The following is a 230,686-nucleotide window of genomic DNA, read 5'->3' as shown; positions in this document are numbered from 1 at the left end:
TCGCGAGCGCATTACCGAACTGACCATCGATGAGCACCTGACCGCCGCCCGTACACGCCGGCCGGAATTTGTCTCACTGAGCTTCAATACCATTGCCGCGTTCAACGCCAACGGCGCGATGCCCCATTACCACGCCACGGAGCAAGCCCACGCGGTCATCGAGGGCGATGGCTTGCTGCTGATCGATTCTGGCGGCCAATACCTGGGTGGTACCACCGATATCACCCGTATGGTGCCAGTCGGAACGCCTACCGTGGAGCAGAAGCGGGATTGCACTCGCGTGCTCAAGGGCGTGATTGCCTTGTCTCGCGCCAAATTTCCACGGGGCATTCTGTCGCCCTTGCTGGACGCCATCGCTCGCGCGCCGATCTGGGCCGAGCAGGTGGACTACGGTCATGGCACTGGCCACGGCGTCGGTTACTTTCTCAACGTTCATGAAGGCCCGCAGGTGATTGCCTATCAGGCCGCCGCCGCGCCGCAAACAGCGATGCAGGCGGGCATGATCACCTCTATCGAACCGGGCACTTATCGTCCGGGCCGTTGGGGGGTACGCATCGAGAACCTGGTGTTGAATCGCGAGGCGGGGAGCAGCGAGTTCGGCGACTTCCTCGAGTTCGAAACCCTGACCCTGTGCCCGATCGACACGCGTTGCCTGGAGCCGTCCTTGCTGACCCAGGACGAAAAAGACTGGTTCAACGCCTACCATGCCGAGGTTCAGCGTCGATTGAGCCCGTTGCTGGAAGGCGACGCGCTGCAATGGCTGAACACGCGGACGCAGGCGATCTGACGTAAGGCATCAGCCCAGGGCTTCACGGACGAAGTCCAGCCGATCCTGGCCGAAGAACAGCTCGTCGCCGACGAACATGCTCGGGGCGCCGAACACGCCCCGTTTAATCGCTTCTTCGGTGGTGATCTTGAGTGCTTCCTTGACCTGCTCGTTGCTCGTCAGGGCCAGCACATGATCGGGATCAAAATGGCCCTGGTTCAACACCTCCGCGACTGTTGCCGAGTCGTTGAGATTGCGGCCGTCCACCCACAGGGCGCGAAACAGGCAATCGATGAAGGCCTCGAATCGTTCGGGATGGTGCAGTTGCATGCCGGTCACGGCGCGCATCAGTAACAGCGTATTGATCGGGAAGTGCGGATTGAGCTTGAAGTCAACGCCGTAGCGGTTGGCGAAGCGATTCAAATCCTTGAATAGATAAGGCCCCTTGGCCGGCACGGTAACCGGTGACGCATTGCCGGTCGCCTTGAAGACGCCGCCAAGCAGCATCGGACGGTAGATCAACTGACTGTTGGTTTGCGCGCACAGGGTCGGTAGTTGGGTATAGGCCAGGTAGGTGGTCGGGCTGCCGAGGTCGAAGAAAAACTCCACGGATTTGCTCATGGTATCTGCGCTCTTGTTATTGTGAGGGGGGCGGTTTACCAGCGTTCGCTCCAGGGCCGCAGGTCCAGCTCGAAGGTCCAGGCGTCGCGGGGTTGGGCGTGCAGATACCAATAGTTGTCGGCGATGTGTTCGGGATTGAGAATGCCGTCCGCATCCTTGGTTGCATATTTTTCCGGAAAGTTATCGCGAATGAAGTCGGTGTCGATGGCGCCGTCCACCACCACATGGGCCACATGAATATTCATCGGCCCCAGTTCACGGGCCATGCTTTGGGCCAATGCGCGAATGCCATGTTTGGCCCCTGCGAAGGCGGCGAACCCTGAAGCCCCGCGCAGTCCCGCCGTGGCCCCGGTGAACAGAATCGTTCCGCGCTGGCGCGAGGCCATGCGTTTGGCCACTTCCCGAGCATTGAGGAAACCGGAAAAACAGGCCATCTCCCAAATCTTGAAATATTTTCGCGCGGTCTCTTCAAGGATGCTGCAGGGCACGTTGGCGCCGATGTTGAATACAAAGGCTTCAATCGGACCGATCTGGCTTTCGATTTGCTCGATCAGCGCGATCACCTCGTCTTCCTTGCGCGCGTCACAGGCAAAACCATGAGCATCACCGCCCTGAGCCCGAATTGAATCGACCAATGGCGCGAGTTTGTCAGCGCTGCGGCGGGTAACACAGGCCACGAAACCTTCCTGCGCAAAACGTTTGGCTATTGCGCCTCCGGTGGCATCGCCTGCGCCAACAACCAGTACGACCTTCTTGTTATTCATGATTAGCCTCATTGGTAAACGATCGTTAGCTAAACGGACGTTATGCTAAGATCCGGCAAGCGTCAAGGTGGGCAATCAGAGGCCAGATATATGCGTTATTCAGCCAATCACAAATTGGAGACCCGAGAGAAACTGCTCGCCAGCAGTGCCATGTCCGCCAAGAAATCGGGGTTTTCCACTGTCGGTGTCGATGGCCTGATGAAGGCGATCGGCTTGAGCGGCGGGGCGTTCTACAGTCACTTCTCATCCAAGGATGAGCTTTTCAAGGCGATCGTCGAGCGAGAGTTGGCGCAAAGCCTGGAGCGCTTGAGCGGTGAGAAGGTTCTGGACTCACAAAAACTGGAGCGATGTCTCAAGCAGTACCTGAGCATGAGCCACGTCGAACAGCCGGAGGCGGGGTGTGCGCTGCCGGTGCTGGGCGCTGAGATCGCGCGGTCCGACGTGCAGGTGAGGGAGGCGGCGCAAACATGGATCTGTCGTTTGCATGGAAGCTGGGCGCGGATATTGGGAAGCGAAAGCCTGGCCTGGGCCATTCTGTCGCAATGCGTGGGCGCGTTGGTTGTCGCCCGCATGCTGGCCACGCCAGAGGTCCAGCGTGATGTCCTCAAGTCCAGTCATGATGAGATCAGTCGTCGAATAGCCCAGCAGCGGCCGGACTGACCCGCTGCCTATTTACAGATGACGATCATGCTGCGACTGGTATAGCCGGCGGGGTTGAGTCCGAAAGGATAATCCCCCGGCTCCTCGACAGCGTCGCCCGACTTTGCGATCACCCTGTAACCTTTGGGGGCGCATGAGTTGGCGGCGCTGGCGGCGCATTGTTCCCAGGACGAGGACAAGCCGGAGCAGTTGATGTGCAAACCCTTTTTACCGCGTTTGACTTCAGTCTTTGTTGTCGCTGCGCAGCCCGCAATTGCAAGCACAACGATCAATATCAAAATTCGTTTCATTCCCGTCCTTATCACCGCCGCGGATCTTATGTCTGCTTGCGATTGTGTTCGCTTTTGCTTTAAGCGTTCGTGACGTCCTGTATGAAAATTCCATGTCTGACATTAGGTTACGGGCTAAACATGGCCTAAATGTGCGGTAAATACCAGAGCTTCGTTAAATCCTGCCTCAATCAACCGCGATGGCGGGCTTCGCGGCGCTACCCATCGTCAGCGTTGCGCCGACTGACGCCAGGATGATGCAGCCAATGGCGGCCCATTGAGCCAGGGATAAGTATTCCTGAAGAAACACCAGTCCTGAGAGCGCACCGAAGGCGGGTTCTATGCTCATGAGTGTGCCGAAAGTACGGGCTGGCATCCGTGTGAGGGAGATCATCTCCAGCGTGTAGGGCAGGGCAGTGGACAGAATGGCGACGCCAATGGCGATCGGAATCAGGCTCGGCGTCAGTAATGCGGCCCCTGCGTGGACGATACCGATGGGCGCGACGAAGAGGGCCGCGATCATTACCCCCAGTGCGGCGGTTTGCACGCCGTTGTCCGCGCCAGCCTTCTGGCCAAACAGGATGTACAGTGCCCAGCAGAATCCCGCACCCAGGGCATAACCGGCGCCGACCAGGTCAATACCGCTGCTGGTGGCTCCAGTGGGTATCAATAGAAGCAGGCCGGTGATCGCCAGGGCAATCCAGAGAAAATCGATGGCTCGCCGCGAAGCGTAAATGGCAACCGCCAGAGGACCGGTAAATTCCAGTGCCACGGCAATTCCCAGCGGAACCGTTTGCAGCGACATATAGAAAAGAAAGTTCATGCCGCCCAACGCCATCCCGTAAACGATCACGGTGCGCAGGGATTGAGCTGAGAGTTTGGCGCGCCATGGTCGCAGCAACAACAGCATGATGAGGCTGGCAAAGATAAGCCGCAGCGTCGTGGTGCCCTGTGCGCCCACAACCGGGAACATGCTTTTGGCAAGTGAAGCTCCCGACTGGATGGATGCCATGGCAATCAATAGAAGGGCGACCGGGTAAAGAGTGGTTGCCAGGCTGCGATGTGGGAGAGTCATTGCTAAGCGTCGTCCAAGATAAAAGCGGGGGGGAAGGCTGGTTTGCGCAATATACTGCGCAATCGCAGCGATTCCGTCTATATATAAGGAGGATTTCAGCGAGGTGCTTCTGGCTGGATAGAAAAATCAAATTAAGGGAAATTCTGGAGGTCTATAATTCGCCCCACTTCCGGCGCAGTCGAAGCGGAAAACTCCTTGAGTTTCAATGAGTTAAACGATTTTAGGCGGCGCAGGGCTTCAGGTCATCGAAGCTTGGGAAGCAGTTGGTGGGGCGGTTTTCCTGGCTCCGTTAACGGTTCGATCTTCTCGATCGAAAGCGGTCAAAAAGAGGTGTTGACAGCAGCGAGTAACGCTGTAGAATTCGCCTCCCGCTAACGAGAGATCGGAAGCGCAAGTGGTTGAAGTTGCAGAGGAAACTTTGAAAACTTCTTAAAATAACCGCTTGACAGATACACGGGGCGCTGTAGAATGCGCGCCTCGGTTGAGACGAAAGGCTCAACCCACCGCTCTTTAACAACTGAATCAAGCAATTCGTGTGGGTGCTTGTGGAGTCAGACTGCTAGTCAACAGATTATCAGCATCACAAGTTACTCCGCGAGAAATCAAAGATGTAACCAACGATTGCTGAGCCAAGTTTAGGGTTTTCTCAAAACCCAAAGATGTTTGAACTGAAGAGTTTGATCATGGCTCAGATTGAACGCTGGCGGCAGGCCTAACACATGCAAGTCGAGCGGTAGAGAGGTGCTTGCACCTCTTGAGAGCGGCGGACGGGTGAGTAAAGCCTAGGAATCTGCCTGGTAGTGGGGGATAACGCTCGGAAACGGACGCTAATACCGCATACGTCCTACGGGAGAAAGCAGGGGACCTTCGGGCCTTGCGCTATCAGATGAGCCTAGGTCGGATTAGCTAGTTGGTGAGGTAATGGCTCACCAAGGCGACGATCCGTAACTGGTCTGAGAGGATGATCAGTCACACTGGAACTGAGACACGGTCCAGACTCCTACGGGAGGCAGCAGTGGGGAATATTGGACAATGGGCGAAAGCCTGATCCAGCCATGCCGCGTGTGTGAAGAAGGTCTTCGGATTGTAAAGCACTTTAAGTTGGGAGGAAGGGCATTAACCTAATACGTTAGTGTTTTGACGTTACCGACAGAATAAGCACCGGCTAACTCTGTGCCAGCAGCCGCGGTAATACAGAGGGTGCAAGCGTTAATCGGAATTACTGGGCGTAAAGCGCGCGTAGGTGGTTCGTTAAGTTGGATGTGAAATCCCCGGGCTCAACCTGGGAACTGCATTCAAAACTGTCGAGCTAGAGTATGGTAGAGGGTGGTGGAATTTCCTGTGTAGCGGTGAAATGCGTAGATATAGGAAGGAACACCAGTGGCGAAGGCGACCACCTGGACTGATACTGACACTGAGGTGCGAAAGCGTGGGGAGCAAACAGGATTAGATACCCTGGTAGTCCACGCCGTAAACGATGTCAACTAGCCGTTGGGAGCCTTGAGCTCTTAGTGGCGCAGCTAACGCATTAAGTTGACCGCCTGGGGAGTACGGCCGCAAGGTTAAAACTCAAATGAATTGACGGGGGCCCGCACAAGCGGTGGAGCATGTGGTTTAATTCGAAGCAACGCGAAGAACCTTACCAGGCCTTGACATCCAATGAACTTTCCAGAGATGGATTGGTGCCTTCGGGAACATTGAGACAGGTGCTGCATGGCTGTCGTCAGCTCGTGTCGTGAGATGTTGGGTTAAGTCCCGTAACGAGCGCAACCCTTGTCCTTAGTTACCAGCACGTAATGGTGGGCACTCTAAGGAGACTGCCGGTGACAAACCGGAGGAAGGTGGGGATGACGTCAAGTCATCATGGCCCTTACGGCCTGGGCTACACACGTGCTACAATGGTCGGTACAGAGGGTTGCCAAGCCGCGAGGTGGAGCTAATCCCACAAAACCGATCGTAGTCCGGATCGCAGTCTGCAACTCGACTGCGTGAAGTCGGAATCGCTAGTAATCGCGAATCAGAATGTCGCGGTGAATACGTTCCCGGGCCTTGTACACACCGCCCGTCACACCATGGGAGTGGGTTGCACCAGAAGTAGCTAGTCTAACCTTCGGGGGGACGGTTACCACGGTGTGATTCATGACTGGGGTGAAGTCGTAACAAGGTAGCCGTAGGGGAACCTGCGGCTGGATCACCTCCTTAATCGACGACCGCAGCTGCTTCATGAGCTCCCACACGAATTGCTTGATTCATTGAAGAAGACGATAGAAGCAGCTTTAAGCTCCAAGCTGATAGCTCAACGCTAACAGTTACGCGCTCGAAATTGGGTCTGTAGCTCAGTTGGTTAGAGCGCACCCCTGATAAGGGTGAGGTCGGCAGTTCGAATCTGCCCAGACCCACCAATTTTGTTATGGGGCCATAGCTCAGCTGGGAGAGCGCCTGCCTTGCACGCAGGAGGTCAGCGGTTCGATCCCGCTTGGCTCCACCATAAACTGCTTCTGAAAGCTTAGAAATGAGCATTCCATCGATGTGATGGTGAATGTTGATTTCTAGTCTTTTGATTAGATCGTTCTTTAAAAATTTGGGTATGTGATAGAAAGATAGACTGGACGTTACTTTCACTGGTAACGGATCAGGCTAAGGTAAAATTTGTGAGTGCTCTTTGAGCATGCGAATTTTCGGCGAATGTCGTCTTCACAGTATAACCAGATTGCTTGGGGTTATATGGTCAAGTGAAGAAGCGCATACGGTGGATGCCTTGGCAGTCAGAGGCGATGAAAGACGTGGTAGCCTGCGAAAAGCTTCGGGGAGTCGGCAAACAGACTTTGATCCGGAGATGTCTGAATGGGGGAACCCAGCCATCATAAGATGGTTATCTTGTACTGAATACATAGGTGCAAGAGGCGAACCAGGGGAACTGAAACATCTAAGTACCCTGAGGAAAAGAAATCAACCGAGATTCCCTTAGTAGTGGCGAGCGAACGGGGACTAGCCCTTAAGTGGCTTTGAGATTAGCGGAACGCTCTGGAAAGTGCGGCCATAGTGGGTGATAGCCCTGTACGCGAAAATCTCTTAGTCATGAAATCGAGTAGGACGGAGCACGAGAAACTTTGTCTGAATATGGGGGGACCATCCTCCAAGGCTAAATACTACTGACTGACCGATAGTGAACTAGTACCGTGAGGGAAAGGCGAAAAGAACCCCGGAGAGGGGAGTGAAATAGATCCTGAAACCGTATGCGTACAAGCAGTGGGAGCCCACTTTGTTGGGTGACTGCGTACCTTTTGTATAATGGGTCAGCGACTTATTTTCAGTGGCGAGCTTAACCGAATAGGGGAGGCGTAGCGAAAGCGAGTCTTAATAGGGCGTCTAGTCGCTGGGAATAGACCCGAAACCGGGCGATCTATCCATGGGCAGGTTGAAGGTTGGGTAACACTAACTGGAGGACCGAACCGACTACCGTTGAAAAGTTAGCGGATGACCTGTGGATCGGAGTGAAAGGCTAATCAAGCTCGGAGATAGCTGGTTCTCCTCGAAAGCTATTTAGGTAGCGCCTCATGTATCACTGTAGGGGGTAGAGCACTGTTTCGGCTAGGGGGTCATCCCGACTTACCAAACCGATGCAAACTCCGAATACCTACAAGTGCCGAGCATGGGAGACACACGGCGGGTGCTAACGTCCGTCGTGAAAAGGGAAACAACCCAGACCGTCAGCTAAGGTCCCAAAGTTATGGTTAAGTGGGAAACGATGTGGGAAGGCTTAGACAGCTAGGAGGTTGGCTTAGAAGCAGCCACCCTTTAAAGAAAGCGTAATAGCTCACTAGTCGAGTCGGCCTGCGCGGAAGATGTAACGGGGCTCAAACCATACACCGAAGCTACGGGTATCACTTAGGTGATGCGGTAGAGGAGCGTTCTGTAAGCCTGTGAAGGTGAGTTGAGAAGCTTGCTGGAGGTATCAGAAGTGCGAATGCTGACATGAGTAACGACAATGGGTGTGAAAAACACCCACGCCGAAAGACCAAGGTTTCCTGCGCAACGTTAATCGACGCAGGGTTAGTCGGTCCCTAAGGCGAGGCTGAAAAGCGTAGTCGATGGAAAACAGGTTAATATTCCTGTACTTCTGGTTATTGCGATGGAGGGACGGAGAAGGCTAGGCCAGCTTGGCGTTGGTTGTCCAAGTTTAAGGTGGTAGGCTGAGATCTTAGGTAAATCCGGGATCTTAAGGCCGAGAGCTGATGACGAGTTACCCTTTGGGTGACGAAGTGGTTGATGCCATGCTTCCAAGAAAAGCTTCTAAGCTTCAGGTAACCAGGAACCGTACCCCAAACCGACACAGGTGGTTGGGTAGAGAATACCAAGGCGCTTGAGAGAACTCGGGTGAAGGAACTAGGCAAAATGGCACCGTAACTTCGGGAGAAGGTGCGCCGGTGAGGGTGAAGCACTTGCTGCGTAAGCCCACGCCGGTCGAAGATACCAGGCCGCTGCGACTGTTTATTAAAAACACAGCACTCTGCAAACACGAAAGTGGACGTATAGGGTGTGACGCCTGCCCGGTGCCGGAAGGTTAATTGATGGGGTTAGCTAACGCGAAGCTCTTGATCGAAGCCCCGGTAAACGGCGGCCGTAACTATAACGGTCCTAAGGTAGCGAAATTCCTTGTCGGGTAAGTTCCGACCTGCACGAATGGCGTAACGATGGCGGCGCTGTCTCCACCCGAGACTCAGTGAAATTGAAATCGCTGTGAAGATGCAGTGTATCCGCGGCTAGACGGAAAGACCCCGTGAACCTTTACTATAGCTTTGCACTGGACTTTGAATTTGCTTGTGTAGGATAGGTGGGAGGCTTTGAAGCGTGGACGCCAGTTCGCGTGGAGCCATCCTTGAAATACCACCCTGGCAACTTTGAGGTTCTAACTCAGGTCCGTTATCCGGATCGAGGACAGTGTATGGTGGGTAGTTTGACTGGGGCGGTCTCCTCCTAAAGAGTAACGGAGGAGTACGAAGGTGCGCTCAGACCGGTCGGAAATCGGTCGTAGAGTATAAAGGCAAAAGCGCGCTTGACTGCGAGACAGACACGTCGAGCAGGTACGAAAGTAGGTCTTAGTGATCCGGTGGTTCTGTATGGAAGGGCCATCGCTCAACGGATAAAAGGTACTCCGGGGATAACAGGCTGATACCGCCCAAGAGTTCATATCGACGGCGGTGTTTGGCACCTCGATGTCGGCTCATCACATCCTGGGGCTGAAGCCGGTCCCAAGGGTATGGCTGTTCGCCATTTAAAGTGGTACGCGAGCTGGGTTTAGAACGTCGTGAGACAGTTCGGTCCCTATCTGCCGTGGACGTTTGAGATTTGAGAGGGGCTGCTCCTAGTACGAGAGGACCGGAGTGGACGAACCTCTGGTGTTCCGGTTGTCACGCCAGTGGCATTGCCGGGTAGCTATGTTCGGAAAAGATAACCGCTGAAAGCATCTAAGCGGGAAACTTGCCTCAAGATGAGATCTCACTGGGACCTTGAGTCCCCTGAAGGGCCGTCGAAGACTACGACGTTGATAGGTGGGGTGTGTAAGCGCTGTGAGGCGTTGAGCTAACCCATACTAATTGCCCGTGAGGCTTGACCATATAACACCCAAGCAATTTGCTGACCCGATACAGGGCACCAGATTGCGGTGTGTGAAGACGCTATGAACCGAAAGTTCGCACAACACACAAACCTATCGCATACCCATTTGCTGGAACGTGACCGCAAGGCACGCGCTGGCTACCGAATTTCTTGACGACCATAGAGCATTGGAACCACCTGATCCCATCCCGAACTCAGCAGTGAAACGATGCATCGCCGATGGTAGTGTGGGGTTTCCCCATGTGAGAGTAGGTCATCGTCAAGATTAAATTCCGAAACCCCTATCTGCTGATGCAGGTAGGGGTTTTGTTTTTGTGCCGAAAAAAAGGATGACTTGAAGAGGTCATCCTTTTTTTTGCATCAATGATTAAGCCCCTGGGACCGGGCAGCTCAGATCACCTTCTTCGCACTTGAGGTAGGTCTTGAACGTCTCGACCCGGGCCTTGGTTACGGCTGTGGTGCAATTGCTGTGGACCAGCGGATAGACGCTACCCCCTACGACTCCGGACGCAGAAAAATTGCATTCGGCGTCACGGAAGCTGATCCAGGCCCGCTGTGCCTTGACCAGTAGCTGCTTGGCCTGCGGGTCATCTTTAAGGCGTGCAGTGATCTGCTTGTACAGACTGTTCAGCTCGTCGTCAGCGGCTTTGTTCTCTTGGGCTGCGCACTGGTTCATTGCTCCCTGGGTGCTAGCATTGGCGCAGTCATCGGCTTGGACAATACTGATAAAAAGCAGCGGCGTCAGGCCCAGAAACAAGCGTGGGAACATGGTCGATCTCTCCTTGATGGGATTTCTAAATGCCGAAGGAGTGTACCCAAACGCTGGGTCGATACAACTTTCTGGTTGGCCTCGTGGTCTTACAGGCCTAGGGTTGAACACAGGAGGTGACTCATGCATTCATCTGATCGCATCGAAAGAAAAATTCTGCTCAAGGCGCCGCGCTCTCAGGTCTGGCGGGCCTTGGCCAATGCCGAAGCCTTCGGTCAATGGTTCGGCGTCGCGCTTGAAGGCAGACGATTTGTCGCGGGCGAGCGTACCCAGGGGCAGATCACCTATCCTGGTTATGAACACCTTATCTGGGACGTTGCGGTAGAGCGGGTCGAGCCGGAGCGGGTTTTTTCGTTTCGCTGGCATCCGTACGCCATTGAACCGCAGGTGGACTACTCTCAGGAACCCGAAACGAGGGTTCAGTTCGAACTTGAAGACATGGATGGCGGCACCTTGCTCAAAGTGGTGGAGTCGGGCTTTAACGGTATCCCGGAGGCGCGTCGGCTTAAGGCTTTTCGTATGGACAGCCGTGGTTGGGACGAGCAGATGGCGAATATCGAAGCATTCCTGGCCAAGGCCTGATCCTCAGTGCCCGTGCATCTAAGGGTTTACGGAAGGGCTGCTATAGCGAATGTCTTACACGCCATGGTTGCTATATCGTCTGTTGCGCTTTGGATCCGATGCGTAATCTGTACTCAACCACTGAAGCACAGGGAGTGCTTCAGGATCAGGGACGATCGACCTTGCAAGGATGGCTATCGACAGGGAGTCGTGATGGTCTTGGAAAAACCCGCCTCGGCGGGTTTTTTTTCGTCTGCAGAAAAGCCGACCTATCAAGCCAGGCGTCGCGCCATGGTGCGATCCGAACCGTCAGCGGCAAGTGCCTGCCCAGGTGTGCGGTCGGAACCATCAGCGGCAAGTGCCTGCCCAGGTGTGCGGTCGGAACCATCAGCGGCAAGTGCCTGCCCAGGTGTGCGGTCGGAACCATCAGCGGCAAGTGCCTGCCCAGGTGTGCGGTCGGAACCATCAGCGGCAAGTGCCTGCCCAGGTGTGCGGTCGGAACCATCAGCGGCAAGTGCCTGCCCAGGTGTGCGGTCGGAACCATCAGCGGCAAGTGCCTGCCCAGGTGTGCGGTCGGAACCATCAGCGGCAAGTGCCTGCCCAGGTGTGCGGTCGGAACCATCAGCGGCAAGTGCCTGCCCAGGTGTGCGGTCCGAACCATCAGCGGCAAGAGTCTGCCCAGGCGTGCGGTCCGAACCATCAGCGGCCACAGGCTGCTGATATCCGAGCGTTTGCGTAAAGAAACGGTCCTGCTGCTGGCTGGGCAGGGCAAAGGCACTGACGCTCAGGACGAAAGTGGTAACGGCGATCAAGGAACTGAAAGTTTTCATGGCGATGACTCCGGTCATATCAAAAGGGGTTGAGTGCCGGGTCGTTCAGATGTCGCGATCTGCTGAACCCGTTGCAGCCCGGACGGTAGTCTTGCTGCATGGGTTCAGAGTAGGGGCGAGGAGGGGGACGCCGTTAGACGGATACTGCCCTTGGTTTGCCTGATCCTGTTTGTGTGCAGGATCAGGCGCGACTCATCTGCAAGGCCTCGGCACGTAGCCGGGCGATGTCCTTGCTCGGCGAGGCCCCGAATAGACGGCTGTATTCGCGGCTGAACTGCGAGGGGCTTTCATAGCCCATTTTGTAGCCGATTGACGAAACGTCGCTGTTCTCCGCCAGCAGCAGCCGTCGGGCTTCCTGCAGGCGCAGCTGTTTCTGGTATTGCAGCGGGCTCATGGCGGTCACGGCTTTGAAGCGATGGTGCAGTGCCGAAGGGCTGAGATTGATCATTTGTGCCAGGCTATCGATGCTCAGCGGCTCGGCATAATGGGTGTTGAGCCACTCGATTGCGCGACTGATACGGTGGGTTTGCGTGTCGGGTATGGCAATTTCGTGCAAGCGCTGGCCCTGTGCACCCCGTAGCAGGCGGTAGAAAATTTCCTGTTGGGCCAAGGGCGCGAGCGTGGCGATATCGTCCGGACTCTCCAACAGCCGCAGCAAACGCAACACCGCATCGAGCAGCGGCGCGTCGATGCGGTCCAGGAATAGTCCTCGATCGGTCCGTTGGGCCGGTACCCCAATGGGGCTTGCGTCGGCGATCAGACGGCAGATCTGCGCCGGGTCGATATCCAGGCGAATGCACAGGTAGGGGCGCTCGGGGCTGGCTTCGATCACCTGACCCGCCAGCGGCAGGGTGACCGAGACCACCAGGTAGTTGAGCGAATCATAGACGTAGCATTCATCCGCCAGCCGAACCTCTTTGCGCCCCTGGACGATCACGCACAAACCGGGCTTGTGGATCGTGTGCAGGGCTTCGGTGGGCTGGTCGCTACGGATCAGGTGCAAGGTCTCGATGGCGGTGGGATGAACGCCGAATTCCGGGGCGAAGCGCTTCATCAGTTCCGCCAGTTCGGTGCGGCGCTGGTTGACGCCATCCTCAGGCGTTACGTGTATGGACGTGGATACCGACATGCCGATCTATCTCCCTGGCCAAATGGGTGGACCGCGCTAGTAAAGCCGATTGTGCGCCCGGCGACCAGAGGCGGTTTTATCGCTACAGGATCGTGCAAGGGCGCAGGAGGATCCGGCTAACCCAGACACGGATCTGCTCCCTAATCTGGACCTGTCAAAACGCTCCCATCGGGGGGCCATACATCCAGACGAGGAAACCATCATGTCCGCTATTCAAAACAAAGTTGTGGTGATCACCGGCGCCAGCAGCGGTATTGGCGAAGCCGCCGCACGGTTGCTGGCTGCCCGGGGCGCACGAGTGGTGCTGGGTGCGCGACGCGTCGATCGCTTGCAGGCGCTGGTGCAGGAACTTGAAGCCGACGGCCAGCAGGCTGCTTGCAAAGCCGTGGACGTGACGCGCCGTGATGATGTGCAGAGCCTGATCGACTTCGCTGTCGAGCGATTCGGCAAGGTCGATGTGATCGTCAACAACGCCGGGGTCATGCCGCTCTCCAAACTCGAGGCGCTGAAAGTTGACGAGTGGGATCGCATGATCGACGTCAACATTCGTGGCGTACTCCACGGCATCGCCGCCGGTTTGCCTTTGATGCAACGCCAGCGCAGTGGCCAGTTCATCAACATTGCTTCCATTGGTGCCTACACGGTCAGCCCGACGGCGGCGGTGTACTGCGCCACCAAGTTCGCCGTGCGAGCGATTTCCGAGGGTTTGCGTCAGGAGGTCGGTGGTGACGTACGGGTGACGGTGATTTCCCCTGGCGTAACCGAGTCGGAGTTGGCCGAAAGTATTTCCGATGAAGGTGGGCGCGCCGAGATGCGCGAGTTTCGCCGGATCGCCATTCCCGCCGAGGCGATTGCCCGGGCGATTGCCTACGCCATTGAACAGCCGGACGATGTGGACGTCAGCGAACTGGTGGTGCGCCCGACGGCCAGCCCGTTCTGAATTGAATCGACGCGGCGGGAGACTTTCCATGTCTTGTGTGGTGAGGGGATAAAACCCCTCACCACCTTTTTTTGGGGGGCCTGATTGGCGTTAATCGTTATTGCAGTGCCAATCGCGCCGCTGCCCGTTGAGTAATCTGCGAGCGCACTCGAAACGACTCTGCTGCACGTCGGTTGGCTTCTGCCAACACTTGGGACGGTGCAGTGTCCGGGCCGCCGGCGGTGAACGGCGGGGCCGGGGCGTATTCAAGCTGTAGCTGGACCAGCTCGGCGGTGTCCTGGTCGAACAGTTCGGCCGCCAGGGTCAAGGCAAAATCGATCCCGGCGGTGATGCCACCACCGGTGAACAGGTTGCCGTCGCGTACCACACGGTCCTTGACCGGTGTGGCGCCCAAGGTTTGCAGCAGACTGTGATAAGCCCAATGGGTGGTGGCCCGTTTACCCTGCAATAAACCCGCCGCGCCAAGCACCAGCGAACCGGTGCACACGGAGGTGATGTACTGCGCGTGGGCCGCCTGTTGCTTGATGAACGCCAAGGTCTGCTCATCTTCCATCAACGGTCCGACGCCGCTGCCGCCTGGGATGCAGATCACGTCGAGCTTGGGGCACTTCTCGAACGTGGTGGTCGGTAGGAGTACCAACCCGGTGCTGGCGGTGACTGGGGCCAGGTCTTTCCAGATCAGGTGCACCTTCACGTCTGGCAGCGAGGCGAGCACGTCATAAGGGCCGGTGAGGTCCAGTTGTTGAACCTGGGGGAATAACAGAAAACCGATCTGCAACGCCATGGCGCTTTCTCCTGAAGTGATGCCTGAGGGGGTGGACGGTTTAACTTTAGGCTCGTAGGCTCTGGCGTATACGCCAATAAGCCCACGAATTACGCCAATATGCCAAATCCACCGAAAACCGTTCATGTACTGGCTTTCGCCAACGTGCAGGTGCTGGATGTCACCGGGCCCTTGCAGGTTTTTGCTTCGGCCAACGACCTGGCACGCCAGCAAGGCTTGCCGTTGCCTTACGCACCCACCGTGATTGCTGCCGGTGGCGGGGCGGTGATGTCGTCGGCGGGGCTCGCGCTTATGGCCGAGCCGCTGCCGAGCGTGGGTAGCGACACATTGCTTATCGCCGGCGGTTGGGGGGTGTACGAGGCGGCGCAGGACGCGGCGCTGGTGGCCTGGGTCAGGGACCATGGTCTGCGCTCGCGGCGCGTGGCGTCGGTGTGCACCGGGGCGTTCCTGCTGGCCGCCAGCGGTTGGTTGGACGGACGTCGGGTGGTCACGCACTGGACCCGTTGCGAACAACTGGCCAGGCAGCACCCGCAACTGCGGGTCGAACCCAACCCGATTTTTATCAACGACGGCCCGGTCTGGACTTCGGCGGGCGTTACGGCCGGCATCGACTTGGCGTTGGCCCTGGTGGAGGACGATTTGGGTCGCGCCATCGCCCTGGAAGTCGCCCGGCAACTGGTGGTGTTCCTCAAGCGCCCGGGCGGTCAATCGCAGTTCAGCGTGACCTTGTCACTGCAGAATCAGGGCAGTCGTTTTGACGATCTGCACGCCTGGATCGCGGAAAACCTCACCCAGGACCTGGGCTTGCCGAGTCTGGCGGCAGAGGCGGGGATGAGCGAGCGCAGTTTCGTGCGTCACTACCGTGCCGACACCGGCCAGACGCCGGCGCGGGCGGTGGAGCTGATTCGTGTGGAGACCGCGCGCCGGCTGCTGGCCGACACAGCGCTGCCGATCAAGCGGGTCGCGGTGCAATGCGGCTTTGGCAGCGAAGAAACCCTGCGCCGCAGCTTCCTGCGGGCCATGGGTGTGACGCCCCAGGCGTATCGCGAGCGTTTCGCGGTCAGCCTTCAAGCAGATCCAGCAATGCCCTGAGCGTGGCCTGGGGGGCTTCCTGGGGAATGTTGTGGCCGACACCGGCGAGCACTCGACGCTCGTAGACACCGCTGAAATGTTCGGCGTCTTCGTCGAACTCAGGTGCAGGTCCAACGCCGTCGTCGGCACCGCACAGGGAGATGCTCGGCACGCTGATGGCCGGTTGCGCGGTCAGTCGTTCCTCCATCCACTCCAGCGTCGGGTCGCCCGGTGCGTACATGAAGCGATGACGGTAGGAATGAATCACCACCTCGACGAAATCCGGGTTGTCGAAGGACGGGGCACTGAGGGGGTACAGCGCTGTGCCGCGTGTCCAGGTCGGTGACCACAGGCGCCAGAGCAACTGGCACAGTTCGCGCCGGTTCTGCGTCAGGCCCTCGACGCCCCGGGCGCTGTGGAAGTAATACTGGTACCACAATCTGTGCTCGGTCTCAGGGTCCAGCGGCTGAGTCGATCGGGGAATGTCCTGCACGTTATAGCCATCGCCGGTCACCAGGCAGCGAACCCGTTCGGGCCATAGCGCCGCCACGATACACGCGGCCCGCCCGCCCCAGTCGTAGCCGCACAACGCGGCTTGGGGAATGGCGAGTGCCTGCATCAGGTCCAGCAGATCCTGGGCCAGCGCCGCTTGCTGGCCGGAACGCAGGATGCTCGGGTTATTGAACCGGGTCGGGCCGTAGCCGCGCAGGTACGGCACGATGACCCAATAGCCGCGCTGAGCCAGGGCCGGAGCGACTTCATCAAAGGCCCTGGGGTCGTAAGGGAAGCCGTGCAGCAGAATGACCGGGGCGCCGCTGGCGGGGCCGTGCTCTTCGTAGGCGATGCGCAGCAGAGGCGTCACCGCGAAGTTGATTCTGGGCGCCTGGTTCATGTCGGTCTCCTGCACGGCTCGGTTGCCGTTATGCGGGTTCCTGATTCACGTATTTGGCCCGATCCGGCGTGAAGGTCACGATCATGTTCGTGCTGGAGCAGGTCAGGGTGCGGTCCTGGGACAGGTCGATGTCCAGGTCTTCACCGCGCAGGCCCTGCCATTGGGCGAGGTACTTGAGGCAGCCGAACTTTTCGTTTTTCTTCAGGCTGCGACTGACACCGCCTTTCCAGCCGAGCACTGGCAATTCACCGGCCAGGCAACGCTGCGCCAGCTCGGGAAACTTCAGCGCCCGGTCGCGGCCGATTTCCCAGCACTTGATCAGGCCCTTGTCCTGGCCTTCCCAGAGGTCTTCCCGGGTCAGGCCTGTTCGGGGCGGGGTGGTGATAGAGCGTTTTACATGGGTCATGTCAGATCCTTGAATCGGGTTTTATCGGGCAGCTCCGCTGCACCCTTGAGTGCATCGATCTTAGGAGGGGTTTACAGGGCTGGCAACCTGAAACCGGCGGCAGCGATAGATGGAGAAATGTTGGTGCCCGCTTCTGTGGCGAGGGGATTTATCCCCGCTGGGCTGCGTAGCAGCCCCGAAAACGGTCAACTCGGTCTGTCTGGCAAAGTGGATTGGCCTATGGACGGGCTCTACGCAGCCCAGCGGGGATAAATCCCCTCGCCACAAGGGTGTGGAGTTCCTACAAAAAAATAGGTGAACCGGAATTTTCCGACGAGTCGTGGCGGTTGCCGGTTCGGAAACGGCGGGGCTAGGCTGTGCCGGTCGCTGCAAAATCAGCGATCGGGTTTGGTCACCCGTCCAATGTCAGGCGCACACGCGCCAACCTCAGCATGTCGGCGCTTTTTTGTGTGCTTGTCGGTATGCTTTGCGGTGGGCTGTGCGCGGGGCACTTTCGAGTGCGCCGGGTGCCTGACTTCCCGGTTGACCAACCTGCGTATAGCCCACCACCCCTCGTTTGGTCACGAGGTGAGTGGGCTCAATTTCAAGTCAGGAGCTTCACAAATGGTCAAGATCACCCCCAACCCTCCACGCGCCGAAAACCTGTCCGCCTACACCACCCTCGACACCAAAAAACTCCGCGAAGCCGCTGACCGCGCGCTGAATGTTCACTTGTCTCCCCCAGCCCCAGCCAAACCCGACACCCAGGACGGCCAGATATTTTCAGTGGTCCCCGGCCTCAACACCGAATCCGTGCTGACCAGCCTCAGCGAAACCCTGGCTTCGGCCAACGCCATGGTCAGTGACCTGGCATTCGAGCTGGAAGGTTCCCGGCGGCATGTTGCGCTGGGGATTCAGCAGTTGATTGAGCTGGGTACGTTGCTGGCCAATCGAGCGTTGGATGATCTCGAACTGGCTGAGTCGGCGCGGTAGCAGATACACCACTTGTTGTACTGAGCTTTGGTGGTGCAGGGTGGGAGCAAGGCTTGCCCGCGATGAGGGCGACTCGATTTCACGACCGCGTCGCCTTCATCGCGGGCAAGCCTTGCTCCCACAAAAGCCCGTGCACAGCGGGGAATACGTTCACTCGCCAGCCCGGCTCACGGCTGCCAATGCGTTTTGTCCCCACTCAATTTGCGGTCCAGGAAGCTGGCGGCGCTGATCAGCGCCAGGTGGGTCAAAGCCTGGGGGGTGTTGCCCAGGTGGTAGCCGTGGCTGTCGAACTCCTCGGCGTACAAGCCCAGCGGGTTGGCGTAGCGCAGCAGTTGTTCGAACTCCAGCTGGGCTTTTTCCACACGGCCGGCGCGGGCCAGGCATTCGACGTACCAGAACGAACACGCGGCGAACGAGCCTTCAATGCCACTGAGGCCGTCGACGGGGCTTTCGTCGTTGCGGTAGCGGTAGACCATGCCATCGCGCACCAGGTCTTTTTCAATGGCATCGAGGGTCGAGAGCCAGCGCGGGTCGCGGGCGCTGACGAAGCGCACAAGCGGCATCAACAACATCGAACCGTCGAGGGCGGTGCTGCCCAGACGCTGGATGAAATGCTGCCGTTCCTCGTTCCAGAAATTTGTCCAGATGTCTTCATAGATGGCCTGGCGAGTCTGGTCCCAGCGGGCGAAAGGCGCGGGCAAGGAGCGTTTGACCGCGAGGCGGATGGCGCGATCGACGGCGACCCAGCACATCAGCCGCGAATGCAGGAAGTGGTGCTTCTCCCCGCGCATTTCCCAAATACCCACGTCTTTGTCCTGCCAGATATCACAGACCTGATCGACCACATTGACGACGTGTTTCCAGCCCTGATGGGAAATGGCTTCGCCGTATTTATTGACCAGGTACACCGCGTCCATCAATTCGCCGAAGATATCCAGTTGCACTTGTTTGTAGGCCAGGTTGCCGATGCGCACCGGCTTGGCATGACCAAAGCCGTTGAGGTGTGGCAGTTCGACTTCAGGTAGCTCCAGCCTGCCGTCCAGGCCGTACAGGATGTTGAGTTTGATCGGCTGATCGCAGCAGTCGCTGACCCGGCTCCGCAGAAAACGCATGTAGGCGTTGGCTTCTTCAACGAAGCCCAGGCGCATGAACGCGTAAACGGTGAAGGACGCGTCGCGGATCCAGGTGTAGCGATAGTCCCAGTTGCGCTCGCCGCCACGGGTTTCCGGCAGGCCGAAGGTCGCGGCGGCGAGGATGGCGCCGTGTTTGCGTGAGGTCAGCAGTTTCAGCGCCAAGGCCGAGCGGTTGACCATTTCCCGCCAGCGCCCGCGATAGGTGGATTGGCCAATCCAGCCGCGCCAGAACGCCAGGGTTCGCTCCAGGCATATTGCGCTGATGTCATCCTGAAGCCGCGGGTCGTCAATCCCGCCCAGCAGGAACTCGGCGCTCTGGCCTTGTTCCAGCGTGAACTCGGCCACCGCCGCCCGGTCGTCCAGGGTCATGGCCTGATCGGAACACAAACGCAAGCCAGGTTGCCCCGGGGCTTCGAAGCAGATGTGATCGCCGTCACGGTGTGCGCTGGTGAGGCTGCGGGCGTAGTCGTGGCGGACCGCGCAGCGCATGCGAAACGTCGCACTGCCGAGGGTCATGCTCACCTTGCGGATCAATACCGGCAGGTCATCCTCGCTGTCGCCGATGGGCAGCAGGTCGGTGATTTCCACCACGGCGTCATCACTCAGCCAGCGGGTTTGCAGTACGTTGGTGTCAGGCAGGTAGATCTGCTGGCGACGGGCGTGGGGCAGGTCCGGCGCCAGTTGAAAGATGCCCGCGTCCGGCGTGTCCAGCAGCGAGCAGAAAATTGATGGGCTGTCGAATTCCGGCCAGCAGAAAAAGTCGACACTGCCTCGGTCATTCACCAGCGCAGCACTGCGCATGTCGCCGATGATGCCGTGGTTCTCGATAGGGCTTTGGGTTTCGTGATAGTCAGCCATTGCCGTGGAACCCCGGATAAAGGCTCATCCCGCCATCGATGAACAACGTGGTGCCTACCACGTAATCGGACAAGTCCGACGCCAGCCAGACCACCGCGTTGGCGACATCTTCCACATCGCCGATACGCCCGTAAGGAATCAGCTCCAGCAATTTCTGCTCCTGTTCGCCTTCAGTGACCTCGCGGTTGATGGCCGTGCGGATCGCGCCGGGCGCGATGCTGTTGATGCGGATGCGCTGGTGGCTGATTTCCTGGGCCAGACTCTGCATCAGCAGATGGACGCCGCCCTTGGAGGCAGCGTAGTTGATGTGACCGGCCCAGGGGATGCGCTGGTGCACTGAGCTCATGTGGATGATTTTGCCGGCGGCCCGGGACACGCCCTGGCGAATGCCCTGCTGATTGAAAATCCGCAGGGCGGCACGGGCGCAGAGGAACTGGCCGGTCAGGTTGGTGCCGATCACGGTGTTCCAGTCCTCCAGGCTCATGTCGACGGCGGCGGCGTCTTTTTGCAGGCCGGAGTTGGCGACCAGGATGTCCAGCGTGCCAAAGGCTTCGATAGTCTGGGCGAACAGTCGCTCGACATCCGGCTCCTTCGACACATCGGCACCGACGGCGATGGCGCGTCCACCGTTGGCGTTGATTTCACGGGCCAGGTCTTGCGCCGGGCCGGCGCTGGAGTGGTAGTTGAGCACCACCGCGGCACCGGCGTCTGCCAATGCCCTGGCCGCGCCTGCACCAATGCCGGAACTGGCGCCGGTGACCAGGGCAACCTGTCGGGCGAGGGATATCTGCATGGTCTAGCACCTTGAGTTGAGGGCTTTACCTGCTGACTGGTATGAGGTGCGTGGAGTTCATTTGGGTGAAGCAGTCTTCACGATGGAATGAACGCGCCACCCATGGCGAACACAAAACCTGTGGCGAGGGGATTTATCCCCGCTGGGCTGCACAGCAGCCCCAGAACCTGGCAACGGTGATGTGGCAGACAGTTTGAATGGGGCCGCTTCGCGCCCCAGCGGGGATAAATCCCCTCGCCACAAAGGCCGCTCGCCTCAAGTCAGCGCTCACCAACCCCGCCCCGAATTCACCCAGAAGTTCACTGACAACGAAGTGGACACCGACTCCACCTGATGGAACCAGCCTTCAGGCAGGAACAGCAGATCCCCGGCCTCCAGCGTCACCCGCAGGAAGGTCACGTCACGGGCGCGGGGGAAGCGCTGGTAGTCCGGCGCGTCCGGGTTGAAATCGCAACCGTCCAGGCCGCCTTGGGGCGCCGTGGACCAGGTGCCGAGGGCTTCGCGGTGATGGGGGGCGGCGAGGGTGAAGATTTTCTGGCCCCAGACCTGGGCGAACAGGTTGTCGGTGTCGTCGCGGTGCAGCGGGGTGAGGGTGCCCTTTGGGCCGATCCAGATGCGTGGCGGGATGAACAGCGACGGGTCGAAATAGGGCGGGTAGTTGATTTGCTCCATCAATTGCGCCGGCAGGATGTTGTTGCCCATGTAGGCCGGCGGTTCACCATCGGCGCCCTTGACCGCCGGGCTGTCCAGAGAAGCAATGAAATCGGCCATGGACGTGGAGCGGAAGTCCCGCTCGGTGGAGAAGGTTTTTTTCACGTAGTCGCCGTGGCGGGTGATGCCTTGCAGCTCGGCAAAATGCACCAGGGATTCTTCGCGACTGAGCTTGAACAACGGCCAGTCCTGCAAGGCATTGCTGATGACCACCGGTATGCCATGGGGCAGGTAGCGCGCTTGAAACGCTTGCACTGACAGCTCGCTGCGCGGCCGACGCTCCACGCTGCGTTGGATCGGCAGGCTGGCGGTGAGCTTTTCGCTGAAGCGCGGCGGGGTGGGGTAGCGCTTGTTCATGTCGACCTTTTCCACCGCGCCACTGCCGTGGCGGGCATGCTCGATGATCTGCGGCAACAACGTCGCCAGGCCCATGTTGCCGCCGATCTTCAGGCGTCCGCTGGCAAACAGCTCCTCGACATTGGCCAGGCCGGCCATGATCCCGAGAAAGTCCTTTTCCGCCACTTCAATGGTCACGTCGGGGCTGCTGTGGCGACCGGCCTGGGTGCGGCTGCTGGTTCTGACCTCGGACCAGTACGCCTGCTGGGGGCCGAACACGAATTGGAAAACACCTTCGATACCAACGGCGCCCGCGTTGGCGAACAGTTTGCCCAGAATGGTTTGCAGGTCCACGGCGGTCACTCTTGTGGGTTTTGGTCTGAGCAGGTAACGAGGGCCGGGACCGGAAATTTAACCCGCGCTGCTTCGTTTAGCGGGTCGCGACCATGAACACACGGGGGAAGGGCAGCAGTACCGTTCCATCGTCCATGGCCGGATAAGCCTGTTCAACGGCGTTGAGATACTGTTGCAGGTATTGCCCGCGTTGCACCTCATCCAGCGGGTCGAGAAACGGCCGCAAGCCGCTGCCCTTGAACCACTCCACCACGCCGGCGGCGCCCCCGGCCAGCGGGTGATGGTAGGTGGTGCGCCACACGTCGACACGGGTGCAATGGGGCTTGAGGATCGAGTAGTACAGGCTGGCATCGGCCACTTCCGTGCGCGTATCGGCGGCTCCGGCCAGTTGGCTGGCCCAAGGCCCATTGGCGGCGATTTCCCGCATCAAGCGGTGGGACGGCTGGTGCAGGGTGTCGGGCATCTGGATCGCCAGGTTGCCACCCTCGGCCAGTTTGCTGACCAGTGACGGCAGCAGGGTTGCGTGGTCGGGCAGCCATTGCAGCACCGCGTTGGCGAAGATCACATCGAAGGGACCGGGTTCGTCCCATTGGCCGATGTCTGCGGTGTCGAAGGCCACTTCGGGCAAGCGCTGACGGGCGGCCTGTATCATGTCGCTGGAACTGTCCAGGCCACGCACCGTTGCCCCGGGAAAGTGCTCCACCAATAATTCTGTGGAATTGCCGGGGCCGCACCCCAGGTCGATCACCGAGCGCGCTTGCCCCGGCGGGATGGCCGCCAGCAGGTCCCGGGCCGGACGGGTGCGTTCCTGTTCAAACGTGACGTATTGCTTGGCAGACCAGGTCATGGCGTTCTCCTTTGCGATGGGCGAGCCGAGATGCCGCCAGTATAGGGGGCGTGTGAGGCCATGGGGCAGATACGGCGACACTGACTAATTCAGACTGTCGCCAGTTCGTTATCTTCCATACACAACTGATCGGAGAAAACCGCAGTGACCCAACTGACCTTGCTATGCCTGCCGTATTCCGGCGCCAGCGCCATGGTTTACAGCCGCTGGCGGCGCAAGGTGCCGCAATGGCTGCAGGTGCAGCCGGTTGAGCTGCCGGGGCGCGGGGCGCGTTTCGGCGAGCCGCTGCACACCGACATGGGCCCGCTGGCGATGCAACTGGCCCGGGAACTGCGCCCCACGCTCCAGGCCCCTTATGCGCTGTTCGGCCACAGCCTGGGCGCATTGCTGGCCTGCGAAATCGCCCATGCCTTGCGCGAGCTGGGTTGCCCGGAACCGGTAGCGCTGTTCGCCTCGGGCACCGCAGCGCCGACGATGCGCGCCGATTACGACCGCGGTTTTGCCACACCGAAAACCGATACTGAATTGATCGAACAACTGCGCACCCTCAATGGCACCAGCGAAGAAGTCCTGGCCAATGAAGAATTGATGGCCCTGACCTTGCCTGTGCTGCGGGCGGATTTTCTGCTGTGCGGGCGCTTCCAGCCGCGAACCCGAGCACCGCTCAAATGCCCGGTGCACGTGCTCGGCGGCACCACCGACAAGGCCAGCTCCGAGCAACTGATCGGCTGGAGCCGGGAAACCTCCGGCAGCTTTTCGGTGGACATGCTGGCGGGTGGGCACTTTTTTATCCATGAGCACGAGGCCAGGGTGCTGCGCCTGATCAAGGATCAGTTGAGCGTGCATCATCGACGGCATGGGTTGGCAATCAGCGCCTGATGCACTGATTCACAAACAATCTGCTTTTGTGGCGAGGGAGCTTGCTCCCGCTGGGTTGCGAAGCGACCCCTACTAGGCGTCGGTTCTTTTGCGGCCGGGAGCTTCTGCGACTGCTGCGCAGTCGAGCGGGAGCAAGCTCCCTCGCCACGGATTTCCCTCTTTCCTGACCTCTATTCTCAAGCGCTAATTTTTCCGGTCTGCATTCGTTTTATAGGGACGACATGCCTTTGTGCCTTGTGCCCACTGATTCCGGATACCCAGAAATGAATGCTGAAGACGCCTTGAAACTTGCTCGCCGGTTTATCGGGTTGCCCCTGGACAAGCGCCGGATGTTCCTGGCGGCGCTGGACAAGGAGGGCGTCGAGTTCAGCGGTTTCCCCATCCCCCAGGGCGTTGAAGCCGAAGATCGCCAAGCCTTGTCCTACGCCCAGCAGCGCATGTGGTTCCTCTGGCAGCTGGAGCCCGGCAGCGCGGCCTACAACCTGCCGGGGGCGGTGCGGCTCAAGGGCGCGTTGAGCCTGACGGCGCTGGAGCAGGCCTTCGCCAGCCTCGTCGCGCGTCACGAAACCCTGCGTACGGTGTTCCAGCGTCAGGCGGACGATAGCCTGTTGCAAGTGCCGACCTGCGCGCCGCTGCTGATCGAGCAACAGGATTTCAGTGCCTTGCCGGCCGCCGAGCGCGAACAGGCGGTGGCCGAGGCGGCGCAGCAACAGTCACTGCTGCCGTTCGATCTGGCGGTCGGGCCGCTGCTGCGGGTCAAGCTGCTCAAGCTCGACGAGCAGGAACACGTGCTGTTGCTGACCTTGCACCACATCGTTTCCGACGGCTGGTCGATGAACGTGCTGATCGACGAATTCATCCGCTGCTATGACGCCCATGAGGCGGGGCAGTCGCCGCAACTCGCGCCGCTGCCGATCCAGTACAGCGATTACGCCCTGTGGCAGCGCCGCTGGCTCGAAGCGGGCGAGCAGGCGCGGCAACTCGAGTATTGGCAGGCGCAACTGGGCAGCGAGCATCCGGTGCTCGAACTGCCGACCGATCACTCGCGCCCGGCCATGCCGAGCTATCGCGGCAGCCGTCATGAGTTTGCCATCGATGCCGCTTTGGCGGAGCAACTGCGCAGCACCGCCCAGCAGCATGGCATCACGCTGTTCATGCTGTTGCTCGGCGCGTTCAACGTGCTGTTGCATCGCTACAGCGGCCAGTCCGATATCCGCGTCGGTGTGCCGATCGCCAACCGCAATCGCGATGAAATCGAAGGCCTGATCGGCTTCTTCGTCAACACCCAGGTGCTGCGCACCGAACTGGACGGGCAGACGCGGGTTGCCGATTTGCTGCGCGCAGTCAAAGAGACCGCGCTCGGTGCCCAGGCCCATCAGGACCTGCCATTCGAGCGTCTGGTCGAAGCCCTGAAGCTGGAACGCAGTCTCAGCCATACGCCGCTGTTCCAGGTGATGTACAACCATCAGCCGCACGTAGCCGACCTCACCACGGTCAGCACCGCGTCCGGGCTGGAACTCGGCATGCTCGACTGGCAGGGTCGCACCACCCAGTTCGACCTGACCCTGGACACCTACGAAAAGGCCGGCAAGCTGCACGCCGCGCTGACGTACGCCAACGACCTGTTCGAAACGCCAACCATCGCGCGCATGGCCCGGCATTGGTTGCGTTTGCTGGCGGCGATGGTCGCCGATCCGTCGCAACGCATCGGCGAATTGCCGCTGCTCGACGCCGACGAGCACAACACCTTGGTGCACGGTGGCAATGCCACGGCCCAACGCTATCCGACCGATCGCTGCATGCATCAACTGATTGAAGCCCAAGTGGCGCGCACCCCGGATGCTCCGGCGTTGTTGTTTGGCGAACAAAGCCTGAGCTACGCGCAACTGGATGCCCGCGCCAACCGCCTGGCCCATCTGCTGCGTGAGCGCGGTGTGCGGCCGGACACGCTGGTGGGGATCTGCGTCGAGCGTTCGGTGGAAATGGTGGTCGGTCTGCTGGCGATCCATAAAGCCGGCGGCGCCTATGTGCCGCTGGACCCGGAGTACCCGCAGGATCGCCTGGCCTACATGATCGAAGACAGCGGCATCGCCTTGCTGCTGACCCAGCGCTCGCTGGCGGCGGAGCTGCCAACTGATGGCGTCAGCGTGATTCTGCTCGATCAGCCGAGTGGCTGGCTCGACGGTTACAGCGAGCGTCGCCCCGAGGTGACGGTTGATCCGTTGAGTCTGGCCTATGTGATCTACACCTCCGGTTCCACTGGCAGACCCAAGGGCGCGGGCAACAGTCACGCGGCCCTGGTCAACCGTGTGTGCTGGATGCAGCAGGCTTACGGCCTGGATGACAGCGATGCGGTGTTGCAAAAAACGCCGTTCAGCTTCGACGTGTCGGTGTGGGAATTCTTCTGGCCGCTGATGGCTGGTGCGTGTCTGGTGGTGGCCGCGCCGGGTGCGCACCGCGACCCGCTGCAATTGATCGATATCATCAACCGTTACCGCATCAGCACGCTGCACTTCGTGCCGTCGATGCTGCAGGCGTTTATCCATGAGCCGGGCGTGCAAACCTGTGAAGGGCTAAGGCGCATCGTCTGCAGCGGCGAAGTCTTGCCGCTGGATGCGCAGAAACAAGTCTTCGCCAAACTGCCGAACGCCAGCCTCTACAACCTGTACGGGCCGACCGAAGCGGCCATCGACGTGACCCACTGGACATGCGTCGACGAAGGTGCCGATTGCGTGCCGATCGGTCGGCCGATCGCCAACCTGCGCACTCACGTGCTCGACGCGCAATTGGCGCCGGTGCCGTACGGCGTGCCTGGCGAGTTGTACCTGGGCGGGGCGGGGCTGGCGCGCAGTTATCACCAGCGCCCGGCGCTGACCGCCGAGCGTTTTGTACCGTGCCCCTTCCATGACGGCGCGCGCCTGTACCGCACCGGCGACCGGGTGCGCCAGCGTGCCGACGGGGTGATCGAATACCTTGGCCGCCTCGACCATCAGGTCAAGCTGCGTGGCCTGCGCATTGAGCTGGGCGAAATCGAAACCCGCCTGATGCAGCACCCGCTGGTGCGCGAGGCGGTGGTGTTGGTGCAGGACGGCAAGCATCTGGTGGGTTATCTGGTGCTGGAAAATACCCACCCGCACGAGCAATGGCAGCAGGACCTCAAAGCGTGGCTGCTGGGCAGTCTGCCGGAATACATGGTGCCGACCTACCTGATGCCGTTGGCCAGATTACCGGTCACCGCCAACGGCAAACTGGACCGCAAGGCCCTGCCGCAACCGGACGCGGCGCCGCAGCAGGCGTTCGTCGCGCCGCAGGATGCGCTGCAGATCGCGCTGGCTGAAATATGGCAGGACGTACTCGGGTTGGAGCGGGTCGGCCTCGAAGACAATTTCTTCGAGCTGGGCGGTGATTCGATCATCTCCATTCAAGTGGTGAGCCGTGCGCGGCAGCTCGGTATCGGCATCAATCCGCGTGATCTGTTCCAGTACCAGACCGTGCGCAGCCTGGCCCTGGTTGCCAGCCTCGACCATCACAGTGCGGTGGACCAGGGGCCTATCACCGGCGAGGCTCTCCTCGGGCCGATCCAGCAGCAGTTTTTCTCGCGGCCGATGAACGCCCGTGAGCACTGGAACCAGTCGCTGCTGCTGACCGCTCGCGAGCCCTTGAATGGGCAATGGCTCGACGCGGCGCTGACGTGCGTGATCAATCATCACGATGCCCTGCGCCTGCGCTTTGTGCCGGGCGCGGACGGCTGGCAGCAGAGCCACGGACCGCTGCTGCAAAGCGCTGATCTGTGGTTGCGCGATGCCCAATCCGCCGAGCAACTGAATACGCTGTGCGACGAGGCGCAGCGCAGCCTCTCCCTGCAAGAAGGGCCGCTGTTGCGCGCCATGTTGGTGAATCTGGCCGACGGCAGTCAGCGGCTGGCGCTGGTCATCCATCACCTGGTGGTAGACGGTGTGTCGTGGCGGGTGTTGCTGGAAGATTTGCAGCAGGCTTACGAACAACTGGCGGCGGGTGGCGGCGTGACCTTGCCGGCCAAGACCAGCGCATTCCAGAGTTGGACCGCGCGTCTGAACGCCGAAGCGCCGCGCTTCGACGATCAGTTGGCCTACTGGAAAGCCCAGCACCAAGGCGCGCTGGACCTGCCGTGTGATCGGCCCCAAGGCAGCCTGGAAAATGCCCACGGCGCGAAGATCGAATGGCGTCTGGATGCCGAACTGACCCGACAATTGCTGCAACGCGCACCTGCTGCGTATCGCACCCAGGTCAACGATCTGCTGCTGACCGCGCTGGCCCGCACCATCACTCGCTGGAGCGGGCAGCCGGACACGCTGATCGAACTGGAAGGTCATGGCCGTGAAGCGCTGTTCGATGACATCGACCTGACCCGGACGGTGGGTTGGTTCACCAGCCTGTTCGCGGTGAAACTGACGGCCAGCGACGATCTCGGTGGGTCGATCAAGGCGATCAAGGAACACCTGCGCGGCGTCCCGGACAAAGGCCTGGGTTATGGCGTGCTGCGTCATTTGGCAGCACCTTCGGTGCGCGCCGAACTGGCGGATCTGGCGCCACCGCGCATTACGTTCAACTATCTCGGCCAGTTCGACCGGCAGTTCGATGAGGCGGCGTTGTTCGTGCCCTCCAGCGAAGGCAGTGGCGTCGCCCAGGACCCGACGGCACCCCTGGCCAACTGGCTGACCGTGGAAGGTCAGGTCTATGGCGGCGAACTGGCGATGAGCTGGGGTTTCAGCCGTGAGATGTTCGACCGCGCGACCGTGCAGCAACTGGTCGATCGATACGCCATTGAGCTCAAGGCGCTGATCGAACATTGCGCTAACCTGGTCACTCCGCAAGCCACACCGTCGGATTTCCCGATGGCGTCTGTCACTCAGGCGCAACTCGACGGGCTGCCGGTGCCGGCCGGCCAGCTCGACGATCTCTATCCACTGTCGCCGATGCAACAGGGACTGTTGTTCCACACCCTCTACGAGCAGGCCGCCGGCGAGTACGTCAACCAGTTGCGGGTGGACGTGCAAGGCCTGGACACCGAACGTTTCCGCGCCGCTTGGCAAGCCACCGTCGATGCGCAGGACATCTTGCGCAGCGGCTTCGTCTGGCAGGGGCAATTGCAGCAGCCGCTGCAGATCGTCCACAAAAAGGGGCAATTGCCGTTCACGGTGCTGGACTGGCGCGAGCATCGCGATCCGTCGCAGGCCCTTGCCGCGCTGGCCGATAGCGAGCGCGCGCAAGGTTTCGATCTGAGCCAGGCGCCGCTGTTGCGCCTGGTGCTGGTGCAGACCGGCGCCGGGCAATGGCATTTGATCTACACCTATCACCACATCTTGATGGACGGCTGGAGCAATTCGCAGCTGCTCGGTGAGGTGATGCAACGCTACAGCGGTCGCACGTCGGCCAGCGCCGTCGGGCGCTATCGCGATTACATCGCCTGGCTGCAACGTCAGGACGGGCAATTGAGCGAGGCGTTCTGGAGCGCTCAACTGGCGACTTTGCAGGAGCCGACCCGCTTGGCGCGAGTGATGTCCGCCAGTGAAATCCACAGCGGTCATGGCGATCACTTCCAGACCCTGGACGTCCCGCGCACCCAGGCCCTGGAACAGTTTGCCCGCCAGCAGAAAGTCACCCTCAATACCCTGGTGCAAGCGGCGTGGCTGTTGTTGCTGCAACGCTATACCGGTCACGACTGCGTGGCCTTTGGTGCCACTGTGGCCGGGCGTCCGGCGGACTTGCCGGGCATCGAGCAACAGGTCGGCCTGTTCATCAACACGTTGCCGGTGATCGCCGCGCCGCGCCCGGATCAGTCGGTCGGCGCCTGGCTGCAAGCGGTGCAGGCGCAGAACCTGAGCCTGCGCGATTTCGAGCACACGCCGTTGGCCGACATCCAGCGCTGGGCCGGGCAGGGCGGCGAAGCGCTGTTCGACAACATCCTGGTGTTCGAAAACTACCCCATCGCTCAGGCCCTGCAAGAAGGCGCCGGGCAGGGCGTGGTGTTCGGTGAGGTCACGCACCAGGAGCAAACCCATTACCCGTTGAGTGTTGCGGTGACCATTGGCCAGAGCCTGGCGCTGCACTACAGCTTCGACCGGGCGCATTTCAGCCCGGCGGCCATCGCCGGCATCAGCGAGCACCTGTTGCAACTGCTGGAACGCTTCGCCGAATCGGCGCTGCGCAACCTGGGGGAAATCGCCTTGGCCGGCGCCGAGGAGCAGGCTCGGCAACAGGCGGCCAACCATCCGCAGCCATACCCGACCGACATTGCCGTACACCAGCGCATCGCCCATCTGGCAGCGCTAAACCCACACAGCACGGCGGTGATCTTTGACGGTCAGCGTTTCAGTTATGGCGACATCGAGCGGCGGGCGAACCAATTGGCCCACGCACTGATGGCCCATGGTGTGGGCCCGGAAACCCGGGTCGGCGTGGCCTTGCCGCGCAGCGAAGGGGTGATTGTCGCGCTGCTGGCGGTGCTCAAGGCGGGCGGTGCTTATGTGCCGCTGGACACCGGCTATCCCCGTGAACGCCTGGCGTACCTGATCGAGGATTCAGGGCTGGCGTTGTTGCTCACCGACTCCCGGGTGTCGGCGCAGTTGCCGTTGGAAGGCGCCGCCCAGGTGCTGGAACTCGATCGCCTGGACCTGAGCCTGCAACCGCTGAGCGCACCGTCCGTCCAGATCGACCCGCAGAACCTCGCCTACGTGATCTACACCTCCGGTTCCACCGGAAATCCCAAGGGTGTGAGTGTGGCCCATGGTCCGCTGGCGATGCACTGCCAGGCCATCGGCGAGCGCTATGAAATGCACAGCAGCGATTGCGAATTCCATTTCATGTCCTTCGCTTTCGACGGTGCCCATGAGCGTTGGCTCACCAGCCTGACCCACGGTGCCTCCTTGCTGATTCGCGATGACAGCCTGTGGACCCCGGAACAAACCTACAACGCCCTGCGCGAGCACGCTGTGACGGTGGTGGCGTTCCCGCCGGTGTACCTGCAACAACTGGCCGAACACGCCGAGCGCGAAGGCAACCCGCCGAAGGTGCGGATCTATTGCTTTGGTGGCGATGCGGTGGCCAACGCCAGTTTCGAACGGGTCAAGCGCGCCCTGAATCCAGATTTCATCATCAACGGCTACGGCCCGACCGAAACCGTGGTCACGCCGCTGATCTGGAAAGCGGGTCGTGATGAGGTGTGCGGCGCCGCGTATGCGCCCATCGGCAGCCGCATCGGCGACCGCAGCGCCTACGTGCTGGACGTCGACCTGAACCTGCTGCCCCAAGGCATGGCGGGTGAGCTGTACCTGGGCGGCAGCGGTCTGGCTCGTGGTTACCTCAACCGTCCAGGCTTGACGGCCGAGCGGTTTATCGCCGACCCGTTCAGTGCTGGTGGTGGCTTGCTGTACCGCACCGGCGACCTGGTGCGCCAGCGCGCCGACGGCACGTTCGATTACCTGGACCGCATCGACAACCAGGTGAAGATTCGTGGTTTCCGTATCGAACTGGGAGAAGTCGAAGCCAGCCTGCAAGCCCTCGAGGGCGTGCGTGAAGCGGTGGTGGTCGCCCAGGAAGGCAGCGCCGGCAGCGGCAAGCGTCTGGTGGCCTATGTGGTGGCCGATGAATCAATGGCGCCGCGTGCCGATTTCACCGAGCACCTGCGCGATCAACTCAAGGCTACCCTGCCGGCGCACATGGTCCCGGCCTATCTGCTGCTGCTCGAACGCCTGCCACTGACCCCCAACGGCAAGCTCGACCGCAAGAACCTGCCCAAGCCTGACGTCAGTCAATTGCAGCAACGCTACGTGGCACCGCGCAGCACCCTGGAGCAGCAACTGGCGTCCATCTGGCAGGACGTGCTCAAGCTCGGCCAAGTCGGCCTGCGGGATAACTTCTTCGAACTGGGGGGCGATTCCATCGTCTCGATCCAGGTGGTCAGCCGCGCCCGTCAGACCGGTATTCACTTCACCCCCAAAGACTTGTTCCAGCACCAGACCATCGAAGCGTTGGCGGTGGTGGCGCGTTCGGGTGAAACCACGCAGGTCATCGATCAAGGGCCGGTGAGCGGTACGCTGACCCTGTTGCCGGTGCAACGGCTGTTCTTCGGGCAGGCGATCCCTGAGCGTCAGCACTGGAACCAGGCGGTGATGCTCAAACCCACGCATGCTCTGGATGCCCGCGTGCTGGCGCAAGCCTTGAGCGCGCTGGTGGTGCACCACGATGGCCTGCGCTTGAGCTTCAGCGAACGCAGCGAGGGCTGGCAGGCCAGTTACCGGTCCCCGGCCAGCCACTGCGCAGAGCTGCTTTGGGCGGTGGACGTGCCTGACGCCCAGGCGCTGGAAAACATTGCCAACCGCGCGCAACGCAGCCTGGACCTGCAAGACGGGCCGCTGCTGCGGGCGGTGCTGGCGACGTTGGCCGATGGCAGTCAGCGGCTGTTGCTGGTGATCCATCACCTGGTGGTGGATGGCGTGTCGTGGCGGATTCTGTTCGACGATCTGCAAAGCGCCTACCGGCAACTGGCCGACGGCGGGATGCTGCAGTTGCCGGCGAAAACCACCTCGGCACAGGTCTGGGCCGAACGTTTGCAAGGTTATGCCCGCAGCGCGTCGTTGCAGGAAGAACTGGCCTACTGGCAGACCCGGCTGGAGGGTGTCGATGGGCGGTTGCCGATGGACAATCCCCAGGGCGGCCAGCACAACCACCGCGCGCTGACGGTACGCACCCGGCTCGATGCTTCATTGACTCGCCAATTGCTGCAAGACGCGCCCAAGGCCTATCGCACCCAGGTCAATGATCTGCTGCTCACCGCTTTGGCCCGGGTCATGGTGCGCTGGACCGGCACCGACAGCGCGTTGATCCAGCTCGAAGGCCATGGCCGCGAAGCGTTGTTCGATGACGTGGACCTTACCCGCACCGTCGGTTGGTTCACCAGCCTGTACCCGGCCAGACTGACGCCGTCGATGGACCTGGGGACCTCTCTCAAGCAGATCAAGGAGCAGTTGCGCTCGATCCCCAACAAAGGCCTGGGTTTCGGTGCCTTGGCTCATCTGGCGGATAACCCGACGCAGGCGATCCTTGCCCGGCTGCCGGTACCGCAGCTGACCTTCAATTACCTGGGGCAGTTCGATGCCAGCTTCAGCGAAGCGCAAGGTGCCTTGTTCTTGCCGGCCAGCGAAGGCGCCGGCGATGAATTGAACGCCCAGGCTCCGCTGTCCAACGTCCTGGCGCTGAACGGCCAAGTGTTTGGCGGCGAACTGAACCTGGGCTGGACCTTCAGCCGCGAGCAGTTCAACGAAGCCACCGTTCAGGCCCTGGCCGACGATTACGCCCGCGAGCTGCAAGGCTTGATCGAACATTGCTGCCACGCCGAACATGGCGGCGTGACGCCGTCGGACTTCCCCCTGGCCCGCCTGAACCAGCAGCAACTCGATGGATTGCCGGTGGCGACGGCGCAGATCGCCGACCTGTATCCACTGTCGCCGATGCAACAAGGGATGCTGTTCCATAGCGTCTACGGCGACGCCACGGGCGACTACATCAACCAATTGCGCCTGGACGTTGAAGGCCTGGAGCCGCAACGTTTCCGTCAAGCCTGGCAGGCGGCGGTGGACGCCCATGACATCTTGCGCACACGGTTTGTCTGGCAGGGTGACCTGCCAGATCCGGTGCAGATCGTCAGCAAGCAATTGGACTTGCCTTACCGCTTACATGATTTGCGGGACGATGCGCAGCGCGATGAAACCTTGCAGGCCCTGGCCGAAGCCGAGCGTCGGCAGCTGGACCTGAGCGCGCCGGCCCTGTTGCGACTGCTGATCGTGCGGCTCGATGAGCAGCGCTATCAGTTGATCTACACCCATCATCACATCCTGATGGACGGCTGGAGCAATTCCCAGTTGCTCGGGGAAGTGTTGCAGCGCTACAGCGGCCAGAGCGTCTCGGTTCACGGCAGTCGTTACCGCGACTACATCGCCTGGCTGCAACGCCAGGATGGTGCCGCCAGCGAAGCGTTCTGGAGACCTGCGCTGCAACGTTTGGAGGCCCCGACGCGGCTGGCCGACGCCGTTGCATCACCGACCCAGACCGGCGCCGGTTATGGCGATCATGTGCAGGTGCTGGACGAGACGCTGACCCGCCGTCTGGAAGCTTTCGCCCGTGCCTCGAAAGTCACCGTCAACACGCTGGTGCAGGCCGCGTGGCTGCTGCTGTTGCAGCGTTACACCGGCAAAGACACCGTGGCCTTCGGCGCGACGGTGGCCGGTCGTCCGGCGGACTTGCCCGGCATCGAGCAGCAGATCGGCCTGTTCATCAACACCCTGCCGGTGATCGCCAGCCCTCGGGCCGAGCAGTCCCTGGACAGTTGGCTGCAAGCGCTACAAGCACAGAACCTGGCGCTGCGCGAGTTTGAGCACACCGCGTTGCTGGACATCCAGCGCTGGGCCGGGCAGGGCGGTGAAGCGCTGTTCGACAGTTTGCTGGTGTTCGAAAACTATCCGATTGCCCAAGCCTTGGAACAGGGCGCACCGGACGGTTTGCGCTTTGGCCCGGCGCTCACCCAGGAACAAACCAGCTACCCATTGACGCTGTTGGTGGGGTTGGATCGGCAACTGTCGGTGCACATGAGCTACCAGCAGGCGAGCTTCTCGGCGGCCACGGTAGAACGGCTGGCGACCCATCTGGTTCAGTTGCTGGGCCAGATGACCGATAGCGGCGAGCGTTGCTTGGGTGAACTGTCGATGCTGGAGTTCGATGAGCATCAGCGCCTGACCCACGACTGGAATCCGGTTGATGCGCCCTTTGAACAAGCGCTGTGCATTCACCAGATGATTGCTCGCCAGGCCGAGGCCACACCGGATGCCCTGGCGGTGACCTTCGCCAATACCCGATTGAGCTACAGCGAAGTCGATGGCCGTGCCAATCGCCTGGCTCACAAACTCATCGAAATGGGCGTGGGCCCGGAAGTGCGCGTGGGCGTGGCGATGCCGCGCTCCGAGCACCTGCTGATCGCCTTGCTGGCGGTGCTCAAGGCCGGTGGCGCCTACGTGCCGCTGGACCCGGATTACCCGGCCGAGCGCGTGGCCTACATGCTCGACGACAGCCGCGCGCGGGTGTTGCTGACTGAACAATCGGTGGCGGCGACGCTGAGCGTGCCGGCCGAAACCGCTGTGCTCATGCTGGATCAGCTCGACCTGGCGCACTACCCATTGAGCGCACCGCGCACAACCGTGACGCCCGACAACCTCGCCTACGTGATCTACACCTCCGGCTCCACCGGCCAACCCAAGGGCGTAGCGATTGCCCATCGCAACGTGCTGGCGCTGATCGACTGGTCCAGATCGGTCTACAGCCGCGATGACATCCAGGGCGTGCTCGCGTCGACCTCGGTGTGCTTCGACTTGTCGGTGTGGGAGCTGTTCGTGACCCTGGCCAACGGCGGTTCGCTGATCATCGCTCGCAACGCCCTGGAGCTGCCGCAACTCCCGGCCCGCGATCAAGTACGGCTGATCAACAGCGTGCCCTCGGCCATCGCCGCGTTGCAGCGCAGCGGCGAGATTCCAGCCAGTGTGCGCATCATCAACCTGGCCGGGGAACCGCTGAAGCAAAGCCTGGTGGATGCGCTGTATCAGCACCCCATCGGTGGGAGCGAGCCAGTGGAAGCAAAACCAGTAGGAACAGAGCCTGTGGGAGCAAAGCTTGCTCGCGATAGCATCCTATCGGCTGGCCCATGTGTAACTGACCCACCGCCATCGCGAGCAAGCTTTGCTCCCACAGACTGTGCTTCCACAGGAGTGCTCCCACAAGGGATTGAGCACGTCTACGACCTTTACGGCCCCTCGGAAGACACCACCTATTCCACCTGGACCCGCCGCACTGCCGGCGGCACGGCGAACATCGGCCGGCCCGTCAAGCACACCGCCAGCTACCTGCTCGACGCCGACCTGCAAGCGGTGCCCCAGGGCGTTTCAGCCGAGCTGTACCTGAGCGGCGCGGGTATCACCCGTGGCTACCTCGGCCGCGCCGCGATGACCGCCGAGAAGTACGTACCCAACCCGTTTTCCACAACCGGCGAACGGCTGTACCGCACGGGTGACTTGAGCCGTTATCGCGCCGATGGCGTGCTCGAGTATCAGGGCCGCATCGACCATCAGGTGAAGATCCGCGGCTTCCGCATCGAGTTGGGAGAAATCGAAGCACGGCTGCTGCAACAGCCCCAGGTGCGTGAGGTGGCGGTGCTGGCCCAGGACGTGTCGGGCGGCCAGCAACTGGTGGCCTACGTGGTCGCTCCGTCCCTGAATCTGGATGACACCGAGGAGCAACGCGCACTGCGCGATGAACTCAAGGCCAGGCTCAAGGACTACCTGCCCGACTACATGATCCCGACCCATCTGCTGTTCCTCGAGCAATTGCCGCTGACCCCCAACGGCAAGCTCGACCGCAAGGCCCTGCCGGCTGTGGACACTGGCTGGTTGCAGGCCGGTTATGTCGCTCCGGTCACTGAGCTTGAGCAGCAGGTCGCGGCGATCTGGGCACAGGTGCTCACGGTGCAGCGCGTGGGCCTGAACGATCACTTTTTCGAGCTGGGCGGCCATTCGCTGCTGGCGGTCAATGTCGTCTCGCGCATGGCGCTCGAACTGGGGTTGACCCTGACCCCGCAACTGATTTTCCAGCACCCCGTCCTGAGGGATTTTGTCGCGCAACTGGACACCGGGGACGCGCCAATCAATGAACAGAAACTCAGCAAGCTGCAAGCCCTGCTTGATGAAATGGAGGAAGTCTGATGGACAAGAGTGTTGCTTTGACGATTGCCAAGCGCTTTATCACTCTGCCGCTGGACAAACGTAAGCTGTACCTGGAGAAAATGCTCGAAGAGGGCGTCTCGCCGGCCAATCTGCCGATTCCCCAGGTCCGTCTCGGGCTCGAACACATCCCGCTCTCCTACGCCCAGGAACGTCAATGGTTCCTCTGGCAAATGGATCCCCACAGCTCGGCTTACCACATCCCCAGTGCCCTGCGCCTCAAAGGGCAGTTGGACGTGCCGGCCCTGGAGCGCAGTTTCAACGCACTGCTCGAGCGCCACGAAAGCTTGCGCACCACCTTCGGCGAGAACGGCGAGCAAACCGTGCAGGTCATCCACCGGCACATGCCCCTGGGCATCGCCGTGCAGGCCTTGACCGCCGCTCCGTCGGCCAGCGAGGACGACGCCATCAAGGCGTTCGTCGAGGCTGAAACCGCACGCCCGTTCGATTTGCGCCAGGGGCCGTTGCTGCGGGTTTCGCTGTTGAAAATCGCCGAGGACGACCACGTGCTGGCGCTGATCCAGCACCACATCATTGCCGATGGCTGGTCGATGCAGGTGCTGGTGGATGAGTTGGTGCGTCACTACGCGGCCGACACCGCCGGCCAGCCGTTGGCGTTGCCAGCGCTGAGCGTGCAATACGCCGACTATGCGATCTGGCAGCGTCACTGGCTCGAGGCCGGTGAGCGTGAGCGGCAGTTGGCCTATTGGGTGCAGACCCTGGGCGACGAACAACCGGTATTGGAGTTGCCCCTCGATCATCCGCGCCCGCCCGTGCAGAGTTTTCGCGGTGCGCGCCTGGACCTGAACCTGCCGCCGGAACTGGGCGCGGCGCTCAAACAGTTGGCCCAGCGCGAAGGCGCCAGTCTGTTCATGGTCTTGCTGGCCTCGTTCCAGGCCTTGCTGCATCGCTACAGCGGCCAGCCGCAGATCCGCGTCGGCGTGCCGGTGGCTAACCGCAATCGGGTCGAGACCGAGGGCCTGATCGGCTTTTTCGTCAACACTCAGGTGCTCAACGCCCATGTAGATGGACAACTGCCGTTCGACCGCTTGCTCGCGCAGGTCAAGCAGTCGGCCATGGCGGCCCAGGCTCATCAGGACTTGCCGTTCGAGCAGTTGATCGAGGCCCTGCAACCTGAACGCAGCCTCAGCCACAGTCCGATCTTCCAGGTCATGTTCAACCACCAGACCGCCAGCGACACCCAGGATCGGCAACTGCAACTGCCGCACTTGAGCGTCGAAGACCTGGTGTGGGAAGGGCGCACCGCCCAGTTCGATCTGACCCTGGGCACTTATGAAACCGGGCAGGGTGTCGCGGCGGAGCTGACTTATGCCACCGACCTGTTCGAACCCCACACCATCGAACGCCTGGCCCGCCACTGGCAGAACCTGTTGCAGGGCATCGTCGATGCGCCGCAGCAGCGCATCGGTGAGTTGCCGCTGCTCGACACCGCCCAGCAGCGCCGCACACAGCAAGACTGGCACCGCGTGGTCGACCATGGCAGCGACGCCCTGTGCGTGCACCAGCGCATCGCCGAACAGGCGCGAATAACGCCTGATGCACTGGCGCTGAGCATTGATGGACAGACCTTGAGCTACGGGCAACTGGAGGCCCGCGCCAACCAACTCGCCCAGCGCTTGATCGGCCTGGGCGTGACGCCGGACCAGCCGGTGGGCATCGCGGTGCAGCGCAGCGCCGAGATGCTTGTCGGCCTGCTGGCGATTCTCAAGGCCGGCGGCGCTTATGTGCCGCTGGACCCAGCGTACCCCGAGGATCGCCTGGCCTACATGATCCAGGACAGCGGCATCGAGTTGCTGCTGACCCAGGCCCGCTTGCAGGCTCAACTGCCGATCCCGGCGACCCTGCGCACCCTGTTGCTGGACCAGCCGGACGCCGCGTGGCAGGCCGCACCGTCCACATGCCCGGCGGTGCCATTGACCACCGAGCACCTGGCCTACGTCATCTACACCTCCGGGTCCACCGGTAAACCCAAGGGCGTCATGGTCCGCCATGGCGCGCTGAGCAACTTCGTCACCAGCATGATCGCCCGGCCAGGCATCACGGCCAGCGATCGCATGCTGTCGCTGACGACGTTTTCTTTCGACATTTTTGGCCTGGAAATCTACGGGCCGTTGTCGGCCGGGGCCAGCGTGGTGCTGACCGGCCAGGACGTGCATCAGGATCCGCAAGCGGTGCTGGCGCTGATCGAGCGTCACGATGTGAGCGTGCTGCAAGCCACACCTTCGAGCTGGCGCATGTTGCTGGATCATGAACACTCGGCGGTGCTGGCCGGTCGCACGTTCCTCTGCGGCGGCGAGGCATTGCCCCTGGAGTTGGCGCAACGACTGCTGGCACTTTCGCCGAAGGTCTGGAATCTCTATGGCCCGACCGAGACCACGATCTGGTCGGCGGTGCATCCGCTGAGTCTGGAAAACAGCCGTCCGTTCCTGGGCAAGCCGCTGGACAACACCGCCCTGTACATCGTAGGCAGTGACCTGACGCTCAACCCTCCGGGCGCGCCGGGTGAGTTGCTGATCGGCGGCGACGGGCTGGCCCGCGGCTACTTTCAACGTCCGGCGTTGACCGCCGAACGTTTTGTGCCTGACCCGTTCTCCACCTGTGGCGAGCGGCTGTACCGCACCGGCGACCTGACCCGTTATCGGGCCGAAGGCGTGGTCGAGTACATCGGACGCATCGACCATCAGGTCAAGATTCGCGGCTTGCGTATCGAGCTGGGTGAAATCGAAGCCGCATTGCTGGCCCAGGACACTGTGCGGGAAACCGTGGTGGTGGCCCATGAGGCCCCGACCGGTGCGCAACTGGTGGGTTACGTGGTGCTCGCGATCGGTGAAGCAGCGGACGAGGCTTCGTTACGCGCTTCGCTCAAGGCCGCGCTCAAGGCGCAATTGCCCGAGTACATGGTTCCGGCGCACTTGGTGTTCCTGGCACAACTGCCGCTGACGCCCAATGGCAAGGTCGATCGCAAGGCGTTGCCGGCGCCCGATGTGGGCGAAGTGCAGCGGCTTTACGTGGCGCCCCGCAGTCAGCGTGAGCAACAGGTGGCGGCGATCTGGCAGGAGGTGCTCAAGCTTGAGCGGGTAGGGCTGGAGGACAACTTCTTCGAATTGGGCGGGCACTCGCTGCTGGTCACCCAGGTGGTGTCTCGGGTCCGTCGAGCGTTGGCTATCGAGGTGCCGCTGCGCAGCCTGTTCGAACACAGCACGTTGCAGGACTTCGTCAATGCCCTCGACGCCGGCCAAGGCGAACTGGCGCCTGCGATGGTGCCGGTGTCGCGTGACGCACCGCTGCCGCTGTCGTTTGCCCAGGAACGCCAGTGGTTCCTGTGGAAAATGGACCCCGACAGCGCCGCCTACAATATTCCGACCGCGCTGCGGATGCGCGGTGCGCTGGACAAAATCGCCTTGCGCCAGAGTTTTGAAGCGCTGCTGCAACGTCACGAAAGCCTGCGCACAGCGTTCGTGGAGGACGATGGCCGCACCTGCCAGGTGATTCGCCCGCAAGGGCAGGTCCACTTCGTCGAGCAACGCCTGGCAGTGGCTGACGAGGCCAGTATTCAGGCGTTCCTCGAGCAGCAGACGCAACGCCCGTTCGATCTGCTGAGCGAGGCGCTGTTGCGCGTGGCGCTGCTGGAGTTGAGCGAGCAGGAGCACATTCTGGTCCTGACCGTGCATCACATCGTTGCCGACGCCTGGTCGTTGCAGGTGATGGTCGACGACCTGATGAGTCTGTATTCGGCGTTCATTCAGGAACAGCCTGCGCAGTTGCCGCCTCTGGCGGTGCAATACGCCGACTATGCCGTCTGGCAGCGACAATGGATGGCCGCCGGCGAACGGGAGCGACAACTGGCCTACTGGACCGGGCAACTGGGCAGCGAGCAACCGCTGTTGGAGCTGCCCACGGACCATCCGCGCCCGGCGCAGCAAAGCCTGCGCGGCGCGCGTTTGCCGATTGTGCTGGATCGCTCGCTGAGCGACGCCCTCAAGGCCCTGGCCCGACGGGAAAACGTCACGCTGTTCGTGCTGTTGCTCGGTTCTTTCCAGGCGCTGCTACATCGCTACAGCGGTCAGGCCGACATCCGCGTCGGGGTGCCGATTGCCAACCGTCATCGCCTGGAAACCGAGCGGTTGATCGGCTTCTTCGTCAATACCCAGGTGCTGCGGGCCGAATTCCACCGTGAGCTGACCGGTGCGGATTTGCTGCAACAACTCAAGCAGACAGCCATGGCGGCGCAGATGCATCAGGACCTGCCGTTCGAGCAATTGGTCGATGCCTTGCAACCGCAGCGCAACCTGAGCCACAGCCCGTTGTTCCAGGCCATGTTCAACCACCGCAACGAAACCGGTGCGGCACTGGCCAATGCCTTGCCAGGCCTGGCGGTCGAACCGCTTGGCTGGGAACAGCGCACCGCACAATTCGACCTGAGCCTGGATACCAGCGATAGCCCGCAAGGCCTGCACGCCGCCCTGACCTACGCCACGGATCTGTTCGAGCCGGCCACCATCGAGCGCATGGGCCGGCACTGGCTCAACCTGTTGCAAGGCCTGGTGCAGGACCTGCATCGGCCCGTTGCGCAGTGGGCGCTACTGGACGCTGACGAACGGCGGCGGATGCTGCTCGACTGGAACGCGACGACGGCGCAATACCCCCTCGATCGCAGTGTGCATGGGTTGATCGAAGAGCAGGTGCGGCGAACCCCGGACGCCCCGGCGCTGGTTTTCGGCGAGCAACGCCTGACGTATGCCCAGCTCAACGCCCGGGCCAATCGCCTGGCTCACCGGCTGATCGAGCAGGGTGTCGGTCCGGATGTGCTGGTGGGCATTGCCGTGGAACGTTCCGTGGAAATGGTGCTGGGGCTGTTGGCGATTCTCAAGGCCGGCGGTGCCTACGTGCCGCTGGACCCGGAATATCCGCAGGAGCGCCTGGCCTATATGTTCGAAGACAGCGGTATCGGTTTGCTGCTGACCCAAAGCCACTTGCTCGAACAATTGCCGATCCCGCCGGGGCTGCGCAGCCTGGTGCTGGATCTGCCCGATGACGGGCTGCAAGCAGGCCGCGACGCCAATCCGCACGTCAGACTCGACGGCGAAAACCTGGCGTATGTGATCTACACCTCGGGTTCCACCGGCAAGCCCAAGGGCGCGGGTAACCGTCATTCGGCGTTGGTCAACCGGCTGTGCTGGATGCAGGACGCGTATCGGCTGGACGCGGACGACAGCGTGCTGCAAAAAACGCCGTTCAGTTTCGACGTGTCGGTCTGGGAGTTTTTCTGGCCGCTGCTGACCGGCTCGACGCTGGTGGTGGCCGCGCCGGGCGCTCATCGCGACCCGACGCAACTGATCGAACTGATCACCGCGCAGCGCATCACCACGCTGCACTTCGTGCCGTCGATGTTGCAGGCTTTCCTGCAAGACCCACACGTGGCCGAATGCACCAGCCTGAAACGCATCGTGTGCAGCGGCGAAGCCTTGCCGGTGGATGCGCAGCAGCAGGTGTTCGCCAAACTGCCGAACGCCGGCCTGTACAATCTCTACGGTCCGACCGAGGCGGCCATCGACGTGACCCATTGGACCTGTGTCGAGGAGGGGCGCGACAGCGTGCCGATCGGTCAACCGATTGCCAACCTCGGCACCTGCATCCTCGATGATGAATTGTCACCGGTGCCAGTAGGGGTGATCGGCGAGCTGTACCTGGCGGGCGAGGGCCTGGCCCGTGGTTACCATCGACGTCCGGCGCTGACGGCCGAGCGGTTCGTGACCGGCCCCTTCGGCAATGGTCAGCGCCTGTATCGCACCGGCGACCTGGCGCGCTACCGCGCCGATGGCGTGATCGAATACGCCGGGCGGATGGATCATCAGGTGAAGATCCGTGGCCTGCGCATCGAGTTGGGTGAAATTGAAGCGCGCCTGGCCGAGCACGACGACGTGCGCGAAGCCGTTGTCATCGCTCAGGACGGGAGCTTGCTGGTGGCCTACGTGGTGCCGGCGCGCGCCGAGTTGCTGGCCGCCGAAGACATCGTTCGCCAGACACTGCAAGGTAATCTCAAGGAGCATTTGAGCCAGGCCTTGCCCGACTACATGGTGCCGCAGCACTGGTTGTGGCTGGAAAAAATGCCCGTCAGCCCCAACGGCAAACTGGAGCGCAAGGCGCTGCCCAAGGCCGATATCACCGCCAACCCCAAGGCTTACATCGCACCGGTCACCGCCATCGAACAGGCGTTGGCCGGTATCTGGCAAAGCGTGCTCGGGCGCGGGCAAGTGGGGCTCAGCGACAACTTCTTCGAGCTGGGGGGCGATTCGATCGTCTCCATCCAGATGGTCAGCCGGGCCCGTCAGGCAGGCATCCATTTCAGCCCCAAGGATCTGTTCATACATCAGACCATCCAGGGTCTGGCCAGCGTGGCGACCCTGGGTGACAGCGGGCTGGCTATCGATCAGGGGCCGGTGACGGGAGAGACGCTGCTGCTGCCGTTCCAGCAATGGTTTTTCGACCAGCCCATGGCCGAGCTTCATCACTGGAACCAGTCGGTGCTGCTCAAGGGGTTGCGGCCTTTACACGCCGGGCATCTGGAGCAAGCGTTGCAGGCATTGGTTGCCCATCACGATGCCTTGCGCCTGGCCTTCAGGCGTGAGGACGACGCCTGGACCGCTCGCCATCAAACACTCGCTGAACAGCAGGCGATCTGGCGTCGCTCACCGCTGTTGTGGACGGCTGAGGTGGCAGATGCCCCGGCGCTGGAGCGCCTGGCCGAACAAGCCCAGCGCAGCCTGGACCTGGAAAGCGGCGCGTTGTTGCGCGGTGTCCTGGCGAACCTGGCCGATGGCAGCCAACGGCTGTTGCTGGTGATCCATCACCTGGTGGTGGACGGGGTGTCCTGGCGCATTCTGCTGGAAGACCTGCAACAGGCTTATGAACAATTGCAGGCCGGCCAGACCCCGAAACTGCCGGCCAAGACCAGCGCCACCCAGGCCTGGGCGCAACGCTTGAAAACCCATGCGGGCAGTGCAGCGTTCCAAACCCAGATGGCGTACTGGCAAGGGCAACTTGAGGGCGCTCGCGGCGATTTGCCCTGTGACCGGCCGCAGGGCGAACTGCGCAGGTGCCATGGGGCGCAGGTCCAGACGCGTCTGGATAAAAACCAGACCCGCCAGCTCTTGCAGCAAGCGCCAGCGGCCTATCGCACCCAGGTCAACGATCTGCTCCTGACGGCCCTGGCCCGGGTGATCGGTCGCTGGACCGGGGAGGCCTCGACCTTGATTCAGTTGGAGGGCCATGGCCGCGAGGCTCTGTTCGATGATCTGGATTTGAGCCGCAGCGTCGGCTGGTTCACCAGCCTGTTTCCGGTCCGGTTGACACCGGCCGTGACCACCGAGGATTCGATCAAGGCCATCAAGGAGCAATTGCGCGCGATACCCGACAAGGGCCTCGGATTCGCCGTGCTGCGCTACCTGGGTGATGAGCCGACGCGGCGTGCCCTGCAGGCGTTGCCGGTGCCACGCATCACCTTCAACTATCTGGGCCAGTTCGACAGCGGATTTGCTGATGACGCCGCTGGGCTGTTTGTTCCGGCCGGCGAATCGGCGGGCGCGCCACAGAGCCCGCTGGCGCCGCTGGACAATTGGCTGACGCTCAATGGCAGCGTCTACGCGGGTGAGTTGAGCATCGACTGGACATTCAGCACGCAGATGTTCGATGAGTCGACGATCCAGGCGCTGGCCCTGGATTACGCTCAGGAGCTGCAGGCGTTGATCGAGCACTGCTGCCAGACCCGGCATCAGGGCTTCACACCGTCGGACTTCCCGCTGGCCGGGTTGACTCAGGCCCAGCTGGACACGTTGCCGCTGGCTGCGCGGCAGATCGAAGACATCTATCCGTTGTCGCCCATGCAGCAAGGCATGCTGTTCCATACGCTGTATGAGCAGCAGGCCGGCAATTACATCAATCAACTGCGTGTTGATGTCGCAGGCTTGGACGTCGAGCGCTTCCGCCAGGCCTGGCAGGCCGCCATGGACGCCCATGAAGTGCTGCGCAGCAGTTTCGTCTGGGACGGTGATTTCAAGCGGGCGTTGCAGGTTGTACACAAGCAGATGGAGGTTGCATTCCTGTTCCGCGATGGAGGTGCCGCAGCGAATCCATCCCTGGACCTGAACGCCCTGGCGTTGGCGCAGCGCCAGCAGGGTTTCGAGCTGGATGCGGCGCCGCTGTTGCGCTTGCTGGTGGTGCGCGTGGCAGAGGACCGCTATCACCTGATCTACACCAGCCATCACATCCTGATGGACGGCTGGAGCAACTCGCAGTTGCTGGGGGAAGTGTTGCAACGCTACGGCAGCCAACCCGTCGTTGCATCTGGCAGCCGCTACCGGGACTACATCGCCTGGCTGCAACGCCAGGATGGCGCCGCCAGCGAAGCGTTCTGGAAGCCCGCGCTGCAACGTTTGGAGGCCCCGACGCGGCTGGCCGACGCCGTTGCATCACCGACCCAGACCGGCGCCGGTTATGGCGATCATGTGCAGGTGCTGGACGAGACGCTGACCCGCCGTCTGGAAGCTTTCGCCCGTGCCTCGAAAGTCACCGTCAACACGCTGGTGCAGGCCGCGTGGCTGCTGCTGTTGCAGCGTTACACCGGCAAAGACACCGTGGCCTTCGGCGCGACGGTGGCCGGTCGTCCGGCGGACTTGCCCGGCATCGAGCAGCAGATCGGCCTGTTCATCAACACCCTGCCGGTGATCGCCAGCCCTCGGGCCGAGCAGTCCCTGGACAGTTGGCTGCAAGCGCTACAAGCACAGAACCTGGCGCTGCGCGAGTTTGAGCACACCGCGTTGCTGGACATCCAGCGCTGGGCCGGGCAGGGCGGTGAAGCGCTGTTCGACAGTTTGCTGGTGTTCGAAAACTATCCGATTGCCCAAGCCTTGGAACAGGGCGCACCGGACGGTTTGCGCTTTGGCCCGGCGCTCACCCAGGAACAAACCAGCTACCCATTGACGCTGTTGGTGGGGTTGGATCGGCAACTGTCGGTGCACATGAGCTACCAGCAGGCGAGCTTCTCGGCGGCCACGGTAGAACGGCTGGCGACCCATCTGGTTCAGTTGCTGGGCCAGATGACCGATAGCGGCGAGCGTTGCTTGGGTGAACTGTCGATGCTGGAGTTCGATGAGCATCAGCGCCTGACCCACGACTGGAATCCGGTTGATGCGCCCTTTGAACAAGCGCTGTGCATTCACCAGATGATTGCTCGCCAGGCCGAGGCCACACCGGATGCCCTGGCGGTGACCTTCGCCAATACCCGATTGAGCTACAGCGAAGTCGATGGCCGTGCCAATCGCCTGGCTCACAAACTCATCGAAATGGGCGTGGGCCCGGAAGTGCGCGTGGGCGTGGCGATGCCGCGCTCCGAGCACCTGCTGATCGCCTTGCTGGCGGTGCTCAAGGCCGGCGGCGCCTACGTGCCGCTGGACCCGGATTACCCGGCCGAGCGCGTGGCCTACATGCTCGACGACAGCCGCGCCAAAGTGCTGCTGACCGAACAGGCGGTAGTGGCAACGCTGAGCGTGCCGGCCGAAACCGCTGTGCTCATGCTGGATCAGCTCGACCTGGCGCACTACCCATTGAGCGCACCGCGCACAACCGTGATGCCCGACAACCTCGCCTACGTGATCTACACCTCCGGCTCCACCGGCCAACCCAAGGGCGTAGCGATTGCCCATCGCAACGTGCTGGCGCTGATCGACTGGTCCAGATCGGTCTACAGCCGCGATGACATCCAGGGCGTGCTCGCGTCGACCTCGGTGTGCTTCGACTTGTCGGTGTGGGAGCTGTTCGTGACCCTGGCCAACGGCGGTTCGCTGATCATCGCTCGCAACGCCCTGGAGCTGCCGCAACTCCCGGCCCGCGATCAAGTACGGCTGATCAACAGCGTGCCCTCGGCCATCGCCGCGTTGCAGCGCAGCGGCGAGATTCCAGCCAGTGTGCGCATCATCAACCTGGCCGGGGAACCGCTGAAGCAAAGCCTGGTGGATGCGCTGTATCAGCACCCCATCGGTGGGAGCGAGCCAGTGGAAGCAAAACCAGTAGGAACAGAGCCTGTGGGAGCAAAGCTTGCTCGCGATAGCATCCTATCGGCTGGCCCATGTGTAACTGACCCACCGCCATCGCGAGCAAGCTTTGCTCCCACAGACTGTGCTTCCACAGGAGTGCTCCCACAAGGGATTGAGCACGTCTACGACCTTTACGGCCCCTCGGAAGACACCACCTATTCCACCTGGACCCGCCGCACTGCCGGCGGCACGGCGAACATCGGCCGGCCCGTCAAGCACACCGCCAGCTACCTGCTCGACGCCGACCTGCAAGCGGTGCCCCAGGGCGTTTCAGCCGAGCTGTACCTGAGCGGCGCGGGTATCACCCGTGGCTACCTCGGCCGCGCCGCGATGACCGCCGAGAAGTACGTACCCAACCCGTTTTCCACAACCGGCGAACGGCTGTACCGCACGGGTGACTTGAGCCGTTATCGCGCCGATGGCGTGCTCGAGTATCAGGGCCGCATCGACCATCAGGTGAAGATCCGCGGCTTCCGCATCGAGTTGGGAGAAATCGAAGCACGGCTGCTGCAGCAACCCCAGGTGCATGATGTAGCGGTGCTGGCCCAGGACGCTCCGGGCGGTCAGCAACTGGTGGCCTACGTGGTTGCTTCGGCGTTGCAAGCGGACGAAAGCAGTGCGCGCGCCCAGCTCAAGGCAGGCCTCAAGGAGCATCTGCCCGACTACATGATCCCGACGCACCTGTTGTTCCTCGAACACCTGCCCCTGACCCCCAACGGCAAACTCGACCGCAAGGCCCTGCCAGCCGTGGATACCGGGTTATCGCAAAGTGGTTACGAGGCACCCGAGGGTGAGCTGGAGCAACAGATTGCCGGTGTCTGGCAAGAGGTGCTGGAGCTGGAACAGGTCGGTCGCAACGACCACTTCTTCGAGCGCGGTGGTCACTCATTGCTGGCGACCCAGGCCGTTTCACGCTTGCGCAAGCTGACCGGCTATCCGCTGAGCCTGCGTGACCTGTTCGATCATCCGCAGCTCAAGGCGCTGGCGGCGCTGATGGCCGGCACCGTCGATGGACCGGTCCGGGCGGGCGATTCCCGTGGGGTGCGGCTCCAGGCCCATGGGCCACGCCGTTCCGCGCCGCTGTCGTTGGTGCAGCGACGTTTGTGGGTCGCCGAACAATTGTCCGGCGGCACTTCGGCGTATGGCATGCCCATGGCGCTGCGCCTGTGCGGCGAGTTGTCGGTGGAGCGTCTGATGAGCAGCTTTGCCGACGTGGTACGCCGTCATGACGTATTGCGCACTGCGTATCGCCAAAACGAAGAAGGGGATCCGGTGGCGCTGATTGCCGATGAGGTCCGACTGGACTTCCCGGTGATCGACCTGTCTGGTCTGTCGCCCAGTGCCCGGCAGGAACAGGTGGCCCAGGCGACGCTGGAAAATGCCCGCACCCCGATCGATCTGGAGCAGGCACCGCTGCTGCGCGGGCGGATCCTGCACCTGGGGCCGACCGAACATGTGTTGCTGTACGCCATGCATCACATCATCTCCGATGGCTGGTCGATGGGGCTGCTGATCAACGAACTGGTGCAGGTCTACGAGGCATCCCTCAAGGCTGAGGCGATGCCGCTGGCGCCCCTGGAGATTCAGTACCATGACTTCGCCTTGTGGCAGCAGGCGCTGGAAGAGCAGGGCGTACTGGCGCGTCAGGCTGACTACTGGAAACACCGGCTCAGTGGCTACGAGGGGCGCCTGAACCTGCCGCTGGCCCGCCCTCGGGGCCAGACCGCCTCCTATGACGGCGATGCGCTGCAGTTCCAGCTTCCCACCGGGCTGACCGGTGCCTTGCGCCGGTTGTCCAGCGAAGCCGGGGTCACGCTGTACAGCACGCTGCTGGCGTCCTTCCAGGTGTTATTGCATCGGCTCTGCGCTGCGCAAGATCTGGTGGTTGGCGCCGACGTGGCGGGTCGTGAACAGCCGGAGCTGGAGCGGCTGATCGGTTTCTTCGTCAACGTGCTGCCCCTGCGTTCGCGTCTGGACGCCGATGCCACGTTCGCAAGCTTTTTGGCGCAAACCCAGGACAACCTGCTTAGCGCCCTGGAGCATCAGGACTTGCCGTTCGACCAGATTGTCGAGGCCTCGGGCGTGCCACGACACAAGGGCATGAATCCCTTGCTCCAGGTGTTGTTCGTGATGAACAACGTGCCGGTGCGCACCCGCTCCATAAAGGGGTTGAGCGTGGAATTGCTGCCGGCGTTGGAGACCCATTCTAAATTCGACATGGCGTTGTTCGTTGACGAAGAAGAAGGGCAATTGCGCGGCACTTGGCAATTCGCCACAACCCTGTTCGGACATGAGCACATTCAGCACCTGATTCAGGCCTGGACCGCCCTGTTGGAACAGATCGTCGCTGATCAGGACATTCAATTGGGAGCTATCAGCATGCCAGTCGACAACTTGGCGGCCGCCGCCAAGCCTGCCACCGTCCCGGGGCCCAAGGCCGATAAGCTGGGCAAGTTTCTCAAACGCTCGGTGACACCGCTCGCCAAGCCTCGACCGGCGCGGGTGCGTGAATCACTGGTGGCAGCACCGCAGCGATTCCCGTTGATGCTGGAGCCGGGTGAACCCCAGCTGGATGTCATCGAGTGGATTCATCAGAACCGGCCGCTGATCGAGCAAAAGCTGGCCGAACATGCGGGCATTCTGTTCCGCGGTTTTGAACTGGATGGCATCCAGGGCTTTGAAGCGTTCGCCGAAGCGATCCAGCCCGGCCTTTATGGTCAGTACGGCGATTTGCCGAAGAAGGAAGGGGGCAAGAACACCTACCGTTCCACGCCGTACCCGGAGCGCAAGATGATTCTGTTCCACAACGAAAGCTCCCATCAGGACCGCTGGCCGCGCAAGCAGATGTTCTATTGCGAGCAAGCCGCGCCTGTGGGCGGTGCGACTCCCGTAGTGGATTGCCGGTTGATGTACGAAAAACTGCCGTCGGACCTTCGCGAGAAGTTCGAAGACAAAGGGCTGCTGTATGTGCGCACCTTCACCGACAAACTCGACGTGTCGTGGCAGCACTTTTTCAAGACCGAGGACCGCCGCGAAGTTGAGGCCCGGTGTCGGGCGGGCGGTATCCAGTGGCGCTGGCTCGACAACGACGAGTTGCAGACCCGCACACCGGGGCCGGCGATCATCACGCACCCGATCACCGGGGAGAAGTCGTTCTTCAATCAGGTGCAATTGCATCACATCTATTGGCTGGAGCCGGATGTGCGGGAGGACCTGCTGTCGATGTTCGGTCTGGAGCGCATGCCTCGGCATGTGTATTACGGCGATGGCACACCGATTGAGGATGAGGTGATGGCGCGCATCGGTGATTTGTATGAAGCCTGTGCGGTGCGTTTCGACTGGCGCAAGGGCGACGTGATCCTGCTGGACAACATGCTGGTGGCCCACGCCCGCGACCCGTTCGAGGGCCCCCGCAAGATCGTGGTTGCCATGGGCGATATGTATGAGCGCAGCGCGCTGGAGGGCCAGGTCGATGCCGGGGCCGCCATCCAGGGCATCCGCAACCTGGAGGAAACCGGAGCATGAACGAGGTATTGATGGACCAGCAGGACCCCGGCTTTGCCTTGACCCCCGAGCAACAAGCGATGCTCGAACAACTGTCGAGCACGGCGACCTGTGGCGAAGCATTGCGTTGGCTGAATGTGGTCATCGACGGCGATCTCGATCCGCAGCGATTGCAGATCGCGTTCAATACGCTCCTGGCACAGCAGCCAATGCTGCTGGCGCGGCTGGACAAAGTGGCCGGTTTCCACGGCTTGCGTCAGGTCGCCAGCGACGCCGCTCGTTTCCCGCTGACGATACAGGCAGGCGAGCAACGGACCGAGGATGTCCAGGCGCAGATCAAGGATTCTCTGGGCTGTGCTTTTGTGGTGGGCGAATCGCCAAACGTCCAGGCCGTGCTTTATCGTCTGGCGCCGCAGCAATGGCAACTGGTGCTGGGTATCGCTCGCTACAGTGCCGATGCGCAATCGCTGAATCTGCTGCTGGAGCAAGTCCAGCAAGCGTACGCCGCAGTTCAGGCGTCGGAAGACGAAGCACCGGGCGAGTTTGCCCAGTACCTGGAATGGCGCAGTGAGGTGGTGCTTGATGAAGATGCCGCCACCGGACGAACCTATTGGCAGCATTACCTGCAAGGCGTGCAGACGGACATCGCCACACCGTGGTTGGCTGCGCGCAGCGCCGGCAGTGAGACGGGGGCCGCTGATACCTGTGTGTCGCTGACCCTGGAGCCGGCCCAGCGCGATGGGTTGCAACGGTTGGCCGAGCAGCTCGATCAGCCGCTTGCCACGCTGCTGCAAGGCGCATGGTGGGTGTTGCTGGGACGTTTGAGCGGCCTTGAGCCGGCGCTGGTGGGCGTGCGTCATGACAGCCGTGGCGACTATGAATACTTCGCCAATGCTGTGGGCGTGTTCGAGAAAACCCTGCCGCTTAGCGTTTCATTGCCCGCGACGGTGTCGTTCAGCGAGTGGCTGGACGAGCTGGCGGCGCGCCTGGAAGCCCATCGCACCTGGCAGGAATACTGGGCGCCGGAACTGTCGCCTGAGGCGGCGCGCCCGGCCTACGGCTTTACGCTGGGGCAGGCTAACCGGGCCGGCAACAGTGGCGGCCTTAACTGGGCTGTTGCAGAGTCCGTGCGGGTGCCGGCAGATCCATTCGAGTTGCTGTTGCAGGTGCAATTGAACGCTGCCCAGCAGCTTGCCGCGGTCAATCTGCATTACGCCAGCTCGCGTTACTCGCCGGCCTCGGCCAGCGCCGTGTTGGAACAGTACGGCGTGCTGTTGGCGTCGATCCTTGCCGCTCCACACACCGCATTGGCGCGGCTCGATCTGTTGAGTCGCACCGCAGAGCAGCGCTTGCTGGCAATCAACCCCGCCATGCACGCGTTAGCTGATGGCCGTTATCTGCCGCAGCGCATCGCCGATCTGGCGTCGCATACACCGAACGCCATTGCCCTGACCGACGCCCGTCAGCAAATGAGCTACGGCCAGTTGCAAGCCCGGGTCGACAGCATGGCGCAGGGCCTCAAGCAGCAAGGCGTGGGCGCCGGTTCGATGGTCGCGCTGGCGTTGCCGCGCTCGGTGGATCTGGTGATTGCAATGCTGGCGAGCTGGCGCCTTGGTGCGGCGTATCTGCCCCTTGATGTGCAGTGGCCCCAGGCGCGTCAGGCGTTGATGCTGGAGCAGGCCGGCGCGGCGTTGTTGTTGACCGATGCGGCGCATCTGCCGGCCTGGCAGGACCAGCCGTATAAGGCGCTGACCGTGGCTGAGCTGAGCCATCCGGCTACGCCACTGCCGGCGCTCGCCACCCAGGGCAACGATATCGCCTATGTGTTGTTTACCTCCGGCTCCACCGGTGTGCCCAAAGGCGTGGTGATCGAGCATCGGCAACTGCTCAACTACACCGCCCAGGCCAGTCAGGCGCTGGGGCTTGCCCAGTGCAAGAACGTCGGTTTCAGTTCCAGCGTGGCGGCGGACCTGGGTAATACGGCGTTGTTTGGCGCGTTGTTCAACGGCGCGACCCTGCATGTGGCCAGCGATGAGCAGATGCAGGACGGCGTGTTGTTTGCCCAGTACCTGCAACAGCAGCAGATCGACTGCCTGAAAATCGTGCCCTCGCACCTCGCGGCGCTGCTCGACGGTGAACGGGCGCTGCTGCCGGGCACCCTGGTGCTTGGCGGTGAGCCGATTGCGCCGACCTTGGTCGAGCGCATCGCCCGGTTGCGCAGCGATTGCCGGGTGTTCAACCACTACGGGCCGACCGAAGCCACGGTGGGGGTGATGATTCATCCGCTGTCTCTGAACGGCGCGGCCGGCGACTGTTCGGCGCTGACCCAGGTGCTGGGCAACAACCAGGTTTACGTGCTGGACGCCGATCTGCGTCTGGCGCCGGTGGGCGTGCTGGGTGAGGTGTATCTGGGCGGAGCGCAGTTGTGCCGGGGCTATCTGAATGCCGAGGCCGATGCGCAGGCGTTCATCCAGAGTCCCTTTGATCCGGCGCAGCGGTTGTATCGCACCGGTGACCTGGCGCGTTATCGGCCGGACGGGGCGATCCAGCTATACGGACGGCGCGATCAGCAGGTCAAGGTGCGTGGGTTCCGTATTGAACTGGCGGAGATCGAGGCCGTGCTTGTGCGCATGCCACAGGTGGCCGAAGCATTGGTGTTGCCGGCAGCGTCGGCCGAGCAGGGGCTGTTGGCCTTTGTCGTGGCGCAGCAGGGACTGTCGACGGGCTTGCTCGACGCCGCGCGCGCTGAGCTGAGCGCCCGCTTGCCCAGCGTGATGGTGCCGCAGCACGTGCATCTGATCGAACGATTCCCGCGACTGGCCAACGGCAAGATCGATCGCCACGCACTGCAGCAGTTGGCGGTGGCTACAGCGGACGATGAAGACGCCGCGCCACGCGATGCGCTGGAGCAATTGCTCGCCGCGCGCATGGCGCAGTTGCTTGGGCTTGAGCGATTGGGCATCGATCGCGACTTCTTCGCCGCCGGAGGTCATTCGTTGCTGGTGATCAAACTGGTGGCCGGTATTCGCAAGTTGTTGCAGTGCGAAATTCATCCGGGACTGGTCTTCGATCATCCGACCGTGGCGTCGTTGGCCCTGGCCTTGCGGGCGCTGGAGAGCAGTCCGGGGCAATTGGAAAAAATGGCCCAGGTGCGCCTGCGCATGGAGGCGATGAGTCCCGAGGAAAAGGCCCTCCTGACCGAACAGGCTCGGCAGCTGCAAGCCGCCAAGGCGGCCCAAGGCAGCTGACATGGCATGAACAAAAAGGCCTTTTTTAAGTTCTTGTCTCGTCCTGAATAAGGTTTACACCTTCTGACCTATCCTCAGGAGGAACCAATGGATTCAGGAAGAAGGCGTAGTCAGCGTGATTACACGCTGGGCTTTAAATTGGCGGTTGTCGATCAGGTTGAAAAGGGCGAACTGAGTTATAAAGAGGCTCAACGGCGTTATGGGATTCAGGGCCGGTCGACTGTGTTGGTATGGTTACGCAAGCATGGGCGGCAGGACTGGAGCCAAGGCGCCTCCATTCGTGCCCAGAGGAACCGACCGATGGCCGAGCCAAATTTGCCGCTGACACCAGAGCAGCGAATCAAGGAGCTGGAAGAAAAGCTGGCCCTTGCCAACCAGAAAGCCCAATTTTTTGAAGCTGTCGTTGACGTGCTGAAAAACGATTACGGTGTTTCTGTCGTAAAAAAGCGATCCGGCAAGTCCTCAGCCAAGGGCAAATCGAAGGCCTGAGTGTCACCAGGGCTTGCCAGTTTCTGGGCATCTCACGGCAGGCGTATTACAAGCGCAATCGAGCTTACGACGCGCAAACTAGCCATGCGCAAAAGGTGCTGGGATTTGTGCTGGAGGCACGCCTTGAAATGCCTCGGTTGGGCACCCGTAAGCTGCATGGGCTAATGCAAGCCGAACCTGAACTAACGCAAACGGTAGGCCGAGATCGATTGTTCGATATTCTGCGAGACCATCGACAACTGGTCCCACGCAAACGCGCTTATCACAAGACTACCGACAGTCATCATCGCTTCCGTCGACATCCGAATCGGCTCAAGCCCGGCCCTGACCAAGTCACTGCCACCGGCCCGGAACAGGTGTGGGTGGCGGATATAACCTATTTACCGACCGAGCAAAGCGTCGCTTACGTAAGTCTGGTCACTGATGCGTTCTCGCGCAAAATAGTCGGCCATCATGTGCATGAAAGCCTGCATACCGAGTCAGTCATCCGGGCGATGACGAAAGCTCTTCGACACCGAAGAACCAATCAGCCACTGGTACATCACTCCGATCGGGGCTCGCAATACTGCTCTGATCTCTACCAAAAGCTGCACGCCAAGCATGGCGTCAGGTGTTCGATGACGGATGGCTACGACTGCTACCAGAATGCCCTAGCGGAACGAGTGAATGGGATTCTGAAAACAGAATTTCTTTTACACCGTCCCAAAGACCTCGCCCAAGCCAAGCGCATGGTTGAGGAATCGATAGAAATCTATAACCGTAAGCGACCTCATTTGGCCCTGAAATACAAAACGCCCGATGCGGTGCATCGGGCGTTTTGAGACTGAAACAGGTGTAAACCTATTTCAGGACTAGACATCTCGTTCCCCCGCTCTGCGTGGGAATGCATTCCGTGACGCTCTGCGTCACCTTCCAGGGGCGGAACGCGAAGCGTCCCTGGCGGCATTCCCACGCGGGAGCGTGGGAACGATCGAAAGGCAGCTGACACTCGCATGAAACAAAAGGCCGGCGCCCCTCTGCGCCGGCTTTTTTTTAACTTTTTTCGCGAATGATAAATAAACTCATTCCGGTTTTTGGCAGGTGCTGCGTCTTACTTAGGTATGTGGACAAATCGGGTCGGGCAGGACGCTCAGGCACCGGATGTGTTCAGCAAAAATTTCGCCGTCGCCCAGCCGGATGACCGTGCCCGGGGAGGGGCCGGTCGGCCCCGCACTGACACATTGCCCTTGGGGCAATCGACCGTGCGGGTTCTCTCGTGCTGGCGAGCGGCGGGCCCTTCGGCCCCATGGACTTTTACTTCTACCAATAATAGAGAGCACGATGTCATCCATTCATGAGTTGAAACCTCTGTTCAAGGCACTCGTCATGTCCCGCGGCCTGCGTTCGCGTCGGGTGTTGACCGGTCTGGGGCTGGTCTGCCTGCTGCCACTCAGCGCTCAGGTGATGGCTGAAGACGTCAGCATCGACATCCCTGCGCAATCGCTGCCCCAGGCACTGCAAGCGTTCGGTCAGCAGACCAACCAGCAAGTGATCTACAACGCCGGCGATATGGCCGGGCTGAAAAGCAACCGCGTCAGCGGCAAGATGAGCCCGCAGGCGGCCCTCACCGAATTGCTCAAGGGCACGGGGGTGCGGTACAGCGTTGAGGGCAATACCCTGATGCTGCTGCGCGGTTCTGCCACTGGGTCCCTTGAGCTGGGCGCGACCACCGTCAAGGCACAGGAGCTGGTTGCGACGACCGAAGGCAGCAAGTCATACACCAGTAACGCCGTGACCATCGGCAAGGGCACCCATACCCTCAAGGAAATTCCTCAGTCGATCACCGTGATGACGCGTAAGCAGATGGATGACCAGAACCTGGTCAACCTCAAGGACGCCGTCAACCAGACCACCGGCATCGTCGGCCTGCAGGGCGTTGGCCAAGGCATGATCCTGTCGTCACGCGGCTTCCAGATCGACGATTGGCAATACGATGGTGTGCCGATCCTGCGTAACAATTATTCGCTGGGCAACTGGGCGACCCAGGACCTGATCTTCTTCGACCGCCTGGAAATCATGCGCGGCGCCTCCGGCCTGCTGCAAGGCACCGGCAGCCCCGGTGGTGCCGTCAACCTGGTGCGCAAGCGTGGCCAGAACGCACCGACCGTGACCCTGACCGGCAAGGCCGGCTCCTGGGATCACTACGGTCTGCAACTGGACGCCGGCGGCCCGCTGAACCAGGCCGGCAACATCCGCGGTCGCATCGTCGTCGACGAAGACCAGAGCAATTCATTCGTCGACCATGCGTGGAGCAAGACCCATTCGCTATACGGCGCGCTGGACGTCGACCTGAGCGAAGACACCACCCTGGGTTTCGCGGTCAGCCAATCCAACGGCGAATCGCGGGGCAACATCCGCGGCCTGCCACGCTACGCCGATGGCAGGATGCCGGACGTGTCGCGCTCGACCTACACGGGGGCGCGCTGGAACCGCTCCGAAATCGACGTCACCACCCTCTACGCCGATCTGGAGCACCGCTTCAATGAGGATTGGGCGTTCAAGGTCGGCGCGGTGCACATGAGCGAAGACAACCAGGCGAAAAACCAGCGCGTCCAAAGGGGGGGTGGTCTCCTGCCTGATGGCAGCGGCGTGCAATATGCCGACTTCCTGACCGATTTCCAGTCCACGAAGGTCGGTCTCGACATGAACCTGACCGGCAAGTTCGAAGCCTTGTCGATGGAGCAGGAAGTCATGCTGGGCGGCAACTACTCCCAGCTGGAAACCGATGACCGCTACGCCCGTACATTCAACAACACCAGCGACTCCATCTTCGACATCGACAATGACCGTCCGGACATCAGCTACGACAGTTTGATCGCCGCGGGCGGCCAAGGCACCCTCAGCAAATACGATATCCGCCAGAAGGGCGTGTACGGTACCTGGCGCGTCAAGCCGGTGGACGATCTGACGCTGGTGCTGGGTTCCCGGGTCAGCTGGTATGACTACAGCTACAAGTCGAAGACCGAAAACTCAGCCGGTATCACAGGCAACGCGCCAAGCACCGGAACTGAAACCGGAGTGGTCACGCCCTACGCGGGCATCATCTATGACCTGAGCCGCGAATGGGCCGTGTATGCCAGTTATACCGACGTGTTCCAGCCGCAGACCAATCGCGATGCCAACGGTTCGGTGCTCAAGCCGATAGTCGGCACCAACTACGAAGTCGGCCTCAAGGGCGAGTTGATGGACGGTCGGGTCAATACCTCCCTGGCAATCTTCCGCTACGACCATGAGAACCGTGCCATCAACGACGGTGGTTCGGGGTGTGGCGGCTCGGGTTGCTCGGTAGCCTCGGGCAAAGTGCGCAGCCAGGGTATCGACGCCGAAATCAGTGGTGAAGTGATAGACAACCTGCAGCTGTTCGCGGGTTACACCTACAACACCACCAAGTACTTGGAGGACCCGGACAATGAAGGGAGTATTTTCAGCACCTGGACGCCGAAACACATGCTGCGCGTGTGGGGCAACTACCAGTTCACCGGCGACTGGAGCCGTGTCAGCACCGGCTTGGGCTTCACCACCCAGAGCCACACGATGGTTTACGACTACGATCGTGAAGTCCCGGGTTATACCGTATGGAACGCCCGCGTCGGCTACCAACTGACGCCGGAAATCGCCTTGGCGGTCAACGCCAACAACCTGTTCGACAAGACGTACATTACGTCCGCCTACAACCAGCTCAATGGCAACAACAACTTCGGTGATCCACGCAACCTGATGTTCAGCGTGACGTACAAACCGCAGTTCTGATCCTCGCGGGAATGAATAGACCTGCCTTGTGGGTGGTGCTGTTCACTTAAGGAAACGGCGCTTTTCGAGACGGGAAAGCGCCGTTTTCTTTGCCGAGGTGCCCACTGCGCAATGCCTGCGTTCGGCCAGCGTGGTTAACGGGGCGCCGAGATCAACGTCCGACGCGAGGCGGCTTGACAGCCGGCCTGTCTCTTTCGGGTGTACACCCATCCGACCTGTTTGAACAGTAGCTGTGGGAGCAAAGCTTGCTCGCGAGGCGGCCTTATAGCCGACCTGTTCCTGCGGGAGGACTCAATCCAATTGTGGGAGCGAGCTTGCTCGCGAAAGCGGCGGGTCAGTTTGCGTTGATGTTGGATGTGCCGACGTCATCGCGAGCAGGCTCGCTCCCACATGAGTTTGCTGGTGTCCTCAGCATCTGCAAACGACACAAAAACCTGTGGGAGCGAGCTTGCTCGCGAAAGCGGTGGTTCAGGCGCACCGAGCCTAAGTGAGGTGCCGAGTGGTCGGGCAGAAGCGCTTTGGCTACTTTCGCCTGGGCCGGCTTGCGGATTTTCGAAAGTGACCCGCCGTAACGGCGGAACCCTAAGTGGCGGTTACCGCAGCAACGGATATACACACCGACCCCAAGCGCTATTCCCCTTCTATCGTACTGGCCCAAAAAGCCTCGACCAACGAATCAAGCAACCCATCATCAAAAATCATACTGCGGTGACGCAACGGCGAATGCATCGAGCATTGCAGCTCCCCGGTCAGGCTGCAGCTCTTGATCAAGGCTTCGCAGAATGCCAATTCTTCCGGGGTTTTTTCTACCTGTGTCCACCAGCAGCTAGGCCGAACCCGTACCGGTTTGAAGGTGAACCCGTCGAAGGCTTCCAGCAAACGATCATGCACCGAGAACGCCTGGGCGTTCATGACTTCATCCTTGACGCTCTGCACGATCGCCAGCAAGTCGCCTCGTCCCGGCTCGATCTGGCTGGCGGCCCACTCATGGAAGGCCTTGACCGTGCTTTCGGGTTGCTCACGCCGATAAGTCGCCGTGCGTTCCGTGAGGGTCGGAAACAGCAGGTCGAAGTACTCGATGGCCTCCAGCAGATCCTGAGAGGCCGGGTCGGCTTGTTCACCGCCTGGTAAATGCCGATGACGCGACAACGTTGTCGGATATAGATGCTCCGGGATCGTGCTATCCACCAAACCGAGAAAACTCACGGTGTGGCCCAGGCTTTCCAGCGTCGCGGCGATGTCCAGCGCAATGGCGCCGCCCAACGACCAGCCCATCAGGTAATAGGGACCTTGCGGCTGGGCCTTGACGATTTCCTGGCTGTAATCGGCGACCATCTCGCGCCAGGCGTCAGGCCCGGCATGCGGTTCACTGAAGCCGCGATGCATGACGCCAAAGGTGCGCGCTCGCTGTTGGAGTTTGCGCGCCAGTGGCTGGTAACAGAACACGATGCCGCCGCTGGGGTGCAGGCAAAATAGCTGCGGTGCGCTGGCCGGTGCGTTGTTCAGTTCGACCAGGCATTGGGTCTGTTCCCGATGTTTTTGCGAGATGAACAAGGCCAGCTCGGCGACGCTCGGGTTGGCCAGCAACTCTTGCAGCCGCACGCTGATATTCAGGCGTGCCTTGAGGTTGGCAATCAGTTCGATCGCCAGGATCGAATGCCCGCCCAGTTCAAAGAAGCTGTCGTTGACACCGACGCGCGCAACCTTGAGGGACTGTTGCCAGAGCTGTGCCAGGGCTTCTTCCAACTGAGTGCGAGGCGCCAGGTAAAGGGAATGCCAAAGACCGGCGTCGGGTTCCGGCAAGGCCTTGCGGTCGAGCTTGCCATTGGCATTGAGCGGGAAATGATCGATGAACAGCAGGTGGCTGGGCACCATGTAGTCCGGCAACTGCGCTTTGAGTGCGCTCAACAAGCCTTCGCGTAACTCGGCCGTGGCCGGTTGTGCGGCAATCACGTAGGCGACCAGCTGCAGGCCGCCCGGGCCTTCATGGGTTAACACGACACCGTCTTGCACCGCCGGCAGCGTTTGCAGGCGCGCCTGGATTTCCCCCAGCTCGATGCGGAACCCGCGAATCTTGACCTGATGATCCAGGCGTCCGATGTACTCGATGCTGCCGTCGGTGCGGTAGCGGGCCAGATCCCCGGTGCGATAGAGGCGGCCACCCGGCAGCGGGTCGAACGGGTCGGGGATGAAGCGGGTAGCGGTCAGGTCGGCACGTCGGTGATAGCCGCGGGCCAGGCCGGCCCGGCCAACGTATAGCTCACCGATGCAACCCTTGGGCACCGGGTTCAGATGAGCGTCGAGCAGATACCAGGACAGGTCGACGATGGGTTCGCCGATGGGGCTAGCGGCCTCGCTGTGCAAGTCACTCATCGACAACGGCCGCCAGGTGACATGCACAGTCGTTTCCGTGATGCCATACATATTGATCAGTTGCGGCGTCTGGTCGCCGAAACGTTCGAACCAGGGGCGAAGACTCTGTACATCGATCGCTTCGCCGCCAAAAATCACCTGTCGCAACCGGTGGGCAAGAGGTTGCCCAGGTTCGCAGGCGACCTGCAGCAACGCCTTGAACGCCGAAGGCGTCTGGTTGAGCACCGTGACGTTTTCCTGGCAAAGCAGGGCATGGAAATCCTGCGGTGAACGGCTCACGGCGTGGGGCACGATGACCAATCGGCCGCCGTGCAGCAGGGCGCCGAAGATCTCCCACACGGAAAAGTCGAAGGCATAGGAATGGAACAGGCACCAGACATCCTGATGATCGAAGCTGAACCAGTGGTCCGTGGCCTGGAACAATCGGCTGACGTTGTGGTGCGCCAGCAGTGCGCCTTTGGGTTGGCCGGTCGAGCCTGAGGTGTAAATCACGTAGGCCAGGTTATCCGGGTCCATCGGCACATTCGGATTGTGCTCGGGATAGGGGCTATTGGCATCGACCGAATCCAGCAACAGACAGTTGATGTCAGCGGGCAGCGCCAGCGATTCCCGCAGATGAGCCTGGGTCAGGATCTGCGTAACGCCGCTGTCCGCGATCATGTAAGCCAGGCGGTCGGCCGGGTAGGCCGGGTCCAGCGGCACGTAGGCGCCACCGGCCTTGAGGATCGCCAGCAGGCCGATGATCATCTGTGGCGTACGCTCGACGGCGATGCCGACCAGCACATCGGGACCGACGCCTTGCTCGATCAGCCGATGGGCCAGTTGGTTGGCCTGTCGGTTGAGTTCGGCATAACTCATGTGCTGCCCTTCAAAGGTCAGGGCGATGGCGTCGCCTGTGCTGGCGGCGTGGGTTTCGATCAACCGGTGCAGACATTGTTCGCTGCGCAGTTGGGTCGGCTGACGGTTCCAGTCGCCCAGGGTTTTTCGGTGTTCATCGGCGCTCAACAGTTGCAGTTCGCCAAGCGCGCATCCAGTCGTCTCGACCAGGCCCCGCAGCAGGTTCTGCCAGTGGCCGGCCATGCGCTCGATGGTCTCTGCGCGGTACAGATCACGGCTGTATTCGAACGTTGCCAGCAGCTGTTGCTGGGAATAATCGACATCCAGCGACAGGTCGAACTTGGCCTGGTTGTCACCGGTACTGAGAAACTCCAGCGTCAGTTGACCCAGGTTTGGCGCCGACGGTGAATACGACCCGGTGCGCCAGTTGAACAAGACCTGGAACAGCGCACTGGCGCCCTGTGCGCCGGGACGTTGCAACTGATCCAGGATCAGTTCCAGCGGGTAGTCGGCATGTTCCAGCGCGGCGAGCGACTGCGCGCGCAGGTCCCGGAGGAAATCCAGCGCGCTGCGGGTCGAGTCGATCCGCGCCCGATACACCTGGCTGCTGACGAAAAATCCCACCAGCTCCTGGCTCTCGTGGCTGTTGCGGTTGGCGTTCGGGACGCCGACGGTGAAGTCGTTTTGGTTGCTGTACCGAGCCAATAACAATTGCCAGGCCGCCAGCGCCACGACAAAAGGCGTAAGCCCCTCCCGCTGACAGAACGTATCCAAGGCCTGGACCATTGCCGGGTCAAGTGACACCTGCACGCGTCCGGCCATGTGTTGCTGATTGGCGGTGCGCGCAAACTCCTGAGGCAGTTCCAGCGCCGGCAGCTCATGGCCCAGGTAGTCGCTCCAATAGGCGCCACTGCGGTGGCAGGCCGGGCTCTGCACATAGTCGCCGCGTTGCCAGCTCGCGTAGTCGGCGTATTGCAGGGGCAACGGCGGCAGCGTTGACGGATCGCCGAGCAAGGCTCGGGCATAGGCCATGGCCATGTCTTGCATGAGGATCGTGTTGGACCAGGCATCGGAAACGATGTGATGCATGTTGAGCAACAACACATGCTCGTCACTGCCCAGTCTGAGCAACGTTGCCCGCATCAGCGGCGCCTGGGTCAGATCGAACGGTTGTCGGGCGTGCTGTTCGATGCGCTGTGAAAGCGCCAGCTCCCGTGTTGGCTGATCGAGCGCGGCGAGGTTCTCCCGGTGCACGATCAGGCTGGCGTTACGCTCGATCACCTGGGTGGCGGCGCCGTCGATTTCAGTGAAGGCGGTGCGCAGGATGTCGTGTCGGTCGATGACGCGATTGAGTGCCTGTTCCAGGGCGTCGGCATTCAGTTCACCCGTCAGGCGCAGGGCGCGCGGCAGGTTGTAGGCCGAACGGTTCGGGTCGCGCTGTTGCTCCAGCCACAAGCGCTGCTGGGCGAAGGACAAGGGCGCGCGGTCCGGCCGGCTGCGGCTGGAGCGGGCTTGCACAGCGTCAGCGTCCTCCTCCAGCAGCAGGGTCAGCAGGTCATCATCTAGCAATGGGTTCATGGTGTTCTCGCGGTTCAGGCAAAGGCTGCGGGGGCTTTTTCACTGATGACCTGACCGGCCTGCATCCGGACCAGTTGATCGGCGATGTCGAAATAGCGGTCGTCGTGGGAAATGACGATGATGGTTTTGCCCAACGCCTTCAGCTCCGGCAGCAGTTCGGTATAGAAAACCCGTCGGAACACCGGGTCCTGGTCGGCGGCCCATTCGTCGAACACCAACACTGGGCGCTCCTCAAGCCAGGCGTTGAGCAACGCCAGGCGTTTGCGCTGGCCGGTGGAAAGATCGGTGGTGCTGAAGGCGCCGTCCTGAATGCGAACCTTATGAGCGATTTCCAGGCGCTCCAGGTAGCGATTGGCGTCGTCAGGTACCTGCTGGTCACCCTGAACCAGGTCATCGAACAGGTAATAGTCGGCAAAAATCGTGGTGAACAACTGGCGATAATCGTCCCGTTGCGCGGCCCCTACCGGCGCACCGTCGAGGAGGATTTCGCCGCCCTGGGGGAAATAGAGGCCCAGCAGCAATTTGATCAGTGTGGTCTTGCCGCCACCGTTTTCACCGACGATGAACACAATGTCGCCCTGGGCGATGGACAGGTTGACCGGTCCCAGGGCGAAGGGTTGGCTGCCTTCGACCGCCGGGAAGGCGTAGTGCACATCACGCAGTTCAAGCTGCTGGAGCGCTGGTCTGGAAACGCTCTTGTCGTCCAGCAGCAGGTGCGGCTCCGGTGAGGAAAACTGCTCGTCCAGCTCGGCGATGCGCTTGAAGGCAATGTTTGCCCGGCTGATGACCGGCAAGGTCATCACCAGGTATTCCAGCGGGCCCTTCATGTACAGCAGCACCAGCACGAAACCGCTAAGCACGGCCTTGTCGGTGCCCAGCCACAGCGATTGCAGGGCCAGCACCAGGCCAATGACCACAAAAAACAGCATCGAGCCGAAGGTCTTGGCCACCACGAAGGTGTTGACCGCGCGAATATTGGTGTCGCAAATATTATCGGCGGTGGCTTCGATGCGCTGGCTGAACATGCGCTGGCGGCGTGGGCGATGAATGCGCAGTTCCTTGGCGCCAGCGGCGATCGCGCTGTAGTGTTTTTGCAGCGCGTCTTCGGCCTCGCGGGCGGCTTCGAACCCCCTGATGCCACGAGCCCGGGCCAGGTATTGCACGACCGTGCCGATCACCAGCGCCACCAGCAGCAGCAAGAACATCGGCAGTGACAGGTAGGCCAGATAACCCAGGCAACCGAGGGTCACGGTGAAGGCGATGGCCAGTGGTGCGAACGAAAACGCGAAATTGCTGACGGTGTTGACGTCGTGGGTCAGTACCGGGATGAGCCGGTGGCTGCGATAACGTTCGATCTGTTCGATGGGCGCCAGCAGCACCTTCTTGCCCAGGGACTTACGCAACCCGGCGATGATGTTCTGACCGACGTGGTTGCTACCGATGTCCGAAAGAATCGAGGTCAGCAGCGCCACCGCGCAGAGCACCACGAACGTTACCAGCGTCTGGGCTGTGGGTTTGGCCGCGGCGTTCAGGGCGTCGTTGATGGTCGCCAGCAGGGCGGTGATGCTCAGGCCGCCAAGCATGCCCAAGAGGATGGAGCCTACGACAATCAGCCGGAAGGGTTTGAGCAGGATGAACAGTTCATTGATCACCCCGCGTGTTGGTTGGCTCATGGAGGTTTCCCTGCTTGATGAAAAGGGCGAAGGCCATCGCGGGTGGTCGCCGGGAGGGCTTTAGGGCGCAGGCACGCTGGATTGGGTTGTGCCCATCTTTAGAACGATTGGAGGGCAGGGGAATTTATCCTGTGGGAGCAAGGCTTGCCCGCGATGAAGGCGACGCGCTTTTCTGTGAAATCGAGGTGTCTGCATCGCGAGCAAGCTTTGCTCCCACAGGGGCCGAGCTGTGCTCGGCCTACATATCCCGCGCCACCCGAAAACCAATCCAGTCACCCCGATTGCCCGGCACCAGCGCGTTGCGGTTGCCGGAGCGGGAGAACACCGGTGCCTCGCCCCAATCGTTGCCGCGGATACGCTTGAACTCGCATTTGCCGGTCAACCAGGCGCTGCCATCGCTCGGGGCGCCGATGTAGTTTTCGTTATAGCAATCGGCCGTCCACTCGTAGACGTTGCCGTGCATGTCGTACACGCCGAAGGCGTTGGGCGCGAAGCTGCCGGCCGGGGCGGTGAAGTTGTAGCCGTCGGCCGCGCCATAGGTGTTGGCGTGTTGGGCGATGCTGTATTCCTTGCCCTCGTCGAAGGGGAAGGGGAACGGCCCGCTGGTGCCGCCGCGTGCGGCGTACTCGCGCAGGGACTCGCTGACCAGGCGGTATGGCTTGCCGGTTTTTTTCGACAACCAGGCCACGTAAGCGTTGGCCTCTTCGAAATTCATGCACACCGCCGGGTGCCGGTCGGTGTATTGCTTGCGCGGATCACTGCCCTGATAGTCCGGGATGCCGGCCTTGCACGCGCGGCCGGGACGTTTATCGCCGTCGGGCATCGAGTAGCCGGTGTCGCGCAGGTAGGCGAACCATTCGCCCTTCAAGACCTGGAAGCGGCTGATCGCCAGCGGTTTGGCGAAGGTCACCGGGTGCATCGGGCCTTCGTCGGGCTCGCGGCCCACTTCATCTTCCGGGGTGCCCATCTGAAAGGTGCCGGTGGGCAGCACGACCATTTCCGGGCAGTCCTTGCAGTCGCGAAAGACCTGGCCCGGTTGTGACGCCTGGGCGCCGGAGGGCAGCAGGGCGGCGAGGGCCAGTGCCGGGAATAGCTTCAACGAAAAACTGTTCATCCATCTCTCTCGATAAAGTCAGGTTCAGAGTGTCTTGCCCAGCAAGCCCATGAAGCGATCGATCTCGGCTTCGGTGTTGAGCAGGCCCGGCGCGGTTCGAATGACAGGCCCGGCGTCGCGATGCACGGCGTCGGCGATCACCCGGTTCTGCATCAGGTAGGCGGCGATCTCGTCGCTCTTGCGGCCCTTGACCCGGAAGAAGGTGAAACCGGCCGACACGTCCGGGCTTATGGGCGTGACCAGCTCGATTTGCGGCAACGCCAGCAGCTGTTTTTTCAAGTAGGTGTTGAGCGCGTGAATGCGCGCCTGCACGTCGGCCTTACCCAGTTGCAAGTGCAGCTTGAACGCCTCGTCCGCCGCCCAGCGATGCTCGAAGGCGTGGTAGCCGCCGGGCGTCATGGTGGTGGAAAACGCCGTGGCTTCGGAGAAGGTCGGGATGATCGGCGTGACGTACTTGAGCTCTTCGCTGCGGCTGCACACCAGACCGGTGCCGCGGGGGCCGAACATCCATTTGTGGGTGCCGGCGATGAAGAAGTCGCAATTCATCGCTGGGAAGCTCAGGTCTTCAACACCGAAGCCGTGCACGCCGTCCACCACGTAAATGATGCGTTGCGTATCGCTGCGGCCCTGGTTGTGCTTGTCCACCAGCGCGCCGATCTTGTCGATCGGCAGCTTCACGCCGCTGCCCGAATGCACCCAGGTCATGCCCAGTACGCGGGTTTCGGGACGGATGTTGCGGTCGATGGCGCTCAGGATGTCATCGTGGCTGGCGTTGTGGGCGTTCTCGAACAGTTTGATCTTGCGCACCCGGGTGCCGTCGCGTTGGTTGCGTAAATCAAGGATGGTATGGGTGGCGTAATGTTCGTGGGCGGTGCTGAGGATTTCCTGGTCGGCTGCCACATGGACGCCGCCGTAGATGATCGACAAACCTTCGGTGGTGCTGCCGGTGAGGGCGATCTGCTTCGGGGTCGCTTGCAGGTAGCGGCCGGCCCAGGTGCGGACGTTTTCCTCGCGCTCCTCGGTGACGCCCAGGTCCCAGTCCATCAACAGTCCCGGGTTTTTATCCAGCGCGGCGCGATGCCGGTCGATGGCCTCACGTACCGGGCGCGGGTGGGTGGTGACCAGGAAATTGGAGAAGTGCAGGTAGTCCGGGTCCTGGTTGAACAGCGAGCGCAACTGCGCCCATTTGTCCCGGGGCAATGGCGGCAGGGGATCGGCAATGGCCGGGGCGGGAAGACTGGCGGCCAGCGGCAGGCCGGCGGCCAGGATTCCGGCCTGCTTGAGGAAAGTCCGGCGCTCATTCATGGCTGGACCGCCTTCTGGGTCGAGGCCACGGCAGGCCGCGCGGCTTGCTGGACCTGATCCCAGACCCGCAGAAAGTTGCCGCCCCACAGTTTGGCGATGTCCGCTTCGGAGTAGCCGCGGGTCAGCAGTTCGGCGGTGACGTTGCGGATCTCGCCCACGTCTTCCCAGCCTTTGACTCCGCCGCCCTCGTTGAAGTCCGAACTGATGCCGACATGGTCGATACCGATCTTGCGTACGGTGTAATCGATGGCGTCGCCCAGGTCCTTGAGGCTGGCCTTGGGTTCCTCCTCCAGAATGCCATAGAGCTGGCCGGCGTATTCACCGAATTTCTGTTCCGGCCACGCGGCGATGATCGGATCGCCCGGCATCAGCGCCATGGCCAGGTTGGGCAGCGGTGGCAGGTCGAAACGCTTGCGCAGGTCGTTGAGTTTGTCCTGGGTTTTTTGCGTCAGCGGGCGCAGGTATTGGGAGAAACCGACGACCTGTACCACGCCGCCGCTGGCCTTGATCAGCTGCATTTCTTTGTCGCTGAGATTGCGCGGGATATCCACCATGGCCCGGGGTACGGAATGGGAGGCCACCAAGGGTGTGCGGCTCAGTTGCGCAACTTGCTCCAGGGCCTGGGTCGACATCTGCGAGACGTCGATGATCACGCCCAGGTCGTTCAGGCGCGTCACCGCTTGCTTGCCAATCTCCGACAGGCCGCCGAGGGCGTCAGGTGAGTCGTTGAAGAACGGCAGTGGGCGCGAGGAGTCGGCCCAGTCGTTGTTGCCGATGTAACTGAAGCCGAACATGCGCATGCCGCGTGCCGTCCACAGATCCAGCAGGCTCAGGTCATGGCCCAGGGGATAGGCGTTGAGCATGCTGATGAAAATCGCGAACTTGCCTTCGCCGTGCAGGCGCCGGAAGTCATCCGGGGTGTAGGCGATGGCGACCTGGTTGGGAAAGTCGCGGACCATGCCGGTGATGATCTTGAAGCGCACTTCCTGCTGATTGCGCGCTTCCTCGACGAAGCCGGCGGTGGGCTTGTGCGGCGCGTTGGGGCCGTTCCACAGCTCCGGCCAGCCGAAGATCGTCAGGGCCGCGCCGGACAGGTGCCCGCGGTTGGCTTTGACCAGATCGAACTGGCCTTTACCGTCTTTGTCCGCCTCGTGACCGGCGGTGCCGAAATTCAGTGGCACGGAGATGTGGCTGTCGAAGGACAGCAGGCGCTCGTGCAGTTCCCTGGCCTCTTTCATCACCTTGACCGGGTAGCCAGGGTTGTCCCGCCACCAGTGGTCCCAGGCCGCCAGGCCGCCACCGACCGCCAGTGCAAGGGCCAGGGGCACGCCGATGAAGAGAGCTTTTTTCGAACGTGGTGTTGTCATTGCCGATCTCAGTCAGGTTCGCTGCGGGGGGCTTTGCTATCTGGGGAGAACGAGTGATCGGCGGGGAAATTTAGGTGCGGCCAATGGCCCTATCGCGAGCAGGCTCGCTCCCACATTGGAACGCGCTCACCTGTGGGAGCGAGCCTGCTCGCGATAGCGGTCTGACGGTCGACCGATCTCTCGCGGATGTACCAGATCCATTGTGGGAGCGAGCCTGCTCGCGATGAGGCCCTCGCAGCCCCTATAAATTTGTCAGTCCCCCCATCGTTCTAGCTTGGATAAAGCCCGCTCCAGGGCCGAACACAGGTAAGGCAATGACGATTTCTCGACGATGGTTCATGGCGGGCCTGGCGCTGACCGGTGCCGCCGTGCCTGCGGTGTATTACGGGCATCGCGAACTGACCCGGCCGGACCCCACCATCACCCCCGGCGAGGCCTCATTCGATGTGGCGGACGTGGCGGGGCAGCGCCGGGCCGATACGCTGCGGGGTATCTGGACGATCCGTTTTTCAGGAAGCGACGCGGGCCTGGACGGTTTGCCCGGCGACGGTCTGCAAGTGTTCCTCGACATCGCCCACAAGGGCCGTGGGCTGGTGGGCTGTCTCGACACCGCCGAGCGGTTGCGCGCCGATGATGAGCCGCGTTATCGAGTGCTGGGCGACTTGGCGGGGGATGACAAGAAACAATTGAGCTGGCGCCTGATCGGGACCCGGCAGGACGCGCCGGTCTACGAATTCATCATGACCCTGGACGAAGTCTGGGCCGGCTTCGGCAATGCCGGCACTGCCACCCTAAGCGGTCGCGTGTTGCGCCTGGATCGCCCGCTGGCGCTGCCGGAACTCGACAATCAGTTCATCGCCCGCAAGCTGCCGTTCCCCGAAGCCCGGGAACGCACGCCGCTGAGCCCGCCATTGCTGGCCTGGCTGGTGTCGCCGGAGCATCGGTTGTTCCATCAGCTCTGGCACGCCTCGCGGGACAAATGGCACAGCCTGGACGAAGACAAGCGCAATGCCTTGCGAGGCATCGGCTGGCAGCCCGGCCCACGGGACCATGAACGTGACGCTCGTGGCAAGCGCAAGGATCGCAACGGCTCGGGCGTGGATTTCTTTTTCATGCACCGGCACATGCTCGGCACGGCCCGTTCGTTCCAGCCGCTGCCGTCGTGGCCGCGCTTCCCGTTGCCGCAACCGGAGCTGGAGCGTGATCGCCTGGGCTTTGCCCGGTATTTCGATAACCACGATGGCACAGCTTTGCCGCCCACCTGGCTGGCCAGCGGCGACGAGCAGTACGCCCAATGGGTGAGTGACATCAAGACTGCCGAGACCTATCACAGCAACTTCCAAGTCTGGGAATCGCGCTACCGCGACCCGCGCTACCTGTCGAAACTGACCCTTGGCCAGTTTGGCTCGGAAGTGGAACTGGGCCTGCATGACTGGCTGCACATGCGCTGGGCTTCGGTGCCCCGCGATCCTTCCAACGGCCACCCGGTGCCCTTCGCCCGCGACCCGGCGGACTTCGCCCAGCGCTGGTACGCCCCGGAAAACGACTTTCTTGGCGACCCGTTTTCCTCCCATGTGAACCCGGTGTTCTGGGCCTTCCACGGCTGGATCGACGACCGCCTCGAAGACTGGTTCCGCGCTCACGAACGTTTCCATCCGGGTGAAGTGAGCCGGCTGGAAGTCAACGGCGTGCCCTGGTTCGCCCCCGGCCGCTGGGTGGAAATCGCCGACCCCTGGCTGGGCCCGGTCACCCACGGCTGCAGCACCACGCCGGGTTTGCAGCCCGGACGTTCGGTGGAAATGGACCCGGAAACCATGAAACTGGCCCTGCGCATCACCTTCGGCAGCGACGACAAAAAACTCTCCGAACTGTTCCGCCGCGTGCCGCAGCGGCCGTGGTATGCGCGTAATCTCAAGAGTAAGCCGGTGTAGAGCTTCGCTTCCCAAAGAAAATCAAAGCGAACGCTGTTGTGGCGAGGGGATTTATCCCCGCTGGGGTGCGAAGCAGCCCCAAACCAGTGCACTCAAAACAACTGACTCACCGAGGTGCCGGCTAAAGGGGCTGCTGCGCAGCCCAGCGGGGATAAATCCCCTCGCCACAAATATCACTTGGCTTGAGAGGGCATGCGCCTTTAACGCGGCACTGCGATGTCCAGGGCGCGGTTCGCCAGCAGCTCACTCAGCTCGACCATCTGCTGGATCCCCAAGGCAAAACTCCGTCGCGCGCCGTCCAAATCAAACGCCAGGTCGCTGGCCATGACATTGACTGACGCAAGGGTTTCGCTGAGGTTGGCCAGCAGGCATTCCAGGTCCGCGCCTTCCGCAACGGTGAACAACTGGCCCGGCGGTGGAGTGGGGTTTTCAGGTTTGGGGTCGAGGTAGTAGGAGAGGGCGCGGTCGGCGGCTTCATCGTTCCTACGCTCTGCGTGGGAATGCAGCCAGGGACGCTCCGCGTCCCAAAGAGCAGAACGCAGAGCGTCAGTAGAGGCATTCCTTTGCTGCGCGTGGGAACGATAGAAACGTGTGTTCGACGCTCACATCACCCGCCAACCCCCACCCAGCGCCCTGTACAACGCCACGCTCGCCTGCACCCGCGCCAATCGCAATTGCACGTTCATGTCCTGGGCGGCGTACAGCGTGCGTTGGGTTTCCAGGACCGTGAGCAAATCTTCGGCGCCGGCCTGATAACGGCTCTGGGCGATGTCGAAGGCGCTCTGGGCCTGGTGCAGTTCTTCGCTTTGCCATTGTCGCTGCTGGTCGAGCCCGTGGATGCCGTTCAGGGCTTTTTCGACGTCGGCGAAGCCGTTGATGATGGCGGCGCGGTAGAGCTCCAGCAGTTCTTCCTGGCGCGCGGTGGCTCGGTCGCGTTCGGCCTTGAGGCGGCCGTTGTTGAAGATCGGCGCGGCCAAACCTGCGGTGAGGTTGTAGACGTTGTTGCGCAGCAACTGCTCGGCAATGTCGGCGCCGGTGGCGAGGCTCAGGCCCAGGGTCACGGACGGCAACATCGCCGCGCGGGCTACGCTGATGTCGGCCTGGGCGGCGGCGAGGCGGGCTTCGGCGGCGGCGATGTCGGGGCGGCGACTGAGCAGGTCGCTGGGCACCCCGGCGTCGATGGCGGGCCAGTGCAATCGGTCGAAATTTTCATCGTCGAGTGTGACCGACTGCACCGGTTGCCCCAGCAGCGCCGCCAGGCTGATCAAGGCTTCCCGGGCCTGCTGCTGCACTTGAGGCAACCTGCGCTGTTGCGCCGCCACCAGGCTTTTTTGCTGGGACAACTCCAGGGCCGTGGCACTGCCGGCGTCGTAGCGGGTCTGCACCAGATCGAGTACACGTTGGGCGTTGTCCAGGTTCTGTTCGGCGATGCGCTGTTGCTCGCGCAGGGACAACGCCTGGGTGTAGCTGTTGGCGACGCCGCTGAGCAGGGTCAATTCCACGGTCGCCCGATCGAACTGGCTGGCTGACAGACTGCTCAGCGCGCTGTTCCGGGCCGCCCGTTTGCCGCCCCAGAAGTCCAGCTCATAGCTGGCGCTGAGGTGGGCGTCGTAGTAGTCGATGGTGCGGTTGTCCCGATTGACGTCCAGTTGGCTGTAACCCTTGCCCCGCAACAACTCTTGACGAGTGCCGTTGAGTCCGGCCGTGACCGCCGGCAGCAACGGCGCGCCGGCGATCACTGCGCTGGCCTGGGCCTGGCGCACCCGGGCCATGGCGGCAGCGAGGTCGTAACTTTCCCGGCGTGCCTGCTCGATCAAACGGTTCAATTGCGGACTACCAAAGTGCGTCCACCATTGCTGGTTATCGGTTCGAGCGGTGGCGGTGTCGAAACTTTGCCAGGCCGGTGGCGGCTGGATGCCGCTGTCCGGCGTCGGCGCGGGGGTGCCGCAGGCCGCCAGTAACAGGCCTGCGGCCAGGAGGGTCAGGTGCGCTTTCATAAGGTGAGGTTCATTCACTGGTGAGGGCCGCGACCGGGTCGAGGCGAGCCGCCTTGCGGGCCGGCATGAAACCGAAGACAACGCCGGTGACCAGGGCGCAGCCGAAAGCGCCGAACACCGCCAGCCATTCGAAGGCCACGGCGATCTTGCCTAGCAGCAACGCACCGCCCACCAGCAAGGCCAGGCCGATCCCGGCCAGCCCACCGACCACCGAGAGCATCACTGCTTCGGTGAGGAACTGGCGCAGGATGTCCCGCTGGCGCGCGCCGGTGGCCATGCGAATGCCGATCTCGCGGGTTCGCTCGCGCACGGTCATGAGCATGATGTTCATCACGCCGATGCCACCCACTAGCAGCGAAATCGCGGCAATGGCCCCGAGCATCAGCGACAGTGTGCCCTGGGTGCGCGCCTCGGCCTGGATCATCGCGGCGTTGTTGGTCAGTTCGAAATCCTGCTTGCCGTCATGCAGGCGCAACAGGGCGCGGGAGATGGCCTGTTCGGCCTCCCTGACCTTGCCCGCGTCCCGGGCGGCGATCACCACGTACTCGGGATGCCGGCTGCCGAACAAACGCACGCTGGCGGCGGAGTAGGGCACGGCGATGCGGTTGTCGGCGTCCGAATCCCCGGAGCTGGCACCTTTTTCCGCCAGCACGCCGACCACCTGAAAGGGCACGTTCTCAATCAGGATGTAGCGGCCGATGGGGTCGTCGACCTCCTTGAGCAGCTTGTGCCGGACCTTGTGACCGATCACCGCCACTGCCGCCGCGCTGCGTTCATCGGCATCGGTGAAGTAGCTGCCCTGGGCCACCGGCCAATTGAAGATGGTCGGGAAGTTCGTATCGTTGCCGCCGACGTAGCTGGTGTGGTCGAGGTTGCCGAAACGCACGCTGGCGTCGGCGCCGTTGACCGGCATGATGCGCTGCACCTCGGGCAGGGCGGCGAGGGCCGCCAGGTCGTGTTCGCTGATGATGCCCTTGGCGGCGCGCGGGGTGGGCGCGGTGCCGTTGAGGTAGATGATGTTGGAGCCGAAGGCGCCCATCTGGGCCATGACCTGGCGTTTGCTGCCTTCGCCCACGGCCAGCATCACCACCACCGAGGCCACGCCGATGACAATGCCCAGCAGCGTCAGGGCGGTGCGGAAGCGGTTGATCCACATCACCCGCCACGCCGCTTGCACGGCGTCGAGCAGTTCGCCTTTCCAGGCACCGTTGTGTTCGCTGCCGGCGCTCAGGCGCTGGCGCAGGTCCACCGCTTGCAGTGCCTTCGGATTGGCTTGCACGTTGTGCGGCAAAGCGCCGGCGCTGTCGCTGATGATCAGCCCGTCGCGAATCTCAATGATGCGCTTGGCCCGCGCCGCCACCTCGCGGTCGTGGGTGATCAGGATCACCACATGACCCTGGCTCGCCAGTTCATCGAGCAACGCCATGACCTCGATGCCGCTCTGGCTGTCGAGGGCGCCGGTGGGTTCGTCGGCGAGGATGATGTGGCCGCCGTTCATCAATGCCCGGGCAATCGACACCCGTTGCTGCTGGCCGCCGGACAGTTGATGAGGGCGGTTGCCGGTGCGGCTGGCCAGGCCCAGGCGTTCGAGCAGGGCGCTGGCCCGGGCGTGGCGCTCGGCGGCCGAAGTGCCGGCGTAGATGGCCGGCATCTCGACGTTTTCCTGGGCAGTGCCGGACGGGATCAGGTGATAGCCCTGGAACACGAAGCCGAAGGCTTCGCGTCGCAGCCAGGCCAGTTCGTCACTGCCCAGGCCGGCGACGTCTTCGCCGGCAAACCGGTAATCGCCGCTGGTGGGGCGGTCGAGGCAGCCGAGGATGTTCATCAAGGTGGACTTGCCGGAGCCAGACGCTCCGACAATCGCCAGGAATTCCCCGGCGTGAATGGACAAGTCGATGCCGCGCAGTACCTCCACCCGAGGGCTGTCGCCACCGCCGTAAACCTTGCGAATGTCCCGCAGTTCGATCAGGGGCGTGTCCATTCAGCCTCCGCTGCCGACGGCCGGACCGATCAGCACCCGGTCGCCTTCACTCAGGCCGTCGAGAATTTCGGTACGCAGCCGATCGCTGACGCCGGTGCGAACAGTGCGCGGCTGGACATCGCCATTGTCGGCCACCACCTGCACTTGCCCGGCGTTGGCCTGCAACGCAGCGCTGGGCACGGTCAGGACATCGCGTGCCTGGGCGGCAACAAAAAACACCTGGGCGGTCATTTCCGTCATCAGGGCGCGGTCGGCGTTATCCACATCCAGCAACACGGTATAGAGCACCACCCGTTCGCTGCCACTGCGCCCGCCCGTGAGGCTGCCGCCCTGGCTCGCTTCCAGCGGGCGCGGCGGCACCGGCAGGATCTGGCGCACGGTGCTGCTCCAGCGGCGGGCGCCGCCGGCCAGGGTGGTGAAGTAGGCGGTCATGCCCGGTTTGACGTGGCCGATGTCCGCTTCCGAGACTTCGGCCCAGACCGTCATTGGCGACAGGCGTGCGATGCGCAGAATCAACGGGGTTTGCTGCTGGGCGTTAAGAGTCTGGCCTTCCCGGGCACCGACGGCGACCACGGTGCCGCTCATGGGCGCGAAAATGCGCGTGTAACCCAGCTCGGCCTCGTCACTGCGCAGGTTGGCCTGGGCCTGGCGGATCTGGGCCTGGAACATGTCGATGCGCGCCTGGGTCGCCCGCACTTCGGCCTGGGCGGTCTGCACGTCTTCCTCGCGGGTGGCGCCGCCGGCCTTGAGTTGCTGCTGGCGGCGGAATTTTTGCTGGGCCAGATCGTGCTGGGCTCGTTGTTCCTGGAGCTGGGCCTTGAGGTTTTCAATGGAGAAGCGTCCGGCGTCCAGCTTGGCCTTTTGTGTGGAGGGATCGATCTCAACCAGCAATTGGCCTTCGCGAACTTCGTCGCCGGCTTCTACATGAATCTTGCGGATCTGCCCGGACGCCTGGGCGCCGACGTCCACGTAACGCCGCGGTTGCAGGGTGCCCAGGGCGGTGACGCTGTTTTCGATATCGCCACGGGTGACGGGGGCGGTAATAAGCGATTCACGGCTCGGGGCCACCGCTTGCCAGGCGGCAAAGGCCACGGCTGGAAGCAGGGCGAAGGTTAAAAGCCAGGCGCGTCGGGTAGGGCGGGGACGTTTCATGCAGGGTTCCGGCCGGTGGTGTCGGGCCCGTTCCATGAGGGGCAGGGACGGGAGGCTGTCTTGGTAAACGAGCGCTTCTGACGGGAATTTACTGTGTGAAACACTTGGTAGCAGGATGGCGGATGGGCAACGCAACAACCAAGACAGGTGATGTTGTGGCGAGGGGATTTATCCCCGCTGGGCTGCACAGCAGCCCCTCATAGCCAACAACTCGGTGTGCCAGATGTTTTGAGTAGCAGGTTTTGGGGCTGCTGCGCAGCCCTGCGGGGATAAATCCCCTCGCCACAACATCAGTGTCGGTGCCAGTAGAAATGAACGAATCAGCCTTGATACAAACCAAAGCTTTAAATCTATATGAGAATTACTATAAATTACGCGATGAAATCTGCCACTATCGTGCCATTGCCGATTTCAGGCACGCCGATCTGGCACAGGGATAGCTGTCGCAGCCATTGCGCAGGGGAGTCATGTTGGAAAACTACTATCGCGAGCTGGTGTGTTTCCTGAACGCCAGGCTAGGCAACCGCCAGGCGGCCGAGGATGTGGTGCATGACGCCTATGTGCGGGTACTTGAGCGCGCCAGTGACACGCCCATCGAGCAGCCCCGGGCGTTCCTGTACCGCACCGCGTTGAACCTGGTGATCGACGGGCATCGGCGCAATACCCTGCGCCAGGTCGAATCCCTGGAGGTGCTGGACAGCGAAGAGCGTTTCTTCACGCCATCGCCCCATACCAGCCTTGACCACGGTCAGCGCCTGGACCTGCTCCAGCGCGCCCTGGCCGAATTGCCACCGCTGTGCCGCGAGAGTTTCCTGCTGCGCAAGCTCGAAGGCCTGTCCCACCCGCAAATCGCCGAACGCCTGGGCATTTCCCGGGCGCTGGTGGAAAAGCACATCGTCAACGCCATGAAGCATTGCCGCACTCGTATGCGGCAGTGGGACGCGCATTAATACGTCCACGCCGGTCGCATCGCGGTAAATTTTTTTTCACTGTCCTCGTTCCTCTCAACAGACGACTTGCCGGCTTGCCAAAGATCGGTCGGGTCACCCCAGGCTTTTCGCGCCCTGTTGAGGGGCCCTCCAGAGGACACTGGACATGACACAGGCAATTGCTTCGCCCAACGTTCACGACTTGATCGGTATCGGCTTCGGCCCCTCGAACCTGGCGCTGGCCATCGCGCTGCAGGAGCGGGGCCCGGTCCAGGGCGAACTGGATGTGCTGTTCCTCGACAAACAGGCCGACTACCGCTGGCATGGCAATACCCTGGTGACCCAGAGTGAGTTGCAGATTTCTTTCCTCAAGGACCTGGTGACCCTGCGCAACCCCACCAGCCCCTATTCGTTCGTCAATTACCTCAAGCATCACGGCCGCCTGGTGGACTTCATCAACCTTGGCACGTTCTACCCGTGCCGTATGGAGTACAACGACTACCTGCGCTGGGTGGCCGGGCAGTTCACCGGGCAGAGCCGCTACGGCGAAGAAGTGCTGCGCATCGAGCCGGTGTTGCACAACCAGCAGGTCGAAACCTTGCGGGTGATTTCCCGCGACAGCCAGGGCGAAGAGCTCGTGCGCAGCGCCCGCTCGGTGGTGGTCAGTGCTGGCGGTACGCCGCGTATCCCCGACGCGTTCACCGCCTTCAAGGAGGATGCTCGGGTGTTCCACCATTCCCAGTACCTGGAGCGCATGGCGACTCAGCCGTGCGTGAACGGCCAGCCCATGACCATCGCCATCATCGGCGGCGGGCAGAGCGCGGCGGAAGCCTTCATCGACCTCAATGACAGTTTTCCTTCGGTGCAGGTCGACATGATCCTGCGCGGTTCGGCCCTCAAGCCTGCCGATGACAGCCCGTTCGTCAACGAGGTGTTCTCCCCGGAATTCACCGATCTGGTGTTCCAGCAGCCCCACAGCGAACGCGAACGGCTGGTCAACGAGTACCACAACACCAACTATTCGGTGGTGGACATCGACCTGATCGAACGCATCTACGGGATTTTCTATCGCCAGAAAGTCTCGGGCGTCGCCCGTCATGCCTTCCGTACCCTCACCACGGTGGAGAAAGCCACGGCCACCGATGCCGGCGTGGAGCTGGCGGTGCGCAACAACGCCACCGGCGAGTTGAGCGTGCGCCGTTATGACGCGGTGGTGCTGGCCACCGGTTACGAACGGCAGATGCACCGCACATTGCTGGCGCCACTTGAGCAATACCTGGGGAATTTCGAGGTAGATCGCAACTACAAATTGATCACCGACGAGCGCTGCAAAGCGGCGATCTACATGCAGGGCTTCTGCCAGGCCAGCCACGGCCTGAGCGATACCTTGTTGTCGATCCTGCCGGTACGCGCCGATGAGATCGCTGGTTCGCTGTACGAGCACAGCAAACATCGCGGACAGAGCCGTTCGGTGCGCGACCTGAAGCTGGCCACGGCGTAAGCAATCGGCAGTCTCGCCAGGAAATTCTTCAGAAACTTCCTACACTCACCTCACGTGTCCTGTCTTTCAGGCAGGCGCGTTGACGGTTCGCTGTTCCCTCGCTTTGGCAGTCTGAACCCATCAGCCGGTCTCCCTGACATGACGTGAAGTCGGGGGTGTTCCGGGCCGACTACGCCAAACGAAACAACCTGAGCCAAATGACGCTGTTCTTACGCACAGGCCTGGTGGCGCTGTTGCTGGGCTTATCAAGTGTGACGCCGCAGGTTGGCGCGGCACCTGAGTCGCTGCAAGTGCTCGGGCGCTCCAGTGTGAGCGACTATTCGGTATCCCTGGGGGAGGCCGACTGGAACTGGCTACGCGGCAAGGGAACGTTGCTGTTGGGGGCCTCGGCGCCGGATTACGCACCGTTCGGTATCACCAGCAATGGCCGCGACTATGAAGGCCTCACTGCTGACTATGCCCAGTTGCTGGGGCAGATGTTGCACGTCGATGTGCGGGTGCAGCGTTACGCGTCACGGGAGGCATCGCTCCAGGCGCTGCGCAGCGGTGAGATCGACATGCTCGGCACGGCCAACGGCTTCGAAGCCAGCGACCCGGCGTTGGCGATGTCCCAGGCCTATGCCGATGACCTGCCCACCCTGGTGGCCCGCGTCGCGGATAGCCAGGACTTGCCCACGGACCTGGCGGGCATGCGCGTGGCGATGCTGTATCACTATTTGCCCACCGAGACAGTCAAGGCGTTTTATCCGGATGCGGCCTTGCAGTTATACCCCTCGACCTTGAGCGCTATCGGCGCTGTGGCGTTTGGGCAGGCCGACGTTTACCTGGGGGATTCGATCAGCTCCAATTACCTGATCAGCAAGAACTACCTGAACAACGTCCAACTGGCTGATTTCTCGCGCATGGAAGTACAGCCGTTCGCCTTTGCGGTCAGCCGCGAGAACACACGCCTGCTGCGCATTATCAACGCCGCGCTACAAGCCATCCCCGCCAGTGAACGCATGAGTATCTTGCGGCGCTGGAGCGCTGGCGGTGCGAGCATACCCGGTCAGCAACCCCTGCATTTCAGCGTCAAGGAACAGCGTTGGCTGAATGCACATCCGCGGATCACAGTGGCCGTCAACCAGAACTTCCCGCCACTCACGTTTATCGATGAACAAGGCCATTTGCGCGGTATCAGCGCCGATGTGCTGGCCCGGATCAGCCTGCGCACCGGCCTGAAGTTCGATATCCAGCGGGGTAACTCGCTTCATGATGTGATCGGGCGCGTCAGAAGCGGTCGGGCCGACGTACTGGCCGCCGCTCCACCGAGCACCGAACTTGAGGGGGCGTTGCGTTTTACCCGGCCCTACCTGAGCAATCCGTTCGTGTTGGTGGCGCCCTTGAGGAGCAAGGTCCCGTTGACGTTGGACCAGATGGAGGGCAAACGCCTGGCGCTGATCCGGGGCAATGTGCTGCGTGAGTATCTGCTGGAACAATTTCCCCGAGTGCACCTGGTGCCGGCTGAAAACGCGGCGGACGCGATGTCCATGGTCGCCGCCGGCACGGTGGACGGCGCAGTCAATTCGCTGATCAGTGCCCGCTATATGATTTCCCGCCAGTACCGCGGCAAACTGCAAATCACCAGCACCGTGGGAACGTTTCCGGAGAGCGTGGCCCTGGCGACTCATCGTGATGCGCCGGAGCTGCATTCGATCCTGGACAAGGCGCTGCTGAGCATTTCTCCCGAAGAAATGGACGAGCTGACCAATCGTTGGCGCAGTGAAGTGGTGATCGACGACAACTACTGGTTGCGCAACCGCACCACCATCGTCCAGGGGTTCGCCATCGCCGCGCTGCTGTTGCTGCTGGCATTGGGGTGGGTCGTTTACCTGCGGCGTCTGCTGGAACAACTGCGCGTGGCCAAGCAAAGCGCCGATGATGCCAACCGGGCCAAGACCACTTTCCTGGCGACCATGAGCCATGAAATCCGCACCCCCATGAACGCGGTGATCGGCATGCTGGAGCTGGCCCTGAAAAAAGCCGACCAGGGTGTCATGGACCGGTTCGCCATCGAAGTCGCGTCGGGCGCCGCTCGCGGCATGCTCGACTTGATCGGTGACATCCTCGACATCGCCCGCATCGAGTCCGGCAGGTTGTCGCTGACCCCGCAGCGGGCCAACCTGCGGGAACTGATCGAGTCGGTGGCACGGATCTTTGAAGGCCTGGCCTGGCAGAAACAACTGCACTTACAGCTTGAACTCGACGCCGCGATCAACCGCGACGTATTGGTTGATCCGTTGCGTTTCAAGCAGATCGTGTCGAACCTGCTGAGCAACGCCATCAAGTTCACCGACCAGGGGCAGGTGCGCTTGAGTGTGCGAGCCGCACCGAGCGATGACGCGCAGTGCCTGCCGATCCGCCTGCGCGTCGAAGACACCGGCTGTGGTATTTCGGCCGAGGATCAGCGCCGCTTGTTCAGCCCTTTTACCCAGGCCAGCAACAACACCCAGTCGGCCCGCAGCGGCTCCGGGTTGGGGCTGGTGATCAGCCGCACGCTCTGCGAAATGATGGGCGGCACTCTGACGTTGAGCAGCGTGCCGGGGGAGGGCACGCAGATTGAAGTTCTGCTGAGCTTGCCGGCGCTCGATGCCTTGGCTCAAGCGCCGTCGGCGCAAGTCGAGGCGCTGGCACCGGTGCGGGCGCTGAACATTCTGGTGGTGGACGACTACCCGGCCAACCGTTTGCTGCTGTCCCAGCAACTGAGCTATCTGGGCCATCGCGTCCGCGAAGCCGACGATGGTGTCCAGGGGTTGCGCGCCTGGCGTGCTGAACGGTTCGATGTCGTCATTACCGACTGCAACATGCCGTTGATGAGCGGCTACGAACTGGCCCGGGCCATTCGCGAGGCGGAGCGGGCCGAGGGTTTGTCGCCGGGGGTGATCCTGGGTTTCACGGCCAATGCCCAGCCCGAGGAAAAGGCCCGCTGTGTCGAGGCCGGCATGGACGATTGCCTGTTCAAACCCATCAGCCTCAAGGAACTGAACAGCTGCCTGGCTGCGGTCACGCAGGATTGCGCCGCAGTGCCCGATGAGCGGGTGCCTGCGCCGACCACCGGCGACATCGACTTGAGCAGCCTTGAACTATTGAGCGCAGGTGACACGGGCTCAATCAAAAAACTGCTAGGGGAAATGGTCAACAGCAATGCCGAAGACCTGGCGCAATTGATGCGTCTGCTCGCTCGACAAGACCTGCCAGGGCTGGCGGACCTGGCGCACCGGGTCAAGGGTGGCGCGCTGATGATCAGGGCCCAGCGCCTGATTGCCGCTTGCGAAGCCCTGGAAAGTGCCTGCCGTGGCGGCGACCGGCCGTTGCTCGCCGCTGCGGTGGATGACGTGCGCCAAGCCATGGAGCACCTGACTGAACGACTGGAGGCCTATGTGGCGGGGGAGCTTGCTCCCGCTGGGGCGCGAAGTGGTCCCCGCGGGTCTTCTCATGGATAAGCGAGCCGCGTAGTCATCCCGAAGCTACATGCGAAGTACCTTTTTCCTCCCTTTTTTGGGATTCGTCCTACAGCGCCTCTCAAAAGCTTCCTCTAGCCTGACGCCCCTTAACGATTGGGATGCCTGTCATGCCGAACAAAGCATTACGTATCATGATTGCCGACACGCAACATGCTCATCGAATGAGGCTTGAGCACCTGTTCAATCAACAGGGTTATTTTCGGATCGCCCCCGTGAGTGGCCTGCAGGAGCTGTTGACGCTGGTGGAATACGGCAGCGAGCCGTTCGACCTGGTCGTGGTCAATGCCGGCTTGGCCAACGGCGCGCTGAACCTGCACGATTTCATTCTCGATAACCCACAGCTTCGTCACGCGATGATTTACAACACACCACAGGTCGGCCTGTCCTCGGCGGCGGTCGCGCGGCGGCCGGGCATGCACTTGAGCCCGGCCCAGTTGCCTGACCTTGCGTCACTGGCAAGTCTGATGGAGCGGATTGATCCCCAGGCCAGCGAGTTGACGCGACCCTGGCTTCGCCCTCTCAGGCAAGGTCACGCAGGGTGAAGCTGCACCGTTGGTCGGCACTGTCAGACCTGACAGGTGGCATGGCCCGGCGCCTGTGCAACAGTCCGAAGCAGTCATGGCATCGGCGCCGTTTGCATTTACGTGGGGAGTTGCCTTGAAAGACGTATTGATCGTGGATGACCACCCTGTCATACGAGGGGCATTGCGGCTCATTTGCCAGAACGAGGGGTTTACCGGAGTCAGGGACGCGAGCGGTGTCGCCGACGCCAGGGCGTTGATCAAGGAAAAGGCCCCAGACCTGGTGATTCTGGATCTGGTGATGAACGGATTCGATGGCATGGATCTGTTGGTCTGGATCATGACCCAGTTCCCAGAGTGCGGGGTGCTGGTATTCACTTCCCAGGACGCGCAGCACTTCTGCAACCGCTGCATCTCGGCCGGAGCCAGGGGCTTTGTGACCAAGAAAAGCGACCTGAAAGAACTGATCAAGGCCATTCATGCGCTGAAATCCGGCTACTCCTATTTCCCTCAAATGCCAGTCAGGCTGGATTTTCAACAACGCACTGAACAGCAGACCCTGGAAAGTCTCTCGACCCGCGAGCTATCCATTCTGCGAATGCTGGCCATGGGAATGCGCGGCAAGGACATCGCCGAGGCCTTGTTCCTGAGTCCGAAAACCGTCAGCACCTACAAGACCCGTCTGCTGGAAAAACTCGGACTCAAGACGCTGGTGGGTCTGTCGGATTTCGCCAAGCGCAATCATTTGTGATCCCTGTGTGCGGGCTCATTGCAGCCCCGTGCGATGGCATATCAGTGAAGTTGGGGGGCGATCGTTCTCTCTATAGAACGCTAAGACTGATTTTTGCAGTCTAGTGCGGCTGCGTTCGTGGTTTTAATCTGTGTCCATCGAATCGCAACGTCTGATTCGCAACACGATTGGAGCCACCGCATGAAAAACATCATCGGCGTCTACACCAGCCCCCGAGCCCATTGGGTCGGTGACGGCTTCCCGGTTCGCACGCTGTTTTCCTACGACAACCTGGGCAAGCACATCAGCCCGTTCCTGCTGCTGGACCACGCCGCTCCCACGCAATTCGAACCCACCGCCGAGCGTCGCGGTGTTGGCCAGCACCCTCATCGCGGTTTCGAAACCGTGACCATCGTCTACCAGGGCGAACTGGAACACCGGGATTCCACTGGCAGCGGCGGCAAGATCGGCCCTGGCGACGTGCAATGGATGACGGCCGCTTCCGGGATCATTCATGAAGAGTTCCACTCCGAGGACTTCGCCCGGCAAGGCGGGTTCATGGAGATGGTCCAGCTGTGGGTCAACCTCCCCGCCAAGGACAAAATGGCCCCGGCCGGCTACCAGACGCTCCTCAAGGGCGACATTCCGAGCATCGACCTGAAGGACAACGCTGGCAGCCTGCGCCTGATTGCCGGCCGCTTCGAGGGGCATCAGGGCCCGGCGAAGACGTTTACGCCCATCAATGTCTGGGACATGCGCTTGAATGCCGGGAAAAACCTGACCCTCGACGTACACGACGGCCATAACACCGCACTGGTGGTGCTGCGTGGCACGGTTCAGGTCAACGGTCGCGAGCGGGTCGAAGCCGGGCAACTGGCGTTGTTCGACCGGGCCGGCGAGCAGTTGCACCTGCACGCCAATCACGACGCGGTGGTGTTGCTGCTCAGCGGCGAGCCCATCGACGAGCCCATCGTCGGTCATGGCCCATTCGTGATGAACAGCGAGCAGGAAATTCACCAGGCCTTCAACGATTTCCACTCCGGTCGTTTTGGCGCGATGGACGACTGACCAGAGACAAGTCCTGTGGGAGCGAGCCTGCTCGCGATAGCGGTCTGACAGTCGATGCATCATTGACGGATACGCCGCAATCGCGAGCAGGCTCGCTCCCACATGAGTTTCTGCGGTGCTCTCTACGCCGCGTTCAATTTGTGCCAATCTTCGCCCCATGACCTTCCTGGAGCTGTCGCGATGCTGTCTCTGATCTCCGATCACCCACTGCTGAGTGCCTTGGTGCTGTTGGTGCTCGACATTCTGCTGTGGCGGCTGGTCAGCGCTGATCGGACTTATTGGAAGATCGGCGGGCGGCTGCTGATTTTTTCGTTGTTCAGCGCGCTGCTGTTCAACGAAGGCCTCAACCCCCTGCAACCGGCGCAGTGGGTTGACGACGTGCCACGCCACTTGGCGGCCACCGGTTTGCAAATTGCCTGGTGGCTGTTCGCTGCGCGGACCCTGACGGTGATGATCGGCGCGGTGATGATGCAACGGGTGGGTCATACCGGGCGGCTCTTGCAGGATCTGATCGGCGCGGTGATCTTCCTGATCGCCGTCATCGCTGCCCTGGCGTATGTGCTGGACTTGCCGGTCAAGGGCGTCCTGGCAACCTCCGGGGCGATGGCGATCATCGTCGGCCTGGCCTTGCAGAGTACCCTCAGTGACGTGTTCTCCGGGATCGTGCTCAACACCACCAAGCCCTATCAAGTCGATGACTGGATTTCCATCGATGGCACCGAAGGCCGGGTCACCGACATCGACTGGCGCGCCACGCGGTTGCAGACCGCCCAGGGCAGCATGGCGGTGATTCCCAACTCCTTGGCGGCCAAGGCCAAGATCGTCAACTTCAGCCGGCCCAGCGATGTCCACGGGTTATCCATCAGCATCCCGGTCAGCCCGCATGCACGGCCACAAACCGTGATCGATGCGCTGGAGCGGGCGATGATTGGTTGTCGTTCCCTGCTTGCCAGCCCGGCTCCCTGCGTGACACTCAAGAGCACCGGCAGCACCGGGGCGGAATATGAAATCAGCGGGTTCGTCGCGTCCATGGGCCAGAAGCGCGAGGTGCGCAATCAGTTGTTCGACCTGGCTTTCCGGCATTTGCAGGCCTCGGGCGTAAGCCTGTTGTCCACCAGCGAAAGCGCGTCCACCAATGGCGTGTCGCGGCCCCGTGCGTTGCTGGAAAGCTCGAGCATTTTCTCCACCTTGCGCCAGGATGAGAAAGACACCTTCAGCCAGAACATGACCCTGCAGACCTTCCGCGCCGGCGACATGATCCTGCCGGCCGGGGAGGTCAGCGATCATTTGTTCATCATCGAGTCGGGGGTGGTCAGCGTGACCCTGTTTCGTAACGGCCAGCCGTTCGAGGCCGGACGCATGGGGCCGGGAGAGGTTATTGGCGAAGCCGGGATCGTTTCCGACCAGGCCGCGCTGGCGAACTTTTCCGCCAAGACCTTCTGCACCCTTTATCGCATCGAGAAGAGCTACCTCAAACCCTGCCTGGACGCTCGCCGCGACATCAACGACGCGATGAAAAACCTGCTGGACGTGCGCATGCACCTGGCCCAGAACCTGACCCGCGACGTCCCCAAACCGGTGGCCAAGAAGCGCTTCCTGCAATGGTTGCGTAGTCGGGCCTGAGCAAGTATCAAGGGCGTGCATTGGCCCCCCGAACTTCCCAATAATTGGCTATTTGTACCGCGCCACCGCGAGGCTAACGTAGCGCCACACCCAATTGTTCTGGAGTTCACCATGCAACCGCGTATCGATTTCTACACTGCCTCCCCTGAAGCTTTCAAAGCCATGCTGGCGTTCGAAACCGCTGTTTCGAAACTGGGCCTGGAAAAATCCCTGCTGGAACTGGTCAAGCTGCGTTCCTCGCAAATCAACGGTTGCGCCTTCTGCATCGACATGCACACCGCCGATGCCCGCAAGGACGGCGAGACGGAGCGTCGCCTGTATGCCGTGACCGCCTGGCGCGAAGCCCCGTTTTTCACGCCTCGCGAACGCGCCGCGCTGGCCTGGACCGAAGCGCTGACCCGCTTGAGCGACACCCATGCGCCAGACGCCGACTACGAACTGCTGAACCAGCATTTCACGCCCAAGGAAATGGTCGACCTGACCGTGGCAATCAACGCCATCAATGGCTGGAACCGCTTGGCGGTGGGCTTTCGCAAGATGCCTGAGGCGTGAGTCCACCGGCAATCAATCCAGATAGGTCCTCGGTGTACGACCGGTTATGTGCTTGAAAAAGGCGATGAAAGCGCTGTCACTGGCAAAGCCCAGTTCAAAGGCGCTGTAGCTCAGGCTGCGACCAGTGGCGAGCAGTTCAATGGCGCGCATCAGGCGCCATTGCTGGCGCCACTGTTGATAACCCATGCCGGTTTCCCGTTGAAAGATCCGTCCGATGGTTCGGCCGCTGGCACCGATCTTTTGCTCCAGCACCGCCAATGTTGGTGGCAGGTGGTCCAGGGTTGTGAGCAAAGGCGCGAGGCGTTTGTCCTGAGGCAGCGGTAGCAGCATCGGCTGTTCTGCCGCCTCACGGATTTCGTTCAGGCACAACCCCAGCAAGTGCAGGTTGCGACCTTGGGTCCAGTCGCTGTCGAACGCCGCGTCGGTGATCGGCTCGAGTACAGCGTGCAGCAGCGGCGAGACCTCAATGACGCAAACGCGTGAAGGCAGGTCCGCGCACAGCGTCGCCGTCAGGTAGATCGATCGGTAATCCACGCTCTGCTGCATCACCGCCCGATGGGGCGTCAGCGGTGGAATCCAGGCAGCTCGCGACGGGGGCAGCAGGCACAGCTGTTGCGCCAGTGTGATGCGCGCGCAGCCCTGTCGCGTAAATAGCAGTTGCCCGCGTTGATGCTGGTGCAGGCCAGAATCGTGGTGCCCCAGCGTCGCTGCAATGCCGATGACCGGCGCACTATGACAGTCGGGGTCGAACCGGGCGTGAGCGCCGAGCCAAGCCATAAGTTGTCCGATTTCAAGGATCAGTTGTCAGGCTTTGGATAATACGACAGTCCTGGCTTCGTAGACTGCTCGTCGTTTTTCTAACGAGCGTGCCCATGACTTCTCGTCCGTTCCTCGGCCTGGCGATTGCCTTGGTGATGTTTCCGCAAATTGCCCAGACCCTCTATAGCCCTGCATTGGCAGACATCAGCCTGACCTTTGCCGTCAGCGCCGAAATGGCGGCGCAGATGTTGTCCGTATTTTTCCTGGGATTCGCCTTGGGTGTGGTGGTGTGGGGGGGCGTCTGTGACCGCATCGGCCGAAGGCCCGCCATGCTGGGTGGGTTGGCGTTGTATGCGCTAGGGACGGTGCTGGGCCTGAACGTCGACACCTTCGACGCATTACTGGCCGTCCAGGCTCTGGCTGCGTTTGGTGCGGCGGTCGGTTCGGTGGTCACCCAGACGATTCTGCGTGATCGCTACCAGGGCGCGGAACTGGGCAAGGTTTTTTCGATGATTGGCATTCCCCTCGCGGCCAGCCCGGCGATCGGTTTGTTCAGCGGTGCCAGCCTGGTTCGCTTCTTTGGCTATCAAGGCACACTCGGTGGCCTGTTGATGCTGTCGCTGATTCTACTGTGGTGGAGCGCGCGATCCTTGCCCGAGACGCTTGAGGGCAGTGTCCCGCCGCAACCCTTGTTGACGACTCTGTGGCGCATGCTGAAGGACCCGGACATCTGGCGCTCGTCGTTTTTGGTGGCGGCATTCAACGTCGCCCTGTTCAGCTACTACAACCTCGCTCCGTTCCAGTTCGAACGGCTCGGGTTGAGCCCTGAGCTGTTCGGCTACAGCGGGGCGATTCTGGCGTTGGGTTCGGGTCTGGGGGCGTGGCTGAACAAGCGTCTGCTTGCACGGGGTTTCGACGGCTCTCAGTTATCGGCTGTTGCGGCGATCGTGCTGCTGATGGGGGGGATAAGCGTTCAGGGCCTGCTCGACAGCGCTGGTTTTGTTGTGGCGATGCTGTTGATTGTCCTGGCGTTTGGCATGGCGATACCCAACGTGCTCGGTGCGGCATTGGTACGCTACGGTGATTGCCTGGGCACCGCTGGCGCGCTGTTTGGCCTGTTCTATTACTTGCTGATAGGAGGCGCGTTGATGCTAGCAGCCTGGTTCCAGGCGCTGGGCTGGACCCTGATTCTGTGCGGCTCACTGGCGGTGTGCCTGACGGTTCACCTGATGTGGGAGCGAGCCTGCTCGCGATGACGGTGTATCAGTCAACATCAATGTTGAGGGTCAGTCCGCAATCGCGAGCAGGCTCGCTCCCACAGGATTGTCTTAAGTTTGAAAGCTTCGGACGACAGGCACTGCAATAGGTTTGCTTCGGCTTAATAGGAAGCATTACTATTCACGCCCCGTCCCTACAGCGCAGTGCGATGACCCCCAAGCCGCCCCGCAGACCTGGCTTTTTCGAGCATTACGAAGAGTTGATCGGCACCTGGACTCGTCGCCTGCGCAATCGCCAGCAGGCCGAGGACCTGGCTCACGATACTTTCGTGCGGGTGCTCGAGTCCGATTCGGCTGATGTCCAGCAGCCGCGGGCCTATTTGCACCAGACGGCGCGCAATATTGCGGTGGATGGCTATCGGCGCGAAGATCGGCGGGGCGCCATGGAGGAGGCGGCGCTCGATCACAGCCAGTCGCTTTCGGGCGACCCGGAGCACTACATGCACGCGATCCAGTTGGCAGACTCCATCGAAAGGGCACTGGCCGAGCTGCCGGCCAATTGCCGTACAGTGTTTGTCTGGCAGAAGATCGAAGGCTTGACCCAGGCGGAAATCGCCGAGCGCCTGGGCTTGTCAAAAAACATGGTGGAAAAGTATATGATCCGCACCCTGCGGCATCTGCGCGATCGTCTGGACGGGGCTGGCCAATGATCCGTCGTTATCTTCCACCTGAGCCACAGGACCTTCCATGATGGATAACCGTGAATGCCCGTGCGGGCAGAACCGGGTTCGCGACGAGGCGGCGCAATGGTTCGTACGCTTGCAAGCTCCCGTCATGGGTGTCGATGAGCGCCAGCGTTACGAGGCCTGGCTGGACGAGCATCCTAATCACCGCGACGAAATTCTACTTCTACAGGGGATCTGGAGCGCCACGGATCTGCTGCCCAAGGAACGTCTGCAAGCGTTGTGCGAACCACCCGCCAAACGTCCCCAGCGTCGACCGCTGCTGCGCTTCGCCGTGGCCGCCGGGCTGTTGGCGATGGCGGTCGGGCTGGGCTTGTTCAGCGGCTTGGGTGCTTCCAGCGATTACAGCGCTGAATTTGCCACGGCCCTGGGCGAGCGCCGGCACATCGCGCTGCCGGACGGTTCGGTGATCGACCTCAACAGCCGCAGCCGCGTGCGTGTTCAGTTCGTCCACCATCAACGGCGCGTGGAACTGGCCGAAGGCGAGGCGTTGTTTCGCGTCGAGCATGACGCTGGCCGGCCGTTTACGGTGGAGGCGGGCAACGGCCGGGTGACGGTGACCGGAACGCGCTTCGATGTGCGCCGCGATGCCGACTCAACCCGGGTGGCGGTGGAGCAGGGCAGTGTCAAGGTTCAGGGGCGCGACGCGGCGCAGGCCGAGTTCGTCAGCCTCACGGCCGGCCTTGGCACCCGTATCGATGCGCAGGGCAAGGTCGCCGCACCTTATGGCATCAACGCCGATGAACTCACCGCTTGGCGCCACGGCAAACTGGTGTTCAACAACGCTCCCTTGAGCGAAGTCGTCCAGGAGGTTTCCCGTTATCGCGCTAAACCCCTGCGCGTCGGCAGCGCGGCGGTGGGCAACTTGCGCCTGACCAGCGTGTTTCGTGCCGATAACCCCGAGGCGCTGCTCAAGGCTTTGCCCAACATCCTGCCGGTGGCCGTGCGCACCCTGGATGACGGCAGCCAGGAAATAATTGCGCGGTAAATTCAGGTTTTTTTCGAGTTCTTCGTCTTCTTGTCCAACTGCAACTGGTTTGCATTAACAGACGCGTATTCTTGCGATTCAACAGGACAAGGTTCGACGTGAAAACCACCTTCAAAAACAACAACCGCGCCCCCGCCCGCTGGCTGCCGCTGGCCCTGACCCTGGCCGTCAGTGCCGCATTGCCCCAGGCCTTCGCCGATCAGGCGGCCACGTCCATTCACATCCAGGCGCAGCCGCTGGGCCAGGCCTTGAGCCAGCTCGGCCAGCAGACTTCTTTGCAGGTGTTCTTCAGCCCGGAGCTGGTGGCCGGCAAGCAAGCCCCGGCGGTGGACGGCAACTTGTCCCCAGAAGCGGCCCTGGGCCAACTGCTGCAAGGCAGCGGCCTGCAATACCAGATCAATGAAGGTTCGGTGACCGTGCTGCCGGCGCCCTCGGCGTCCACTGGCGGCCCGCTGGAACTGGGGGCCACCGACATCCAGGTGGTCGGTGACTGGCTCGGCGATGCCAATGCCGAAGTGGTGCAGAACCATGCCGGCGCGCGCACGGTAATCCGCCGCGAAGCGATGGTGGAGCAGGGGGCCATGAACGTCGGCGATGTGCTGCGGCGCGTGCCGGGGGTGCAGGTGCAGGATGCCAATGGCACCGGCGGCAGCGACATCTCCCTGAACGTCGGCGTGCGCGGTCTCACTTCGCGCCTGTCGCCCCGTTCCACGGTGCTGATCGACGGCGTGCCGGCGGCGTTCGCGCCTTACGGTCAGCCGCAACTGTCCATGGCGCCGATTTCGGCGGGCAACCTGGACAGCATCGACGTGGTGCGCGGCGCCGGGTCCGTGCGTTACGGGCCGCAGAACGTCGGCGGCGTGATCAACTTCGTGACCCGCGCGATTCCGGAAAAAGCCACCGGTGAAATCGGCACCACCCTGGAAACCTCCCAGCGCGGCGGCTGGAAGCACATCGACAGCGCTTTTCTCGGCGGCACGGCCGATAACGGCATGGGCGTTGCGCTCCTGTATTCGGGGGTCAACGGTAATGGCTATCGCCGCAGCAACAACGACAATGACATCGACGACGTCATCCTCAAGACCCATTGGGCGCCCACCGAGGTGGATGATTTCTCGCTGAACTTCCATTACTACGACGCCAAGGCTGACATGCCCGGCGGCCTGACCCAGGCGCAATACGACGCGGACCCGTATCAGTCCGACCGTGACTGGGACAACTTTGCCGGCCGGCGCAAGGACGTGTCGTTCAAGTGGATCCGCGAGATCAGCGACCGCACCCAGGCCGAAGTGCTGACCTATTATTCCGACAGCTACCGTGGCAGCACCATCGCCTCCCGGGACCAGCGCAACCTGGCGTCCTACCCGCGTACTTACTACACCTTCGGCATCGAACCGCGGGTGTCCCATGTGTTTGACCTGGGCTCGACCACCCAGGAAGCCAGCGTCGGTTATCGCTACCTCAAGGAAGGCATGCACGAAGAGGCCAGTCGCCTGGCGCTGCGCGATAACCAGCCGGTGGTGCGGCCGGGGTCCGATGGTCACGTCTATCAGGACCGCACTGGTGGCACCGAAGCCCATGCGGTCTACATCGATGACAAGATTGATGTCGGCAAGTGGACCATCACCCCGGGCATCCGTTTCGAACGCATCAGCACCCAATGGCACGACCGCCCGGTGCTCGACACCGACGGCAGTCCGGTACAGGAAAAACGCCGCAGCATCGACAGCAACGAACCGCTGCCGGCCTTGAGCGTGATGTATCACCTGTCCGATGCCTGGAAGCTGTTCGCCAACTACGAGACGTCGTTCGGCAGCCTGCAATATTTCCAGCTCGGCCAGGGCGGCGACGGCAACAACACCGCCAACGGCCTGAACCCGGAAAAAGCCAAGACCTACGAGATCGGTACCCGCTACAACGATGACGTGTGGGGCGGGGAAGTGACGCTGTTCTACATCGACTTCGACGACGAGTTGCAGTACATCAGCAACGATGTGGGCTGGACCAACATGGGCGCCACCAAGCACCAGGGCCTGGAAGCCTCGGTGCGCTACGACATGGCCGCGCTGGACCCACGCCTGGAAGGCCTGAGCGCCAATGCCGGTTTCACCTACACCCGCGCAACTTATGAAGGTGATATTCCAAGCTTCAAGGGCCGTGACCTGCCGTTCTACTCGCGTCAGGTGGCGAACCTGGGGTTGCGTTATGAGATCAATCGCTGGACTTACAACCTCGATGCCTTTGCCCAGTCCAAGCAACGCTCACCCGGCAACAGCGTGAACCCCGACGGCAGCTTCAGCGACGATTACATCACCGACGGCAGCGCCGATGGACGCTACGGTGACATGCCGGGTTACGTGCTCTGGAACGTGCGCGCTGGCTACGACTTCGGATCGCAACTATCGAACCTGAAGGTCGGCGCCGGGGTGAAGAACCTGTTCGACCATCAGTACTACACCCGCTCCAGCGACAACAACTCGGGCATCTACGTCGGCGCACCGCGTACGTTTTTTGTGCAGGCGAGTGTAGGGTTCTGATGAAAAACCAGGATTGACGCGTACTCCTGTGGCGAGGGGGATAAATCCCCTCGCCACAGATAAATCTCCTTTCCACAGAGAGGGGTGTAACGCCTCAAACCTTCAACACTTTCCCACTGACCGCCACCGCCACCAACGACAGCGCGATCAACCCGAACGCAAAGCTCAGGCTGCTGCCATGGGCGACGAATCCGATCAGCGCCGGGCCTGCGAGGATGCCGGCGTAGCCGATGGTGGTGATGGCCGGTACGGCGATCGCTTCAGGCATCAGCGTCTGCTTGCCGACCGCGGTGTACAACACCGGCACGATGTTCGAACACCCGGCCCCGACCAACGCATACCCCAACAGCGCCGCCTGCCACATCGGCGCCAGGGTCGCCAGCAGGAACCCGGCCGCAGCGGTCGCGCCGCCGTAGATAATCACGCGTCTGGCGCCCAGGCGATGCACCACCGAATCCCCCGTCAAGCGGCCAACGGTCATGGTCAGCGCGAACGCGGCATAACCGAGCCCGGCATAGGCGGTTTCCACTCCACGCTCGGCCGTCAGAAATACCGCGCTCCAGTCCAGCACCGCGCCTTCGGCCAGGAATACGATGAAACACAAGATGCCGATAAACAGCACCACGCCGTGGGGAATGGCAAACGCCGGGCCCGAACTTTCACTGCCATAGGGCAGCAGATGCGGCGCCGCCTTGAACAGCGCCACCAGCAACAGTGCATTGACCACCAGCGTCGCCCCCAGGGGCGAAAGGCCGAGGCCGAGCAGCGCGCTCACACCGGCCGCGCCAATGATCCCGCCGAGGCTGAACATGCCGTGAAAACCCGACATCATGGTCTTGCCGCTGGCCCGCTCGACGATCACCGCCTGCAGGTTGACGGTCGAGTCCACGGTGCCGAGGCCGGCGCCAAACAAAAACAAGGCTGCCACCAGCCAGGGCAAAGACGTCATCGTTGCCAGCGCGGGCAAGGCCAGGCAGATCAGAATCGTGCCGCCACTGAGCACCCGCCGGCAGCCAAATCGCGCCGCCAGTGCGCCGGAAATCGGCATCGCCAGAATCGACCCCACCCCAAGGCACAACAGCAACAACCCGAGAGTGCCTTCGTCCAGGTTCGCCCGCACCTTGGCGTACGGCACCAGCGGCGCCCAGGCCGCGATCCCGACACCGGCGATGAGATAGGCAATGCGGGTGGACATCTGTTCCAGGCGTCCGGGGATGAAGGTTGGCGGTGGCGTAATGGCAGTCATGAAACGTCCTTGGTTTGGCGAGGCGATGGTGCGGGCGGGCCCTATGCTTGCACATCCACTGACCGCGCCGCGACCTCAAGGTGCCGAAGAGGTGCGTGGGTGGCAAGCACGCTTTGCCTGCACAGCCTTGGCCGGAATAAAGTACCGGCTTTCGCTGGCTGAATCCGGGTCTGGTCCATGACGCAGTTTTATGATGCACGGGGCAATATTTATGGCGTGGTCTCACCGCAGCAGGTCCGTGCCCAAGGCATTGACCTGCCGCCGACAGCCGCCCAGGCTGCCCATGCCCGCCAGGCCTGGACCCGCGCCGCAGTGCAGGCCTTCTGTAGTTGGGCGCCGCGTCAGGCGCCGCCGGATGCCAAGGCCCATTGCAGCGATGGTCTGCTGATCGGCCCGTTCCAGAATGAGCCACCTTTTGACCTGTTGATCGTCAACACCGATGGGACCCTGGCCGAGCGCAGCGGCAATGGCCTGACGATTTTCTCCCAGGCGCTCAAAGAGCAAGGCTTGATGCCGAGCGACGGCGAATGTGTTCTACAGGTTCATCACGACAAACGTGAAGGCGTGTCACCGCTGCAAACGGCGGTCCGCGCAGCTGAGTTCGAAGGTCTCTCGGGTTTCTGGCTGGACCTGGGAAAACCACTTTTCGGGCCCGGCGCTGTCGCGGCTCAAGGTGTGCAAAGCGTGATCGTCAACCAGCGCGAAGTCAGCCGCGTGGCTGCGCTTGAGGCTTTGAATCCGGCCTGGGGTGCCAGTCAGTTCGTGAACATTGGCAACCCGCACTGCGTGACCCTGGTGGACAGCGCCGAGACGTTGCCAAGTAACCCGCAGATGCGTGCCCCAGCGTTGGCCCAAAGCCTGACGCGCATTGCCTATGCGCCGCCCGGTGGGTCCGGGATTCCCTGCCCGGCGGGGGTGAATCTGCAGTGGGCCTGGCGCCAGGCCGAAGCAAGCATTGCCGCGCGGATTTTTGAACGAGGGGAAGGTCCCACCGCTTCTTCGGGCACCAGTGCCAGTGCGGTGGCGTGCGCCGCGTGGCGAGTGGGTTGGGTGAAGGCGGGGGCGGTGAGTGTGGTGATGCCGGGTGGCACTGCACCGATTCTGCTGGAAGAACAGGCGGGTGAGCTGCTGCGGGTCAGGTTGTTTGGTGTTGCGCGGTCTGTGTCATAGACGATCTGCGCCGCAGCCAATGACGCCATCGCGAGCAGGCTCGCTCCCACATTCGATCTTCAGCGGGCACAAAAATGCGCGTACGGCGCCGCTCCACTGTGGGAGCGAGCCTGCTCGCGATGACGCAGGCACATCCAGCATCAATGCAACTGAACCACCGCTATCGCGATGACCTCAGCCTGGCTGAACCGCAAACTCCACCATCGGCATCTGCCGCTTCATCAGCACTTCGCCATTGCGAATGGAGTAAAGCGGTAGGCCCTGGCTACGGATCACTTCGTAGTCACTGTCGGCCGAGAGGATCAGCAGATTCGCCGGGCGCCCGGCTTCCAGGCCGTAGCGCTCGCCCAGGGCCATGGCCTTGGCGCTGTTATCAGTGACCAGGTCCAGGGCGCTTTGCAGGTTGCGGTAACCCAGCATGTGGCAGATGTGCAGGCCAGCTTCCAGCACCCGCAGGATATTGCCGTTGCCCAGGGGATACCACGGGTCGACGATGGAGTCCTGGCCGAAGCACACGTTCATCCCCGCTTCGAGCAATTCGTTGACCCGGGTGACGCCGCGGCGTTTAGGGAAGTTATCGAAACGTCCTTGCAGGTGGATGCTTTCGGTGGGACAGGAAACGAAGCTGATGCCCGAGTGCCCGAGCAGGCGAAACAGCTTGGCGCAGTAGGCATTGTCATAGGAGCCCATGGCCGTGGTGTGGCTGGCGGTGACGCGGGCGCCCATGTCGCGGCTGCGGGCTTCTTCGGCCAGCACTTCGAGAAAGCGCGAGTGCGGGTCGTCGGTCTCGTCGCAATGCACGTCCACCAGGCAACCGGTGCGCTCGGCCAGGTCCATCAGGAATTTCACCGAGCTTACGCCTTGATCCCGGGTGTACTCGAAATGCGGAATGCCGCCCACCACGTCGGCACCCATTCGAATTGCTTCCTCCATCAGTTCGCGGCCGTTGCGGTAGGACTCGATGCCTTCCTGGGGAAACGCGACGATCTGCAGGTCGATCAGGTGACGACTTTCCTCACGCACTTCAAGCATGGCTTTGAGGGCGGTGAGGTCAGGATCGGTGACATCGACATGGGTGCGCACATGCTGGATGCCATGGGCGGCCAATGCCTGGATGGTTTTTTTGGCGCGGGTCTTGGTGTCTTCCTGGGTGATGGTGGCCTTGCGCTCGCCCCAGCACTCGATGCCCTCGAACAGCGTCCCGCTCATGTTCCAGCGGGGTTCGCCGGCGGTGAGGGTGGCATCCAGATGAATGTGCGGTTCGACGAACGGCGGCACCACCAGATTACCGCCGGCGTCGAGGTCTTGCGGGCCGAGGCTCGGGGCTTCGGTCTGGCGTGCAATGCTGGCGATCAGGCCGTTTTCCAGGTGCAGTTCATGCAAGCCTTCGCGGTTGCGCAGGCGGGCGTTGATGATGTGCATCAAGCGAGTCCTTCTCAAAGATCTTGGAGGGGGGTATCGGTGGCGCGAATTCCCAATAGGCCGATCAATATCACATACGTTAGCGCGCCGGTGGCGATTCCTACCAGTGGCGCAACCCAAGGCGAAGTGAACGCCGCGAGGGTGCCTGCGCCGTACGCAAACAGCCCCGGCCAGTTGAAGGCCGGCAGCTGCGCTTGGGCCAGACGCGGATAGCGGCCGCGCCAGCGGAAGAAGAAATCGGCCATGATCACTCCGCCAATCGGCGGGATCACCGTGCCCAGCAAAATCAGGTAAGGCACCAGCAGATCGTACATGCCCAGCAGGGCCAGCAGTGTGCCGATCGCCGCGCCGCCCAGGGTCACGGTTTTGCGCCGACGGGTGCGCAGCAGGTTGCAGCCGGCCACGGCAAAGTTATAGATGGTGTTGTCCTGGGTGCTCCAGATGTTGAGCAGCAGCATCGCCATCGCCGCCATGGCGAAGCCTTGCAACAGCAGAACTTCCACTACGTCCGGCTGCTGATAGACGATGGCTCCGTAGGCGCCGATCAATACCATCAGGCCGTTGCCGATGAAAAAGCCGATCAGGCTTGCCAGCACCGCGATCTTCGCCGAGCGGGAAAACCGCGTCCAGTTGGTCGCCTGGGTGGCACCGCTGACGAACGTGCCGAACACCAGCGTGATGGCGGTGGACCAATCGAGGCTGCCCGTCGGCACCACCGCCAGCAACCCATCCAGGCCTCCGACCTTTACCGTCGCGACCCACATCGACAACATCAGCAACAACATCATGGCCGGCACGGCGATGTACGACAGGATCTCCAGCCCGCGATAACCGATGTAGGCGGTGATGCAGAACCCCAGGCCGAACAGCACCATCAGCCCCAGCACGGTGCCTTCGTTCAAATGAAAATACTTGCCCAGTACCACCGCCGCCGTCGCCGTGCCCCAGGCGTACCAGCCGATCTGGGTGAAACCCAGGATCAAGTCGCTGAGCTTGCTGCCCACCTCACCGAAACAGAAGCGACCCATCAGCACCGAATTGAGCCCGCTCTTGAAGGCGATATAACCCAGGCCGGCGGCGTACAGGCCCAACAGCAGATTGCCGATCACGATGACCGTGAGCATTTCGGCAAAACCGAACGCTACCCCCAGCTTGCCACCGGCAAACATCGTGGCGGTGAAAAAGGTGAAGCCCAGCAGCACCATGGCCGTGGAGGCCAGGCCCTTGCGGGCATGCATCGGGACTTCGCTCAAGGGATAGTCGTTGCCCGGATCGTTTTGAGTCATGTGGAGGTCCTTGCGCAGGAGGAAGATGTCGCAAGCGTGCAGCGCCCGTGCCAAGCGAGTGATCGCGAGGTTATTTATAGCCAATCCGTGGTATTGGGTAAGTGAAGAGAACGAAAGCGGTGCGGCGGTGGTTCAAGTTGGAACACAGTTTCCACTGCCTATGCGGTTTCTTCAGGTGGGAGAGTGCAGCGCTAGAAACCGCAACACTGCCGCGACGATGGCCTCCGGCGCGTCTTCCTGGACCAAATGCCCGGCATTGGGAATGGGATGAAACTGTGCGCCCGGTATCATCCGTTGCAACGCACGACCGCGTTCGATGGGGATCCACTGGTCGTCTTCTCCCCAAAGGATCTGCGTCGGGCAACGCACGGTTGCATACAGCGGCTCGACCTCGCGGGTATAGCGTTCGTCCATCTGCGCGATCTGCCGATAGAGCGCGGCCTGGCCGGTTTCGCCAAGCCAGGGCTGCACGTACGGCGCCAGTTCTTCATCGGGGATCTGCCTGTTGATCGCACCCCGGATATAGGTCGGCACGATGGCTCGCTGAATGTAATCGGGCAGGCCACTGAACGCCGCTTCGTACTGGCGCACATGCTGGACAAAAGGTGAACCCCAGGGCGACAGCGCCACCGGATCGATCAGGGTCAGGCTGCGGTAGTGCTTGCCGTTGAGCAGGTGCGTGCGCAGGGCGGTTGCGCCACCAAAATCGTGGGCCACCACGTCCGGGCAATCCAGGCCCCAGTGGTCCAGCAACTGTGCGAGCAACTGGTTTTGCACACCGAGGGAAACGTCGGCGTCCGGTTGTGCGGATTGGCCGTAACCCAGCAGGTCAAAGTAATGCACCTTGCGAGTGGCAAAGAACAGCGGGGCGATTCGGTGCCACACGTAGGAAGAGAAGGGCGTGCCGTGGACAAACACCAGCGGCGGGCGGTCGCCGTGGACGGCGTAACGGATGCGGTGTCCGTTGAAGTCGTATTCGTGATCCAGGGGCCAGTGGCTCATGGTCGCGTCCTCTTGGCATGTTCGAGCCAAAAAGCATAGACACAAAAAAAGCCAATGCCACAGGTCCCTGTGGCCCGCTTACTCGCCGCGGTAGATGCAACCGCTGGTGCAGGTCTCATGGATGCGAATGGCACTGAGTTCCGGCAACAATGGCTTCAACTGTTCCCAGATCCACTTGGCCAGGACTTCGCTGGTGGGGTTTTCCAGGCCGGGGATGTCGTTGAGGTAGTTGTGGTCCAGGCGCTCGTAGAGCGGCTTGAAGATCGCCTTGATCTCCGAGAAGTCCCGAATCCAGCCGGTGTGCGGGTCGATGTCGCCGCTCAGGTGAATCGCCACTTTGAACGAGTGGCCGTGCAGGCGGCCGCACTTGTGACCGTCTGGCACGTGGGGCAGGCGGTGGGCGGATTCGAAGGTGAATTCTTTGAAAATTTCCACAGGTTCAGGCTCTTTAAGGTAGCGGTCGCGAGGCAGGCGGCGGAGTTTATCAGTTTGGTTCCGGCGTTGCGCGACCGTGCTGACTAAAGGGTCAGCAAACGCCCGCCCAGCCCACCGTTGGCCGCCAGTTCAAGGAACTCGTCACCGAGCCGGCGGCTTTCGTCCATCGCCGTGCGCCAGTATTTGCGGCGGCTGGTGTCATCGCCCATGAAACGCTTGAAGTCGTTACGGTCCGGCAGCTTGCCGAAGGGCAGGCGCGCCAGGTATTCACGGGACGGCGCCAGTAACAGCACGTCCTGCAGGCGCTCGACGTTCCCCCGGCGCCATGGCAGGCCCTTGTCGAACCAGCCGGGAATGACCCGGTCGGTGAAGTGCGGATACAGCACGATGTCTTCGCCGCTGTAGGGCAGGTCCAGGTGGTAGTCCAACAGGCCGCCGTCGCGGTAGGTGCCAACGCCGGCGCCGGGTAGGTCGCGCACGCCCTCCATCACCAACGGGATCGAGCCGGATGCCAGCAGCGCCTGGCGCAGATTACCGGCCTCCAGAGCGACGAAGCGTGACGGAAAGTCGTTCAACGGGTGCAACGGCGGCGCCCGGCGTGGGTCGTGGACGATCAGCCGTTCGAAATGCCGCGACAGGCGCGCTCGGCCCCGCAGGTTGTCGGCGATCACCGACGACAATCCCAGGCCGAGCCGCCCGCGATGATCCTGGGCCAGCAAACCGTGACTTTTGACCACCATGATATTGAGCCGGTAGTGCGGGTTTTCGAGGATCGACGTGTCGCGGCCCTGGAGCAGATCATCGAGCATGCGCTGCGAACTCTGGCTCACCCCGGCCATAGTCACGCCTTTGGCAAAGCTTTGCTCGTTGTACAAGGTGCCCAGGCGCCGGATCCCCTCGGCGGCATCCGGCAGGCAGGCGCTGGCGAAGCGCCAGGAGCCCACCGAAGCACCGATCAGCGAGCGCTCCCGGGGCGCGGCGGGCAGCCACTCGCCAAACAGCGCCAGGTCCAGCCCCTGAATGCCCAAGGCCTTGGGGCCACCGGCGGCGCCCGGCAGAATGCCGACATCGGCAGCGTTCAGGCCAGCCTGGCGAATGCGTGCCAGAGCACGAGGGCCGGCCTTGAGGGTCAGGGCAGGGAACTTGATGTGGATGGCGGTCATACCGGTCTCGAATGCTGCAACGGATAATTTAACGGCGTCAGCCCTGTGGCAGCGAGCAGGCTCGCTCCCACATTGATCTGTGTTCAATGATGGCAATTCAGTTTCAGTTAAGTTCGCCCCGATACAGTTCCCTGGTGAAGATTACAAAAAAAGGAGACAACCCATGAACCGCCTGACTGCCTTTTTCATCGTTACCCTGATGGCCATCAGTGGCCTGGCCAGCGCACGAGACCTCACGGCCGACGAAGCCCAAAAGCTGCAGGACGCTGGTACCATTCTGTCGGTTGAAAAACTCAACGCCACTGCCTTGTCCAAACACCCTGGCGCCACCTTGACCGATACCGAGCTGGAACAAGAATACGGCAAGTACATCTATCAGGTGGACTTGCGCGATGCCCAGGGTGTTGACTGGGAACTTGAATTGGACGCGGTTGACGGCAAGGTACTCAAGAATCATCAGGATCTGTAATGAAGCTTAATTTACGCCCCCGCAGCTGTTGGGGGCTGGCGCTGCTGGTGTTCTGTTCACTGGCCGTCGCCCGAGACCTGGACCAGGATGAGGCCCTGCAATTGCGGCAGCAGGGCGTGATCCTGCCCCTGGAACATTTGCTGCAACAGGCGCTGGATCGCCACCCCGGCGCCAAACTGCTGGAGGCCGAGCTGGAAGAAAAACACGGCGTCTATATTTACGAAGTCGAATTGCTGGCTACCGACGGCGTCGTGCGCGAACTGGATCTGGAGGCCGCGACCGGCCGTTTACTCAAAGATGAGGAAGACTGATGCGCCTGCTTTTGGTGGAAGATCATGTTCCCCTGGCCGACGAAGTGATGGCCGGGCTGACGCGGCAGGGTTATGCCGTCGACTGGCTCGCCGATGGTCGCGACGCGGTTTATCAGGGCAGCAGCGAGCCTTATGACCTGATCATCCTCGATCTCGGCTTGCCGGGTGTGCCGGGGCTTGAAGTGTTGGCCCAATGGCGCGCGGGCGGCCTGAGCACGCCTGTGCTGATCCTGACCGCCCGCGGTTCCTGGGCCGAACGCATCGAAGGCCTCAAGGCCGGGGCCGACGATTACCTGACCAAACCCTTTCATCCCGAAGAGCTGCACCTGCGGATCCAGGCGCTGCTGCGCCGCTCCCATGGCCAGGCCAACCAGCCGACCCTCCAGGCGGCCGGCCTGCATCTGGATGAAGGGCGCCAGTGTGTGAGCCGCGACGGCACCGAGATCCAACTGACCGCAGCCGAGTTTCGCCTGCTGCGCTACTTCATGCTTCATCCCGAGCAGATCCTTTCCAAGAGCCATCTCGCCGAACACCTGTATGACGGTGAAACCGAGCGCGATTCCAATGTGCTGGAAGTCCATGTCAATCACTTGCGGCGCAAGCTGGGCCGCAGCGTGATCGAAACCCGTCGCGGCCAGGGTTACCTGTTCGGCGGGCAGGCGCAGTGAGATCGATCCAGCGGCGTCTGAGCCTTGGCCTGATCGGTGTGATGGTGGTGGTCGGCCTGGTCTTGGCGCAGACCAGTCTGTGGTTATTCGAGCTGGGTCTGCAGCGGTATCTGGAGGCGGGGCTGCGCAACGACAGCGAGAACCTGCTGGTGGCCCTGGTGCGTGGTCCGCAAGGCCTGCAACTGGATGAGCGACGTTTGTCGCCGGCTTATCTGCGACCGTTTTCCGGGCATTATTTCCGCATCGATTTTGCCGATACGCATTGGCGCTCCCGCTCCCTGTGGGACCAGGAGTTGCCCCATCTCGACCATCCGGGGCTGCACAGCAACCTGCAATTGGGGCCTGAAGGTCAGAAGCTGCTGGTCCTGCGTACCGACTATCGGCGTCTGGGCCAGGCGATTTCCATCAGCGTGGCCCAGGACTACACGCCCGTGCGGGACACTTTCCTGCGCATGCAGCAGATTGGCCTCGGCCTTGGGTTGGCGGGGTTGCTGCTGATTCTGTTGTTGCAACGCATCACGGTGCACCGCGCCTTGCGCCCGCTGGACAAAGCCCGGGAGCAGATCGCCCAGTTGCAGCGCGGGCAGCGTTCGCAACTCGACGAACAGGTGCCCCGGGAACTGGAACCGCTGGTGGCGCAGATCAACCATCTGCTGGCCCACACCGAGGACAGCCTCAAACGTTCCCGCAACGCCCTGGGCAACCTGGGTCATGCCCTGAAAACCCCGCTGGCGGTGCTGCAAAGCCTGGCCTCGAATGAAAAACTCGACCCTTACCCCGAGCTGCGCAAGCTGTTGCTCGAACAACTGGAGCAGGTCCGTCAGCGCCTGAACCGCGAACTCAACCGCGCCCGACTGTCCGGCGATGCCTTGCCCGGTGCCCATCTTGACTGCGACGCGGAACTGCCGGCGTTGCTGGCCACGCTGAACATGATCCATGGTGAGCACTTGCACTTGGCTTACGTCGCGCCGCCCGGCCTGCACCTGCCCTGGGATCGTGAAGATCTGCTGGAACTGCTGGGCAACCTGCTGGACAACGCCTGCAAATGGGCCGACGCGCAAGTGCGCCTGACCGTGAGCGAGACAGCCGAGGGGTTCAGCCTGGCGGTGGAAGACGATGGGCCAGGCATTCCCGCAGACCGCCGCGATCAGGTCTTCAGCCGCGGCACGCGGCTCGATGAACAGACCGACGGCCACGGCCTGGGGCTGGGCATCGTGCGGGACATCGTCGACACCTGGGGCGGGACGCTGGCGCTGGGCGACAGCGAATGGGGCGGGCTGAAGGTCACGATCGGATTGCCCAAGCGCTGATCTCTGGTGGGAGCGAGCCTGCTCGCGATAGCGCCGGGTCAGCCACTTCAATATCAACTGACAGACCGCCATCGCGAGCAGGCTCGCTCCCACATTGTTTTGGGGCTGGACTCAAGATATCGGTGCGTTCCCGCTCTCATGCGGATATAAAACCCGCCGCATGACCCTTGCAGCTTCTCGCCGCTTCCTGCAAAGTCGCGACCTTTTTGTCCGGTGGCTCTCCATCGCTGTGCTTTGAGGTAATGATGATAAATGCAGTAATTGCCGCGGTTGGCGTGATGCTGGTGCTCAGTCTGTCCCGCGTGCATGTGGTGATCGCGCTGATTATCGGCGCTCTGGTGGGCGGCCTGACTGGCGGCCTGGGCATCGACGCCACGCTCAAGGCGTTCAATGCCGGCCTCGGGGGCGGGGCAACCGTGGCTTTGTCCTACGCTTTGCTGGGTGCTTTCGCCGTAGCGATTGCCAAATCCGGTATGGCTCACGCCCTGGCCGACAAAGCCCTGGCCATGGTGGATCGCCAGGACGTCGCCGGTGGCTCGGGGGTCAAGTGGGTTCTGATCGGTTTGCTGGGAACGGTAGCGGTTGCCTCCCAGAATATTCTGCCGATCCACATCGCCTTCATCCCGCTGTTGGTGCCGCCGCTTCTTTATGTACTGACCAAGCTGCAGCTGGACCGCCGGTTGATTGCCTGCGTCATGACTTTTGGCTTGATCACGCCCTACATGTTCCTGCCGGTGGGCTTTGGCAACATCTTCCTCAACGAGATCCTGCTGGCCAACGTCGCCCGCAGCGGCGTGGACGTCAGTGACATCAACATCACCCATGCCATGGGCATTCCGGCGCTGGGCATGGTGTTTGGTTTGGTCATGGCGTTTTTCACGTATCGCAAAAAACGCATCTACGACCTGAAAACAATCGCCAGGGCCGAACAGGTGACCGTGCGCTACAACCCGTTGAGCCTGTTGGTGGCGGGACTGGCGATCGCGGCGGCGTTTGCCATTCAGCTCCTGCTGGATTCGATGATCATCGGTGCCCTGGTCGGGTTCCTGATTTTCTCGGTATCGGGGGTGGTGCGCTGGCGTGAAACCGACGACCTGTTCACCGAAGGCATGAAGATGATGGCGATGATCGGTTTCATCATGATCGCCGCCTCAGGCTTTGCCGAAGTGATGAAGGCAACAGGTGAAGTCCAGAGCCTGGTGGAAACCTCGGCGGCCTGGATCGGCCACAACAAGGGCATCGGCGCCCTGTTGATGTTGCTGGTGGGCTTGCTGGTGACCATGGGCATCGGTTCATCGTTCTCCACGGTGCCGATCCTGGCGACGATCTTCGTGCCGCTGTGCCTGCAATTGGGTTTCAGCCCGCTGGCGATCGTTTGCATCGTCGGCACCGCCGGAGCCCTGGGCGATGCCGGCTCGCCCGCTTCGGACTCGACCCTGGGCCCGACCTCCGGGCTGAACATCGATGGCCAGCACCACCACATCTGGGACACCGTGGTCCCGACCTTCATCCATTACAACTTGCCGCTGCTGGTGTTTGGCTGGGTGGCGGCGATGGTGTTGTAATTCGGGACCCAGTCGCCTTCATCGCGAGCAGGCTCGCTCCCACAGGGGTGTTCACAGAATATCCAATGTGAGAGCGAGCCTGCTCGCGATAAGGCCCCAAAATCCAGCACCTCTTTAGCTGACCACTCGGCGCAAGCCCTTCACCTTGTCCTACAGTTTTCCCGCGCCGTGCCGTTAACACAGTTAACCACGCCATAAAACCGATAAGAGTGAACAGTATGCGCCTGAGCCTGAAGGCTAAAGTTCTGTCCTTGGCAATACTGCCTGTATTGCTATCCGCCGCTATTATCAGCCTGACCACGGCCTTCATTCTGAAGGAGCAGGCCGGCAAAGAGGTTCAGCAAACCCGCGAGCGCTTGCTCAGCGACGCTAAGGCCACCCTGCAGAATTACGTCGCGGTGGGGCTTACTGCCATCAAGCCGTTGTACGACGCGTCGGCGCCGGGGGATAACGCCGCGCGGGCCGAGGCTATCAAGCTGCTGTCGAACGTCACCTACGGCAAGGACGGCTATTTCTTCGGTTACGACTCCGAAACTGTTCGTCTCTTCAAGGCCAACAGCCCCGACGGTGTGGGCAAAACCTTCAAGGACAACCGCGATCCCAACGGTGTCTATGTCAACCGTGACCTGGTGAAAGTCGCCAAGGACGGGACACACTATCTGGAATACAGCTCGCCACTGCCAAACAGCAAAGAACTGGTGCCAAAGCTCGGCTACACCGACTACTTGCCCAAGTGGGACATGGCGGTCGGCAGCTCGGTCAACCTGGACGGCATTGAAGCTCAGGTAGCACTGGTTGAGGCCAAGGTTCAAGAACGTCTGCAAGGCGTTCTGCTGAGCATCGTGGGTATTGCTGTCGTGGTATTGCTGGTGATTGCGGTGGTGGGCATGTTGCTGGCCAATGCCATCCTGCGGCCGCTGCACCTGATGAAAGACAACCTCGATGACATCGCGGCGGGCGAGGGCGACCTGACTCGCCGCCTGGCGATCACCAGCCAGGACGAACTCGGCCAACTGGCCGGCTCGTTCAACCGTTTTGTCGACAAGATCCACGGACTGGTACGGCAGATCACCGAAATGACCTCGCAGCTGACTGGGCTGGTGGCGCAGGTTTCCGAGCAGGCACAGCGCTCCGAGCAGGCCATGGAGCGTCAGCGTCACGAAACCGACCAAGTCGCAACGGCGATCAACGAGATGTCTTCGGCCGCCCAGGAAGTGGCTCGCAGTGCCCAGGGTGCAGCCGTCGCGGCCCAGCAGACCGACGAAGAAGGCCAGTCCGCCAAGCGTGTGGTGGCCGGCAGCATCCAGCAGATTCATGCACTGGTGAACGATATTCGCAGCAGCGGCTTGTCCCTGGACAGTTTGCAACAGGACGTGGCTTCGATTGTCAGCGTGTTGGGGGTGATTCGCTCGATCGCCGAGCAGACCAACCTGTTGGCGCTGAACGCCGCCATTGAGGCCGCTCGCGCCGGGGAAGCGGGCCGCGGTTTTGCCGTGGTGGCTGATGAAGTACGGGCCCTGGCCAGTCGGACCCAGCAAAGTACCCAGGAAATCCAGGGCATGATTGATCGTCTGCAGTCGGGCACCCACGCGGCGGTAGAAGCGATGCGCCGCTCCAGCGAAGCGGGCGATGGCACGTCGGTGCAGGCCAACGAGGCCGGGGCGTCCCTGGACACCATGGCGCAGTTGATCGGCACCATCAATTCGATGAACGCTCAGATCGCCAGCGCTGCTGAAGAACAGACCGCCGTGGCCGAGGAAATCAACCGCAGCGTGCACCAGATCGCCGTGGCGGTGGACAGCGTCGCCGACGAAACTCAACTCGGTGCCCAGACCTCCCGCAGCTTGGCCGATCTGGGCCAACGCCTGGGCAAACTGGTGGGGCAGTTCCGCATCTGAGTCGTGCAGCAGGAGCTGCCGAAGGCTGCGATCTTTCGTGCTCGATCCGGATGTTTCGCCTGGGCAACCGGGCCCTATCGGGAAAGGAGGATCGCAGCCTTCGGCAGTTCTTGCCGGACGCAGGCAAACACGACCTTGTGGGAGCGAGCCTGCTCGCGATGGCGGTAGATCAGTCAATAACGATGTTGACTGTGAAGGCGCTATCGCGAGCAGGCTCGCTCCCACAATTGTTTGGCGGTGTCTGCATGATTGGGGAGGCCGTGCAGGCGCTACGCTTCTCGCACATCGCGCATCAACAACCCAAACCGCAAATCCACCGCATCCGGAATCGGCACGTACACCACATGCCCGTCTCCCGGAGCCACGTCGATGCCCTGGCCGTTGACGTTCTGCAGTTGATGCAGGTCGAAGTGAAAGTTGCCCTTGGGGGTCATCAATTCCATGTGATCGCCCAGGCCAAAGCGGTTCTTGACCCGGACTTCGGCCAGACGCTCGCGCCGCTGGCCGGTCAATTCACCGACGAACTGCTGGCGCTCCGACACTGAGCTGCCGTTCTGATAGTTCTGGTACTCATCATGAACATGCCGGCGTAGAAAACCCTCGGTGTAGCCGCGCTGGGCCAGGGATTCGAGATCGGTCATCAGGCTGCGGTCAAACTCCCGGCCGGCCACGGCGTCGTCGATCGCCCGGCGATAGACCTGGGTGGTGCGTGCGCAATAAAAGTGCGACTTGGTCCGGCCTTCGATCTTCAAGGAATGCACGCCCATGCGGGCAAGCCGCTCCACGTGTTGCACGGCCCGCAGATCCTTGGCGTTCATGATGTAGGTGCCGTGCTCATCCTCGAAGGCCGGCATCGATTCCTCCGGGCGGTTCGCTTCCTGAAGCAGGAACACCTGGTCGGTGGGCGCGCCGAGGCCCAGGGTCGGTTCGGCTGGCCAGGTCTGCACGATATCGCCCACCGCGTTTTCCTGCGCCGGTTGCGCCGAATATTTCCAGCGACAGGCGTTGGTGCAACTGCCCTGGTTGGCGTCGCGCCGGTTCAGGTAGCCCGACAGCAGGCAACGTCCGGAATAGGCCATGCACAGCGCCCCGTGAACGAACACTTCCAGTTCCATGGCCGGCACCTGCTCACGGATTTCGGCGATCTCCTCCAAGGACAGCTCCCGGGACAGGATGATGCGGCTCAAGCCCTGCTGTTGCCAGAACTCGACGCTGGCCCAGTTCACGGTGTTGGCCTGCACCGACAGATGAATCGGCATCTGCGGGAAATGCCGGCGCACCAGCATGATCAAGCCGGGGTCGGACATGATCAGCGCGTCCGGTGCCATGGCAATCACAGGCTCCAGGTCTTTGAGGAAGGTGCGCAGCTTGGCGTTGTGGGGCGCGATGTTCACCACCACATAGAAGCGCTTGCCCATGGCCTGGGCCTCGCCAATGCCCAAGGCCAGGTTGGCGTGGTCGAACTCGTTGTTACGCACACGCAGGCTGTAGCGCGGCTGACCGGCGTACACCGCGTCGGCGCCGTAGGCGAAGGCATAACGCATGTTTTTCAGGGTGCCGGCGGGGGCGAGCAGTTCGGGGGCAACGAAGGGCATGGTGGCGTCGGATCGCAAAAAGCGCCGAGAGTACGCCACGACGGGTACCGTGCAATTGATCTGGATCAACACCGGATGCAAAGGGAAAGGCACTCCGGCGAATCCTGGCTGACTAACGTTTATCGCGCCAAGGATATGGAAAAGAAATGAACCGAAAGACCCTGCAAGACAAGTCCCAGATGCTGATGTTGATTCTGGTCACCATCGCTTTCATCTGGATCCTCCTGCCGTTTTATGGCGCCGTGTTCTGGGCAGTGATCCTGGGGATCGTCTTTGCCCCGATGCAGCGCCGCCTGCAACTGAAACTCGGCTGGCAGCGCAACCTCACTTCGTTGCTTACATTGAGTATTTGCGTGGTGATCGCGATCTTGCCGGTGATCGTCATCAGTACGTTGCTGGTCCAGGAAGGGGCGGCGTTGTACAAGAGCCTGGAAAGCGGAGAGTTGGACATTGCCGATTACCTGGCCCGCTTCCGGGATGCCTTGCCGCCTTACTTCCAGAACCTGCTCGACCGTTTTGGCCTGGGTAACCTGAACGGGCTGCGAGAGCGAATCGTCAAAGGCGCGATGCAAGGCAGCCAATTCTTCGCCACCCAGGCGTTCAGCTTCGGCCAGGGCACGTTTCAGTTCCTGGTGAGCTTCTTCGTCATGATTTATCTGTTGTTCTTTTTCCTGCGTGACGGCCCTGAGCTGGTGCGCAAGGTCCGTACCGCCGTTCCCCTGGCGGAGTACCAGAAACGTCGCCTGCAGTTGAAGTTCAACCGTGTGGTGCGAGCGACCGTGAAGGGAAACCTGCTGGTGGCCATCACCCAAGGGGCGTTGGGTGGGCTGATTTTCTGGATCCTGGGGATTCCCACGGTGTTGCTCTGGGCGGTGCTGATGGCCTTTCTGTCGCTGTTGCCGGCGGTGGGCGCGGGCCTGGTCTGGGCGCCGGTGGCAGTGTATTTCCTGCTCTCCGGGGCCATCTGGCAGGGCGTGGTATTGACCCTGTTCGGGATATTCGTCATTGGCCTGGTGGACAATTTCCTGCGCCCCATCCTGGTGGGCAAGGATACGAAGATGCCCGACTACATGGTGCTGGTCTCGACCTTGGGCGGGCTGGCGGTGTTCGGGCTGAACGGATTTGTGATCGGCCCGCTGATCGCCGCGCTGTTCATGTCGTGTTGGGCGCTGTTCGTCGAAAGCAAGCCGCGGGTGCGGTTGCCCTAGGCGGTCAGCAGATAAGGGCCGATGCGTTGTGACAGGGCTTGGGCGGCGGGCAGAGAAGTCAGCGGACCGCTGATGGTGACGCCGTCCTGCACCAGATACCAGCAGGCCAACAGACCACGCTCCCTGAGCGGGGCGGGCACGGCGCTGCCAATGACAGACATGATTTGAACCTTGGGCATGGGAACCTCCATCAATCGATGGAGTTACCTTACGACTCAGCAGGGGGGAGGAAAAATCAACCACTTCAATAGTAGGAATCGATGCTGCTCAATCGACGACCAGATCGAGCATGTGCACCACTTCCTGCTCGTTGAGCAAGCCCTTGCGCACCAGGTGTTGCGTCAGCAGCGAAAGGAATTTGGCGCTGCGGTGGCCTTCCAGGTGCTTGAGTTCAGTCAGCGCGGTGTACACCTTGCTGGAGGTACACAGATCATTGTTGCGGTGCGGGTGTTGCGTGGGCATGTCTTCGTCCTTGTTGTTATGGAGATGTTTGTTGGCGGACAACGCCAGTTTGCGACGTCCTCATGACGTGCACGTGACGGTCGGGCCTGGCAAATTCAAGCAGGATTCAGACCATGATGCCTGTTCGGGCCTGACTGATTGTTCCGCCAGCGACATCGGCAAGCCTTTTCAATCAATCAGCCCTTTCTTTCGCCCACAAAAAAGCCCCTGAATCTTTCGATTCAGGGGCTTGATTTGCTGCTGTCTGGCTCCACGACCTGGACTCGAACCAGGGACCCAGTGATTAACAGTCACTTGCTCTACCAACTGAGCTATCGCGGAATGACGCGTATGTTACTGATTGGAAAAGAGAAGTCAAGCTTCTCTTGCCGGCCGGCACATTCCTCAGGTCCGTTGGCGATTAATCGGCGATTGGCGGTTACCGCAACGGCAGGAGAGGGCTACCATGGTCCCCCGGAAGTGGCTGAACGCGCTACCGGCCATTCGCCAAACAAAGGTTTGCGCCATGAATCATCTGTTACCGCTTCACACAGGCAACCACACTGAGGTGCGCCTATGAGTACCGCCCAGATCAGCTTGCCCAAGGGCGTGGGACCGCACGCGGAGAAACTCTACGATGCCATCACCCAGGCCAGCACCGCTGACGAACTGAACCGTGCCGGTGGCAAGGCCGAGGGTTTTGTCCTGGGGCTGGAAAGCACCAAGGCCATCAAGAGTCAGATTGCCGAGTCGTTGTATGTGATCTACGACGATGCCGCGAGTCAGCGGGCGACGGAGCTGTAATTTCGACGAGTTGCTTTTGTGGCGAGGGAGCAAGCTCCCTCGCCACGGGGTCAGCGTGAACGCAAAAAAAGGGAAGCCTTGGCTTCCCTTTTTTCATCCCGGCGACCTTCAGATCACCTGAACAATCGCCTTGGTCACCGCATCGATGTTGTTCTGGTTCAGCGCGGCCACGCAGATGCGGCCGGTGTCCAGGGCATAGATGCCGAACTCGTTGCGCAGGCGCGTCACCTGTTCAACGGTCAGGCCGGAGTAGGAAAACATCCCGCGCTGGCGTGCGACGAAGCTGAAATCCCGGTGCGGAGCGGCTTTAGCCAGCATATCCACCATCTGGTTGCGCATGCCGCGAATCCGCAGACGCATTTCGGCCAGTTCCGCTTCCCATTGGGCCCGCAGTTCCGGGCTGTTGAGCACGGCTGCGACAATACTGGCGCCGTGGGTCGGCGGGTTGGAGTAGTTGGTGCGGATCACACGCTTGACCTGGGACAGTACCCGGGCACTTTCCTCTTTCGATTCGCTGACGATCGACAGGGCGCCAACGCGCTCGCCGTACAGCGAGAACGATTTGGAGAACGAGCTGGACGCAAAGAAAGTCAGGCCCGACTCGGCGAACAGGCGCACGGCGGCGGCGTCTTCGTCGATACCGTCGCCAAAGCCCTGATAAGCCATGTCCAAAAATGGAACGTGGTTCTTGGCCTTGACCACGTCCAGTACGTTTTTCCAGTCTTGCGGGCTCAGGTCCACGCCGGTGGGGTTATGGCAGCAGGCGTGCAGCACGACGATCGAGCGGTCGGGCAGGGCGTTGAGGTCTTCCAGCAGGCCGCTGCGGTTCACGTCATGGGTGGCGGCGTCGTAGTAGCGGTAGTTCTGCACCGGGAAACCGGCGGTTTCGAACAGCGCGCGGTGGTTTTCCCAGCTTGGATCGCTGATGGCCACGACGGCGTCAGGCAGCAGTTGCTTGAGGAAGTCGGCGCCGATCTTCAGTGCGCCAGTGCCGCCCACGGCCTGGGTGGTGATGACGCGGCCGGAGGCGATCAACGGCGAGTCCTTGCCGAACAGCAGGGTCTGGACCGCCTGGTCGTAGGCGGCAATGCCGTCGATCGGCAGGTAACCACGGGAAACGTGTTGGGCCACGCGGATCGTCTCGGCTTCGACAACGGCGCGCAGAAGTGGAATGCGCCCCTCCTCGTTGCAGTAAACACCCACGCCCAAGTTGACCTTATTGGTACGGGTGTCGGCGTTGAATGCTTCGTTGAGGCCCAGGATGGGGTCGCGTGGTGCCAATTCGACAGCGGAAAACAGGCTCATTATTGCGCGGCTCTGAATGGAGTGTGAGGGGACGTGTAGCGCTCCAGCCGAATGCACTAGAGCGGTGCACAAACGGGGAGCTAGTATAGAGGCCATCACCGGGCGCGGCGACAGGCGATTCGGTTTTTAAGGTAAGTATTTTCGTTTTTTTCGACCGTTAGTCCCCTGGCGGCGTCAAAGACTTCAAGGCGTGTAGGACGTTCGTCTTGAAAGCGAAGGCATTCACCTCCACATTGTACGCATCCCAGTTTTTTCCTCGGGCGACATCAGTCGTTTCGGTCTTTCTCGTTCCTGTTGGCTGGCCGACAGGGGTGAACCCAGAGGTTATGTTATGTCTGAATTCCAGCTAGTCACCCGATTCCAGCCCGCCGGCGACCAGCCGGAAGCCATTCGCCTGATGGTCGAAGGTATCGAGGCCGGACTGGCGCACCAGACGCTGCTCGGTGTGACAGGCTCGGGCAAGACTTTCAGCATCGCCAACGTGATTGCCCAGGTGCAGCGCCCGACCCTGGTGCTGGCACCGAACAAGACCCTGGCGGCGCAGCTGTATGGCGAGTTCAAGGCGTTTTTCCCCAATAACGCGGTGGAGTACTTCGTCTCCTATTACGACTACTACCAACCCGAAGCCTACGTACCGTCTTCGGACACCTTCATCGAGAAGGATGCTTCGATCAACGATCACATCGAACAGATGCGGCTCTCGGCCACCAAGGCATTGCTCGAACGCAAGGACGCGATCATCGTCACCACGGTATCGTGCATCTATGGTCTGGGTAGCCCGGAAACGTACCTGAAGATGGTCTTGCACGTTGATCGCGGCGACAAGCTCGACCAGCGAGCCTTGCTGCGTCGCCTGGCGGACCTGCAGTACACCCGCAACGACATGGATTTCGCCCGGGCAACGTTCCGGGTCCGTGGCGACGTGATCGACATCTACCCGGCGGAATCGGACCTGGAGGCGATCCGCATCGAGCTGTTCGATGACGAAGTGGAGAGTCTTTCGGCGTTCGATCCGCTGACCGGCGAGGTGATCCGCAAGCTGCCGCGCTTCACCTTCTACCCCAAGAGCCACTACGTTACGCCCCGGGAAACCCTGCTGGGCGCTATCGAGGGGATCAAGGTTGAATTGCAGGAGCGCCTGGAATACTTGCGGTCGAACAACAAACTGGTGGAAGCCCAGCGGCTGGAGCAGCGGACCCGATTCGACCTGGAGATGATCCTGGAGCTGGGTTACTGCAACGGCATCGAAAACTACTCGCGCTACCTGTCGGGTCGCCCGGCGGGCGCGCCACCGCCTACGTTGTATGACTATCTGCCGGCCGATGCCTTGCTGGTGATCGACGAATCCCACGTCAGCGTGCCCCAGGTCGGCGCCATGTACAAAGGCGACCGGTCTCGCAAGGAAACCCTGGTGGAATACGGCTTCCGTCTGCCTTCGGCCCTGGATAACCGGCCGATGCGTTTTGACGAATGGGAAAGTGTGAGTCCGCAGACGATTTTCGTCTCCGCCACCCCCGGCAACTACGAGGCCGAGCATGCCGGCCGGGTGGTCGAGCAGGTGGTGCGACCCACCGGGCTGGTCGATCCGCAGGTTGAAGTGCGCCCGGCGCTGACTCAGGTCGATGATCTGCTCTCGGAAATCTCCAAGCGTGTGGCAGTGGAGGAGCGGGTGCTGGTCACCACGCTGACCAAGCGCATGGCCGAAGACCTGACTGATTATCTGGCCGACCACGGTGTGCGGGTGCGCTACCTGCACTCGGACATCGACACGGTGGAGCGGGTCGAGATCATCCGCGACCTGCGCCTGGGTACGTTCGACGTGCTGGTGGGGATCAACCTGCTGCGCGAAGGCCTGGACATGCCGGAGGTGTCACTGGTGGCGATCCTGGACGCCGACAAGGAAGGTTTCCTGCGCTCCGAGCGTTCGTTGATCCAGACCATCGGTCGGGCGGCGCGTAACCTCAACGGCCGGGCGATTCTTTATGCCGATCGCATCACCGGTTCCATGGAACGGGCTATCGGCGAGACCGAGCGTCGTCGCGATAAACAGATTGCCTTCAACCTGGCCAACGGCATCACGCCGAAAGGGGTGTTCAAGGACGTCGCCGACATCATGGAAGGCGCCACTGTGCCCGGCTCGCGCAGCAAGAAGCGCAAGGGCATGGCCAAGGCCGCCGAAGAGAGCGCCCGTTACGAAGCCGAACTGCGCTCGCCGAGCGAAATCAGCAAACGTATCCGTCAGTTGGAAGAAAAAATGTACCAGCTGGCCCGGGACCTGGAGTTCGAAGCGGCTGCGCAGTTGCGTGACGAGATTGGCAAGCTGCGCGAGCGGTTGCTGACTGTCTGAGGTTGTGTGGCCACGGTAATGGCCTTATCGCGAGCAGGCTCGCCCCCACAATGGACCGCGTCCAGTCTGGACAACTTGGTTCCCTGTGGGAGCGAGCCTGCTCGCGATTGAAGGTGCCTCGGTCTGACAGGTGCCACACAAATCCCCCTCTCACTGGAGCCCGCCCACCATCGCCTGTTACCATTCGCCCCCTGTTTCATCTTCGCTTTTATATTCTTTCCGAGACATGCCATGACCACCGTCCGCACCCGCATCGCGCCTTCGCCCACTGGCGATCCCCATGTCGGCACCGCTTACATCGCTTTGTTCAACTATTGCTTTGCCAAGCAGCACGGCGGTGAGTTCATCCTGCGGATCGAGGACACCGACCAGCTGCGTTCGACCCGCGAGTCCGAACAGCAGATCTTCGACGCCCTGCGCTGGCTGGGCATCGACTGGAGCGAAGGTCCGGACGTTGGCGGCCCGCACGGTCCTTACCGCCAGAGCGAGCGCGGTGACATCTATCAGCAGTACTGCCAGCAACTGGTAGACATGGGGCACGCCTTCCCGTGCTTCTGCACCGCCGAAGAGCTGGACCAGATGCGCGCCGAGCAGATCGCTCGCGGCGAGACCCCACGCTACGATGGCCGCGCGCTGCTGCTGTCCAAGGAAGAAGTCGCCCGTCGTCTGGCCGCCGGTGAGCCCCATGTGATCCGCATGAAGGTGCCGAGCGAAGGCGTCTGCGTGGTGCCGGACATGCTGCGTGGCGATGTCGAGATCCCGTGGGATCGCATGGACATGCAAGTGCTGATGAAGACCGACGGCCTGCCGACGTATTTCCTGGCGAACGTGGTCGACGATCACCTGATGGGCATCACCCACGTCCTGCGCGGTGAAGAATGGCTGCCGTCGGCGCCGAAACTGATCCTGCTCTACGAATACTTCGGCTGGGAACAACCGCAGCTGTGCTACATGCCACTGCTGCGTAACCCGGACAAGAGCAAGCTGTCCAAGCGCAAGAACCCGACGTCGGTGACCTTCTACGAACGCATGGGCTTCATGCCTGAGGCGATGCTCAACTACCTGGGGCGCATGGGCTGGTCGATGCCGGACGAGCGCGAGAAGTTCTCGCTGCAGGAAATGGTCGAGCACTTCGACCTGTCGCGGGTGTCGCTGGGTGGTCCGATCTTCGATGTCGAGAAACTCTCCTGGCTCAACGGTCAGTGGTTGCGTGACCTGCCGGTGGAGGAGTTTGCTGCGCGTGTACAGAAGTGGGCATTCAACCCTGAGTACATGATGAAAATCGCTCCCCATGTGCAGGGCAGGGTGGAGACGTTCAGCCAGATCGCACCCCTGGCCGGCTTCTTCTTTGCCGGCGGCGTGACGCCGGATGCGAAGCTGTTCGAGTCCAAGAAACTTTCCGGTGATCAGGTGCGCCAATTGATGCAACTGATCCTGTGGAAGCTCGAAAGTCTGCGTCAGTGGGAAAAGGACAGCATCACCGCGACCATCCAGGCCGTGGTCGAATCGCTGGAGCTGAAACTGCGTGATGCCATGCCGCTGATGTTCGCCGCCATTACTGGCCAGGCCAGCTCGGTGTCGGTGCTCGATGCCATGGAGATCCTTGGCCCGGACCTGACCCGTTTCCGTCTGCGCCAGGCCATCGATCTGCTCGGTGGTGTGTCGAAGAAGGAGAACAAGGAGTGGGAAAAACTGCTGGGCGCGATTGCCTGAGTGCTCGATGAGGCAGGACATACCCCGGTTTTCCGGGGTTTGTCGGTAAGTGATTGTTATCCCGGCAAAAAACTTTCAAATTTGTTGAAAATAAATTTGACAGCCCTCGGATACGCCCTTAAGATTCGCCCCGTCCTCAGCGATGAGGGGCTATAGCTCAGCTGGGAGAGCGCTTGCATGGCATGCAAGAGGTCGACGGTTCGATCCCGTCTAGCTCCACCAATTTACACTTCAAGGCCTGGCCACACCGGTCTTGAAGCGATCAACACTCAGCGTTGATCAGTTGTATAGAAGGGTTTGCGTCCCCTTCGTCTAGTGGCCTAGGACACCGCCCTTTCACGGCGGTAACAGGGGTTCGAGTCCCCTAGGGGACGCCAGTTTTACAGAAGCGATGTTGCAAGATGTCGCTCCGCCGCGAGGCGAAAAATCCGGGGCTATAGCTCAGCTGGGAGAGCGCTTGCATGGCATGCAAGAGGTCGACGGTTCGATCCCGTCTAGCTCCACCAATTACAGGTTCAAGGTTTGGCCACACCGACCTTGAATCGATCAGTTCTCAGCGCTGATCAAGTTAGAAGGTTTGTGTCCCCTTCGTCTAGTGGCCTAGGACACCGCCCTTTCACGGCGGTAACAGGGGTTCGAGTCCCCTAGGGGACGCCACGATTACCCGCTCTGCGGGATTTTATAAGGGTCATTCAATTCTTGAATGGCCCTTTTGTTTGTCTGGCGTTCGGCCAATCTTCAATTCCTTTAACGATGCTTCTGACCAGCGGTCAAAATTTCCGCTTGCGGAAAATTATTACATGGATAATATTTCAGTCGTAATATTCGGAGGTAACGATGAGCGATAAAAAAGCGCAAACCCGCGAACGCATACTCAAGGCCGCCAGTGCTGCGCTGATTCAGCGGGGTCCGGCCGAGCCGAGTGTCGGCGAAGTGATGGGCGCCGCCGGGCTGACAGTGGGCGGCTTCTATGCCCACTTCGAAAGCAAGGATGCCTTGATGCTCGAGGCATTCAAGCAACTGCTCAGCCAGCGTCGTGGCTTGATCGCTGACATGGATGCCGAGCTGAGCGGTGAGGAGCGGCGAACCCTGGCAGCCGCGTTCTACCTGTCGCGCAAGCACCGTGATACCACCGATCTGGCCTGCCCGATCCCGGCATCGGTCGGCGAGCTCGGGCGGCTGCCGGATGAGTTTCGTGAGGTGCTCAATGAGCATATTGAGCTGATGGTTGCGCAGTTGGCGGCCAGCCCGGAAGACGCCGACAAGGCCTTGGCTGACATTGCCCTGATGGTCGGCGGCCTGGCCTTGGCGCGAGCGTTGGGCCCGGGAGAGTTATCGGATCGGTTGCTGCGCGCTGCCAAGTCGGCGGTGCGATGAGCTAAGGCGCAAGCCCTGGAGATGAGCGATGAACAGGTTTAGCTGGATTCGTGGCGTCAATGGCACGCTGGGATGGGTGGCTCCGGGCCTGGTGGCGAAGAAGATGCGATCGCTGTTCATGCGTCCCCGGGACTTGCCGCCAAGGGATTGGGAGCTGCCATTGCTGGCGACCTCCGAGCGCATCACCTTACGCTTCGGTCTGTCCGCCTTGCGTTGGGGCAAAGGTCCGACCGTCTTGTTGATGCATGGCTGGGAAGGGCGACCCACGCAATTTGCCGCGCTGATCACGGCGCTGGTAGGTGCCGGCTACACGGTGGTGGCGTTGGACGGTCCGGCCCATGGCCGCTCACCTGGGCGCGAGGCCAATGTCCTGCTGTTTGCCAGGGCCATGCTCGAAGCCGCGGCGGAGTTACCACCGCTGCAAGCCGTGGTTGGGCATTCCATGGGTGGTGCCAGTGCCATGCTCGCGGTTCAGCTGGGGTTGCGGACCGAGACTCTGGTCAGCATTGCGGCGCCTGCGCGCATTCTTGGCGTGCTGCGTGGGTTCGCCCGGATGATGGGGCTGCCGCCCAAGGCGCGATCGGCCTTCATTCGCCAAGTGGAAAACGATGTGGGCATGCCGGCTTCGAGGATGGATGTCGCCCATTACCAACTGGACGTGCCCGGGCTGATTGTCCATGCCGAGGACGACACCTTCGTTTCGGTCAAGGAATCGCAACTGATTCACGAAGCCTGGTTCGACAGCCGCTTGCTGCGCTTGCCGCAGGGCGGCCACCAGCGGGTGCTGGCCGATCCTCGCGTCATTGATGGCGTGTTATCCCTGCTGGCCGGGCGCAGTCTGCAAGCACGGCAATCGGCTTGATCTGCGGGAGCAAGGCTTGGCCGCGATGGCGATCAAGCTCGGATCCGTTACACTGGCCCCCACCAAATTCGACCGGGAGAGGGGCATGGGCTGGGATAGGGCAACGCCGTTCATTATTGATCTTCAGGTAAATGCCGAAGACATCGACGGGCTGGGCCACGCCAATAACGCGGTATACGTCACCTGGCTTGAGCGCTGTGCCTGGCGCCATTCCCAGCGCCTGGGGCTGGATCTGGTGGAGTATCGGCGGCTGGACCGGGCCATGGCGGTTGTGCGTCATGAGATCGATTACCTGGCGGCGGCCTACGAAGGTGACGAGCTGCAACTGGCTACCTGGATCGTCGACTGGGATCAGCGATTGAAGATGAATCGGCATTTCCAGCTGATTCGCCCCAGCGACAACACCACGTTGCTGCGCGCCCAGACCACCTTTGTTTGCATCGAACTGTCCACTGGCAGACCCAAGCGCATGCCGCCGGAGTTCATCGAGGGTTATGGTCCTGCGCTGATGACATCCGGCATTCTCATAGACTGACCCAGCGCTATCGCGAGCAAGCTCGCTCCCACAGGGATCTGTGGTGGATGCAGAATCTGTGAACACGCGGGATCCAGTGTGGGAGCCGAGCTTGCTCGCGATGACGGCCGCACATTCGGTATCAATGCAAGCTGACCCAGCGCTATCGCGAGCAAGCTCAACTCCCACAGGGGATTGGTGGTGAATTCCGATGTTGTGGGCAAAATCCGGTAAACTGCCGCACGTTTTTCGTTGAGTGTGTTTTTCCATGCAAATTGCCCTGGCGCCCATGGAGGGGTTGGTTGACAACATCCTGCGGGACGTTCTGACCCGTGTTGGCGGTATCGACTGGTGCGTGACCGAGTTCATTCGCATCAATGACCGTCTGCTCACACCGGCCTATTTCCACAAGCTTGCCCCTGAGCTGCTGACCGGTGCCCGGACCGCTGCCGGCGTACCGCTGCGGGTGCAATTGCTGGGTTCCGATCCGGTGTGCCTGGCGGAGAACGCCGCATTGGCCTGCGAGCTGGGTTCGCAGGTTATCGACCTGAACTTCGGCTGCCCGGCCAAGACTGTGAATAAATCACGGGGTGGGGCGGTGTTGCTCAAAGAGCCGGAGCTGCTCAACGAAATTGTCGAGCACGTGCGCCGCGCGGTGCCCAGGCACATTCCCGTTACCGCCAAGATGCGCCTGGGTTTCGACAGCCCGGATGGGGCGTTGGTCTGTGCCACGGCATTGGCCGAAGGTGGCGCGGCGCACATTGTGGTGCATGCGCGGACCAAGACCGACGGCTATAAACCACCGGCCCACTGGGAGTGGATCCCACGGGTTCAGGAGGTGGTCAAGGTCCCGGTATTCGCCAACGGGGATATCTGGAGCGTTGAAGACTGGCGCCGGTGCCGCGAGATCAGTGGTGTGGAAGACATCATGCTCGGCCGCGGACTCGTTTCCCGTCCTGATTTGGCCCGGCAGATCGCTGCGGCCAGGGCCGGTGAAGAGGTGATCGAGCTGTCCTGGGCCGAATTGCAACCGATGCTCCAGGACTTCTGGGTGCAGGTGGTCGAGCAATTGACCCCACGCCAGGCGCCCGGCCGGTTGAAGCAGTGGCTGGCGATGCTGACTCGCAATTATCCCGAAGCGGTGGAGCTGTTTACCGCCCTGCGCCGGGAAACCGACCTGGACGCGGTAGGCCATTTGCTGGGCGTGCAGCGCACCGAAGCGGCCTGAAAAAAATTTCAAAACAACCTCTTGAAAAGTTTTTGGCGGTCCCTAGATAGGGATTACGCGATGCCGAATTCGGGTCGCGGAGACAAAAAACCTTGCTGAACTTTTCAGGAGATTTGAATCATGAGTACTGCATTTTCCCTGGCCCCTCTGTTCCGTTCCTCGGTGGGCTTCGACCGTTTCAACGACCTGTTCGAAACCGCCTTGCGCAACGAACCGGGCAGTAGCTATCCACCCTACAACGTGGAAAAACATGGCGATGACGAGTATCGCATCGTGGTTGCCGCCGCCGGGTTCCAGGAAGACGACCTGGACCTGCAAGTGGAAAAAGGTGTGCTGACCATCAGCGGTGGTAAGCGCGAAGCGAGCAACGACAGCGTGACCTACCTGCACCAGGGTATCGCCCAGCGTGCGTTCAAGCTGTCCTTCCGGTTGGCCGATCATATCGAGATCAAATCCGCCGGCCTGAGCAACGGTCTGTTGAGCATCGACCTGTTGCGAGTGATCCCGGAAGAGGCGAAAGCCAAGCGCATCCCGATCAACGGGGCGCAGCAACAACCCGCGCTGCAAAACTGATGCATCGCAACTAATGAAGAAGGGCGCCATTGGCGCCCTTTTTCATTTGTGGAGCCCTCATTGCGGGCTCCTTTGTCAGGGCAACAGTCGCTCAAACGCGTCTAGCGGCAACGGCCGACTGTGCAGGTAGCCCTGGTACAAATGGCAACCCAGCCCCTGCAGGAAACTCAGTTGTTCCGGGGTTTCGACACCTTCGGCGATCACCTCCAGCTCAAGGCTGCGGGCCATGGCGACGATGGCGCGGATGATTTCGGTATCGTTGGGGTCGCTGGTGGCGTCGCGCACGAATGACTGATCGATTTTCAAGGTGTCCACCGGCAGACGTTTAAGGTAGGTCAGCGACGAATAACCGGTCCCGAAATCGTCCATGGCGAAGCTCACTCCCAATTTTTTCAGGCGACGCATCTTGGCGATGGTGTCGTCCAGATTCTGGATCACGATGCCCTCAGTGATTTCCAGCTTGAGCATGGCGTAAGGCAGGCCATAGGTGGCGAGGCAGCTTTCGATGCGCTCGACGAAGTCGCTCTGGCGGAACTGCCGTGGGCTGATATTCACGCACAGGCTGAATTGCAGCGGATCGATCTTGCCCTTGGCGATCAGTTGTTTGAAGCCGTTGCAGGCTTCATCGAGAATCCAGGTGCCAACTTCCAGAATCAGCCCGCTGTCCTCCAGCACTTTGATGAATTCATTCGGCGATTGGGCGCCCAATTCGGGGTGATGCCAGCGCACCAGCGTTTCGGCGCCGATGATGCGGTTGTCCCGGGCGTCGACCTGAGGTTGGAAATGTACGCTGAACTCCCCGCGAGCCAAGGCCTGGCGCAGGTCGGTTTCCATGCGCAGCCGTTCGCTGGCGGCTTTTTGCATGGTGGTGTGGAACATCTGCGAGGTGTTGCGCCCCGAATCCTTGGCGCGGTACAGCGCAATGTCGGCGCGCTTGAGCAGGTCGGTGGGGGTGGAGCCATGGTCGGGAATCAGCGCCATGCCGATGCTCGGCGTGACCTGCAACCGTTGGCCATCGAGAAACATCGGCTCCGACAGTAATTCGCGCAGAGTGTCGGCCAGGTTCTGTACCTGTTGGCTGACTGCGCTGCGGGTGCCTTCCAAGCCGCTGAGCAGCACCACGAATTCGTCGCCGCCCAGCCTCGCCACGGTGTCTTCCAGGCGCACGCTGGCTTCCAGGCGTGCGGTGATGATTTTCAGCACCGTGTCGCCCACCGGGTGGCCCAGGGAGTCGTTGATGTGCTTGAAGTGGTCCAGGTCCAGAAACAGCAGAGCGCCCCGCAGGTTATGGCGCTTGAGCAAGGCGATCTGCTGGCTCAGCCGATCCATCAGTAAGGCGCGGTTGGGCAGGTTGGTCAGCGGATCGTGATAGGCCAGGTGGCGGATCTGTGCTTCGGCATTGCGCAACAGGCTCACGTCCCGGGCGGTCAGCAGCAGGCAGGCCGTCTCATTGAGCATGATCGGTTCGACCGAGACCTCCACCGTGAGGATCTCTCCGCGTTTATTGCGCCCGAGCATTTCCTGGTGATGCACCCGGCCCTTGAGCTCCAGTTCGGCCAGCAATGCCATGCGTTGTTTTTCTTCGGCCCAGATACCGACCTCGTAGACCGTATGCCCGATCACTTCGTCGGCGCGGTAGCCGGTCAGGCGGCAGAAGCCGTCATTGACTTCGAGGTAGCGGCCGCTGTCGCGTTCGGTGATGGTGATGGCGTCAGGGCTGGAATGGAAAGCCTTGGCGAATTTCTCCTCGCTGGCCTTGAGGGCCGCTTCAGAGCGCTGCTGCTGGGAGATATCCCGCAGGGTGGTGACAATGCAGGGCTGGTTGCCGACGTTGATCTGGCGACTGGAAATCACGCATGTCAGCGGCTGGCCGTTTTTATGGTGGACGACGACGGCCACGTTGTTCAGGGAGCGCTCGCGTATCACCCTTTCGATGCGTTGCAGGCTGCTCCCCGAGGCGTCCCACAGGCCGATTTCGTCGGCGCTCAGGCCGATCACGTCGGTGGCTGACCAGCCGAAGGTCTGGGTGAAGCTGGAATTGATTTCGAGGAACCGGCCACTATCCTGATGAGTTACGCAGATCGGGTCGGGGCTGACCTGGAACAGGGTGGCGAATTTTTCTTCCGACGCCGCCAGGCTCTGTTCGCGTTCTACCTGGTCAGTGATGTCCAGCAAGGTACCGGCCATGCGCAGCGGGCTGCCGTCGTCATTGCGATAGAGACGTGCGCGGCTTTCCAGGTATCGGGCGCTGCCGTCCGGCATTTGTACGCGGTAGGTCAGTTGATAATTCCCCGCCGGGCCTTCCCGCAGGCTGCGGTAGGCGTTGCGCATGTTGTTGCGCTCGTCATCGGGCACCCCTTCGAAAAACGCATCGAACGACTCGTGGAACGGCTTGGGCTCCAGGCCATGCAACTGCGCCGCCCGGGCCGAGCCGTAGAGCATGCCGCTGGGAATATGCCAGTCCCAGGTGCCCAGTTGCGCCGAATCGAGGGCCAGATCAAGGCGTTCCTGGCTGTCCTTGAGGGCCTGTTCGGCGAGTTTGCGTTCGGTGGTATCGAGGAAGGTGCTCAGCAGATAAGGTTGGCCTTCCAGCTCGACCTTCTGGGCGCTGAGCAGGCCGCTGTGGATCTGACCATTGCTGGCCTGCAGTTCCACCTCCATGCTCGCCATTTCGCCGTTGGCCTTGATGATCTCCACCAGTTTTGCCCGCTGTCCGGGGTCGACCCATAGGCCCAGTTCCAGCGTCGTGCGGCCGATGATGTCGTGCAGCGGCCAGCCAAACAGACTTTCGAAATACTGGTTGGCCTCGATGATCAGCCCGTCTTCCTGGCGGGTCAGCAACACCATATTCGGACATAGGTGAAAGAGCGTGGCGAAGCGTTTTTCCGAGTTGCGCAGTGCCTGCTCCCGTTCGCGCTGGTGCGTGATCTCCCGGATTACTCCGATCATCCGCGGGCGGCCGTGTTTGTCGGGTAATACGCTGCCGTTGATTTCCAGCCAGTGCAGGCTGCCGTCGGGCCAGACGATGCGATGGTGCATGGCCTGTTCCAGCGGCGCACCGGCCACAGCCGCATGAAAGGCGCGGATGGCCTTTGCTCGGTCTTGGGGGAGCAACAGGTCCAGATAGTCCACATCCGCCGGCAATGGCTGGCGCGGATCGAAGCCGAACAGCGCCTGGGTGCCCCGTGACCAACTGATCCGCCCGGTATCAATGTCCCACGACCAGGCTCCCAGGCGCGCGCCGTTCAAGGCGGCCAGCAACTGGGGGGCGCTGTCCCAGCTTTGCTCGGACCGTTTCGGGTCTAGCGCCTGAATGCGCGGCAGGGGCGGGAATTGGTCAGCGGATTTGGGCATTATCTCGCGAGCCTTGGGCAATTTGGGGCGTTGGGCGCAGGCGTTTCGGCTCTATAGGAGTAGCACAACCTATGCCCTTTTCCCTGGCAGATCGATTTGTGCGTCCAGTAAGGACATGAAAGCCCGTGCAGCATTCGACAGCGTCCGTTCGGTGTGCAAGATATAGCCTAGCTGGCGACTGAGCTGTATGCCCGGCAAAGGAATGCGTGCCACCTGTTCATCGAGCATGGTGCGCGGCAGGACGCTCCAGGCCAGGCCGATGGAGACCATCATTTTTATGGTTTCCAGATAATTCGTGCTCATGGCGATGTTCGGCGTCAGGCCCTGGGCTTCGAACAGGCGTTGAACAATGTGGTGGGTAAAGGTATTGCCGCCGGGGAAAACCGCCGGATGCAAGGCGATGTCTGCCAGGCTGACCGGGCCGTTGTCCAACAGCGCGTGTTCCGGCGCCACCACGAAATCCAGGGGGTCGTCCCACACCGGCGTGGCGCGTACCAGCGTGTGCGGTTCCGGGGCCAGGGTGATGACCGCCAGCTCCGCCCGGCCGTGGAGAATTTCTTCGTAGGCCACTTCCGAATCGAGGAACTGAATATCCAGCGCCACCTCAGGGTAGCGTCGGGTGAACTCCCTCAATAGAGGTGGCAGCCGATGCAGGCCGATATGGTGGCTGGTGGCGAGCGTCAGGCGTCCGGTCACTTCGCCGGTCAGGTTGGTCAGGGCGCGGCGGGTGTCATCCAGCACGTTCAGAATCTGATAGGCCCGTGGCAGAAGGGCTCGGCCAGCCTCGGTCAGGCCGACTTCTCGACCGAGCCGATCGAACAGACGCACTTTGAGCTGTTGCTCCAGCCCGGCGATACGCTTGCTGATGGCCGGCTGGGTCAGGTGCAGGCGTTCACCGGCGCCGGAGAAACTGCCGGTCTCGGCGATGGCGATAAAGGCGTTAAGGCTGGCGAGGTCCATGGTCGTCCTGGTCGAATTCCAAATGGTTATGCAAAGCATGAAAAATATGAATTTGAGTTATTTAATGTAGCCTCATAAGATCAGCCTCACAAGCCAAGGGGTTATTGATTCACTCAAGACCCGGGGCATAGAAACAAGCTGATGAGGAACCGTCTGATGGCCGGCAAAACGCTCTACGACAAGCTCTGGGATTCGCATTTGGTCAAGCAGCGCGACGATGGTTCGGCGCTGATCTACATCGACCGTCACATCATCCATGAAGTGACTTCGCCGCAAGCCTTCGAAGGCCTGCGTCTGGCCGGGCGCAAGCCGTGGCGCATCGATGCCAATATCGCGACCCCGGACCACAACGTGCCGACCACACCGGAGCGCAAGGGCGGCATCGAAGCCATTGCCGATCAGGTGTCGCGCTTGCAGGTGCAGACCCTTGACGATAACTGTGACGAGTACGGCATCGTTGAATTCAAGATGAATGACGTGCGCCAGGGTATCGTCCACGTCATTGGCCCGGAGCAGGGCGCGACCTTGCCCGGCATGACCGTGGTCTGCGGCGACTCCCATACTTCCACCCATGGTGCGTTTGGCGCCTTGGCCCACGGCATCGGCACCTCCGAGGTCGAGCACGTGCTCGCTACCCAGTGCCTGGTCGCCAAGAAAATGAAAAACATGCTGGTGCGCGTCGAGGGCAAGCTGCCGTTTGGCGTGACCGCCAAAGACATCGTCCTGGCCGTGATCGGCAAGATCGGCACTGCCGGTGGTAACGGCCACGCCATCGAGTTCGCCGGCAGCGCCATCCGCGATTTGTCCGTGGAAGGGCGCATGACCATCTGCAACATGTCCATCGAAGCCGGCGCTCGTGTCGGGCTGGTGGCCGCCGATGAAAAAACCGTGGAGTACGTCAAGGGCCGTCCGTTCGCCCCCAAGGGCGCCGAGTGGGACATGGCGGTGCAAGCCTGGAAAGACCTGGTTTCCGATGCCGACGCGCAGTTCGACACCGTGGTCGAACTCGACGCGACGCAAATCAAGCCGCAAGTCAGCTGGGGCACTTCCCCGGAAATGGTCCTGGCCGTGGACCAGAACGTGCCCGATCCTGCCAAGGAGATGGATCTGGTCAAGCGAGACTCCATCGTCCGCGCCCTGAAATACATGGGTTTGAGCGCCAACCAGGCGATCACCGACATTCAGCTGGACCGTGTGTTCATTGGCTCCTGCACCAACTCGCGGATCGAAGACCTGCGCGCAGCGGCGGTGATCGCCAAGGGCCGCAAAGTCGCCTCGACCATCAAGCAGGCCATCGTGGTGCCAGGCTCGGGCCTGGTGAAGGCCCAGGCGGAAGCCGAAGGTCTGGACAAGATTTTCCTCGAGGCCGGTTTCGAATGGCGTGAGCCTGGGTGCTCGATGTGCCTGGCGATGAACCCGGACCGTTTGGAGTCGGGCGAGCATTGCGCCTCCACCTCCAACCGTAACTTCGAAGGCCGTCAGGGCGCCGGTGGCCGTACGCATCTGGTCAGCCCGGCCATGGCCGCCGCCGCCGCCGTCAACGGCCGTTTCGTCGACGTCCGTGAATTGATCTGAAGGAGCGCAGCATGAAAGCTTTTACCCAGCACACTGGTCTTGTCGCGCCTTTGGATCGTGCCAACGTCGACACCGACCAGATCATCCCCAAGCAGTTTTTGAAGTCGATCAAGCGCACCGGCTTCGGCCCGAACCTGTTTGACGAGTGGCGCTACCTGGATGTGGGCCAGCCCTACCAGGACAACTCCAAGCGCCCGTTGAACAAGGATTTCGTCCTCAACGCCGAACGTTACCAAGGCGCCAGCGTGTTGCTGGCCCGCGAAAACTTCGGCTGCGGCTCCAGTCGCGAACACGCGCCATGGGCCCTTGAAGAGTACGGCTTTCGCAGCATCATTGCGCCGAGCTACGCCGACATCTTCTTCAACAACAGCTTCAAGAACGGCTTGTTGCCGATCATCCTGAGCGACGCTGAAGTCGATGAGTTGTTCCAGCAGGTCGAGGCCAACCCCGGCTATCAACTGCAGATCGACCTGGCGGCCCAGACCGTGACCCGTCCTGACGGCAAGGTGTTGCGTTTCGAGATCGATGCATTCCGTAAGCACTGCCTGCTCAACGGTCTGGACGACATCGGCCTGACCTTGCAGGACGGCGAGGCGATTGCCACGTTCGAGGCCAAGCACCGGGCGAGCCAGCCTTGGTTGTTTCGGGATGCTTGATCTTGTGTAAGGCGTGAAGATGCCATCGCGAGCAGGCTCGCTCCCACATTGGATTTGCGGCGCTGACAAAATCCCTTGTGGGAGCGAGCCTGCTCGCGATGACGCCAGAACAGACCCAGCCAAAAGGAAGTCCCCATGACCAGCACCGCCCACAGTCAGGTCGTACAAAAGCAATTCGGTGAACAGGCTTCGGCCTATCTGAGCAGTGCCGTGCACGCCCAGGGCACTGAGTTCGCCCTGCTGCAGGCTGAGCTTGCCGGGCGCGGCGAGGCCCGTGTGCTGGACCTGGGCTGCGGCGCTGGGCACGTGAGTTTCCATGTGGCGCCGCTGGCCGGTGAAGTGGTGGCCTACGACCTGTCCCAGCCAATGCTTGACGTTGTAGCTACGGCGGCAGCGGATCGTGGCCTGAGTAACATCACCACGGTGTGCGGCGCCGCCGAACGCCTGCCGTTCGCTGACGCTGAGTTCGACTTCGTGTTCAGCCGCTATTCGGCGCATCATTGGAGCGACCTGGGCTTGGCGCTGCGGGAAGTGCGCCGGGTGCTCAAGCCGGGTGGAGTGGCGGCGTTCATTGATGTCCTGTCACCCGGCATGCCGTTGTTGGACACGTACCTGCAAAGCGTTGAGGTGCTGCGTGACACCAGCCATGTTCGCGATTATTCGGCCGGCGAGTGGTTGCGCCAGGTCAGCGAGGCGGGGTTGCATACCCGCAGCACCACGCGCCAGCGTCTGCGCCTGGAGTACCAGTCGTGGGTCGAGCGCATGCGCACCCCCGAAGTGATGCGTGGGGCGATCCGTGAGCTGCAGCGATCGATGGGTGTTGAGGTGCGTGAATATTTTGAGATTGAGGCCGATGGTTCGTTCAGTACAGACGTACTGGTGCTGTGGGTCGAGCGATAGCACTTTTTCCGGCCAGTCCAAGCGCGGGCCGACAGAGCAAACGAGGAAAACATGAGCAAGCAGATTCTGATTCTCCCAGGCGACGGTATTGGCCCGGAAATCATGGCCGAAGCGGTCAAGGTCCTAGAGCTGGCGAACGACAAGTACGGCCTGGGCTTTGAACTCAGCCACGATGTGATCGGCGGCGCTGCGATCGACAAGCATGGCGTCCCCCTGGCCGATGAAACCCTGGATCGCGCGCGTGCCGCCGATGCCGTACTGCTGGGCGCCGTGGGCGGCCCGAAATGGGACAAGATCGAACGCGACATCCGTCCTGAGCGCGGCCTGCTGAAGATCCGTGCGCAACTGGGCCTGTTCGGCAATCTGCGTCCGGCAATCCTCTACCCGCAACTGGCCGACGCTTCGAGCCTGAAGCCGGAAATCGTTTCGGGCCTGGACATCCTCATCGTCCGTGAACTGACCGGCGGTATCTACTTCGGCGCCCCGCGCGGCACCCGTGAGCTGGATAATGGCGAGCGTCAGGCCTACGACACCTTGCCGTACAGCGAGAGCGAAATCCGCCGTATCGCCCGGGTCGGTTTTGATATGGCGCGGGTGCGCGGCAAAAAACTGTGCTCGGTGGACAAGGCCAACGTCCTGGCTTCCAGCCAACTGTGGCGCGAAGTGGTCGAGCAGGTGGCCAAGGATTACCCGGACATCGAACTGAGCCACATGTACGTCGATAACGCTGCCATGCAACTGGTGCGCGCGCCCAAGCAGTTCGACGTGATCGTCACCGACAATATGTTCGGTGACATCCTGTCCGATGAAGCCTCGATGCTCACCGGCTCCATCGGCATGCTGCCGTCGGCCTCCCTGGATGCCAACAACAAAGGCATGTACGAGCCATGCCACGGTTCGGCGCCGGACATTGCCGGGCAGGGCATTGCCAACCCGTTGGCAACCATCCTGTCGGTGTCGATGATGCTGCGCTACAGCTTCAGTCTCAATGACGCGGCTGATGCCATCGAGAAGGCGGTCAGTGTGGTATTGGATCAAGGTTTGCGCACGGGCGACATCTGGTCGACCGGTTGTACCAAAGTCGGTACGCAGCAAATGGGCGATGCAGTAGTCGCCGCGTTGCGTAATCTGTAATCTTTGCGGCCCACCGCTTCGACGGTGGCCCACTTTTGTATAGGTGTAGTTGCGATGAAACGTGTAGGTCTGATCGGTTGGCGCGGCATGGTCGGTTCCGTGCTCATGCAGCGAATGCTGGAAGAGCAGGATTTCGATCTCATTGAACCGGTGTTTTTCACCACCTCCAATGTCGGTGGCCAGGGCCCGTCCGTGGGCAAGGACACCGGTGCGCTCAAGGATGCCTACAGCATTGACGAGCTCAAGACTCTCGACGTGATCCTGACCTGTCAGGGTGGCGACTACACCAGCGAAGTCTTCCCAAAACTGCGTGAAGCCGGCTGGCAGGGTTACTGGATCGACGCCGCCTCCAGCCTGCGCATGCAGGACGACGCCGTGATCATTCTCGACCCGGTGAACCGCAAGGTCATCGACCAGCAACTGGACGCGGGCACCAAGAACTACATTGGCGGCAACTGCACCGTCAGCCTTATGCTGATGGGCCTGGGCGGCCTGTTCGAGGCCGGTCTGGTGGAGTGGATGAGTGCCATGACCTATCAGGCGGCCTCCGGGGCCGGCGCGCAGAACATGCGTGAACTGATCAAGCAAATGGGTGCGACCCACGCCGCTGTCGCCGATGACCTGGCCAACCCGGCCAGTGCCATCCTGGACATCGATCGCAAGGTCGCCGAGGCGATGCGCAGCGATGCGTACCCGACCGAGAACTTTGGCGTGCCGTTGGCCGGCAGCCTGATCCCGTGGATCGACAAGGAACTGCCGAACGGCCAGAGCCGTGAAGAGTGGAAGGCCCAGGCCGAAACCAACAAGATCCTCGGTCGCTTCAAGAGCCCGATCCCGGTGGACGGCATCTGCGTGCGTATCGGTGCCATGCGCTGCCACAGCCAGGCGCTGACCATCAAGTTGAACAAAGACGTGCCGATCGCCGACATCGAAGGGCTGATCAGCCAGCACAACCCTTGGGTCAAGCTGGTGCCGAACAACCGCGAAATCAGCATGCAGGAGCTGAGCCCGACCAAGGTCACCGGCACCTTGAACGTACCAGTGGGTCGTCTGCGCAAGTTGAACATGGGCTCGCAATTCGTCGGTGCCTTCACCGTCGGCGACCAGTTGCTGTGGGGCGCGGCCGAACCGCTGCGTCGCATGCTGCGGATTCTGCTCGAGCGTTGATCGGTCACTGCTGTGAAAGAACCCGTGCCTTGTGAGAGGTGCGGGTTTTTTTATGGGAACGGTGTCGTCCGTGACATCGCCATCGCGAGCAAGCTCGCTCCCACAGTGGATCTTCAGTGGCCACAACAACTGTGGGAGCGAGCTTGCTCGCGATGGGGCCAGTACAACCACTGCAAACTCCCCTGCCAATTGCCTGCATACCCCCCACCCGGTAAAGTGCCGCTCCCCACGTTTTACCTGAGGTAGACCCATGAGCCAGTCCTTTGATATTGCCGTGATCGGCGCCACCGGTACTGTCGGCGAAACCCTTGTCCAGATTCTCGAAGAGCGTGACTTCCCGATCGGCAACCTGCACCTGCTGGCCAGCAGCGAGTCGGCGGGAAGCTCGGTGATGTTTCGCGGCAAAAATGTGCGGGTGCGCGAAGTCGACGAATTTGATTTCGGCAAAGTCCAACTGGTGTTTTTTGCCGCCGGCCCGGCGGTGACCCTGAGCTTCGCCCCGCGTGCCACGGCGGCCGGTTGCGCGTTGATTGACCTGTCCGGCGCCCTGCCGCCTGAGCAGGCGCCGCAGATCGTGCCGGAAGCCAACGCCGGGCTGCTGGCGGGTCTGAGCAAGCCGTTTCAAGTCAGCAGTCCCAGTGCGTCGGCGACCGCGCTGGCCGTGGTGCTGGCGCCGCTGCGCCAATGCCTGGCGTTGCAGCGTATCAGCCTGACCGCCAGTCTCGCTGTGTCCGCTCAGGGCCGCGCCGCCGTCAGTGAGCTGGCCCGTCAGACTGCCGAGTTGCTCAATGCACGTCCCCTTGAGCCGAAATTTTTCGATCGGCAAATGGCGTTCAACCTGCTGGCTCAGGTGGGTACCCCGGACGAGCAGGGTCACACGCTGCTGGAAAAGCGTCTGGTGCGTGAATTGCGTCAGGTGCTGGAACAGCCTTCGTTAAAGATTTCCGTCACTTGCATTCAAGCCCCGGTGTTTTTTGGCGATAGCTTTAGCGTGACTGTGCAGGCAGCCAGCGCCGTCGACCTGGCGAAAGTCAACGCAGCCTTGGAGGCGGCACCCGGCATCGAGCTGGTGGAGGCGGGCGATTACCCGACCCCGGTGGGCGATGCGGTAGGGCAGGATGTAGTCTACGTTGGACGTGTGCGCGGGGGGATCGATGACCCGGCGGAACTAAATATGTGGCTGACGTCAGATAACGTACGCAAGGGCGCGGCGCTCAATGCTGTGCAAGTGGCTGAGTTGTTGATAAAAGACCTGCTGTAAAAGATACTTGGCAACAATTTGTCGAATGATTCTAGCTGGGCGCTATGCTTGGCCAGAGTGCTGAAGGCGAACCTCCCTCTCGGGGCTTTTCCCGAGCATGAGTGAAACGATCGCGCGCGCCGTTGCTTCGGGGGGCGCGCAATGCCTTACGGCAGCGGCATCAACACCTTCTCGCTGGCCGAGGAATGTTCAAACAAAGGAAGAGGCTATGGTTCAAGTTCGCAAACTGGTGTTAGCAATAGCGGCCGCCTCGGCGCTGTCCTCCGGTATGGCGCAAGCACTCGGGCTCGGGGAATTGACCCTGAAGTCGCCGCCGAACCAGCCTCTGGTCGCCGAGATCGAGCTGCTCGACGTCCAGCAATTGACCGCCGCCGAAGTCGTGCCGAGCCTGGCCTCGCCCGAGGAGTTTGCCAAGGCCGGAATCGACCGCCAGGCGTTTCTCAATGACCTGACCTTCACCCCGGTAATCAATGCCAATGGCAAGAGCGTCTTGCGGGTGACTTCCAGCCAGCCGCTGTCGGAGCCGATGGTCAAGTTTCTGGTGCAGGTGATGTGGCCCAATGGCCGTCTGCTGCGCGACTACAGCGTGTTGATCGACCCTTCCAAATTCTCCCCCCAGGCGGCTGACGCCGCCCGGACGAAGCCGTCCCAGGTCGTCTCCACGCCGGTGACGGGCGCCACCAAGCCTTCCCAATACACCACCACGCCGCGCGATACACTTTGGGAAATTGCTGCCAAGGTGCGCAACGGCGGGTCGATCCAGCAAACCATGCTGGCGATCCAGGCGTTGAACCCGGACGCATTCATCAACGGCAACATCAATCTGCTCAAGACCGGCAAGGTATTGCGTCTGCCGGACCCGGTGCAAAGCACCGCGTTGCCGCAACCCCAGGCTATCGCTGAAGTGGCTGCGCAGAATGCCGCCTGGCGCCAGGGGCGGCGGGGCGTTGCGCGTTCCGGCCAGCAGCAGTTGGACGGTACCAAGCGTGGTGGCAGTCAAGCTGCACCGGCCCAGGCGGCCGGTCGCGATAATCTGAGTCTGGTCTCCGCCGAGGCCGCGAAGGCCGGCGCCAAAGGCGCTGCCGGCGATGCCCAAGCCCTGAGCAACCAGCTCGCGGTCACCCAGGAAAGCCTCGATTCGGCTCGCCGCGACAATGAAGAGCTCAAAAGCCGCATGGCGGATCTGCAGAGCCAACTGGACAAGCTGCAGCGCCTGATCGAGCTGAAGAACAATCAGCTGGCCAAAATGCAGGCTGATGGTGTCGCCGTACCGCCGCTCGATGAGTCGGCCCCGGCGATGTCGGCAGAATTGACGCCGGACCCAACGGCACAAGCTCCTGCGCCCGCGCCTGAAGCGACGCCGCCCGCGACTCCCGTGGAGCCAGCTCCGGCAGCGTCCAGCGAACAAAAGTACAACGATCTGCTGACCAATCCGATCCTGTTGGGTCTGGTTGGCGGTGGCGCATTGATCCTGCTGTTGTTGCTGCTGTTGCTGGCCCGTCGCCGCAAGGCGCAACAGGAAGCCGAGAAGCACTTGCGCATGGCCCGAGCCCTCGAGGAGGAGGCTGATTTCTCCCCGGAGCTCGATCTGCCCCCGAGCAGCTTCGAGGGCATTGAAGTTCCACCGCCAAGCGTAAAGCTCGAACCAAAACCCGCTCCCGCGCCAGCGCCCAAGCCAGCCCCGGTGATTGCTCCCGTGATCGTCACGCCGCCGATCGCCGCGCCATTGGTGGCTCCGGCTGCCGAGCGTTCCGACGATGTGCTGGGGCAGGCCCAGTCCCACATTGATCGTGGTCGTTTGAATCAGGCGGCTGATCTGCTTGAGCAAGGCATCAAGGCCGAGCCTCAGCGCAGCGACCTGCGCCTGAAACTGATGGAAGTCTACGGTCAGCAGGGCGACCGCGACGCCTTTGTTGCCCAAGAGCGCCAACTGGTGGCCAACGGCGAAAACTATGCCCAGGTCGAACAGCTCAAAAACCGTTTCCCGGCCATGGTGGTCGCCACCACTGCCGGTCTGGCCGCCGCGGCAGTCGCTGCCGAGCTGGACGCCCAGTACGTCAAGGATTTGCTGGAAGATACGCCGCCCACCGATGAGGAGCTCGACAGCGCCTTCGACCTGAGCCTTGAGGATCTGGAAGCCGCACCGGCAACGCCTGAGCCAGAGCCTGTCGTCGAGCTGGATGCATTCCCGTCCGATGATGACCTGGACTTCGAATCGTTGCTCAAGCAGCAGACCGAGGCCAATGAAAGCCTGGATGACCTGTCGGAGTTCGACCTTGACCTGGGTGCCGACGCCCCGGCGCCGACGCCGGCCCTGGCCGACGAAGACTTCCTGCTGGACCTGGATGACGACCTCAAGGGCCTGGATGAGCCTGCCGTCCAAACCCCTGCGGTGGCCGACACCCCGTCTGACGACCTTGAGCTGCCGGAAGATTTCGACCTGTCCCTGGCCGATGAAATGGACGTGCAAGACAAACCCAAGGACGCCTTCGAGTCCGAACTGGACGATGTCAATGCCGAGCTTGAGCGCCTGTCCGACAGCCTCGCTCAGCCGACTTTCACTGCTGAAGACGCGTTGGCCAGTGCCGACGATGAGCCGGATTTCGACTTCCTCAGCGGTACCGATGAAGTGGCGACCAAGCTCGATCTGGCCCAGGCCTACATCGACATGGGTGACAACGATGGTGCCCGGGATATCCTCGGCGAAGTCCTCAGCGAAGGCGATGCCACGCAGAAGAGCGAGGCGCAGGAAATGTTGTCGCGCCTGGCCTGAGGTGATCGGGTAAACAAAAGCGGCAGCCGGTGAGGCTGCCGTTTTTGTTTGGGCTGGAGTTTAGGTTGGCTGGCGGGCCTCATCGCGAGCAGGCTCGCTCCCACAGAGGTTCTCGGGTATTCACAAATCCTGCGCCCAGCACAAATCCCTTGTGGGAGCGAGCCTGCTCGCGATGGCGCCAGTACATTCAACACATGATCACCGGTTGGACTGGCATCCCATCCCGCCGGCCTTATAATGCCCGCCTTTGCGTACTTCAGCAGGCTGTAATTCCTTGGCAAACATAGACAACCCGGCCGCCGAAATGGCGGCCGACGGCTTTTTCCGGATCGCCCTGGGCGTTGAATATAAAGGCTCGCGCTATCGCGGCTGGCAGCGCCAGGCCTCCGGTGTGGCGACGGTGCAGGAAACCCTCGAAAACGCACTGTCCAAAGTCGCTGATTCGCCCGTGTCGCTGCATTGTGCCGGCCGTACCGATGCCGGCGTGCACGCCTGCGGCCAGGTGGTGCATTTCGACACCCAGGTCGAGCGTTCGATGAAGGCCTGGGTCATGGGGGCCAACATCAACTTGCCTCACGACGTCAGTGTCAGCTGGGCCAAGGCAATGCCGGCGCATTTCCATGCACGCTTCAAGGCCATCGCCCGGCGTTATCGCTACGTGATCTACAACGACCAGATCCGCCCCGCGCATCTGAACGAAGAAATCACCTGGAACCACCGTCCGCTGGACGTCGAGCGCATGGCTGAAGCCGCGCAGTACCTGGTCGGTGTTCATGATTTCAGCGCCTTTCGCGCCGGCCAGTGCCAGGCCAAGTCACCGATCAAAGAGCTGCATCACCTGCGGGTGACCCGCCACGGCAAAATGATCGTGCTCGATATCCGCGCCAGCGCCTTCCTGCATCACATGGTGCGCAACATCGCGGGCGTGCTGATGACCATCGGTGCCGGTGAGCGGCCGGTGGAGTGGATCAAGGAAGTGCTCGAAAGCCGCATCCGGCGTTCCGGCGGCGTGACGGCGCACCCGTTTGGCCTGTACCTGGTGCAGGTCGAATACCACGATGAATTCGAGCTGCCGCAGCGTTACATCGGGCCACATTTCCTCACGGGCTTCTCGGAACTCGACGGCTGACGCCCTGCGCAGCATTTGCTACCATCCGGGACTTTCACGGATTTGCCTGAGGTTTTGACGACATGCCGGCCGTTCGCAGCAAGATTTGCGGGATCACCCGCGTCGAGGACGCGCTGGCGGCGGTGGAGGCTGGTGCCGATGCCATCGGGCTGGTGTTTTATGCCAAGAGCCCGCGCGCGGTGACGGTGCAGCAGGCGAGGGCGATCATCCGGGCCTTGCCTCCGTTCGTGACCCCCGTCGGCCTGTTCGTCAACGCCAGTCGTTGTGAGCTGGGCGAGATACTCGACGCGGTGCCGTTGGCCCTGTTGCAGTTTCACGGGGACGAGGCGCCGGCCGATTGCGAGGGCTGGCATCGGCCGTACATCAAGGCGTTGCGGGTCAAGGCCGGTGATGACATCGCGGCCAGTTGCGATGCCTTTGCCGGTGCCAGTGGCATACTGCTGGACACCTATGTGGAAGGCGTTCCCGGTGGGACCGGTGAAGCATTCGACTGGTCGCTGGTGCCCCAGGGCCTGAGCAAACCGATTATCCTCGCCGGTGGGTTGACGGCGCAAAACGTGGCCGAAGCCATCCGTCAGGTTCGCCCTTACGCGGTCGATGTCAGCGGTGGGGTAGAGCAAAGCAAGGGCATCAAGGATCCGGCCAGGATTCGTGCGTTCATGGCCGCTGTACGCAGCAGCCAGTAGTCAATGTGACGGCTGGCAGACTGCCGCCGTCCATACCAGCACTGTACAAAGCAGGCAGGCGCCGCCTCCGGGTGGGCCGATAGCGTAGTGGTAGCCGCGGTGCCGCGGTTGCCGGGATGGCTGAGGAGGTTGGGCTGCACGCAGGTCATGCTTCGCGCTGAACGTGGTGGTCCCTCGACCCTCGCCGCACAATGAATTTAGCTCAAGGGCATACGCGGGACCGCGAACCAGAGCGTTCGGGTCACCGGTACTGGAGAAAGAAAGCATGAGCAACTGGTTGGTAGACAAACTGATCCCTTCGATCATGCGTTCCGAGGTGAAAAAAAGCTCGGTGCCTGAAGGTCTGTGGCACAAATGTCCATCCTGCGAAGCGGTGCTGTACCGCCCCGAGCTGGAAAAGACCCTGGACGTTTGCCCCAAGTGCAACCATCACATGCGCATCGGTGCGCGTGCCCGTATCGACATCTTCCTGGATGCCGAAGGCCGTGTTGAGCTGGGTGCTGACCTGGAGCCGGTGGACCGCCTGAAATTCCGCGACGGCAAGAAGTACAAGGATCGCCTGACCGCGGCCCAGAAGCAGACCGGCGAAAAAGACGCCCTGGTGTCCATGAGCGGCACCCTGCTGGGCATGCCGGTGGTGGTTTCGGCCTTCGAGTTCTCCTTCATGGGCGGCTCCATGGGGGCCATCGTCGGTGAGCGCTTTGTGCGTGCCGCCAACCATGCCCTGGAAAACCGTTGCCCGATGATCTGCTTTGCCGCTTCCGGCGGTGCACGTATGCAGGAAGCGCTGATCTCCCTGATGCAAATGGCCAAGACCTCCGCGGTGCTGGCGCGTCTGCGTGAAGAAGGCATTCCGTTCATCTCGGTGTTGACCGACCCGGTCTACGGCGGCGTTTCCGCCAGCCTGGCGATGCTGGGCGATGTGATCGTTGGCGAGCCGAAGGCGCTGATCGGTTTTGCCGGCCCGCGCGTTATCGAGCAGACCGTGCGCGAAAAATTGCCGGAAGGCTTCCAGCGCAGTGAGTTCCTGCTTGAGCACGGCGCCATCGACATGATCATCCACCGCCAGGAGTTGCGTCCGCGTCTGGGCAATCTGCTGGCGCAACTGATGGGCCTGCCGACCCCGAAATTCGTCGCCGCCCCCATCGAGCCGATCGTGGTTCCGCCGGTGCCAGCGAATATATGACCCAACGTACCCTGGGCGATTGGCTTGCCTACCTTGAGCAGTTGCATCCGTCAGCCATCGACATGGGGCTGGAGCGCTCGCAAGCGGTAATGTCCCGCATGGGACTGGCCAAGCCGGCGCCCCGGGTCATCACCGTTACCGGCACCAATGGCAAGGGTTCGACCTGCGCCTTCGTGGCCTCGCTGTTGCGGGCCCAGGGGTTGAGCGTAGGTGTCTACAGTTCGCCGCACCTGTTGCGCTACAACGAGCGGGTACAGATCAACGGCGTCGAAGCCTCTGACGCCGAGTTGTGCGAAGCCTTTGCTGCGGTGGAAGCCGGGCGGGGCGAGATTTCCCTTACCTATTTCGAGATGGGCACCCTGGCGGCGTTCTGGCTGTTCGCGGGTGCCGGTCTTGATGCCGTGGTGCTTGAAGTCGGCCTGGGTGGCCGGCTCGATGCTGTCAATCTGGTGGATGCGGACGTTGCGCTGGTCACCAGCATCGGTGTGGACCATACCGATTACCTGGGTGACACCCGTGAGTCCGTCGCCTTCGAGAAAGCCGGCATCTTCCGCCCGGGTGCGCCTGCGCTCTGTGGTGACCTCAATCCCCCTCAACCGTTGCTGGACAAGGTCCGCGAGTTGAGCTGCCCGTTCTTCCTGCGCGGGCGGGATTTCGACCTGGCAATGACTGAGCAGCATTGGCAATGGCGGGGCAGTGACGCCCGGGGCAATCCGGTGGAACTGCACGATTTGCCGCTGCTGGAGCTGCCGATGGAAAACGCCGCGCTGGCGCTCCAGGCCTACCTGTTGCTGGACCTGCCATGGCATGCCGGGCAAATTATCGAAGCGTTGCAAGCGACTCGCGTCGTCGGTCGTCTCGATCGTCGCCAGTTCGATTGGCACGGCAAGCGCCTGAATCTGCTGCTTGATGTCGGCCACAACCCTCATGCGGCGCAGTATCTGGCTGAGCGCCTGGCGCGGCGGCCGGTAGCCGGGCGCCGCCTGGCGGTGTTCGGGCTGCTTGGCGACAAGGATCTGGATGGCGTTGTCGATGCGTTGGGTGCTAGTGTCCAGCATTGGGCGGTAGCACCGCTGGATTCTCCGCGCTCGCGCCCGGCTGCCGAACTACGGGAAGCCTTGCAGCGTCGCGGCGCTTGCGTAGAGACTTATGACAGCGTGGCCGCAGCGCTGGAAGGGCAGTGCGCCCTGGCGACGGTCGACGATGAGATCCTGCTGTTCGGATCATTTTTTTGTGTTGCCGAGGCCCTTCAATGGCTGGCCCGGCGCTCCACGGAGGAAGCTGCAGATGGCATTGCTGGATAAAGCGTACAAGCAGCGCATGGTCGGGGCCCTGGTATTGGTGGCCTTGGCGGTGATTTTCCTGCCGATGCTGTTTTCTCGTCAGGATGAGCAGCGCCAGGTTACGGTCGACGCTCCGGCTGCCCCCCAGGCGCCGTCTGTCGCGCCCGTGCAGGTCGAGCCGGTGCTGGTGCCTGAACCTGAAGCGCTACCCCAGGAACCCGTTCCGAGCGACGAGGAGCTGGCCGAGCAACCTGCGCCTTCCCTGCCGATCGAGCCTGCGCCGGCGGCGCCCGCCACGGCAGCGCCGGCTCCGAGCAAGCCGGCAGTCGCTCCAGCCCCGGCAGCACCGGTGGCCAAGCCGGCCCCGACCCAACCGATTACCCCAGCCCCGGCCAAGCCGGATACCACGCAAAGCCGCGTGGACGCCAACGGTCTGTCGGTCAGTTGGTCCGTTCAGTTGGCCAGCCTGAGCAATCGTGAGAGTGCCGAAAAACTGCAGAAAACCCTACGCAGCCAGGGCTACAACGCCTATATCCGCACCGCCGATGGCAAGAATCGCGTATTTGTGGGGCCGCTGATCGAGCGTGCCGAGGCTGATCGGCTGCGGGACCTGCTCAGCCGCCAGCAGAACCTCAAGGGTTTTGTGGTGCGTTTTCAGCCTGAGCGCGGTTGACGGCGGTTTGCCTGATTTGAATCACACTGACAATCGCAGCTTACCGACAGCTCTGGCCTCTGCTAAAATGCGCCGCCTTATCCGTCTGTAGGCTGCACCGTGCCATTTACCTGGGTTGACTGGGCGATCGTTGCAATCGTCGCCATCTCCGCATTGATCAGTCTGAGCCGCGGCTTCGTCAAGGAAGCCCTCTCGCTGCTGACCTGGATCATCGCGGGGGTCGTAGCCTGGATGTTTGGTGGTTCGTTGTCCCAGTACCTCGCCGGATACATTGAAACTCCGTCGGCCCGCGTGATCGCGGGCTGTGCCATCTTGTTTATCGCCACCTTGCTGGTCGGCGCAATGATCAACTACCTGATCGGCGAACTGATTCGCGTCACCGGGCTTTCCGGGACGGACCGGTTCCTGGGCATGGCCTTCGGCGCGGCGCGTGGCGCGTTGCTGGTGGTCGTGGCTGTCGGGCTATTGAGCCTGGGGCCGGTACAGCAGGATACGTGGTGGCAGGAGTCCCGGCTCGTGCCACAATTTCTATTGGTCGCAGACTGGTCCAAGAACCTGATCCTGGGTTGGAGCAGTCAGTGGCTTGCCAGCGGTATCAGCGTACCCGCTGAAATACCGTTCAAGGAACAACTCTTGCCGATGGCCAAAACGCCGCAGTGAGTGTTGTTCAGTTCAGATCCATTAAGTAGGGGTTGTGTCGCATGTGTGGCATCGTCGGTATCGTCGGTAAGTCGAACGTCAATCAGGCGCTGTATGACGCGCTAACCGTGCTCCAGCACCGCGGCCAGGACGCTGCCGGTATCGTGACCAGCCATGACGGCCGGTTATTCCTGCGCAAGGACAACGGGCTGGTGCGTGACGTGTTCCATCAGCGTCACATGCAGCGCCTGGTCGGTCACATGGGCATTGGCCATGTGCGCTACCCAACAGCGGGCAGCTCGACTTCGGCCGAAGCCCAGCCGTTCTACGTCAACTCGCCGTACGGCATCACGTTGGCGCACAACGGCAACCTGACCAACGTCGAGCAGTTGGCCAAGGAGATCTACGAATCGGACCTGCGCCACGTCAATACCAACTCCGACTCGGAAGTGATGCTCAACGTCTTCGCCCATGAACTGGCCCAGCGCGGCAAGCTGCAGCCTACCGAAGAAGATGTGTTCGCCGCTGTGACCGACGTGCATAACCGCTGCGTCGGCGGCTACTCGGTCGTGGCGATGATCACCGGTTACGGCATCGTCGGTTTCCGCGACCCCCATGGCATCCGCCCGATCGTGTTCGGCCAGCGTCACACCGACGAAGGCGTCGAGTACATGATTGCCTCGGAAAGCGTGTCCCTGGACGTGCTGGGCTTCACCCTGATTCGCGACCTGGCCCCGGGCGAAGCGGTCTACATCACCGAAGACGGCAAGTTGTTCACCCGTCAGTGCGCGACCAACCCGAGCCTGACTCCGTGCATCTTCGAGCACGTCTACCTGGCGCGCCCGGACTCGATCATCGACGGCATCTCGGTCTATAAGGCCCGCCTGCGCATGGGCGAGAAACTGGCCGACAAGATCTTGCGCGAGCGGCCGGACCACGACATCGACGTGGTCATCCCGATCCCGGACACCAGCCGCACCGCGGCCCTGGAGCTGGCGAACCACCTGGGCGTCAAGTTCCGCGAAGGCTTCGTGAAGAACCGTTACATCGGCCGTACCTTCATCATGCCCGGCCAGGCCGCGCGGAAAAAATCGGTACGCCAGAAGCTCAACGCCATCGAACTGGAATTTCGCGGCAAGAACGTGATGCTGGTGGATGACTCCATCGTGCGCGGAACCACGTGCAAGCAGATCATCCAGATGGCCCGTGAAGCCGGTGCCAAGAACGTATACTTCTGCTCGGCGGCGCCGGCCGTGCGTTATCCGAACGTCTACGGCATCGACATGCCGAGCGCCCACGAGCTGATCGCCCACAATCGCACTACCCAGGAAGTGGCCGACCTGATCGGCGCCGACTGGCTGATCTATCAGGACCTGCCGGACCTGATAGAAGCGGTGGGTGGTGGCAAGATCAAGATCGAGCAGTTCGACTGCGCAGTGTTTGACGGCAAGTACGTCACCGGTGACGTCGATGAGGCCTACCTGAACAAGATCGAGAACGCTCGTAACGATGCGTCCAAGGCCAAGACCCAGGCGGTCAGCGCGATCATCGATCTGTACAACAACTGAGTGACAAGCCGGCCCTGAGGGGCCGGTTTGCGTTTAATGACTACAGGAGCGACAGCATGAGTCAGGATTGGGATGCCGGTCGGCTGGACAGCGACCTTGAGGGTGTAGCGTTCGATACCCTGGCGGTCCGCGCCGGTCAGCACCGCACGCCGGAAGCCGAGCATGGCGATCCGATGTTCTTCACGTCCAGCTACGTGTTCCGTACCGCTGCCGATGCGGCGGCCCGGTTTGCCGGCGAGGTGCCGGGCAACGTCTACTCGCGCTACACCAACCCCACCGTGCGGGCTTTCGAAGAGCGCCTCGCTGCTCTGGAAGGTGCCGAGCAGGCTGTGGCCACCGCCACCGGCATGGCGGCGATCATGGCCGTGGTCATGAGCTTTTGCAGCGCTGGCGACCACGTGCTGGTGTCGCGCAGTGTCTTCGGCTCGACCATCAGCCTGTTCGAAAAGTACTTCAAGCGTTTCGGCGTGGAAGTCGATTACGTGCCCCTGGCGGACTTGTCCGGTTGGGATGCGGCAATCAAGCCCAATACCAAGATGCTGTTTGTCGAATCGCCGTCCAACCCCCTGGCCGAGCTGGTGGACATCGCCGCGTTGGCGGAAATCGCCCACGCCAAGGGCGCCATGCTGGTGGTCGATAACTGCTTCTGCACGCCGGCGTTGCAACAGCCACTGAAGCTGGGTGCCGACGTGGTGGTGCATTCGGCGACCAAGTTCATCGACGGCCAGGGTCGTTGCATGGGCGGCGTGGTGGCCGGTCGTGGCGAGCAGATGAAAGAAGTGGTGGGCTTCCTGCGCACCGCCGGGCCGACCTTGAGTCCGTTCAACGCCTGGATCTTCCTCAAAGGCCTGGAAACCCTGGGCCTGCGTATGAAAGCCCATTGCGCCAACGCCCAACTGCTGGCTGAGTGGCTGGAGCAGCAGGATGGCATCGAGAAAGTGCACTACGCCGGCCTCAAGAGCCATCCGCAACATGACCTGGCCGCGCGTCAGCAGCGCGGTTTCGGTGCGGTGGTGAGCTTCGAGGTCAAAGGGGGCAAGGAGGGCGCCTGGCGCTTCATCGACGCCACCCGGTTGATTTCCATCACCGCCAACCTGGGTGACAGCAAAACCACCATCACTCACCCAAGCACCACCTCCCACGGTCGCCTGACGCCCCAGGAGCGTGAAGCAGCGGGCATCCGCGACAGCCTGATCCGCGTCGCGGTAGGTCTGGAGGACGTGGCTGACCTGCAAGCCGATCTGGCCCGTGGGTTGGCCGCCTTGTGATCGAGCTGGCAACGCCGCACGGCGGCACTCATGGCCGGGTAGCTCTGGTGACAGGCGCCGCGCGGGGTATCGGCCTGGGGATTGCTACCTGGCTGATCTGTGAGGGCTGGCAGGTGGTGCTGACTGACCTGGATCGTGAGCGCGGCTCCAAGGTCGCCAAGACGCTGGGGGAGAACGCCTGGTTCATCACCATGGATGTGGCGGACGAGACGCAAGTCGCCACGGGAATCGCCGAGGTGTTGGGCCAGTTTGGGCGGCTTGACGCGCTGGTGTGCAACGCGGCCATCGCCGATCCCCACAACATCACCCTGGAAAGCCTGGATCTGGCCTACTGGAATCGGGTCCTGGCGGTGAACCTGGGTGGTCCCATGCTGCTGGCCAAGCATTGTGCGCCTTACCTGCGTGCCCACAATGGCGCCATCGTCAACCTGGCCTCGACCCGTGCCGCACAATCAGAACCCGACACCGAAGCCTATGCGGCGAGCAAGGGCGGCTTGCTCGCCCTGACCCATGCCTTGGCGATCAGCCTTGGGCCGGAGATCCGGGTCAATGCTGTCAGCCCCGGCTGGATCGACGCACGGGACCCGTCCCAGCGTCGCGCGCAGCCGCTCAGCGATGCCGATCATGCTCAGCATCCGGCAGGCAGGGTAGGCACGGTGGAGGATGTAGCGGCGATGGTGGCGTGGCTGTTGTCGCGCAATGCCGGTTTTGTCACGGGCCAGGAGTTCGTGGTGGACGGCGGCATGACCAAGAAAATGATTTATGAGTGAGAGCGGTTGTGCGTGCCGCTTGAACTGTTTTGAAAAAACTTCAACCCTGCTATTGACTTAGCTTCGGTACCTGCGTAAATTTCGCGGCCTCAACGAAGCAAAGGGTGATTAGCTCAGCTGGGAGAGCGTCTGCCTTACAAGCAGAATGTCGGCGGTTCGATCCCGTCATCACCCACCATGTTTTACGAGAGTTTTGCGAAAGCAAGACGGAAGCTGTCAAAAGCCTCCACCGACGCGCAGCGGTAGTTCAGTCGGTTAGAATACCGGCCTGTCACGCCGGGGGTCGCGGGTTCGAGTCCCGTCCGCTGCGCCATATTTTCCGAAGCAGGTTCGCCTGGTTCGAGATCCAAACCCAAGAGGTTGGATCAGACGAGTTAACTGGACGCAAGTCCATAGCGATACGCAGCGGTAGTTCAGTCGGTTAGAATACCGGCCTGTCACGCCGGGGGTCGCGGGTTCGAGTCCCGTCCGCTGCGCCATATCTGCTTCGAGGCCCACTGAACGCCTTGAAGCTAAGAAGAAAGCTGAAAAGCTACTTCTAGTCGATAGCAAAGACCCTGGTCGAAAGACCGGGGTTTTTTGTTTTCGGGATAAGGACACTGAAAGGTTGGAACACGCCTGTGGCGAGTGAGCTTGCTCCCGCTGGGCTGCGCAGCAGCCCTTTTCTATGAAGTCGTCCGACGCGTCAGAATCCAAGCCTATCCCGCAACCCGTAATACCAAGCCCCCATCGCCGCAAACGGCGTACGCAACAACTGACCGCCGGGGAAGGGGTAGTGGGGCAGGTCCGCAAACGCATCGAAACGCTCAGCCTGGCCACGCAGCGCCTCGGCCAGGACCTTGCCCGCCAGGTGCGTATACGTCACGCCATGGCCGCTGCAGCCCTGGGAATAATAAATGTTGTCCCCCAGGCGCCCGACCTGCGGAAGGCGCGATAGCGTCAGCAGGAAGTTTCCGGTCCAGGCGTAGTCGATCTTCACGTCCTTGAGCTGCGGGAATGCCTTGAGCATCTTCGGACGAATGATCGCTTCAATATTCGCCGGATCCCTCGCGCCATACACCACGCCGCCGCCGAAAATCAGACGCTTGTCGCCCGTGAGTCGGTAGTAATCGAGCAAGTAGTTGCAGTCTTCAACGCAATAGTCCTGAGGCAGCAGGCTGCGAGCCAGCTCATCGCCCAGCGACTCGGTAGCAATCACCTGGGTGCCGCAAGGCATGGATTTGGCTGCCAGTTCGGGCACCAAATTGCCCAGATAAGCATTACCCGCCACGATGATGAACTTGGCCCTAACCTTGCCCTGCGGTGTATGCACAACCGGGCTGGCGCCACGCTCAATGCGCACCGCCGGCGACTGCTCATAAATCACCCCGCCAAGAGACTCCACCGCCGCCGCCTCACCCAGGGCCAGGTTCAGCGGATGAATATGCCCACCGCTCATGTCCAGCATCCCGCCCACATACTCCTCGCAGGCCACCACCTCGCGAATACGCCGCTGATCGAGCAACTCAAGCTGGGTATGCCCGAAACGCTCCCACAAACGCTTCTGCGACTCCAGATGGCCCATTTGCTTGGCGGTAAGGGCAGCGAATACTCCGCCATCCTTCAAATCACACTGAATCTGATACTTCGCCACCCGCTCGCGAATGATCCGACCGCCCTCGAACGCCATATTGCCCAGCAACTGCGCCTGCTGAGGCCCGACACTGCGCTCGATCACGTCGATGTCGCGGCTGTAACTGTTAACGATCTGCCCGCCATTACGACCCGAAGCCCCAAAGCCGACCTTTGCCGCCTCAAGGACCGTGACCTTGAAACCGTTCTCCAGCAGAAACAGCGCAGAGGACAGGCCGGTGTAACCAGCGCCGATCACGCAAACATCCGTTTCGACATCATCCTGCAGGGCAGGGCGAGGTGGAACCGGATTGGCCGACGCGGCGTAATAAGATTCTGGATACGGTGTGTTCGCCATTCTGCAACCTCTGTTTTATATTTTTTACGAATGCGCCGATCCTACCCGAGATAAAAATCAGCCGCCAGCCACCGCCAAATCTTCGGCGCTTTGGCGAAATTAAATATTTTGCATATTCATAGGGTTAGGTGAAAAAAAGGTATTGACACCCCTTCGGAATTCCGTAGAATGCCGCCTCACAGCAGGCACGTAGCTCAGTTGGTTAGAGCACCACCTTGACATGGTGGGGGTCGTTGGTTCGAGTCCAATCGCGCCTACCAAACAAAATCCGCTCTGCTGGGCGGTCTAGAAGGGTCAACCGAGAGGTTGGCCCTTTTTTGCGTCTGGGGTTTGGGGAGGCTTGTTATAGTGGAAGCCACTGATAGCCGATACGCGGGCTTTTTCGCTACTCAACGGCCATTGGCGATATCTGCTTCGGCCTCGCCAATCAGATCGTCGAGAGATAGTCGAACAGGTGTTTCGTTGGCGTCGAGACGTGCCTTGACCAGGTGTACGAGTTCCAGTTCGTCCAGGCGCTCGACCATCGCCTCATAGACATTCGCCGGGACCATGTAGCCCACAACGCGGTTGTGGTTCAGCACGGCCACAGGTAAGCCATTGGTGCTGCTCAAGGCGGAAGATGGGTTCTTCATGAGTTCAGATACGCTGACGGCCACATCGGCAAGAATATTTTGCATGGATATGACTCCTGAATAGGTCTTTATTCTGGTCTTTTTATTCTGGAGTGACCACTGCCCAGAATCTCCATGCGAGGCCCAAGTCCAGTCAAACCACGGGACATCGATCAGTCCGTCGTGCGTATGCCGCTGGCGTATTTGCTCCGCTACCTTCTTCACCAGTGAGCATCCCGACGCTTAGTTTTCGTCCTTGCTGATTTATGTCAAAAGCGGGCGACTTATGAGTCGCCCGCTTTTTGTAGGTCTCAGTTTCTAAAAGCAAGGACTCGGTCCGATTGTCTACCGCTTGCGCTGACATCAATCCGCAGTAGAAAAGGGGACAGATTTATTTTTACTTCGCTGCGCTGAGAGTTTTCATCGAATGTATTCGCTTGGATCAACTGGCAGCCGGCTAGAAAATAAATCTATCCCCTTTTAGCCCGTCCCCTTTCAGCCCTTCGCACGGCCCGGCCCAGCGCCGAGCTTCTTGTTTCTGGTGAGTACCTACTCTGCTATCGTGGTGCCCCTAGATCGAAATGGAAGCATCAAAGAATGGATTCATGGATGACTGTGGCCGTCGCCATCATGGTGTCGATCAGCGCTCAAGCGGTAGCGGAAGATAAGGGCTCGTATCAAAACTCGATGATGATGATAACGCTGGCACCTACCTTCCTTCTTGCAGGAACGACCGGGCTCTCTCTGCAGGCTACAAAGAACTTCAAGCCCGCCAAGGCTGATGCGCTCGCGTTTATGGGTTCAGATGGCGAGATCCGGGGTGCACAGTTCGAACAGGCTTGCCGATATTACCGCGCGACCTACACGTCACCTCTGATGTCTGATATGCAACTTGCTCAGGCAATCGCGACGTCCTATTGAAGAAAGATTGGGAAGAGCTGCACAGTTGTTTACTAAAGCGGACCTGGTTTCACTAACGATATGGAAATCTCATGAATAAAGTCATCACAATTTTCGCTATCTTCGCTCTTACCGGCTGTGCCTATCAGAAATCCCAGTACGTTCTGGACATAGAAAACGCGCCAGTGCCGACGACTCCTGAAGCAACGACCAGCGAGTGTGCTCGCATCTACGATGAAATCGATAAGAATAACCAAGCTATGGCTCGCAGCTACCAAGACGGTAGCTTCACCATGAAGGCTCAGAACGAAAAAGATGCGCGTAACGAGGCGTTATCCATTCGGACATTCAAGATAGGCTGCCCTCGACGGTAACGGCTTTCTCCTGAACCCCAGCTGTGAGGTGGAGGAAACGGGACATACCACGATTATGAATCGGGCCGATTACAAGAGGCCCCAAAACCGTGGCCTTTTCCCAGTTTTACCCCTGACCCTATGGCAAAGGGCAAGCCCTGTTATGCGGCTCGTAGTGGCGAAGTAATGGTGCTAAATTCTATGCATTCAGCATGTATGAATCGCCTGACGAGGCGGGGAGATATAGGCCCCACGATCTACTCGCGTCGGTCAGCCAAATCGGCACAACCCAGGAACTCGCAATCACAGGAAGTGGACCATGAAAATCATCACCCTAGTACTGGCAGCAATTATTGCAGTCACCTCTGTATCCGCAATTGCTCATGGTGGCCGTACGGACAAGCAGGGCTGTCATAACGACAAGAAAGCTGGAACACGCCACTGCCATTGACCCGAACAGCACCGGGATCTGAAGAGGCTGCGGTCTTCTCAAGTGGATGGGCGTCGATCTGATCCCGTCTGTCGCGCGAATGTCGGAAGCCGGGCAGGAAAGACGAGGCCAATTGGAAAAGGGGGGACAGATATATTTCGCCGCGCTGAAAACCCTTTGTTTTGGCTGGTTCGGGAAAAAACTGGCTGCCGTTAAGTTTTCGGAAGGCGGAAGACGGGACCCGCGAGTTGACCGCGACCGCTGTCAGTTTTCAAGAATTGTGCGTGCATCCTGCCTCCGGCATAGGAATCCTCGAGATTGTGGAAAAATGTGCATTGATCAACTACAAGTAAATAGTTGGACAGTTACGTTTAACGTATGGATTGATCGATTGGCTTTCCAATGAAAGGGAGTTCATATGGCATATGAAGGTGTCACTCGAGAAAAGTTTTTTTCTATTTTTCCTAAGCTTGAGATACAAAAGGTGAGTCATAGTTGCTGGGCTGCGAGCTTTTCAGTGCTTATGCGATTAAATGATGTTCAGGTCTCGGAGCAGGCTGTAATTGGTTTCTATCCTGAATGGGTTCACGACGGGATAACTTTTCATCAGTTAGAAGAGCTGGCCAAATATTACAATACCTATCACTTTTCAAAGGAAACTGGACTTGTGCATGGGGCAAGAGAGCTTAAAGCTTATGCAAAGCTGGAGCCTATTTTGCAGTATGCAAGCCAATATTCAGGGTTCTTGGTGTTTGTTGAATCTCACTACGTGGTCGTATTGGGATATGATGATTCTGCTAATACAATCGATTATTATGACCCTTGGTTGGGCGTTATTGAGACGTGTGCCCTAGGATATTTTTTGGCATGGGGTACTCAGCAAACATTAGTTGTTGCAAAAGATTGATTCTTTCGTAATCAAAGCGAATAACGGGGCAGGTCACGATTTGAGACAGGTGGGTGATCAGAGACGAAGAATTGTGGTCTGGCCCTCCAGTTCTCTCTCCTTCGCCAAGAGGCAGGAGCGGCAGTTCTCCATTTTGAAGCAGGTGTTCCGGTTGGCGAAGTATTCGCACTGAAGCTGATGCAACACGCCCTGAGGAAGGGTTAACCAATGCCAAAGAAACATCAGGAAAGCAAAGCAGCGACGGCTGCTGACATTGAACGCTCTATCCAGGCACTGAACAAAATGGCTGAACGCCTCTGGGGTGATGGTCGGGAAGCTGAGGCCAAAGCTCTGCTCGATGCCTTGGATGCTTTAAACCGGGCGCTCGATAGAATCAGGATTGGGGAGAGCCGCAGGGTTCTTCATTGAGGCGTGAAGGAAAATGGGATACCTCCCACAATATGAAACGGGACGATTCCAACGGTCCAAATTGTGGTCGGGCCGCGGTTTTCTACCTGACGCATTAATCGAAGGATATGGAATGCTCATCGTCTTCAGCGGCCTTCCCGGCACCGGAAAAACGACTATCGCCAATGATCTCGCCGCGACAACAGGCGCCATGTACCTGCGGATCGATACTATTGAGCAGGCGATTCGAAACTCGGGCGCTCTTGCGCAAGATGTGGGGCGCAGTGGTTACATGGTCGCCAATGAGCTTGCGCGGAGTAATCTTCGTTTGGGCCGCACGGTCATTGTTGATTGTGTCAATCCCGTCCTCGAAAGCCGGATCGCGTGGAGCGAAATCGCCTCACAGGCCAGTGTCCGATTAGCAAATATCCAAGTGGTCTGTTCCGATAAAGATGAACATCGACGCCGGGTCGAAACAAGGATGGTTGATGTTCCAGGGCTGACTCCACCAACCTGGCAATCGGTACTGGATCATGAATATGAGCCATGGGATGAAGCTTCGTTTTGCATAGACACAGCCTTGGTCTCTCCGGTGCAAGCGGTCTCGATGATCATCGACCGATTCCTGTCCCGTGAGTAACGTCGGCGCGCGGCGCAGTCCACTCAGAACTCCGTGTCCAGCGCCAACATTCCCTGAATCCACCGATTCAAACTCCGTTTTTTCTGTACCTGCCGTTCATCCATTGCCCGGCACTTGCAGTTGCCCAGACATCTCTGATGTTTAAGCGTGGAAATCCCTCGCGTCAGAACGGAGAGCCAACATGGAAATCGACGAGAATGCCCCTGGGAACAAATCCCAGCAGGACGTAACCCGTGGCACGGATAATGAAACAGGCCACGATCCCAAGAAGGACGGCCCCGAGGTTCCATTGCCGGCGGATGATGAGGCTCCTGTCGAGGAGGATATGTCTGATGTGGAGGCCGCCGATTCGGTGGCCAGTGAGCATCCCGACGCTTAGCTTTCGTCCTTGCTGATTTATGGCAAAAGCGGGCGACTTATGATTCGCCCGTTTTTTGTAGGTCTCAGTTTCTAAAAGCAAGGACTCGGTCCGATTGTCTACCGCTTGCGCTGACATCAATCCGGGGATCTGCTTGATCTTGCGCGAAAAAATGATGCTGGTATGGTGGCGCCTCGTTTAAATCAGCGTTCAAGAGGGATCTTCTATGCACTCATTTTTCGCCAAGACCTTTGGGGGTCTTACTACCAGCTATTACATCCGTCAGTTCCTTTTTGGGCTGGTGTTCGCTGTGATGATCATCTCTTTGGCGGCCAATGGCCCTGGAGGAATCGGTGCCAAGCCTGGGCTGATTGTGTTGGCGGTCATCAACTCATTGCTCTATCCGTATTCTCGGTTCGTCTACGAAAGCGTTGTTGGCTACATCATGGGTAACAACGTTTTCTTCGTGAATGCGCTGTTCATGCTGATAGTGAAGGTTTTCACCATGGCGATGTGCTGGTCGTTGGCGATTTTCATAGCGCCGGTGGGGCTGGCGTATCTGTTCTGGCGTAACAGCCGGTCGGCGGTTGAGTAAGTCAGCAGTTCAGTGCGCTCGCAGTGATAACTGACGAGAATGGCTAAAGGAAGCCCTACATTGAATCGTAGGGCTCCCCATGACTTCTTTGCTGACACGGTTCCTGTCTTGCGGCCCTGGGTTGTTCAAGTGACGCAGCAAATATTTTAAGAGGCCATCTCTTGTCGAACGTAGAATCTCGTCTGCATGAACTAAAGCTCCATCACATCTACGACGGCTTCAAACAGCTGCTCCCCATTTCTCTGTTCGTCGTTGTATTCGGCGTCGCCTTTGGCCTGGCCGCAGCGCAGTCGGGGTTGAGTGATGTTTCAGCCGTGCTCATGAGCACGCTGGTATTCGCCGGCGCTTCTCAATTTGCTGCGCTGGATCTGTGGGGCCAACAGGTCCCGGTCGTTCCGTTGATGATCACCGTCTTTGCCATCAACGCCCGGCACCTGTTGATGGGCGCCACGCTCTACCCATGGCTACGGGAGCTGCCGGTTGCCAAGCGCTATGGTGTGATGCTGGTGGTCTCGGACGCCAACTGGGCCATGGCGATGCAAGCGTTCAGCCGTGGAAAACCTGGGCTGGGGCTTTTATTTGGCGGTGGCATCGCGCTCTGGGTCGCCTGGATCCTGGGCAGTTGGCTGGGGCTGCACTTTGGCAGCGCCATTGAAGACCCGGTCAGTTTCGGGCTCGACATGGTGATGGGGTGTTTCCTGTTGGCGATGGTCGTGGGCGGGAAGAAGAACCTGCGTATGCTCATCATCTGGACTGTGGCGGCCTGTTCATCGCTGTTGGCCTACTGGTATCTGCCGGCTAACAGTCATGTCGTGGTGGGGGCTTTGGCGGGAGGTATTCTGGGCGCGTTGTGGATGGAGAAAAAACAATGAATATCGACACGGCGGGCCATGGCACCCTGATCATCATCCTGATCATGGCCATCGTGACGTTGGCGACCCGCTGGGGCGGTGTTTTCGTGATGTCGTTCGTGCCGATCAACTATCGGGTGCAGCAATTCATCACGGCAATGTCCGGCTCGGTATTGGTGGCCGTGCTTGCCCCGTTGGCGATCGAGGGTGACAACGGCGCGCGCCTGGCTTTGCTGAGCACCGCAATCATCATGGTGATCGTGAAGAAACCTCTGCCGGCGATTGCGGCCGGGATACTTGCAGCCGCTTTGGTCAGGCAGTTCTGAAACCATGTCGCCCGCTCACAAGCGGGCGATGAATTCCAAGTAACACAGGTCAGAAGTTCAGGGCCAATGCCTCCCCAAACGAGTGGTCCTGAACGCCGGCCATGAAGTGCAGTGGCATCTTCTGTTTCGCCTCGACCGGCGCAATGTCAAAACTACCGACTATTTGACTGTGAAGTGCACGTAGCCGTATCGACTCTTCTTCCTTTGCCTTTGCCATTCTCGCGTGGTTCGCTGCGATTTCATTGAGAGTTGACACGGTACATCTCCGGTGACTGACCAGCAGTGATAAGACGGCCGCCGCGTCAGGGTTACGTCGCCCTGGGGCTGCCATGACAAGTCGGTGCAAACCCTGAGCCAGACGTGGCGGCGAAATGCGCGTCACCTTCCATTAGCGACGAATGGTGGGCACCGGGAAACTCTAACCGCCCACAGATGAATATTTAAAGACGCGGGCGACTTCTCAAGCGTCTGTGTCGGCGCCATAGCCGGCCGGCATGCCTGCCGTCTTGCTGAAGAACGCGACCACGGTGATGCCGATCAGGCTGGTGGCAAGCGCCAGCAGCAGGATCACCTGCTGCGTTCCGACGGGCGCTGCCAGCAGCGCGACCAACAGCCCCGCCAAGGGCTGTGACAGGTTGTTGAGCAGGGTAATGACGCCGACAGTCTTGCCAAAATCCCTGGCTGGAATGACCTGCTGGCGAATGCTGCGTATGTAGACGTTGAACATCTTGTCGAAGCCGACGATCAGCAGAAATCCGACGATGTAACCCCATACCGTCGGGCTGAGTGCTGTGATGAAGGCGCCGGCGGCGATCAGCGTGTAAGACACGCTGCCCAAGACTCTCAAGGGCAAGGTCACCCGCGCCAGGAAGAACAGAATGATGATGGTGGTCACGGCCCCGGCTGCCTGTAACCAGGCGTAGTAGTCCTTGCCGGCGCTGTACTCGCCGATCACCATGGCCGCCGAGGTGGCGAGGGTGACGCCGATGATCAGGTTGACCCCTACGGCCAGGCCGATGATTTTTTTCAGCTCGGCCAGGTTGCGGATGTGACCGAAGGCAATGCGCAGCGGGTTCAGCCAGACGTCGTGATGTTGTTCGAAGGTTTCCAGCGTCACCGCGCTGGTCCGCTGCCAGAACAGCATCGCCAGGTCCGCCAGCAGGAACAGTACGGCAATCGCCAGCACCACCCAGTGCCAGGCCCATACCTCCAGCATCAGCGCGGCGATCAGCGGGCCCAGCACCAGCCCGGTCTGGTCGGCGATCTGCGAGTACGACAAGGTCTTGGTGTAGGTGTAATGCTTGAAGATGTAGGGCATCACCACCTCGCGAGCCATGATGCCCTGGGTGGTCAATACACCGCAGACCGCCGAGAGGGCGACGATCCAATAAATGCCGCCAAAAATCATGAAGAGCACCACGGCGGCGATGCACATCACGGCGCGATAAACCTGGCTGATGTGCAGGATTCGAATGGGCGAGAACTTGTCGCACAGCGCCCCGCAGATCGGGAACGACAGAAAGCGTGGCAGGGATTCGACGAAGAAAGCCAGGCCCGCCCAGGAGACGCTTTGGGTGGTCTGGAAAACAATCAGCGGGACGATGAACAGCAGTATCTGGTCGGCCAGCCGTGAGAGGAACATTGAAACGAAAAAGGCCAGGTAATCCTTGCGCATGGAGCTCCTTGGGAACGTCGTTGTACGGTATCGGGCCTTGCTGTCAGCGCGCAGTATGATATGGAACTAATATCACTGTTAGCCTCTATATTCACAGGGATGTTCCCTTTTCAGTGAGAACCACCATGTTCAAATCGCGCTCGTTGATTGTTGCGGTTACCTGCTTCGCCCTCGTGGCGGGTTCTACCGCTGTAGTGGCGAACCCGGGTAACGACAAAGGGAACGCCAAATTCGATCAAGGCCAGGGTCAAGGACAAGGAAACAAAGGCGGGCAGGGCAACAAGGGCGGTCAAGGCAACCCAGGTAGCAATCAGGGCGGCAAAGGTAACCAGGGCGGCAAGGGCAATCCATCGGGTGGTGGTGGCGATTGGCACAACGGCCCCAGCATCGACCGCGGCGGCATTCTCGGCCTGGTGAGCGGTCACCGTGATTATTGGAGCCCCGGTCCGCCACTGCCGCCGGGTATCCAGAAAAACCTCGCCCGAGGCAAGCCGTTGCCACCGGGCATTGCCAAGAAGCTGGATGGGCGTTTGTTGGGGCGCCTGCCGCACTATGACGGGTACGAATGGCAGCAGGTGGGCACGGACCTGATTCTGGTGGCGATTGCCACCGGCATCATCTATGAAGTGCTTAACGGTGCGTTCGACTAAAGCGCCAATGGAATAAATAGCAGCCTCATTCGAAGTGATGCCAGTCAGTTAAGCGAAACGCCTGTGGGAGTGAGCAAGCCCGCTCCCACAGGTTTTGCATCAGCTTTCAAGTTGTCGCAGGCGCTTGTACAAGGTGTTGCGGCTGACCCCCAGCCGCCGCGCCAGGTGCGAAATGTTCCCGCCCACCGCCTGCAACTGACGGTTCAGGTCCTCGACATCGTTCAGGTCGACCGTCAGCGGCTCCGGTGTTTCCACCGGCTCCATTTCAAGATCAATGAAGAAGTCGTCTGGCAGATGTTCCGGGCGGATCGGCTGCTCTTCGGCCATCGCCAGGGCCACTTGCAGCACGCTGCTGACCTGGCGCAGGTTGCCTGGCCATGGATGGCGTTCGAACAGATCCAGCACTTCGCGGCTCAGGCCGGCCCATTGTGTGGGTTCGCGGTGGTGTTCCCAAAGACGTTTGAACAGGGCCTGTTTGTCATTGCGTTCGCGCAGGGGCGGCAGTTCCAGGGTCAGGCCTCCGATGCGGTAGTACAGGTCTTCGCGGAACCGGCCCAGTTGCACCTGTTCGCGCAACGAGCGGTTGGTGGCGGAGATGATACGAATGTCCACCGCAAACAGCTCGGCGCTGCCCACCGGTTGCACGCAACGCTCTTGCAATACTCGCAGCAATCGGGCCTGAGTCGGGAGGGGCATGTCACCGATCTCATCGAGGAACAAGGTGCCGCGGTCGGCCTTGCGGATCAGGCCGATACTGCCTTTTTGATTGGCGCCGGTGAAGGCGCCTTTTTCATAACCGAACAGTTCCGATTCCACCAGCTCGGCGGGGATCGCCGCGCAGTTGACCGCAATGAACGGCTGCTTGCTGCGGGAGCTGGCCTGGTGAAGGGCTTTGACGAACACTTCCTTGCCGACCCCGGTTTCGCCGTGGATCAGCAGTGGAATGTCCTTCTCCAGCAAGCGCTCGGCCTGGCGTACGGCTTTTTCCACGCGGCTGTCGCCGAAGTGCAGGGTATTGAGGCTGATCACGTTCGCGGCGGGGGCGGACGAGGGCGCTGGCTCGCTGAAGACCCGGGCCTTGACCGTCACCTGTTGCGGGCGTCTGAGCAAACACTGGAAGCGATTGCTCCCCGACGCTTGCAGGGCGAACGGCAGGCCGTCGGGCTGGTTCAGCAGCTCCAGCAGCGAAACCTTGAACAGGCTTTCGATGCTCACCCGTGACAGGCGCAGGCCCAGCAGATTGTCGGCGCGGCGGTTGGCGGAGAGCACCTGGCCGGTTTCATCGAAAATCAGCAGCCCGGCCCATTGGCTGTCGAGGTTGTTCAAGCCGGTGTTGAAGGTCAGTTGGAAGTGTTCACCGCGAAACAGGTTGAGGATCAGCCGGTTTTCCACGGTCTGGCTCATCATCTTGACCATGCCCAGGGTGTGGGAGGGCGGCAGGTAGCTGTCGCTGGAAACGTCCAGCACTGCGATGACCTTGCGCTCGGCGTCGAAGATCGGCGCGGCGGAGCCGGTCATGAAGCGGTTGGCCTTGAGGAAGTGTTCATCGTGTTCAATGTGCACCGCCTGTTCACAGGCCAGTGCCGTGCCGATGGCATTGGTGCCGCTGCAGCGCTCCATCCAGCTCGCCCCGGCGCTGAAACCATGGGCCAGTTTCGGTTCGATAAAGCGCTGGGTCCCCCACGAGGTCAGCACCTGGCCCTGGTTGTCTGCCAGCATGATCAGGCAATTGGAGTTGCTCAGGATATTCTCGTAATACGGCAGGACTTCCTGGTGGGTGGTCTGCACCAGCGAATGCTGGCTTTCCAGCAACTGGGCAATGCCTTCGGCGGGCAATTGATCGAAGGCAGGCACACTCTGGTGATTCAGGCCAAAGGCGCGGCAGCGGGACCAGGAGGCCTGGATGATGGCTTCGTGGGACAAGGCTGGAGCAGGTGCGGCCATGGGGCACTCTCGCAGATGTTGTTTTTATTGTTGTGGTAAGTCTCGCACATCCTCCTTGTGCTGGGGCATGCCTGAATGTCACTTGATATACGAAACCTGTGGGAGCGAGCCTGCTCGCGATAGCGTCTGATCAGTAGCATTGATGTGCCTGACACAAAGCTATCGCGAGCAGGCTCGCTCCCACAGGATCGAAGTCAGGCCGGCCGAAAACCTTTATTCAGTGTTGTTCAAAATTGTTCATTGTCAACCAGCAATCTGTTCAGTTGTTCAGTCAGGTTGTTCATTTTCGTTCATCAACGAACGTTCTTTTCTGAAGGATAAGAGAAAAAATCAACAGGATCATGAGCTTGTGATTTCTGGCACGGCTTTCGCTTTTAGACTCGGGTCGCTTGACTCCAAATAATAAAAAGGCCGAGCCATGTCATTAACGCTTGAGCACATTTGTCGCACCGTCGAAGGCCAGACCTGGATCGACGATGCCAACCTGAGTTTCGAACCCGGATCGTTCAACGTTCTGCTGGGCCGCACGCTGTCCGGCAAGACCAGTCTCATGCGCCTGATGGCCGGTCTGGACAAGCCCGACAGCGGTCGCATCCTGATGAACGGCGTTGATGTCACCCAGCGCCCGGTGCGCCTGCGCAACGTGTCGATGGTCTATCAACAGTTCATCAACTACCCGACCATGACGGTGTTCGAAAACATCGCCTCGCCGCTGCGCCAGGCCGGTGTGTCCAACGAGGTGATCCAGAGCAAGGTGCTGGAAACCGCGAAGATGCTGCGCATTGAGAAGTTCCTGCAGCGTCACCCGCTGGAGCTGTCCGGTGGCCAACAGCAGCGCACCGCCATGGCCCGGGCGCTGGTCAAGGACGCCGAACTGATCCTGTTCGACGAGCCTCTGGTGAACCTGGACTACAAGCTGCGTGAGGAACTTCGCCAGGAAATGCGCGAACTGTTCCAGGCCCGCCACACCATTGCCGTCTACGCCACCACCGAACCCAACGAAGCCCTGGCTTTGGGCGGCACCACGACGATTCTGCATGAGGGCCGGGTGATCCAGAGCGGCAAGTCGGCCTCGGTGTATCACCAGCCGCAAACCGTACTGGCCGCCGAGCTGTTCTCCGAGCCACCGATCAATCTCATGCCGGGCCGCATCGCCGGCAATGAAGTAAGTTTCGCCAATTTCGTGCACTTTCCGCTGAACGTCGATCTGCGGCCGGTGGGCGAGGGTGAGTTCCGCTTCGGTGTGCGGCCCAGTCATATTTCCCTGGTGCCGAGCAACGACGACGACCTGGAACTGGCGGTGACCGTCGAGGTGGCCGAGATCAGCGGTTCGGAGACATTCCTGCACGTGCGCAACGAGCATTTCCTGCTGGTGCTGCACTTGTCCGGCGTCCATGAATACGACGTGGATGAGCCGATCCGCATCTACATTCCGACCCACAAACTGTTTGTCTTCGATGCCCAGGGCAAGCTGGTCCAAGCCCCAGGCCAGCGTATTGCGAGGGTTGCCTGATGGCTGAAATTCGTTTGCAGAACCTCGCCCACAGCTACACCAGCACCCCGGCGGGCCCAGAGGATTACGCGATCCGCGAGATGAACCACATCTGGGAGCAGGGCGGCGCCTATGCGTTGCTCGGGCCATCGGGCTGCGGCAAATCCACCTTGCTCAATATCATTTCCGGACTGCTGAGTCCCTCCGAAGGCCAAGTGATGTTCGACAGCAAAGTCGTCAACGACCTGACCCCGGAGCGTCGCAACATTGCCCAGGTGTTCCAGTTTCCGGTGGTGTACGACACCATGACGGTGTTCGACAACTTGGCCTTCCCGCTGCGTAACCAGGGCATGGCCGAGGCGAAAATCCACACCAAGGTGCAGGAAATCGCCGAGGTCCTGGACCTGCAGAACCTGCTGGACAAAAAGGCCCGCAACCTCACCGCCGACGAAAAACAGAAGGTCTCCATGGGGCGCGGGCTGGTGCGCGACGATGTGTCGGCGATCCTCTTCGATGAACCGCTGACGGTGATCGACCCGCACCTGAAATGGAAACTGCGGCGCAAGCTCAAGCAGATCCACGAGCAGTTCAATATCACCATGGTCTACGTCACTCACGACCAGTTGGAAGCTTCTACCTTCGCCGACAAGATCGCGGTGATGTATGGCGGTCAGATCGTGCAGTTCGGTACGCCTCGGGAGTTGTTCGAGCGTCCGAGCCACACCTTTGTCGGCTATTTCATCGGCAGCCCGGGGATGAACCTGATCGAGGTCACGGCACAACCCGGCGGCGTCGGTTTCGCTTCCACCCACTTTCCGCTGTCCGAAACGTTGCAACGCGGTATTGCCCAGGCCGAAGGCAAAAGCCTGAAGGTCGGTATTCGTCCTGAATTCGTCCATGTCTGGGACGGGCCTTACGACGATGCGATGCGGGCCGATGTGGTCCACGTCGAGGACCTGGGCACCTACAAGATCCTCACCCTCAACCTCGATGGCGCGCCGATCAAGGTGCGCCTGGCCGAAGACAAACCGGTGCCCGAAGGCACCGCGTACATCAGTTTCCCGGGCCAATGGCTGATGGTGTATGCCGATGAATACTTGCTGGAACCGTTGAGTGAGGTGCAGCCATGAACAAGGTGCAGAACAACAAGGCCTGGTGGCTGGTGTTGCCGGTGTTCCTGCTGGTGGCGTTCAGTGCGGTGATCCCGATGATGACCGTGGTCAACTATTCGGTGCAGGACATCTTCGACCAGTCCAGCCGCTATTTCGTCGGTGCCGATTGGTACAGGCAGGTGCTGCTCGATCCACGGCTGCACGACTCGTTGCTGCGCCAGTTCATCTATTCGGCGTGCGTACTGCTGATCGAGATTCCGCTGGGCATCGCCATCGCCCTGACCATGCCGACCAAGGGCAAATGGTCGTCCCTGGTGTTGATCATCCTGGCGATCCCGCTGCTGATTCCATGGAACGTGGTGGGCACCATCTGGCAGATTTTCGGCCGCGCCGACATCGGCCTGATGGGCTCCACGCTCAACGCCATGGGCATCAACTACAACTATGCGGCCAACACCATGGACGCCTGGGTCACGGTATTGGTGATGGACGTCTGGCATTGGACGTCCCTGGTGGCGCTGCTCTGCTATTCCGGGTTGCGGGCGATTCCGGACGTGTATTACCAGGCCGCGCGAATTGACCGGGCCTCCAACTGGGCGGTGTTCCGGCATATTCAGTTGCCGAAAATGAAGAGCGTGCTGCTGATCGCGGTGATGCTGCGCTTCATGGACAGCTTCATGATCTATACCGAGCCGTTCGTGCTCACCGGCGGCGGGCCGGGTAACGCCACCACGTTCCTGAGCCAGACCCTGACTCAGATGGCCATCGGTCAATTCGACCTGGGCCCGGCGGCTGCGTTTTCCCTGGTGTACTTCCTGATCATTCTGTTGGTGTCGTGGCTGTTCTATACCGCCATGACTCATTCCGACGCCAACCGTTGAGGCCCGCGCCATGAGCAAGAGAAAGCTGATTCCGTTGCTGATCTACATCCTGTTCCTGCTGGTGCCCATCTACTGGCTGCTGAACATGTCGTTCAAGAGCAACACCGAGATCCTCGGCACCCTGACGCTGTGGCCCCAGGATTTCACCTTCCAGAACTACAAGGTGATCTTCACCGACCCGAGCTGGTACACCGGTTACCTGAACTCGCTGTACTACGTCAGCCTGAACACGGTGATTTCCCTGGCTGTGGCGTTGCCGGCGGCCTATGCGTTCTCCCGCTACCGGTTCCTGGGGGACAAACACCTGTTCTTCTGGCTGCTGACCAACCGCATGGCGCCGCCAGCGGTGTTCCTGCTGCCGTTCTTCCAGCTGTACTCGTCCATCGGGCTGTTCGACACTCATATCGCTGTGGCCTTGGCCCATTGCCTGTTCAACGTGCCGCTGGCGGTGTGGATCCTCGAAGGGTTCATGTCCGGGGTGCCGAAAGAAATTGACGAGACTGCCTACATTGACGGCTACAGTTTCCCCAAGTTCTTCGCGAAGATCTTCATCCCGTTGATCGGCTCCGGCATCGGCGTCACGGCGTTTTTCTGCTTCATGTTTTCCTGGGTCGAACTGTTGCTGGCGCGCACCCTCACCTCGGTGAATGCCAAGCCGATCGCGGCGGTCATGACCCGCACGGTCTCGGCATCGGGTATCGACTGGGGCGTGCTGGCGGCGGCGGGGGTGTTGACTATCCTGCCAGGCATGCTGGTGATCTGGTTCGTACGCAACCATGTGGCCAAGGGCTTTGCCCTGGGCCGGGTCTGAGGAGACGATGATGGAATGGATGAACTGGACCGGCCCGACGGCGGCCTTCTTTGGTGTCATCGCCTTGCTGCTGGCAGGCATGACTACGTGGGAACTGCGTTCGCCGAGTATCCCTCGGCGCGGTTTCCTGCCGATTGCCACCACCCGTGGCGATCGGTTGTTTATCGGTCTTCTCGGTAGCGCCTACCTGCATCTGCTGGTGATCGGCGCCACCGACTGGAGCATCTGGATAGCGTTCGCGTTGTCTTTGGTGTGGCTGTTGGCAGTGATGCGGTGGGGCTAGTCGAAGGTTCGACGATCAGGCTCTTAAACCCAAACAGGAGGTCTCTATGTTCGATAAAAACAATAAGCTGCGACATAGCGTTTCATTGGCAGCCGTGCTGGCACTCAGCGGGTTGAGCGCTGCGGCCTGGGCCGACGCCTATGAAGACGCGGCGAAAAAATGGATTGGCAGTGAATTCAAGCCGTCTACCCTGACAGCCGAACAGCAGCTCGAAGAGCTCAAGTGGTTCATCAAGGCGTCCGAGCCATTTCGCGGCATGAAAATCAACGTGGTGTCGGAAACCATCGCCACCCACGAATATGAATCCAAGGTGCTGGCCAAGGCCTTCAGGGACATTACCGGGATCGAGCTGACCCACGACCTGTTGCAGGAAGGAGACGTGGTGGAGAAGCTGCAGACCCAGATGCAGTCGGACAAGAACATCTACGACGGTTGGGTCAATGACTCGGACCTGATCGGCACGCACTTTCGCTACGGCAAGACCGCATCGATCACCGATATGATGGCCAACGAAGGCAAGGCCTACACCTCGCCGACCCTGGATCTCAAGGACTTCATCGGCACTTCGTTCACCACCGCGCCGGACGGCAAGCTCTATCAACTGCCGGACCAGCAGTTCGCCAACCTGTACTGGTTCCGCGCCGACTGGTTCGAGCGGGCCGACCTGAAGGCCAAGTTCAAGGAAAAGTACGGCTACGAGCTGGGTGTACCGGTGAACTGGTCGGCTTATGAAGACATTGCCAAGTTCTTCACTGAAGACGTCAAGGAAATCGACGGTAAGCGCGTCTACGGTCATATGGATTACGGCAAGAAGGATCCGTCCCTGGGCTGGCGCTTTACCGATGCCTGGTTCTCCATGGCCGGTGGCGGCGACAAGGGCCTGCCCAACGGCTTGCCGGTGGACGAGTGGGGGATTCGCGTCGAGAATTGCCATCCGGTCGGCTCCAGCGTGACCCGTGGCGGCGACACCAACGGCCCCGCGGCTGTGTTCGCCACCACCAAATACGTGGACTGGATGAAGAAGTACGCGCCACCGGAAGCGGCGGGCATGACCTTCTCCGAATCCGGCCCGGTGCCGTCGCAAGGCAACATCGCCCAGCAGATCTTCTGGTACACCGCTTTTACGGCCGACATGACCAAACCGGGCCTGCCGGTGATGAACGCCGATGGCACGCCGAAATGGCGCATGGCGCCGTCGCCGCGCGGACCGTATTGGGAAGAGGGCATGAAGCTGGGCTATCAGGACGTGGGCTCCTGGACGTTCCTCAAGTCCACGCCTGAGAAGCAGAGGCTGGCCGCCTGGCTCTATGCGCAGTTCGTGACGTCCAAGACCGTATCGCTGAAGAAAACCATTGTAGGTTTGACGCCGATTCGTGAGTCGGACATCAACTCTCAGGCCTTGACCGATCTGGCGCCGAAACTCGGTGGGCTGGTTGAGTTCTATCGCAGCCCGGCCCGTGTGCAATGGACCCCGACCGGGACCAACGTGCCGGACTATCCACGCCTGGCTCAGCTGTGGTGGAGCCACATCGCCGAAGCCGCCAGCGGCGAGAAGACTCCGCAACAGGCACTCGACGGGTTGGCCAAGGATCAGGACGCAATCATGACCCGCCTGGAACGCTCCAAGGCCCAGGCCACCTGCGCCCCGAAAATGAACCCTGAGCGCGACGCGCAATACTGGTTCGACCAACCGGGCGCACCGAAGCCGAAACTGGCCAACGAGAAGCCTAAGGGTGAAACCGTGAGCTACGCCGAGCTGCTGAAATCATGGGAGGCGGCGCGTAAATAAGCTGGACCTGCAATGAATGAACGGCACCGTAAGGTGCCGTTTTTTTTTGCGACCGGCCCCTCGACGCGCAAAACGGTGGGAGCAAGGCTTGCCCGCGATGGCGGTGGCACATCCCGCATTAATGCCAACTGACCCGCCGCCATCGCGAGCAGGCTCGCTCCCACAGGGGGATTGGGTAGCGGATTTGAATCAGCCCGCCTTGGCCGGGCTGATAGGAGGGTGTCCGGCCACTGGCGATGGCCCGGCTTTCATCAGGGCCTCCAATGCTTGGCGGTAGGTGCTGCCCGCTAGGTTCATACTGTTGTTGTGGGTTGCGCCTGGCACCAGCAACAGACGCTTTGGCTCCAGGGCGGCGTTGAATAATTGTTCGCTCAAGCGTGGCGGGACGTAGCGGTCGGCGGCGCCGTGCACCACCAGCAAGGGCATGTTGATCTCGCGGATCTTGTCGATGGAGTCGAACTTCTGCGACAGCAGCCAGCGCACCGGCAGGGAGGTGTTCGCCATGGCGGTGGCGACATCGCCCAGGGAGGTGAACGTGGATTCGATGACCAGACCTCGGGCGGGCACGAGGCTGCCGTCTTTCGCCGCCTTCTGGCCAAGCTCCGCGGCGAGGTCTACCGCCACGGCGCCACCCAGTGAATGGCCGTAGATCAGCCGCAGGGCCGGGTCCGGTTGCAGCACTTCAAGACGCTGCCAGGCAATGCGCGCATCTTCATAGACGCTGGCTTCCGACGGCAGATCGCCCTGGCTTTTGCCGAAACCACGGTAATCGATGGCCAGCACCGAAAAGCCCAGGGCCCTTAACTGCCGAATACGAAACAACTGACCGGTCAGGTTCCAGCGCACCCCGTGCAGGTACAGAATCGCCGGCGCGTTCTTGCGTTCGGCCGGCCACCACCAGCCGTGGATATTTTCCCCGGCCTTGAAGCTCTTGGGCTTGAGGTCGAACTCCTGCACGTCGCCCGGCAAGCCGCTGAACCAGGTTGCCGTACCCGGCTCGATCCGAAACACCAGTTCACGTTCCTTGTGCTGCAACACGCCACAGCCCACCGGCAGCCCGACCACCATCGCGCTCATGCACAGCAAAGCCAGCCAGCGTCGCCCAAGGCGGGAGAGAAGAGACGAAGACATCGATGCGATTCGCTACTCAAGGCATGAAGGTGCTTTTTATCAGATTCGCTGGAAGGGTGGAGGGATTTCGGATGGCTTGTTGTCGCGTATCCTAAATCACTGCACATCCCCATATTGGGTCAATATCAAAGCCTTCACCGCCGCGCCGTACGCCACCCTAGGTACGCCCGACAGGCGTTTATGCAACACTTGGGTCAGTGAGTCCCCTGGCATCAGGCTCGCGTCGCCAAAGTCTTCATCCAGGTGCAGTGGATGAACGATTACCTCAAGCGAGCCGTGACCTGGCGGCGCGGCGTGGTGCAGGTCGGCGGGTGTGCAGACGTAGTCGGCTGTCGCGCCGCACAGGCTGCGCAGGCGACGGTTGAGCATGGTCTTGAACAGGCGCTTGGGCAGGTTGAGATTCGCCCCCAGGTTACGCGCCAACCGAATCGGCACGCCGTGTCGGGCGGCAAAGCGGGCCACCAGCTCTCCAATGGGCCAGATGTTATGTACGTGTTGATGAGAATCGAGGTGGCTAGGCCGCAGGCCGTGGTCCAGGCAGCGTTGCCATTGGGCATCAAGCTCTTCCTGTACCGCGCGGAGGTCCTTTGAACCAAGGCGCAGGCAGTAGCGCGAGAGGTTCAGGTCGAACTCGCCGTTCGTGTCGCAAAACGCCGGTCGCGAAGCAATGGTCTGGCTCAGCGGGCGGCCGAAGCTGAGATTGAAATGCAGGCCGATTCGGCCGTCGAGTAGCGGTTTGCGGGCCATTTCACAAGCTTGCTCGAAAGCCGGCATGTTGGCCATGGCCGTGGCCGAACTGATCACGCCAGCCTCGAAGGCCCGCAGAATCAGGGAGTTTTCGTTGAGATCGAGTCCGAAGTCGTCAGCGTTGACGATCACTTGGCGTGGCATTCACATTCTCCTGGCGCTTGGGGGTAGATGACGAAGTCGCTGTCGCGCTTTGCCCGGTCGGGCGCTTGCGCAGTAACGGTTTCAGGCTTTTCCATAACCGCAAGGCGAGCCCCAGTACCAGGCCATCGGGCTGCCATGAATAAAAACTCCAACGCCAGTGCTCCAGTTGTCCGGTCATGCGTTCATGCAGTTGATGGCTCGAGTTCTCCAGGCTGACCCGCGAGGCATCGATCCAGCGCCAGTTGTCATCCAGCCCCCAGCGAATCCACTCCTCGAGCAGAACCCGACCACTGCCCAGGTCGGCATGCTGTGGCAGGAACGCCAGGTTGTAGTCGTACAGTCGTCCCTGATCCAGCAGGCCGAGGCGATAACTGATGCAGCGACCGTCCAGTTCCAGTATCACCACCCGCACCATGCCCTCGGCGGCGAGCGCAGTGAAGGCGTGATTCATCCATTGCCGACGGCTGGGGTCGGCGAAAATGCCGACACCTTCTTCTCCTTTCCAACTGGCTGCCTCGACTTCGGCAAGGTCGTGCAGCAGCAGCCCCATGCTGATGGCATCGGGTGTCACCCGGCGGATTTGGGCACCGCATGCGGCGATCCGCTTGCGCGCCCGGCGTAACTTGTAGCGCGGATCACCGGATATCTCCTGGCGGTCGCTGTCGCTGATCAAATGCACCGGCACCCGGCAACTGAGTCGCCGTTCCCCGGTCGAGCTCAGGGCCATCCAGGCACTGAGGACGCTTCCTTCACCCACCGGTTCGGTCACTTCATTCAACTGTAGTAACGCATGGGGCAGATGTTGGCGGATCTGCATCAGCGCCTCTGCCATACCCTCGGCTTCCAGACGTATCAGCGGCGCGATGCGGTCAGCCAATGGATAGCCCAAGTGACGCAATACCCGGAAACGCAGCCCACAGATACGTTCGCGCCCCGAAATGAGCGGCAGACACAGGCACAGTGTCTGATCCTGCCAGCCAAGCAGTATGTTGAGCTGCTGATCTGGCAGCAGCGCAAATTCCGCCGCTTGCAGCCAGGCCAATGTGTTGAACGGTGTAGTGTCGGGCACCAGGGTTCGCAGCTGTTCATAAGCTGTTGCAGGGAACTGCGCCGCGCCCAAGGAACGGCACCATTGGAACCTGATCGCCATGGACATCAGGCCGCCGCAGTGGTGGCGGACGGCTGGGCCGGTTTGCGAAACGGGTCCAGTAGTGAGCCGCTATAGAACGTGTCGCGGAAAAAACGCCAGCGGCCAAACAGGCAATACACGTGGGTGATTTGTCCGCGCTCCTGATAGTCCATGCGCAGGTGCAGTTTTACGGCTGGAATGTTCTCCAGATCGCAGACGTCGACTACTTTGTCGCTGCCTTTGTCGGCCATGGTCTTCCAGAGATCCAATTGCACATCCACCGATAGCTGACTGCCCCAATAGGCGCGGATCATTTCACCGCCGAACTCGAAGAACTCGCCCGGCTTGACCGGGAACCAGCAACCATAGAAATGGCGGTCGAAATAGTCGCGTTGACTGCCCCAGATGAAAGCGACGGTGTTGCCCTTGTCGTCCAGATACATCAAGCCGGTGTGGCCTTCGGCTGCCAGCTCACGCATGGTCTCGACACGGTCGCCGAAGTGAGTGGCGAAAGCGTCGGCGTTGCTGGTAGTGATGACTTCCCTGCGCAAAAGTGGATAAGGCTTAAGTTTGCAAGGCCGCACAGGACTGACCAGATCCCGCTCCATCCATATCAGTTGGGAGTGAAAAAACACGTAGCGTCTGCACAGCTTTTTGAGCACGGTGCGCAGGCCTTTCTTCTGAATGCGATCACGCAATTTTTGCAGAACGTTCATAGTGCCTCCTGACGGGTGGCGGGTTGGGAAATGGCCCCCATCGCGAGCTGGCTCGCGATGGGGTTTTGGCTGACGAGCGCACTCATGCTGATGTCCCCATCAGCCTCCGGCGCATCGGCAGCCAGTCGCTGGGCAGGATGATCTGTGTCTGCCACGGCGCCACACCGCTGGGACGGCAAGGAGCGACACCATTTGAGCCGGATCGCCATGGACATCAGGCCGCCGCAGTCGATGCAACCGGCTGATCCGGTTTTTGAAAAGCGCCCAGTGCCGAGCCGCGGTAAAACGTGTCGCGGAAAAACCGCCAGTGACCGAACAGGCGATACACGTGGGTGATCTTGCCGCGCTCCTGGAAGCCCATGCGCAGGTGCATCTTGATCGCCGGGATGTTTTGCAAGTCGCAGACATCGACCATCGTGTCGCAACCTTTGTCAGCCATGATCTTCCAAATTTCCAACTGCATGTCCGCCGACATCCTGGAACCCCAGTAGGCACGGATCATCTCGCCACCGAACTGAAAGTACTCGCCAGGCTGGATCGGGAAGTTGCAGCGATAGAAATGGCGGTCGAAATAGTCTCGCGTACTGCCCCAGGCGAAACCCACGGTGTCGCCTTGAGCATCCAGGTACATCAAGCCTGTGTAGCCCTCCGCCGCCAGCTCGCGCATGGTTTTGACGCGGTCGCCGAAGTGCCGGGCAAACGCGTCGGCATTGCTGACCGTGATGAACTCCAGGCGCATTGGTGGGTAGGGTTTGAGGTTATGCGGGGGAAGCGGGGTCCGCACATCGTGCTCCAGCCACACCAGTCGGGAGTGGAAATACGCGTAGCGCCTGAACAGCTGTTTGAGCACAGCGCGCAGGCCTTTCTTCTGGATGCGATCACGCAATTTTTGCAGGGACTTCATGGTGCCTCCTGACGGGTGGCGTGGTGGGAGAAACGAGGTGTGTTCCAGTCCATGGCAAAACAGGGTGTCCCCGGGCAGGAGATACCCGATCTGAGGGGTTTGCATAAGCTCCGGGCCGACCCCATCGCGAGCAGGCTCGCTCCCACATTGGAGGTGTAGCGGCCGCAGCTCTTGTGTTCGGCGGCGAGCCACTGTGGGAGCGAGCCTGCTCGCGATGACGATCTGCCTGACGACGGCGTTCATGCGGATTTCCCCATCAGCATCTGCCGCATTGGCAGCAGGTCACTGGGCAGGATGATCAGCGTCTGCCATAGCGCCACGCCACTGAGGCGGCAGTACATCGTCAGTAGCGCGACGGTCACGGCCATATAGGCGATCGAAGACGCCGCGGCGGCCCCGACGATGCCGTAACGCGGAATCAGGATCAGGTTCAATGCCAGGTTCAATAACGCTCCCACACCCATCAGCAGTGAAACCGTGCCGGGCCGGTTCTTGCCCAGCAGATCCAGGCGCAGGATGCTCGCGTAGCACAATCCGAACAGCCCCGGCAGCAGCGCCAGCAAGGCGGGATAGGCTGGTTGGTAGGCCGCGCCGAACAGCGTGACGATCAGCCATTCACCAATCAGTGCCATGCCCAGGCAGGCGCCGAGCATGACCGTGGCGGTCAGGCGCAGGGCCAGAGGCGTCAGGCGTTTCATGTCGGAGTCCTGCTGCAGCAAACGCTTCATCAGCGGCGTGGTGACCGCCTCAGGCACAATCAGCAGCAGTTCGGCGGCGGCGCTGGCCATGGCGTAATGGCCCAGGGCAGTGCTGCCCAGCAGGGCGCCGATGAACAGGTAGTCCGAGCGCAGTACCACTTGCTGGAACAGTAAATCGGGGTGGCTGCGGGCACCGTAGCGCAACAGCTCCTTCTGGTTGGAGCGATCCCATTGCAGGGTGAACCTGTGGTCCCGCCGCAGCCAGACCCAACCGGCCAATACCACCAGGCTCAGACCCGCCAGCCAACTGATCAGTGCGGCCTCCAGGGCGGTGTCTTTCCACATCCAGAACAGCGCCAGAAACAGCAACAGCGGCGCCAGGGATTCCATCAGCCGCAGGGCATTGAAGGCGCCAACGCCGCCGGACGCATTGTGCAGTGTCAGCAGGCCGCTCTTGAGCACGGTCAACGGCACGGCCAACAGCAGCAGCCACGCCAACAGTCCCAACTGTGTGGTGATGTCCAGTTCGCCGCCGAATTCGCGCACCAGTGCCACCACCAGCACCGTCAATAACCCGGCCAACAGGCAGCCGAAGACCAGCACCTGGCTGAGCAGCAGGCCCATCGAGCGTTGTTGAGCCGCTTGATAGCCCACGGCCGAATTCAAGCCGCCACTGGTGACGGCGCTGATCAGGTCCGGCAGGGTGCTCAGCAGGGCGAACAGCCCGCGTTCACTTGGCCCCAGGATCCGCGCCAGCAGCACATTGCGCAGCAGGCGCAGGCCGATCATCGCCAGGCGCGTGCCCATGCTCAGCGCCAAGTGCTTGAGGTAGTGGCCGCGGCTCATGGGCGTGTCCCCCGGCGAATGCGCCAGGCCAGCAATTCAGGGTGCTGGGCATTGCGTTGGCTGACGCCGAAGCGTGGCAGGTTCAATGGATCGCCGTCGGTGCGATACAAGCCGGTTTCGGTGCCCAGGGCAAATGGGAAACCGTGGGCTGCCACCTGTTGACGCACGCGCTCATCGTGATCGCCGTTGGGGTAGCAATACACCGGCAGCGGCTGGGCGCAACCGTTCTCCAGGGCCGCCCGACTGCGGCTCAGCTCTTCGTGCAGACGCTGATCATCCAGCGCGGTGAGAATCGCGTGGCTGGCACCGTGGGGGCCGAAGCGGATGAGCCCGGAGTCTTCCAGCATTCGTACCTGGAACCAGTCCAGGGCCTGGGGCTGGGCGCCCGTGGGACAGGCGTCGGTGAGGTCGTTCAAGACCTGCGGGTCAAGGCTCTTGAGGCTCTGTAGATAGTGCATCAGCGACAGGCTGCGGCGCTGCTCATCCAAGTCATCGAGCATCACCGGCAATGGCCGGCCGACGTGCTGCAAATGCTCGATCAACGAGTGTCGCGCCACTTGGCCATGGCTGCCCCACAGGGTTTCGCCGATGCTTTCCCACCAGAAGTGCTGGCGGCTGCCGATGAAGTCGGTGGACAGGAAAATACTCGCCGGCACCTGGTATTGGCGCAGCAAAGGAAAGGCATTCATCGCGTTGTCGCGCCAGCCGTCGTCGAAGGTCAGCGCCACTCGCGGGCGATTCGGGACGCTTTCAGGATCGGCCAGCAGCAGGCTCATCAAGGGCACGCATTCGAAATAGCGTTGCAGCCAGATCAGCAAGCGCTCGAAAGCCTCAGGTCCCACGCACAATTCGTTGCGATGGGGCAGCTCGGCGGCGCGGTCATTGTTAAGGACCCGGTGCAGCATCAGAATCACGCCGGCGCCACGCAACGGACCACGGCCCAGGGACGTGTTCAGGTACAGCCAGCCGCCGGTGCGCTTGCAGACTTGTTTGATGGACATGGGCCGTCTCCTTAGCGGTTCTGCTCGGGGTTCCATTGGCTATAACGATGACCTCGCAGAAACTGCCACAGCCCGATGCTCATGCCCGCCAGCGTCACCAGCACGAACGCCGCCAGGCGAAAGGGCCTGGGCAATCGGTGGCCTACGTCCAGTAAGCCGATCATTGCAATGGCGTAGCCGAGCAGTTGCGCCACCAGGCTCAGGCGATAGAACAGATGTTCATTCCACAGCCAGGCGTTGCTCAGCAGCAGCGGCAATAGCAACACCGGCGCCAGACGGCGGATCAGTTTGTGACTGATCAGGCCGATGGCGTAGAGCCCGTGACGAAGAGGGTTGAGCAACTGCCGACGCTGGGCCAGGCTTTGCAGGCCGCCAACGGTGACCCGCTGGCGACGGCGAAACTGTTTGTCGGCTTCGTCCACGCCTTGGTCGGTGACCCGGGCCAGTGGCGCATACACGATGGACTTGCCCGCCGCCGGCGCACAGGTGCTGAGGAAGAAGTCGTCGTTGACCTGCGCCGGTATGGGTTCAAACAGTTCGCGCCGCAGGGCCAGCAAGGCGCCGTCGGCCGAGACCATGCAACCTGTGCGGCTCTCTACCTGACGCAGCCAGCCTTCGTAGTGCCGATACAGGCTATCGCCCAGGCTCAGGCCCTTGCCCGGCACGGGGATTTCCATATGCCCGGCACAGGCGCCGACTTGCGGATCGCCCAGCGGGGCCAACAGGTGGCCAAGGGTATCGGCGGCCCATTGGTTGTCGGCGTCGGTGAACACCAGGATCTCTCCAGTGCTGTGGGCCACGCCGGTATTCAGGGCGGCGGCCTTGCCCTGGCGCGGCAGGTCGAGCACGGTGATGCGCGGGTCGATGACCCGCCGAGCGCAGGCCACTGTGTCGTCGGTGGAGCCGTCGCTGGCCAGGATGATTTGCAGCGAGCGCGCCTGGTAGTCCTGGGCCAGCAAGGTGCGCAGTTTCTCTTCGATGTGCCGTGCCTCGTTGTGGGCGGCAATGACAATGCTGACGTCCATCGGCAACGCCGGCCCGTAGCGCCGGAGCGGAAAAAGTGGCGCCAGCAGGCTCAGCATCAACGGATAACCGAGGTAGGCGTACACCGGCAGCAACAGGCACGACCAGTAAAGAAATTCAGCCACGGGCAGGTCTCCTGACGTTCCAATGACATAGGTTGAGAAGCAATGCGGCGCCGGTCAGGTGCAAGCGCACCCCGTGCAAGGCCCACAGTTGCAGCGTCAGGCGCAGGTCACGCCCGCTTTGACGCAGACTGAGGAACAACGCGGGCAGAGAGGTCAGCAACAGCAGCATCAGCGCGATGCGCGGCTGGCCCTGGAACAGAGCGACCAACGCCAGAAAGTCCAGGCCCCAGGCACCGATGGACAGCGCCGGAAAACGCAGCAGGCGCAGACTCGGACCATGGCTGCGCAGCAACTGCAAATGGCTGCCCTGGCGCCACAGTTCCTTGCTCATCCACTCCCGCCAACTGCCTTCGTAACCCCAATGCAGGGCCACGTTTTCATTGACCAGCAGCAACTGCGCCCCGGCGTTGCGCAGGCGCAGGGAAAAATCCTTGTCTTCGCCCGTGCGCAGGGTTTCGTCGAACCCCCCGACCTGCTCAAACCACTGGCGACGCAACAACAGGTTGGCGCTGGGCAGCCACTGCACCCGGTGCAAGGGACGCGAGCCTGGCCGTTGGCTGCGGCGTTGCCAGGCTTGAGCGAACCAAGGCGCCTGAGCGGGGGTGTCCAGGTCCAGGCCCAGCACATCGCCCTGGCCTTGGAGTTCCAGCAGCAGCTTGAGCCAGTTGGCCGGCATCTCGATGTCGGCGTCGATGAACGCCAGCCATTCCCCATGGGCGATGGCCGCACCGCGGTTGCGCAGGGCGCCGATGTGCACGCCGGGCACGATCAGCACGCGCGCCCCCAGTTCGTTGGCAATGCGCGGCCCATGATCGTCCGAGCCGTTGTCCACCACGATCAACTCACAGTCCAGTTGCGCCTGGCGAGCGGCTTCCTGCGCCGCCAGCAACGTACGGCCAATGTGTCGGGCCTCGTTGAACATCGGGATCACAATGCTGATGCGGCTCATGGACGGGCCTCCTGCGGTGTTGCCTGTTCGGCGTCGTAGCGCAACACGCTGGTGATGGCGAGCATGATCCACAGCAACTTATGGTTGGGGGCGCTGAGGAACATCAAAAACAGCGCCAGCGACAGGAAACTCATGCCCAGGTGCGTCAGCAGGTCCGCCTGCACCCAGTCCCGACGTTGCAACCAGAGCTGGCGGGCGCGCCACAGGTTGTAGAGGCCCAGGCCGATCATGCCGACGAACATCAGCCCGCCAGGGATGCCGATCTCGCTGAAGATTTCCAGGTAAGTGTTGTGGGCCCGGCGATACAGATCCCCCAGCTTGCGATTGGCCGAGAACGCCTTGGCGTAGCCCGTGGGGGCGTAGTGCAGCGGGAACGTGCCCGGGCCGCTGCCCAGCACCGGGTTCTCGCGGATCATTTTGCTGCCGACCACGATGTACGAGGCACGACGGCCCAGGGATTCGTCTTTGTGGGCACTGGCGCCGGCGCTGAGGATGCTCAGCGACTGGATGCGCGCCACGTAGCCGGCCGGCATCACCGCAATCACCAAGGGAATCATGATTGCCAGCCCGAGCATGGCGAAGCCCAGGTGTCGCGGGCGGATGCGCGGCATTTGGGCACGATAGTGATAGAGACCAATCACCAGGCTAAGCAACAGCACCACCAACCCCGAGCGCGATTCGGTCTTGGTCATGCCGCCCAGCAGCAGGATGAAACAGCCACCCCAGAACAATCGGTGCAGCAGGTTCGGGCTGCGCAACACCAGCAACAACGCCATCGGCACGGTAAAGGCGATCAACAGGGCAAAGGCGTTCGGGTCTTCCAGCAGGCCGGATGCGCGGCCCTGGTCCTGGTATTTGACCGAAAACATTGCCAGCACGCAGGTGGTGGTCACGCTCAGGGTCATCAGTCGGCAGAACAGGTCCAGGTTCAGCTCGCGCCCGATCAGCAGGGTAATCACGAACAGAATCAGCCCTACCATCAGTTCGCGCAGATGGGTCATGGACAGGCCCAGGTTCTGCGACAGCATCAGGCTCAGGCCATAGAGCATCATGAAGGCGATCAGCGGCCGCCAGATATTGCTGCTCAAGCGTGATGAGGGAATCTGGCGCAGGGCCAGTTGCAGCATCAGGATCAGAATCAGCGCCACGCCGAAGAATTTGCTGCCCGAAAAAGCATTCTCCTTGAACAGACCTTCGAACGGCACCAGCGCCGCAATGCCCAGCAAGCCCCAGCCGGGTTTGCGGTATAGCACGGCGACGCCCACCAGGCCGAGCACCGCTCCCGGCGCCAGGAAGGGATAGGGGCTGGCCAGCAACGCCAGGCAAACCAGGCCCAGCAGACTGACGATCGAGAGCGGGACAATCATGGACGAGCCTCCCGTGCCGTGCGGATATAGAGCTGCGACCAGCGTTCGGCCAGGGCGCGCAGGTCATAACGGTCCCGTTGGGTACGGCGCGCGTTATCGGCCAGGATCCGCGCCAGGGGCGGTTCGCCAAACAGTGTTTCGATCTGCCGGGCCAGTTCGGCGCTGTCGGCCGGCGTCGCGAGCAGGCCGTTGTGACGGTCCTGCAGCACATCGGGAATGCCCCCCACACCGAACGCCACCACCGGCACTCCGGCCTGCATCGCTTCGAGCAGAATCATCGGCGTGCCTTCGGTGCGCGAACTGATCACCAGCGCGTCGAGCTGACTCCACCAGGGGTTCATGTCGGTCTGATAGCCGGGCAGCTCGATGCGAGTAGGCAGGCCCGCGTCGGCAATGCGCTTGAGCAAGGCCTGACGTTCCGGGCCGTCGCCGAGCATCACCGCGTGCAGCGATGCATGCCGCTGGCACAGGGGGATCATGGCGTCGAGGAACAGGTCCGGGCCTTTCTCGTGGCTCAAGCGACCGACGTAGCCGACCCGCCAGCGCAGCCGGTCGTCACGATGAGGCAGCGGTGCTGTGATCGACGGCAGGCCGTTGGGGATCACGTCGAGTTTTTCCGCGCGCACGCTGGCCTGGCGGTGCAGCACGGCAATGCTTTCGGCCACGCAGACCACGCGCTTGACCGAGGCGGTGCGGCACAGTTGCAGGCTCAGCCACGTGTAGAACCGTTGCTTGGTGCTGCGAGGCGTAAAGCCGTGCTGAGTGATGACCAGGGGCAAGCGCAGCAGCGTGGCCGCAGCCCAGCCGAACAGCAGGCCCTTGAAGTTATGGGTGTTGATCAGCGGCTGCTCGTCCCGTCGCTGGCGCAGGTGCTGCAACAGCTCGGCCCAACTGGCGCAGTGGCGGCAATCGACCCCGGCCTGGCGAAAGCGCGTGATCAAGGTCGGCGGCGCCGCCAGGAACAGCACTTGGTGCTGCCCTGGCGTGGCCAGGCAATGATCGAGCAACATCCGCTCGGCCCCGTAGAAGCCGCCGCTGTCGAGCAAATGAATGATCGGCAGGGCGCTGCTGCGGCAGGTCGGGCCAATCGGCGCGTTCAATTGCGCACCCAATGGACAAGGCTGGGCAGGCTCCAATTGCGGTGCGGGTTGACCTGTTCGGGGTTCTGCTCGTTGATCACCAGCAACACCGGTACATCCAGTTGCTGGGTAATCTGGGCAGGGTGCTTGAAGCGATGGTCGAAGAACTCACGCACATAGACCAGGGCGATCGCCAGGAGCAAGCCGCTGAACAGACCGAACGCAATAATCAGCATCGGCTTGGGAAACGCCGGGGCGGTCGGTTCGAACGGCGGGCTGAGGACGCGAGCATTGGACAGGTCGTTGTCCAGCGCGCGGGCGGTGCTGCTCTCGGCGAACCGCTGGGCGTAGGTGGAAAATGCCGCATGCAGGGCATTGATCTCGGTGTCCATCTGCCGCAGCTTGCTCTGGGTTTGCTGCAACTGATGGATACGCTCCTTGAACTCGGCGATGCGCGCGGTTTTCTGGTCGATCACCGAGCTGACGACTGCCAGGTCGTTGGTGCGTTCCTGGATGCGGTTGCTCACCACTTTGAGAAACTGCTGGCGGGTGCGCGCGATCTGCTCCCGAGTCAACAGCATCGGCTCGCTGCCGGGCTGGAAGATCGCCAGATCATTCATGTAGCGGCTGACCTGAGTGGTCAGTTGCTCGCCCAGTTGTTTGATTTCCCGGTCTTCGAAGGCGATGTTGTCCATGGTGGTGGTGAAGGTGAACGGGAAGGTGTAGTCGTTGAACCGTGAGTTGTTCGCCGCTGCCAGGCTGGTCTTGAGGTAATCCAGCCAGCGTTGGCTTTGCAGCAGACGATCGCGGTACAGGTTCAAGGCCTGTTCTTCGGTGTTGATGGCGTTCAGGCGGAAGGTGATCTCCTCTTTGGGATCGGAGGAGCTGACGTCTTCAAGCAGCGCCAGGCGGGTGCCCTCCAGTCCGTCGAGGCGAGTCTGGTACTGGGTTTTCTTCTGCTCATAGAAGGCTTGCGGCAGCTCGATCGATTGCAGGTCCTGGCGACCGGAGAGGTAGTTCTCCAGCAGTTGCGCCACGAACCGGGTGCCCTGGGCCGGGTCGCCGAAGCTGTAGACGATGGAGATGACGTTGGAGCCTGGCAGGGTTTCGATTTTCAGGTTGGCGATGGCTTCGTCGGTCAGCATGTCGAGCGTGGTATCTCGCACCGGATCGACTTCCAGCCCCAGGCCGTCGCGCAGCGGGTTGACGACGTACTCGCGCAGCGGCGTGGTGACATAGTGCTTGAGCGGCTCGCTCACCCATTTGTTGAAGATGCCGGGGCTAGGGGTGTACTCGCCCTGATCGCGCAGGGTGCTGATGGTCTGCCGGATCAGGGCCGGCGAGCGCAGGATATTGCTCTCGGTTTCCATGTCCGCCAGGGACGGTGGAATGAAGGTGGCGTCTTCCTGGTTCAGCGAGGTGGTGGCGTCGCCCTGGGAGAGTTTTTTCGACTGGACGATGACCTGGGCGGTGATGTCGAAGCTCTGTTTGAGCATCAACGGCAGCGCCAGGGCGATCACGGCGAAGATCAGGAAGACGCGCTTCACCCACTGCTTGTTGGCGAAGAAAATCCTGAAGAACTCATGCAGATAGTTTTCCTTGGGATTCATGATCAATTACCTGCTGCAGAAGTGTTGGACCTGCCGTTGTCGCCTTTGCTGTCAAGGCGGTAGCCGAAGCTGACTCCCATGCCCTGGAACAGCACCACGTCGGCCAGTTGCCGAGCCATTTCACCGGCTTTGGCCAGCCCGGTCTTGGGCACGAAAAGCATGTCTTCGGGCTGCAGGTAGGCGATCTGCGAGGCGTCACCGCTCAGGGCTTTTTCCACGTCATAGTGGCGGGCTTCGACCTGATTGCCGTTGCGGCGCATGATCACCACCGAGTCGAGTCGGGCCTTGACGTTGGTGCCACGGGCCAGGGTCAGGGCCTCGAGGACCGAGATCGGCCGGCGGATCGGGTAGGAACCGGGCTGGGCCACTTCCCCGAGGACATAGATCTCGTTGCCAGCGGTGGATTTGAGCAGCACATCGACGGACATGCGCCCCGGCAATTGGGCGTAGCGCTCGTTAAGGTAGGTTTCCAGTTGATTGACGGTCATGCCTTGCAGCGGCACGGCACCGATTTCGGGGAAGCTTGCGTAACCATCCCGGCCCACGGTGATCTCCCGACTCATGCCGGTGCCCGGGTGGGTCAGGGTGTTGCGCAGTTTTGTCTCGTTGCTCAACGGGCTGGTGACATGCACCGTCAATTGATTGCGGTTGGGCTGGAACAGCATTTTGCGGTCATAGGCACGCTGTACCTCCAGGCGTGCTTCATCCGTGGTCAGCCCGGCGATTTTTACCGAGGTGTTGGCCCCCGGCAGTTCGATACTGCCGTCGGGCATTACCTGTTGTGCGCCGTTGAGCTGGCTGGCGGCGGTGAAGTTCAAGGCCACCTGGTCACCCGGCTGGACCCGGTAGGCATCCGGCCCGCTGGTGCTGATGTGAAAGATCACATCCAGCACATCCTGGGGACGCAGGGTCTGTTCGACCCGGGGCATGTCGGTGGCCTGGGCGTTGGCCGGTGCCGCCGTAAGGATCTGCACCGGCATGGAGCGGGTTTCGGTGTGGCTGGTGCAACCGGCAAGCGGCAACAGCAGCAGGACAAGCAATCTGGCGTTCATCTCGTCATCCTTTTTGCAGGCTTACAGGTTGTTGTAGAGCCACTTGGGCATGTAGTACTTGCGGCGGTTGAACACGCTGCCCACCACCTTGGCGCCGGCCTGGGTCAGACGCAGGCGAGCGGCCTGGGCCACCTCCCAGCGGGTGTCTTCACCGCGCACCACCAGCACCACACCGTCCACCTGGGTGCTCATGACCAGGGTGTCGCAGGCCGAGTACACCGCGTCAGCGTCGATCACCACAAAGCGGTACTGCCCGGCCAGTTGCTTGAACAGCGGGCGAAGCTGCTCGGGGTTCAGGCGCTCGGCATTGCGCCCCAGACGACCGTTGGGCAGCACGTCGAAGGGCAAGCTGGAGGTCTGCACCACGCAGTCCTGCAACAAGGGCGGTGCGAGGCTGTTGAACAGCAGGTCGCTGAAGCCGCGCTCCTTGTGCAGCGACAATTGCTGGCTGAGGTTGCGCGGCGACTGGCTGGCGTCCACCAGCAGTACGCGGCCGCTGCTCATCTGCGCCAGTTGAGCGGCCAGGGCCATGGCACTGGTACTGGTTCCGGTGCCGGTGTTGGCGGCCGTCAGAAGCAGAATCCGTATGGATGGGTCAAGCACGGTTGAGGTCAGGTTGGTCTCGCTCGGGCTTGCGATGCTCAGGATATTGGTTGAACCGTCCATTTAACTCGCTCCGTGGCCGCTGAAAACTTTGAAAGGGGTGATCATCAGGATCTTCAAGTCCAGCAACAGGCTTTGTTCGGCGATGTAGCTGAGGTCCAGTTCCACGCGCTGGTCGAAGTCGATGTTGCTGCGCCCGGAGATCTGCCACAGGCCGGTCAGGCCGGGGTAGATGCTCAGGCGGACAAGATGGTTGTCCTTGTAGCGGTAGGCGTTGAACGAGGTCGGCCGCGGGCCGACCAGGCGCATGTCGCCGGTCACCACATTGATCAGGTTGGGTAACTCGTCGAGGCTGCTGCGTCGCAGGAACCGGCCGACGGGGGTGATGCGCGGGTCGTTGTCGATCTTGAAGTCGATGGCATCGGCGCCGTGCTTGTTGAGGTGGCGCAGTGATTCTTTGAGCGCCTCGGCATCAGCAACCATGGTGCGGAACTTGTACATGCCAAAGACCCGACCGCGGTATCCGGTGCGTTTCTGCACAAACAGCACTGGACCGGGGCTTGAGAACTTGATCAGCAGGGCCAGGCCCAGCAGCAGCGGGCTGAGCAGTACCAGGATCGACAGCGCGCCGAGACAGGCCACCACCCGATTGGTGCGCGAGACCGTCCAGGGTCGACCGCCGTCGCGACCAGTCAGCCAGCCGCGGCCCTGACGATGGATGGCCGCGTCCAGGCGTCGGCGGTGTTCGGGATCGACACGCTTGTCGCCACCGCGGGCGGTGATAGGAATGCATTGCTCATGTCGGGTCATAGACTCCTCCGCTGAAGGTTGGTCGCATGCGTTGGGCTGCAAGCGGTGTCGGCGATAGGCAGGGCGTAGTAATCGAGGAACCAGGCAATGAAGCGCCCCAGGCCCTCGTCCAGCTCGATGCGCGGCTGAAAACCGGTGACCCGCGCCAGGCCGCTGGCATCGGCGCAGGTGTTCAACACGTCCCCTGGTTGCAGGGGCAGCAGTTCGATCCGGGCGGTTTGTCCCAAGTGCTTTTCCAGCAACGCCACATAGGTGCGCAGCGCTACCGGGTGCTGCCCGCCGATGTTGTAGATCCGCCAGGGCGCTGCGCTGGTGGCCGGGTCCGGTTGATCGCGATCCCACTGTGGCATGGCATGGGGCGGGCGTTCGATCAGCCGGGCGATGCTTTCGACGATGTCGTCGATGTAGGTGAAATCGCGCTGGTGCTCGCCATGGTTGAACAACTGCAACACGCGGCCTTCGGCGATGGCGCGGGCGAACTGGATCGGCGACATGTCCGGCCGGCCCCAGGGGCCGTACACCGTGAAAAACCGCAGGCCGGTGCATGGGATGCCAAACAGATGGCTGTAACTGTGGGCCATCAACTCGTTGGCTTTCTTGCTGGCCGCATACAGCGACAGCGGATGGTCCACGCCGTCCTGTACTGAGTAAGGTGTGCGCTGGTTGGCGCCATACACGGAGCTTGAGGAGGCGTAGATCAGGTGCTTGACCGGATGGCGACGGCAGCTTTCCAGAATGTTCAGGAACCCGCTGAGGTTGCTGTCGACGTAGGCCCGTGGATTCTCCAGGGAATAACGCACGCCGGCTTGGGCGGCGAGATGAATCACCACGTCGGGGCGGTGTGACTGGAACAACTCATCGATGGCCGAGGCGTCGGTCAGGTCCACCCGGGCCAACGCAAAGTCCCCCGCCTGATCCTTCACCCACGCCACGCGGTCGTGCTTGAGCTGCGGGTCGTAGTAGTCGTTGAAATTGTCCAGCCCCCACACCTGATGGCCGTCGCGCAGCAGCCGCAGCACGCAATGGGCGCCGATGAAACCGGCCGCGCCGGTCACCAGAATGTTCATGCCCGTGGCCCCTGGGTCAGGCTGCTGGGCACGGTGTGACGCAATCCGATGCCGCGATACAAGAGGCCGGCGGCGGCCAGATGTTCGGGGTTGTACAGGTTGCGGCCATCGATGATGACCCGGGCGCGCAACTTGTTGGCCAACAGAGCGAAATCCACGACCCGGAAGTTCTTCCACTCGGTGCAGATCACCAGGGCGTCTGCATCCTCCAGGGTGTCGTCGCGGGTGGCGCACAGGTTCAGGTCTTTGCGGTAGCCGTAGAGGCGGCGGCATTCGGACATGGCTTCCGGGTCGTAGGCATGGACCCGAGCGCCTTCGCGCCACAGCGCTTCCATCAGGTAGCGGCTGGGGGCTTCGCGCATGTCATCGGTGTTGGGTTTGAAAGCCAGGCCCCAAATCGCAATCGACTTGCCGGCCAGGCCGCCGGAGAACTGTTGCGTCAGTTTCTCGAAGAGAATGTGTCGCTGGCTGTCGTTGACGTCGGTGACACTGCGCAGCAGGCGCAGGGGCATGCCGCTTTGTTCGGCGGTATGCAGCAGGGCGCGCAGGTCCTTGGGAAAGCATGAACCGCCGAAGCCGCACCCGGGGTAGATGAAGTGATAGCCGATACGAGGGTCCGAACCGATGCCCTTGCGTACCGCTTCGATGTCGGCGCCCAGCCTTTCGGTGAGATTGGCCAGTTCGTTCATGAAGCTGATGCGGGTGGCGAGCATGGCGTTGGCCGCGTACTTGGTCAGTTCGGCGCTGCGGTTGTCCATGAACATCAGCTTTTCGCGGTTACGGCAAAAGGGCGCGTACAGCTCGCTCATCTGATCGCGGGCCAGCGGGTCGGCGGTGCCGATGATGATCCGGTCCGGGCGCATGCAGTCGGCCAGGGCGCTGCCTTCCTTGAGAAACTCGGGGTTGGACACCACTCGCACGTTCAGCTGTTTCAGGCCCCGGCGAGCCAATGCCTGATGGGCACATTCGGCGACCTTGTCGGCGGTGCCGACCGGCACCGTGGACTTGATGATCAAGGTGCGGTCGCTGTCCATGAAGTCCGCGATCTGGCGGGTGACCGCCAGTACATGGCTCAGGTCTGCCGAACCGTCTTCATCGGCTGGCGTGCCGACGGCGATGAAAATCAGTTCGCCGTGATTGACCGCATCGCTGGCCTGATCACTGAACAGCAGCCGGCCACTCTTGATGTTCTCTTCGAGCAGTTCGGACAACCCAGGCTCGCTGATCGGTGGCACCGCTTGCTGCAGCTGACGGATCTTGTTGGGGTCAATGTCGATGCACAAAACACGGTGACCGACGTCGGCCAACGCAGCCGCTTGAATCAATCCCACATACCCCGTACCAAATACGCTCACATCCATTTTTGGCGTGCCTCGCAAGACGGTTGATGTAACTCGGATGAAACTGTTTAGAGGGGTATAGCGCAGCTTCAGAAAAGCGTGTCAGCAAAATGACAGTTGTCACTGTTGGCAAACTCGACAGAACTTGGCCTTTTGATATCAAGTCATTGACTGGTTTAGAAAAGTGCCGTTTTTAAAGGGCTGTAACGGCTTTTAACTAGGCGATGAACGGTATTTATCCATAGATTTTTACGTTTAACTGGCTTCAAGTGTGTCATTTTTGGGCTAACTTTTTTTTGACGCATTGGCCGTTCGTCCCTTTTCTTGCGCTTTGCAAAGCCGCTGCTAACGTGCAGAAAACGACCCTCTATCCAACGCCGCCCTATCGCCGAGAAACACATGCTCCGATACCTCAAGGAACTGTTGCTGGTGCTGTACTTGATCAGGGGATATGACTATTACCTTGATCGTCTGAATGCCTTGGGTTTGGGATTTGCCACGTTGCTGTTCGGCGCGATGTTCGTGGTGTTGGTGGTGGCGCTGTGGATGAGTGCGTACATCCGCCAGACCTCCGTGCGCCACCTGTTTGCCCTGGCGATGTTTGGTTCGGCGGTGTTCTTCGAGGTTTACACGAGGGTGACCGACAGCTACCTGACGTACAGCCAGTTTGTGTCGCTGGTGTATTCGGGTGGTTTTATCGGGGAGGCGGCTTCGCAGTACCGCGAAGTGATTGTCAGCGCCGCCACCGGTGGCCTGTTGCTGCTGCTGGGACTGGGTCTCAAGCCTCGGCGGTCGGTGTCATTGCCCGGTTATTTGCCAATCGCCGCGCCTGTGTTGGGCGTGTTGTTGCTCAGTGGTGTTCTGTTCTTCCGGGCGGGCGAGGGCGCGCGGGGGCTGCCGGTGATGTACACACCGCTGGCCTATCTGAATCTGTTCGTTTACGAAGCCCTGCAAAACACCGTCGGTCCTCGGGAGCCGATCCGCCTGACGCGGCCAACATCGCCGATCGAGCATGATATTGTGCTGATTATCGATGAAAGCGTCGCTGGGAATTATCTGGATATCAATACGCCGTTCGGCGTGCACACGGGCCTCAAGACCCCGCCCGATGGGGTGCAGGTGTTCAATTTCGGCTACGCGGCTTCCATCGCCAACTGCAGCGCCGACACCAACGTCACCTTGCGTTACGGCGGCACCCGGGCCGATTACGTGCGCATCAACAGCACGTTGCCGTCGATCTGGCAGTATGCAAAAAACGCCGGGTTGCGCACGGTCTATATCGACGCCCAGCGTACCGGTGGTCACCTTCAGAACCTGATGACCGACACTGAAAAAAACGATATCGACGACTTCGTGCAGTTCGACCGCACCCCGGTGTTCGAGCGAGACATGGCGGTTGCCGCGCAACTGATCGAGCGGCTGGGCAATGACCGGGCCGAGCTGGTGGTGGTGAACAAGCTCGGTGCGCATTTTCCCGTGCACGACAAATACCCGGATGAGTTCATGAGCTATCGTCCCGCACTGCCGCGTGGGCGCTTTCTCGAAGTCGCCGATACCGGCCAGCGTGACGGTTTTGATGGCCGGACTCATGACTGGGAGCTGTACCGCAATGCCTACCAGAACACTTTGCTGTGGAATGTCGGAGAGTTCTTCAGGCGGATCTTCCAGCAGGCCGATTTAGGCAACGCCGTGCTGATCTACACCTCCGACCACGGCCAGGACCTTCACGAGCGCGGCAACCCTGGGCTCAATACCCACTGCGGCGGTGACCCGGTGGCGGAGGAAGGGCTTGTGCCGCTGGTGGTCATAGAAGGCGCGCGCTTGCAGACCCTGGATTGGCAGCGGGCATGGGCACAGAACAAGGACCGCTCCAGCCACTACAACATCTTCCCGACGCTGTTGCAGTTGATGGGGTACGACCCGGCCGGTGTTGAAGCGACCTATGGGAAATCCCTGAGCCAGCCGACCGAAGACGCCTTTACCTTCAACTACCGCTTCAATGCGCGGCTGGGGGCGCTGCCTGAATGGAAACACATCGACCTCAAGCACATTGTCACACCAGGCCCGGTTCAGGCCGAGATGGCGGCGGGTCAGGCGGGATCGATGTTGAATGTGCCGCCGTCATCGCGAGCAGGCTCGCTCCCACAGTAGTCCGAGTTGTCCGCAGGCCTTGCATACCCCCGCAAATCCCCTGTGGGAGCGAGCCTGCTCGCGAAGGCGGTGTGTCGGTCGGAATCGATGTTGAATGTGTCGCCGTCATCGCGAGCAGGCTCGCTCCCACAGTAGTCCGAGTTGTCCGCAGGCCTTGCATGCCTCCGCAAATCCCCTGTGGGAGCGAGCCTGCTCGCGAAGGCGGTGGGTGGGCTTGCAGCATAGAATCTCCCACAGTAGTCCGAGTTGTCCGCAGAACTTGCATACCCCACAAACCTGCGGGGAGGGGGCTCACTGGGTTGTGGCGATCGGGCCGAGTCGGGCCGGGTCGTGCAGTAGGGAGAATCCCAGCTCGCGCAATGTGCGGCCGATGAAGCGTGAGCCCACGTCATTCAAGTGTGCGTCATCGCGGTACAGCAACTGCCCGTCCATGATCGGGCTGCATAGCCCCGCTGGGCAGATCACTTGATTGGGGTCGATAAAGCGCACCTGGGGCAGTCTGGCGCGTATCCCCTCCCAATACGGCGCGGTGACGTCCAGCGGGGCCGAGCATGAGCGATCGGTGCCGAACATCAAGCGGCGCACGGGGCAGGTCGCTGCATTGTCGATGTTCTGGTTGCGCAGAATCACGATGACCTGGCCGGTGTTGTTCGCCACGTGCTTGATGCTCGCTTCGATAATGTGCGCGGCCGCCGCATCCTTGGGCCAGGCGCCGGCCAGCACGACGTATGGGTAGTGGTTCTGCTTGATCAGCTCGAACACCCGGTCGTTGCGCGCCATGCAACGGTCGCCATACGCCTCGGACACCTCGGTGGCATAGCCGAAAATCGGCGGGCAGGCGTCCAGTGTGTAGTCCATTAATCTGATGCCGTTGGGTTTGGCCAGGATATCGACCATGCCCGTGAAATGATTGGCGAACGAGTCACCCACCATCATTCCGTCCAGTTGCTCCTTGTGTGCACCGAGCTGGCAATCCGGATCAGGTTCGGCGCTGTACCGCGCACTGGGCATATGGCAACCGCTGCGAAGCCTGTTCGGTTTGCTCAGTGCCATGGCCTCGAGCCTCGACACTTCAGGCGCAAAACGCTGTGGGAAGCCGTTCCATTGCAGGCTCAAGGTCGCCAGGACGGCCAGCCCCAGGGCCGGGACTATGAATCGGCGGACCAGTACTCGGGGAAACTGCAATTGCGCGCCAGTGCGCCGAAAGGGAATTTCGACATGCCGCCAGGACCACCAGGACAACAGAATCGACACCAGCACCAGTGACATGCCCACAGAAAGGGTTATCTCGATGCCCAGGTAATTCAGGTAGGCAATCAACGGCCAGTGCCATAAATACAGCGAATAGGAAATCAGGCCTATGAACACCATGGGCTGGTTGGTCAGCAGGCGGGAGCGAGCTCCACCGCTGCCGGCCAGAATCAGCAGCGCCGCGCCCAGGCAAGGTATCAACGCATTGACGCCGGGGAAGGGGGTGTCCCGGCTCAGGGCAAACAAGGAAAAACCAATCAGCCCATACCCCGCCGCTGTATAAGCCAGCACTTCTATCCTGCCGAGTGTACGTGGCTGATAAAGATAGATACCCAGTGCTCCGCCCAGCATCAGCTCGAAAAACCGTGTGGGCAGCAGGTAATAGGAAGCCGTAACGAAGACGTTCGTGGCGTATTCAGAAAGCCCCACCGCCGCCACGATACCGACGGCCAGCACCGGCAGGACATAACGCGGCGTCAGGCGATAGAGCACCAGGATCAGCAGCGGCCAGATCACGTAGAACTGCTCTTCAATCCCCAGGGACCAGGTATGCAGCAGCGGCGCTTCGCTGGCATCGGCGGCGAAATAGTTGCCGTACTTCATCCAGATATAGATATTCGAGACCCCCAGCAGGGAGAACAGCGCACTGACGTTGAGCCGCGTCAGGTCGGCGGGGGAAAGGATGAAGGCCCCTGCGATCACGCTCGCCAACAACACAGTGACCAGTGCGGGCACGATGCGATTGATGCGCCGCTGATAAAAGCGCTTGAGCGAAAAGCTGTTGCCCTTGATCTCGGAAAACACCTGGGAAGTGATGAGGAAACCCGAGATGACGAAAAAAATATCGACCCCCACGAACCCGCCTGGCAGCAGGTCGGCGTTGAGGTGATGGATGAGTACGGCCAGCACTGCAATACAGCGAAGCCCATCGATATCGAGGCGATATTTTGTTTGAGGCATGTCGGCGATCGTCCTTGAATAGGAGGCAATCCAGGTGCGTCATGTTTATGACGAATTGGCCGACTGCATGTAAACGGCACGTATTAGTCATTGATTGATAGCTGGAAATTTATGCTTTGCAAGGCGTCGGGCAAAACAAGGCGGGGCAGACGACCAGCGGTGTTTGCCCGTCGCCTGAGCGCATCCTTGGTCTGCCCGTCACCCAACTCCGCTATCCTGAGCCTCACGTTTACCCATGAGCCTTTTCATGCTTGAAGTTCGCGACGTATTTAAGAGCTATGCCACGCCGCAAGGGCCATTGCCGGTGCTGCAGGGTATCGACCTGACGTTGGCCCCTGGCGACAGCCTGGCACTGATGGGTGAGTCCGGCAGCGGGAAAAGCACCTTGCTGCATCTGGTTGCCGGTCTGGACAAGGTCGACCGTGGCAGCATTCGCTTTGGCGAGCGTAGGCTCGACGGCATGAGCGAAAGCCAACTGGCAAGCTGGCGACGTACACAGATCGGCCTGGTGTTCCAGCAGTTCAACCTCATCAGTAGCTTGCCGGTGGAGGATAATCTGGCGTTCCAGGCGCGTCTGTGCGGTCGCTATGACCCTGCCTGGCAGACCCATCTGGTGCAACGGCTCGGCCTTTCGCAACTGCTGCACCGCTATCCCGAACAACTGTCCGGCGGCCAGCAGCAACGGGTGGCATTGGGGCGGGCGCTGGCCTCGCGGCCGCCTTTGTTGCTGGCCGACGAACCCACCGGCAGCCTCGACGAAGCCACCAGCGACGAGGTGCTGCAACTGTTGCTGGAGTTGCTGGACGGCAGCCCGACGAGCCTGCTGATGGTGACCCACAGTCCCCGGGTGGCGGCCCGTCTGAGCCGTCGAGTGGTCTTGCAAGGCGGACGTCTGGCGCAGGTGGCCCAAGGGTGATGATCCTCCGCCAGACGCTCAAGGCCTTGCTCAGCCATTGGCGCCAGCACCCGGTGCAGTTTTTCAGCGTCCTGACCGGGCTCTGGCTCGCCACCAGCCTGCTCACCGGCGTGCAGGCGCTCAACAGTCAGGCCCGGGACAGTTACGCTCGAGCCAGCCAGTTGATTGGTGGCGAACCCCAGGCCAGCCTCAGTGCGCCCGGCGGCGGCACCTTTACCCAACAATGGTTTGTCGATCTGCGTCGCCTGGGATGGCCGGTGTCCCCCGTGTTGCAGGCTCGGGTGACGCTGCAGGGGCACGAGGATCAGCGCCTGCAGTTAATGGGCATCGACCCGGTGTCTTTGCCCCCCGGAGCGGCAGTGGCGGGGCAGGTCCGGGAGATGGCAGACGTGGTGGAGTTTTTCACTGAACCTGGCCGCACCTGGATCGCTGCGCAGACCTTGCAGGCCTTGGGGCTGAGCGAGGGGGACCGGCCCCGGACGGTCGATGGACAATCCCTGCCACCGTTGCTTGTCCAGGCGGACATGGCGCCCGGCGTGCTGCTGATGGACATCGGCTTCGCCCAGCAGGTACTTGGACGGCCGGACCAGCTGTCGCGCTTGCTATTGCCTGCCACGTTCAACGCGCCCTTGCCGACGGCGTTCAACGGCCGGCTGCAGTTCAAGCACGCCGATGAAGAAAACAATCTGTCACGCCTGACCGAAAGCTTTCACCTGAACCTCGACGCCTTGGGGGTGCTGTCCTTCGTGGTGGGGTTGTTCATCGTTCACGCCGCCATTGGCCTGGCGCTGGAACAACGCCGCAGCTTGCTGCGAACCCTGCGGGCCTGTGGCGTCAGTGCGCGGTTGCTGGTCACCAGTCTGGCCCTCGAACTGAGCGCCTTGGCCTTGCTCGGCGCAATCGCAGGAGTGCTCAGCGGCTACTGGCTGGCGAGTCTGTTGTTGCCCGATGTCGCGGCGAGCCTGCGCGGCTTGTACGGCGCCGAAGTGGCCGGCCACCTGAACCTCAGCCCGTGGTGGTGGCTCAGCGGCGTGGGCTTGGGCTTGCTCGGCGCGTTATTGGCCGGCGCCGACAGTTTGCTGCGGGCGGCGCGCCTGCCGCTGTTGGCGCTGGCCAATCCCCAGGCTTGGCATCAGGCCCATGCACGCTGGCTGCGGCGCCAGGGGTGGGTGGCGACATTGGCGGGGTTGCTCGCGGTATCGGCGTTGATCTGGGGTGACAGCCTGGGCAGCGGTTTTGTCTTGATGACGGCGTTGTTGCTGGGCGCTGCCCTGGCTTTACCGGTGTTGCTCAGTGGCGCGCTGAAGTTGCTGTTGCGCCGCAGTCGTTCGGTACTTGGGCAATGGTTTCTCGCCGACTGCCGTCAGCAATTGCCGACGCTGAGCCTGGCACTGATGGCGTTGCTACTGGCTCTGGCGGCGAATATCGGTGCCGGCAGCATGACCGCAGGTTTTCGCCAGACCTTCAGTGACTGGCTCGAGCAACGGCTGACCGCCGAGCTGTACATCAATCCGCAAACCCCGGCCCAGGCGGGCGAGCTGCACACCTGGCTCAAGGAGCAGCCGGCGATCAGCACGATATTGCCCAACTGGCAGGTCTCGATTCCTTTGCAAGGCTGGCCGACGGACATCTACGGCATCATCGATCACAGCGCCTATCGTCAGCATTGGCCGTTGCTGGAGTCGGTTTCCGACAAGCCTTGGGAGCAACTGGCCGGGGGTGACACGTTGATGCTCAGCGAACAACTGGCCCGGCGTCTCAACGTGAATATTGGCGATCGATTGACGATCCCGACGCCCCAGGGACCCTGGACGCCGCGCCTCGTCGGGATCTATGCCGACTACGGCAACCCCAAGGGCCATGTGCTGGTCAATGCCGACCACTTGCTGCGGCATTGGCCGCAACTGACGCCGAACCGCTTCAACCTGCGCATCGAACCCTCCGCGATCCCTGCGTTGCTGACGGCGTTGCAGGCCCGGTTCAGCCTGGATGACAGCCGAATTGTCGATCAGGCGCGGCTCAAGGGCTGGTCGACGCAAGTATTCGAACGCACCTTCGCCGCCACCGCCGCCCTCAATAGCCTGACGCTGGCGGTGGCCGGGGTGGCGTTGTTCATCAGCCTGCTGACCCAGAGCCAAAGCCGCCTCGGCCAGTTGGCGCCGCTGTGGGCGCTGGGGGTAACGCGCCGGCAGTTGATGTTGCTCAATCTGGGCCAGACCTGGCTGTTGGCGCTATTGACCCTGGTACTGGCCTTGCCACTGGGCATCGCCTTGGCCTGGTGCCTGGACGCGGTAATCAATGTGCAGGCCTTCGGCTGGCGCCTGCCGTTGCGGGTATTCCCGTGGCAATTGGCGCAGTTGCTGGGCCTGGCGATGCTTGCCACGCTGCTGGCATCGGCCTGGCCGCTGTATGCGTTGTACCGCACGCAACCGGCGGATTTGCTGAGGACCTTTGCCCATGAAGATTAAACTGGGCTTGATGCTGATAGCGCTACTGCTCTGCGGTTGTGATAACCGGCAACCGCCGCCGAAGGGCTTCGCCGGCCTGGGTGAGCAGGCCGGCGCATTCACGCCCGTGGTGCCGGGGCGGGTATTCAGTTTTCCCGCCGATCATGGTGTTCATGAGGGGTTTCGCATCGAGTGGTGGTACGTCACTGCCAATCTCAAGGATGCCGAGGGCCGCGATTACGGTGTGCAATGGACGCTGTTTCGCAGCGCCCTGAACGCCGCGCCCCAGGCCAGCGGCTGGCGCAACCAGACGATCTGGCTCGGTCATGCCGCGGTCACTTCCAGCGCCGTCCACCATGCCGCCGAGCGCTATGCACGGGGCGCAGTGGGGCAGGCCGGGGTGCAGACGACTCCTTTCGACGCCTGGATCGATGACTGGCGGTTCGCTACACAAGCGTCGGGGGCCGATCCATTGGCGGACATGCAGCTCAAGGCCAGTGGCCCACACTTCAGTTATGAGTTGCGCCTCACGTCGACGCGTCCGCTGGTGCTACAGGGCGATAAGGGGTTCAGCCAGAAATCCGAACAGGGCCAGGCGTCGTACTACTACAGCCAACCGTTCTTCCAGGCCAGCGGCCACGTGGAAATCGATGGCCAGCGTTATACGGTCAGCGGCCCGGCCTGGCTCGACCGCGAATGGAGCAGCCAGCCACTGACTGCGAACCAGACGGGCTGGGACTGGTTTTCCCTGCACCTGGACAGCGGCGAGCATGTGATGCTCTACCGCATGCGCCACAAGGATGGGGCGCCATACCTCACGGGCACCTGGATCGATGCCCAAGGCCAGGCGCAGACCCTGCATGCCGGTCAGATCAGCCTTGAACCACTGGACACCGCCGAGGTTGCCGGGCGCTCGATGCCGGTGCGCTGGACGATCAGGATCCCCGGCAAGCGACTCGACATCACCACCGATGCCTTGAACCCCAACGCCTGGATGAACCTGCGCATTCCCTATTGGGAAGGGCCGGTGCACCTGAGCGGCAGCCACAGCGGCAACGGTTACCTGGAAATGACGGGCTACTGAGAATCGCCGGAACTCCCCGGGAACGTCGACCCTCATACCTTATGAATGCCTCTGAGGAGTCCGTCATGAGTGATGACCTCACACTTCCCTCGCTGGCCGACTGGCAGCGCTTGTTCGACGACAAGACCTACTGGCAGCAGTCGCCCGACGTCCATTTCACCGAGCTGATGCGGGTGGCCGATGACCTGTTCGGCCAGGGCGCTATCGACCTGGCACAGTGGCAGGAACTCAAGGCCAAGGCCGAACAACTGCACCATCGTTCACCCGACGCCAACGTCGCTGAAGAAGTCGCCGATCCTGACGCCTGACGCGCAGGCCCGAAAAACCAAGGAGTTCGCCATGAAACCCAGTGATCAAACGTCGCACAATCCAGACGAGCCGGCGATGCCGGGTGAGGTGGAGCGTGACAACGACGCCCTGCGCCCCAACGATCCGGCTAAACGCAAACAGCAGGAAGGCGATACTGAAGCGGGGGAGACGGATGCACAAAAGACCGCGCGACAGGGCTGAGGATTGATAGACCGCGCGGTCTTGAAAACGCATTTGTTAATGCTGCTTTACTTGCCCGGTCTTGTTCGGCGTAGCGGATATGTTTTTTTATACTGCTGTTGGATTTTGTATAGCTGTTTGTATAGCTGTTATTGATTGGGCGTTAATAATGACGACTAAAGATAAATAATTATTTAAACAAGCTCCCGGACATATTTTGCAAGTTCCACTATTATTATGCCCGTTCGCCCAGTGTCAGGCTCTTTACCAGTGCATGGAATGCCGAGGCCGTCGCACTGGGCGAACACCATCCTGAATCAATATCTATCGACGATTATCCAGCGACCGGTGAACGCCAGTCATCGGAGCCCGACGTGCCGCTGACTTCGTGGGTCCAGGTGATCTTGCGGTAGGTGAAGTGCACATCTTCCAGATGGGTGAAGTGCGCGTTCGCCGGGTCCTGGCAGTTGAGCATGTAGTCCTTGATATCGACGATGATCGCGTCCTCCAGAGTGGTGGTGTAGTAATGCTCCTGGGTGCCGGCCGCCGAGGTGCGGTACCACTGGATCTCGACTTTGGTCAGGCGTTCTCCGCAGGTCAGGGCCGCCAGCAGCAGCGGCGAGGCCTTGTCGAACACCTTGGTGATGACCAGGGGTTTATGCACGCGCTGGCCGGTTGGCTGACCCGACTGAGGATCGCGGGGGATGATGACCTGGTGCTCGAAGCCTTGCACCATGACTTGATCTTCATGACCTTCCTGGTAGGTGTTGCCCACCGAGTCGGCCGTAAAGGCGCCGGCAGTGATCAGACCTTGTTTGGTGCCTTCGATGGACATGTAAGCGGGGGTAGCCAATGGATGCTCTCCTTGCGGGATAACTAAAGGGACCTGGGAAGGGAATCGTCCCCAGGTGGCCTGACGGTTATCAAGAGCTATGCCAGCTTCTATAAAAGCTATGTATATCAATAGGTTGGGATTAATCGCCAATCCATGAGCGCTCCGGCTACAGAGGAATGCGCGCGGGGAGTTGCGTAGTTGGCAAGCCGGATGCGCAACTTCTTACGCATTCGGCTTTCCGGTTTTTCCTACATTCCCAGGGCGGACATGCACTCATCCATCGAGCGCTGTTGCGTTTCGGCATACAACTGCAGCTCATCGATGGTCGGTTGTCCCAGCGCTTGCTCGAATGCCTGGCGATTGGACTGTCCGGCGTAGTGAATTTGAGCGGCATCGCCGAGGTTCGACTGGAAGATGCCGGCGGCGCTCACTGGCAGGAAGTCCTCGTACACCAGGGGGTCGGCGCGCAGGTATTGCGCTTCCAGCAAGCGTTCCAGCGAGACCGGTTGCTTGATCGTGCTTTTGGCAGCGAGGCCCTTTGGCGTCACGAAATAGCGAAAGTACGCCAGTGCCTGTCGACGCAGCTCATCGTGGTTGTCTGGGAACTGGGCAAAATGCTCGGTCATCAGTGCGTTATAGCGTTCGGCGTTGGCTTCGTTGGGAAACGCCCCCAGCGCATCCCGAGCGGCGTTCAGCAACTGATCGTAGAGTGCGCGACCTTTCGGGGTGAGGGCGGCGCCCCGTTGCTCGATTTCGCCGAAGCGGGCGCTGTGGCTGCCTTGGGAGTGGGGCTGGTCGGTGAACGCTACAGGTTCGTCGAGCGCCTTGAAGCTGGTCTGCCGCAGCAGGATCGGGCAATACCGACGGGGCGGGCCTTCGACGACTGCCTTGGGGGTGATGCCGTGCACGGGCATCTGGGCCTGCACAATGTCGATGTCCAGGGTACGTGGCGTCAGGTGATTGATGTGCGGGCCCTTGAAAGCTACCACGTCGGCGATCAGCCGATGCTGGGCGCTCAGTTGCTGGTATTGCTCGGCCGTGACGGTGGCGCTGTGGTGCCAGCGAAAGGTTTCCAGGGCCTGCAGGACGAAGTCATCAGCCTGTGGTTCGGTCAGACCCCCTTGGCGTTCGGCCAGGTCGATGAGCTGGAGCGCCGTGGAGGTGAAGATCTGGCGCTTGTTCAGTACCGATTCGGCAAAGGCCCGAAGCTCGGCGTTTTCGATCAGCTCCAGACGCAGCAACGAGGTAAACACCCGGAACGGGCTGACCTGCAAGGCGCTTTCATGCACGGCTCGAAACGCCGTGGAATGCACAGGCACCCCGGCGGGCGTGAGGTCGTAGTAGCCCACCGGGTGCATGCCCATGACCGCGAACAGACGCCCCAGGGTTGCCAGTTCTGCGGCGGTGCCGACACGGATCGCGCCGTGGCGCTCCAGGTCCAGACGCTGGAGTTCGCCAGTACTGCGCAAGTGTTCGGCCAAGTGCGGGTCGTTGACCAGCACCTGGGCATTGGTCTGTTCCACCAGGTTCATCAGTGCCCCGTACAGCGGCACCTCGTCGCGGTACATGTCGGACATCGCCTTGGAGAAGCGTTGGCGGATCAGGTCGGGACTGACGAAGCTCATTGTGAGAATTCCTGGCGCAAGCTGTGGGAAAGTGGAAGGAAAGATCGCAGCCTTCACCAGCGTCGACAAACGAAGAATCTTCAGGACTTCATTCTGTCAGGGACTGATCCGCCCACTTCACCGTCGCTCAGGCAGCCTTGAAGAGCGGCATCAAGGTCACTGGCCCAGGCCCTTGAGAAAGTCGCGATACAGCGCGGCGGTTCTCCCGGGTCGCTCGACCATGGGCATATGGCCTACCCCCTCCCAGATTTCCACACGCAAGTCGGCGATGCCCTTGCTCCATACGGGCACACTGCTGACGTCAATCAGCCGGTCCTTGCGACCCCAGAGCAACAGCGAAGGCGCGCGGATGTCGGGCAGGCGCGGCTCCATTGGCGGGCTGGCGCGAAAATCCACGAAGATCTCTTCCAGTTCATCCCGGCGCTGCTCATAACGCTCGGCCAGCGCCGCCAGCACCACACTCGGCACCCACGGCGGCGAGGCCATCGTCATCGCGTAGAACGGAGCGAAGTCGTCCCGCGAGCGCACCAGAAACGGGTTGTGGCCGGCTGCCAGGTGCCGCTCCATGTCGCTGGGTTCGGGCGCGGTGACGCCGGCCGGGTCGATCAGGGCCAGGGTGAGTATCCGGTCCGGGGAAGTCGCCGCCAGCCAGGCGGCGAGATGACCGCCCATGGAGTTGCCGATCACATGGACCTTGTCCAGGCCGCAGGCATCCAGCAGTTCGATCACCCGTCGGGCCTGGGTCGGGATGTCATAACCGCCGCCGGCCTTGAAGCCGGTTTCGCCATGACCGGCCAGGTCAGGAATCACCACCCGGTAGTCGCTGACAAAATGCCGGGCAAAACGCAGCCAGAGGTTCTTGTCGGCGCTGTAGCCGTGCAGCATCAATATGCTGCCGGACGCTTCGTAGGGCCCGCCTTGCCAGGTCGACACGGTCATCTCGCTGATGGGCACCGTGATCTTGTGCAGTCGGTACAGACGCGCTTCCAGGGCCATGCCCATGTCGTACAGCACATGGCCGATGCCTGGATACGTCAGCCAGCTCCAGGCGATAAACACGGCGAGGACTACCCACAACACCAACATGCTTTGCCCTCCAGGGTCAGGACAGAATGTGATCGGCCAACCGGAGCCGACGAGTCAGATAATGATAAGTGAAGCTGAAACCGGGGAACATCGCGACGACGTGGCCGCTTTTGCTTTGATACCAGCTGTGACAGCCGCCGGATTTCCATACGGTGCGTTGCATTTCCCGGTGGATCATTTCGGTGTAGAGCTGTTCGGCGGCGGGCTGCACTTCGATGCTGCGCAAGTTTTGCCGGTTCAGGGTGCGGATGCAGTCAAGGATGTAGTTCATCTGCGATTCGATGATGAACAGTGCCGAGGTGTGACCGATGCCGGTGTTGGGCCCGGTCACGATGAACAGGTTGGGGAAGTCCGGCAGGCTGGTACCCAGGTAGGCGCGCGGGTATTGGGCCCAGACGTCTTGCAGTCGAGTGCCGTTGCGGCCGGTAACGGGATAGGAAATCACCCCGTCGGTGGCGTCAAAGCCTGTCGACCAGATGATCAGGTCCAGCGGGATGTGCTGGCCGTCCCGGGTGATGATGCCGGTTTCATCGAGGGCGGCGATGCCGTGCTCCTGGCCATGCACGCTGACGTTGGCCCGGCACAGGGCCGGATACAACGTACTGGACAGGATGACGCGCTTGCAGCCGATCAGGTAGTCAGGGGTCAAGCGACGACGCAGAACCGGATCAGGCACTTGGCGTTCAAGCATGTTCAGGGCCTGGCGCTGGACCATGCGAACCGCCGACCGTGAATATTTGAACGCAATCACCCGGGTTTCGAATTGCCAGTAGATCGACCAGCGCAACAGGGTGCGCATCGGCGCCAGGCTCAGCAACCAACGTTCGAGACGGTTGAACGTGCGGTCGCGGCGTGGCAGTACCCAGTGGGGCGTACGCTGAAACACGTGCAGATGGGCGACTTCTGGCGCAATGGCCGGGATGACTTGGGCGGCGCTGGCGCCACTGCCGACGATGGCAACGCGTTTGTGGCGATAGTCGTAGGTGTGGTCCCAATCATTGGTGTGAAACGTCTTGCCCTGGAAACGATCCCGGCCTTCGAAATCAGGGATCACCGGTTGGCTGAGGGGGCCTGTGGCATTGATCAGGAATTGCGCATGAAAGGTCCCTAGGCTGGCGGTGTCGACGATCCAATGTCGGGCATTGTCGTCCCATGCCACCCGCTGCACATTCGCGCTCAGTTGTACCTTGTCCTGCAGGGCGAAGCGTTCGATCACGTGCCGGGTGTAGCGGTGCAGCTCCTCCTGGCCGGCGAACATCCGGCTCCAGTCGTAAGCGGCGAATGAGAGCGAATACAAGGGCGACGGCACGTCTACCGCCGCGCCGGGGTAGGTGTTCTGGCACCAAGTGCCGCCGAAGAAATTCCGTCGCTCCAAGAGCAGGAAATCCGTTATGCCCTCTTTGAGGAGATTGATTGCCGCGCACTGGCCCCCGAACCCGCTGCCGATGATCAACACCTGATAGCTGCGCATGGGCCTCCTTTCTGGTGGTGGTTGCCGATTCCCTTTGTCATGTATAGCCAAAATCCGAGCGGAGCCGTGCATTTGATGGCGAATAAATAACCCTTCATCGATGGTGGCTATTTGATGCTGCCCTGATAGACTCCAAATAACCCTATCCCACAACCCGGGAAGCCCTCGGTACAGAGGCCTCTATGCAAAGAACGGGACGAAAGGGACTGTCATTGGCCAGGAGGCTTTACACCTCACGAATCCTGGGCCTGATGCTAGGGTTGTTGTTGGTGAGTGTCGCCGTCTATCCCCTTGACCCGGCACCTTGGGTCTGGTGGGCCATGCTGTTCAACGGCTTGTTATGGCCGCATGTGGCCTATCAGTGGGCCCGTCGCGCGGCGCAGCCGTACCAGGCTGAACGCCGAAACTTGCTGATTGACGCCTTTCTTGGCGGTTTCTGGGTCGTTGCGATGCAATTCAATCCGCTGCCCACGGCCGTTACGCTGGCAATGATGGCGATGAACAACGTCTCCATCGGGGGCTTGCGTTTTCTGTTCGCCGGGGCGGCGGTCCAAGTGACGGGCATCGCCCTGGGCTTGGCGATCTTCCCGTTGACCAGTGTGCCGATGACCAGTTCGGCGCAGCTCTATGCCAGTTTGCCTCTGTTGTGCATATATCCGCTGGCGTTGGGCTGGATCTGTTTTCGCCAGACCGCCATCCTGGGCCGGCAAAAGCGCGAGTTGTTGGCCCTGAGCCGTACCGACAGCCTGACCGGTCTGCTCAATCATGGGGCGTGGAAGGACCGGCTTAACGAGGAGTTCCAGCGCTGCCTGCGACAGCCACACGATGGGGCTGGTCACGGCGTGATTGCGCTGATGGACATCGACCACTTCAAAGCCATCAATGACACCTATGGCCATGGCGCTGGTGACATCGTGTTGCGTCAGCTGGGCAAGATGCTCAAGCAAAACCTGCGGGCCACCGACATTGTCGGACGTTATGGGGGGGACGAGTTCTGCGTGATTCTGCCGGACCTGACGTTGCACAATGCCGTGCTGGCCATGGAGGCCCTGCGTGAGCGGTTCGCCCTGCTCGGCTACGAGCAGGCCCCCGCGCTAAAGGGCAGTCTGAGCATTGGCCTGGCCGCCTTCAACCCGGCCTATGGCGACGCCACTCTCTGGCTCAACGACGCCGACCAAGCGCTTTACGAGGCCAAGACCGGCGGGCGCAACCGGGTCGTTTGCCATCGGCAGTGCCAGATGCTCGAGGAACCGGCGGTTTCTTTCTGACCCAACCGAGGAAGAGGGTTTATTTGTGCTAAACACAAACAAGTCCTGTTCCAGCCGCACTGTGTTCCGGCCTGAACTATCCCCCTAGGATTGCTTCACTCAACCACTTGTGAAGGAATCCCTCATGCAACGTTTTACCCGTCGTTTGCTCACCGCTTGTGCGTTCTCCGGTATTGTCGCCAGCACCGGCGCATTGGCTGATGCCCATCCCACCATTCGAGCCATGGCTGGCGCGGAGCCGGTCAACCAACTCCCGGCCGGTAAAACCGCGTTACTGGTAATCGATTTCCAGAACGAATATTTCACCGGCAAAATGCCCATCCCTGACGGCGCTGCTGCGTTGGCCAATACTCGCGAACTGATTGATTTCGCCGATGATCACCACATGCCGGTGTTCCATATCCAGCACATTGCGCCGGCCGGTTCGGCGGTGTTTGCCGAGGGTGGCGAAACCGTGAAATTCCATCCGGACATGCAGCCCCGGGCCCAGGATGTTGTCTTGCAAAAGACTACTGTCAGCGTCTTCGGCAGTACCGACCTGGACAAGCGTTTGAAGAGCGCTGGTATCGAAAACCTGATCATCTCCGGCCTCATGACCCACGCGTGCGTGGCCGGTGCTGCCCGTGATGCGGCGCCGCTTGGCTACAATGTGTTGGTCGCCTCCGATGCATCGGCTACCCGTGCGATCACCCGGGTCAGTGGCGAAGCGATCGACAAGGACGCCTTGCACAAGGCCGCACTGGCCGAGGTCGAGGATACTTTCGGTGATGTGATGACCACCGCCCAAATCATCAAGCTGCCGGTACGCTGAAAATATGAATCAGATGCTCGCCATGCGCGTGTTTCGCTGCATCGTGGAGGCTCAGGGGTTTTCAGCCGCGGCCGAACGACTGGATACCACTCATTCGTCGGTGTCGCGCAACTTGCAGCAACTGGAGTCTGTGCTGGGCGTGCGTCTGATCAATCGCAATACCCGACGCATGAGCCTTACGGCAGCAGGCGAGCGCTACTACGCCGCTTGCGTGGATATTCTGGATCGCGTTGATGCCGCGTCCCAGGCGGTGACCCTGGAACAGGAACGGCCCTCCGGGCTGCTGCGCATCAGTTCACCGCTGGTGATCGGTACGCTGGAGCTGGCCCGTTGGTTGCCGGGGTTCCAGGAGCGCTATCCGGACATCCAGGTCGATCTGTCCTGCTCGGATCCGCTTGTCGATCTGGTGGCCGATGGGTTCGATGTGGCGTTACGGATTTGCGGGCCGCTGGCCGACAGCAGTCTTGTCGCGCGCTTGCTCAGCGTTTCGCCGCTGGTTCTGGTGGCGGCACCGGCCTATGTCTTCAAGCGCGGGCTGCCTCGCGGCGTTGCTGAACTCAACGACCATCGGCTGCTGACGTATGCCTCGGCCACGCAGTGGGTGCTGGTGGGGGAAGCAGGGGAGTCGAGCACGGTGGATTGCGCCAGCAGCTTTCACACGGACACCATCACCGCCTTGCACGCCTGCGCTCTGGCGGGCGGGGGCATTGCCGCGTTTACCCTGGCGACGGTGCAGGATGACTTGCTGACGGGAAGACTGGTGCGGATTCTGCCTGAGTACACGCTTGGGCAGCGGCACTACTATGCGCTTTACCCGCATGCGCGGAATTTGCCGGCCAAGGTTCGAGTGTTTGTGGATTACATGGCGCAGTATTACGGCGCCAGGAACTGATGGACCTTGGACTGAACAGCGCCGGGGCCTGAAAAGCCCGGACAACGTTGCGACGATTTGAAAGATGTAGCTGAGCCGTGGCGAGGGAGTTCCCTCGTCACAATGGGGCAAGCCACAATGAATCAAACAGCCTTGGTGTGATCGGCTGGCCCGCGCAACGTCGCAATATCCCGCTTGGGCGGCATGCCAAACAAACGGCCGTACTCACGGCTGAACTGCGAGGGGCTTTCATAGCCCACTTTGAAGGCCGCACTCGCCACGTCCATATGTTCATTGAGCATCAAGCGCTTCGCTTCGTTCAACCGTAGCCACTTCTGGTACTGCAGCGGACTCATCGCGGTGAGCTGGCGGAAGTGATGGTGGAAGGTGGGGGGGCTCATCTGCACACGCGCCGCGAGGTCCTCTACGCGGATGTGTTCGGTGTAATTCAATTTCAGCCAGTCGATGGCTTTGGCGATCCGGTAGCCCTGGCTGTCCACGGAGGCGATCTGACGCAGCCGCGAAGCCTGGTCGCTCATCAACAACCGATAATGAATTTCCTGTTGGATCAGCGGCGCCAGTACAGGGATCGCGTCAGGCTCATCCAGCAGCGCCAACAAGCGTGCGAACGGCGCCAGAAGCTCAGGTGTTGCTGTACCAATGCCTGCGCCAATTCCGATGGGCCGGTCTCGATACGGCGTCATGCCGCTCTGGGCGACCAGATCGGCGACCATGCGCAAGTCGAGCTTGAAGACCAGGCCCAGGCAAGGTTGCTCCGGGCTTGCCACCATCACTTCAGAATTGGCGGGGATGTCCAGCGAAGTGATGAGAAATCGTGTGGTGTCGTATCCATACGCCTTGCCACCTACCCATACCTGTTTAACGCCTTGGGCCACGAGCACGATGCTCGGTTCGATCATGCAGATGACGGGACGCGCCGGGGCTTCACGTCGAAAGAAACTAAGGCCGGCCACCGGCATATCAAAGTCCCCCGTCTGTGGGGTCCGGGCGTCAATGATGCCGGCGAGCGTCTCTTGCAGGGATTTGCGTTGGGTGGTCATGGCGGGTTCGGGGGTTGTCCAGGGCTGATAGCTATAGGCAGAACAGTAACTCGCCAAGCGAAGCGCTGCCTACCCGAACTGGGTGAACTCATAGGATCGGGCAAGAAAAGCAGCGCAATGCGCTATCTGAAATCCGGGTTGAGCGCTGAAAATTTGATCCGACCTGACTCAGGAGATCATTACTCAATGCATGTTCGAGCCTACGCGGGCGACACCCCTCGAATCACTCAAACAGAAGGACTATCCAGTGAAAAGAATGCTGCTTGCCCTCAGTCTGCTTATCGTCTCTTGCTCATCCATGGGGGCTGATATGTCCAACGGTGCTGACAACTTCTACAAAAGTGACAAGGTGACAGTGGAAAAGGTCGCCTTCAAGAATCAATACGGGATGGAGGTGGCAGGTAATCTGTTTGTCCCAAAGGGACTGGACCCGAAGGCGAAGAGCGCCGCCATCATCGTGGGTCATCCCATGGGCGCGGTGAAGGAGCAGAGTTCCAATCTGTACGCGACCAAAATGGCCGAGCAGGGTTTTGTTACGCTCTCCCTGGATTTGTCGTTCTGGGGGGAGAGTGAGGGTACGCCGCGCAATGCAGTGTTGCCGGACATGTACGCAGAGGATTACAGCGCTGCGGTGGATTTTCTCGGCACCCGGCCGTTCGTCAATCGCGAGCGCATCGGCATCATCGGTATCTGCGGCAGCGGCGCTTTCGTCATCAGCGCAGCCAAGATCGACCCGCGCCTGAAGGCCATCGCGACGGTCAGCATGTACAACCATGGCGACTTGTACCGCAAAGGCTTGGGTAACTCGACAACGGCGGAACAGAAAAAGCAGTTCCTGGCCACGGCAGCCGAGCAGCGCTATGTGGAGTTTATCGGTGGGAAAACCGCGTACACCTCTGGCTCACCGCTGAAATTGACGGGCGATGCCATCGCGGATGAGTTCTTTGACTTCTACCGGACCCCGCGTGGCGAAGTCACTCCCGCCGGCGCTTCGCCGCAGACCACGACCATGCCCACGCTGTCCAGCAACGTCAAGTTCATGAACTTCTACCCGTTCGATGACATTGAAAGCATCTCGCCGCGTCCTTTGCTGTTTATCACCGGCTCCGAGGCGCACTCGCGTGAGTACAGTGAAGATGCCTACAAGCGGTCTGCGCAACCCAAAGAGTTGCTCATCATCCCGGGAGCCAACCATGTGGACCTTTACGACCGGGTGAACCTGATCCCGTTCGACAAGTTGGCCGGGTTCTTTCGCAACAATCTGAAGTAACTCCCTCAATCACGCCATCACTTGGCACCTCTTGTCCTGCGGCAGCGATCTTCGGTGCCGCAGTTCGTCCCCTCGAGTCTTCAGTGGACCCGACGCTCAAGAAACACAGGATTCATATCCCATGACCGATAGCGTATTGCCCATCTCCCAAGACCGCCCCACGTGGAGCGCGGTGCTTGCCATGTCCCTCGCTGCGTTCGCCCTCGTTGCATCGGAGTTCATGCCGGTCAGCCTGCTCACGCCCATTGCGGCCGATCTTCACATTAGCGAAGGGCAGGCCGGTCAAGGCATCGCCGTGTCTGGCGCCTTCGCCCTGATCACCAGCCTGTTCATTGCATCGATTGCCGCTAGGGTGGACCGTAAAAGTTTGCTCCTGCTGCTGACAATGTTGATGATCATTTCTGGAACGGTGGTCTCATTGGCACCCAATTACGCGGTATTCATGGCCGGACGCGCACTGATCGGCGTTGCGATTGGCGGCTTTTGGTCGTTGTCAGCCGCCACGGCCATGCGGCTGGTGCCGGATCACCAGATCCCACGGGCCTTGGCGATCGTCAATGGCGGCAACGCGTTGGCGACGGTGGTGGCGGCGCCGCTGGGCAGTTTTCTTGGGCAGATAATCGGTTGGCGTGGCGCGTTCTTTTGCATTGTGCCTGTCGCCGCCACCGCTTTGGTCTGGCTGCTGTTACGCCTGCCCTCCATGCCGGCACAGACGAAGCAGGGCAGCGCCAACGTGTTCAAATTGATGGCGCGGGGCCCCATAGCCTTGGGCATGCTGGCTGCCAGCGCATTCTTCATGGGTCAATTCATGTTGTTCACCTATCTACGACCGTTCCTTGAAACGGTGACGCAGATGAGCGTGTCTTTGCTTTCGTTTGCATTGCTGGTGATTGGCGTGGCCGGTTTGCTCGGTACCTTTGTGATCGGTGCGTTCTTGAAAAATGGCCTGTATCGGACGCTCATCGTCATCCCGTTGCTGATGGCAGCGATTGCACTTGCCTTGGTGGGGTTCGGGGCGTCGGCAACCATCACGATTATCCTGCTGGGGCTTTGGGGGTTAGTGGCCACCGCTGCCCCCGTCGGCTGGTGGACCTGGCTGGCGCGAACGCTGCCAGATGATGCCGAAGCAGGGGGCGGATTGATGGTCGCGATCATCCAGCTTGCGATTGCGGCGGGTGCCACGGTGGGCGGCATCCTTTTCGATCTGAGCGGCTATCAGGCGACTTTCGAAGCCAGCGCGGTTGTGCTGGGTGGTGCAGCCGTTCTCGGCATCCTGGCTGCACGGGCCGCGGTTCGGGATTGCCCAGACATCCGCGCCCGGGCGCAAGCCAAGGCCGTTTGAGCAGATGACCGTTGAGCGCCTGCGGTTGGTGGCACATTGATATATTGGTAGGCTAGGGGCTCGTTACCTATCGAGTGGGTCAGTGTGACTACCGAGCGAATTTTCCAGTTGGAGCAAGCCCTTATGGCCGTGATCGCTGCGGCGGGAAAGATGGGGGTCTGCAGTGATGAACTGTGCGCGCAGGCGGTGGGCGGGTTGATGTTTGAACACCATTGGAGCTGGGCAAACGCACAGTACGCACAAGGGGCGGCCGACGAGATCGACAACGCGTTGAGCCTTCTCGTAGGGAAACCGCCGGTGGAAAACAGGTCGCCGGCGATTGAGACCGGCGCCAATGCGTTGCTCAATCCGCCAGCTAATTCGCGGTCTGTCAGTTTTATTTGATACGAGTGGGCGCCCATTTGCGTGTGCGCCCTCATCGCGAGCAAGCTTTGCTCCCACAGGGTAAATGCTTGGAGGTTAATGCTGCGAGCGATATTCCGGCGCGGCTTCCAGCGAGGTCTTGTGAGCGTTTTCCTTGGACGTTTGCCCCTGCGTATCGGGTAGCGAGGCGACATGAACGGTACGGGCCGGGATCGCAAATCGCACACCGATTCTGGCGAATTCTTCCATCATGCCCAGGTTGATCGCCTGTTGGACATCCATGTAAACGTTGTAGCTGGGGTCCAGCACGATGTACACCGTTTCGAATTCCAGTGCGCTCTCGCCGAAACCGCGAAAGTGCGAGCGGTCGAAGCGGGTCTTTTCCTGAGCCTTGATGATGTTTTCGACGATGACCGGCACTTGCCTTAGCTGTTCTGTCGAGCAGTCATGGGGCAGGGCGAATTCAAAGACGATCCGTCGTTCCTGAAGCCGTTTGTAGTTCTGAATGGTGGTGCTGATCATTCCGGCATTGGCCATCACGATCTGCTCGCCACCCAGGCTACGGATCCGCGTGGTTTTCAAGCCGACATGTTCCACGGTGCCGGCCAGGGAACCCACGACAATGAAGTCGCCGACCTCGAACGGTTTGTCCACGGCGATGGACAGCGAGGCGAACAGATCACCGAGGATGTTCTGCACCGCCAGCGCCACGGCGATACCACCGACCCCGAGGCTGGCGATAAAGGCGGTGATGTTCACGCCCAGGTTGGAGAGCATCGCCAGGAGCACCACGGCCCAGAGAAACACCTTCGCGCCCCACAGGCTCAGGGTGGCCAACGCGCTTTTCTGGTGGATGTCGGAGTGGCTGTGGCGGGCGAAATAGTGCAGCAACGCCAGGGCAATTGCCCGGTTGGCCCAGAGCCCCACCTGCAAGGCTGCGACCACGAACCAGAGGCTGCTGACCCGGTCAAGCCAACGCTCCGGCAGGTCCAGGACGCCGACGCCAATGAGGATGGAGGCCAGTAACAACAGCGTATTGCTGGTGCTGGACAGGACCTCGACGGCGATGTGGCTGACATACGCATCGGGTTTCTGTGCCCGGGCCTGCACTTTTCTCAACAGCAAGCCGATGCCGGCCCTGACGATGATAAAACTCACCACCATCACACCCAGGGCCAGGAGCCAGTTGGCGATGGAGATGCCGAGTAATTGGGTATCGGTAAGGAACTGAAGAGAGCTTGAGTCCATGTGAACGGTCACCTGTGCCATTGCTGTTCAGGTTTTGGCCCTTGCCGACTTTGGTGTGAGAACCTGGGCAGGGCATGAACCTGGTTAGTTCGCGCAAAGCACGGGCCGTTCAATTTTGTTCTGCGCCAGCAGTTGCGTAGGAGAGTGCTGGCGGCGTAGTTTCCTGGGCAGAACCTCTGTCAGAGCAATGCCATGCACATGACCGAACTGAGCAATGAGGAGTTGGAGCCGTTGCGCCAGGCGCTGATCCTGGCGGGTCTGCCTGTGGACGACCTGAACCAGCAGGGCCGACGTTTTTTCAGCTTCAGGCAAGCAGACGCTCAGACAGCGTTTGGCGGGATCGAGGGGGAGGGCGCGGACCGATTGTTACGCTCTCTGGTGGTCCCTGAGGGGCTGCGGGGGCGCGGCATAGGCGCAGCGATGCTGGTCGCTCTGGAAGAGTTTGCGAAAAACCAAGGCGTAGAACGCCTTCACCTGCTCACTGCCAGTGCTGCTAGGTTCTTTGTCGCCCAGGGGTATCAGCCGCGTGACCGTTCGCTGGCGCCGATGTCGATCAGCGAAACGGCCCAATTCAGATCATTGTGCCCGGCCTCGGCGGCCTACCTGAGCAAATGCCTCATCTAACGCAGTAGATGCACGGCCAGGCCGGTCAGTCCGCATCCCAGTAGCACCTGGATGACGCCGCGTTTGTAGCGAAACAGCGCAATGGCGGCGGCGAGCGCGATGATTGCCGACGGCCAGTCCAGCGCACCGGAAAAACCGCTGGGCCAAAGCACGTGGTAACCGAAGAAGCAGGCCAGGTTGAGGATCACCCCGACCACGGCGGCAGTAATCGCCGTCAGCGGTGCGGTGAATTTCAGCTCGTTATGCGTCGACTCCACCAATGGCCCACCCGCGAGGATGAACAGGAATGAGGGCAGGAACGTAAACCAGGTCACCAGCGTGGCGGCAACCGCGCCAGCGAGGAAGGCCTGTTCAGGGCCGAACACCTGCATCACGTAGCCACCGACGAAGCCGACGAAAGCGACCACCATGATCAACGGGCCGGGAGTGGTTTCGCCAAGGGCCAGACCATCGATCATCTGTGTCGGGGTCAGCCAGCCGAAATGTCCGACAGCGCCTTGATACACATAGGGCAGAACCGCATAGGCGCCACCAAACGTCAGCAAGGCCGCCTTGGTGAAGAACCAGGCCATTTGCGTCAGGGTGCCTTCCCAGCCGAACAACAGGGTCAACACACCCATCGGCAAGGCCCACAGCAGGGCGCCGATGATCGCCAGCCGGGCCAGTCGCAAGGCGCTGAAGCGGGCATGCTCCGGGGGCGGGGTGTCATCGTCGATCAATGCCGGGCCAAAGGACTGATGCGTGGCGTTGTGGCCGCCCAGGCTGAACTTTTCCGGTGCCCAGCGGCCGCCGAAGTACCCGATGACCGCCGCTCCCAGCACGATCAGCGGGAAGGGGAGATTGAAAGCGAATATCGCGGTGAACGAGCCGGCGGCGATGGCCCACAGCCAACTGTTCTTGAGCGCGCGCGAACCTATCCGGTGGGCGGCATGCACGACGATCGCGGTCACGGCTGGCTTGATGCCATAAAAAATCCCGGCCACCACCGGCACTTCGCCAAAGGCGACATACAGCCAGGACAATGTGATGAGAATGAACAGCGAAGGCAGCACGAACAGCGCCCCGGCAATGATCCCGCCCCAGCTGCGGTGCATCAGCCAGCCCAGGTACGTCGCCAATTGCTGCGCCTCGGGGCCTGGCAGCAGCATGCAGTAATTGAGGGCATGCAGAAAGCGTCGTTCGGAAATCCAGCGTCGGCGCTCCACCAACTCCTGGTGCATGATCGAGATTTGTCCTGCCGGCCCACCGAAACTGATAAAGCCCAGCTTGAGCCAGAACCAGAACGCCTCGCGCAAGCTGATGGCCGAGGGGCTGGACAACGGGTCGTCGACGGTCGGGATGGGTTTATTCATGGTCGGTCGGTGCTTGAATGGCAAAGGCGACCTACGTTATGGGGCGTTACGCAATTTTGATAGCCCTGGCAAAGCGATTCATGAAAAAAACCGGCTTTCCGGGATTGTCGCCATTGGGGGGGATTTTCCGGCCAGAACGGGTGAATTTGACAGGGCCATGCGCAGGATTTTGGATCCATTGAGCCACCCATCGGCTATGCCACACCGGCAAATTGCCGCCCCCCCAGGCGGTAGGCTAAGCTCACGAATATTGGGGGCTTTGAGGGTTTCGCTCATGCTTTGCCCCCCTCAGGAAATCGCTTGCCTATCCCCCATTTTGATCCGTTCCATGTCCCTGGCGGTGCCCTCAAGCGCCTGCCGTTGCTCAAGGCAGCGGTGGCGTTTATCGCGGCGGTCTGCCTGTGCCTGTGTGGCCTGCTTTTTTTGCAACTGGAACAGTCTCGTCGCTACGATCTGGAGTCGGCGCGCACCGCCTCAGCCAACCTCACCCGGGCCATGGCCCAACAGGCTCAGGACACGTTCCAGCAGACAGACCTGGTCCTGACCAGCCTGGCGGACTGGATAGAGAGCGACGGTTTCGATCCGGCGCTGCAACCACGTCTGCAGAAAACCTTTGCCCGGCGCGTGCAAGCACTGGAGCAATTGCATGGCCTGTTCCTGTTCGACAAGCACGGTCAATGGGTCATTACGTCCTTTGAACAACTGCACAGGGGCCCAGGGGTAGCAGATCGGGACTACTTTACGTTCCATCAGCAGAACACCGCCCTGATCGCTCATATCGGGCCGGCTATCCGCAGTCGACAAAATGGCGAGTGGATCATCCCGGTGTCGCGGCGCTTGAATGATCAGGACGGCAATTTCCAGGGCGTATTGTTGGCCGGGATCAAGATGTCGTACTTCGATCGATTCTTCGAAAGCTTCAGCCTCGCTGATCAAGACGAGATGGTCCTGGCCTTGTCCGACGGGACCTTGCTGGCCCGGCGCCCCTTCGACGAGGCGAAAATCGGTCGATCCCTGGCCGAGGAACCGGTCTTTCAGCATGAGTTGTACAGCGAAGGCGCCGGTACCGCGACCATCCGTTCCGCTGCCGATGGCGTCCTCAGGCTCTATGACCACCAGCATTTACAGGCCTATCCACTGGTGGTTACCGCCGCGATGTCCGAACAGGCGATCCTGGCGGGTTGGCACGACAGAGCCTTCAAATCCAGTCTGATCGTGGCAGTGGTGGTATTAGGTATCTGCCTGTTCGGCTGGGTGTTCGTGCGTCAGGTGCGCAACAGCGAACGGATCGAAGCGGACCTGCGCAAGGCCCAGGAAGCGTTGGAACTGATTGCCACCCATGACAGCCTGACCGGGCTTGCGAACCGTCGGCTGTTCGAGCGGGCCCTGGACATCGAGTTCGGCCGGGGTGCCCGCCAGCGCAGCCCCTTGAGCTTGATCATGCTCGATATCGATTTCTTCAAGCGTTACAACGACACCTACGGCCACGTGGCCGGGGATCATTGCCTGGCAGAAATGGCGAAGGTGCTCAAGGGTTGCTGTCATCGCAAGGCTGACCTTGCCGTGCGTTATGGTGGCGAGGAGTTCGCGGTGCTGCTGCCCGATACCAACCTGCAAGGGGCCTTGGCCCTGGCCGAGCAGATCCGCCGCAGCGTTATCGACCAACACATCACCCATGCCGGCTCTCCTACCGGCTACTTGACGGTGAGCCTGGGCTGCTACGCGTTTGTGCCCAGCAGTCTGGACAGTATTGAAGTGTTCCTCCAGCGGGCCGACGCGGCGCTTTATCAGGCCAAGCACAGCGGACGCAACCGAGTGGCGGCGTTATCGATGGAAGACGGGTTTGATACGCTGGCGCGCTCGGATCGTTGAGGTCGCAGAAATCATCAAAATCGATGGCCGGGAGATCGTAAGTCGTTGCAACCACCACGGTGGCTTGTCGGTCACAGCTAGTGTCCTGGATCTGGAGCCCTGGCCCGATGAAAAACCTGCGCATAGCGACCTTCAATATCAACGGCATCCGGGCCCGACTGCCCAATCTGCTGGAGTGGCTGGAGCGGGAGAAACCCGACATTGTCTGCTTGCAGGAACTCAAGGCAGCGGACAAGGATTTCCCCACAGCGCAGCTGGAATCGGTCGGTTACGGATCGCTCTGGCACGGCCAGGCGTCCTGGAATGGCGTTGCGATCCTGGCCCGTGATGCGCAACCGCTGGAGAGCCGCCGTGGTTTGCCCGGTGGTGACGATGACCGCCACAGTCGTTACCTGGAGGCTGCGGTGCATGGCGTGCTGGTGGGTTGTCTTTATCTGCCTAACGGCAACCCGCAACCTGGGCCCAAATTCGATTACAAACTGGCCTGGTTCGAACGGCTGATCGCTTATGCCCAGGGGCTGCAGGCCAGCGATCATCCGGTGGTGCTGGCGGGTGATTACAACGTGGTGCCCACCGACCTGGACATCTACAACCCGCGTTCCTGGCTCAAGGATGCCCTGCTGCAACCCGAAAGCCGCGAGTGTTACCAAAGGTTGCTCGACCAGGGTTGGACCGATTCGTTGCGCCATCTGTACCCGGACGAGCGGGTATACACCTTCTGGGATTATTTCCGTCAGCACTGGCAAAAGAACTCCGGGCTGCGCATCGATCACCTGCTGCTCAACCCGGCGGCCAGTCCTTACCTGAGCGAGGCGGGCGTGGACGCATGGGTCAGGAATCAACCACATCCCAGCGACCATGCTCCGACCTGGATCCGGCTCGCTTCGCGAAAACGTCGGTGAGGGAGCGAGGTCTGCGGTCGGTTATTGTCTCGCAAAGGCGAATGCCTTATATCTGCACCCCAGCAGCGGACTTTTTGTAAGCCCTGCACTGGACAGGAAAGGACATCCTCATGAGCCAAACCCGACTGAATGATTCGGGCCGTTATCTGCAACGCCTGGGCTTCGACACACCGCCAGCCCCGACCCTCGACACCTTGCGCCTGCTTCAACGACGCCACACCGCCGAGTTCCCCTTTGAAACCCTTTCGACGCTGCTGGGCCAACCCGTCCCCATCGACCTCGAATCAGTGGAGCGAAAAGTCTTCGAACAAGGCCGCGGCGGTTACTGCTATGAGCTCAATCAATTGTTCCTGGCGCTGCTGTTGGAACTGGGCTTCGAAGCCCGGGGCATCACCGGACGGGTGGTGATGAATGCCCCCGAGGGTGCCTGGCCCGCCCGCACCCACCGCCTCAGCCTGGTGACGCTTGACGGCGTGCGTTACACCACCGATGTCGGCTTCGGCGGCATGGTGCCTACTGCGCCGCTGCTGCTGGACAGCCGTGACACCCAGGCCACTCCCCACGAACCCTATCGCATCGAGGTTCACCCGGACGGCTATCTGCTGCGTGCCTGCGTGGCCGACGAATGGCGGCCGATGTACCTGTTCGATCTGCAGCGCCAGGAAGACATCGACTACACCGTCGGCAATTGGTACGTCAGCAACCACCCCGAGTCGCCATTCATGGGCCGGTTGATGGTGGCTCGCACTGGCGATGGATTGCGCAAGACCCTGAACGGCAACAGCTATGCCTTGCACCGGATAGGCGAGCAAAGCGAGCGCCGGACAATCACCGACGCCGACGAACTGATCGACCTGCTGGAAAACGAGTTTGGTCTGCGCGTACCGCCACGTGAGCTTTTACGGCCCGCCGTGGTTGGGCTTCTGTAACGAAGTGGGGTAGCAGGGGAAGCGCAAGGATCCGCGGGAGAGGATGGCTGTGCGCAACAAGTTGTATACAACTCTATGGACATTTGTCCTGAGTTTTGAATACAGTGTGCGCATAACAAAAAACAGGGAACTCCCGAACCATGAAAACGCCCCATGTTTCACTCCCACGGCCCGAGGACGAAAACCTTGGCGTCGGCGCGAATATGGCTTACGGCCTGCAACATGTGTTGACCATGTACGGTGGCATCGTCGCTGTGCCACTGATCATCGGTCAGGCCGCCGGTTTGTCACCGGCGGACATCGGCCTGTTGATCGCGGCGTCATTGTTCGCGGGGGGGCTTGCAACATTGTTGCAAACCCTTGGCCTGCCGTTTTTCGGCTGTCAGTTGCCTCTCGTGCAGGGCGTTTCGTTTTCCGGGGTCGCGACCATGGTGGCGATCGTCGGCAGCGGCGGAGAAGGGGGGTTCCAGGCCATCCTCGGAGCGGTGATCGCCGCGTCCTTGATCGGCTTGCTGATTACTCCGGTGTTCTCGCGAATCACCCGGTTCTTTCCGCCGCTGGTCACTGGCATCGTCATCACCACCATTGGCCTGACCTTGATGCCGGTAGCTGCTCGCTGGGCAATGGGCGGCAATAGCCATGCCGCCGATTTCGGCAGCATGGCCAATATCGGTTTGGCCGCCGTCACCCTGGTCCTGGTGCTGCTGCTGAGCAAAATGGGCAGCGCGACGATCTCGCGGCTGTCGATTCTGCTGGCAATGGTCATTGGCACGGTCATCGCCGTATTCCTGGGTATGGCGGACTTTTCATCCGTCAGCCAAGGCCCGATGTTCGGTTTCCCCACACCTTTCCACTTTGGCATGCCGACTTTTCATGTCGCGGCCATTCTGTCGATGTGCATCGTGATCATGGTGACATTGGTGGAAACGTCCGCCGATATCCTCGCGGTGGGCGAGATCATCGACACCAAAGTCGACTCCAGGCGCCTGGGTAACGGCTTGCGGGCCGACATGCTGTCGAGCATGATCGCGCCGATCTTTGGCTCTTTCACCCAGAGCGCCTTTGCCCAGAATGTCGGACTGGTGGCGGTGACGGGGATCAAGAGCCGTTTCGTGGTGGCAACTGGCGGGGTATTTCTGGTGGTACTCGGGCTGCTGCCGTTCATGGGCCGAGTGATCGCGGCGGTGCCGACTTCGGTGTTGGGCGGTGCCGGTATTGTGCTGTTCGGCACCGTGGCTGCCAGCGGCATCCGCACGCTGTCAAAAGTCGACTACCGCAACAACGTCAACCTGATCATCGTCGCCACCTCTATCGGTTTTGGCATGATTCCCATCGCCGCGCCGAATTTCTACGATCATTTCCCGAGCTGGTTCGCGACGATCTTCCATTCGGGCATCAGCTCTTCGGCGATCATGGCAATCGTGCTGAACCTGGCCTTCAATCACTTCACCCGGGGTAACTCGGATCAACAGTCTGTATTCGCCGCCGGTACCGAGCGGGTGTTGCGTTATCAGGACCTGGCGGCGCTGCGTGAAGGCGACTACTTCAGTGACGGCAAGCTGCACGACTGCGATGGTAACGAGATTCCGGTGGTGTCGGAGGCAGCCCATGCTCCGGTAGAGCATGGCCCGGTACGATTGAAAAGCAGCGAGCACGTCTAGCCTCGTGACGACGGCGCTTGCTCGGCTTTATGTCTCTTAATAAGGAAAGGCCTGTGATCGAGGATCACAGGCCTTTCCTTTTGCCTCAGAGACTGATCACCAGCGCCCGTAATGACCGCGCGGTGGGCCGTAGTAATAGCCCCGTGGTGGCCCGTAATACACCGGCGCCGGACGATAGTAGACAGGGCGCTCGATGTAGACCGGCTGTGGCTGGTAGTAGACCGGTGGCGGCTGCTGCACATAAACCGGTTGTGGCTGGACGTACACCGGTTGCTGCACGTAGACCGGACGATCACGGTTGATGATCGCTGAGCCGACGATGGCCGAACCAACGATTGCGCCAAACACGGCGGGCCCCTCCCAACCACCTCGACCATGGGCGGATGCCTGGCCGGTGACCGCGAGTGCCCCCATGAGCAGGGCGATGATGGGGAGTTGACGGTTCATAACGATTCCTCGTTTTGGCCCCGGCGCCTGTGGTCTGCAACAGACCCGAATGAGGGTCGCGGGGATACTTGCTCTGACAGCGATTTTTTCAGAATTTGCCGTGCCGTTGGGTAAATATTGTGTAAGGTCTGTAGCGGTTTCTTTACTGCAAGGAGTCACGCATGCAGATCAACCCCAACAAAGACACTCAACTGTGCATGTCACTATCGGCGCGCCCTGGGAACTTCGGCCTGCGCTTTCACAATCACCTGTATGAGCAACTGGGGCTGAATTTCTACTACAAGGCATTCAGCAGCCAGGACTTGCCCGGTGCTGTAGGCGGCATCCGCGCCTTGGGCATCCGCGGGTGCGGGGTGTCGATGCCGTTCAAGGAAGACTGCATCGCCCTGGTCGACGAACTCGATCCTTCCGCCGCCGCGATCCAGTCCATCAATACCATCGTCAACACCGATGGCCATTTAAAGGCCTACAACACCGACTACATCGCGATCGCCCAATTGCTGCAAACCCATGCGGTGCCCAAGGATTCAACCTTTGCTCTGCGCGGTAGCGGCGGCATGGCCAAGGCCGTGGCCAGCGCCTTGCGCGACGGTGGTTACTCAAACGGTTTGATCGTGGCCCGCAACGAAACCGCCGGGCGAGCCTTGGCCGGCTCCCTGGGTTACGAGTGGCAGGCTGAACTGGGGCAGCGACGGCCGCAGATGCTGATCAACGTCACGCCGATCGGCATGACCGGTGGCCCGGAAGCCGATCAACTGGCGTTCGAGCCCAACACCATCGCAGCGGCCGAGACGGTGTTCGATGTGGTGGCGATCCCGTCGCAAACGCCGCTGATCGTGCGCGCCCAGGCTGAGGGCAAACGGGTCATCACCGGGCTCGAAGTGATTGCGATCCAGGCCCTGGAGCAGTTTGTCCTGTACACAGGCGTGCGGCCCAGCGCGGAACAATTCAAGAAGGCCGTGGCGTTCGCTCGATCCTGATTACTCCAGTCGCGCCAGCCGTTCTTCCAACGCCGCGATCCGCGCTTCGAGTTCTTCGATGCGCTCCAGCGACACGCCGCTGCCGGCACCACGCTCCACGGGATGCTGGCGGGCGGCGAGGATCGCTTCGATATCCGCCGGGTCGCCCATGGCGTGCATGTAACGGTCTTCCCGCTGGCCGGGCTGGCGCGGCACCAACAGCGCCAAGCCACGGGCGATCAGCCGTTCAAGCTGATGCACCACCTGTTCGGTGTCTTCGAAATCGTGCATCCGCCCGCTACGGGTCAGCAGTTCATTGACTGTCTGCGGGCCGCGCAAGAACAGCAACCCCATCAGAATCACTTGGGCCGGCACCAGCTCCAGGGCCTTGTCGACCCGATGCTCCCAGCGGTCGGCGCGGCTGCCCATCACCAGTTTGGTAAAGCCGCGACCTTCCAGCGCACGCAGGCTCTGGCCGACCTGGCCCGGATTGAGGTTCATGACCGGCTCACGGCTGGTCTTCTGGTTGCAGGCCAGCACCAGGGCGTTGAGCGTCAGCGGGTAGGTCTCGGGGTTGGTGGCCTGCTTTTCGACCAGCGCGCCGAGAATGCGGATTTCCGTGCTGTTGAGCCGCGGTTCTTCGGCCGGGCTTTGTTCTTCGATACTCATCGCGCGTTCCCTATGCTGTGGAAGCCGCCTAGCCTAATCCTTGCGCAATAAAAGACAAGGTGCGCAACAAGGCGTGGCTATAATCGCACCCGTTTGATTTGTCCTTTCCTGCCACCTGCATGAGATCGCCATGACTATTTCCCTGTACGCCGCTTCCATCCCGGTTTTCAAGCAGATGCTCAACGCCCTGAGTGATGTCCTGAACAAGGCTGAAGCCCACGCCACTGCGAAAAACATCGACCCTAACGCGTTCCTGCAAGCCCGCCTGTACCCTGACATGTTCCCCCTGGTACGCCAGGTGCAGATCGCGGTGGACTTCGCCAAAGGCGTGTCCGCGCGTCTGGCCGAGCTTGAAGTGCCGAAATATGACGACAGCGAAACCACCTTTGCCGAACTGCAAGCCTTGATCACCAAGGTATTGGCGTTCATCGACGGCATCAGCCCCGAGCAGATCGACGGCAAGGAAGGCATCGAAATCGTCACCCGTCCGGGCACGCCGAAGGAAAAACGCTTCACCGGCCAGAACTACCTCCTGACCTATGGTCTGCCGCAGTTCTTCTTCCACGTCACCACCACCTATGCGCTGCTGCGCCACAATGGCGTGGAAGTGGGCAAACGCGACTACATGGGCGCGTTCTAATCCCGCCAGCATGAAAAAGCCCGGGACGGTGTGGGCCGTCCCGGGCTTTTTTGTGGCGGTCTGTTTACACGGTGGCTGTGCCATCGCTATCGCGAGCAGGCTCGCTCCCACATTGGATTTGTATCTGCCACAAACCCTGTGGGAGCGAGCCTGCTCGCGATGACGGTCATACCTCCAGCGCCGCTGTCAGGCCACGCGTTCGCGCTTCTCTTCCTCACCCAAGCAAGCCGCCGCGGTGAACAGCACATCGGTAGAGGAATTGAGCGCAGTCTCCGCCGAATCCTGCAGGACGCCGATAATGAAGCCCACGGCGACCACCTGCATGGCGATGTCGCTGGGAATACCGAACAGGCTGCATGCCAGGGGAATCAGCAACAGCGAACCACCGGCCACGCCGGACGCGCCGCAGGCACAAATGGCCGCGACGACGCTCAGCAGCACGGCGGTCGGCACGTCCACCACGATACCCAGGGTATGTACCGCCGCCAGGGTCAGTACGGTGATGGTAATGGCGGCGCCGGCCATGTTGATGGTCGCGCCCAGCGGGATCGATACCGAATAGGTGTCTTCGTGCAGGCCCAGGCGTTTGCTCAGTTCCAGGTTCACTGGGATATTCGCCGCCGAACTGCGGGTGAAGAACGCGGTAATGCCGCTCTCGCGCAGGCAGGTAAAGACCAGTGGGTACGGGTTGCGACGCAACTTCCAGAACACGATGAGCGGGTTCATCACCAGCGCCACGAACAGCATGCAGCCAATCAGCACGGTCAACAGGTGAAGGTAGCCCAGCAACGCGCTGAAACCTGAGGTTGCCAGGGTCGAGGCCACCAGGCCGAAGATCCCCAGCGGGGCGAAGCAGATGACCACGCGCACGATCACGGTCACGCCGTTGGACAGATCCCCGAGCACGGTACGGGTGGTTTCGCCAGCATGGCGAATGGCAATGCCCATGCCGATGGCCCAGGCCAGAATGCCGATGAAGTTGGCATTCATCAGGGCGCTGACCGGATTGTCCACCACGCTGAGCATCAAACTCTGCAGTACTTCGCCGATGCCGCCGGGGGCGGTGACGGCGACGTCATGGGACACCAGGACAAGGCTGGACGGAAACAGGGTACTGGCAACCACCGCGACCACTGCGGCGGCGAAAGTGCCGAGCAGGTACAGGAAGAGAATGGGCCGGATATGGGTTTCCTGACCGTGCTTGTGGTTGGCGATCGACGCCATGACCAGCACGAACACCAGGATCGGTGCCACGGCCTTGAGCGCTGACACAAAGACCTTACCGATGAAAGCGGTGGACTTGGCAAGGTCCGGTGCCAGCCACGCCAGGATGATGCCGGCGATCAGACCGATGACGATTTGCGTCACCAGGCCGGTGCGTTTGAGGCGGTGTAGAACGGAAGGAGACAAAGCAGTCATAACGGCATCTCTGATTTTTTTTGTGTGCAACGGTCGACCCCTCAGGGCAACAGGCGGGCAGGCCACGTGAGCGGGACCGAAAAGAAAGTACAGCGTTTGCAGGCCGCGGACTTTATCACAGCCCGCGGAAAAACCTGACGGACCTGTGACGATCCGTCGCTTGGGCGTTCACACGCGTTTGTCTGAGGGGCGCATTCTGTTAGGCTTTGGGCCAATCCCCTTTCTACTCTGCCAGCGACCCTTTTGGGCTGACGCTGGTGTCGTTGTTTTGCTGGAGTTCTGCATGTTGTCTGTTTTTCTGTTGTCGGCGGCTGGTTTTACAGTGCTGACCACCGAATTCATTATCGTCGGCCTGTTGCCATCCATCGCCCGCGACCTGCAAGTCACGATTGCCCAGGCCGGGCTGCTGGTGACGTTGTTTGCATTTACCGTGGCGGCATTCGGGCCGTTCCTGACCGCCTGGTTCGCCCGCTTTGAGCGGCGCAAGCTGTTTATCAGCGTGTTGGTGATGTTTGGTCTGGCCAACACACTGGCGGCGCTGGCCCCCAATATCGGCGTAATGGCCGTCGCCCGATTGATCCCAGCCTTGGGGCTACCGGTGTTCTGGGCATTGGCCAGTGAAACGGCAGTGGACATTGTCGGGCCGCAGTTTGCCGGGCGGGCCATCGCCCGGATCGGGTTCGGCATTGTCTGTGCCACGGTGTTCGGTATTCCAGTAGGCACGCTGATTTCTGATGCGTTCGGCTGGCGCAGCGCCTTCGCCATCCTGGCGTTCGTTGCGTTCGCCAAGGCCTTGCTGCTGTTTGTCTACCTGCCCAAAACCAATCTGCATCAGCACCAGGTCAGTTTGCGCTCGCAACTCAAGATATTGCGCAGCCCGTTGATGCAGGGCCATGTGCTGCTGTCGATCCTGGTGTTCAGCGGCATGTTCACCGCGTACACCTACCTGGCCGATATCCTCGAGCGCCTGGCCGGGTTCGACGGCACACTGGTGGGCTGGTGCCTGATGGGCTTCGGGGCCGTGGGGCTGGTGGGTAACTCTCTGGGCGGCCGCGCGGTGGACCGACACCCTTTGATCGCCTCGATGGTGTTTTGTCTGTTCCTGATCGGCGGCATGGTGGCGCTGGTGCCGAGCATTCATTCGACCGTCGGGCTGGCGGCAGCGATGGGCATCTGGGGAGTGACCCAGGCGGCCCTGTTCCTGGTCAGTCATGTACGACTGATGAAGGCCGCGCCTGAGGCTCCAGCCTTTGCCGCATCGCTGAACATCGCCGGGGCCAATCTGGGAATCGGCCTGGGGGCGATGGTCGGTGGGCGCGTCATCGATACCCTGGGCCTGGGCAGCGTTGGTTTTGCCGCGTCCGGGTTCATCCTCATATCGATCCTGCTGGCGTTGTTGCTGATGACCTTCAAGCCCCGTGCCGCCTGCGCGCAGTCCTAAGCGCTGAACAGCTCGCGTCGGGCACCTTCGGCGATGGCGACGATGCCCGGATGGCTGACCTTGCGCTCTACGGAAATGGCATAGAACGACTCGCTGACCGCATCGGTCTGGCCGATCACCTGTACGCCGTACTGACGCTGAACTTCTTCGGCGATCACGCTGGGGCCGATGAAAATTCCGCTGCCTGATTGCCCGAAGGCCTGCATCAGCGCGCTGTCGTCGAATTCGCCGACGATGCGTGGCTGGATCTGTTGCTCGGCGAACCAGCGTTGCAAGCGGCTGCGTACCACGGTTTCGGCACCTGGAATCAGCAGCGGGGCGTCATTCAGGCTGCGGGGGAAATCCTGCCCATAGCGCTCGGCCAGCGCAGCGGTGGCAAAAAAGCTGATCCCGCACTCTCCCAACTTCTGGCTATAACCCTTGATGTCCAGGTGGGTCGGCATCGGGCTGTCGGAAATCACCAGGTCCAGGCGCTGGATCGCCAGGTCCGCCAACAGCCGCTCGAGTTTGTCTTCGCGGCAGGTGATGCGCAGCGGCTCACTCAGCTCCATGGTCGGCGCCAGCAGCCGATAGACGATGGACTTGGGCACCACATCTGCCACCCCGACCCGGAACAGCGTCTGCTGCTCATTGGGTTGGGCCCGGAGCATAAGCTCCAGTTCGCCACCCAACTGGAACATGTGTTCGGCATAGGGCAGCGTCTGGCGGCCAGCCTCGGTCAGTTCCAACTGTCGCCCGACGCGGCGAAACAACTTGATGTTAAAGGTTTGCTCAAGCAGCGAAATCTGCCCGCTGATGGTTTGTGGTGTCAGGTTCAGTTGCTCGCAGGCCCGCACGATGCTGCCGGTCTTGGCCACCACCCAGAAGTAATGCAACTGTCGGTAATTGAGCATAAGGCACACCGATTCGTAAAAATCGAAGTATAACCGCTGAAAATACGAATTTTCCTGAAGTATTCACCTCTCTAGAATGCCGGGCCATCGGTGAGCCACCTTTGGTGCTCTGTTTAACCCTGAGAGGCATTTATCCATGACGTACAAAACCCTGGGTTTGGCGGCCTTGTTGGCAGTGTCTTCAATCGCCCTTGTTGGCTGCGAACAGGCCGAAAAAAGTGCCCAGCAGTTGATGGGGCAAGCCGCGGAAACGGCCAAGCAGGCAATCGATGACACCCATAAGGCTGCCGAACAGGCGATCAGCGAGGCCACTGGCGGGTTGATCAGCCCCAAGAAGCAGCCGGCGGATGAGGCTGAAGAATCCGAAACCTCCACCCAAACCATTTAACCCCGTCATATCGAGTCAGGACTGACCCATGGATTATCTTTTACAACTCGCTGCCAGCCCCACTGCATGGATCGCGCTGGCGACTCTGGTCGTCATGGAAATCGTGCTTGGCATCGATAACCTGATCTTCATTTCGATCCTGACCAATAAACTGCCCGAACAGCACCGCGCCAAGGCGCGGCGTATCGGCATTGGCATGGCGCTGATCCTGCGCCTGGGCTTGTTGAGCACCATTGCTTTCATCGTGCAGTTGACTGAGCCGGTTATCGAAATCCTCGGTCAGGCATTCTCCTGGAAGGACATGATCCTGATCGCCGGCGGCCTGTTCCTGCTGTGGAAAGCCACCACCGAGATCCACCACAGCATGGACCCGGCACCGAATGATCCGAAATCCGCCACCTCCGGCGTGACCCTCGGATTTGCCGCTGCGATCGGTCAGATCCTAATGCTGGACCTGGTATTTTCCATCGACAGCATCATTACCGCCGTGGGCATGACCGAGCATCTGCCGATCATGATCATCGCCGTCGTGATCTCGGTGTTGGTGATGTTGCTGGCGGCCGAGCCGCTGGCCAAGTTCATCAACGACAACCCGACAGTGGTCATGTTGGCGCTGGGCTTCCTGATCATGATCGGCATGACGTTGATCGCCGAAGGCTTTGGTGCTCATGTGCCCAAGGGCTATATCTACGCAGCCATGGCGTTCTCGGCAGCGATTGAGGTGTTGAACATGATGTCGCGTCGCCGTCAGCAAAAGGCGTTGGCTGACAAAGCCTGATTACAGGCACTCAAAAGCCGCCCGGGTCCATGCCCGGGCGGCTTTTTTTTGGATTTTTGAAGGGCGGCGGGACGGTCAGTGTGCGGCGGCGTGGCGCCTGGCCGGTTTTGGTGCTTTTTCCGCCCGCGCTGGTCGTGGCGCAGGATGATGGCGGCGTGCAATGCGCAAAACGCCCCACAGCATGGCTGTGGCGACGCTTAACCAGCCGAATATCAGCATCAGGATTGTTGTGGTCAGGCTCATCTGTGCCTCCTTCTGCCCAAGTTCAGGGCGACGCACTCGTTACAATGGACAGTCTAGTCGCTAAAGTGTTGCAGGGAATCGATCGGTATTGATGACAGACGGACCGCTTCGTTCTATCGCCGCGATGGGACTGCTGTTTAAGGCTATACCCACGTCTGTCTGCACCTTATGATCGACGGCCCTTGCCTGGCCCGATGTCGGGTGCCTTAACAAGAGAGTCCTAATGTTTCCGGTAATTTCCTCTTTTCGATCACTGGTACTGGTGACGGCCTGCCTGGCGGCCCTGGCGGGTTGCGCAGGCAGTGTGTCGCCGCAGATTCAGCGCCTGCCCGAGCGGGTGGAACTCAACAGCGTGCCGTTTTTTCGCGGTGAGATGTACCAGGGTGGCCCCCAGTCGCTGGCCAGCCTCTTGACGCTGCAAGGCACGGTAATCACCCCGGGGCTGCTGGAGAAGCCTCTGCATCTGCCGGAAGGCGAGGCTCATTTGCAGCAGAACCTGCAGACCCTGGCGCGAGAATATGGGCTGGTGGTGTACCCCCTCGACAGCGAACTGCCGGCACTGTTGGAGCAAGTCGCGGCAGGTTATCCCGTGTTGGTGCGCTATACGGAGGGGTCGGCTTTCTGGTCTGGGCCCAGGTACGGCATTCTCGTCGGTTATGACCGCCAAAAGCAGACGGTCTTGCTGCGATCAGGGATGAACCGGCGGCTGCTGATGAGCTTCAGTGGGTTTGAGTCGGCTCTCAAGGATGCTGGAGGCTGGGCGGTATTGGTCCAGCGACCTACGCAGCTCCCGGCCAAGGTAGACTCTCAGCGCTGGCTGAAAGCTGCGGGCGAACTGGCCGGGGCAGGGCAGGAGCAGGCAGCGGCCCGGGCGACTCAAGCCCTGAGCAGCCCACACTGATCTCACCCCCGTTCGTCACTTGTCGGGCACCACCCGCCATGCCAGAGGCTCCTAACCTCAGGGCCGGAATATCCGGCCCATGCTTGCGAGGAGAAAAGCATGGCACAGTCGAAAACACCTACGGGGCCACATTCTTCCGAACATTCTTCTGGCGATGATTTGGGGTTTGATCCCGACTCGCCGGATCTTGGCGATCCTCAAGTCGATCCGATAGGCCCCGCCAAGGCGCCTCTGGACGAAGAGGATGAGCAGGAGGAGCCCGATTCCAGAGCGTATGACCCGTTGGGTGATCTAAAACCTTGAATAAAACAAAGCCCCGATGAATCGGGGCTTTGTTTGCCAGGTTAATTAATTCGACGCCTCGACTACACCGGTTTGGCGGCTCTTGAGGTTCTTGGCCGCCTTGTATTGAAGGGCCGCGGCAGGGACGCTGGCGCTTTTGCCGGTTTCCACCCAGCTACGGATCCGGCTGGCATCGGCGAAGTGGGTGTATTTCCCAAACGCATCCAGCACCACCAGGGCCATCGGTCGATTGCTCATTTTCGTCACCAGTACCAGGCAGTGGCCGGCCTGATTGGTGAAGCCGGTCTTGGTCAGCTGGATGTCCCAGCCAGCCTTATGGACCAAGTGGTCGGTATTGCGAAAGCCCAGGCTATAAACCGGTTTGCGGAAGGTTACGGTCTTTTCCTTGGTGGTACTCAGTTCGCTCAGCAATGGATATTTGCGTGCCGCGATCAGCAGTTTGGTCAGGTCCCGGGCGGTGGATACGTTGTGAATCGACAGGCCTGTGGGCTCGACATAGTGGGTGCTGCTCATGCCCAGCGCCTTTGCCTTGGCGTTCATGGCCGCGATGAACGCTGCGTACCCGCCCGGGTAGTGGTGGGCGAGGCTGGCGGCGGCGCGGTTCTCCGACGACATCAGGGCAATCAGCAACACGTCCCGGCGTGACAGTTCGCTGTTGAGCTTGACCCGGGAAAATACCCCCTTCATCTCCGGTGTATTGGCGATGGTCATGGAAATGTATTCATTCAGATCCTGCTTGGCATCCAGCACGATCAGACCGGTCATCAATTTGGTCACCGAAGCGATGGGCACCACTACGTCGGGATTGCTGGCATAAACGACTTTATTCGTCTGCAAGTCCAGCAGTATCGCGCTGCCCGAGGCGACTTGCAGTTTTGAGGTGTCTCGCGGGGCGGCGATGGTTTCCTGCGCCTCGACATTCTGCGTGATAAAGGTACCTGTGAAAGCGATGAACAGGCTGAGGATAGAAAGACGGATTTTCACGCGAGTAGACTCGATAGAGTTGAAGGTGCCGTGCAGCAATGGCTTGTTAAAAAAGCGCTGCATTTTATGAGTATGGGCGACGACAGCGCCATATGCCTGTACCGCCGGGGCTTGCGATTAAATAAAGTTTAATGAAGGGCGCAAAAACTCCTGTGGGAGCGACCCTGCTTGCGATAGCGGTGTGTCAGTCAGCATGGATGAAGGCTGAGACAAAGCTATCGCGAGCAGGCTCGCTCCCACAGGGATTGGAACTGCGCTGAAAAGGCGTATCAGCTATGCAGCGTTTCCGCCGCATACAAGGTGTTTTCCAGCAGACAGGCACGGGTCATCGGACCTACGCCGCCAGGGACTGGAGTGATCCAGCCTGCACGGGGCAGGGCGGTTTCGTAGATCACGTCGCCGACCAGCTTGCCATCGTCCTGGCGGTTGATGCCCACGTCGATCACGATGGCACCTTCCTTGATCCACTCGCCCTTCACCAGGCCAGGCTTGCCGGCGGCAACGACCACCAGGTCGGCGCGGCCGACGTGTCCAGCCAGGTCCTTGGTAAAGCGATGGGTCACGGTGACGGTGCAGCCGGCCAGCAGCAACTCCATGGCCATCGGACGGCCAACGATGTTGGACGCGCCAACCACCACGGCATCGAGACCGTACAGGTCCACGCCGGTGCTTTCCAGCAACGTCATGATGCCTTTGGGGGTGCAGGGGCGCAGCAGCGGGATACGCTGGGCCAGGCGACCGACATTATAAGGATGGAAGCCGTCGACATCTTTGTCCGGGCGGATACGCTCCAGCAGTTTGGAGGCGTCGAGGTGTTCAGGCAGGGGCAGTTGGAGCAGAACGCCGTCGATGTTCGGGTCGTCGTTCAGGCGATCAATCAGATCAGCCAATGCTTGCTGAGTGGTTTCGGAAGGCAGGTCGTAGGCCTGGGAAAGGAAGCCGACCTCTTCACAGTCTTTACGCTTGTGCGAGACATAAACCTGAGAGGCAGGATCGCTGCCGACCAGGATCACCGCCAGGCCGGGCGTGCGCAGGCCTTGCTGGCGACGCTCGGTGACTCGTTGGGCGATCTGCTGGCGCAGGCTGGCGGCGATCGATTTGCCGTCGATAAGTTGTGCAGTCATTGCGCGTGGTTAACCATCGAGAGGGGAAAAAAAGAGAACGCATTCTCGCATGCCGAGGCGTGAGGGCAAAGGCGCTTGGTCTGCAAATTCCCCTAACCCCTTTAATTAAATGAATTTTTTTTAAAAAAGAGTTGACGACCTATCAGGCCGTCTATAACATTCGTCGCACTTGTCGGGCACAGCCTAGCACTGGTTAAGAAGGTGGAGCAGAGTTGGTTGTTTTAACTCGGTAACACTGAAAGCACTTAGTTTGTAATCGTCCAAGAATACAGATTAAAAAGGCGCCCGTAGCTCAGCTGGATAGAGCATCCGCCTTCTAAGCGGATGGTCGCAGGTTCGAGTCCTGCCGGGTGCGCCAATTAGGCAGCTTTGGCACAAGTAAGGCAACAAGGCAATATGGTGGGCGTAGCTCAGTTGGTAGAGCACGGGATTGTGACTCCCGTTGTCGTGGGTTCGATCCCCATCGTCCACCCCATATTCTAGAAAGGCGCCAGATTAACAGTCTGGCGCCTTTGCTTTAAAAGCTTGATACGCGGATGTGGTGGAATTGGTAGACACACTGGATTTAGGTTCCAGCGCCGCAAGGTGTGAGAGTTCGAGTCTCTCCGTCCGCACCATACAAGTCGCTATTTAAATAGCAGAGAACGGCGCAGTACCTGAAGAGGGCTGCGCCGTTTTTGTATTCATGATTTTTTGTCGCCGGCCCTGGTTCAGGGTTGTGCGGGGTGCCCGGGTCGTCACGATTGTGTTTCCTGATGATGCGCGGCATGCCCGTTGGTCTCCTCGCGAGACCGGATGCCGGGCGCGCGGGTTTGCTGCTCCTATATATAGAAGCATTGACCCAGAGCCTTGCAGTGATCGACTGTATTTGCAAACCGGGCGAGGCATGACCGTATGTCCGCTCCTAAATTCGGCGCCTGTTTCCAGCCCTTTTTCAGTAGGGTGACTTCTTGAGTTTGACCTACTAGAATGCATGCCCTTGATTCTGGGGTCGGAAACGCCCGGCCAACGTCTGTGCAACGAGGAATATCCATGCAAGTTTCTGTTGAAAATACTTCTGCTCTTGAGCGCCGCATGAGCATCACCGTGCCGGCTGAGCGCATCGAGACTCAGGTCAACAAGCGTCTGCAGCAGACTGCCCAAAAGGCCAAAATCCCAGGTTTCCGCCCAGGCAAAGTGCCAATGAGCGTGATCCGTCAGCGTTATGAAGCTGACGCACGTCAGGAAGCCGTGGGCGATGTGATCCAGTCTTCGTTCTACGAAGCGGTCGTCGAGCAGAAGCTGAACCCGGCCGGTGCTCCGTCCGTCGAGCCTAAAGTGCTGGAAAAGGGCAAGGACCTGGAGTTCATCGCCACGTTCGAAGTGTTCCCTGAGTTCACGGTTGCCGGTTTCGAGTCCATCTCCGTCGAGCGTCTGAGCGCCGATGTTTCGGATGCCGACCTGGACAAGATGCTGGACATCCTGCGCAAGCAGAACACCCGTTTCGAAGTGGCCGATCGTGCTGCCCAGAACGAAGATCAACTGAACATCGATTTCGTCGGCAAGGTCGACGGTGAAGTGTTCGCCGGTGGTTCCGCCAAGGCTACTCAGCTGGTGCTGGGCTCTGGCCGCATGATCCCTGGCTTCGAAGATGGCCTGGTTGGCGCCAAGGCCGGTGAAGAGCGCGTTCTGAATCTGACGTTCCCTGAGGACTATCAGAACCTGGACCTGGCTGGTAAATCCGCCGAGTTCACCGTGACCGTCAACAGCGTTTCCGAGCCGAAACTGCCAGAGCTGAACGAAGAGTTCTTCGCCCAGTTCGGCATCAAGGAAACCGGTCTGGAAGGTTTCCGCGCCGAAGTTCGCAAGAACATGGAGCGTGAGCTGCGTCAGGCCATCAAGTCCAAGGTCAAGAACCAGGTCATGGACGGTCTGCTGGCCTCCAACCCGATCGAAGTGCCAAAGGCTCTGCTGGACAACGAAGTGAACCGTCTGCGTGTACAGGCTGTTCAACAGTTCGGCGGCAACATCAAGCCGGACCAACTGCCCGCTGAGCTGTTCGAAGAGCAAGCCAAGCGCCGCGTTGTGCTGGGCCTGATCGTTGCTGAAGTGGTCAAGCAGTTCGAACTCAAGCCTGACGAAGCCCGCGTTCGCGAGCTGATCCAGGAAATGGCTTCGGCCTATCAGGAGCCTGAGCAAGTCGTGTCCTGGTACTACAAGAACGACCAGCAACTGAACGAAGTCCGTTCGGTTGTGCTGGAAGAACAAGTTGTGGATACTGTTCTGCAGAAAGCTAGCGTGACCGATAAAGCGGTCTCTTACGAAGAAGCGGTCAAGCCGGTGGAAGCTCCACAAGCCGATTGATCGTTCTGCGGTAAGAAATACACACCCATAAGCCAGCCTTCGCGCTGGCTTATGCGTATTCAAGACATAACTATTTGGGAGTGACTGCGAGACATGTCCCGCAATTCTTTTTATCAGCAGAACTCTGACATCCAAGCCGCAGGCGGCCTGGTCCCGATGGTTATCGAGCAGTCTGCCCGTGGCGAACGTGCCTATGACATCTACTCGCGTCTGCTCAAGGAACGCGTCATCTTCCTGATCGGCCCCGTTGAAGACTACATGGCCAACCTGGTTGCGGCGCAACTGCTGTTCCTTGAAGCGGAAAACCCGGACAAGGATATCCATCTGTACATCAACTCACCTGGTGGCTCGGTGACAGCAGGCATGTCGATCTACGACACCATGCAGTTCATCAAGCCTGACGTTTCCACCATCTGCATCGGCCAGGCCTGCAGCATGGGCGCATTCCTGCTCGCCGGTGGCGCAGCGGGCAAGCGTCACTGCCTGCCTAATTCGCGCATGATGATTCACCAGCCGTTGGGTGGTTTCCAGGGGCAGGCGTCGGATATCGACATCCATGCCAAGGAAATCCTCCACATTCGTTCGCGCCTGAACTCGCTGCTGGCCCATCACACCGGCCAAAGCCTCGAAACCATTGAGCGTGACACCGAGCGTGACAACTTCATGAGCGCTGAGCGTGCGGCCGAATATGGCCTGATCGACTCCGTGATCAACAAGCGTCAAATGCCTGCCTAAGCCGCTCAAAATGCAGGTGGTTGGGATGACCGGCCGCCTGCGGGCTTGAAAAAGCCCGCAATTGCCTTCATCTTGTGTTGCAAGCCTATCGGATTTGGATCGATCGAATGACTGACACCCGCAACGGCGAGGACAACGGCAAACTGCTTTATTGCTCCTTCTGTGGCAAAAGCCAGCATGAAGTACGCAAATTGATTGCCGGCCCCTCGGTCTTCATTTGCGACGAGTGCGTCGACCTGTGCAATGACATCATCCGCGAGGAGGTGCAGGAAGCCCAGGCCGAAAGCAGCGCGCATAAGTTGCCTTCGCCTAAAGAAATCAGCGGCATCCTTGATCAATATGTCATTGGTCAGGAGCGCGCGAAAAAGGTACTGGCCGTAGCGGTGTACAACCACTACAAGCGCCTGAACCAACGTGACAAAAAGAATGACGAGGTCGAACTCGGCAAGAGCAACATCCTGCTGATCGGCCCGACAGGCTCGGGTAAAACCCTGCTTGCCGAAACCCTGGCCCGTTTGCTGAACGTTCCGTTCACCATCGCCGACGCAACCACCCTTACCGAGGCGGGTTATGTGGGTGAGGATGTCGAGAACATCATTCAGAAACTGCTGCAGAAGTGCGATTACGATGTGGAAAAGGCCCAGATGGGTATCGTCTACATCGACGAAATCGACAAGATTTCCCGCAAGTCCGACAACCCGTCCATCACCCGGGATGTTTCCGGCGAGGGCGTGCAGCAGGCCTTGCTCAAGCTGATCGAAGGTACCGTGGCTTCCGTTCCGCCTCAGGGTGGTCGCAAGCATCCGCAGCAGGAGTTCCTGCAGGTCGACACGCGTAACATTCTGTTCATCTGCGGTGGCGCGTTCTCCGGCCTGGAAAAGGTTATTCAAAACCGTTCCACCCGTGGCGGCATTGGTTTCAACGCCGAAGTGCGCAGTAAGGAAGAGGGTAAGAAGGTCGGTGAATCCCTGCGTGAAGTCGAACCTGATGATTTGGTCAAGTTCGGTCTGATCCCGGAATTCGTGGGTCGCTTGCCGGTCCTGGCGACACTGGACGAGTTGGATGAAGCTGCACTGATGCAGATTCTGACCGAGCCGAAGAATGCCCTGACCAAGCAATATGCCAAGCTGTTCGAAATGGAAGGTGTAGACCTGGAGTTCCGTTCCGACGCGCTGAAATCGGTTGCCAAACGAGCCCTGGAGCGTAAAACCGGTGCCCGTGGGTTGCGCTCGATTCTGGAAGGCGTATTGCTCGACACGATGTATGAGATCCCCTCGCAGTCTGAGGTGAGTAAAGTCGTGATCGATGAAAGCGTTATAGAAGGTAAGTCCAAGCCTTTGTATATCTACGAAAACAAAGAGCCGGCTGCCAAGGCCGCGCCGGACGCTTAAGCGTCCCGGTGCCGGAATAAAGAAGGGGCCTTCGGGCCCCTTTGCTTTTTGCGCGTTTTAGACGTGTCTTTGCGCTTGTTTTTTTTCAAGGCTGCCCCCATCTTGGTTTCAAGCTTACTTCCATCTGTTTCCGGCCTTGTGGCCGCCGTAGAGGCGAAATCATGAAGACAACCATCGAATTGCCTCTCCTGCCATTGCGTGATGTCGTGGTTTATCCGCACATGGTTATCCCGCTGTTCGTGGGGCGCGAGAAGTCTATCGAAGCCCTCGAGGCTGCGATGACGGGTGACAAGCAGATTCTTCTGTTGGCGCAGAGAAATCCTGCTGACGATGATCCCGGCGAAGACGCACTTTATCGCGTAGGCACAATTGCAACAGTTCTGCAGCTGCTCAAGCTGCCCGACGGCACCGTCAAGGTCCTGGTCGAAGGTGAGCAGCGTGGCACGGTCGAGCGTTTCAGCGAAGTGGACGGCCATTGCCGGGCCGAAGTGTCGCTGATCGACGAAGTGGACGCGCCCGAGCGTGAGTCTGAGGTGTTTGTCCGCAGTCTTCTGTCGCAGTTCGAACAATACGTGCAGTTGGGCAAGAAGGTGCCTGCTGAGGTCCTGTCGTCGCTTAACAGCATCGACGAACCTGGACGGCTGGTCGATACGATGGCGGCCCACATGGCCCTCAAGATCGAGCAGAAGCAGGAAATTCTCGAAATCATCGATTTGTCTGCCCGTGTCGAACACGTGCTGGCACTGCTGGATGGCGAAATCGACCTACTGCAGGTCGAGAAGCGCATTCGTGGTCGCGTCAAGAAGCAGATGGAGCGTAGCCAGCGCGAGTACTACCTGAATGAGCAGATGAAGGCCATTCAGAAGGAACTTGGCGATGGTGACGAAGGGCACAACGAAATCGAAGAGCTGAAAAAGCGCATCGATGCCGCGGGCCTGCCCAAGGATGCACTTGCCAAGGCCCAGGCCGAGCTGAACAAGCTCAAGCAAATGTCGCCTATGTCTGCCGAAGCCACTGTGGTGCGCTCCTATATCGACTGGCTGGTTCAGGTGCCTTGGAAGGCGCAAAGCAAGGTCCGTCTGGACCTGGCCCGCGCCGAAGATATTCTCGATGCCGACCATTACGGTCTGGAAGAGGTCAAGGAACGTATCCTCGAATACCTCGCCGTGCAAAAACGCGTGAAGAAAATTCGCGGGCCGGTACTGTGCCTGGTGGGGCCTCCCGGGGTCGGTAAAACATCGCTGGCAGAGTCGATTGCCCACGCGACCAATCGTAAATTCGTGCGCATGGCTCTCGGTGGCGTGCGCGATGAAGCGGAAATTCGGGGGCATCGCCGCACTTATATCGGGTCGATGCCAGGAAGATTGATTCAAAAGATGACTAAGGTTGGCGTGCGCAATCCGCTGTTTCTTTTGGATGAAATCGACAAGATGGGCAGCGATATGCGCGGCGATCCCGCTTCTGCGCTGCTCGAAGTGCTCGATCCGGAGCAGAATCACAATTTCAACGATCACTATCTGGAGGTCGACTACGACCTGTCGGACGTGATGTTCCTCTGCACCTCCAACTCCATGAACATTCCGCCAGCACTGCTGGACCGGATGGAGGTGATCCGTCTGCCGGGCTACACCGAAGACGAGAAGATCAACATCGCCGTCAAATACCTTTCGCCCAAGCAGATCCAGGCCAACGGCCTGAAAAAAGGCGAGCTGGAATTTGACGAGGAAGCGATTCGCGACATTATCCGCTACTACACTCGCGAGGCGGGTGTGCGTGGTCTGGAGCGGCAAATTGCCAAGGTCTGCCGCAAGGCGGTCAAAGAGCATGCGCTGGAAAAACGCTTCGCGGTCAAGGTTACTTCGGACCTGCTGGAGCACTTCCTGGGTGTTCGCAAGTTCCGCTACGGCCTCGCCGAGCAGCAGGATCAGATTGGTCAGGTGACTGGCCTTGCGTGGACTCAGGTCGGTGGCGAGTTGCTGACTATCGAAGCGGCCGTGGTACCGGGCAAGGGTCAACTGATCAAGACCGGTTCGCTGGGCGATGTGATGGTCGAGTCGATCACCGCAGCGCTGACGGTCGTGCGCAGCCGCGCCCGGAGCCTGGGCATCCCCCTGGACTTCCACGAGAAGCGCGACACCCATATCCACATGCCTGAAGGGGCTACGCCCAAGGACGGCCCGAGCGCCGGCGTAGGCATGTGCACGGCCCTGGTATCCGCGCTGACCGGCATTCCTGTGCGCGCCGACGTCGCCATGACGGGTGAAATCACCCTGCGTGGCCAGGTATTGGCCATCGGCGGTCTGAAGGAAAAACTGCTGGCGGCTCACCGTGGCGGGATCAAGATCGTGATCATTCCCGAGGAGAATGTCCGCGATTTGAAGGAGATTCCTGACAACATTAAGCAGGATCTTCAGATCAAACCGGTTAAATGGATTGACGAGGTCCTGCAAATTGCGCTGCAATACGCGCCGGAGCCCTTGCCGGATGTGGCTCCGGAGATAGTCGCGAAGGAAGACAAGCGAGAGTCTGACTCTAAGGAAAGAATTAGCACGCATTAATACGCATTTGCCTGGGGGGCTTCCTTGACAGTTTTTTAGAGCCCTTGTTATAAAGCGGCTCTTAAGTGTCTGTAGGCCATTCAGCACTCGTTTTTGCTTTCACCAAAAAAACTTAGAATCATCTCAAATAGATATAAGGGGACTTAGAGTGAACAAGTCGGAACTGATTGATGCTATCGCTGCATCCGCTGATATCCCGAAAGCTGCTGCTGGCCGTGCGCTGGACGCTGTAATCGAATCCGTCACTGGCGCTCTCAAGGCCGGCGACTCCGTAGTTCTGGTTGGTTTCGGCACCTTCTCCGTGACTGATCGCCCAGCGCGTACCGGCCGCAACCCGCAGACCGGCCAAACGCTGGAAATCCCTGCTGCCAAAAAGCCTGGTTTCAAAGCTGGCAAGGCATTGAAAGAAGCTGTTAACGACTAAGGTTTCACCGAGTTTATCCGGGTCGGGGTCATGCCTGGCTTGGCAGCGGAGCGGTCATACAGCCGGTTTGTAGCCGGTGTGTCACGCCAGGACTCGCGGGTTTGAGTCCGGTCCGCTCCGCCAGTTACGAGAAGGCGCATCCTCGGATGCGCCTTTCTTCTATCCGGATTCTACCCACGCTCCACGGTTGCCTAAATTTGAAGTTCAACCGTTTCTGGGGGACGCATGCTGCAGAATATCAGGGACAATTCACAAGGCTGGATTGCCAAAACCATCATCGGGGTCATCGTCGTATTGATGGCGTTGACCGGTTTCGATGCCATTTTTCAAGCTACCACCAACAGTAATGACGCAGCCAAGGTCAACGGCGAAGAGATCAGCCAGAACGAGCTGAGCCAGGCGGTCGACATGCAACGCCGCCAGCTCATGCAACAGTTGGGCAAGGATTTCGACGCTTCGTTGCTGGACGAAAAAATGCTGCGCGACTCAGCGCTCAAAGGCCTGATCGATCGCAAGCTGTTGCTGCAAGGCGCGCAAGATTCGAAATTCGCTTTCTCCGAAGCGGCGCTGGATCAAGTGATCCTGCAAACGCCTGAGTTTCAGGTCGATGGCAAATTCAGCGCCGAGCGTTTCGATCAGGTGATCCGCCAGCTGGGTTACAGCCGCATGCAATTTCGTCAGATGCTGGCTCAGGAGATGCTGATCGGCCAGTTGCGCGCAGGTCTGGCGGGGAGTGGTTTTGTCACCGACGCCCAGGTGTTGGCCTTCGCCCGTCTGGAAAAACAGACCCGGGATTTCGCCACCTTGAATATCCAGGCCGACTCGTCGACGGTCAAACTGACCGATGATGAGGTCAAGGCTTACTACGATAAGCATGCCAAGGAATTCATGACGCCCGACCAGGTGGTCATCGACTACCTTGAGCTGAAGAAGGCTTCTTTCTTCGATCAGGTCAGCGTCAAGGATGAAGACCTGCAAGCGGCCTATCAGAAAGAAATCGCGAACCTGTCCGAACAGCGTCGTGCTGCGCACATCCTGATCGAAGTGAACGACAAGGTCACCGAAGCCCAGGCCAAGGCGAAGATCGAAGAGATTCAGGCTCGTTTGGCCAAAGGCGAATCGTTTGAGGCGTTGGCCAAGGAGTTCTCCCAGGACCCAGGTTCGGCGAACAGCGGCGGCGATCTCGGTTATGCCGGTCCGGGTGTCTACGATCCGGAGTTCGAAAAGGCTCTGTATGCGTTGAGCAAGGATCAGGTATCGGCACCGGTGCGTACCGATTTCGGTTTTCACCTGATCAAGTTGTTGGGAGTCGAAGCGCCTGAAGTGCCAACGTTTGCCAGCCTCAAGGACAAGCTTGTTCGCGAGCTGAAAACCCAGCAGGTTGAGCAGCGTTTCGTGGAGGCGACCAAGCAACTGGAGGATGCCTCTTTCGAAGCCTCCGACCTGGCACAGCCGGCTCAGGACCTGAAACTGACCGTCCACACTTCGGCGCCGTTCGGCCGTGAGGGTGGGGAGGGGATCGCGGCCAACCGCGCCGTGGTGACCGCCGCGTTCAGCCCGGAGGTACTGGATGAGGGTGCAAACAGCACCGCCATCGAGCTGGACCCGGAAACCGTGGTGGTGCTGCGTGCCAAGGAGCACCGCAAGCCCGAGCAAATGCCACTGGAAAGCGTGGACGGGGCCATTCGCGCTCAACTGGCGAAGGAACATGCCAGTGCGGCGGCCAAGACCCGGGCCGAGGAGTTGATTGCCGGTTTGCGCGATGGCAAGACGGCCCTGGATCAACCTGTCGACGGTCAGAAATGGAAGGTCATCGAGGCGGCGACTCGAAGCCAGGAAGGGATTGATCCGGCGGTGTTGCAGGCATTGTTCCGGATGCCTAAACCCGAATCGAAAGACAAGCCGACGTTCAGCAGTGTGACGTTGCCCGATGGCAGTCTGGTCATCGTGCGTTTGAACGGCGTGAACGAAGCGGCGGCACCGAGCGATGAGGAGAAG

Annotated in this window: 177 protein-coding genes, 14 tRNA genes, 3 rRNA genes and 1 pseudogene (2 of these 195 cut by a window edge); 121 read left to right on the top strand and 74 right to left on the bottom strand. The window is 60.9% G+C overall.

Features of this window, described 5'->3' with window-relative positions:
• On the top strand, window positions 1–787 hold the final stretch of the coding sequence (locus AC3I65_RS17925) for an aminopeptidase P family protein (protein WP_047228294.1). It extends 1,022 nt beyond the left edge of the window; 787 of the gene's 1,809 nt are visible here — the last part of the coding sequence; the start codon falls outside the window, past its left edge; the stop codon is at window positions 785–787.
• A gap of 9 nt (window positions 788–796) precedes the next feature.
• On the opposite strand, the gene AC3I65_RS17920 is transcribed toward AC3I65_RS17925, so the two are convergent.
• Together AC3I65_RS17920 and AC3I65_RS17915 are read right to left on the bottom strand one after the other, a co-directional pair.
• Window positions 797–1,387, bottom strand: coding sequence for a 2-hydroxychromene-2-carboxylate isomerase (locus AC3I65_RS17920; protein ID WP_047228295.1), 591 nt, complete (start codon window positions 1,385–1,387; stop codon window positions 797–799).
• A gap of 35 nt (window positions 1,388–1,422) precedes the next feature.
• Window positions 1,423–2,151 (bottom strand): SDR family oxidoreductase, encoded by a 729-nt coding sequence (locus AC3I65_RS17915; RefSeq protein WP_281459965.1) that lies wholly within the window; start codon window positions 2,149–2,151, stop codon window positions 1,423–1,425.
• A 90-nt stretch (window positions 2,152–2,241) separates the two neighbouring features.
• On the opposite strand from AC3I65_RS17915, the gene AC3I65_RS17910 reads away from it, so the two are divergent.
• Window positions 2,242–2,811 carry a TetR/AcrR family transcriptional regulator gene (locus AC3I65_RS17910; protein ID WP_488524045.1) on the top strand — a complete coding sequence of 190 codons (570 nt, stop codon included), beginning with the start codon at window positions 2,242–2,244 and terminating at the stop codon, window positions 2,809–2,811.
• Window positions 2,812–2,819: 8 nt separating this feature from the next.
• Here AC3I65_RS17910 and AC3I65_RS17905 read toward each other — a convergent pair whose 3' ends face one another.
• Both AC3I65_RS17905 and rhtA read right to left on the bottom strand, forming a co-directional pair.
• Window positions 2,820–3,101, bottom strand: coding sequence for a hypothetical protein (locus tag AC3I65_RS17905; protein WP_047228298.1), 282 nt, complete (start codon window positions 3,099–3,101; stop codon window positions 2,820–2,822).
• 166 nt (window positions 3,102–3,267) lie between these two features.
• Window positions 3,268–4,155 (bottom strand): threonine/homoserine exporter RhtA, encoded by an 888-nt coding sequence (gene rhtA, locus AC3I65_RS17900; RefSeq protein WP_076383873.1) that lies wholly within the window; start codon window positions 4,153–4,155, stop codon window positions 3,268–3,270.
• A gap of 665 nt (window positions 4,156–4,820) precedes the next feature.
• On the opposite strand from rhtA, the gene AC3I65_RS17895 reads away from it, so the two are divergent.
• From AC3I65_RS17895 to rrf, 5 genes are all read left to right on the top strand, one after another.
• Window positions 4,821–6,357 (top strand): 16S ribosomal RNA (locus AC3I65_RS17895).
• Window positions 6,358–6,480: 123 nt separating this feature from the next.
• Window positions 6,481–6,557 (top strand) — tRNA-Ile (locus AC3I65_RS17890).
• Between the two features lie 10 nt (window positions 6,558–6,567).
• Window positions 6,568–6,643, top strand: a tRNA-Ala gene (locus AC3I65_RS17885).
• A gap of 238 nt (window positions 6,644–6,881) precedes the next feature.
• Window positions 6,882–9,773, top strand: a 23S ribosomal RNA gene (locus AC3I65_RS17880).
• Between the two features lie 150 nt (window positions 9,774–9,923).
• Window positions 9,924–10,039 (top strand): 5S ribosomal RNA (rrf, locus tag AC3I65_RS17875).
• Together the 16S, 23S and 5S rRNA genes with 2 tRNA genes alongside form the textbook arrangement of a ribosomal RNA operon.
• A 102-nt stretch (window positions 10,040–10,141) precedes the next feature.
• Here rrf and AC3I65_RS17870 read toward each other — a convergent pair.
• Window positions 10,142–10,543 carry a lysozyme inhibitor LprI family protein gene (locus tag AC3I65_RS17870; protein WP_488524044.1) on the bottom strand — a complete coding sequence of 134 codons (402 nt, stop codon included), beginning with the start codon at window positions 10,541–10,543 and terminating at the stop codon, window positions 10,142–10,144.
• Window positions 10,544–10,666: 123 nt separating this feature from the next.
• On the opposite strand from AC3I65_RS17870, the gene AC3I65_RS17865 reads away from it, so the two are divergent.
• Complete coding sequence (locus AC3I65_RS17865; protein ID WP_047230567.1) at window positions 10,667–11,125, top strand: SRPBCC family protein; 459 nt, start codon at window positions 10,667–10,669, stop codon at window positions 11,123–11,125.
• A gap of 251 nt (window positions 11,126–11,376) precedes the next feature.
• Here the strand turns inward: AC3I65_RS17865 and AC3I65_RS17860 are convergent, their stop codons facing one another.
• Together AC3I65_RS17860 and AC3I65_RS17855 are read right to left on the bottom strand one after the other, a co-directional pair.
• Window positions 11,377–11,934 (bottom strand): hypothetical protein, encoded by a 558-nt coding sequence (locus tag AC3I65_RS17860; protein ID WP_488524043.1) that lies wholly within the window; start codon window positions 11,932–11,934, stop codon window positions 11,377–11,379.
• A 181-nt stretch (window positions 11,935–12,115) separates the two neighbouring features.
• Window positions 12,116–13,063, bottom strand: coding sequence for an AraC family transcriptional regulator (locus tag AC3I65_RS17855; protein WP_047230448.1), 948 nt, complete (start codon window positions 13,061–13,063; stop codon window positions 12,116–12,118).
• A gap of 202 nt (window positions 13,064–13,265) precedes the next feature.
• Here AC3I65_RS17855 and AC3I65_RS17850 point away from each other — a divergent pair, with 202 nt between their 5' ends.
• The gene (locus AC3I65_RS17850) at window positions 13,266–14,003 is read left to right on the top strand and encodes an SDR family oxidoreductase (protein ID WP_047230449.1); all 738 of its coding nucleotides are present in this window, start codon (window positions 13,266–13,268) and stop codon (window positions 14,001–14,003) included.
• A 97-nt stretch (window positions 14,004–14,100) separates the two neighbouring features.
• On the opposite strand, the gene inhA is transcribed toward AC3I65_RS17850, so the two are convergent.
• Entirely contained in the window at window positions 14,101–14,787 is a 687-nt protein-coding gene (inhA, locus tag AC3I65_RS17845) for an isonitrile hydratase (protein WP_305466408.1), read from the bottom strand.
• Between the two features lie 99 nt (window positions 14,788–14,886).
• Between inhA and AC3I65_RS17840 the strand changes: the two genes are divergently transcribed.
• The gene (locus tag AC3I65_RS17840) at window positions 14,887–15,879 is read left to right on the top strand and encodes a GlxA family transcriptional regulator (protein ID WP_322834189.1); all 993 of its coding nucleotides are present in this window, start codon (window positions 14,887–14,889) and stop codon (window positions 15,877–15,879) included.
• Here AC3I65_RS17840 and AC3I65_RS17835 read toward each other — a convergent pair.
• Together AC3I65_RS17835 and AC3I65_RS17830 are read right to left on the bottom strand one after the other, a co-directional pair.
• Window positions 15,848–16,750, bottom strand: a complete 903-nt coding sequence (locus tag AC3I65_RS17835; RefSeq protein ID WP_139049519.1) for an alpha/beta fold hydrolase — start codon at window positions 16,748–16,750, stop codon at window positions 15,848–15,850. The two genes, AC3I65_RS17840 and AC3I65_RS17835, sit on opposite strands and share 32 nt — an antisense overlap.
• A gap of 28 nt (window positions 16,751–16,778) precedes the next feature.
• Window positions 16,779–17,156, bottom strand: a complete 378-nt coding sequence (locus tag AC3I65_RS17830) for a hypothetical protein (protein WP_139049520.1) — start codon at window positions 17,154–17,156, stop codon at window positions 16,779–16,781.
• 603 nt (window positions 17,157–17,759) lie between these two features.
• Here AC3I65_RS17830 and AC3I65_RS17825 point away from each other — a divergent pair.
• Window positions 17,760–18,128 (top strand): DUF6124 family protein, encoded by a 369-nt coding sequence (locus tag AC3I65_RS17825; protein WP_076383879.1) that lies wholly within the window; start codon window positions 17,760–17,762, stop codon window positions 18,126–18,128.
• A 167-nt stretch (window positions 18,129–18,295) separates the two neighbouring features.
• Here AC3I65_RS17825 and AC3I65_RS17820 read toward each other — a convergent pair whose 3' ends face one another.
• From AC3I65_RS17820 to tam, 4 genes are all read right to left on the bottom strand, one after another.
• Window positions 18,296–20,119: a glycoside hydrolase family 15 protein gene (locus AC3I65_RS17820; protein ID WP_454864509.1), complete on the bottom strand. Its 1,824-nt coding sequence runs from the start codon at window positions 20,117–20,119 to the stop codon at window positions 18,296–18,298.
• Window positions 20,112–20,912 (bottom strand): SDR family oxidoreductase, encoded by an 801-nt coding sequence (locus tag AC3I65_RS17815; protein WP_305466396.1) that lies wholly within the window; start codon window positions 20,910–20,912, stop codon window positions 20,112–20,114. The genes AC3I65_RS17820 and AC3I65_RS17815 overlap by 8 nt, the downstream gene beginning before the upstream one ends.
• Window positions 20,913–21,179: 267 nt before the next feature.
• The gene (locus tag AC3I65_RS17810) at window positions 21,180–22,313 is read right to left on the bottom strand and encodes a cupin-like domain-containing protein (protein WP_488524042.1); all 1,134 of its coding nucleotides are present in this window, start codon (window positions 22,311–22,313) and stop codon (window positions 21,180–21,182) included.
• 76 nt (window positions 22,314–22,389) lie between these two features.
• Entirely contained in the window at window positions 22,390–23,160 is a 771-nt protein-coding gene (gene tam / locus AC3I65_RS17805) for a trans-aconitate 2-methyltransferase (RefSeq protein ID WP_047230458.1), read from the bottom strand.
• 144 nt (window positions 23,161–23,304) lie between these two features.
• Between tam and AC3I65_RS17800 the strand changes: the two genes are divergently transcribed.
• The 6 genes from AC3I65_RS17800 (at window position 23,305) to AC3I65_RS17775 (ending at window position 57,981) form a co-directional block, all read left to right on the top strand.
• Window positions 23,305–24,039, top strand: coding sequence for a thioesterase II family protein (locus tag AC3I65_RS17800; RefSeq protein WP_488524041.1), 735 nt, complete (start codon window positions 23,305–23,307; stop codon window positions 24,037–24,039).
• A gap of 263 nt (window positions 24,040–24,302) precedes the next feature.
• Window positions 24,303–36,821: a non-ribosomal peptide synthase/polyketide synthase gene (locus tag AC3I65_RS17795; RefSeq protein ID WP_488524040.1), complete on the top strand. Its 12,519-nt coding sequence runs from the start codon at window positions 24,303–24,305 to the stop codon at window positions 36,819–36,821.
• Window positions 36,821–50,476: a non-ribosomal peptide synthase/polyketide synthase gene (locus tag AC3I65_RS17790; RefSeq protein ID WP_488524039.1), complete on the top strand. Its 13,656-nt coding sequence runs from the start codon at window positions 36,821–36,823 to the stop codon at window positions 50,474–50,476. The genes AC3I65_RS17795 and AC3I65_RS17790 overlap by 1 nt, the downstream gene beginning before the upstream one ends.
• A complete protein-coding gene (locus AC3I65_RS17785) occupies window positions 50,473–53,703 on the top strand; it encodes a non-ribosomal peptide synthetase (RefSeq protein WP_488524038.1) in 3,231 nt (1,076 codons plus the stop codon). The genes AC3I65_RS17790 and AC3I65_RS17785 overlap by 4 nt, the downstream gene beginning before the upstream one ends.
• 87 nt (window positions 53,704–53,790) lie before the next feature.
• Window positions 53,791–55,013, top strand: a protein-coding gene (locus AC3I65_RS17780) for an IS3 family transposase (protein WP_316911973.1) whose coding sequence is annotated in 2 segments (ribosomal slippage) — window positions 53,791–54,142 and window positions 54,142–55,013 — 1,224 coding nt in all. Because the reading frame shifts where the segments join, the coding sequence is not laid out codon by codon here.
• A 499-nt stretch (window positions 55,014–55,512) separates the two neighbouring features.
• The gene (locus AC3I65_RS17775) at window positions 55,513–57,981 is read left to right on the top strand and encodes a TonB-dependent siderophore receptor (protein ID WP_488524037.1); all 2,469 of its coding nucleotides are present in this window, start codon (window positions 55,513–55,515) and stop codon (window positions 57,979–57,981) included.
• A gap of 630 nt (window positions 57,982–58,611) precedes the next feature.
• On the opposite strand, the gene AC3I65_RS17770 is transcribed toward AC3I65_RS17775, so the two are convergent.
• The 5 genes from AC3I65_RS17770 to pvdM form a co-directional block, all read right to left on the bottom strand.
• Window positions 58,612–62,769, bottom strand: coding sequence for an amino acid adenylation domain-containing protein (locus tag AC3I65_RS17770; protein ID WP_488524036.1), 4,158 nt, complete (start codon window positions 62,767–62,769; stop codon window positions 58,612–58,614).
• A gap of 14 nt (window positions 62,770–62,783) precedes the next feature.
• Entirely contained in the window at window positions 62,784–64,442 is a 1,659-nt protein-coding gene (locus tag AC3I65_RS17765; protein ID WP_339491185.1) for a cyclic peptide export ABC transporter, read from the bottom strand.
• A gap of 238 nt (window positions 64,443–64,680) precedes the next feature.
• Window positions 64,681–65,556 (bottom strand): dihydropyoverdine dehydrogenase, encoded by an 876-nt coding sequence (gene pvdO / locus AC3I65_RS17760; protein ID WP_047229293.1) that lies wholly within the window; start codon window positions 65,554–65,556, stop codon window positions 64,681–64,683.
• 24 nt (window positions 65,557–65,580) lie between these two features.
• Complete coding sequence (pvdN, locus tag AC3I65_RS17755; RefSeq protein WP_488524035.1) at window positions 65,581–66,861, bottom strand: pyoverdine-tailoring periplasmic protein PvdN; 1,281 nt, start codon at window positions 66,859–66,861, stop codon at window positions 65,581–65,583.
• The gene (pvdM, locus tag AC3I65_RS17750) at window positions 66,858–68,228 is read right to left on the bottom strand and encodes a pyoverdine-tailoring dipeptidase-like protein PvdM (protein WP_488524034.1); all 1,371 of its coding nucleotides are present in this window, start codon (window positions 68,226–68,228) and stop codon (window positions 66,858–66,860) included. The genes pvdN and pvdM overlap by 4 nt, the downstream gene beginning before the upstream one ends.
• A gap of 314 nt (window positions 68,229–68,542) precedes the next feature.
• On the opposite strand from pvdM, the gene pvdP reads away from it, so the two are divergent.
• Entirely contained in the window at window positions 68,543–70,159 is a 1,617-nt protein-coding gene (gene pvdP / locus AC3I65_RS17745; RefSeq protein WP_305466375.1) for a pyoverdine maturation tyrosinase PvdP, read from the top strand.
• Window positions 70,160–70,359: 200 nt separating this feature from the next.
• Here pvdP and AC3I65_RS17740 read toward each other — a convergent pair whose 3' ends face one another.
• From AC3I65_RS17740 to AC3I65_RS17725, 4 genes are all read right to left on the bottom strand, one after another.
• Window positions 70,360–70,665, bottom strand: a complete 306-nt coding sequence (locus AC3I65_RS17740; RefSeq protein ID WP_305468560.1) for a DUF6124 family protein — start codon at window positions 70,663–70,665, stop codon at window positions 70,360–70,362.
• A 96-nt stretch (window positions 70,666–70,761) separates the two neighbouring features.
• Entirely contained in the window at window positions 70,762–72,156 is a 1,395-nt protein-coding gene (locus AC3I65_RS17735) for an efflux transporter outer membrane subunit (protein WP_488524033.1), read from the bottom strand.
• A gap of 10 nt (window positions 72,157–72,166) precedes the next feature.
• Window positions 72,167–74,137: a MacB family efflux pump subunit gene (locus AC3I65_RS17730; protein ID WP_188251377.1), complete on the bottom strand. Its 1,971-nt coding sequence runs from the start codon at window positions 74,135–74,137 to the stop codon at window positions 72,167–72,169.
• Window positions 74,138–75,289 (bottom strand): efflux RND transporter periplasmic adaptor subunit, encoded by a 1,152-nt coding sequence (locus AC3I65_RS17725; RefSeq protein WP_139049540.1) that lies wholly within the window; start codon window positions 75,287–75,289, stop codon window positions 74,138–74,140.
• A 467-nt stretch (window positions 75,290–75,756) separates the two neighbouring features.
• Here AC3I65_RS17725 and AC3I65_RS17720 point away from each other — a divergent pair, with 467 nt between their 5' ends.
• From AC3I65_RS17720 to AC3I65_RS17685, 8 genes are all read left to right on the top strand, one after another.
• On the top strand, window positions 75,757–76,239 hold the full coding sequence (locus AC3I65_RS17720; protein WP_047229286.1) for a sigma-70 family RNA polymerase sigma factor: 483 nt from the start codon (window positions 75,757–75,759) through the stop codon (window positions 76,237–76,239).
• A gap of 145 nt (window positions 76,240–76,384) precedes the next feature.
• On the top strand, window positions 76,385–77,719 hold the full coding sequence (locus tag AC3I65_RS17715) for a SidA/IucD/PvdA family monooxygenase (RefSeq protein ID WP_419418026.1): 1,335 nt from the start codon (window positions 76,385–76,387) through the stop codon (window positions 77,717–77,719).
• Window positions 77,720–77,916: 197 nt separating this feature from the next.
• A complete protein-coding gene (locus tag AC3I65_RS17710; RefSeq protein WP_488524032.1) occupies window positions 77,917–81,201 on the top strand; it encodes a transporter substrate-binding domain-containing protein in 3,285 nt (1,094 codons plus the stop codon).
• A 128-nt stretch (window positions 81,202–81,329) separates the two neighbouring features.
• A complete protein-coding gene (locus tag AC3I65_RS17705) occupies window positions 81,330–81,764 on the top strand; it encodes an ANTAR domain-containing protein (protein ID WP_047229284.1) in 435 nt (144 codons plus the stop codon).
• A 115-nt stretch (window positions 81,765–81,879) separates the two neighbouring features.
• On the top strand, window positions 81,880–82,494 hold the full coding sequence (locus AC3I65_RS17700; RefSeq protein WP_047229283.1) for a response regulator transcription factor: 615 nt from the start codon (window positions 81,880–81,882) through the stop codon (window positions 82,492–82,494).
• Between the two features lie 180 nt (window positions 82,495–82,674).
• Entirely contained in the window at window positions 82,675–83,541 is an 867-nt protein-coding gene (locus AC3I65_RS17695) for a pirin family protein (protein WP_488524031.1), read from the top strand.
• Between the two features lie 180 nt (window positions 83,542–83,721).
• Window positions 83,722–85,164: a mechanosensitive ion channel family protein gene (locus tag AC3I65_RS17690; protein WP_047229281.1), complete on the top strand. Its 1,443-nt coding sequence runs from the start codon at window positions 83,722–83,724 to the stop codon at window positions 85,162–85,164.
• A 111-nt stretch (window positions 85,165–85,275) separates the two neighbouring features.
• Window positions 85,276–85,716, top strand: a complete 441-nt coding sequence (locus AC3I65_RS17685) for a carboxymuconolactone decarboxylase family protein (RefSeq protein ID WP_047229280.1) — start codon at window positions 85,276–85,278, stop codon at window positions 85,714–85,716.
• A gap of 12 nt (window positions 85,717–85,728) precedes the next feature.
• Here AC3I65_RS17685 and AC3I65_RS17680 read toward each other — a convergent pair whose 3' ends face one another.
• The gene (locus AC3I65_RS17680; protein WP_488524030.1) at window positions 85,729–86,493 is read right to left on the bottom strand and encodes an AraC family transcriptional regulator; all 765 of its coding nucleotides are present in this window, start codon (window positions 86,491–86,493) and stop codon (window positions 85,729–85,731) included.
• 95 nt (window positions 86,494–86,588) lie between these two features.
• Between AC3I65_RS17680 and AC3I65_RS17675 the strand changes: the two genes are divergently transcribed.
• The 4 genes from AC3I65_RS17675 to AC3I65_RS17660 all read left to right on the top strand — a co-directional run bounded on the left by AC3I65_RS17675 (window position 86,589) and on the right by AC3I65_RS17660 (window position 91,960).
• Entirely contained in the window at window positions 86,589–87,731 is a 1,143-nt protein-coding gene (locus AC3I65_RS17675) for an MFS transporter (protein WP_047229278.1), read from the top strand.
• Window positions 87,732–87,901: 170 nt separating this feature from the next.
• On the top strand, window positions 87,902–88,402 hold the full coding sequence (locus AC3I65_RS17670) for a sigma-70 family RNA polymerase sigma factor (protein WP_107322221.1): 501 nt from the start codon (window positions 87,902–87,904) through the stop codon (window positions 88,400–88,402).
• Window positions 88,403–88,439: 37 nt separating this feature from the next.
• Window positions 88,440–89,423, top strand: a complete 984-nt coding sequence (locus tag AC3I65_RS17665) for a FecR family protein (protein ID WP_076383901.1) — start codon at window positions 88,440–88,442, stop codon at window positions 89,421–89,423.
• A 98-nt stretch (window positions 89,424–89,521) separates the two neighbouring features.
• The gene (locus AC3I65_RS17660; protein ID WP_160891265.1) at window positions 89,522–91,960 is read left to right on the top strand and encodes a TonB-dependent siderophore receptor; all 2,439 of its coding nucleotides are present in this window, start codon (window positions 89,522–89,524) and stop codon (window positions 91,958–91,960) included.
• Between the two features lie 94 nt (window positions 91,961–92,054).
• Here the strand turns inward: AC3I65_RS17660 and AC3I65_RS17655 are convergent, their stop codons facing one another.
• Window positions 92,055–93,206, bottom strand: coding sequence for an MFS transporter (locus AC3I65_RS17655; protein ID WP_047229274.1), 1,152 nt, complete (start codon window positions 93,204–93,206; stop codon window positions 92,055–92,057).
• A 177-nt stretch (window positions 93,207–93,383) separates the two neighbouring features.
• Here AC3I65_RS17655 and AC3I65_RS17650 point away from each other — a divergent pair, with 177 nt between their 5' ends.
• Window positions 93,384–94,376, top strand: coding sequence for a diaminopimelate epimerase (locus AC3I65_RS17650; RefSeq protein WP_488524029.1), 993 nt, complete (start codon window positions 93,384–93,386; stop codon window positions 94,374–94,376).
• Between the two features lie 174 nt (window positions 94,377–94,550).
• Here the strand turns inward: AC3I65_RS17650 and codA are convergent, their stop codons facing one another.
• From codA to AC3I65_RS17625, 5 genes are all read right to left on the bottom strand, one after another.
• Window positions 94,551–95,798, bottom strand: a complete 1,248-nt coding sequence (gene codA / locus AC3I65_RS17645) for a cytosine deaminase (protein ID WP_076383904.1) — start codon at window positions 95,796–95,798, stop codon at window positions 94,551–94,553.
• 14 nt (window positions 95,799–95,812) lie between these two features.
• Window positions 95,813–97,084, bottom strand: a complete 1,272-nt coding sequence (gene codB, locus AC3I65_RS17640; RefSeq protein ID WP_417694746.1) for a cytosine permease — start codon at window positions 97,082–97,084, stop codon at window positions 95,813–95,815.
• Window positions 97,085–97,255: 171 nt separating this feature from the next.
• Window positions 97,256–98,086 carry an alpha/beta fold hydrolase gene (locus tag AC3I65_RS17635; RefSeq protein WP_488524028.1) on the bottom strand — a complete coding sequence of 277 codons (831 nt, stop codon included), beginning with the start codon at window positions 98,084–98,086 and terminating at the stop codon, window positions 97,256–97,258.
• 78 nt (window positions 98,087–98,164) lie between these two features.
• A complete protein-coding gene (queD, locus tag AC3I65_RS17630) occupies window positions 98,165–98,521 on the bottom strand; it encodes a 6-carboxytetrahydropterin synthase QueD (protein ID WP_047229269.1) in 357 nt (118 codons plus the stop codon).
• 83 nt (window positions 98,522–98,604) lie between these two features.
• On the bottom strand, window positions 98,605–99,684 hold the full coding sequence (locus AC3I65_RS17625) for a patatin-like phospholipase domain-containing protein (protein ID WP_305466356.1): 1,080 nt from the start codon (window positions 99,682–99,684) through the stop codon (window positions 98,605–98,607).
• A 163-nt stretch (window positions 99,685–99,847) separates the two neighbouring features.
• On the opposite strand from AC3I65_RS17625, the gene AC3I65_RS17620 reads away from it, so the two are divergent.
• From AC3I65_RS17620 to AC3I65_RS17590, 7 genes and pseudogenes are all read left to right on the top strand, one after another.
• Window positions 99,848–100,153, top strand: a complete 306-nt coding sequence (locus AC3I65_RS17620) for a PepSY domain-containing protein (protein WP_047229267.1) — start codon at window positions 99,848–99,850, stop codon at window positions 100,151–100,153.
• Window positions 100,153–100,464: a PepSY domain-containing protein gene (locus AC3I65_RS17615; protein WP_488524027.1), complete on the top strand. Its 312-nt coding sequence runs from the start codon at window positions 100,153–100,155 to the stop codon at window positions 100,462–100,464. Before AC3I65_RS17620 ends, AC3I65_RS17615 begins: the two co-directional genes overlap by 1 nt.
• Window positions 100,464–101,132: a response regulator transcription factor gene (locus AC3I65_RS17610; RefSeq protein WP_047229265.1), complete on the top strand. Its 669-nt coding sequence runs from the start codon at window positions 100,464–100,466 to the stop codon at window positions 101,130–101,132. The genes AC3I65_RS17615 and AC3I65_RS17610 overlap by 1 nt, the downstream gene beginning before the upstream one ends.
• Window positions 101,129–102,442, top strand: a complete 1,314-nt coding sequence (locus tag AC3I65_RS17605) for an ATP-binding protein (RefSeq protein WP_047229264.1) — start codon at window positions 101,129–101,131, stop codon at window positions 102,440–102,442. The genes AC3I65_RS17610 and AC3I65_RS17605 overlap by 4 nt, the downstream gene beginning before the upstream one ends.
• Window positions 102,443–102,690: 248 nt before the next feature.
• Window positions 102,691–104,007, top strand: a complete 1,317-nt coding sequence (locus tag AC3I65_RS17600) for a Na+/H+ antiporter family protein (RefSeq protein WP_160891366.1) — start codon at window positions 102,691–102,693, stop codon at window positions 104,005–104,007.
• A gap of 218 nt (window positions 104,008–104,225) precedes the next feature.
• Window positions 104,226–105,047 (top strand): annotated as a pseudogene (locus AC3I65_RS17595) (cache domain-containing protein); the annotation flags it as partial.
• Between the two features lie 36 nt (window positions 105,048–105,083).
• Complete coding sequence (locus AC3I65_RS17590) at window positions 105,084–105,905, top strand: methyl-accepting chemotaxis protein (RefSeq protein WP_370695204.1); 822 nt, start codon at window positions 105,084–105,086, stop codon at window positions 105,903–105,905.
• Between the two features lie 269 nt (window positions 105,906–106,174).
• Here the strand turns inward: AC3I65_RS17590 and trhP are convergent, their stop codons facing one another.
• A complete protein-coding gene (gene trhP / locus AC3I65_RS17585) occupies window positions 106,175–107,500 on the bottom strand; it encodes a prephenate-dependent tRNA uridine(34) hydroxylase TrhP (RefSeq protein ID WP_076386590.1) in 1,326 nt (441 codons plus the stop codon).
• Between the two features lie 146 nt (window positions 107,501–107,646).
• On the opposite strand from trhP, the gene AC3I65_RS17580 reads away from it, so the two are divergent.
• A complete protein-coding gene (locus tag AC3I65_RS17580) occupies window positions 107,647–108,708 on the top strand; it encodes an AI-2E family transporter (protein WP_047229261.1) in 1,062 nt (353 codons plus the stop codon).
• Here the strand turns inward: AC3I65_RS17580 and AC3I65_RS17575 are convergent.
• From AC3I65_RS17575 to AC3I65_RS17565, 3 genes are all read right to left on the bottom strand, one after another.
• Window positions 108,705–108,887: a hypothetical protein gene (locus AC3I65_RS17575; protein ID WP_047229260.1), complete on the bottom strand. Its 183-nt coding sequence runs from the start codon at window positions 108,885–108,887 to the stop codon at window positions 108,705–108,707. The two genes, AC3I65_RS17580 and AC3I65_RS17575, sit on opposite strands and share 4 nt — an antisense overlap.
• A gap of 88 nt (window positions 108,888–108,975) precedes the next feature.
• The gene (locus AC3I65_RS17570; RefSeq protein ID WP_047229259.1) at window positions 108,976–109,170 is read right to left on the bottom strand and encodes a hypothetical protein; all 195 of its coding nucleotides are present in this window, start codon (window positions 109,168–109,170) and stop codon (window positions 108,976–108,978) included.
• Between the two features lie 245 nt (window positions 109,171–109,415).
• Window positions 109,416–109,491: transfer RNA gene (locus tag AC3I65_RS17565), tRNA-Asn, on the bottom strand.
• A gap of 234 nt (window positions 109,492–109,725) precedes the next feature.
• On the opposite strand from AC3I65_RS17565, the gene AC3I65_RS17560 reads away from it, so the two are divergent.
• Window positions 109,726–109,953: a hypothetical protein gene (locus AC3I65_RS17560; protein ID WP_047229257.1), complete on the top strand. Its 228-nt coding sequence runs from the start codon at window positions 109,726–109,728 to the stop codon at window positions 109,951–109,953.
• A 108-nt stretch (window positions 109,954–110,061) separates the two neighbouring features.
• Here the strand turns inward: AC3I65_RS17560 and AC3I65_RS17555 are convergent, their stop codons facing one another.
• On the bottom strand, window positions 110,062–111,258 hold the full coding sequence (locus AC3I65_RS17555) for an amino acid aminotransferase (protein ID WP_047229256.1): 1,197 nt from the start codon (window positions 111,256–111,258) through the stop codon (window positions 110,062–110,064).
• Window positions 111,259–111,589: 331 nt separating this feature from the next.
• On the opposite strand from AC3I65_RS17555, the gene uvrB reads away from it, so the two are divergent.
• The 11 genes from uvrB (at window position 111,590) to AC3I65_RS17500 (ending at window position 119,872) form a co-directional block, all read left to right on the top strand.
• The gene (gene uvrB / locus AC3I65_RS17550) at window positions 111,590–113,605 is read left to right on the top strand and encodes an excinuclease ABC subunit UvrB (protein ID WP_076383911.1); all 2,016 of its coding nucleotides are present in this window, start codon (window positions 111,590–111,592) and stop codon (window positions 113,603–113,605) included.
• A 231-nt stretch (window positions 113,606–113,836) separates the two neighbouring features.
• Window positions 113,837–115,318 carry a glutamate--tRNA ligase gene (gene gltX / locus AC3I65_RS17545; RefSeq protein WP_076383912.1) on the top strand — a complete coding sequence of 494 codons (1,482 nt, stop codon included), beginning with the start codon at window positions 113,837–113,839 and terminating at the stop codon, window positions 115,316–115,318.
• Between the two features lie 146 nt (window positions 115,319–115,464).
• A tRNA-Ala gene (locus AC3I65_RS17540) sits at window positions 115,465–115,540 on the top strand.
• Window positions 115,541–115,619: 79 nt separating this feature from the next.
• A tRNA-Glu gene (locus AC3I65_RS17535) sits at window positions 115,620–115,695 on the top strand.
• A 53-nt stretch (window positions 115,696–115,748) separates the two neighbouring features.
• Window positions 115,749–115,824: transfer RNA gene (locus tag AC3I65_RS17530), tRNA-Ala, on the top strand.
• A gap of 75 nt (window positions 115,825–115,899) precedes the next feature.
• Window positions 115,900–115,975: transfer RNA gene (locus tag AC3I65_RS17525), tRNA-Glu, on the top strand.
• A 180-nt stretch (window positions 115,976–116,155) separates the two neighbouring features.
• Window positions 116,156–116,695 carry a TetR/AcrR family transcriptional regulator gene (locus tag AC3I65_RS17520; protein ID WP_076383913.1) on the top strand — a complete coding sequence of 180 codons (540 nt, stop codon included), beginning with the start codon at window positions 116,156–116,158 and terminating at the stop codon, window positions 116,693–116,695.
• A gap of 28 nt (window positions 116,696–116,723) precedes the next feature.
• On the top strand, window positions 116,724–117,557 hold the full coding sequence (locus tag AC3I65_RS17515) for an alpha/beta fold hydrolase (protein ID WP_047229252.1): 834 nt from the start codon (window positions 116,724–116,726) through the stop codon (window positions 117,555–117,557).
• Window positions 117,558–117,642: 85 nt separating this feature from the next.
• Entirely contained in the window at window positions 117,643–118,092 is a 450-nt protein-coding gene (locus AC3I65_RS17510) for an acyl-CoA thioesterase (RefSeq protein ID WP_047229251.1), read from the top strand.
• 247 nt (window positions 118,093–118,339) lie between these two features.
• Entirely contained in the window at window positions 118,340–119,299 is a 960-nt protein-coding gene (locus AC3I65_RS17505; protein ID WP_047229250.1) for a tRNA dihydrouridine synthase, read from the top strand.
• A gap of 120 nt (window positions 119,300–119,419) precedes the next feature.
• On the top strand, window positions 119,420–119,872 hold the full coding sequence (locus tag AC3I65_RS17500) for an Hsp20 family protein (protein ID WP_047229249.1): 453 nt from the start codon (window positions 119,420–119,422) through the stop codon (window positions 119,870–119,872).
• A 75-nt stretch (window positions 119,873–119,947) separates the two neighbouring features.
• Here AC3I65_RS17500 and AC3I65_RS17495 read toward each other — a convergent pair whose 3' ends face one another.
• Window positions 119,948–123,226 carry an EAL domain-containing protein gene (locus AC3I65_RS17495; RefSeq protein ID WP_047229248.1) on the bottom strand — a complete coding sequence of 1,093 codons (3,279 nt, stop codon included), beginning with the start codon at window positions 123,224–123,226 and terminating at the stop codon, window positions 119,948–119,950.
• A 69-nt stretch (window positions 123,227–123,295) separates the two neighbouring features.
• On the bottom strand, window positions 123,296–124,186 hold the full coding sequence (locus AC3I65_RS17490) for a LysR family transcriptional regulator (RefSeq protein ID WP_047229247.1): 891 nt from the start codon (window positions 124,184–124,186) through the stop codon (window positions 123,296–123,298).
• A gap of 156 nt (window positions 124,187–124,342) precedes the next feature.
• Here AC3I65_RS17490 and leuC point away from each other — a divergent pair, with 156 nt between their 5' ends.
• The 19 genes from leuC to AC3I65_RS17395 all read left to right on the top strand — a co-directional run bounded on the left by leuC (window position 124,343) and on the right by AC3I65_RS17395 (window position 143,333).
• Window positions 124,343–125,761 carry a 3-isopropylmalate dehydratase large subunit gene (gene leuC / locus AC3I65_RS17485; RefSeq protein WP_076383915.1) on the top strand — a complete coding sequence of 473 codons (1,419 nt, stop codon included), beginning with the start codon at window positions 124,343–124,345 and terminating at the stop codon, window positions 125,759–125,761.
• A gap of 11 nt (window positions 125,762–125,772) precedes the next feature.
• The gene (gene leuD / locus AC3I65_RS17480) at window positions 125,773–126,417 is read left to right on the top strand and encodes a 3-isopropylmalate dehydratase small subunit (RefSeq protein WP_047229245.1); all 645 of its coding nucleotides are present in this window, start codon (window positions 125,773–125,775) and stop codon (window positions 126,415–126,417) included.
• 135 nt (window positions 126,418–126,552) lie between these two features.
• The gene (locus tag AC3I65_RS17475) at window positions 126,553–127,317 is read left to right on the top strand and encodes a class I SAM-dependent methyltransferase (RefSeq protein ID WP_488524026.1); all 765 of its coding nucleotides are present in this window, start codon (window positions 126,553–126,555) and stop codon (window positions 127,315–127,317) included.
• 51 nt (window positions 127,318–127,368) lie between these two features.
• The gene (leuB, locus tag AC3I65_RS17470; RefSeq protein ID WP_047229243.1) at window positions 127,369–128,451 is read left to right on the top strand and encodes a 3-isopropylmalate dehydrogenase; all 1,083 of its coding nucleotides are present in this window, start codon (window positions 127,369–127,371) and stop codon (window positions 128,449–128,451) included.
• 54 nt (window positions 128,452–128,505) lie between these two features.
• A complete protein-coding gene (gene asd / locus AC3I65_RS17465; RefSeq protein WP_047229242.1) occupies window positions 128,506–129,618 on the top strand; it encodes an aspartate-semialdehyde dehydrogenase in 1,113 nt (370 codons plus the stop codon).
• A gap of 250 nt (window positions 129,619–129,868) precedes the next feature.
• Window positions 129,869–130,879, top strand: a complete 1,011-nt coding sequence (locus tag AC3I65_RS17460; RefSeq protein WP_047229241.1) for an aspartate-semialdehyde dehydrogenase — start codon at window positions 129,869–129,871, stop codon at window positions 130,877–130,879.
• A 208-nt stretch (window positions 130,880–131,087) separates the two neighbouring features.
• Window positions 131,088–133,652 carry a FimV/HubP family polar landmark protein gene (locus tag AC3I65_RS17455; RefSeq protein WP_339491164.1) on the top strand — a complete coding sequence of 855 codons (2,565 nt, stop codon included), beginning with the start codon at window positions 131,088–131,090 and terminating at the stop codon, window positions 133,650–133,652.
• A gap of 304 nt (window positions 133,653–133,956) precedes the next feature.
• Window positions 133,957–134,781: a tRNA pseudouridine(38-40) synthase TruA gene (truA, locus tag AC3I65_RS17450; protein WP_047229296.1), complete on the top strand. Its 825-nt coding sequence runs from the start codon at window positions 133,957–133,959 to the stop codon at window positions 134,779–134,781.
• Between the two features lie 62 nt (window positions 134,782–134,843).
• Window positions 134,844–135,467 (top strand): phosphoribosylanthranilate isomerase, encoded by a 624-nt coding sequence (locus AC3I65_RS17445; protein ID WP_092400407.1) that lies wholly within the window; start codon window positions 134,844–134,846, stop codon window positions 135,465–135,467.
• A gap of 265 nt (window positions 135,468–135,732) precedes the next feature.
• Window positions 135,733–136,653 (top strand): acetyl-CoA carboxylase, carboxyltransferase subunit beta, encoded by a 921-nt coding sequence (accD, locus tag AC3I65_RS17440; RefSeq protein WP_047229238.1) that lies wholly within the window; start codon window positions 135,733–135,735, stop codon window positions 136,651–136,653.
• Entirely contained in the window at window positions 136,650–137,957 is a 1,308-nt protein-coding gene (gene folC, locus AC3I65_RS17435) for a bifunctional tetrahydrofolate synthase/dihydrofolate synthase (protein ID WP_188251362.1), read from the top strand. The genes accD and folC overlap by 4 nt, the downstream gene beginning before the upstream one ends.
• Entirely contained in the window at window positions 137,941–138,609 is a 669-nt protein-coding gene (locus AC3I65_RS17430) for an SPOR domain-containing protein (protein ID WP_047229236.1), read from the top strand. Before folC ends, AC3I65_RS17430 begins: the two co-directional genes overlap by 17 nt.
• A gap of 99 nt (window positions 138,610–138,708) precedes the next feature.
• On the top strand, window positions 138,709–139,269 hold the full coding sequence (locus AC3I65_RS17425) for a CvpA family protein (protein ID WP_039593931.1): 561 nt from the start codon (window positions 138,709–138,711) through the stop codon (window positions 139,267–139,269).
• Between the two features lie 41 nt (window positions 139,270–139,310).
• Window positions 139,311–140,816 carry an amidophosphoribosyltransferase gene (purF, locus tag AC3I65_RS17420; protein WP_047229235.1) on the top strand — a complete coding sequence of 502 codons (1,506 nt, stop codon included), beginning with the start codon at window positions 139,311–139,313 and terminating at the stop codon, window positions 140,814–140,816.
• 56 nt (window positions 140,817–140,872) lie between these two features.
• Window positions 140,873–142,084, top strand: coding sequence for an O-succinylhomoserine sulfhydrylase (locus tag AC3I65_RS17415; protein ID WP_047229234.1), 1,212 nt, complete (start codon window positions 140,873–140,875; stop codon window positions 142,082–142,084).
• Entirely contained in the window at window positions 142,081–142,854 is a 774-nt protein-coding gene (locus AC3I65_RS17410; RefSeq protein ID WP_047229233.1) for an SDR family oxidoreductase, read from the top strand. Before AC3I65_RS17415 ends, AC3I65_RS17410 begins: the two co-directional genes overlap by 4 nt.
• A gap of 102 nt (window positions 142,855–142,956) precedes the next feature.
• Window positions 142,957–143,032: transfer RNA gene (locus tag AC3I65_RS17405), tRNA-Val, on the top strand.
• A gap of 58 nt (window positions 143,033–143,090) precedes the next feature.
• Window positions 143,091–143,167 (top strand) — tRNA-Asp (locus tag AC3I65_RS17400).
• An 89-nt stretch (window positions 143,168–143,256) separates the two neighbouring features.
• A tRNA-Asp gene (locus AC3I65_RS17395) sits at window positions 143,257–143,333 on the top strand.
• Between the two features lie 206 nt (window positions 143,334–143,539).
• Here the strand turns inward: AC3I65_RS17395 and AC3I65_RS17390 are convergent.
• Window positions 143,540–144,823: an NAD(P)/FAD-dependent oxidoreductase gene (locus tag AC3I65_RS17390; protein WP_488524025.1), complete on the bottom strand. Its 1,284-nt coding sequence runs from the start codon at window positions 144,821–144,823 to the stop codon at window positions 143,540–143,542.
• A 183-nt stretch (window positions 144,824–145,006) separates the two neighbouring features.
• Here AC3I65_RS17390 and AC3I65_RS17385 point away from each other — a divergent pair.
• Window positions 145,007–145,083, top strand: a tRNA-Val gene (locus tag AC3I65_RS17385).
• 129 nt (window positions 145,084–145,212) lie between these two features.
• Here the strand turns inward: AC3I65_RS17385 and AC3I65_RS17380 are convergent.
• A complete protein-coding gene (locus AC3I65_RS17380) occupies window positions 145,213–145,500 on the bottom strand; it encodes a type II toxin-antitoxin system Phd/YefM family antitoxin (protein ID WP_322834169.1) in 288 nt (95 codons plus the stop codon).
• A gap of 531 nt (window positions 145,501–146,031) precedes the next feature.
• Between AC3I65_RS17380 and AC3I65_RS17375 the strand changes: the two genes are divergently transcribed.
• The 10 genes from AC3I65_RS17375 to AC3I65_RS17330 all read left to right on the top strand — a co-directional run bounded on the left by AC3I65_RS17375 (window position 146,032) and on the right by AC3I65_RS17330 (window position 151,181).
• Window positions 146,032–146,355, top strand: a complete 324-nt coding sequence (locus AC3I65_RS17375; RefSeq protein ID WP_047230558.1) for a DUF2388 domain-containing protein — start codon at window positions 146,032–146,034, stop codon at window positions 146,353–146,355.
• A 71-nt stretch (window positions 146,356–146,426) separates the two neighbouring features.
• Window positions 146,427–146,708 carry a hypothetical protein gene (locus tag AC3I65_RS17370; RefSeq protein WP_076383936.1) on the top strand — a complete coding sequence of 94 codons (282 nt, stop codon included), beginning with the start codon at window positions 146,427–146,429 and terminating at the stop codon, window positions 146,706–146,708.
• A gap of 298 nt (window positions 146,709–147,006) precedes the next feature.
• Window positions 147,007–147,138: a YHYH domain-containing protein gene (locus tag AC3I65_RS17365; protein ID WP_107322247.1), complete on the top strand. Its 132-nt coding sequence runs from the start codon at window positions 147,007–147,009 to the stop codon at window positions 147,136–147,138.
• 397 nt (window positions 147,139–147,535) lie between these two features.
• Window positions 147,536–148,024 carry a papain-like cysteine protease family protein gene (locus AC3I65_RS17360; RefSeq protein WP_076383937.1) on the top strand — a complete coding sequence of 163 codons (489 nt, stop codon included), beginning with the start codon at window positions 147,536–147,538 and terminating at the stop codon, window positions 148,022–148,024.
• 207 nt (window positions 148,025–148,231) lie between these two features.
• Entirely contained in the window at window positions 148,232–148,432 is a 201-nt protein-coding gene (locus AC3I65_RS17355) for a hypothetical protein (RefSeq protein ID WP_007895617.1), read from the top strand.
• Between the two features lie 112 nt (window positions 148,433–148,544).
• Entirely contained in the window at window positions 148,545–149,051 is a 507-nt protein-coding gene (locus AC3I65_RS17350) for a P-loop nucleotide/nucleoside kinase family protein (RefSeq protein WP_047228563.1), read from the top strand.
• Between the two features lie 181 nt (window positions 149,052–149,232).
• On the top strand, window positions 149,233–149,430 hold the full coding sequence (locus AC3I65_RS17345; RefSeq protein ID WP_047228562.1) for a hypothetical protein: 198 nt from the start codon (window positions 149,233–149,235) through the stop codon (window positions 149,428–149,430).
• 205 nt (window positions 149,431–149,635) lie between these two features.
• Window positions 149,636–150,004: a hypothetical protein gene (locus AC3I65_RS17340; RefSeq protein ID WP_047228561.1), complete on the top strand. Its 369-nt coding sequence runs from the start codon at window positions 149,636–149,638 to the stop codon at window positions 150,002–150,004.
• A gap of 161 nt (window positions 150,005–150,165) precedes the next feature.
• Window positions 150,166–150,876 (top strand): AzlC family ABC transporter permease, encoded by a 711-nt coding sequence (locus AC3I65_RS17335; protein ID WP_047228560.1) that lies wholly within the window; start codon window positions 150,166–150,168, stop codon window positions 150,874–150,876.
• The gene (locus tag AC3I65_RS17330) at window positions 150,873–151,181 is read left to right on the top strand and encodes an AzlD family protein (RefSeq protein WP_047228559.1); all 309 of its coding nucleotides are present in this window, start codon (window positions 150,873–150,875) and stop codon (window positions 151,179–151,181) included. Before AC3I65_RS17335 ends, AC3I65_RS17330 begins: the two co-directional genes overlap by 4 nt.
• Window positions 151,182–151,230: 49 nt before the next feature.
• Here the strand turns inward: AC3I65_RS17330 and AC3I65_RS17325 are convergent, their stop codons facing one another.
• Window positions 151,231–151,437, bottom strand: a complete 207-nt coding sequence (locus AC3I65_RS17325; protein WP_047228558.1) for a hypothetical protein — start codon at window positions 151,435–151,437, stop codon at window positions 151,231–151,233.
• Window positions 151,438–151,641: 204 nt separating this feature from the next.
• On the bottom strand, window positions 151,642–152,856 hold the full coding sequence (locus AC3I65_RS17320) for an MFS transporter (RefSeq protein ID WP_047228557.1): 1,215 nt from the start codon (window positions 152,854–152,856) through the stop codon (window positions 151,642–151,644).
• Between the two features lie 125 nt (window positions 152,857–152,981).
• On the opposite strand from AC3I65_RS17320, the gene AC3I65_RS17315 reads away from it, so the two are divergent.
• Window positions 152,982–153,506 (top strand): anti-virulence regulator CigR family protein, encoded by a 525-nt coding sequence (locus AC3I65_RS17315; protein WP_047228556.1) that lies wholly within the window; start codon window positions 152,982–152,984, stop codon window positions 153,504–153,506.
• A 99-nt stretch (window positions 153,507–153,605) separates the two neighbouring features.
• Here AC3I65_RS17315 and AC3I65_RS17310 read toward each other — a convergent pair whose 3' ends face one another.
• Entirely contained in the window at window positions 153,606–155,450 is a 1,845-nt protein-coding gene (locus tag AC3I65_RS17310) for a sigma-54-dependent Fis family transcriptional regulator (RefSeq protein ID WP_047228555.1), read from the bottom strand.
• 418 nt (window positions 155,451–155,868) lie between these two features.
• Between AC3I65_RS17310 and AC3I65_RS17305 the strand changes: the two genes are divergently transcribed.
• Genes AC3I65_RS17305 through AC3I65_RS17280 form a run of 6 tightly spaced genes read left to right on the top strand, consistent with a single transcriptional unit; the run spans window position 155,869 to window position 161,818 of the window.
• Window positions 155,869–156,963, top strand: a complete 1,095-nt coding sequence (locus AC3I65_RS17305) for an ABC transporter ATP-binding protein (protein ID WP_047228554.1) — start codon at window positions 155,869–155,871, stop codon at window positions 156,961–156,963.
• Complete coding sequence (locus AC3I65_RS17300) at window positions 156,963–158,072, top strand: ABC transporter ATP-binding protein (protein WP_047228553.1); 1,110 nt, start codon at window positions 156,963–156,965, stop codon at window positions 158,070–158,072. The genes AC3I65_RS17305 and AC3I65_RS17300 overlap by 1 nt, the downstream gene beginning before the upstream one ends.
• Entirely contained in the window at window positions 158,069–158,935 is an 867-nt protein-coding gene (locus AC3I65_RS17295) for a carbohydrate ABC transporter permease (RefSeq protein ID WP_047228552.1), read from the top strand. The genes AC3I65_RS17300 and AC3I65_RS17295 overlap by 4 nt, the downstream gene beginning before the upstream one ends.
• Window positions 158,936–158,945: 10 nt before the next feature.
• The gene (locus tag AC3I65_RS17290; protein WP_047228551.1) at window positions 158,946–159,746 is read left to right on the top strand and encodes a carbohydrate ABC transporter permease; all 801 of its coding nucleotides are present in this window, start codon (window positions 158,946–158,948) and stop codon (window positions 159,744–159,746) included.
• 10 nt (window positions 159,747–159,756) lie between these two features.
• Entirely contained in the window at window positions 159,757–160,029 is a 273-nt protein-coding gene (locus tag AC3I65_RS17285; RefSeq protein WP_047228550.1) for a DUF2160 domain-containing protein, read from the top strand.
• A 46-nt stretch (window positions 160,030–160,075) separates the two neighbouring features.
• Window positions 160,076–161,818 (top strand): ABC transporter substrate-binding protein, encoded by a 1,743-nt coding sequence (locus AC3I65_RS17280; protein ID WP_047228549.1) that lies wholly within the window; start codon window positions 160,076–160,078, stop codon window positions 161,816–161,818.
• Window positions 161,819–162,007: 189 nt separating this feature from the next.
• On the opposite strand, the gene AC3I65_RS17275 is transcribed toward AC3I65_RS17280, so the two are convergent.
• From AC3I65_RS17275 to AC3I65_RS17195, 17 genes are all read right to left on the bottom strand, one after another.
• Window positions 162,008–162,949: an alpha/beta hydrolase gene (locus AC3I65_RS17275; RefSeq protein ID WP_076383943.1), complete on the bottom strand. Its 942-nt coding sequence runs from the start codon at window positions 162,947–162,949 to the stop codon at window positions 162,008–162,010.
• A 96-nt stretch (window positions 162,950–163,045) separates the two neighbouring features.
• Window positions 163,046–163,840, bottom strand: a complete 795-nt coding sequence (locus AC3I65_RS17270) for a ChbG/HpnK family deacetylase (RefSeq protein ID WP_047228569.1) — start codon at window positions 163,838–163,840, stop codon at window positions 163,046–163,048.
• Complete coding sequence (locus tag AC3I65_RS17265) at window positions 163,812–164,990, bottom strand: GNAT family N-acetyltransferase (protein ID WP_076386594.1); 1,179 nt, start codon at window positions 164,988–164,990, stop codon at window positions 163,812–163,814. The genes AC3I65_RS17270 and AC3I65_RS17265 overlap by 29 nt, the downstream gene beginning before the upstream one ends.
• Before the next feature lie 5 nt (window positions 164,991–164,995).
• Window positions 164,996–165,685, bottom strand: a complete 690-nt coding sequence (locus AC3I65_RS17260) for a hypothetical protein (RefSeq protein ID WP_047228547.1) — start codon at window positions 165,683–165,685, stop codon at window positions 164,996–164,998.
• Window positions 165,686–165,899: 214 nt separating this feature from the next.
• Window positions 165,900–166,589 carry a GNAT family N-acetyltransferase gene (locus AC3I65_RS17255; RefSeq protein WP_076383944.1) on the bottom strand — a complete coding sequence of 230 codons (690 nt, stop codon included), beginning with the start codon at window positions 166,587–166,589 and terminating at the stop codon, window positions 165,900–165,902.
• Window positions 166,590–166,828: 239 nt separating this feature from the next.
• Window positions 166,829–168,133 carry a lipopolysaccharide biosynthesis protein gene (locus tag AC3I65_RS17250; RefSeq protein WP_076383945.1) on the bottom strand — a complete coding sequence of 435 codons (1,305 nt, stop codon included), beginning with the start codon at window positions 168,131–168,133 and terminating at the stop codon, window positions 166,829–166,831.
• The gene (locus AC3I65_RS17245) at window positions 168,130–169,134 is read right to left on the bottom strand and encodes a polysaccharide deacetylase family protein (protein ID WP_076383946.1); all 1,005 of its coding nucleotides are present in this window, start codon (window positions 169,132–169,134) and stop codon (window positions 168,130–168,132) included. The genes AC3I65_RS17250 and AC3I65_RS17245 overlap by 4 nt, the downstream gene beginning before the upstream one ends.
• A gap of 11 nt (window positions 169,135–169,145) precedes the next feature.
• Window positions 169,146–170,282 (bottom strand): glycosyltransferase family 2 protein, encoded by a 1,137-nt coding sequence (locus AC3I65_RS17240; protein ID WP_076383947.1) that lies wholly within the window; start codon window positions 170,280–170,282, stop codon window positions 169,146–169,148.
• A complete protein-coding gene (locus AC3I65_RS17235; protein ID WP_047228541.1) occupies window positions 170,275–171,231 on the bottom strand; it encodes a glycosyltransferase in 957 nt (318 codons plus the stop codon). The genes AC3I65_RS17240 and AC3I65_RS17235 overlap by 8 nt, the downstream gene beginning before the upstream one ends.
• Entirely contained in the window at window positions 171,228–172,598 is a 1,371-nt protein-coding gene (locus AC3I65_RS17230) for an O-antigen ligase family protein (RefSeq protein WP_076383948.1), read from the bottom strand. Before AC3I65_RS17230 ends, AC3I65_RS17235 begins: the two co-directional genes overlap by 4 nt.
• The gene (locus AC3I65_RS17225; RefSeq protein ID WP_076383949.1) at window positions 172,595–173,698 is read right to left on the bottom strand and encodes a glycosyltransferase family 4 protein; all 1,104 of its coding nucleotides are present in this window, start codon (window positions 173,696–173,698) and stop codon (window positions 172,595–172,597) included. Before AC3I65_RS17225 ends, AC3I65_RS17230 begins: the two co-directional genes overlap by 4 nt.
• A complete protein-coding gene (locus AC3I65_RS17220) occupies window positions 173,695–175,287 on the bottom strand; it encodes a GumC family protein (RefSeq protein WP_047228538.1) in 1,593 nt (530 codons plus the stop codon). Before AC3I65_RS17220 ends, AC3I65_RS17225 begins: the two co-directional genes overlap by 4 nt.
• Before the next feature lie 2 nt (window positions 175,288–175,289).
• A complete protein-coding gene (locus AC3I65_RS17215) occupies window positions 175,290–176,339 on the bottom strand; it encodes a polysaccharide biosynthesis/export family protein (protein ID WP_047228537.1) in 1,050 nt (349 codons plus the stop codon).
• Window positions 176,340–176,360: 21 nt separating this feature from the next.
• Window positions 176,361–177,005: a CpsD/CapB family tyrosine-protein kinase gene (locus tag AC3I65_RS17210; RefSeq protein WP_047228536.1), complete on the bottom strand. Its 645-nt coding sequence runs from the start codon at window positions 177,003–177,005 to the stop codon at window positions 176,361–176,363.
• Window positions 177,006–177,752, bottom strand: coding sequence for a sugar transferase (locus AC3I65_RS17205; RefSeq protein WP_047228535.1), 747 nt, complete (start codon window positions 177,750–177,752; stop codon window positions 177,006–177,008).
• The gene (locus tag AC3I65_RS17200) at window positions 177,749–178,819 is read right to left on the bottom strand and encodes an NAD-dependent epimerase (protein WP_047228534.1); all 1,071 of its coding nucleotides are present in this window, start codon (window positions 178,817–178,819) and stop codon (window positions 177,749–177,751) included. The genes AC3I65_RS17205 and AC3I65_RS17200 overlap by 4 nt, the downstream gene beginning before the upstream one ends.
• A complete protein-coding gene (locus tag AC3I65_RS17195; RefSeq protein ID WP_076383950.1) occupies window positions 178,816–180,180 on the bottom strand; it encodes a UDP-glucose dehydrogenase family protein in 1,365 nt (454 codons plus the stop codon). The genes AC3I65_RS17200 and AC3I65_RS17195 overlap by 4 nt, the downstream gene beginning before the upstream one ends.
• Before the next feature lie 378 nt (window positions 180,181–180,558).
• Here AC3I65_RS17195 and AC3I65_RS17190 point away from each other — a divergent pair, with 378 nt between their 5' ends.
• Window positions 180,559–182,310, top strand: a complete 1,752-nt coding sequence (locus tag AC3I65_RS17190) for a sulfatase-like hydrolase/transferase (protein WP_488524024.1) — start codon at window positions 180,559–180,561, stop codon at window positions 182,308–182,310.
• A gap of 291 nt (window positions 182,311–182,601) precedes the next feature.
• Here AC3I65_RS17190 and AC3I65_RS17185 read toward each other — a convergent pair whose 3' ends face one another.
• Window positions 182,602–184,521, bottom strand: a complete 1,920-nt coding sequence (locus tag AC3I65_RS17185; protein ID WP_488524023.1) for an acyltransferase family protein — start codon at window positions 184,519–184,521, stop codon at window positions 182,602–182,604.
• A 247-nt stretch (window positions 184,522–184,768) separates the two neighbouring features.
• Here AC3I65_RS17185 and AC3I65_RS17180 point away from each other — a divergent pair, with 247 nt between their 5' ends.
• The 5 genes from AC3I65_RS17180 to AC3I65_RS17160 all read left to right on the top strand — a co-directional run bounded on the left by AC3I65_RS17180 (window position 184,769) and on the right by AC3I65_RS17160 (window position 189,478).
• Window positions 184,769–185,437, top strand: coding sequence for an ABC transporter ATP-binding protein (locus AC3I65_RS17180; RefSeq protein ID WP_047228530.1), 669 nt, complete (start codon window positions 184,769–184,771; stop codon window positions 185,435–185,437).
• Entirely contained in the window at window positions 185,437–187,905 is a 2,469-nt protein-coding gene (locus tag AC3I65_RS17175) for an ABC transporter permease (RefSeq protein WP_173407528.1), read from the top strand. Before AC3I65_RS17180 ends, AC3I65_RS17175 begins: the two co-directional genes overlap by 1 nt.
• A complete protein-coding gene (locus AC3I65_RS17170; RefSeq protein WP_076383953.1) occupies window positions 187,895–188,968 on the top strand; it encodes a lipocalin-like domain-containing protein in 1,074 nt (357 codons plus the stop codon). The genes AC3I65_RS17175 and AC3I65_RS17170 overlap by 11 nt, the downstream gene beginning before the upstream one ends.
• Before the next feature lie 65 nt (window positions 188,969–189,033).
• Entirely contained in the window at window positions 189,034–189,276 is a 243-nt protein-coding gene (locus AC3I65_RS17165) for a hypothetical protein (protein ID WP_047228527.1), read from the top strand.
• Window positions 189,277–189,307: 31 nt separating this feature from the next.
• On the top strand, window positions 189,308–189,478 hold the full coding sequence (locus AC3I65_RS17160; protein WP_171061341.1) for a hypothetical protein: 171 nt from the start codon (window positions 189,308–189,310) through the stop codon (window positions 189,476–189,478).
• A gap of 313 nt (window positions 189,479–189,791) precedes the next feature.
• Here AC3I65_RS17160 and AC3I65_RS17155 read toward each other — a convergent pair whose 3' ends face one another.
• The 4 genes from AC3I65_RS17155 to AC3I65_RS17140 all read right to left on the bottom strand — a co-directional run bounded on the left by AC3I65_RS17155 (window position 189,792) and on the right by AC3I65_RS17140 (window position 194,474).
• Window positions 189,792–190,310, bottom strand: coding sequence for an Hcp family type VI secretion system effector (locus AC3I65_RS17155; protein ID WP_047228526.1), 519 nt, complete (start codon window positions 190,308–190,310; stop codon window positions 189,792–189,794).
• A gap of 230 nt (window positions 190,311–190,540) precedes the next feature.
• On the bottom strand, window positions 190,541–191,917 hold the full coding sequence (gene hglS / locus AC3I65_RS17150; protein ID WP_439125114.1) for a 2-oxoadipate dioxygenase/decarboxylase HglS: 1,377 nt from the start codon (window positions 191,915–191,917) through the stop codon (window positions 190,541–190,543).
• Window positions 191,918–192,073: 156 nt separating this feature from the next.
• Window positions 192,074–193,003, bottom strand: coding sequence for an alpha/beta fold hydrolase (locus tag AC3I65_RS17145; protein WP_274090734.1), 930 nt, complete (start codon window positions 193,001–193,003; stop codon window positions 192,074–192,076).
• Between the two features lie 16 nt (window positions 193,004–193,019).
• Window positions 193,020–194,474 carry a flavin-containing monooxygenase gene (locus AC3I65_RS17140; protein ID WP_439125113.1) on the bottom strand — a complete coding sequence of 485 codons (1,455 nt, stop codon included), beginning with the start codon at window positions 194,472–194,474 and terminating at the stop codon, window positions 193,020–193,022.
• Window positions 194,475–194,656: 182 nt separating this feature from the next.
• Between AC3I65_RS17140 and AC3I65_RS17135 the strand changes: the two genes are divergently transcribed.
• The 3 genes from AC3I65_RS17135 (at window position 194,657) to AC3I65_RS17125 (ending at window position 197,445) form a co-directional block, all read left to right on the top strand.
• Complete coding sequence (locus tag AC3I65_RS17135) at window positions 194,657–195,742, top strand: diguanylate cyclase (protein WP_047228522.1); 1,086 nt, start codon at window positions 194,657–194,659, stop codon at window positions 195,740–195,742.
• Window positions 195,743–195,866: 124 nt separating this feature from the next.
• The gene (locus AC3I65_RS17130) at window positions 195,867–196,553 is read left to right on the top strand and encodes a cysteine hydrolase family protein (protein ID WP_305466310.1); all 687 of its coding nucleotides are present in this window, start codon (window positions 195,867–195,869) and stop codon (window positions 196,551–196,553) included.
• A 4-nt stretch (window positions 196,554–196,557) separates the two neighbouring features.
• A complete protein-coding gene (locus AC3I65_RS17125; RefSeq protein ID WP_274090733.1) occupies window positions 196,558–197,445 on the top strand; it encodes a LysR family transcriptional regulator in 888 nt (295 codons plus the stop codon).
• Window positions 197,446–197,567: 122 nt separating this feature from the next.
• Here AC3I65_RS17125 and AC3I65_RS17120 read toward each other — a convergent pair whose 3' ends face one another.
• Window positions 197,568–198,485 carry an AraC family transcriptional regulator gene (locus tag AC3I65_RS17120; RefSeq protein ID WP_047228519.1) on the bottom strand — a complete coding sequence of 306 codons (918 nt, stop codon included), beginning with the start codon at window positions 198,483–198,485 and terminating at the stop codon, window positions 197,568–197,570.
• A gap of 247 nt (window positions 198,486–198,732) precedes the next feature.
• Between AC3I65_RS17120 and AC3I65_RS17115 the strand changes: the two genes are divergently transcribed.
• The 3 genes from AC3I65_RS17115 (at window position 198,733) to AC3I65_RS17105 (ending at window position 201,481) form a co-directional block, all read left to right on the top strand.
• The gene (locus tag AC3I65_RS17115) at window positions 198,733–199,755 is read left to right on the top strand and encodes a dienelactone hydrolase family protein (protein WP_419418061.1); all 1,023 of its coding nucleotides are present in this window, start codon (window positions 198,733–198,735) and stop codon (window positions 199,753–199,755) included.
• A gap of 121 nt (window positions 199,756–199,876) precedes the next feature.
• Complete coding sequence (locus AC3I65_RS17110; protein ID WP_488524022.1) at window positions 199,877–201,097, top strand: MFS transporter; 1,221 nt, start codon at window positions 199,877–199,879, stop codon at window positions 201,095–201,097.
• A 123-nt stretch (window positions 201,098–201,220) separates the two neighbouring features.
• On the top strand, window positions 201,221–201,481 hold the full coding sequence (locus AC3I65_RS17105; protein ID WP_173406760.1) for a hypothetical protein: 261 nt from the start codon (window positions 201,221–201,223) through the stop codon (window positions 201,479–201,481).
• A gap of 75 nt (window positions 201,482–201,556) precedes the next feature.
• On the opposite strand, the gene AC3I65_RS17100 is transcribed toward AC3I65_RS17105, so the two are convergent.
• Window positions 201,557–202,708, bottom strand: a complete 1,152-nt coding sequence (locus tag AC3I65_RS17100) for a mechanosensitive ion channel family protein (protein WP_047228517.1) — start codon at window positions 202,706–202,708, stop codon at window positions 201,557–201,559.
• A 192-nt stretch (window positions 202,709–202,900) separates the two neighbouring features.
• On the opposite strand from AC3I65_RS17100, the gene arsN2 reads away from it, so the two are divergent.
• Window positions 202,901–203,332 carry an arsenic resistance N-acetyltransferase ArsN2 gene (arsN2, locus tag AC3I65_RS17095; RefSeq protein ID WP_173406761.1) on the top strand — a complete coding sequence of 144 codons (432 nt, stop codon included), beginning with the start codon at window positions 202,901–202,903 and terminating at the stop codon, window positions 203,330–203,332.
• On the opposite strand, the gene chrA is transcribed toward arsN2, so the two are convergent.
• Window positions 203,329–204,684: a chromate efflux transporter gene (chrA, locus tag AC3I65_RS17090; RefSeq protein WP_160891330.1), complete on the bottom strand. Its 1,356-nt coding sequence runs from the start codon at window positions 204,682–204,684 to the stop codon at window positions 203,329–203,331. The genes arsN2 and chrA overlap by 4 nt on opposite strands.
• Before the next feature lie 300 nt (window positions 204,685–204,984).
• On the opposite strand from chrA, the gene AC3I65_RS17085 reads away from it, so the two are divergent.
• From AC3I65_RS17085 to AC3I65_RS17070, 4 genes are all read left to right on the top strand, one after another.
• The gene (locus AC3I65_RS17085) at window positions 204,985–206,556 is read left to right on the top strand and encodes a sensor domain-containing diguanylate cyclase (protein WP_047228514.1); all 1,572 of its coding nucleotides are present in this window, start codon (window positions 204,985–204,987) and stop codon (window positions 206,554–206,556) included.
• Between the two features lie 107 nt (window positions 206,557–206,663).
• Window positions 206,664–207,458: an exodeoxyribonuclease III gene (gene xth / locus AC3I65_RS17080; protein ID WP_047228513.1), complete on the top strand. Its 795-nt coding sequence runs from the start codon at window positions 206,664–206,666 to the stop codon at window positions 207,456–207,458.
• Window positions 207,459–207,568: 110 nt separating this feature from the next.
• Entirely contained in the window at window positions 207,569–208,387 is an 819-nt protein-coding gene (locus AC3I65_RS17075) for an arylamine N-acetyltransferase family protein (RefSeq protein ID WP_076383962.1), read from the top strand.
• A gap of 140 nt (window positions 208,388–208,527) precedes the next feature.
• Window positions 208,528–210,048, top strand: a complete 1,521-nt coding sequence (locus AC3I65_RS17070; protein ID WP_047228511.1) for a nucleobase:cation symporter-2 family protein — start codon at window positions 208,528–208,530, stop codon at window positions 210,046–210,048.
• 96 nt (window positions 210,049–210,144) lie between these two features.
• On the opposite strand, the gene AC3I65_RS17065 is transcribed toward AC3I65_RS17070, so the two are convergent.
• On the bottom strand, window positions 210,145–210,495 hold the full coding sequence (locus AC3I65_RS17065; protein WP_047228510.1) for a hypothetical protein: 351 nt from the start codon (window positions 210,493–210,495) through the stop codon (window positions 210,145–210,147).
• A gap of 161 nt (window positions 210,496–210,656) precedes the next feature.
• Here AC3I65_RS17065 and AC3I65_RS17060 point away from each other — a divergent pair, with 161 nt between their 5' ends.
• Window positions 210,657–211,475 (top strand): shikimate 5-dehydrogenase, encoded by an 819-nt coding sequence (locus AC3I65_RS17060; protein ID WP_173406762.1) that lies wholly within the window; start codon window positions 210,657–210,659, stop codon window positions 211,473–211,475.
• Here AC3I65_RS17060 and AC3I65_RS17055 read toward each other — a convergent pair whose 3' ends face one another.
• A complete protein-coding gene (locus AC3I65_RS17055; protein ID WP_047228508.1) occupies window positions 211,476–212,123 on the bottom strand; it encodes a YceH family protein in 648 nt (215 codons plus the stop codon).
• 130 nt (window positions 212,124–212,253) lie between these two features.
• Between AC3I65_RS17055 and AC3I65_RS17050 the strand changes: the two genes are divergently transcribed.
• A complete protein-coding gene (locus AC3I65_RS17050; protein ID WP_047228507.1) occupies window positions 212,254–212,763 on the top strand; it encodes a DUF1993 domain-containing protein in 510 nt (169 codons plus the stop codon).
• Between the two features lie 186 nt (window positions 212,764–212,949).
• Here AC3I65_RS17050 and sstT read toward each other — a convergent pair whose 3' ends face one another.
• A complete protein-coding gene (gene sstT, locus AC3I65_RS17045; RefSeq protein WP_047228506.1) occupies window positions 212,950–214,182 on the bottom strand; it encodes a serine/threonine transporter SstT in 1,233 nt (410 codons plus the stop codon).
• Window positions 214,183–214,465: 283 nt separating this feature from the next.
• Between sstT and AC3I65_RS17040 the strand changes: the two genes are divergently transcribed.
• Window positions 214,466–215,623 carry an MFS transporter gene (locus AC3I65_RS17040; RefSeq protein WP_047228505.1) on the top strand — a complete coding sequence of 386 codons (1,158 nt, stop codon included), beginning with the start codon at window positions 214,466–214,468 and terminating at the stop codon, window positions 215,621–215,623.
• Here AC3I65_RS17040 and nhaR read toward each other — a convergent pair.
• Window positions 215,620–216,516: a transcriptional activator NhaR gene (gene nhaR, locus AC3I65_RS17035; RefSeq protein WP_076383964.1), complete on the bottom strand. Its 897-nt coding sequence runs from the start codon at window positions 216,514–216,516 to the stop codon at window positions 215,620–215,622. The two genes, AC3I65_RS17040 and nhaR, sit on opposite strands and share 4 nt — an antisense overlap.
• Before the next feature lie 136 nt (window positions 216,517–216,652).
• On the opposite strand from nhaR, the gene AC3I65_RS17030 reads away from it, so the two are divergent.
• Both AC3I65_RS17030 and AC3I65_RS17025 read left to right on the top strand, forming a co-directional pair.
• The gene (locus tag AC3I65_RS17030; protein ID WP_047228503.1) at window positions 216,653–216,904 is read left to right on the top strand and encodes a hypothetical protein; all 252 of its coding nucleotides are present in this window, start codon (window positions 216,653–216,655) and stop codon (window positions 216,902–216,904) included.
• 28 nt (window positions 216,905–216,932) lie between these two features.
• The gene (locus tag AC3I65_RS17025) at window positions 216,933–217,682 is read left to right on the top strand and encodes a TerC family protein (protein ID WP_305466302.1); all 750 of its coding nucleotides are present in this window, start codon (window positions 216,933–216,935) and stop codon (window positions 217,680–217,682) included.
• 75 nt (window positions 217,683–217,757) lie between these two features.
• Here the strand turns inward: AC3I65_RS17025 and AC3I65_RS17020 are convergent, their stop codons facing one another.
• The gene (locus tag AC3I65_RS17020) at window positions 217,758–217,925 is read right to left on the bottom strand and encodes a hypothetical protein (RefSeq protein ID WP_171061342.1); all 168 of its coding nucleotides are present in this window, start codon (window positions 217,923–217,925) and stop codon (window positions 217,758–217,760) included.
• A 223-nt stretch (window positions 217,926–218,148) separates the two neighbouring features.
• On the opposite strand from AC3I65_RS17020, the gene AC3I65_RS17015 reads away from it, so the two are divergent.
• Together AC3I65_RS17015 and AC3I65_RS17010 are read left to right on the top strand one after the other, a co-directional pair.
• Complete coding sequence (locus AC3I65_RS17015; protein ID WP_316911972.1) at window positions 218,149–218,826, top strand: peptidase C39 family protein; 678 nt, start codon at window positions 218,149–218,151, stop codon at window positions 218,824–218,826.
• Window positions 218,827–218,925: 99 nt separating this feature from the next.
• Window positions 218,926–219,129, top strand: a complete 204-nt coding sequence (locus AC3I65_RS17010; RefSeq protein WP_316911971.1) for a DUF6021 family protein — start codon at window positions 218,926–218,928, stop codon at window positions 219,127–219,129.
• Window positions 219,130–219,174: 45 nt separating this feature from the next.
• On the opposite strand, the gene pbpG is transcribed toward AC3I65_RS17010, so the two are convergent.
• Window positions 219,175–220,113 carry a D-alanyl-D-alanine endopeptidase gene (pbpG, locus tag AC3I65_RS17005; RefSeq protein ID WP_047228565.1) on the bottom strand — a complete coding sequence of 313 codons (939 nt, stop codon included), beginning with the start codon at window positions 220,111–220,113 and terminating at the stop codon, window positions 219,175–219,177.
• 269 nt (window positions 220,114–220,382) lie between these two features.
• Complete coding sequence (gene folD / locus AC3I65_RS17000; RefSeq protein ID WP_047228500.1) at window positions 220,383–221,237, bottom strand: bifunctional methylenetetrahydrofolate dehydrogenase/methenyltetrahydrofolate cyclohydrolase FolD; 855 nt, start codon at window positions 221,235–221,237, stop codon at window positions 220,383–220,385.
• A gap of 281 nt (window positions 221,238–221,518) precedes the next feature.
• On the opposite strand from folD, the gene AC3I65_RS16995 reads away from it, so the two are divergent.
• From AC3I65_RS16995 to AC3I65_RS16955, 9 genes are all read left to right on the top strand, one after another.
• Window positions 221,519–221,595, top strand: a tRNA-Arg gene (locus tag AC3I65_RS16995).
• Window positions 221,596–221,636: 41 nt separating this feature from the next.
• Window positions 221,637–221,712 (top strand) — tRNA-His (locus AC3I65_RS16990).
• 57 nt (window positions 221,713–221,769) lie between these two features.
• A tRNA-Leu gene (locus AC3I65_RS16985) sits at window positions 221,770–221,854 on the top strand.
• Between the two features lie 415 nt (window positions 221,855–222,269).
• Window positions 222,270–223,580: a trigger factor gene (gene tig / locus AC3I65_RS16980; protein WP_047228499.1), complete on the top strand. Its 1,311-nt coding sequence runs from the start codon at window positions 222,270–222,272 to the stop codon at window positions 223,578–223,580.
• A gap of 93 nt (window positions 223,581–223,673) precedes the next feature.
• Window positions 223,674–224,315 (top strand): ATP-dependent Clp endopeptidase proteolytic subunit ClpP, encoded by a 642-nt coding sequence (clpP, locus tag AC3I65_RS16975; protein ID WP_256232966.1) that lies wholly within the window; start codon window positions 223,674–223,676, stop codon window positions 224,313–224,315.
• 107 nt (window positions 224,316–224,422) lie between these two features.
• Entirely contained in the window at window positions 224,423–225,706 is a 1,284-nt protein-coding gene (gene clpX, locus AC3I65_RS16970) for an ATP-dependent Clp protease ATP-binding subunit ClpX (RefSeq protein ID WP_047228498.1), read from the top strand.
• A 161-nt stretch (window positions 225,707–225,867) separates the two neighbouring features.
• Window positions 225,868–228,264, top strand: coding sequence for an endopeptidase La (gene lon / locus AC3I65_RS16965; RefSeq protein WP_076383967.1), 2,397 nt, complete (start codon window positions 225,868–225,870; stop codon window positions 228,262–228,264).
• A gap of 148 nt (window positions 228,265–228,412) precedes the next feature.
• The gene (locus AC3I65_RS16960; RefSeq protein WP_047228496.1) at window positions 228,413–228,688 is read left to right on the top strand and encodes an HU family DNA-binding protein; all 276 of its coding nucleotides are present in this window, start codon (window positions 228,413–228,415) and stop codon (window positions 228,686–228,688) included.
• 225 nt (window positions 228,689–228,913) lie between these two features.
• Window positions 228,914–230,686, top strand: partial view of a SurA N-terminal domain-containing protein gene (locus AC3I65_RS16955; protein WP_047228495.1) — the 5' portion only. It continues 99 nt past the right edge of the window; only the first 1,773 of its 1,872 coding nucleotides appear in the window; its start codon is at window positions 228,914–228,916; its stop codon lies off the right edge, out of view.

It is taken from the genome of Pseudomonas sp. N-1-13 (assembly GCF_057787095.1).
This window is presented reverse-complemented; position numbering and strand designations above follow the sequence as displayed.

Excerpts from the sequence above, each read along its gene's own strand:
- AC3I65_RS17920 (WP_047228295.1), bottom strand. The coding sequence starts at position 1,387 with ATGAGCAAATCCGTGGAGTTTTTCTTCGACCTCGGCAGCCCGACCACC.
- AC3I65_RS17915 (WP_281459965.1), bottom strand. The coding sequence starts at position 2,151 with ATGAATAACAAGAAGGTCGTACTGGTTGTTGGCGCAGGCGATGCCACC.
- AC3I65_RS17910 (WP_488524045.1), top strand. The coding sequence starts at position 2,242 with ATGCGTTATTCAGCCAATCACAAATTGGAGACCCGAGAGAAACTGCTC.
- AC3I65_RS17905 (WP_047228298.1), bottom strand. The coding sequence starts at position 3,101 with ATGAAACGAATTTTGATATTGATCGTTGTGCTTGCAATTGCGGGCTGC.
- rhtA (WP_076383873.1), bottom strand. The coding sequence starts at position 4,155 with ATGACTCTCCCACATCGCAGCCTGGCAACCACTCTTTACCCGGTCGCC.
- AC3I65_RS17870 (WP_488524044.1), bottom strand. The coding sequence starts at position 10,543 with ATGTTCCCACGCTTGTTTCTGGGCCTGACGCCGCTGCTTTTTATCAGT.
- AC3I65_RS17865 (WP_047230567.1), top strand. The coding sequence starts at position 10,667 with ATGCATTCATCTGATCGCATCGAAAGAAAAATTCTGCTCAAGGCGCCG.
- AC3I65_RS17860 (WP_488524043.1), bottom strand. The coding sequence starts at position 11,934 with ATGAAAACTTTCAGTTCCTTGATCGCCGTTACCACTTTCGTCCTGAGC.
- AC3I65_RS17855 (WP_047230448.1), bottom strand. The coding sequence starts at position 13,063 with ATGTCGGTATCCACGTCCATACACGTAACGCCTGAGGATGGCGTCAAC.
- AC3I65_RS17850 (WP_047230449.1), top strand. The coding sequence starts at position 13,266 with ATGTCCGCTATTCAAAACAAAGTTGTGGTGATCACCGGCGCCAGCAGC.
- inhA (WP_305466408.1), bottom strand. The coding sequence starts at position 14,787 with ATGGCGTTGCAGATCGGTTTTCTGTTATTCCCCCAGGTTCAACAACTG.
- AC3I65_RS17840 (WP_322834189.1), top strand. The coding sequence starts at position 14,887 with ATGCCAAATCCACCGAAAACCGTTCATGTACTGGCTTTCGCCAACGTG.
- AC3I65_RS17835 (WP_139049519.1), bottom strand. The coding sequence starts at position 16,750 with ATGAACCAGGCGCCCAGAATCAACTTCGCGGTGACGCCTCTGCTGCGC.
- AC3I65_RS17830 (WP_139049520.1), bottom strand. The coding sequence starts at position 17,156 with ATGACCCATGTAAAACGCTCTATCACCACCCCGCCCCGAACAGGCCTG.
- AC3I65_RS17825 (WP_076383879.1), top strand. The coding sequence starts at position 17,760 with ATGGTCAAGATCACCCCCAACCCTCCACGCGCCGAAAACCTGTCCGCC.
- AC3I65_RS17820 (WP_454864509.1), bottom strand. The coding sequence starts at position 20,119 with ATGGCTGACTATCACGAAACCCAAAGCCCTATCGAGAACCACGGCATC.
- AC3I65_RS17815 (WP_305466396.1), bottom strand. The coding sequence starts at position 20,912 with ATGCAGATATCCCTCGCCCGACAGGTTGCCCTGGTCACCGGCGCCAGT.
- tam (WP_047230458.1), bottom strand. The coding sequence starts at position 23,160 with ATGACCTGGTCTGCCAAGCAATACGTCACGTTTGAACAGGAACGCACC.
- AC3I65_RS17795 (WP_488524040.1), top strand. The coding sequence starts at position 24,303 with ATGAATGCTGAAGACGCCTTGAAACTTGCTCGCCGGTTTATCGGGTTG.
- AC3I65_RS17790 (WP_488524039.1), top strand. The coding sequence starts at position 36,821 with ATGGACAAGAGTGTTGCTTTGACGATTGCCAAGCGCTTTATCACTCTG.
- AC3I65_RS17785 (WP_488524038.1), top strand. The coding sequence starts at position 50,473 with ATGAACGAGGTATTGATGGACCAGCAGGACCCCGGCTTTGCCTTGACC.
- AC3I65_RS17775 (WP_488524037.1), top strand. The coding sequence starts at position 55,513 with ATGTCATCCATTCATGAGTTGAAACCTCTGTTCAAGGCACTCGTCATG.
- AC3I65_RS17770 (WP_488524036.1), bottom strand. The coding sequence starts at position 62,769 with ATGAACCCATTGCTAGATGATGACCTGCTGACCCTGCTGCTGGAGGAG.
- AC3I65_RS17765 (WP_339491185.1), bottom strand. The coding sequence starts at position 64,442 with ATGAGCCAACCAACACGCGGGGTGATCAATGAACTGTTCATCCTGCTC.
- pvdO (WP_047229293.1), bottom strand. The coding sequence starts at position 65,556 with ATGAACAGTTTTTCGTTGAAGCTATTCCCGGCACTGGCCCTCGCCGCC.
- pvdN (WP_488524035.1), bottom strand. The coding sequence starts at position 66,861 with ATGAATGAGCGCCGGACTTTCCTCAAGCAGGCCGGAATCCTGGCCGCC.
- pvdM (WP_488524034.1), bottom strand. The coding sequence starts at position 68,228 with ATGACAACACCACGTTCGAAAAAAGCTCTCTTCATCGGCGTGCCCCTG.
- pvdP (WP_305466375.1), top strand. The coding sequence starts at position 68,543 with ATGACGATTTCTCGACGATGGTTCATGGCGGGCCTGGCGCTGACCGGT.
- AC3I65_RS17735 (WP_488524033.1), bottom strand. The coding sequence starts at position 72,156 with ATGAAAGCGCACCTGACCCTCCTGGCCGCAGGCCTGTTACTGGCGGCC.
- AC3I65_RS17730 (WP_188251377.1), bottom strand. The coding sequence starts at position 74,137 with ATGGACACGCCCCTGATCGAACTGCGGGACATTCGCAAGGTTTACGGC.
- AC3I65_RS17725 (WP_139049540.1), bottom strand. The coding sequence starts at position 75,289 with ATGAAACGTCCCCGCCCTACCCGACGCGCCTGGCTTTTAACCTTCGCC.
- AC3I65_RS17720 (WP_047229286.1), top strand. The coding sequence starts at position 75,757 with ATGTTGGAAAACTACTATCGCGAGCTGGTGTGTTTCCTGAACGCCAGG.
- AC3I65_RS17715 (WP_419418026.1), top strand. The coding sequence starts at position 76,385 with ATGACACAGGCAATTGCTTCGCCCAACGTTCACGACTTGATCGGTATC.
- AC3I65_RS17710 (WP_488524032.1), top strand. The coding sequence starts at position 77,917 with ATGACGCTGTTCTTACGCACAGGCCTGGTGGCGCTGTTGCTGGGCTTA.
- AC3I65_RS17705 (WP_047229284.1), top strand. The coding sequence starts at position 81,330 with ATGCCGAACAAAGCATTACGTATCATGATTGCCGACACGCAACATGCT.
- AC3I65_RS17695 (WP_488524031.1), top strand. The coding sequence starts at position 82,675 with ATGAAAAACATCATCGGCGTCTACACCAGCCCCCGAGCCCATTGGGTC.
- AC3I65_RS17690 (WP_047229281.1), top strand. The coding sequence starts at position 83,722 with ATGCTGTCTCTGATCTCCGATCACCCACTGCTGAGTGCCTTGGTGCTG.
- AC3I65_RS17685 (WP_047229280.1), top strand. The coding sequence starts at position 85,276 with ATGCAACCGCGTATCGATTTCTACACTGCCTCCCCTGAAGCTTTCAAA.
- AC3I65_RS17680 (WP_488524030.1), bottom strand. The coding sequence starts at position 86,493 with ATGGCTTGGCTCGGCGCTCACGCCCGGTTCGACCCCGACTGTCATAGT.
- AC3I65_RS17675 (WP_047229278.1), top strand. The coding sequence starts at position 86,589 with ATGACTTCTCGTCCGTTCCTCGGCCTGGCGATTGCCTTGGTGATGTTT.
- AC3I65_RS17670 (WP_107322221.1), top strand. The coding sequence starts at position 87,902 with ATGACCCCCAAGCCGCCCCGCAGACCTGGCTTTTTCGAGCATTACGAA.
- AC3I65_RS17665 (WP_076383901.1), top strand. The coding sequence starts at position 88,440 with ATGATGGATAACCGTGAATGCCCGTGCGGGCAGAACCGGGTTCGCGAC.
- AC3I65_RS17655 (WP_047229274.1), bottom strand. The coding sequence starts at position 93,206 with ATGACTGCCATTACGCCACCGCCAACCTTCATCCCCGGACGCCTGGAA.
- AC3I65_RS17650 (WP_488524029.1), top strand. The coding sequence starts at position 93,384 with ATGACGCAGTTTTATGATGCACGGGGCAATATTTATGGCGTGGTCTCA.
- codA (WP_076383904.1), bottom strand. The coding sequence starts at position 95,798 with ATGCACATCATCAACGCCCGCCTGCGCAACCGCGAAGGCTTGCATGAA.
- codB (WP_417694746.1), bottom strand. The coding sequence starts at position 97,084 with ATGACTCAAAACGATCCGGGCAACGACTATCCCTTGAGCGAAGTCCCG.
- AC3I65_RS17635 (WP_488524028.1), bottom strand. The coding sequence starts at position 98,086 with ATGAGCCACTGGCCCCTGGATCACGAATACGACTTCAACGGACACCGC.
- AC3I65_RS17625 (WP_305466356.1), bottom strand. The coding sequence starts at position 99,684 with ATGACCGCCATCCACATCAAGTTCCCTGCCCTGACCCTCAAGGCCGGC.
- AC3I65_RS17620 (WP_047229267.1), top strand. The coding sequence starts at position 99,848 with ATGAACCGCCTGACTGCCTTTTTCATCGTTACCCTGATGGCCATCAGT.
- AC3I65_RS17615 (WP_488524027.1), top strand. The coding sequence starts at position 100,153 with ATGAAGCTTAATTTACGCCCCCGCAGCTGTTGGGGGCTGGCGCTGCTG.
- AC3I65_RS17610 (WP_047229265.1), top strand. The coding sequence starts at position 100,464 with ATGCGCCTGCTTTTGGTGGAAGATCATGTTCCCCTGGCCGACGAAGTG.
- AC3I65_RS17590 (WP_370695204.1), top strand. The coding sequence starts at position 105,084 with ATGACCTCGCAGCTGACTGGGCTGGTGGCGCAGGTTTCCGAGCAGGCA.
- trhP (WP_076386590.1), bottom strand. The coding sequence starts at position 107,500 with ATGCCCTTCGTTGCCCCCGAACTGCTCGCCCCCGCCGGCACCCTGAAA.
- AC3I65_RS17580 (WP_047229261.1), top strand. The coding sequence starts at position 107,647 with ATGAACCGAAAGACCCTGCAAGACAAGTCCCAGATGCTGATGTTGATT.
- AC3I65_RS17575 (WP_047229260.1), bottom strand. The coding sequence starts at position 108,887 with ATGCCCAAGGTTCAAATCATGTCTGTCATTGGCAGCGCCGTGCCCGCC.
- AC3I65_RS17570 (WP_047229259.1), bottom strand. The coding sequence starts at position 109,170 with ATGCCCACGCAACACCCGCACCGCAACAATGATCTGTGTACCTCCAGC.
- AC3I65_RS17560 (WP_047229257.1), top strand. The coding sequence starts at position 109,726 with ATGAGTACCGCCCAGATCAGCTTGCCCAAGGGCGTGGGACCGCACGCG.
- AC3I65_RS17555 (WP_047229256.1), bottom strand. The coding sequence starts at position 111,258 with ATGAGCCTGTTTTCCGCTGTCGAATTGGCACCACGCGACCCCATCCTG.
- uvrB (WP_076383911.1), top strand. The coding sequence starts at position 111,590 with ATGTCTGAATTCCAGCTAGTCACCCGATTCCAGCCCGCCGGCGACCAG.
- gltX (WP_076383912.1), top strand. The coding sequence starts at position 113,837 with ATGACCACCGTCCGCACCCGCATCGCGCCTTCGCCCACTGGCGATCCC.
- AC3I65_RS17520 (WP_076383913.1), top strand. The coding sequence starts at position 116,156 with ATGAGCGATAAAAAAGCGCAAACCCGCGAACGCATACTCAAGGCCGCC.
- AC3I65_RS17515 (WP_047229252.1), top strand. The coding sequence starts at position 116,724 with ATGAACAGGTTTAGCTGGATTCGTGGCGTCAATGGCACGCTGGGATGG.
- AC3I65_RS17510 (WP_047229251.1), top strand. The coding sequence starts at position 117,643 with ATGGGCTGGGATAGGGCAACGCCGTTCATTATTGATCTTCAGGTAAAT.
- AC3I65_RS17505 (WP_047229250.1), top strand. The coding sequence starts at position 118,340 with ATGCAAATTGCCCTGGCGCCCATGGAGGGGTTGGTTGACAACATCCTG.
- AC3I65_RS17500 (WP_047229249.1), top strand. The coding sequence starts at position 119,420 with ATGAGTACTGCATTTTCCCTGGCCCCTCTGTTCCGTTCCTCGGTGGGC.
- AC3I65_RS17495 (WP_047229248.1), bottom strand. The coding sequence starts at position 123,226 with ATGCCCAAATCCGCTGACCAATTCCCGCCCCTGCCGCGCATTCAGGCG.
- AC3I65_RS17490 (WP_047229247.1), bottom strand. The coding sequence starts at position 124,186 with ATGGACCTCGCCAGCCTTAACGCCTTTATCGCCATCGCCGAGACCGGC.
- leuC (WP_076383915.1), top strand. The coding sequence starts at position 124,343 with ATGGCCGGCAAAACGCTCTACGACAAGCTCTGGGATTCGCATTTGGTC.
- leuD (WP_047229245.1), top strand. The coding sequence starts at position 125,773 with ATGAAAGCTTTTACCCAGCACACTGGTCTTGTCGCGCCTTTGGATCGT.
- AC3I65_RS17475 (WP_488524026.1), top strand. The coding sequence starts at position 126,553 with ATGACCAGCACCGCCCACAGTCAGGTCGTACAAAAGCAATTCGGTGAA.
- leuB (WP_047229243.1), top strand. The coding sequence starts at position 127,369 with ATGAGCAAGCAGATTCTGATTCTCCCAGGCGACGGTATTGGCCCGGAA.
- asd (WP_047229242.1), top strand. The coding sequence starts at position 128,506 with ATGAAACGTGTAGGTCTGATCGGTTGGCGCGGCATGGTCGGTTCCGTG.
- AC3I65_RS17460 (WP_047229241.1), top strand. The coding sequence starts at position 129,869 with ATGAGCCAGTCCTTTGATATTGCCGTGATCGGCGCCACCGGTACTGTC.
- AC3I65_RS17455 (WP_339491164.1), top strand. The coding sequence starts at position 131,088 with ATGGTTCAAGTTCGCAAACTGGTGTTAGCAATAGCGGCCGCCTCGGCG.
- truA (WP_047229296.1), top strand. The coding sequence starts at position 133,957 with ATGGCGGCCGACGGCTTTTTCCGGATCGCCCTGGGCGTTGAATATAAA.
- AC3I65_RS17445 (WP_092400407.1), top strand. The coding sequence starts at position 134,844 with ATGCCGGCCGTTCGCAGCAAGATTTGCGGGATCACCCGCGTCGAGGAC.
- accD (WP_047229238.1), top strand. The coding sequence starts at position 135,733 with ATGAGCAACTGGTTGGTAGACAAACTGATCCCTTCGATCATGCGTTCC.
- folC (WP_188251362.1), top strand. The coding sequence starts at position 136,650 with ATGACCCAACGTACCCTGGGCGATTGGCTTGCCTACCTTGAGCAGTTG.
- AC3I65_RS17430 (WP_047229236.1), top strand. The coding sequence starts at position 137,941 with ATGGCATTGCTGGATAAAGCGTACAAGCAGCGCATGGTCGGGGCCCTG.
- purF (WP_047229235.1), top strand. The coding sequence starts at position 139,311 with ATGTGTGGCATCGTCGGTATCGTCGGTAAGTCGAACGTCAATCAGGCG.
- AC3I65_RS17415 (WP_047229234.1), top strand. The coding sequence starts at position 140,873 with ATGAGTCAGGATTGGGATGCCGGTCGGCTGGACAGCGACCTTGAGGGT.
- AC3I65_RS17390 (WP_488524025.1), bottom strand. The coding sequence starts at position 144,823 with ATGGCGAACACACCGTATCCAGAATCTTATTACGCCGCGTCGGCCAAT.
- AC3I65_RS17380 (WP_322834169.1), bottom strand. The coding sequence starts at position 145,500 with ATGCAAAATATTCTTGCCGATGTGGCCGTCAGCGTATCTGAACTCATG.
- AC3I65_RS17375 (WP_047230558.1), top strand. The coding sequence starts at position 146,032 with ATGGATTCATGGATGACTGTGGCCGTCGCCATCATGGTGTCGATCAGC.
- AC3I65_RS17370 (WP_076383936.1), top strand. The coding sequence starts at position 146,427 with ATGAATAAAGTCATCACAATTTTCGCTATCTTCGCTCTTACCGGCTGT.
- AC3I65_RS17365 (WP_107322247.1), top strand. The coding sequence starts at position 147,007 with ATGAAAATCATCACCCTAGTACTGGCAGCAATTATTGCAGTCACCTCT.
- AC3I65_RS17360 (WP_076383937.1), top strand. The coding sequence starts at position 147,536 with ATGGCATATGAAGGTGTCACTCGAGAAAAGTTTTTTTCTATTTTTCCT.
- AC3I65_RS17355 (WP_007895617.1), top strand. The coding sequence starts at position 148,232 with ATGCCAAAGAAACATCAGGAAAGCAAAGCAGCGACGGCTGCTGACATT.
- AC3I65_RS17350 (WP_047228563.1), top strand. The coding sequence starts at position 148,545 with ATGCTCATCGTCTTCAGCGGCCTTCCCGGCACCGGAAAAACGACTATC.
- AC3I65_RS17345 (WP_047228562.1), top strand. The coding sequence starts at position 149,233 with ATGGAAATCGACGAGAATGCCCCTGGGAACAAATCCCAGCAGGACGTA.
- AC3I65_RS17340 (WP_047228561.1), top strand. The coding sequence starts at position 149,636 with ATGCACTCATTTTTCGCCAAGACCTTTGGGGGTCTTACTACCAGCTAT.
- AC3I65_RS17330 (WP_047228559.1), top strand. The coding sequence starts at position 150,873 with ATGAATATCGACACGGCGGGCCATGGCACCCTGATCATCATCCTGATC.
- AC3I65_RS17320 (WP_047228557.1), bottom strand. The coding sequence starts at position 152,856 with ATGCGCAAGGATTACCTGGCCTTTTTCGTTTCAATGTTCCTCTCACGG.
- AC3I65_RS17315 (WP_047228556.1), top strand. The coding sequence starts at position 152,982 with ATGTTCAAATCGCGCTCGTTGATTGTTGCGGTTACCTGCTTCGCCCTC.
- AC3I65_RS17310 (WP_047228555.1), bottom strand. The coding sequence starts at position 155,450 with ATGGCCGCACCTGCTCCAGCCTTGTCCCACGAAGCCATCATCCAGGCC.
- AC3I65_RS17305 (WP_047228554.1), top strand. The coding sequence starts at position 155,869 with ATGTCATTAACGCTTGAGCACATTTGTCGCACCGTCGAAGGCCAGACC.
- AC3I65_RS17300 (WP_047228553.1), top strand. The coding sequence starts at position 156,963 with ATGGCTGAAATTCGTTTGCAGAACCTCGCCCACAGCTACACCAGCACC.
- AC3I65_RS17295 (WP_047228552.1), top strand. The coding sequence starts at position 158,069 with ATGAACAAGGTGCAGAACAACAAGGCCTGGTGGCTGGTGTTGCCGGTG.
- AC3I65_RS17290 (WP_047228551.1), top strand. The coding sequence starts at position 158,946 with ATGAGCAAGAGAAAGCTGATTCCGTTGCTGATCTACATCCTGTTCCTG.
- AC3I65_RS17285 (WP_047228550.1), top strand. The coding sequence starts at position 159,757 with ATGGAATGGATGAACTGGACCGGCCCGACGGCGGCCTTCTTTGGTGTC.
- AC3I65_RS17280 (WP_047228549.1), top strand. The coding sequence starts at position 160,076 with ATGTTCGATAAAAACAATAAGCTGCGACATAGCGTTTCATTGGCAGCC.
- AC3I65_RS17275 (WP_076383943.1), bottom strand. The coding sequence starts at position 162,949 with ATGTCTTCGTCTCTTCTCTCCCGCCTTGGGCGACGCTGGCTGGCTTTG.
- AC3I65_RS17270 (WP_047228569.1), bottom strand. The coding sequence starts at position 163,840 with ATGCCACGCCAAGTGATCGTCAACGCTGACGACTTCGGACTCGATCTC.
- AC3I65_RS17265 (WP_076386594.1), bottom strand. The coding sequence starts at position 164,990 with ATGGCGATCAGGTTCCAATGGTGCCGTTCCTTGGGCGCGGCGCAGTTC.
- AC3I65_RS17260 (WP_047228547.1), bottom strand. The coding sequence starts at position 165,685 with ATGAACGTTCTGCAAAAATTGCGTGATCGCATTCAGAAGAAAGGCCTG.
- AC3I65_RS17255 (WP_076383944.1), bottom strand. The coding sequence starts at position 166,589 with ATGAAGTCCCTGCAAAAATTGCGTGATCGCATCCAGAAGAAAGGCCTG.
- AC3I65_RS17250 (WP_076383945.1), bottom strand. The coding sequence starts at position 168,133 with ATGAGCCGCGGCCACTACCTCAAGCACTTGGCGCTGAGCATGGGCACG.
- AC3I65_RS17245 (WP_076383946.1), bottom strand. The coding sequence starts at position 169,134 with ATGTCCATCAAACAAGTCTGCAAGCGCACCGGCGGCTGGCTGTACCTG.
- AC3I65_RS17235 (WP_047228541.1), bottom strand. The coding sequence starts at position 171,231 with ATGAGCCGCATCAGCATTGTGATCCCGATGTTCAACGAGGCCCGACAC.
- AC3I65_RS17230 (WP_076383948.1), bottom strand. The coding sequence starts at position 172,598 with ATGATTGTCCCGCTCTCGATCGTCAGTCTGCTGGGCCTGGTTTGCCTG.
- AC3I65_RS17220 (WP_047228538.1), bottom strand. The coding sequence starts at position 175,287 with ATGAATCCCAAGGAAAACTATCTGCATGAGTTCTTCAGGATTTTCTTC.
- AC3I65_RS17215 (WP_047228537.1), bottom strand. The coding sequence starts at position 176,339 with ATGAACGCCAGATTGCTTGTCCTGCTGCTGTTGCCGCTTGCCGGTTGC.
- AC3I65_RS17210 (WP_047228536.1), bottom strand. The coding sequence starts at position 177,005 with ATGGACGGTTCAACCAATATCCTGAGCATCGCAAGCCCGAGCGAGACC.
- AC3I65_RS17205 (WP_047228535.1), bottom strand. The coding sequence starts at position 177,752 with ATGACCCGACATGAGCAATGCATTCCTATCACCGCCCGCGGTGGCGAC.
- AC3I65_RS17200 (WP_047228534.1), bottom strand. The coding sequence starts at position 178,819 with ATGAACATTCTGGTGACCGGCGCGGCCGGTTTCATCGGCGCCCATTGC.
- AC3I65_RS17195 (WP_076383950.1), bottom strand. The coding sequence starts at position 180,180 with ATGGATGTGAGCGTATTTGGTACGGGGTATGTGGGATTGATTCAAGCG.
- AC3I65_RS17190 (WP_488524024.1), top strand. The coding sequence starts at position 180,559 with ATGCTCCGATACCTCAAGGAACTGTTGCTGGTGCTGTACTTGATCAGG.
- AC3I65_RS17185 (WP_488524023.1), bottom strand. The coding sequence starts at position 184,521 with ATGCCTCAAACAAAATATCGCCTCGATATCGATGGGCTTCGCTGTATT.
- AC3I65_RS17180 (WP_047228530.1), top strand. The coding sequence starts at position 184,769 with ATGCTTGAAGTTCGCGACGTATTTAAGAGCTATGCCACGCCGCAAGGG.
- AC3I65_RS17175 (WP_173407528.1), top strand. The coding sequence starts at position 185,437 with ATGATCCTCCGCCAGACGCTCAAGGCCTTGCTCAGCCATTGGCGCCAG.
- AC3I65_RS17170 (WP_076383953.1), top strand. The coding sequence starts at position 187,895 with ATGAAGATTAAACTGGGCTTGATGCTGATAGCGCTACTGCTCTGCGGT.
- AC3I65_RS17165 (WP_047228527.1), top strand. The coding sequence starts at position 189,034 with ATGAGTGATGACCTCACACTTCCCTCGCTGGCCGACTGGCAGCGCTTG.
- AC3I65_RS17160 (WP_171061341.1), top strand. The coding sequence starts at position 189,308 with ATGAAACCCAGTGATCAAACGTCGCACAATCCAGACGAGCCGGCGATG.
- hglS (WP_439125114.1), bottom strand. The coding sequence starts at position 191,917 with ATGAGCTTCGTCAGTCCCGACCTGATCCGCCAACGCTTCTCCAAGGCG.
- AC3I65_RS17145 (WP_274090734.1), bottom strand. The coding sequence starts at position 193,003 with ATGTTGGTGTTGTGGGTAGTCCTCGCCGTGTTTATCGCCTGGAGCTGG.
- AC3I65_RS17140 (WP_439125113.1), bottom strand. The coding sequence starts at position 194,474 with ATGCGCAGCTATCAGGTGTTGATCATCGGCAGCGGGTTCGGGGGCCAG.
- AC3I65_RS17135 (WP_047228522.1), top strand. The coding sequence starts at position 194,657 with ATGCAAAGAACGGGACGAAAGGGACTGTCATTGGCCAGGAGGCTTTAC.
- AC3I65_RS17130 (WP_305466310.1), top strand. The coding sequence starts at position 195,867 with ATGCAACGTTTTACCCGTCGTTTGCTCACCGCTTGTGCGTTCTCCGGT.
- AC3I65_RS17125 (WP_274090733.1), top strand. The coding sequence starts at position 196,558 with ATGAATCAGATGCTCGCCATGCGCGTGTTTCGCTGCATCGTGGAGGCT.
- AC3I65_RS17120 (WP_047228519.1), bottom strand. The coding sequence starts at position 198,485 with ATGACCACCCAACGCAAATCCCTGCAAGAGACGCTCGCCGGCATCATT.
- AC3I65_RS17110 (WP_488524022.1), top strand. The coding sequence starts at position 199,877 with ATGACCGATAGCGTATTGCCCATCTCCCAAGACCGCCCCACGTGGAGC.
- AC3I65_RS17105 (WP_173406760.1), top strand. The coding sequence starts at position 201,221 with ATGGCCGTGATCGCTGCGGCGGGAAAGATGGGGGTCTGCAGTGATGAA.
- AC3I65_RS17100 (WP_047228517.1), bottom strand. The coding sequence starts at position 202,708 with ATGGACTCAAGCTCTCTTCAGTTCCTTACCGATACCCAATTACTCGGC.
- arsN2 (WP_173406761.1), top strand. The coding sequence starts at position 202,901 with ATGCACATGACCGAACTGAGCAATGAGGAGTTGGAGCCGTTGCGCCAG.
- chrA (WP_160891330.1), bottom strand. The coding sequence starts at position 204,684 with ATGAATAAACCCATCCCGACCGTCGACGACCCGTTGTCCAGCCCCTCG.
- xth (WP_047228513.1), top strand. The coding sequence starts at position 206,664 with ATGAAAAACCTGCGCATAGCGACCTTCAATATCAACGGCATCCGGGCC.
- AC3I65_RS17075 (WP_076383962.1), top strand. The coding sequence starts at position 207,569 with ATGAGCCAAACCCGACTGAATGATTCGGGCCGTTATCTGCAACGCCTG.
- AC3I65_RS17070 (WP_047228511.1), top strand. The coding sequence starts at position 208,528 with ATGAAAACGCCCCATGTTTCACTCCCACGGCCCGAGGACGAAAACCTT.
- AC3I65_RS17065 (WP_047228510.1), bottom strand. The coding sequence starts at position 210,495 with ATGAACCGTCAACTCCCCATCATCGCCCTGCTCATGGGGGCACTCGCG.
- AC3I65_RS17060 (WP_173406762.1), top strand. The coding sequence starts at position 210,657 with ATGCAGATCAACCCCAACAAAGACACTCAACTGTGCATGTCACTATCG.
- AC3I65_RS17055 (WP_047228508.1), bottom strand. The coding sequence starts at position 212,123 with ATGAGTATCGAAGAACAAAGCCCGGCCGAAGAACCGCGGCTCAACAGC.
- AC3I65_RS17050 (WP_047228507.1), top strand. The coding sequence starts at position 212,254 with ATGACTATTTCCCTGTACGCCGCTTCCATCCCGGTTTTCAAGCAGATG.
- sstT (WP_047228506.1), bottom strand. The coding sequence starts at position 214,182 with ATGACTGCTTTGTCTCCTTCCGTTCTACACCGCCTCAAACGCACCGGC.
- AC3I65_RS17040 (WP_047228505.1), top strand. The coding sequence starts at position 214,466 with ATGTTGTCTGTTTTTCTGTTGTCGGCGGCTGGTTTTACAGTGCTGACC.
- nhaR (WP_076383964.1), bottom strand. The coding sequence starts at position 216,516 with ATGCTCAATTACCGACAGTTGCATTACTTCTGGGTGGTGGCCAAGACC.
- AC3I65_RS17030 (WP_047228503.1), top strand. The coding sequence starts at position 216,653 with ATGACGTACAAAACCCTGGGTTTGGCGGCCTTGTTGGCAGTGTCTTCA.
- AC3I65_RS17025 (WP_305466302.1), top strand. The coding sequence starts at position 216,933 with ATGGATTATCTTTTACAACTCGCTGCCAGCCCCACTGCATGGATCGCG.
- AC3I65_RS17020 (WP_171061342.1), bottom strand. The coding sequence starts at position 217,925 with ATGAGCCTGACCACAACAATCCTGATGCTGATATTCGGCTGGTTAAGC.
- AC3I65_RS17015 (WP_316911972.1), top strand. The coding sequence starts at position 218,149 with ATGTTTCCGGTAATTTCCTCTTTTCGATCACTGGTACTGGTGACGGCC.
- AC3I65_RS17010 (WP_316911971.1), top strand. The coding sequence starts at position 218,926 with ATGGCACAGTCGAAAACACCTACGGGGCCACATTCTTCCGAACATTCT.
- folD (WP_047228500.1), bottom strand. The coding sequence starts at position 221,237 with ATGACTGCACAACTTATCGACGGCAAATCGATCGCCGCCAGCCTGCGC.
- tig (WP_047228499.1), top strand. The coding sequence starts at position 222,270 with ATGCAAGTTTCTGTTGAAAATACTTCTGCTCTTGAGCGCCGCATGAGC.
- clpP (WP_256232966.1), top strand. The coding sequence starts at position 223,674 with ATGTCCCGCAATTCTTTTTATCAGCAGAACTCTGACATCCAAGCCGCA.
- clpX (WP_047228498.1), top strand. The coding sequence starts at position 224,423 with ATGACTGACACCCGCAACGGCGAGGACAACGGCAAACTGCTTTATTGC.
- lon (WP_076383967.1), top strand. The coding sequence starts at position 225,868 with ATGAAGACAACCATCGAATTGCCTCTCCTGCCATTGCGTGATGTCGTG.